Here is a 230,686-nt window from a genome sequence, read left to right as displayed (position 1 = left end):
CGGGGAGATGGCGCCGGTGCAGCGGCGGCCCTTGCGGGTCACGCGTACCCAGTAGGGCGCCCGCAGCCGGTAGCCGTCGCCCGCGCCCTCGACGTACGGGGCCTGAAGCGGGGTCGCCGACTCGGGAAGGGTGCCGAGGCTGGAGATCGGGAAGGCGGCGGAGGTGGTGATCGTCTGCTGCTGGGTGGGCGGCACGGGGGTGCTGCCGGTCGCCGAGATCTCGGCCCCCGCCTGGGGGCGTACGCTCCACACACCGCTCCAGGTGTGCAGGGGCAGCCCCTGGATCAGCATCGAGGCGTGCGCGGCGCCCACGTCGAGGGAGTCGCGCAGCGTGACGCCGATCTTGGCGTACTGGGAGCTGAGCGGGAACACGATCCGCGCGGTGACCGCGCCGTCGCCGGGCAGCGGGAGGTGGACGAGGCGGTAGGTGTCGGCGGTGCCGGACGCCTCGAGCACGAACCGTTCGCCGTCGAAGGCGGCCAGGCCGGGGGTCTTCACCTCACCGATGTCCTGGGTGGCCCAGGGCTCGGGGAGGCGGGCGGAGGCGGCGGCAAGGCTCGATTCGGCGCCGGTTCCCTGGGAGTTGGCGGCGGTGACGGTGTAGTAGTAGGTCCGCCCGCCACGCGCGTCGTCGTCCGTGTACGTCGTGCCGTCGACGGACGACGCGATCTCCTCGTACGGCCCCTCGGGGCGGGTCGCCCGCCGGACGGCGTACGTCGTCGCCCATGCGGACGGCAGCCACGCCACGGTGACCTTCGTGCCGTCGCCCACCGCCGTGACGCCCTCCGGGGCCGTCGGCACGGTCGGCGACGGGGCCTTCGTGCCGGCGTAGGTGAAGGTGCCGAAGCTGGGCAGGTCGTCGTTGCTGCCCTCGACGACGCGTGCGCCGCCGGTGCCGCGGAAGACGGCCGCCTTGGTGTACGGGGCGTCGAGGCCGCGGACGCCGGCGTAGTGGGCGTAGTACATCTCGTAGATCGGCGGCAGGTTGCCGCGGACCTTGTCGGAGACGGTCGTCTTGATGTACTTGCCGGTGCGGTCGAGGTCGGGCGTGAAGGGGACGTCGCCGCCGAGGTTGTACTCGGCCGCGTACTCGGCGTTGGCCAGGATGCGGTTCGCGTCGAAGCCCCACAGGTCGACGCCCTGGTTCCAGGCGACCTGTGCGGCGTCGCCCATCAGGCCGACGGCGAGCTGCTCGTGGCCCTGGTCGCGGCCGGACTCCTGCCCCTGCCCCCCGTCGGTGACGATACGGCCCCGGACGCTGCCGTTGCCCGCGCCGGCCGCGACGAACCGCAGCGCGTCCTCGAAGAGCGTGCGCTCCTCGCAGAACACGCCGATGGCCAGGATCGACTGTATGGACGTCAGGTCCCAGTTGCCGTTGGCGTAGAGCATGTAGCCGGAGATCGCCGGATACCAGACGTTCAGGAACGACTGCTCGCAGCGGGCGATGTCGGCGTCCGTCCAGCCGTCGTAGTCGCTGTGCCGCAGCAGCTCGGCGGCGTTGACGAACTTGAAGGCCTGCAGGCCCGCGCCGAGCGGACCGTCGGCACCCGTGACCATCGTCAGGGACGCCGACCAGACGTTGAGGATGTCGCGGGCCTTGTCGGCGTGGGCGCGGTTGCCGGTGACGCACCACATCAGGGCGTTCTGGTAGGCGGCGGCCGAGTCGGCGACGGCCTGGTTCTGGAAGTTGGTGGGACCGCGGCCCCATGACGTGATCTGGCCGGTGTTCTGGATCGGGTACGTCGACTTCGAGCGGGCGTGGGCGGAGAACGCCAGGTAACCGTCGTGGATCGGCGATTCCTGGGCGGCGACCGCGGCCTTCATGCGGGCGAGGTCGGCGGCGCTGTGCAGCAGTCCGGGGTGGGTGAAGGCGCGGGACGGGGTGGTGGCGTCCTGGGCCCACGCCGCCGCGGCGGAGGCGGACAGCAGTCCGCCGCCGGCCGCGGCCACGAGGCCCGCCGCGCCGAGGAAGTTTCTTCGGCTGAGAGGAAGCACGGGTGACTCCATGGTGGTTCAGAGGTGCCGCGTCACGCGTGCTCGACGGTGAACGTGACGGTCTGCGTCGCGGTGCCCACGCTGTTGGTGGCCGAGACCGTGGCGGTGAAGCTGCCGACGTTGTCGGTGACGGTGCCGTAGATCAGACCGGTGGCGGTGTCGATGCCCAAGCCCTTCGGCAGCCCTTCCGCGCCGAACGACGTCGGCAGCGCACTGGCCGTGATCAGGTAATTGAAGACCTGGTTCTTGGTGGCCGTGGCCTGGTCCGGACTGGTGATCGCGGGCTTGTCGGTGGACGTGGCCTCGGTAGAGTTCAGGAACCGGGGGCTGATCACGTGCTCGTTGGCGTACGCCGGCATCACGTCCGTGAACTTGTACCAGCCGGGCTTCTTCATCCCGTTGCCGATGAACTTGCCGTTGATGACGAGGTTCTGGAACGTCACGTTCTTAATGGCGTGGTCCGCGTCGTAGCCGACCATGACGGACGGGTTGGCGTGCGTGCCGTTGTAGGACAGGTTCTTGATGTACACACCGTCGATGCCGCGGCCGACCGAGGTGTTGTACGACTTGTTGTACATGACCCGCATGTTGATCAGCTGGCCCCAGCGGAAGTCCTCCACCCGTATGTCCTGGGCGCGGACGTTGCGCACCAGGTTGCTGTCGCCCGGGTTGAGCGCGATGCAGCCCTGGTAGTCCATCTGCGGTTCGCGGTGGTCGAGGATGTCGATGTTGCTGAAGACGAGGTTTTCGATCGTTTCCGGCTTGTCGGTGTTGCCGTGCGTGCCGACGTTGATCGGGTGCGCGACGTCCGCCCAGAGGGTGGAGTTGCGGACGGTGATGTTGCGGCAGTCGCCGTAGTAGTCCCAGCGGTGGGCGTAGATCGCGATGCAGTCGTCGGCGTTGCGCATCCAGACGTTGTCGATCAGGACGTCCTCGCTGGAGAAGACGTCGATGCCGTCGCCCCACTGGCCGTGGCTGTAGGAGTGGAAGTTGCGGATGGTGACCTGCTTCGACTGGCCGACGGTGCAGGCGTAGCCGCTGCTCGGGTTGAGCACCATGACGCCGTCGACCTCGATGTTCCTGGAGTACTGCATGAGGACGCCGCTCGGCGAGTTGTACAGCACGCCGCGGCCGATCAGGCGGGCGTTCTCGACGTTGACGAACTCCACCCGGGACGTCAGCACCGCACCGCCGGCCAGGTAGACCGTCTTGCCGCTGGGCACCTTCACCACGTTGTCGGTGGTGGTGTGCAGACCCGGGCCGAAGTAGATGACGTCCGGGTCGTCGGGGTCGGGGACGTTCTCCTCGAGCGGGTTGGCGTGCAGCTGCAGGTTGTCGAAGATCTCGCCGTTGATCTCGATGGAGAGGTTGCGCGGCTCGGTGAGGGTGAAGCTCACCGTGGCGCCGTCCACCGTGTACTTGGTGCCGTACGACAGGGGGCGGACCCGTGCGGATGCGATGGTGCCCTTGGACGAGGTGACGGCGACCTCGACGGTGCCCTTGAAGTCGAAGGTGGCGACGGAGGAGTTGTAGACCGGCCCGCTGCCGGTGTCCGCGTTGATCCACTTCGCTCTGGCGCGGTAGACGGGGATCGTCTGCCATTCGCCCCCCGGCGTACGGGCCTTGACGGAGAAGCTCGCGTTGGTCGGGACCCCGCTCGGGATGGGGTACACCACCAGCTTGTCGGCGGAAGCGGGTGTGTCGTCGGCTCTCGCGGTGCCGGCCGCAGTGCCGATCAGCGAATACGCGGCGACGGTGGCACCCGCGGCCTGGATGAGAGTGCGCCGGGACAGACCGGTGCTCTGGGTGTCGTTCATTGAGCAGTTCCTTCAGTAAAGGCGAGGTGAGAGATACGGAACGTCAAGGGGGCGCTGGTCACTTGAGACCGGACGTCGACATCCCTGCGACGAAGCCGCGCTGGGCGATCAGGAAGATCAGCAGGATGGGGACGACGTACATCACGGAGGCGGCGGCCTGAAGCTCGGGGACGGGCGTGCCGCCTTCGTTGACGTAGGTGGTCATCACGGCGACGGCGAGCGTGGTGCGGTCGGTGGACAGCAGCAGCTGCGGGGCGATGTAGTCGCCCCAGGTCCAGGTGAAGGCGATGATGAAGCTCGCGGACAGCACGGGCCAGGACTGCGGCAGGAAGATCCGCCAGAAGATCGACGTGTATCCGCAGCCGTCGACGATCGCCGCCTCCTCCAGCTCACGCGGCATGCCCGCGAAGAACTGCCGGAAGAGGAAGACGAGATACGGCGCCGCGGACAGGCCCCACAGCACCCACGGCCAGTACGTGTCGACCATGCCGAGCTTGGCGAAGATCAGGTAGGTCGGCAGCAGCGTGACCATCTGGGGCAGCATCATCGAGCCGAGGAGGACACCGAACAGCACCTTCTTGCCGGGCGCGTCGAGCCGGGCGAAGCCGAAGCCGACCCAGGCCGAGCTGAGGGTGACGAGCGTGGCGTAGATGAGGGCGATGATCAGGGAGTTGCGGGCGTAGCCGAGGAAGTCGATCTGGTTGAAGGCGTCGGCGAAGTTGTGCCACTGGAAGACGTCCGGCAGCCAGTGCACGGGCGAGGCGGCCAGTTCGCCCTGGGTCTTCAGGCCGGAGAGGATCAGCCAGCCGAAGGGCCCGAGGAACAGTCCGGTGGCGGAGACGAGGACCGTGTAGAGGACGAGGCGCTTGGCGCGTACCCGGACACGCGCGTCGGTCGTCGATGACTTGGGCGGCAGGGTCGATGACTTGGGCGGCAGAGTCGTGGCGGTCACTTCTTCGCCTCCGGGTCGACGTTGTAGAACACCGCGCCGGACGTGAACTTGAAGATGAGTCCGGTCACGACGAGGATCAGGACGAAGAGCACCCACAGCAGCGCGGAGGCGTAGCCGTACCGGCCGAGCGCGAAGTACTGCGCGAACACGTGCATCATGTACAGGTAGTTGGACTGCGGGACCGTGGTGATGCCGCTCGTGTCACCGAGCGGCGCCAGCAGCAGCGGCATGATGGTCTGCACCGAGGCGATCATCCCGGTCACCGTCTGGAAGAGCAGGACGGGTGACAGCAGCGGCACGGTGATGCTGCGGAAGGTGCGCCATGCGCCGGCCCCGTCGATGCGGGCGGCCTCGTGGAGTTCCCGGGGTACGTCCTGCAGGCCGGCCAGCGAGATGATCATGACGTTTCCGGCGGCCCAGAGCACCGTCATCAGCAGCACGTAGCGGGCGTAGGGGTCGGCGAGCCAGCCCACGGCGTCGAATCCGAAGAAGGTCAGAACGCCGTTGGAAGCACCGGAGTTCTGGTCGAAAAGCAGCTTGAAGGCGAGACCCGCGCCCACCGGCGGCACCACGGCGGGCAGATACAGCAGGGTGCGGAACAGGCCGCGCGCCTTGATCGGCCGGTTGACCAGGACGGCGAGGGCGAGACCCGCGACGATCGACAGCGGCACCGAGGTGACCGCGAACAGGCCGGCACGGCCCAGCGCGTCCCAGGTGACCGGATCGTTCAGCAGCTCGCGGTAGTTGCCGAGCCCGACGTACTTCCAGTTGGGCGAGATGCCGTCGAACGTGGTGAAGCTCAGCCACAGCGCGTAAACCATCGGCGCGATGGTCAGCAGCAGGAACCCGATGATCCAGGGCGAGGTGAACATGTAGAACGCCCGGTGCCTGCGCGCCGTCATGGAGATCCGTGGCCCGCGGGCGGCCGGTGGGCGTCCGGCGCTCGCGGCGGCGCCGTGCCGGTCCGCGACCGAGGAGATCTGGTCGACCGTCATCCCACCTGCTCCTTACCGCGCTTCAGCTGCTCGTTGATGGCCGAGTTCAGGCGCCCGGCAAGGGTGTCGACGGACATCTGGCCGTTCATCGCGGCGGGGGCGATCTGGTTGAAGAGGGCGTCGATCGCGTCCGCCCGGCTGAAGGGGGTGAAGGAGACCACCGAGAAATGCTTCAGCTCGTTCTCCTGCACCTTCAGCACCCGCTTTTGGTAGTCCGCCTGAGCAGGCATCAGCGAACGCAGCGACTTCAGGGTGGGGATGCCCCAGCCGCCGGAGGCGCGCCCCTTGGCCGGCTCCTCGCCGAAGAACCACTCGAAGACCCGCCATGCGGCGTCCTTGTTCTTCGCCCCGCGTGGCATCCACAGGCCGGTGCCGCCCTGGCAGGCGCTGATCCGCTCACCGCCCGCGAACATCGGGGCGGGCGCCAGCCGGGACACCTCCGCCAGCTTCTTGTCCGGGTAGATCATGCCGCCCATCCAGTAACCGGAGTTCGACATGGCCATCCGCCCGGCCTGGTAGGTGGGCCCGTCCCAGCCGTTGGGATCGGGCTGGATGAGGCTCGGCCCGACCTTGGTCTTGGCGTAGTCCATGTACCAGGCCAGGGCCTTGCGGGCCTCGGGGGTGGTGAAGTCGACCCGGGAGAAGTCGTCGTTGAAGAGGCTGCCGCCGGCGGACGCCGTCATGGTCGCCAGGAGCGTGGCCCGGGTCAGCCCGTTGAAACTCCCGCCGAAGACGGTGGTCTGGCCGCTCTTGCGCTGCACAAGGCGCTTGGCGTGGTCGAGCCACTCCTCGTATGCGACCGGCTCGGTCTCCGACGGATAGTCGACACCGGCCTTGTCGAAGGCCGCGGAGTTGTACCAGAACATGGAGTCCTGGGAGAAGTCCTTGGCCATGCCGTAGCGCGGGCCCTTGCCCTGGGTCCTGCCGTCGTACCGCCACAGGTCGTTGACGGGATCCAGGTCGTCGAGCCTGAGGACACTGCTCCGCGCGAAGTAGGGGTCCAGCTCCTCGGCCACGTCCCGCGCCGCGAAGAACGGCAGGTCCACGGCACCGACGCCGCGCACCAGGTCGGGCGGGTTGCCGCTGGTGAGCATCGCGATCAGTTTGGTGATGTCGTACTTCACCAATTTGATCTTGATGCCGAGGGTTTTCTTCGCCTGCTGGACCTGCTCCGGGAGGATGTCTCCGGAGTTGACCATCACCGTGACGGTCTCACCCGGTCCGCCGACCCCGGTGGACACCTGGAGCGCGCAGCCGCTCAGCGCCACCGCGCCGCCCACGGCTCCGCCTGCGGAGAGGCTGAGAAAACGGCGGCGGCTCAGTGATGCACCGGCATGTGGGCGCATGAACGCACCACCTCCTGCTCTGCTCGTTCGAGATATCGACCATGGAGCGACCCAACGGCCGGAAACCGGCCAACATGGCAACCGGTTGTCGTGCGTTGGGGCAGAGCTTCTTCCGGTCCGTAAACGGCGTCAAGAGCCCTGACGAACTTTCGAAAAGACTGCGTAACCTCGGCTTCATGGTCGCCGAGGGGCTGCGCGACCTCGGAAACACAGCCTGATCAGCGCAGTCGGCGGGGATGGGGAGGGCGGGGTCGAGCGGATTGGCGGGAACCGGTTGTTGGGACTTGCGCCACCCGGCAAGGTGGGGAGCACAGTCGGGTCGGCCGGGGGATGCACGGGATGCACCGGAGCGCTCGGGGGACCCTCGTGGACACGGGAACGCCAGGAAAGCGATTTCGGCGTTGCGTTGCTCACGAGCCGGGCAGACCAAGCACGCCACCCGGACGGGCTCCGCAACGCCGCTCCTCACCCAGGTGATTGACCGGCCCTTCCGCCAGATCTACGGTAGAAGGCGCTTTCTGAAAATGTTTCCGTCCAGTGTCTCAGGAGAGCCATGCCCAGCCCGCTCCCACCGAGAGCCGTGTTCGCGATGGATCCGGTGCACCTCCCCCTGCTCTTCCCGCCGCCGCTCATGGCCCGGCTGACGCAGGCATCCGAACTCGACCCGGCGCTCGTCGTACAGGACTTCACCGACCCGGCAGCGGCCGAGATCCTCGCCCGGACCGAGGTGCTGATCACCGGCTGGGGCTGCCCCCGGCTCGACGCCGACGCCCTCGCCGCCGCGCCGAAGCTGCGCGCCGTACTGCACGCCGCCGGCTCGGTCCGCTCACTGGTCGGCGACGCACTGTGGAAGGCCGGGGTCACCGTCTCCAGCGCGGTCACCGCCAACGCACTGCCGGTCGCCGAGTACACGCTCGCCATGATCCTGCTCGCCGGGAAGGACGCCTTCTCCTTCCGGCAGCGCTTCCGCTCCACGCACGCATACCCGACCCCTGACGAGACCGCCCCGATCGGCAACGTCGGCCGGCGGATCGGCGTCATCGGCGCCTCGCGGGTCGGCAGACGGCTGCTGGAACTGCTGCGGCCGTTCGACTTCACGGTGTTGTTGCACGACCCGTACGTCAGCCCCGCCGAGGCCGCCGAACTCGGCGCCGAACTGCTGTCGCTGGAGGACCTCCTGCGGCACAGCGACATCGTCAGCCTGCACGCGCCGGACATCCCCGAGACGTACCGGATGCTCGACGGGGAGCGGCTGGGCCTGATCCGGGACGGGGCCGTGCTCATCAACACCTCGCGGGGTGCGCTCGTCGATCCCGTGGCGCTCACGGACGAGCTCGTCTCCGGGCGGCTGCACGCGATTCTCGACGTGACCGAGCCGGAGCCGTTGCCTGCGGGGTCGCCGCTGTATCACCTGCCGAACGTCTTCCTCACGCCTCATATCGCCGGGTCGCTCGGGAACGAGCTGGAGCGGCTCGGGCGGATCGTGGTGGAGGAGTTGGAGCGGGTGGTGGCAGGGGGGCCGTTGGTGCATGAGGTGCGGCATGCCGATCTGGCTCGGGTGGCGTGAGAGGTGGGCCGGTGCCGGGTGCTGGGTGCCGGGTGCTGGGCACGCCACCAGCAGACCCGTTACGCGGCGCGGGGCGCGGGGCGCGTCACCGACCGAGCCGTTGCTGCGCGCAACGCGGGCACAGTGAGGCGGAGACACCATGGGATACGGTTTCCGTGAGGCAGGCGCGACGGTGAAGGAGCCGCAAGGGTGAGTCAGCGCAAGGTGGCGGGCGACGCCGGTCGGGCCACCATCCGGGACGTCGCGGAGCGCGCGGGCGTCTCCGTCGCCAGCGTGTCGCGCGTCCTGTCCGGCAACTACCCGGTGTCGGAGGATCTGCGCCGCCGGGTGATGAAGGTCGTCCGGGACCTGGACTACGTCACCAACGCCCACGCCCGCTCCCTGGCCGGCGGCGGTACGCCCACCGTGGCCATCCTCATCAACAACATCACCGGCGCCGCGTTCGCCCATGTGGCGAAGGGCGTGGAGGGTGCGGCCACGCTGCGTGGCTGGCTTTCGCTGGTGGGGACCACGGGGGACGATCCCGAGCGGGAGCTCGCGCTGGTCAACCTGATGCGCCAGCAGGGTGTCGCCGCGGTGGTGCTGCTGGGCGGGGCGTACGACTACGACGAGTACCAGCTGCGCATGGCCCGGTTCGCCCGTTCCCTCGACGCCGCCGGGTCGCATCTGGTGCTGGTGGGCAGACCGCCGCTGGAGGGTGATGTGCCGGCGACGACGGTGGACTACGACAACGAAGGCGGCGCCTATGCCATGGCCAGCCATTTGCTGTCGGCCGGGCACCGTCGGGTTCTGGTGCTGCCGGGGCACGCCGAACTCACCACCGCCCAAGGCCGTTTGAGAGGCGCCGAGCGCGCCTTCGAGGCATACGGAGTGCCGTTCGAGCCGGGGCTGGTACGGCATGGCCCGTACGACTACGAGCACGGGTACGAGGCCGTCGAGGCCGCCCTGGAGGAGACGCCGGACTTCACCGCCGTCCTCGCCGGGACGGATGTGGTCGCCGCGGGGGCCATGCAGGCGCTGCGTGCGGCGGGGCTGCAAGTGCCCGAGGACGTGTCGATCGTCGGCTACGACGACATTCCGCTCGCCTCCCAGCTCACCCCTCAACTCACCACCGTGCACGTGCCGTACGAGGAGATGGGCCGGGTCGCGCTGCGTGCCGTGGCCGACCGGCGGGAGGGCGGCGCGGGCCGCCGCAAGGGCAGTGACGGCGACCATCTGGTGCTGGGCACCCATGTCGTCGTACGCAACTCCGTACGGCCGCCGAGCCGGAAGGGCTAGTCGGCGGGCCGCCGGAGGGGCCGGCCGGAGGCCAGTGCAGCGCCGAGGCCGACCGCACCCTCACCCGCGCCTCCCTGTGAGATGCGGGTGAGCGTGCGTTACGTAATCGGTTTCTTCAAGTTTTTCAGCCCTTCCCCGAGTTGCCGAGAGCCTCATCCCCGGTCTGCACGGCTCTCGGCCGTACACGCTTGACCTGCGGATATGTGGCGCTGGCCGCAAGCCGCCGCCGCGTCATCGCAGAGTGATCCCGCCGACAAACCGAAGTAACAAATTGCCGCGCACCTCTTGCTATGAGCAAAGGCGTCGGCCTACCGTCCCTGCAACCGCTTACTACAGCTTCTGCTTGGCCGACCCCCCGCAACCGCGAGCCGATGGTTTCCGGCCGCCGTTCCTGGCCAGCACCACCGAGCCGCCGCCGTTCCGATAGAACGCACTCATTCCGAAGGATCACGGTCAGATGAACTTCACCAGCCCCCGGAGAAGGTTCGCCTCCGCCGCCGTTGCGGGAATCGCTCTGACAGGTCTGCTCGCCGCCTGTGGCGGATCCGGCTCCGAAGACTCGGACTCCGGTTCCAACGCCTCCGGCCCCGTCACCCTCGACTTCTGGGGCTGGGCCAACGGCCAGGAGGCCGTCGTCAAGGCGTTCAACGCCGGCCACAAGGACATCCAGCTCAAGTACACGAAGGTCACCGATCAGCTGACCATGCAGAAGCAGCTGACCAACGCCGTCAAGGCGGGCAACGCGCCCTGTCTGCTGCAGAACACCGGTGAGTACGTGACGAGCTGGGTCGCGCAGGGTGCGCTCGCCGACATCACGAAGTACGTCGAGGCCGACAAGGACAAGTTCAACCCCGGCTCGTGGGCCACCGGCCAGGTCCAGGGCAAGGTCTACGGCGTGCCCACCGCCTCGGCGCCGGCCTTCACCATCTACCGCACCGACATCTTCCAGAAGTACGGCCTGAAGGCCCCGGCGACCTGGGACGACTTCATCGCCGCCGGCAAGGAACTGAAGAAGCACGGCATCGAGATCACCAACTACGCCGGTGAGGACCCGAGCACCCTGGAGGTGCTGGCCATGCAGGCCGGGGCGAACTGGTACAGCATCGACGGCGACTCGTGGAAGGTCGACTTCCAGGACGAGGGCACCCTGAAGGCCGCCAAGGTGATCCAGGAGATCATCGACAACGACCTGAACGCCAAGCTGTCCTTCGCCGACTACGCGGCCGTGCAGCGCAGCTTCGACACCGGCGCCACCGCGACCCGGCAGATCTCCACCTGGCAGATGTCCGGCATGGTGCAGAACTTCACCAAGTCCTTCGGCGACTGGGCGCTCGCCCCGTGGCCGACCTTCAAGGGCGAGGCGGCCCGGACGCCGGCCGGCACCAACCAGAGCGGCAACCTGACCCTGGTCAGCGAGCAGTGCAAGCACCAGGAGCAGGCCGCCGAGGCGGCGCTGTGGATGTCCACCGACACCGCAGCGGTCAAGACCATGGCGAGCCCGGAGACCGGCAGCGGCGTGATGCCGGCGCTGGCCGACAGCGAGTCGTACGTCTCCGAAGCGATCTCCGAGAAGCTGCTCGGCAAGAACTACGAGCCGGCCAAGAAGGTCGTCACGGACAGCCTGGGTACCGTCCGCACCGGCTGGACCTTCGGCCCGAACTGGACGGCGATGTTCACCGAGATGCAGGCCGAGTGGGCCAAGGTCGTCAGCAAGAAGCAGAAGGTCACCGACCTCCTGGCGCACATGCAGGAGTGGACGGTCGACGACCTGAAGCAGCGCGGCATCAGCGTCAAGGGCTGAGGCAGACTCGATGATTCGCTCCCAGCGCTGGAAGGGCGCCGCCTTCACGGTGCCCTTCCAGCTCGGCTTCGTCTTCCTCTATCTGCTTCCGATCGGTTACGCGGTCTACCAGTCACTGTTCCTGGAGAAGTCGTCCGGGCTGGGGCTCGGCGGCGCGACCACGGAGTTCGTCGGCCTGGACAACTACGGCAAGGGCCTGACCGACCCGGCGTTCATGACCTCCATCCTGCGGGTGGTGCTGTTCGCCTGCGTCCAGATCCCGTTCATGCTGCTCATCAGCCTGCTGCTGGCGCTCTTCCTGGACGCGGTCACGGCGAAGGCGGCCGGCCGGTTCCGGATCCTGCTGCTGGTGCCGTACATGATCCCGGGCGTCGTCGCCGCCATCGTGTGGATCAATCTGTACAGCCCCGCGGTGGGTCCGCTGACCCCGCTCGGTGAACTCTTCGGGTTCGACTGGAACTTCTTCTCGCCCTCCATGGTGTGGCCGGCCATCGGCAACCTGCTGACCTGGCACGGCATCGGCTACAACATGGTGATCATCTACGCCGCCCTCCAGGGCGTGCCCCGCGAGCTGTTCGAGGCCGCGCGGCTGGATGGCGCCTCCGAGCTGCGGATCGCGCTGAGCATCAAGATCCCGTTCGTGCGCGCGGCGCTGGTGCTGACCGCTCTGCTGTCGATCATCCAGATGCTGCAGATCTTCAATGAGCCCGCGCTGTTCCGGAACATAACTCCGGAGACGGTCAGCGACAGCTTCACCCCGATCATGATCATCTACAACCAGGCCTTCAACGCCGCCAACTACCACTACGCCGCGGCCCTGTCGGTGCTGCTCGCCCTGATCCTCGGTGTGGCGTCCTTCCTCTTCTACCGGCTGACCTCGAGGGAGGCGGACTGATGGCGCTGACGGAAAACGTCCAGGAAAACGGAGCGGAAACGGCCGCCGTGCCACCCCGCGGGCGCACCGTCCGTCGGCTCACCAGCCCGGATGCGGCCTCGCGTTCCAAGGGCGGCCAGCGCTTCGTGCTGCTCGGGCTGGTCCTGGCCAGCGCCTACAGCCTGTTCCCCGTGTACTGGCTGATGATCGCCGCGACGAAGGACCGCGTGGGGCTGTACCAGAGCAACGGGCTGTGGTTCTCGGGCTGGCACCTGTGGGACAACCTCCAGCAGGTCTTCACCTACGAGGACGGCATCTTCCTGCGCTGGACCGCCAACTCGTTCCTGTACGCCGGTGTCGGCTCCCTCGGCGGCACGCTCATCGCCCTCGCCACGGGCTACGGCCTCGCCCGCTTCGACTTCCCCGGGCGGGGGGCGGTGTTCGCGTGCGTGGTCGGTTCGTTCCTGATCCCGATCGCCCTGCTCACGCTCCCGCTGTACCTGCTGTTCTCGGCGATCGGCATGGTGGACACCCCCTGGGCGATGCTGATCCCGTGCCTGATCAACCCGTTCAGCGTGTATCTGGCCAAGGTCTACACCGAGGCCACCATCCCGTTCGAGCTGCTGGAGGCGGCTCGTCTCGACGGCGCCGGTGAGCTGCGGATCTTCTTCAGCATCGTGCTGCGGATGATGACGACGGGCGGCGCGACGGTCTTCCTGCTCGCCTTCGTCAACACCTGGAACGCGTTCTTCCTCCCGCTGACCGTGCTGCGCGGCGAGGAGAACTGGACGCTCAACCTGGGCCTGTACAACTGGTCCGGCAAGCGCCTGGAGTCGGGCATCGACGTGACCAGCCTCGTCCTGACGGGCGCGCTGCTGTCCATCGTCCCGATGGCGATCATGATGGTCGCGATGCGGCGCTACTGGCGGACCGGCGTGACGCTCGGGGCCCTCAAGTGAGGGTCACTCCCCGGGATCCGCACCTGACTCCCTGGGGGCCGCGGGTGACCCTGACTCCCCGCGGCCCCCAGGTGACCGACGCTCCTGGAGTCCTCTCGTGACCGTGCTGCACAACCCCGTCATCCGCGGCTTCGCCCCCGACCCCTCCCTGGTCCGGGTCGGCGACTGGTACTACGTGGCCACGAGCTCCTTCGAGTGGTTCCCGACGATCCCGATCCACCGCTCCCGGGACCTGGCCCACTGGGAGTACGCGGGCCACGTCCGGGGTGCGGTCCCCGGCGACTCGCTGGCCGGTGTCCCCGACTCGGGTGGCGTCTGGGCGCCGTCGCTGAGCTGGGACGGGGAGCGGTTCTGGATGGCGTACTCGGTTGTGCGCTCGGTCGGGACGCCGTACTTCGATCTGGACACGTACGTGTCCACGGCCACGGACGTGGACGGCAAGTGGAGTGCTCCGCGTCGCCTCGCGAGCCACGGCTTCGACCCCGCGCTCTTCCACCACGAGGGCCGGCTGTGGCTGCTCAACATGCAGAGCGACCATCGCCCGAGCGGGCAGCGTTTCGCCGGGATCGTCCTGACCGAGCTGGACCGCGAGACCCTGGCCCCGGTCGGTGACACGCACCTGCTGCTCCAGCACGAACGGCTCATCGAGGGGCCGAAGTTGCTGCAGCGCGACGGCTGGTTCCACCTCGTGCTCGCGGAGGGCGGCACGGGGGTGGAGCACGGGGTGCTGGTGGCGCGCAGTCGTGCGCTCACCGGCCCGTACGAACTCGACAGCCAACCCCTGTTGACGACCCGCGACGATCCGTCGGTGCCGTTGCAGAAGGCCGGGCACGCGGAGCTGGTCGAGACACCGGACGGCGAGTGGGTGATGAGCCACCTCACGGCACGGCCGCTGCAGACGCCGGACGGCCCCCGCTGTCCCCTCGGCCGGGAAACCGCGATCCAGGCGCTGACCTGGGACAAGGCGGGCTGGCCCCGGCTGCGGCACGGGGGCTGGCACCCGGCGGTCGAGGTCGACGCACCGACACCTCCCGCCGAGCCGGAGCCCCGACTCGGCGACGCCGACGACCCGTTGGGCTGGCCCTGGAGCACCCTGCGCGGCTACGCCGACCCGAGCTGGGCCGACGCGACCGCCCGCCCCGGCTGGATCCGGCTGCGCGGTCGGCACAGTCCCGAGTCGCGGTGGGCGCACAGTCTGCTGGCACAGCGCATCACCGAGCACCGTGCGGAGGCCGAGGTCACCGTTCAGGCGCGGCCGCGCACGTTCACGCAGGCCGCCGGGCTGGTACTCCGGTACAACACGGAGGCGTATCTGAGCCTCGACCTCACCTGGGCGGAGCCCGAGGGTGAGGGGCAGCACGGGCAGCAGTGGCGAGGTGAGGGCCGTACGGTGCTCAGCCTCGTGGAGCGTGAGGAGTTCGGCACCCGGCAGGCGGCCGTAGTGGAGGTGGACGCGAGCGCACCGTTGACCTTGGGCGTGACCGTGGACGAGGGCCGGGCACGGTTCTGGTACGTCCGCGGGGGCGTCCGCACGCCGGTCGGCCCGCCGCTGGACTTCACCAAGCTCTCCGACGACTACGGCTCCAAGCTGCGGTTCACCGGGGCGATGGCCGGCGTCCATGCCGTGGACCTGGTGGACTCGGCCTTCACGGCCGACTTCACGGGATTCCGGCTCACCTGCTGGTAGCCCCGGGCCGCCCTTGAGCCTGTTCGAGGTTTCGAAAGCCGTGACCCGTGCATTCCTGCGAACTCCGGCCTCTTCCGGAGTCCTCGCGGCGAACCTAGGGTAGGAAGCGCTTACTGTTTCCGGCTGGTCGAAACTTTTCAAGGCCCTCGGGCGGGCCGGAGAGGTGGTTCCCGATGGTCCGTTCGGGCAGTGCGAGCGTGGCGGCCGGGCCGACCCTGGCCGTCGTGGCCCGCGAGGCCGGGGTGTCCGTGCCGACCGCGTCCAAGGTGGTCAACGGCCGGGAGGACGTGGCCCCCGAGACCCGCCGCCGGGTCACCGAGGCGCTGGACCGGCTCGGCTATGTCCGCAGACCCCGCTTCGACGCGGCGAAGACGCCGGGCCTGGTCGACCTCGTCGTGCACTCCCTGGACACCTCGTGGTCGGGTGCGGTGCTGCACGGCGTGGAGGCGGCGGCCCACGACGCGGGCCTGGAGGTGGTGGTCTCGGCCGGGCTGACCCGGACGCGGGGCGCGCGCCCGGAGCGCGGCTGGCTGGACAAGCTCATCGCGCGCGGCTCGTCCGGGGTGCTGTTCAACCTGGCCGAGCTGACGGCGTCGCAGTACGCGTGGCTGGAGACGCACCGCATCCCGTTCGTCATGATCGACCCGGTGCTGGAACCGCCGCCGGGCGTGGTGTCGGTGGGCGCGGCGAACTGGCACGGCGGCGTCATCGCGACCGAGCACCTCCTGGCGCTCGGCCACGAACGCATCGCCGTCATCGCCGGTCACCAGCGCAAGATGTGCAGCACCGCCCGGGTGGCCGGCTACCGCTCCGCGCTAGCCGCGGCCGGGGTGCGGCACCGTCCCGAGTACGTCCGGCACGCGGGCTTCGACGAGGGGGTCGCCCGCCGCCGCATGCTGGACCTCCTCGACCTGCCCGAACCGCCGACGGCCGTCTTCGTCTGCTCGGACCGGATGGCCCTCGGGGTCTACGAGGCGCTGGCGGAACGGGGGTTGAGCGTGCCGGACGACGTGAGCGTCGTAGGCTTCGACGACCTGCCGGAGTCCCGCTGGATCGCCCCGGCCCTCACCACGGTCCGCCAGCCGCTGTCGGAGATGGCGGCGACGGCGCTGCGGCTGCTGGTGCGGATGATGGACGGGGACCTGCCGGAGAGTACGCGGACGGAGTTGTCGACGCGGTTGGTGGAGCGGTCGAGCACGGCGGGGCCGCGCGATCGATCACTTTGCTGAGTCCGTGAGTTCGTGAGTTCGGCTGGTGCGGCTTGTCGGGGCTTGCAGCAACGGAGCACGTGTCAAGACCTGTGGAGGGGAGCCGCGCCGACCCAGCGGTGATAGGCGTCTACGTCGACGTTGCTGCCGCACACGATGGTGACTACGTGTCGGCCGGCGAAGCGGTCACGGTCTTCGAGGAGCGCCGCGACGCCGAGCGCGGCCGACGGTTCGACGACGAGTCCGGCGTGTTCGAGGAGCATCCGCATACCGGCGATGATCGAGGCCTCCTGGACCAGGACGGCGTCGTCAGCGACCAGGAGGAGGTCGTCCAGCACGGCCGGAATGGGACGCCGGCCGGCGACTCCGTCGGCGATGGTGTCGGTCGAGTCGGTGGTGACGACGCGCCGCTGGCGCCACGAGTGTGTCATCGCCGGTGCGCCCAGCGGCTGGACGCAGATCACCTCGACTTCGGGCGCCAAGGCCTTCACCACATGACCCACACCGGTGGCCAGCGCCCCGCCGCCGAGAGCGATCAGGACGGCGTCGAACGACGGCACGGTGTCCACCAGCTCCAGACCGATGGTCGCGGCGCCCTCGCAGGTCTCGATGTCCAGGCTGTCTTCGACCAGGCGGATGCCGTCGTGGCGCGCGATGGCCGCCGCCCGCTCGCGCGCCAACTCGTGGTCGCCGTCCACCAGTTCCAACCTGGCGTCCAGCGCGCGGATGCGATCGAGCTTGGCCGCGGTCGCGAAGCGGGATGCCACGACGGTGACGTCGAGCCCCCGGCCGCGACCGGACCAGGCGAGGGCTTGGCCAAGGTTGCCCGCGCTGGCGCACACCGCGGCTCGCGAGCCATGGTCGGCGAGCAAGCGCGCGACCACCTCGGTGCCGCGGGCCTTGAAGCTGCGGACCGGGTTCGCCGTTTCGAGCTTGATGCTCACCGTGCACCCGAGGCCGGGCTCCAGTGCCTCGCAGCGGTACAGCGGAGTGTCGAGAAAGATCGGGTCGATGACCCGGCGAGCCGCCCGGATCCGAGCAGTGTCGAGGCGCGTCTCCTGCACGACGTAGCAGGGTAGCGCCGCCGGTCGGCGCTACACGAAGTGTTCCTGGGCGCTCCGACACACCGTGAGCCGTCGTCGCCGGAAATCACGGACCGGCGGCGGGTCTGCGCGTCTGGGCTCCGAGCGTTGGACCGACAGGGTGGTCGATGCGCCGCTCGGCTCGTCTGCCCTGGTGGCGGCGGTGATGGCTGCTAGCTTCGCGAGCTGTTGGAGGGGTCCCGGGTGCATCGAGCAGCGCGGGTCCATGGCCATGACTGAGGCGAGGGTGACGGGTATGGGCGAAGAGCCGGACGAGCCGGCAGTTTCTCCGTTCAGGCGCAGGACTTTCCTGGCGTCGGCTGCTCTGGCGACCGGAGCGCCGGGCGCGGTCGCCGGTTCCGCGCAGGCTGCCGGGCTGCCGGAGGGCGGGCCGCTCGCCGCGCCCGGCCTCGGATCGGTGGCGCGAATGCTGGCCGTTCCCGAGGAGGGCCGCGGGGTCGCCTGGCTCAGGTCGGCCCTTCAGGTCGCCGTGGGGCTCGAACTCGCCACCATCCCGCCCTACTTGTGCGGCTTGTGGTCCGTCAAGGACCGCGGTAGCGAGGTCGCGCGGCTCATCCAGCGCATCGTCGGCGACGAGATGTACCACCTGGGCATCGTCTGCAACCTGCTCGTGGCCGTGGGCGGGCGGCCGCAGATCAAGGCCTCCGCGCCCGTCTACCCCGGCCCGCTGCCGGGCGGCGTGCGGGCCGGCGTGACCGTCTACCTGTCGGGCCTGACCAAGCCCTTCGTGCGCGACGTGATGATGGCGATCGAGGCCCCCGAAGAGTCGCTCGTCCGCAGCGCGCGCTCCTCGCCCACCGTCGGCGAGTTCTACGCCGAGGTGCTGAAGGCGTTCCGGGTCGTGCAGCCGGAACTGTCGGTGCGGGGGCAACTGTCCCAGTACGTGTTCTCCGACGACCTGCAACCGGTCGAGAACCTCGACCACGTCGAGCGCGCCATCGAGATCATCAGGGAGCAGGGCGAAGGCACCGCCAGCTCCCCGTCCGAGTCCTTCGAGGACGACCACCCGGCGCACTACTACGCCTTCGGCGAGATCTACCACGGCCGGGAGCTGCGCGAGACCGACGACGGCTGGAAGTACGTGGGCGGACCGGTCCCCTTCCCCGACGTGCGCCCCATGGCCCCGCTCCCGGTCGGCGGCTGGCCCCGCCCGCCGGCCCACGTCGCAGGGCTCCTGTTCCGTTCCGACGCCACCTACAGCACTGTGCTCGACACGCTTGACGTGGCCTGGGCCGGCGGAGGCCACCGGACCCTGAGCGCGGCCATCCACTCCATGCGCGCACTGGAGGGCCCCGCCGTGGAACTGATGGAGACCCCGCTCCGCTACGCCCCGGGCACCTACGGCCCCCAGTTCCGCGCACTCCGCAAGCCACGTCGCGACGCGTGACGCCGCAACGTCGAGCGCCGTGTAGAAGACGCGTCCGGATCCCTGCTCGCGGCACCACACCAGCGGATGGTCCGCGCCCATGCCGCCACCGTCGTACGACGACTCGTCGGCGCGGGCCAACACCCGTACCGCACCGCGGGGGTTGGTGCGGAAGTCGTAGGGGTGAGTACCTCGCCGCTGGTGGAGAGGAAGACGACGGGCCGCGTAACCGTCGAGGGGTTTCTCGACGGCGGCGGGATCCTCGGTGTGGTCCGCCTCGAAGTCGCCGATGGTGCGGACGGCCTCGACGCCGGCCGGGATGGAGTCGTGCCGGTAGGCGGTGGTGCGGGTGTGGACGAGGAGTCGTGCGGCCATGCGGGCGAGCCCAGGGGAGCCGAGGGCTTGGTCCCGCTACTGCCGGTGATCCGAAAATTTCGGATCACCGGGACACTCCAACAACCCGGGTTGTTGGGTCGCTTCACCCCCGCGCGCGCACCCGCCCCGCCAACAATGCGTGCATGACCCATGACTGGCAGCAACAGATCCACGCCCTCCACGACGAGTTGATCCGCCGTGACGACCCCGCCGCCTGGGTGCGGGAGGCCGACGCGGTGGACGCCTCTCTGCTCTATCCCGGGTTCGCCCTGCGTGGGCCGGTGTTCGGGGTCGCGGTGCAGGAGCCGGCGGTGGGGCCCGAGTGGCGGGTGCTGAAGCCGGTCGTGAACGGGATGCCGCAGATGTGCCGGGACTCGCTGAACACCTATCTGTGGTTCCGCGCGAAGGACGACACCGACGATCCCGCCGTACGGCGTGAACTGCTCGCCGCCGTGGCCGTGTTGGAACGGGAGTCGGTGAACGAGGTCGAGGCGTGCGGGGTCCGGTACCGGATCGTGCGCGGGGACGAGTTCACGCGCTGCGACGACCACAACCGGCTGGAGCCGCCCCGCCCCACCGACCCGGAGCCCGCGGAGCGGACCTGGGACCGGCGCGCCGACCACACCCCCTCCCCCGACCTGGACTTCGTCCTCGACCCGGACCGTGTGGAGGGCGGCCCGATGACGGGCGCCCTGCTGGCGGCGCTGCGGGACTTCGCGTACCGGGGCGTGCGGTTCCCCCTCGACCTGCGCAGGGAGTCGGAACGGGCGGTGCGCTCGCACCCGCAGGTCGTGCTGTTGCCCACCTGTTTCGCCGTGGTCGAGCGCGGACGGACCGGCTGGGAGCCGGCCCTCGCCCTCCAGTCCACCCCGCACGACGCCCGGCGCGTGCTGTACGACGCGATGAGCGAGATGTGGCCCATGCTCTACAAGTTCGACGACGAGAAGAAGGCCGTGTACGAGAAGGCGGCCGAGGAGTTCCGGGCGCTCGAGCGCGCCGACGAGGCCCATGTGGCGGGCCGGGTGTTCCGGATCTGCCGTGCCGAGCGCCTGCTGCGCATGGGCCCCGACGGCCCGGAGACCCCGCGCCCGTCGGACATCGACGAGTACGGCCCGATGAAGATCCATCCGACGCTGCTGGAGGACGGCACCGTCGTCTTCGACGAGTGAGGCCACCGGACCATCCTGGCGCACAGGTGTTCCATAACGCGGGCCGCTCTGCGTAGCCTCGGCTGCGATGAACGCCATCCCCCCACTCCTGGACCATCTCGTCCTCGCGACCCCGGACCTGGCCGCCACGGTCGCCGACTTCACCCGACGCACCGGCGTGGCCCCGGCCCCGGGCGGCGTGCACGTCGGGCTCGGCACCCGCAACTATCTGGTGTCCCTGGGCGGCACCGGCTACCTGGAGATCATCGGCCCGGATCCCGAGCAGTCCGCGCCCGGGCAGCCCCGCCCCTTCGAGGTCGACGGGCTCACCGCCCCGCGCACGGTCACCTGGGCGATCAGCCCGCCCGACCTGGACGCGGCGATCGCGGCCGCCCGGGCCCAGGGGTACGACCCCGGCCCGGCGCAGGCGATGAGGCGCCGCAGACCCGACGGCACCCTGCTCGAATGGCGGCTCACCGACGGCGACGACGCCCACCCCTCCGGCCTGGTCCCCTTCCTCATCGACTGGAGCGCCACGGTCCACCCCACCGCCTCGGACCTGCCCACCACGCCCCTGCTGTCCCTGTCCGCGAGCGCCCCCGAGCCGGACGAGATCCGGCCCCTGCTGGCAGCCCTCGGCACGGATCTCGACCTCACGACGGGCCCGGTGGGGATGTCGTTCACGGTGGACACACCGCTGGGACCCGTGACCTTCCACTAGGCGCCCGCCGGGCTGTCGGACGGGGGTCCGACGGGGTGTCCGACGGAGGTCCGACGGGGTGTCCGATTCCTACAAGACCGGCCGTCACCGGGCTGCCTACGGTGGCCGCATGACTCCACGATTCGATGCCATCGGCCTCGTCGTCTCCGACATGGCCGCCTCCGTCGTCTTCTACCGTCGCCTCGGCTTCGCCTTCCCCGACGGCGCCGAGAACGAGCCGCACGCCGAGGCGGAACTGCCGGGCGGGCTGCGGTTGTTGCTCGACACGGAGGCGACCGTGCGCTCCTTCCTCCCCGAGTGGCAGCCACCCACGGGGAGCGGCCGGCACTCGCTGGCGCTGCGGTGCGCGGATCCGGGTGAGGTGGACACGGTGTACGAGGAACTGGTCGGCGCCGGCTACCACGGCGAGCTCAAGCCGTGGGACGCCTTCTGGGGCCAGCGGTACGCCTCCGTCCAGGACCCGGACGGAAACGGCGTGGACCTGTTCGCGCCGCTAGCCGCCGCGCCGGCCGAGTAGCTCACCGAGCGGCCTGCCCGCCAACTCCTTGACGTCCCGCGCCAGATGAGCCTGATCGGCGAACCCGGCCCGCACGGCCGTGTCCGCGAAGGTCACGCCGCCCCGCGCCAGGGCGAGGGCCCGTTGCAGCCGTAGGATCCGGGCCAGCGTCTTGGGGCCGTAGCCGAAGGCGGTCAGGCAGCGGCGGTGCAACTGCCGGGAGCCGAGGCCGAGTTCGTCGGCGGTGGCGGCGACGGGGCGGCCCGCGTCGAGGGCGGTCACCACCCCTCGTAGCAGCGGGTCGGGCGGCTCCGCGTCGGCGGCCCGCTCCAGCGCCACGTCTTCGAGCGCGGTCACGGGGTCGGCCGCGGCCCCGATACGACCACCCAGCCGCCGTACCTCCGAGGCCGGCCACAGATCCGCGAGGTCGACGCGCCGGTCACGCAGCTCATGCGCCGGCACGCCGAGGAGGCCGGGCGCGGTGCCGGGGTAGAAGCGGACGCCGAGCCAGGTACTGGGCGCGCCTTCGGTGACGTACGCACGCGTGTCGGGCCCCGCGACGAGCAGCCGCCCCTCGTTCCAGAGCAGATCCATGCACCCGTCGGGCAGGACGGGCCCGACGCCGGTGCCGGACGGAGTGTTCGTCCAGACGACGGCACCTGAGAGCCGAGACGCCCTCTCCTCATACACATGCGCCAGCCTACGACGCGCCCGGGCGGCGAAACCCGCTCCTCACACCACCCGCGCCCGATGCTCCTGCGGGCTCACCCCATACACCCGCTTGAACGCGCTGGACAACGCAAACGCACTGCCATAGCCGACCTGTCGGGCCAGGGCATCCAGCGTGTCGTCGGTGTCGCGCAGCGCATCCGCCGCCAGCGCGAGCCGCCACCCCGTGAGGTACGTCATCGGCGGCTCCCCCACCAGTTCCGTGAAGCGGCGGCCCAGCGCGGCCCGGGACACCCCCGCCTTGGCGGCCAGCGAGGCCACCGTCCAGGGGTGGGCCGGGTCGTCCTGGACGAGTCGCAGCACACGGCCGACGACCGGGTCCGCCATGGCCCGGTACCAGGCCGGGGCCTCCGCCTCCGGACGGGAGAACCAGGCCCTGAGCGCGGCGATGACCAGCAGGTCGAGCAGCCGGTCCAGGACGACCTCCTGCCCGGGTTCGTCGCGGACGATCTCCTCCATGAGGTACGGCGTGAGGGGGCAGTCCCACACATCGGCCGTGAGGGACAGCAGCGGAGGCAACGCGTTCAGCAGCCGCCCGCTGATCTCGCCCTGCCACAGATACGTGCCGATCAGCATCACGGCCGAGCCGTCGAGCCGGTCGCCCCAGGTGCGCACGCCCAGGTCCATCGAGCCGTTGAGGGAGCGGCCGTCGGGGTAGCGGCACTCGGCGCCCGGCAGGATCAGGGCCTGGGGCTCGGTGGTGGGGTCGTCGGCGCAGGTGTAGGGGTCGGGGCCGCGGGCGATGGCGAGGTCGCCGGGGCGCAGCCGGATCCTCCCCCAGCCTTCGGCCGGGGGGACCCCCATCTCGCTTCGCTCGCCCCGGTCCGGGATCACCCAGGCGTCGCCGCGGACCATGACCATGACGGTGAGCGGGGCGCGGTCCTCGACGCGGATGGACCACGGCGGCTCGAAACAGGCGCGGATCATGAAGGCGCCACGCGCGCGTGGGCCCTCCAACAGGCCGGCAAGGGCGTCCATGTCGTCAGCGTAGACGTCCGCGTATGGGAATGAGCCGTTCAGCGATGGGCTGTTGGGGCGCGCGACCGTTGACTGGAGGCATGACGGACAACGCAGCCGAGACGGCGAACACGCAGCGGATGACGGTAGTGGTGACCGGGGCCTCGGGTCGTACGGGGAGCCGGGTGGCGGGGGCGGCGCGCGGGGCGGGGCTCACGGTGCGGGCGGCGTCCCGGGCGCAGGGCTTCGACTGGGAGGACCCGACGACGTGGGCGCGGACCCTGCGCGACGCGGACGCGGCGTATCTGATGTACCCGTCCGACATCGGCTCCCCGGCGGCGGCCGAGGACATCGGCGCGCTGGCCCGGGAGGCGGTGGGGCTCGGCGTACGGCGGCTGGTGCTGCTGTCGGCCCGCGGCGAGGACCAGGCGCTGCCGGCCGAGGAGGCGCTGAAGTCGTCCGGCGCGGACTGGACGATCGTACGGGCGGCGTGGTTCTCGCAGAACTTCAGCGAGGGGCCGCTGGTGGAGGGGATGGTCCACGGGGAGCTGGTGTTTCCCGCGGGTGAGGTGGAGGAGCCGTTCGTCGACGTGCGGGACATCGCGGACGTCGTGGTGGCCGTGCTGACGGCCGGGGATCGCCATGTGGGCCGGACGCTGGAGCTGACCGGGCCGCGGCTGCTGTCCTGGCATGCGGCGGTCGCGGAGATCTCCGAGGCGACGGGCAGCACGATCATGTACACACCGGTCCCGGTGCCTGCCTACGGCGAGGCGCTGACCGGCTTCGGCGTCCCACCCGAGGAGGTGGACCTCTTGACGGAGGTCTTCGAAGCCCTCATGGACGGCCGCAACGCCCACGTCACGGACGACGTCCGCGCGGTGCTGGGCCGGGAGCCACGGGACTTCGGGGACTTCGCGAGGGAGGCCGCGGCGGCGGGGGTGTGGAAGGCGTGAACCGTCGGCCCCTGCCGCCCGGCACCGACCGAGCCCGACGGCCCGCGGACCACGCCACCCACCGCTGACACCACGGCACTCCACCACGAGTGCACCCGCCCGACGGCCCCCACACGCGACGGCACCCGGCCCCAACGCCGGAATCGGGCACTACCGAACGCCAGGCCCCCAGCCGTCGCGGCCGGGACGTGGAAGGCGTGAACCGTCGGCCGCTACCGCCCGGCGTCGACCGAGCCCGACGGCCCGCGGACCACGCCACCCACCGCTGACACCACGGCACTCCACCGCGAGTGCACCCGCCCGACTGCGCTCGCGCGCGACGGCGCCTGCCCCGACGGCGGAGTCGGGCAGTGCCGAACGCCAGGGTCCCCGGCCGTCAGGGCCCCACCGGCCGTCGGCCCTCTCAGTCCCTGCCGTGGTCCTCCGGCTTGTGCGGGGGATGCGTGTGCGTGCTCTTCACATGGGTCCGCAGCCGCGACGACACGTCCTCCGGCGGCAGGAAGCGGGACCACCGCTCGGGGAACTCCGACGGCATGTCGGGGTCGTCGGGGTCGTCGAGCCCGGGCTCGCGGCCGGCGGCGTGGCGGGCGACGTACTCGGCGACCTGGGCCTCGCGCAACCGCTCGTTGGCGGCGCGGGCCGCGGCCGTCGCGGCGGCCGGCCAGACCCGGTCGATCGCGGCGTTGACCGCGGCCCCGACGAGCACGGCGAACGCGGACACACCGATCCACAGCATCACGGCGACGGCGGCGGCGAGGGAGCCGTAGATCGACGCGCCCTCGATCGTGTTCGTCAGGTAGATGCGCAGCAGGAAGCTGCCCAGCACCCACATGCCGAGGGCGACCAGCGCGCCGGGCACGTCCTCGATCCAGGGGGAGCGGACCGGCACGGACACGTGGTAGAGCGTGGTCAGGAACGCGATCGACAGGACGATCACGACGGGCCAGTACAGGACCTGCACCAGGGTCTCCGACCAGGGCACGATCCGTACGACCGCGTCCGGCCCGGCCACCATCAGCGGCAGCGCCACCGAGCCGATCAGCAGGGCGGCGATGAACAGCAGGAACGCCACCAGCCGGGTCTTGACGATCCCCCGGACGCCGTCGAGGCCGTACATCACGGTGATGGTGTCTATGAAGACGTTCACCGCGCGCGACCCCGACCACAGGGCGAACAGGAAGCCGACGGAGATGACGTCGGGGCGGCCGCCGTGCATCACGTCGTCCAGGATCGGCTGGGCGATCTGGCGCACGCCCTTGTCGGACAGGACGGTGCGCGAGGCCTCGATGAGGTTGGTCTCCAGGCTGCTGATGGTGTCGGTGCCGGTCCAGTCGTCGACGTAGCCGAGGAGGCCGATCATGCTGAGCAGCAGCGGCGGCACGGACAGCAGCGTGAAGAACGCGGCCTCGGCGGCGAGGCCCAGGATGCGGTACTCGATGCAGGAGTTGACGGTGTCCTTGATCAGCAGCCAGGCGGTCCTGCGCTTGGAGACGTTCCGGTAGAGGACACGCGCCCGGTGGAGACGACCGGAGGTCCGCTGGGGGGATTCACTTGCTGGCTGCACGACCTAAAGGTATCCGCCGTACGGGGGCGCACTCATCGCGGCGCCGGGTGCGCACCCTCGCGACCTGCCCGCTCCCCCACGCCGGTGCCGTGTCAGGCTGGAGACCGGCGCCCCGCGGAGGGATAGGTTCACAGGTATGGCAGGCAGCACGCACACCGTGACCAACCAGCCCCCGCCCCTGGTCGGATACGACGTCTACACCGCCGACCGGGCCCTGACCGCAGCCGTCGAACGTCACCTCGCCCCGGAGCTGCTGGACGAGGTCCGAAGCGAGCTGGCGGCGCTCGGGCGGACCTGCGGATCGGCCCAGGTGCAGGAGTGGGGGGCGCTGGCGAACGCGAATCCGCCGCGGCTGCGCACGCACGACCGCTACGGCCACCGCATCGACGAGGTCGAGTTCCATCCGTCCTGGCACCGGCTGCTCGGCAAGGGCGTCGCGGCGGGGCTGACCGCGGCCTGGGTCCGGCCGGGCGGGCATGTGCGGCGGGCCGCGGCCTTCCTCATGTGGACGCAGGTCGAGGCCGGCAACAGCTGCCCGCTGTCCATGACCCACGCGGCGGTACCCGCCCTGCGCACGGAACCGGACCTCGCCGCCGAGTGGGAGCCGCGGCTGACGTCCATGATCTACGACCTCGAGCTGCGGCCCGCCCGGCTCAAGGCCGGGGCCCTGTTCGGGATGGGCATGACGGAGAAGCAGGGCGGCAGCGACGTACGCGCCAACGCGACGGCCGCGCGCCCGCTCCCCGACGGCGAGTCGTACGAGCTGACCGGGCACAAGTGGTTCTGCTCGGCACCCATGTCGGACGGGTTCCTCGTGCTGGCGCAGGCTCCGGGCGGGCTCTCCTGTTTCCTCGTGCCGCGGGTGCTGGAGGACGGCAGCCACAACGTGTTCCTGATCCAGCGGCTCAAGGACAAGCTGGGCAACCGCTCGAACGCCTCCTGCGAGGTCGAGTTCGACGGGACGTGGGCACGACGGGTCGGTGACGAGGGGCGCGGGGTGCGCACCATCATCGAGATGGTGGCGGCGACCCGGCTCGACTGCGTACTGGGCTCCGCGGGGCTGATGCGGCAGGCGGTCGCGCAGGCGATCCACCACTGTGACCACCGCGAGGCGTTCGGCGGGAAGCTCGTCGACAAGCCGCTCATGCGCAACGTACTGGCCGACCTGGCCGTCGAGTCCGAGGCGGCGACCACTCTCGCGCTGCGGCTCGCGGCCGCCTACGACGACGCCGGCGAGCAGGAGCGGGCACTGCTGCGGATCGCGGTGCCGGCCGCCAAGTACTGGGTGACCAAGCGGTGTGCGCCGCTGACGGTGGAGGCGGCCGAGTGCCTGGGCGGCAACGGGTACGTCGAGGAGTCCGGGATGCCCCGGCTGGTGCGCGAGTCGCCGCTGAACTCGATCTGGGAGGGCGCGGGCAACGTCCAGGCGCTGGACGTGCTGCGGGTGTTGCAGCGGGAGCCCCTGGCACTCAACGCCTATCTCCAGGAGGTCGGCAAGGCCCGCGGCGCCGACCACCGACTGGACGGAGCGATCAAGGGCCTGCTGACCGAACTCGCCGACCTGGAGGGCATCGAGGCCCGGGCCCGGCGCCTGACGGAGCGGCTCGCGCTGGTGCTGCAGGGGTCGCTGCTCGTCCGGTTCGCGCCCCCGGAGGTCGCGGACGCGTTCTGCGCCTCACGATTGGGAGGCGACGGGGGCGCGGCCTTCGGCACCCTGCCCCACAGCCTGGACCTGGCGTCGATCGTGGACCGGGCCCGCCCAGTGCCCTGACACGTCCAGCACACCGGCCGACCTAGGCCCTGTCGTCAAATTCCCGTCGTCCGCCCGGAGGGCGGGCTGCGCGGCGTCATGGGGGTGCCCCCACGCGAGCCGGGCGAAGCTCGGTTCGCGTGGGCGAGGAGCCACGTGGGCGTTTCGGCAACACGGCTGGGGTCCCCCCTCTGGGGGAGTGCGTGCCAGACGCCGCGCAGCAGGCGGGAATTCGACGACAGGGCCTAAGGGCGCGGGGAACTGCGCGACCAGCCACAACCGGCCCGCAGTCGCCGACGAAACATCAATCGGCACCCCCCGTCGCGCAAGCGGCCCAACCGCCGGAGGCAGGGGGTGGTGCTGCGCCGACACGGCACCACCCCCGCCATGGCCCGTTCGAGGCCGCGAACGCCGCTCGGGACGGCGTTGCACAAGTTTCAATCAGGTCAGAGCAGTCCACCAGGGTTGCAAGGGGTTGCAACTTGTTGGCATCTGAGGGCGGAGTGGGTCCCTCCGGGAGCGACGGACGGCACTATGAGACACAGGGTCTGTACGAGTCGAACCGGGAGGGACCCGTGGCGCTCTCGCCGACGGACGTGACGCAGCTCGCCGCCGTGGACTCGGCGCGGGCGGCGCGCGTACTCAGCGACGTCCGCTCCGCCACGCTCTCCGGCCGGCGCGCGGCCGTCGCGCCGCGCCCGGTGATCGAGCAGTCCTGGTCACGCATGCTGCGCAGCGGTGTCGATCCCGACCACGACTTCCGGTCCGGTCTGCTGTCCCGCGAGGAGGTGCAGCGGCGCCGGGAGACCACCGTGCTCAGGCATGTCCTGCCGGTGTTGCGCGAGGGCCTGCTGTCGGTCGCGGACATCGCCCACCACATCATGGTCGTCGCTGACGACGAGGGCCGGGTGCTGTGGCGGGAGGGCAACTCCTCCGTGCTGCGCAAGGCCGACGGCCTCGGCTTCGAACTCGGCGCCGACTGGCGCGAGAGCGTCGTCGGCACCAACGGGGTGGGCACTCCGGCGGTGGTGCGTCGGCCCGTGCAGGTCTTCGCCTCCGAGCACTTCCAGCGCTCGCAGACCTCCTGGACCTGCACCGGCGCCCCGATCACGGATCCGCGGGACGGCCGGCTGATCGGCGTGGTGGACGTCAGCGGACCGCTGGAGACCATGCACCCGGCCACGCTCGCCTGGGTCGACTCGGTGGCCAAGCTCGCCGAGGCCCGGCTGCGCGAGGTGCATCTGACCTCGCTGGAGCGGCTGCGCGCGGTGGCGGCGCCGGTGCTGGCCCGGCTGGCCGGGCGGGCCCTGGTGGTGGACCGGGACGGCTGGACCGCCGCGGTGACCGGGATGCCGTACGCGCGCCGGATGGCGCTGCCCAAGTCCCTGTCGCCGGGCCGACGGTGGCTGCCGCCGCTCGGCCTGTGTTCGGTGGAGCCGCTGGCCGGCGGCTGGCTGCTGCGGGCCGCCGACGAGCCGATGCCGCCCGGGGCGACGCGGATCGCCCTGGACCTGACGCAGGCGCGCCGCTGGTCGGTGACGGTCTCCGGCAGCGCGGGCTCCTGGAGCCATGAACTGAGCCCCCGGCACGCCGAGTTGCTGTATCTGCTGGCCCTGCACCGCACCGGCCGCAGCGCGGCGGGGCTGGCCGAGGACATGTTCGGCGACGCGGGCCGTACGGTGACGGTGCGCGCCGAGATGTCGCGGGTACGGCGCTATCTCGGGGGGTTCCTGGAGCATCGGCCGTACCGCTTCCGCGAGGACGCGGAGATCGAGGTGCTGCTGCCGGACGACCCGCGCGATCTGCTGCCGCACTCGACGGCACCGGCGGTGGTGCGGGGGCGGATCTCGGCCGATCTGCCCTGAGTCCGCCCTGCCCGAGTGGCATCTTCCGCATATTTGCAGGGTCTTCGTCCGCAAGCGTGCCTCACTGCCGTAGCATCCCTCTACGAGCCACCCCACCTGCTCTTTTGGTCAACATGCAGACCAATAGCGGCAGTTGGCTCGCCTCGGGAGGTTTGATGAAGCACCGCGGCAGACACCGTCGACGCAAGCAGGGCCGCGCCGTGCGCGCGTTCCTGGCCGGAACCGCCCTCGCGCTCACCGCGGCCGCCACGATGATCAGCGCCTCGCAGGCCACGGTCGGCGACAACCCCGGGGCACTGGAGCCTCTCACCAGGGCCGCCGACACCGGCGCCCTCAGCCTCCACGAGCAGCTGGTCCCGCAGGCCACGCTCGACGAACTCGCCTCCGGGATGGGCAAGCCGGTCGGTGTCCGTGCCGTCCTGGAGAGCGCCGACCGCAGCCTGCGCGGCGCGGCCGGCTGTACGGCCACCGAACGCGCGGCGCTGCCGATCGCACCGGCCGCCACGCGCGCGTACTGCTGGGACGCCGCCGAGACCCGGACCTGGCGGGCGGGGGCGCTCACCACCTCGGGGGACGCCGACGACGACGGCTGGTGGAACGACAACCGGGTGCTGCTGGCCGGCTGGAGCCAGGGCACCGCCGACCGGGGCCTCGCCCGGGTCGCCTTCGTCGACGCGGGCGACCTGGCCCGCCTCAGGTACGCCTCGGCCCTCCTCGTCGTCCCGGTGGACGGCGGACGCGACTACCGCGCTCTGACCTCCCGCCTCTCCGGCATGGTCTGGTATCAGGACAAGCTGCTGGTCACCACCGCCGACGGCCTGTACGTCTACGACATGAACCGCGTCCAGCGCACCACCGTCGACAGCGCCGCGGTGGGCCGCGTCGGGGGCGGCTGGTCGGCGCACGGCCAGCGCTTCGTCCTGCCGGCCGTCGGCTCGTACCGTCTGACCGGCGGGAGCGCCGCTCCCCGTCTCGGCGCCATCTCCCTCGACCGCAGCACGGCACCCGACAGCCTGGTGGCGGGCGAACGGACCGCGGCCGACAGCGACCGGCACGCCCGGCTGTGGCGCTACGACTTCAGCACGGACCCGACCCGCCCCGGCCTGCTGGCCACCGACGCCACCGGCTCCGCGCACGCGGTCGAGGCGTACGAGACGGAGGCGTCCGGCATCAGGGGCCTGCTCTCGCACCGGCCGACCGGGACGGACCGCTCCGACTGGTACCTGGGCCGAGCCCCGGGCGCCACGGACCGGCACGGCAGTATCTGGCGCCAGGACACCGACGGCGCCGAGGCGACCCGCTGCGGCTCCGAGGAGGCCCCCCGCTGCTGGGGCGTCCAGGCCGGACCCCTGTCGTACTGGGAGGCGACCGGCGAGGTCTGGTCCCAGTCGGGCGGAATGCTGTTCGCCGTGCCCCTGGAGTCGATCGACCGGGCGCTGGGCTAGGGCCCGCCCAGCGGTCGCGGACGCCGATCGACAGATCGGTCATTCGGATGATTCCCTGGCCGCCATGACCAACATCCCCGTGACCACCTGGTCCCTGGAGCAGACCTCCTCGACCGACGTCCTGCCGGCCGCCGCCCCGGAGGGGGACGTGCGGATCGTGCGGGCCGAGGTGCCCTCGCCCGAGTTCAGCCGGTTTCTGTACGCGTCGGTGGGCGGGGACATCCTCTGGCTGGACCGGCTCGGCTGGACGTACGCGCAGTGGCAGGAGCATCTGGCGCGTCCGGGTGTCGAGACGTGGGTCGCCTACGACCGGGGGACACCCGCGGGCTATGTGGAGCTGGAGCCGCAGGACGACGGGGTCGTGGAGATCGTCTACTTCGGCCTGATTCCGGCCTTCCGCGGACGCCGGATCGGCGGGCACCTGCTGGCGTACGGCGCCGCCCGTGCCTGGGACCTCGCGGAGCGCTGGCCGGGGCTGGCCCGGACGAAGCGGGTGTGGCTGCATACGTGCAGCAAGGACGGGGAGCACGCCATGGACAACTACCTGCGCCGCGGCTTCAAGCTCTTCGACACCAAGGTCGAGGAGGAGGCCGAGGCGGCGCCGACCGGCCCATGGCCGGGGGCGTACCCTGGCTGACCTGGACAGAAACGGCCCATATGGGCCATGTGACCGACAACACCCTTGTCTTGCTCTTCGAGACAAGGGTGTCCGCATAATGGACGAAGCTGGACTGTGTCCAGATCGCCGTGACACGCTTCCGTCATGTCTGGAACTGGAATCGCCTTGGTGAGTCGACGGCACGTCGACCTCGGCCGCATGTCCAGCGCCATCTGTCCGGCGCGCTGACAGCCCCGCAGCGCCCGACATCTCCCTCTTTTCGCTTTCCTTCCTGCGCAATGACGCGCACGTATGCCCATGCGCCCGTACGCGCAGGTCAGAGCCGCTTTCCCGCCTGTCCCGAAGGACGTAACAACCATGGCCGCCACCCCGCAGAAACCTGCCGCCGCGACTCCCCGCCGCAAGGTGAGCCGTCACCGCGGTGAGGGTCAGTGGGCCGCGGGGCACTACACCCCGCTCAACGGCAACGAACAGTTCAAGAAGGACGACGACGGTCTCAATGTGCGGACACGCATTGAGACGATCTACTCCAAGCGTGGCTTCGACTCCATCGACCCGAACGATCTGCGTGGCCGTATGCGCTGGTGGGGGCTGTACACCCAGCGCAAGCCCGGGATCGACGGCGGCAAGACCGCGATCCTGGAGCCGGAGGAGCTGGACGACAAGTACTTCATGCTGCGGGTGCGGATCGACGGCGGTCGCCTCACCACGCAGCAGCTGCGGGTGATCGGTGAGATCTCGCAGGAGTTCGCGCGCGGCAGCGCGGACATCACCGACCGGCAGAACATCCAGCTGCACTGGATCCGCATCGAGGACGTGCCGGAGATCTGGGACCGGCTGGAGGCCGTCGGGCTGTCCACCACCGAGGCCTGCGGCGACTGCCCGCGCGTCGTCATCGGCTCGCCGGTCGCCGGTATCGCCGAGGACGAGATCATCGACGGCACCTGGGCGATCGACGAGATCCACGACCGGTACATCGGCAGCAAGGAGTTCTCCAACCTGCCGCGCAAGTTCAAGACGGCGATCTCCGGCTCCCCGCTCCTCGACGTGGTCCACGAGATCAACGACATCGCGTTCGTCGGCGTCGACCACCCCGAGCACGGCCCCGGCTTCGACCTGTGGGTCGGCGGCGGCCTGTCCACCAACCCGAAGATCGGCGTCCGGCTCGGCGCCTGGGTGCCGCTGGAGGAGGTCCCGGACGTCTGGGCGGGCGTGATCGGCATCTTCCGCGACTACGGCTACCGGCGGCTGCGCACGAAGGCCCGTCTGAAGTTCCTGGTCGCGGACTGGGGCCCGGAGAAGTTCCGCCAGATCCTGGAGGACGAGTACCTCAAGCGGAAGCTGGCCGACGGCCCCGCGCCCGCCGAGCCCACCGAGCGCTGGCGCGACCACATCGGTGTGCACCGGCAGAAGGACGGCCGTTTCTACGTCGGTTTCGCCCCGCGCGTCGGCCGGGTCGACGGCGCCACGCTCACGAAGATCGCCGAGGTCGCGGAGGCCCACGGCTCGGGCCGGGTCCGGACCACCGTCGAGCAGAAGATGATCGTCCTCGATGTCGAGGAGGCGCAGGTCGAGCCCCTGGTCGAGGCCCTTGAGGCGCTGGACCTGACCGCCAAGCCCTCCCCGTTCCGGCGCGGCACCATGGCCTGCACCGGCATCGAGTACTGCAAGCTCGCCATCGTCGAGACCAAGGCGCGCGGCGCCGCGCTGATCGACGAGCTGGAGCGCCGCATCCCGGACTTCGACGAGCCGCTCACCATCAACCTCAACGGCTGCCCGAACGCCTGCGCCCGTATCCAGGTCGCGGACATCGGTCTCAAGGGCCAGCTGGTCCTGAACGACAAGGGCGAGCAGGTCGAGGGCTACCAGGTGCACCTGGGTGGCGCGCTCGGCCTGGAGGCCGGGTTCGGGCGCAAGGTGCGTGGCCTGAAGGTCACCTCCGACGAGCTGCCCGACTACGTCGAGCGGGTCCTCAAGCGCTTCCAGGACGAGCGCGAGGACGGCGAGCGGTTCGCCACCTGGGCCGCGCGCGCCTCCGAGGAGGCCCTGTCATGAGCGAGCGGGCCGCCCCTTTCTACTGCCCCTACTGTGGCGACGAGGATCTCCGGCCGAGTGAAGCCCTGGAAGGCAGCCACGGCGTGTGGGAATGCGCGGCGTGCAACCGCGCATTCCAGTTGAAGTTCCTCGGGCTGCTCGCCCGGGGCCTTCAGCACAACGACGCAGGGGGAGACGGGATATGACCGCGACTCAGGAAGAGCGCACGACGGAGGATCTGAAGGCGCTCGCCGAGCAGGCGGGCCGTGACCTGGAGGACGCCTCCGCGCTGGAGATCCTCCAGTGGGCGACCGACACGTTCGGCAAGCGCTTCTGCGTGACCTCGTCGATGGAGGACGCGGTGGTCGCCCACCTCGCCTCCCGCGCGATGCCCGGCGTGGACGTCGTGTTCCTCGACACCGGCTACCACTTCGAGGAGACCATCGGCACCCGCGACGCGGTCGAGGCCGTGATGGACGTCAACGTCATCACCCTCACCCCGCGCCAGACGGTCGCCGAGCAGGACGCCGAGTACGGCCCGAAGCTGCACGACCGCGACCCCGACCTGTGCTGCAAGCTGCGCAAGGTCGAGCCGCTGGAACGCGGCCTCAAGGGCTATGTGGCCTGGGCGACGGGGCTGCGCCGCGACGAGTCCCCGACCCGGGCGAACACCCCGGTCGTCGGCTGGGACGAGAAGCGCCAGAAGGTGAAGATCTCCCCGATCGCCCGCTGGACCCAGGACGACGTGGACGCCTACGTCACCGAGCACGGCGTCCTCACCAACCCGCTGCTGATGGACGGTTACGCCTCCGTCGGCTGCGCGCCCTGCACCCGCCGGGTCCTTCAGGGCGAGGACGCACGGGCCGGCCGTTGGGCCGGCCGCGCCAAGACCGAGTGCGGGCTGCACGGCTGACCCATGACCGACTTTTCTGCGTCTTCTGCGAATTTGGAGAACCACGTGACGAGCGGAGCCACCGTCTGGCTCACGGGTCTGCCGAGCGCCGGCAAGACCACCATCGCCTACGAGCTGGCCGGTCGGCTGCGCGAGGAGGGCCACCGCGTCGAGGTGCTCGACGGCGACGAGATCCGCGAGTTCATCTCGGCGGGCCTTGGCTTCAGCCGCGAGGACCGGCACACCAACGTGCAGCGCATCGGCTTCCTCGCCGAACTGCTCGCCCGTAACGGTGTGAAGGCACTCGTCCCGGTGATCGCGCCCTACGCCGACAGCCGTGACGCGGTGCGCAAGCGCCACCAGGAGAGCGGCGCGCCGTACCTGGAGATCCATGTGGCGACTCCGGTCGAGGTGTGCTCCGTACGCGATGTGAAGGGTCTGTACGCCAAGCAGGCCGCGGGCGAGCTGACCGGACTGACCGGGGTCGACGACCCGTACGAGCAGCCCGAGTCGCCCGACCTGCGCATCGAGTCCCAGAACCAGACCGTGCGGGAGTCCGCGGCGTCGGTGTACGCCCTGCTCAGCGAAAGGGGACTGGCATGACGACGACCGTCGCCACGGTGAAGGGGGGCGAGGACGGCACGGCCTCCCCGTACGCCCTCTCGCACCTGGACGCGCTGGAGTCCGAGGCGGTGCACATCTTCCGCGAGGTGGCGGGCGAGTTCGAGCGGCCGGTGATCCTGTTCTCCGGCGGCAAGGACTCCATCGTCATGCTGCACCTCGCGCTGAAGGCGTTCGCCCCGGCCGCGATCCCCTTCTCGCTGCTGCACGTGGACACCGGGCACAACTTCCCCGAGGTCCTCGAGTACCGGGACCGTGTGGTGGCCGCACATGGGCTGCGGCTCCATGTGGCCTCCGTACAGGACTACATCGACCGGGGTGTGCTCAAGGAGCGCCCGGACGGCACCCGTAACCCGCTGCAGACACTGCCGCTGACGGAGAAGATCCAGAGCGAGAAGTTCGACGCGGTGTTCGGCGGCGGGCGCCGGGACGAGGAGAAGGCGCGGGCCAAGGAGCGCGTCTTCTCGCTGCGGGACGAGTTCTCGCAGTGGGATCCGCGCCGGCAGCGGCCCGAGCTGTGGAACCTCTACAACGGCCGCCACGCGCCCGGCGAGCACGTCCGCGTGTTCCCGCTGTCCAACTGGACCGAGCTGGACGTCTGGCAGTACATCGCCCGCGAGGGCATCGAGCTGCCGGAGATCTACTTCGCGCACGAGCGCGAGGTCTTCAAGCGGGCCGGCATGTGGCTGACCGCAGGTGAGTGGGGCGGGCCTAAGGACGGCGAGACGGTCGAGAAGCGGCTCGTCCGCTACCGGACCGTCGGCGACATGTCCTGCACCGGTGCCGTCGACTCGGACGCGGTGAGCCTGGAACAGGTCATCACCGAGATCGCCGCCTCCCGGCTCACCGAGCGCGGCGCGACCCGCGCCGACGACAAGATGTCCGAGGCCGCGATGGAAGACCGTAAGCGCGAGGGGTACTTCTAAGCATGAGCACGACCACGACCGAGGAGCTCTCGGCCACCACGCTGCTGCGGTTCGCCACCGCGGGCTCCGTCGACGACGGCAAGTCCACCCTCGTCGGCCGGCTGCTGCACGACTCCAAGTCGATCCTCACCGACCAGCTGGAGGCCGTCGAGCGCGCCTCGGCGAGCCGCGGCCAGGAGGCCCCGGACCTGGCGCTGCTGACGGACGGCCTGCGCGCCGAACGCGAGCAGGGCATCACGATCGACGTGGCGTACCGTTACTTCGCCACGCCCCGGCGCCGGTTCATCCTCGCCGACACGCCCGGCCATGTGCAGTACACCCGCAACATGGTCACGGGCGCTTCGACGGCCGAGCTGACGGTGATCCTGGTCGACGCCCGCAACGGCGTCGTCGAGCAGACCCGCCGGCACGCCGCCATCGCGGCTCTCCTGCGCGTGCCGCACGTGGTGCTGGCCGTGAACAAGATGGACCTGGTCGACTACCAGGAGTCCGTCTTCGCCGCGATCGCCGAGGAGTTCACGGCGTACGCGCTGGAGCTGGGCGTCCCGGAGATCACCGCGATCCCGATCTCGGCGCTGGCCGGCGACAACGTGGTGGACCCGTCCGCGAACATGGACTGGTACGGCGGGCCGACCTTCCTGGAGCACCTGGAGACGGTCCCGGTCACCCACGACCTGAGCCACTGCCACGCCCGGCTGCCCGTGCAGTACGTGATCCGCCCGCAGACCGCCGAGCACCCCGACTACCGGGGTTACGCCGGCCAGATCGCCGCCGGTTCCTTCCGCGTCGGCGAGTCGGTGACCGTGCTGCCGTCGGGCCGGACGTCGAAGATCTCCGGCATCGACCTGCTGGGCGAGCCGGTCGACATCGCGTGGACCACCCAGTCGGTGACCGTCCTGCTGGAGGACGACATCGACATCTCGCGCGGCGACCTGCTCGTGCCGACCAAGGACGCGCCCGCGACCACCCAGGACATCGAGGCCACCGTCTGCCACGTCGCCGACGCCCCGCTGACCGTCGGCCACCGCGTGCTGCTCAAGCACGGCACCCGCACGGTCAAGGCGATCGTCAAGGACATCCCGTCCCGGCTCACGCTCGACGACCTGTCCCTGCACCCGCACCCGGGACAGCTCGTCGCCAACGACATCGGCCGGGTGAAGATCCGCACCGCCGAGCCGCTGCCAGTCGACTCCTACGCCGACTCGCGCCGCACGGGCTCGTTCATCCTGATCGACCCGAACGACGGCACGACGCTCACCGCGGGCATGGTCGGCGAGTCGTTCGCCGCGCCGGAGCCGGTCAAGGACGAGGCCGAGGACGACGGGTGGGACTTCTGACATGCAGACCACTGACATGCAGACCACTGACGTGAAGGCCCTCGACTCCTACTCCACGTTCGCGAAGGAGGGCGGCCGTGTCGGCAGCGGCGCTCTGGGCAGCGGGCAGGGCGGAGTGGCGCGATGTGTGCGCTGACCTGCGCGCACCGCATGTGTGCCGCTCCGCACAAATCCGCCGACCCCCCGGCCACGACCTGATACGGGCGTGAGCGCCGGGCCACCGAGAGGAACACCTCCCGTGCCTGCCACCCCCGCCCTGCGACGGACCCTCGCGGTCCTGGCCGCACTGCCGCTGCTCGCCCTCGCGGCCTGCGGCTACGGCTCGCAGGCCAAGGAGAACACCGAGCAGGCCATAGCCGGGGCGCCCAAGGTCGACGGCCTGGACTCGGTGAAGATCGGCTACTTCGGGAACCTCACCCACGCCACCGCGCTGGTCGGCCGGCAGGAGGGGCTGTTCCAGAAGGAGCTGGGCGGCACGACGGCTCAGTACGTCCCGTTCAATGCCGGTCCCTCGGAGATCGAGGCGCTGAACGCCAAGTCCATCGACATCGGCTGGATCGGCCCCTCCCCCGCCATCAACGGCTACATCAAGGCGAACGGCAAGAACCTGCGCATCATCTCCGGTTCGGCGTCGGGCGGCGTGAAGCTCGTCGTCGATCCGGAGAAGATCAAGTCCCTGAAGGACGTCAAGGGCAAGCGGATCGCCACGCCGCAGCTCGGCAACACGCAGGACGTGGCGTTCCTCAACTGGGTCTCCGAGCAGGGCTGGAAGGTCGACGCGCAGAGCGGCGAGGGTGACGTCTCCGTCGTCCGCACGGACAACAAGGTCGTCCCGGACGCCTACCGGTCCGGTTCGATCGACGGTGCCTGGGTGCCCGAGCCGACCGCGTCGAAGCTGGTCGCCGAGGGCGGCAAGGTGCTCCTCGACGAGGGCGACCTGTGGCCGGACAAGAAGTTCGTGATCACGAACGTCATCGTGTCGCAGAGCTTCCTGAAGGATCACCCGAAGGCCGTGGAGGCCGTACTGCGTGCCTCCATGAAGATCAACAAGTGGATCGACGCCAACCCGGAGAAGGCGAAGGCCGCGGCGAACGCCCAGCTGAAGGCCGACACCGGCAAGGCGCTGCCGGCCGATGTGCTCGACCCGGCGTGGCAGTCCATCCACGTCACCGACGACCCGCTGGCGGCCACGCTCGGCACGGAGGCCGAGCACGCGGTCAAGGCGGGCCTGCTGCAGAAGCCGGACCTGACCGGCATCTACGACCTGACTCCGCTGAACAAGGTCCTCAAGGCCGAGGGCGAGCCCGAGGTCGACGATGCCGGTCTCGGCGTCAAGTAAGCCCCATTTTCCGGATTCCGCGAGTTCCCAGGAGGTGACGACCATGGCAACCGCCCTCGCCAAGGCCGCCGACACGGATGCGTCCGTGGAGCACGCCGCGCGTATCGACCACGTCTCGAAGTCGTTCGCCGGCCCCGCCGGGCAGCAGCTCGTCCTCGACGACATCACGCTCGACGTCGCGCCCGGCGAGTTCGTCACCCTCCTCGGGGCGTCCGGCTGCGGCAAGTCGACGCTGCTGAACCTGGTGGCCGGGCTGGACAGGCCCAGCGCGGGCAGCATCACGACCGACGGCCGGCCGGCGCTGATGTTCCAGGAGCACGCCCTCTTCCCGTGGCTGACCGCGGGCAAGAACATCGAACTGGCCCTCAAGCTCAGGGGCGTCGCCAAGGCCGAGCGGCGCGAGCGGGCCGAGGAGCTCCTCGAACTCGTCCGGCTCAAGGGCGCGTACGGCAAGCGGGTGCACGAGCTGTCCGGCGGTATGCGCCAGCGGGTCGCGCTGGCCCGTGCCCTGGCCCAGGACAGCCGACTGCTGCTGATGGACGAGCCGTTCGCCGCGCTCGACGCCATCACGCGTGACGTGCTGCACGACGAACTGACCCGCATCTGGCGCGAGACGCAGCTGTCGGTCCTCTTCGTCACGCACAACGTGCGCGAGGCGGTCCGCCTCGCCCAGCGCGTCGTCCTGCTGTCCTCCCGCCCGGGCCGTATCGCGCGCGAGTGGACGGTCGGCATCCCGCAGCCGCGCCGCATCGAGGACGCCGCCGTGGCGGAGCTGTCCCGGGAGATCACCGAAGAACTGCGTGGGGAGATCCGCCGCCATGGCCAGCACTGAGTCGACCGCCGTCAAGGACGGCAACGACCTCGACGGAGTCGAAGCGGGCCTGGACGCCCTGGAGACGGTCCAGACGAGCCGTACGCCGCTGCGCGAGACCTTGATCCGCAAGGTGCTGCCGCCCGTCACCGCGATCGCGCTGGTGCTGGTGGTCTGGCAGCTGCTGGTGTGGGCCGAGGCCGCCCCCGCCTACAAGCTCCCCTCGCCGTCCGACGTATGGGGCGAGGTCCGCGAGTCCTGGCTCCAGGGCACGCTCTTCGACTACATCTGGACGTCCGTCTCACGCGGCCTGCTCGGCTTCCTCATGGCCCTCGCCATCGGCACGCCCCTCGGACTGCTGGTCGCCCGCGTGAAGTTCGTCCGCGCCGCCATCGGACCCATCCTGTCCGGCCTGCAGTCCCTGCCGTCGGTGGCCTGGGTCGCGCCCGCCGTGCTCTGGCTGGGCCTGAACAACTCGATGATGTACGCCGTCATCCTGCTCGGCGCGGTCCCCTCCATCGCCAACGGCCTGGTGTCCGGCGTCGACCAGGTGCCGCCGCTGTTCCTGCGAGCGGGCCGCACGCTGGGCGCGACGGGTCTGAAGGGCACCTGGCACATCGTGATGCCGGCCGCGCTGCCCGGCTATCTGGCGGGCCTGAAGCAGGGCTGGGCCTTCTCCTGGCGCTCGCTGATGGCGGCGGAGATCATCGCCTCCCACCCCGACCTGGGCGTGGGCCTGGGCCAGCTCCTGGAGAACGGCCGCAACAACAGTTCCATGTCCATGGTCTTCTTCGCGATCCTGCTCATCCTGGTCGTCGGCATCGCCATCGACCTGCTGATCTTCAGCCCGCTGGAGCGGTGGGTGCTGCGCAGCCGCGGTCTGCTGGCTAGGAGCTGAAGCCCTGTGTTCAAGAAGCCGGTTCTTCTCGTCATCGCCCACGGCAGCCGTGACCCGCGCCATGCCGCGACCGTGCATGCCCTGGTACGCCGGGTGCGCTCGCTGCGCCCGGACGTGCGGGTGGAGACCGGCTTCCTGGACTTCAACATCCCGTCGGTGCAGGGAGTGCTGGAATCCTTGGCAGCGGAGGGCGTCCGTGACGTCGTAGCGCTGCCTCTGCTCCTGACCAGGGCGTTCCACGCGAAGGCCGACATCCCGGCGGTCCTTCGGGACGCGCCGCCGCAGCTGCGGATCCGGCAGGCCGAGGTGCTGGGGCCGTCGCCGCTGCTCCTGGCGGCGCTGGAGCGGCGGCTGTACGAGGCGGGGCTGACGCCCGCCGACAAGTCCTCGACCGGGGTCGTGCTGGCCTCGGCGGGGTCCACCGACCCGGAGGCGATCGCAGTGATCGCAGAAATCGCGCGGGAGTGGCGGCACACCGGTTGGTGCGCCGTGCGGCCTGCGTTCGCCTCCGCATCTCTTCCCCGGACCGAGGACGCGGTACGCGAACTGAGGGCGCTCGGCTGCGAGCGTGTGGCCGTGGCCCCGTACGTCCTGGCCCCGGGCTACCTCCCGGACCGCATCGCACGGGGCGCGGCCGAGGCGGATGTACTGGCGGACGTGCTCGGGGCCGCGCCCGAGGTGGCGCGGCTGCTGTTGGAGCGGTACGACGCGGCCGGGGTACCGGTGCTGGCGGCCGTGGGCGCCTGAGAGCGACGGTCCGCTTTACGCAGTGCCCGCAGGACCGCTCTTACGCAGTGTCCCCAGGTCCGCCCGCTTCGTCCGCCAGCCGCACCAGCTCCGCCACCGGCATCGAGCCCGGCGCCCGCCGCTCTCGCGCGAAGGTGTTGGCCAGGCGCTGCAGGAGCTCGTTCAGCGGGGTCGGGACGCCGTGCAGGCGGCCGAGGAGGACGATCTCGCCGTTGAGGTAGTCGGCCTCGATGGTGCCGGTGCCACGGGTGAGGGACTGCCAGGAGGAGCCGCCGCCGCGCGGGGCGCCGTCGAGGGGCACGAGGGTGACCTTGTCGCCCCGTACGGCCTGCTGCTCCTCGGCGCTCGCGTACGCGATCCCGGCGGCGTCGAGCACGGCCGCGCCCTCGGCCCGCACGCGCCCGAACAGCGCCGCGGCCTGCGCACTGTCGACGGGCCCGGTCACCGCCTCCAGGGAGTTGCCCAGGTTGCCCAGCAGTTTGGCGTACTGCCAGCGCGCCACGTCCGGCACCACCGGCGCCTCGAAGTGCGACTTCTCCAGGTCGGCGGCGATGAGGCGGGCGGTCTCGTCGGTGCCGTGCGGGTGGCGGCCGAGGTGCAGGATGCCGGTGAGGGGGCTGCCGGCGGCGGAGACGACGCCGGGTTCGACGTACGTCGACGGCAGCCAGACGCAGACGCCGTACACCCGTCGGAAGAGCCGCAGGGCGAGGCGCTGGCTCTCGACGCCGTTCTGGGCGCAGACCAGCGGCAACCGCTCGGCCGCCGTACCGCCGCCCGTGACCGGAACCGGGCCCCACGTCTGCAGCGCGGCGGTGCTGTCCTGCGTCTTGACTGCGAGGACGAGGACGTCGTCGGGGCGGAGTTCGCCGAGCGCGGCCGGCCCGTCCACGACCGGCAGCCGGTGCGTCAGCTCGCCCTCCGGCACCCTGAGCCGCAGTCCGTGGTCCCGTAGGGACTCGAAGTGCGCACCCCGCGCGACCAGAACGACCTCGTGCCCCGAGCCCGCGAGCCGTCCGCCGATGACGCCGCCGACCGCTCCTGCCCCGATGATGATGTAGCGCATGGGACGAGCCTCGCACAGCTGTTCCGCCGGGTTGACCTTGCCCCTGGGGCAGGCTCCAGGGTTCCGCGGCATGGAGGACTTCTACCTGAAGCAGACGCCGTACAGCGATCCGGGAGACCTGGACGTCAGCGGGCTGCCGAGTGATCCAAACCAACTTGCCCACCTCGTACGGGATGTGATCATCCATCAGGGGGACGGGCAGCGCCTGGGGTACGCCATCCCCGAGCAACGGCTGCGCGAGGACGCCGAGTCCCGCTATGTCACCGAGATCCTGCGGATCCTGGGTGAGCGCCGGGACGCACCGCTGACCGAGGCGCGCGAGCCGGAGGAGCGGTTCGTGGGCACCTGCCGGGACTTCGCGCTGCTGCACGTGTCGCTGCTGCGGGCCACGGGCACGCCCGCCCGGGTCCGCGGCGGCTTCGGCACCTACTTCGTCGACGGCTTCCACGAGGACCACTGGATCACCGAGTACCGTCTGCCGGACGGGAGTTGGCGGCTGGTCGACCCGCAGGTCCTGCATCCGGCCTACGGCGACCTGGGCTTCGACCCGCCGGACGTGCCGCGCGACCGGTTCCTCGTGGCGGGCGAGGCCTGGCGGGCGTGCCGGGCCGGGAAGGCGGACCCGGAGACGTTCGGGTTCTGGTCCGTCGAGAGCCTGCGCGGGATGTGGTTCGTCCGGGGCAGCCTCGTCCTCGACCTGGCCTGCCGGAACGGCGTCGAGACGCTGCCCTGGGACGGCTGGCAGCCCCTGGCGGGGTTCGGCGACGAGCCGCTCCCGGCCGACGACCTCGCCCTCCTGGACGCCGTGGCCGCCGCGCACACCGACGAGGACGTGCGGCGCCTGTACACGGACCCACGGCTGACCCCGCCCCGCGAGATCCTCTCCAAGTCGCCCGGCTTCGGCCTGCGCAGGGTCACTCTTCCTCAGCGCTGAACGGCGTCCCTTGATGGAAGTACATCTGCCACCCGTCGCCCGTCCGCCGCCACAGCGAACTGCGGTGTGCGTGCCTGCCGTTGTACTCCGTGTCGAAGGTGAGGTGGACGAGGTCAGGGGCCAGCCGGACACCCCGGATCTCGGAGGTGACGACGTACCGGTCCGCCGGATCGGTGTCCACGGGAAGGCGGGACACGGTCGACTCCCAGTCCCAGCGCCGTCCCGACGAACCGAACTCGTGGAACTCGGGGTGCAGCAGCGACCCGAGCAGTTCCGGCGAGCGGCGGACTTCGGGGTCGAGCAGCCTCAACTCGCCCTCGATGGCGGCCTTCACGGCGGAATCGTGCTCAGTCACTGGTCATCTCCACGAGTTTGACGACGGTGTTCCAGTTACGGCTGGTGGCGATCAAACCCTTGTTGAGCCGGGGCCGCGACAGGATTTCGCCGAGCTTGGAGCGCCCGAGGCCGTTCGGGGCGTACAGGTACAGCGCCCGGTCGCCGAGCCGGAACTCCTCCGGGAGGTAGGCGGCCTGATCGATCTCAGCGAAGCGCTCGGCGTCGACCGGGGCGGAAAAGTAGGTGACATGGAGCTGCTTGGGCTCCAACTCGGCTGCGGGGAACGGGCAGTTGTCGGCGATGGCCTTGAGATAGGCGTGGTCGCGCACGATCACGTCCACGGCGAAGCCGAAGTGCTTCTCGATCGCCGACGCGAGCTCCGCGGCCAGGGACTCCTCGTCGCCGTGACCGGCGGTGAACACCGCCTGCCCGCTCTGCAGGTAGGTGCGTACGCCGTCGTGACCGAGGCCGGTCATCAGGGTGCGCAGGTCGGCCATCGGGACTTTTCTGCTGCCGCCCACGTTGATCCCGCGCAGCAGCGCCGCATACGTCGTCGTCATCCGGTCACCTTAAGACGCGCCGCTGACACCGGCGGGTCCGTCACGCTCATCCACATCCCCGAGCCGCCTCCCCGACACCGCCGGATAGATGTAAGGGGCCCTCATCCTCCCCAGTGGGGAGAGCCCGGTGGCCGAGGGGATGAGTTCCGGCCGCGTCACTTCACCGGGCAGCACGACGAGATGGCTTTATCCGGCCCATACCTTCGAAACGAAAGGGGGCGGCAGGGGGCCGCCACCGCAATCAAGGGGGCAAGCCCGTCATGGGGAACGGAGACACACGCGTGCGGGGACTCGCCGCCCGCGCCGGCGGCTGGAGCGCTCGCCATCGATGGGCTGCCGTCGGTATCTGGGTGCTGTTCGTCGTCCTGGCGATGGGGCTCGGTTCGGCGGCGGGCCGGGTCGACGTCAAGGACAGCGACCAACTGAAGGGCGAGACGCACACCGCAGCCAAGATCATCGAGGACGCGGGGATCGAGGAGCCGGCCAGTGAGACCGTCCTGATCCAGGGGAAGGACGGCAGCCTCAAGGCCACGGACGCCGAGTTCAGGTCGGCGGTCACCGCGGTCGTGAAGGCCGTCGAGGGCACCGGCAAGGTCACGGACGTGACGTCGCCGTACGACACGCAGACGATCTCCAAGGACGGCCGCAGCGCGCTGGTGCAGTTCGACATGCGCGGCGAGTCGGACACCGCGGGCGAGCGCGTGGAGCCGGTGCTGAAGGCCGTGGAGGACGTCCAGAAGGACCACGAGTCGCTGCGGATCGAGGAGATCGGCGGCGCGAGCATGATGAAGACGTTCGACGACGCGTTCGGGGACGACTTCCAGAAGGCCGAGTACTCCGCGGTGCCGGTGGCCCTCGGCATTCTGCTCATCGCCTTCGGCGCGCTGGTGGCGGCGCTGCTGCCGGTGCTGCTGGCGGTCACCGCGATCATGGCGACGATGGGCCTGATGGGCATCGTCAGCCATGTGATGCCGATGAGCGACACCGCGAACTCCGTGATGCTGCTGGTCGGCCTGGCCGTCGGTGTCGACTACTGCCTGTTCTACCTGCGCCGTGAGCGCGAGGAGCGCGAGGCCGGCCGGGACGCGCAGACCGCCCTGAGGGTCGCCGCCGCCACCAGTGGCCGCGCGATCATCGTCTCCGGTGTCACGGTGTGCGTGGCGATGGCGGGCATGCTGTTCACCGGGCTCGCCGAGTTCGAGGCGATGGGCCTGGCCTCGCTGATGGTCGTGGCGGTCGCCATGGTCGGATCGGTCACGGTCCTGCCCGCACTGCTGTCGCTGCTGGGCGAGCGGGTCGAGAAGGGCAAGATCCCCTTCCTGCACCCGCAGAGCCGCCTGCGTCGCAACCGCGGGCGGGGCAACCGCGAGAGCCGGTTCTGGACGGCCGTACTGAAGGGCGTGCTGGCCCGGCCGGTCATCTCGGTCGTCGTCGCGGCCGGTGCGCTGCTCGCCATCGCGGCTCCCGCGCTCGGTATGAAGACCCAGCAGCTCACCCTGGACAAGGAGTTCGGCGACTCGCTGCCCATCGTGCAGACGTACAACCGGCTCAACGAGGCCTTCCCGGGCGGCTCCGAGCCGGCCGAGGTGGTCGTCAGGGCGGACGACATCAACGCCCCCGAGGTGAAGTCCGCGCTCGCCGACTTCCGTGAGCGGGCGATCAGTTCGGGTGCCTCGCGCGGCCCGGTGGAGATCAAGCTGCACGACGCCAAGAACATCGCCTTCGTGTACGTCCCGCTGGTCGGCGGCTCCGACCTCGACAAGGCGGGCGCGAGCCTGGACAAGCTGCGCGACGACGTACGTCCGGCCACGCTCGGCAAGGTCGACGGCGTCGAGGCACCGATCACCGGACAGGTCGCCGGTTCGAAGGACTTCAACGACCAGCTGGCCGGAGCGGTCGTCCCGGTCTTCGCCTTCGTCGTGGTCTTCGCCTTCGGCCTGATGCTGCTGTCGTTCCGCTCGCTGACGGTCGCGATCACCTCGATCGTGCTGAACCTGCTGTCGGTGGGCGCGGCGTACGGCATCCTCGTCGCCGTCTTCCAGCACGGCTGGGGTGCGTCCCTGGTGGGCGCGGAGGGCGTCGGCGCCATCATCACCTGGCTGCCGCTGTTCCTGTTCGTGATCCTGTTCGGCCTGTCGATGGACTACCACGTGTTCGTGGTCTCGCGGATCCGTGAGGCGCGCCTGCGCGGCCGTACGACGAAGGACGCGATCCAGCACGGCGTGGTCACCACGGCCGGGGTCGTCACCAGCGCCGCGGTCATCATGGTCGCCGTGTTCGCGATCTTCGGCACGCTGTCCATGCAGTCCATGAAGCAGATGGGCGTCGGTCTCGCGGCCGCGGTCCTCATCGACGCGACGATCATCCGGGGTGTGCTGCTCCCGGCGGTGATGGCACTGCTCGGCGAGCGCAACTGGTATCTGCCGAAGTGGCTGAACCGGCTGCCGGACCTGACGCACGACGAGGCGCCCGAGGCCGTGACGCGGAGCGCGGCCCGGGACGACGAGGGCGAGCGGGTGCCCGTCTGACCCACCCTCCCGACCAGCAGGGCCCGTTGACCACAGGGGAGTCAACGGGCCCTGCTCTTTCTCGCGTTCCCCGGTGGTCCCTACGCCTGCTCTCGCGCGTCGCGTACGGCGGCCAGCTCGGCCTCGATCAGGTCGGCGGCCCGCATGGTGCCGCCCTCCTGGGCCATCTGCGCCTGGATGTCCTTCAGGCGCCGGGCGACCTCGGGGTCGTCGACGAGGGCGAGGGCAGCCGTGCGCAGGGTCTCGGCGGTGGCCTCCTCCGTGGGGATGTGGCGGGCGACGCCGAGCCCCTGGAGCATGTCCGCGTTGCCGAACTGGTCCACGGCCTGGGGTACGGCGATCATCGGCGTGGCGGTGGCCAGGCCCTCCTGACTGCCGCCCGCCCCGGCGTGGGTGACGAACAGGTCGGCCTGCTTGAGGATCGCCAACTGCGGTACCCAGGAACGCACTTCCACGCTCTCGGGTACGTCCCCCAGCTCGCCCGGGTCGACATGCCGGCCGACCTGCAGCACCAGGTGCCAGCCCGGCAGGTCGCCGAAGGCCTTGACGCACTCCCGGTAGAACGCCGGCTGCTTGGTGAAGGAGGACCCCAGCGACACGAGGGCGACCTTCTCGGCATCGGCGGGCCGCTGCCAGTCCCCCTGTGCGCAACGGTCGCCCTGGCAGGCGCCGACGAAGGTGTACACGCTCTCGTCGACCCGGTCGGCGTTCGGCTGCAGTGCCTTCGGGATCAGCACGAGGGAGCGGTCGGGGCGGCCCGCGAACGCATCCGGGTGCAGGGTGATGCCGTTCTCCTCCAGCCAGGCGTGGAAGCGGGCGTAGTAGGCCCGGCCGCGCTCGGTCTCCTTCGGCTCGGCCCACATCGGCTCGGCGACCTCCTCCTCGTAGCCCCTCCAGGCGACGAGGTTCGGCGACAGGGAGATCGCGGGGACGCCCCAGCGGTGGGCCAGGACGCGGGCCGGGTAGGCGGTGATGTCGTGCAGCACGAGGTCGGGTTCGTCGCCGTCGTAGGCCTCGATCAGCTGCGGCAGGGCCTGGATCGCGTCCGCCAGGAAAGGCTCCACGTTGTCCAGGAGGGTGGTGCCCCACGCCGCCGGGTCGTCGTCGGGTCCGGGCAGCGTGGAGTTCCAGAGCTTCGGCTCGGCACCGGTTTCGGCGACCTTCTCGGCGAACAGGGGCGGAATCGCGTACGTGACCCGGTGCCCGCGCGTCACGAGCTCGCGGATCACTTCGAGGCTGGGGTTCACGTGGCCGTGGGCGGTGATGGAGAACATGGCGATGTGGGCGGGGCGACTGGTCATGGGCCCCACCGTAATCGAGACGAGACGTCTCGTACAACATGATTGTGCGCCCCACGGGACTCCCCTGCCGCTACGTTCGCCGGACCCGGGGATCCGTCCAAGGTGTTCGCAGCTTCCGCTGCCCTGTCGGCTCCCGCAGTGTGACGATCGAACCCGTGATCAACAACGGGACTGCACGGGCCGGGCACAGTACGTGGACCGCGATAGCGGGGGCAGCGCTCCCGCTGTACCTGACGATGATCGCCGCCTCAGCCGGCGCTCTGGTCGACACCGCGCTGCTCGGCAACCACTCGACCGCCACGCTCGCGGCCTTCGCCGTCACCCTGGCCGTGTTCAGCCCCGCTACCGCCACGGTGGCGGGCGCGCTCCGCGGTGTGATGCCGTTCGTCACGCCGCGCAAGGAGGATCCTGACCGTCTCCTGGCCGTGGTGCACAGCGCGATGTGGCTCGCGATCACCGTCGGCGCCATCGCCGCGGCGGCGGTCGCATCCGTTCCTGTGATCGGCCGAGCGACCGGGGTTCCCCGCACCGCTCTCGACCAGCTGGGGATCTTCCCCTTCCTGCTGGCCGGCAGCGTTCTCGCCATCGCGGTAGGCCAGTCAGCCACGTCCGTCCTGGTCGCATTGGGCCACTCAAGGCCAGTGATGCGGGCCGGACTGCTCGGCACGGCCGCATCCGCAGCCCTGTCCGTCCTCCTCGTGGGTGGTCCCGGCCCACTGCCGAGTTACGGCCTGACCGGGGCAGGCATCGCCATACTCGCCTCCAGCGTCATCAGCGCCTGCGTCAACCAGGTGACCCTCCGCCGCTCCACGCCGCCAACCAGCCGCTCCCTGTATCCCGGCAGGCCGGATGTGAAGCAGGTCCGGAAGCTGGGCGCCGTGGGGATTCCGCTCGCCGGCACGGTGCTCGTCAAGTTTGCCGTCCTGGGTGTACTGACCTTCGCCGCCGCCCGGATCGGGACGGACAGCGCCGCGGTGCACAGCGTCGGGATCTCGCTGGTGAACCTCATCTTCACGGCGGCGGTGGCGGTCGGCCAGGCCACCATCCCACTGGTCTCCGAGTACGCGGAGAAGTACGACAGCGCGAGCATCCGACGCTGCGTTCGGACAGGGACATGGCTGGCACTGGCCGCTGTGGGCCTCATCGCGACAGCAGTGATCGTCCTCAGTCCGTGGGTCGTTGCGCCCTTCACCAAGGATGCCGTCGTGCGGCCGCAGATCACGGAGCTTCTGCCGCTGGTGCTGGCCGTGGTCGTCACCGACGCGCTGCAGGCGGTCGTCGGGTTCGGCCTCATCGGCCTCAAGCGCACGGTGCCGAGTTTCGTATCGACCCTCATCTGCTACGGAGCCCTGGCCGCCGTCGCCGCCCCAGTCGCCGCAGCGGGGGGCCTTGCCGCGCTGTGGACTGCTCTCGCCCTTGCCAACTTCCTCCAGGCAGTCAGCAAGGCCTACTCCTTCCACCGGCACAGCACATTCCCAGCTCAGCGCTGGTAGCGGGCGAGCACCAAGTTGCCGTCCTCCGCAAGGCGTTCGCGCAGTTCACCGAGGCCGATGGCGCCGCTGTAGTACTCCTGGAACGCGGGGGTGGCGACCTTGTCCTTCCACTCCGGGTAGCCGCGCACCGACTGCGCGGGTGCCGAACGCAGGTGCGCGGCGAGGGCGGTCCCGGTCGCCCAGCCGTCCTTCGCGGTGTGCAGGGCGGGGTCCTTCAGCGCCTGGGTGCCGGTGGGCAGCATCCAGTCGCCGAGGGCGAGCCGGACCATGTTCCGGGGCCGGAGCAGGAAGTCGATGAACTCGGCGGCCTCCTTCTTGTGCGGGCTGTCCTCGGCGATGGACAGAGTCTGCGGGCTGACGCCCTGGGTGAGCCCGTCGGCGCCGGCCGGCGCGGGCAGCACCTGCCACTGGAAGCCCTTCGGTGCCTGCTGCACGATCTGCTGACGGTACGAGAAGCCGAGCGGCACCATCGCGTACCTGCCGCCGAAGAAGCCGGGCAGGGTGTCCGAGCCGCCGCTGCCGAGGGTGGTGGGCGAGGCGCTGTGGTCGGTGTCGGCCTGGTCGTGAATCGTGCGGGGCACGACCTCGTCCGCCTTGTCGAACCGGATGGTGACCTTGCCGTCCGCGCCCCGGTGGAAGAGCTGTCCGCCCGCCGACAGCGACAGGTTGAGCGTGGCGGAGACGGGCTCCTTCAGCGGCCAGGCGACCCCGTACTTGCCGTCGCCGCTGAGCTGTTCCGTGATGCGCCGGAACTCCCGCCAGCTCCAGGGGCGTTGGGGAGTGGGGATCCGTACGCCGGACTCCTTCAGCCACTTGGCGTTGGCGATGAGGACGCGCGGCTCCTGGAGGAAGGGGACGCCGTAGATCCCGTCACCGAAAGTGGTCGTGTCCCAACTGCGCTGCGGGATGTCGGACTTGAGCCGCTCGGGCAGCAGGTCGGTGAGATCGGCGAGGTAGCCGCCGTACGCGAAGTCCGCGAGGTCGTCCGAGGCGTCGTGGATGATGTCGGGCGCCTCACCACCCTCGAAGGAGGTCAGGAGCTGGTCGTGGACGCTGTCCCAACTCCCCTGTACGTACTCGACCTTGACGTCAGGATGAGAGGCGTTCCACTCCTTCACCAGCTCCTTGTTGGCCGCGACGGACTCCTCCTGCCAGGCCAGGGACTGGAAGCGCAGGGTGACACGGCCGTCGGAACGGCCCCGGTCGTCGCCGCTGCACCCGGCGAGCAGCAGAGCCAGGACGACCAGGGGCAACAGCACTTTCACGCGCATCAGTTCTTCACCGCCCCGGCGAGCATGCCGCCCGTGATGCGGCGTTGGATGACCGCGAAGACGAGCAGCGAGGGCAGGGTCGCCAGGAAGGCGGCCGCCGCGAGCGGGCCGAGGTCGGCGACGCCCTCCGCGCCGATGAAGTGGGTGAGGACGACCGGCAGGGTCTGCTTCTCCGGGGTCTTCAGCAGCACCAGCGCGAAGAAGAACTCGTTCCACGCCGTGACGAACGCGAACAGCCCCGTCGCCACGATCCCCGGCGCCAGCAGCGGCGCGGTCACCGACACCAGCGTCCGCAGCCGCCCGGCCCCGTCGACCGCGGCCGCCTCCTCCAGCTCGGGCGGCACCGCGCGGACGTACCCGACGAGCATCCACAGCGCGAACGGCAGCGCCCATACCACATACACCATGACCAGCCCCGGCACCGAGTTGATCAACCGCAGGCTCTTCAGCACCAGGAACAGCGGGATGATCACCAGCACGAGCGGGAACGCCTGGCTGACGACCACCCAGCCGGTCGCCGCGCGCGCGAGCGGGGTGCGGCGGCGGGCCATGACGTAGGCCATCGGGGTCGCGAGCAGTACGGCGATCAGGGCGGCGCCGAGCGCGGCGATCAGGGAGTTGAGGGCGGCGTCCAGCAGGGGCTGTTCGTCGAAGGCCTGGCGGAAGTTGGCGAGGGTGGGGTTCTTCGGGATCCAGGTGGGGTGCAGGCTGCCCAGCTCGCGCGGCGGCTTGAAGGCGGTGGAGATCAGCCAGAGGAAGGGGAAGGCGAGGAAGACGAGGTAGGCGAGCAGGGCGACGTACTGCCCGGCGCGGCCGGTTCGGCTGGTCCTCATGCGTGGTCACCTCCCCTGAGCCGGCCCACCAGGAACAGGGCGAGGAGTATCGAGATCACCGCGACCATCACGCATCCCATCGCCGCCGCGTAGCCGAACTGTCCGTAGCGGAAGGCCTCTTCGTAGGCGAAGAGCATGGGCAGGCGGGTTCGGCCGCCGGGGCCGCCGCTGGTGAGCACGTAGACCAGGGCGAAGGAGTTGAAGTTCCAGATCAGGTTGAGTGCCGTGATGGACAGGGCGACGGGCCTGAGGGCGGGCCAGGTGACCGTGCGGAAGCGGCGCCAGGCGCCGGCGCCGTCCACGGCCGCCGCCTCGTGCAGTTCGCGCGGCGTGTTCTGCAGACCGGCGAGCAGAGCGACCGTCGTGGTCGGCATGCCCGCCCAGATGCCCACGACGATCACGGCGGGCAGGGCGGTGCCGAGCCCGCTGAGCCAGTCGCGGCCGTCGCCGAGGCCCAGGTCGCGGAGCGTCTCGTTGAGGATGCCCGCGTCGGGGTTGTAGACCAGCCGCCACATGACGCCGACGACGACCTCGGGCATCGCCCACGGGACGATCGCGAGGGCGCGGGCCAGCCAGCGCAGGCGCAGGTCCTGGTTGAGGAGGAGGGCGAGGCCGAGGGCCAGCAGGAACTGCGGCACCGTGACACCGACGGCCCACACCAGGCCGATCCGGAACGACTCCCAGAACAGCGTGTCGTGCAGCAGATCCCGGAAGTTGAGACCGCCGATCCACTGGGTGGGCTGGGTCCGTCCGGACTGGGCGTCGGTGAAGGACAGCAGGATGCCGTAGAGCAGCGGACCGACGCTCAGGATCAGGATGGGGATCAGCGCGGGGAGTACGAGGAACCAGGCGCCGTGATCCGTCACTCGCCGCTTCCTCATGCCGCCCGGCGCGCCTCTCACCGGCCTCTCCGCCTCCGTCGCCGTTGTCACGGAATCAGCCCCTTTTGCGCCGCTCGGGATGGGCCCCGTCATGGTCGTGAAGGCGCTCTGCCCCGTCAAGACAGCTCGCACGCGGTCCGACCTGTGCGAATGCGAGACTGAGCGGTGGATGGCGGGAATCCGACGCCGTTCATGGAGGCGCAGGACCACACGGAGGCGAGCGATGGACGAGGCACGGGCGCGGGACGTACTGGCCGCGGCGGGGGTGGTGCCCGTCCCGGCGCGGGACGCGCGACTGCTCGCCCTGGGCGAGAACGCGGTGTTCGCGGCCGGTGACCTGGTCGTCAAGGTGGGCCGCGACGCCGAACTCCTGGACCGGGCGGGGCGCGAACTGGACATCGCGCTGTGGCTGGCCGAGGCGGACGTGCCGGCGGTGCGCGCCGCCGAGCCCAAGGCGCTGCTGGTGGAGGGGCACCCGGTGACCGTGTGGCACCGGCTGCCCGATCCGGTACGGCCCGCAGAGCCACGGGATTTGGCCGAACTGCTACGTGTCGTGCACGCGTTGCCGGCGCCTTCCTTCGAGCTGCCGCCCCGTGAGTTGCTGGGTGGCGTGGAGCGGTGGCTGCGGCTGGCGGGCGATGCGATCGATCCGGCCGACGCGGCGTATCTGCGGGAGCGGCGGGACGGGTTCGCCGCGGCTGCGGCGGGGCTGACACCCCGGTTGACGCCGGGGCCCATTCACGGGGACGCGCTTCCTCGGAACGTCCACGTGGGGCCCGACGGCCCTGTGCTTGTCGACCTGGAGACCTTCTCCGCGGACCTGCGGGAGCACGACCTGGTAGTCATGGCCCTGTCCCGGGACCGGTACGGGCTGGCTGCGGCGGCTTACGACTCGTTCGTGGCGGCGTACGGCTGGGATGTACGGGAGTGGGAGGGCTGCTCGGTGCTGCGGGGGGCTCGGGAGACCGCCAGTTGTGCGTGGGTGGCTCAGCATGCGCCGAGCAATCCGAAGGCGTTGGCGGAGTTCGAGCGGCGGGTGGCGTCTCTGCGGGAGGGGGACGAGTCGGTGCGGTGGTATTCGTTCTGATCGCCAAGGGACTGGGGACTGCGCGTAGCACGGCGAGTGCGGGTGATGCGTAGCTGGTCGCGCCCACGCGGCGGAGCCGCACATCGATACGGCCCCGCGCCCCTCAGAGGTCGTCGAGGTCGATGCCGAGGGCGGCGGCGTGCTCGACGAAGTGCTTGCGGTAGCCGCCGTCGGCCCAGACCTTGCGCAGGGTGGGGTGGTCGGTGGCGGCCTGCTCCAGGAGGGGTCGGCCGGCGGTGGAGTCCTGGACGCCGGCCGCGGTGACCAGCACCGCCAGCAGCAGGCCGAGGGTGTGGGTGATGATGCTGCGCTTGCGGCCCAACCGGTGCGGTCCACGTAGAGGATCGCGTTCATGATCTCGCGCAGGTCGTGCTGGGGCGGCCGGCCGAAGTCCAGGGCCCGGCCGCGGCGCTCGAAGCGCCAGGCGGACAGCACCGGCTCGGTCAACTCCCAGCGGGCATCGGACAGATCACTCGGATACGCACGACGGTCGGTCATGACCTGGCATACCGCCGATCGGGGGCGTGCGCCCAGGCGTGTGTGTTCTGCCTCGCGGGAGCACGGGACAGATCCGGGCGTCCTGGAATGAGACAGGCGTAGGTCGCTGCTCGCCCCAGACGCCACACCATCCGCCTCGCCGGCCGGGCACCGATGGCGTTCCGCCCCCGGTCCGCTGCCCTGCGGGAGCGCAGGGCAGCGGGCAGCAGCACGGTGGTCAGGGGCAGTCCGGCAGAGCGAACAGGTTGTTGGCGGGGTTCGCGTCCGCGACGGTCTGCAGGAAGGCCGGGCGGCCCGCGGGCTGGACGATCCGGACGGCTGCCCGTGAGCCGCCCGGGGCCACCGACGTGAAGACGGTTCCGGACCTGGCCGCGGCGACCGCCTCGTCGATGCTCATCGCCCACGGCCGACCGTTGGGCAACAGCCCTCCCACGGCGTCCAGTCGGGTCCCGGGATCAGCGGAGTCCTTCTTGGTGCACGCGATGTCCAGCGTCCCAGGCAGACGGACCGCGGAGAGCGTGATCACCAGGTCGTGCCGTCGGGTGGCAGGCAGGTCGTCGACCGCCGGGTCCTCCTCCGCGGCCGACTGGTTGAGCGAGAACCCGGCGACGGTGAAGTCGACGCCTCCCGGGATGGCGACCTCGGTGGGCTCCTGCGGGGCGGTGAGGGCGTTCGTGAGGCCGCCCAGTAACTGGTCGCGGAAGACCTTCCGCAACACCAGGTCGAGCACACCGGTGATCACAGCGCCCCCGCCCAGCACCTTCACCCACCAGGCGACGTCCACGCGGTACACGTTGACGTCCGCCGTGACGGCCGTGGCGAGGCGGAGCACCGGGGTGCCTTTGCTCGTGGTCGTGGTCGGGTCGAAGGTGAGCGCCACGTCGGCCGTCGCCGACGCCCCGAAGAGCGCATGGCTCACGTCCAGTGCCAGCGAGATGCGCACGGTCGCGCTGTCGTCGACGTACACCGCCATGCGCTCGATGACGGGGGTGGCCCCCTTGATCGGCCGCAGTTTCACCGGGCTGAGCAGGCGCAGCGGAAAGTCCTCGGTGAAGCTCTTGGCGGTCAGGCCCTCGATGTTGGCGCCGCCGAGCGCGCCGACGATCTGGTCCTGCAGCAAGTAGCGGTGTGCGACGGCGATCTGCAGGTCGCCGGGGGCCACGGTCAGGGCCCGTCCGGCGAACTCCGGGTTGCCTTCGGTGCCGCTGATGCGGTTGAGCAGACACAGGTGGCTGGTGCGGAAACTCATCGAGGGCTGCGCCTGGGTGCGCACGACCAGGTTCTTGGGGTCGGCGGCTTTGCCTTCGAGCGGAGTCACGGAGAGCGGAACGAGTCCGGGTTCCGGCATCCGCCAGTCGGTGAGATCCGCGAGGCTCGGCAGGACTTCCGCGGCAAGCTGGGCGGTGAGGTTGGCGAGTTCCGGGTCCATGAGACGGATCGCGGCGGTCGCCTCGGTGACGTCGCGGAACGTGAAGTACCGGTCGAGCCATACGCGGACGAGCGGATGGCCGCGCCGTGCCTCCGGCCGGAAGTCGATCACCGCGCACCAGGCTTCCTTGGTGACGGACGGGTCGTCGCGCTCGGTCCTGACGATCAGGCGGCGAGGTTCGATCCGGTCCGTGATCCGCAGGTACCCGCGCAGCGGGATGCACCAGCGGTCCATCAGCCGCTGTCGTGCGCCGGGGTCGGGCTCCGCGTCGAAGCGGCTCTGCAGGTCGACCCAGTCGGCGCCGATCCGATAGGCCGTCAGCTGAATGCTCGCGGCCAATTCGACGACCAGGGTCACGGTGTCCGTCTCGGCGCGATCCTCGAGCGGCCAGGGGCGGGCCCGTTGCTCCAAGGGCGCACCGGCGGCAGCCCACGGGCGCAACGGTGCCTCGGGCTCGGTGGTGAAGTACAGGTAGCGGAAGGCGGGGGTGAGGGTGACGGTGCCGCGTACCTGTTCCTTGTCGATCTGCCGGGGAGGGAACGCGTCCAGGCCGAAGGACGCCCCCGCAAGCATCGAGGCCAGGGCCTGGTCCAGGAACACGCACTGGTCGTAACCGCCGTGCACGTCGAAGGTCATCGCACTGTCTCCGTGGGAGAGTTGTTCGCAGTCGAGTCGCCACCGCGGGTGGCGGGTGTGCCACCTGCGCCGAGGAGGGAGCGGATGGCGAGCGAGAGCACTCCGGGCGACGTGCCCGCCGCGTGCACGATCAGCGCCGCGACCGGATCGGCCTGCCAGGCGCCCGCGAACGCGGAGCCGTCGAGCGTACGCAGCACGGCGGAGTCGAGGAGCGCGGCTGCCTCGGCCGCATCGCCCCGGCCCTCGTACCGGGTGCGGGCCGCGGTGACCCGGGGTCCTTGCGCACGGCCCGGCGGCCGGGGTAGGTCAAGTTCGGAGGCGACGGCCCGGGCGTCGAGGTCGAAGCGCCGAGCGAGCGACGGGTCGAGCGCGAGGCGTTGTACGACATCGGGGGCCCGGTCGCGGATCTGCGCCAACGTCGCGTCGGTGACGTGGTCGCAGGGCAGACCGAGCTCGCTCAGCGCGGCGCGCAAGGTCGCGGCGTCGAGTGCGTCGGGCACCGGTGCGTCGGTCAGCCGGAGCGTGAGATCCGGGGCCTGTTCGCGCAGGAGGCGTGCGAGCGCCTGCGCGTCGGACGGGGACGGCGTCTGCGGGTCGGGCTGAGCAGGGTCGGGCACTGGGGCCCGTTCCGTCGGAGCCATGGGGGCCCTCCTTGGTGACGGGGACAGCGGGAGGCACGGCGTGGCGGCGCCGTGTTCGGGGCTTTGCCGAGTGCTACGCCCAGCGGCCGGGTCCGCCGGCGCATCCCACCGCGTCGACCAGGGACCATGAACCGGCCCAGCCGATCTCGTGCAGCAGCAGTCCGGCAGCGGCGTCGGGCTTCTCCTCGACGAAGCGGGAACGCAAGGTCGGGTTCTCGCCCAGCAGACGGGCGAGTTCGGTTCCGTGGGCGGTGCAGGTGACCGGTTGGGCCGACCGGCTTCGCCGCGTGAGTCCGGCGAGCCGTTCCTCGATCTCGTCGGGCCCGAGCTCGGGCAGGATGAGGGCCAGCGGCCCCATCCCCTCGGGCAGATCGGCATCCAGCGTGAAACGCCGCACGGTCGGCGCGGTGGCGGGCAGGGGCGCGCTCAGGAGGGCTTCGGCATCGATGATGCCGGCGCCCCATGCGCCGGTGTCCCAGCCGCCGGGCCGGCGCCGGCCCGCCGTGGCGAGCAGGTGCAGGAACACGCTCTGGACGAGACCGGCCCCGTATCGCGCCGTCAGCGCGGAGTGCCCGTGGTGCGCGACCCACAGGGCGGCCACACCCGCCAGGTGAGCGGCTGCGTACGAGGTGCCGTCGTGGTCCTTGTTGCTCACGCGGAAGGTCGGCGGTCGCGTTCCGGCATCCACCTCGGCCACCCAGATGTGCTCGCCCGGGGCGCAGATGTCGACCGCGGGACCGTGCGATGACCCGCTCCAGGGTGTGTCTGCGGCGGTGCTCGCCGCGGCGGCCACGCACTCCGGATACACGGCGGGGGCGACTACGAAGCCCACGTGCTGCCCCGCTGCCGCGACGACGATCGTGCCCCGTGACACCGCGTGCCGGATCGCGGTGCGCAGACCGCTGAAGCCGAGCCCGCCCAGGCTCAGCGAGATGACCTGGCATCCGGCCTGCACGGCGTGCAGGACCGCCTTGGCGACATCACCGTCGAACACCTGGACGACGCTGGTGATGGTGCGGATCGGCACGAGCGTCGCCTCAGGGGCCACGCCGCACATCTGCCCGCGGTCACGGCTCGCGATCACGCTCGCGGTATGGGTGCCGTGACCGGGTGTGTCGAAGGGGAACCACCAGCGTTTGACGAGCGGGTCCCGCGCGTCGTGGTCGCCGTCCACGAAATCGCGGTCACTGAACAGGTCGAGGGCGTCGACCTCCAGATCCGGATGGAGCACGTATCCGGTGTCCGGATGCCCGATACGGACGCCTGCTCCCCGGGCTGCGCCCCCAGGGCCGGGCGGCAGTTGCCAGGCGGCAGGGGCGCGGATGTTGTCCAGGGCCCAGGAGGGGACGGAAGTGTCCGCCGCCCGAACGGTGGTCGCGGCGACGGGCGTGCGGCCGCCCGAAGGCGGGGCGAGCCGGTAGACGCCTGTCGCCAGGTCGGGCTCGGACCGGTACGGGGCGTCGCGGTCGAGCCGCCGGGCCAGGTCGTAGGCGAGTTTTTGCAGGGGGTATGACGGCGTCGCGACGGCGCTGCCGCTCACCTGCAGGAACCGTCCCAACTCCGGGTCCTGCACGGCAGGGAACAAGAGCTCGACGCGCCACGGCGCACCGTTCGCATCGCCGCCGAGCCGTTCGGCGACGTGCTGCCTGAGGTCCGTGACCGTACGACGACCCGCCTCGGGCACCTCGACCAGTAGCCGCAGCCTGGTTCCGCTGCGTTCTCCCCACCGTCCGGACACACCGGACACGTCATACGCAACCATACTGATCCCCCCAAACGGACTGGAAATACCGTCCCTTTCCTGTGACGATTCCCCCAACTGCCGTTTACGTCAAGACAGTTACGGTTAGGGCTTTTCAGGCGGTACGCAGGCTTCGGCAACGTTCGCACAGATATCCGACCGGACGATCCAAGCTCCGTCGCCGTCGCCGTGCGCGGACGAGGTGTCCGTACACCGTCGACCGCCGCCTGAGGCCCACCCGCGCCGATCAGGGCCGGCGGGCCGACGTGACCCGGTAGACGTCGTAGACGCCCTCGATGCGGACAGGACGGTGACGTGGTGGCCGAGCAGTACGCGGGCGACGTCCGACAGGAGCCGGGGGCGGTCCAGGGCCTCGACCTGGATGGCGACCAGGAAGACCGAGGGCTGGGTGGGCGCCCACTCGGCTTCGAGGAAACCTACTGAGAGGCGTATGCCCGCTACGCGTCCGGGCTGTGGCAGCTGCGACAAGCCATGCGCAAAGATACGGTCGCGACCCCGCTGAATCTTGAAGATCCAGTGCTCATCAGGGAACAGCTTCCTCCGGCCAACAGAGACGACTGAGCCAGCAGTTGAACGACAGGCTGAGTGAGGCGGGGAGGCTGCCCAGTGTTGCCGTTGCGGCCGGGAGGCAACGTCTCCCAGCCTCGACATGCGCAAAACCATCCGCCGCGACAAGGCCCTTGTCGCGGCGGATGGTTGAGGAATCAGGGAACGGGCTCAGTCCGTGGGGACGGGCGCGCAGACCGCGTACACGTCGAAGGTGGTCGAAGCGTCGCCGCCGTTGAATACGGTGCCCGTCCAGCCGGTTGGGGAAAGGGGCACTCCCAGGGGGAACGTCTCGACCAACCTCAGGTCGTCGCTGCCCGCGCTGACTCCGCCGCCGAGCGGCCGCTTGCCCGCGGGACAGTCCACGGCCGCGCTCGCGGTGGTTGCGACGGCCACCGGCACGTTGCCGACCCCGGCCACCTCATAGCCTTCCCCAGGGCGGACGCGCGCGCAGATCACGTACACGTCCATGACGGACTCAAAGCCGCTGCCGTTGAACACGGCTCCCGCCCAACGGCGCGAGCTCGTGGGGAACGATTCGACCACCCTCATGTCGTCGTCGCCGGTATATACCCCGCCGCCGAGTGGCCTCTTGCCCGCGGGACAGCGCATGGCCGCGCTTCCGGTGGTTCCGACGGCCACCGGCACGTTGGTGACTCCGACCGCCTCATAGTCCGCCTCAGGGCTGACGCGCGCGCAGACCGCGTACACGTCGAACACGGAGTCGGTGCCGCCGTTGAACACAGCTCCCAGCCAGCCGGTCACGTCGCCGGCCCCTCCCAAGGGGAACGACTCGATCAGCCTCATGTCGTCGTTCCCTGTAGAGACTCCGCCACCGACCGGCCTCTTGCCCCCGGGGCAGTCCACCCCCGTAGCTCCGGTGGCTCCCGCAGCCACCGGCACGGTGGCGCTGACCACCTCGTAGCCGGACAGCGGGAACACAGCCGCATCCGCCTGTGCCGTCGGCGCGGTCATCTCGCCGACCACCAGCACCAGCAACGCCCCCAACGCAGTCAGCAGACGCTTCATTCGGTCTCCTTCGATGGGCCAGGCGTCCCACCTCTTTCGGTGGTGACCGACTCATCGTCCTGCTGCTGCGCGCCGTGCTCGCGGCGCAGATGGGCTGTGCACCCGTCCGTGGTATCCCGTCCGAAGACCGACGATGAATTTTCGAACGCTTCACCCGCCCCGACGCCGCACGCGCCCCCTGGCAGATGACCTGTCACCGCCGGCCGGCCCACCCGTCTCGGCCACAAGCTCACCGCGCTCGCCCCGTGGTGGAACCCGCCCTGGCCGCTCACCTGGCCCGACGCACCGGACGAGGAAAAGGCACGACACCGGCTCAGCGTGCAGCAAGCGTCACGACCGCACCTGCAGTCCGGGCAACAAGAGTCAGTGGACACTCTGGCAGCGGCCCCACCGGCACCCCACACCGGACTTTGTGCTGCTCACAGGCGTGAACTCGCCTGTGATCCTCCCGCGGTCGATCAGCGCGCTGGAGGCACAACGCCGCAGCGCGGCCGACGGCCGGCCGGTCGACTTCTGGCGGCCCGGCTGCATGTACACCTGGCGGGCGCTACGCAGCCGACGACGGCAACGAGACCGTGCCGACCGTCATCGTGGCGGGCCGGCCGCACACCAACCCCGACCCTGCATGGGTGCGCGAGCAACTCTCCCGTTCCGCGTGATCGGGAGCAGCCGAGGTCAAAAGACAAGCTCAGGGCGTCACCGTGCCGGCGGTTTCTCGTCTCTGGACACTGCGCGCGGCTCGGCCCAGCTCGGCCAGTACGGCACGGACCGCCGACCTGGCTGTGCGCTCGGGGCGGTACAGGGCGTCGATATGGCGTCGCGCCTGCACTCCGCTCAGCGGCCGCAGGACCAGCGCCGGATGCGGGCGCATCGTCCAGCGCGGCATCAGGGCCACGCCCCCGCCGGCCGCGACGGCTTCGGCCACCACGGCGAACTCGTTGATCCGGTGGGCCAGATGCAGTCGGCGTCCGGCCGCGGCGGCGATGGCTTCGATGACCGCCAGGACCGGGAAGCCGTCGTGCACGGTGATCCACTGCTCCCCGGCCACATCGCGTGGGGTGACGCGGCGCTTGGCGGTGAGCGGGTGACCGACGGGCATCGCCACGTCCAGCGGCTCGCGCAGCAACGTCGTCGCGGTCACCGTGTCCGGCCACGGCGGGGCATGGTCCAGACGGTGGGCCAGGACGATGTCGTACTCCCGGGTGAGCCGGGGGAAGTCCTCCTGCGGTACGTCCTCGTCGGCCAGCATCGGCACCGGCTTGCCCGGCCCGGTCAGCGCGCGGATCAGCGGCGGGAAGAGCGCCGAGGCCGCGCTGTGGAACGCCGCCACCGACACCTCCCCGTCCGGCCGCTCGACGAACTCCTCGACCGTGTGCCGCGCCCGCGCCAGTGCCGTCTCCACCTCGACGGCCGCTCCCGCCAGCGCCTGTCCGGCGTCGGTGAGCACCAGCCGGCGCCCCTGGCGTTCGGTGAGCGGCACCGGGATCGCGCGCTGCAGCAGCCGTAGCTGCTGGGAGATCGCCGACGGAGTCACCAGCAGCGCCTCGGCGACCGCCGTGACACTGCCGAGTTCGCCGAGCTCCCGCAGGATCCTCAGCTGCCGTTCGTCCATTGCCCCAGTGTAGAGACGATGTAGTTCTGCTAAATGATCGTTTTAGAAACTGGTACTGGGCTTCAGGGACGCCTTCGGTGCACCGTAGGCGCGTGTCCGACGTCCGCCGTACCGATGCGGTACTCCTCCTTGTCGCCCTCGTCTGGGGTTCCAGCTATCTCTCGGCCCAGACGGCCACGGCCGCGCTCCCCGTCCTGCTGGTGCTGTTCGCCCGCTACGCCCTCTCCGCGCTCACCTGCCTCGGTGTCGTCGCCTCCCGCAGGCGCGGGGCGCGCCGGTGGACACGTGACGAACTGCGGGCCGGTGTGCCCCTGGGCGTGACCCAGGCCGCGGTCCTGCTCGTGGAGACGTACGGCGTCGCCCACACCAGCGCCGCCAACGCCGGGCTCATCATCAGTCTGACCATCGTCCTCACCCCGCTCCTCGACCGCGGCGGCCACCGCGGCGCGCTGCCCGGCTCCTTCTTCGCCGCGACCGGCGTGTGCGTCCTGGCCGTCGGGCTGCTGATGTCCGGCAACGGCTTCCACGCGCCCCGCCTCGGCGACCTGCTGATGCTCGGCGCCGCACTGATCCGGGCCGGGCATGTCGCGCTGGTCGGCCGCTTCACCACCGGGCGCGCGATCCGCCCCCTGCACCTGACCACCGTGCAGACCCTCGTCGGCACGGTCCTGTTCCTGCCGGCCGCCGCCCACGAGCTGCCGACGCTTGCTCACGCGGCCCCGGCCACCTGGGCCCAGCTGGTCTATCTCGCCCTGTTCTGCAGTGTCTTCGCCTTCCTCGCCCAGACCTGGGCCGTACAGCGCACCTCCGCCAGCCGGGCCAGTCTGCTGCTGGGCACGGAGCCGGTCTGGGCCGTCGCGGTGGGCATCGCGCTCGGCGGTGAGCACCTCACCGCGCTCACCGGTCTCGGGGCGGCCCTCATGCTCGCCGGCACGTACTGGGGGCAGGCGGTGGAACGGGCGCACCGAAGCGCGCCGGAACCCCGACGCCCCTCACCCCACACCTCGGCCCACCTCCTCGCCGGGGACCCCGCAGACAGGGCCCCGGCAGACAGGGACTCCGCAGACAAGGACTCCGCATGCCCGACCACACCTACGACGACCACAGCTACGACGACCGCACCTACGACCTCGGCACCCCCGACGACCGCCCCCAGCACGACACTTACGACCACCTGATCTCCCTGCTCGACAACTCCTGCGTCGACTACCGCCTCATCGACCACGAGCCCGAGGGCGCCACCGAGGCCGTCTGCGCGCTGCGCGGGCACCCGGCCTCCGAGGCCGCGAAGTGCATCGTGCTGCGGGTCAAGGTGGACCGCCGCACCACGCGTCACGTCCTCGCGGTCGTCCCCGGAGACCGACGAGTGGACCTGGACGCCGTCCGGGCGCTGTTCGCCGCTCGCTACGTCGGCTTCAGCGAGCCGGAGACGGCCGAGCGGCTGGCCCGCGCCGTCCCCGGCACCGTCCTGCCGTTCAGCTTCGATCCCGCCCTCGAACTGGTCGCCGATCCGGACGTCGTGGCCCAGCCGAAGCTGTACTTCAACGCGGCCCGGCTCGACCGCTCGCTGCTCATCTCGGGCGCCGACTACGAGCGGCTGGCCAAGCCCCGGATCGAACGCATCGCGGCGCTCGCGTCGGTGTGACGGAGGGCGCCCAGGGCGCCGTCGCCGCAAGGGCCCGAAGCACTGGGGCCACCGGCCTCGCGTATCGGCGCGCCGAGCGCCCGCCCGGCCCGCCGGAACCGGGACCAGAACCGGAACGGGCCCGGTCTGCCCCGCGGCAGGCCCTCAGACCGTCTCGCCCGACACCGTCTCCCCCGCCGGCTCCCTCAGCGGCCACGTCCCGTCGACCACCGCTGTCGCGTCGCCCTTGCGGCGCAGGAAGTTCTGGAAGTCCGCCGCCCACTCGGCGTACCACTCGATCTGGCGGCGGTGCAGCTCCGCCGGGCCGAGGGCCGCGATCTTGGGGTGGCGGGTGGCTATCGCGCAGGCCAGCCGGGCCGCGGCGAGGGCGTCGGCGGAGGCGTCGTGCGCGGAGTCGAGCGAGATGCCGTACTCCCGGCAGACCGCTTCGAGGTTGCGCTTGCCGCGGCGGTAGCGGTCGGCCCAGCGGTCGATGGTGTACGGGTCGATGACCGGGGCGGGATCCTGGCCGCCCAGGCGGTCGCGCAGGGACGGCAGTTGGTACCGCCGCAGTTCGGCGGAGAGCAGGCTCAGGTCGAAGGCCGCGTTGTAGGCGACGACCGGTACGCCCGTCTTCCAGTACGTCACGAGGACGTCGGCGATGGCGTCCGCCACCTGGTCGGCCGGGCGGCCCTCGGCGGTCGCACGCTCATTGCTGATGCCGTGGACCGCGACCGCGTCCGCCGGGATCTCCACGCCCGGATCCGCCAGCCACTCCTTGTGCCCTAGGGTCTGCCCGTCCCTGACCTCGATCACGGCCCCCGTGACGATGCGCGCCTCGCGCGGATCGGTCCCGGTCGTCTCCAGGTCGAAGCCGATCAGCAGCTCCCGGTGCCAGCCCATGGGCGGTCCCCCTTCTTGGTGGTGCTTTCCCCCAGTGGTCTCCACCCTCCCATGCGCCACTGACAATCAGAGGACCGCATTCCGCTTCGGGGTGAGGCGGCGCTTCCACAGTGGGACAGTTCAGGACACTGGCCGCGAATCCGCCCACATGAGCTCGAACTCCTCGCGGTACGTCGGGAAAAGCCCACTTGGGTCGATCTCTTCCGACTTGACCACCCTGCTGCCGTTGCGCAGCACCAGGGCCGGTGCCTCCAGCCCTCGCGTGCGCCGCAGATAGGACTGCACGATCGCGATGCCGTCGGAGCCATCGCCGTCCACGAGGTACGCCGTGAAGCGGGGCGTCTCGTCGAAGACCTGGATCTCGAAGGCACCCGGGTCCCGCAGCCGGGACCGCACCCGGCGCATGTGCAGGATGTTCATCTCGACCGCGCGGCTCAACTCGCCCCGCTTGATGCCGAGTTCGCGCTCGCGCCGCTTCACCGCGCTGGAGGCCGGGTTCAGGAACAGCAGCCGCGTCCGGCAGCCGGACTCGGCGAGCCGCACCAGGCGTCGCCCGGAGAAGTTCTGCACGAGCAGGTTGAGGCCGATGCCGATGGCGTCGAGCCTACGGGCGCCGCCGAAGATGTCCTCGGCCGGGAACTGGCGCAGCAGCCGTACCCGGTCGGGGTGTACGGCGACCACGTCGGCGTACCGGTCGCCGACCAGGTCCTCGACCGCGTCCACGGGCAGCCGGCGCGCGGACGGTACGTCGCCGCCCGTGCCGAGGATCTCGAGCAGGCGTGCCGAGGCCCGCTCGGCCTGGTTCAGAACCGCCTCGGACAGGGCGCGGTTGCGCGAGACGACGTTCCGGGTCACTTCCAGTTCGTCCAGGACGAGTTCGACGTCCCGGCGGTCGTCGATGTACGGCTCGAAGCACGGCCAGTGCTGCACCATCAGCTCGCGCAGCTGCGGCAGCGTGAGGAAGCTGAGGACGTTGTCGTCGGCCGGGTCGAGCAGGTAGCCCTTGCGGCGGCTGACTTCGCGTACGGCGACCGCGCGCTGGACCCACTCCTGGCCGGCCGGTCCGGCGGCCGCGACGACCCAGTCGTCGCCGTGGACGGGTTCGTAGATGGGGCGCAGAACGGCGGCCACGACCGCGCGCAGCCGCTGTTCGACGAGGTTCAGCCAGATGTAGGCCCGGCCGGCGCGCTGGGCGCGTGTACGCACCTCGCGCCAGGCGTCGGTGTCCCAGTCCAGCTCCGGGCCGATGGAGTTGGTCTCCATCGGCCTGGCCAGGGACACCGCGCCGGGCGGGACGTCTGTGGAGTTCCCCTCGTGACCCTCGTCACCAGGGGGCAACTCCAGCCCTCCCGAGCCCACCCGCGCACCGCCTTCCGCTCCCCCGAGCACTCCCCGTCCCAACGATCAAGGAAGGGTACTCCGGGAGCGGTGGGCGGTGCAGCCGGATGGACAGGGTCGTTTCTCAACTACGGGGCCGCCAGTGCCCGTTCTGCCAGGCGAGCTCGCTCGGAGTGAGCGGATTCATAGCCGTCACGTCGCGCGGGGCGATGGAGAATCCCTGCCAGTGGACCGGCATGGGCTGCTGGTCCTCGTCCCGGGCGATGTGGTGGAAGCCCACGTTCATCCAGACGATCGGGTGCGTGAGGTTCTGGCCACCGACCCACTTGTCGACCGCCTTGGGGTGGCCGTTGCCGCAACCGGGGTTGTTCGTGGCGAACTTCTCGCACTTGTTGTACTCGGTGACGTACATGTCGTGCTTGGTGAAGCTGCGGCCCGGGTACTTGGTGCTGGTGCCGGGGACGATCTCGTACGAGCGCGCGTGGCCGTCCTTGTTCTTGCCGGTCGCGCTGACCATGCGCCACCAGCGGTAGGCCTTGGCGTCGCCGGCGAGTTCCTTGGCGACCTTGGTGACGGTGGTCTTGGTCTTCGGGGCCTGGTCACCGGCGGCGGGCGCGGTCACGGCGGAGTCGTACTGCTCGACACGGTTCTTGGTGGAGCCGTCCAGACCGAAGTCGAGCCGCCAGAAGACGTTGTGGCTGTGACTGGTGGCCTTGGCCCGGTCGCCCTTGCCGATCGGCCAGCCGCGGCCGTCGCCGGCGTCGTAGTCCTCGAAGGACAGGCTGCCGGTCGCGCCGACGTTCATGGTGACCGTGCCGTCGTCCTGGAAGCGCCACTCCGTCATGTACTCGTACCAGCCGACCTGGTTGACCGTGTAGACGAGCAGGTCCTTGCTCTGCGCCTGGTAGACCTTGTTCGCGGTGTCGCCCTGCATGCGGTAGGCGTGCCCCCGCGCGCGGGTCGTGGTGCACAGGCCCTTGACGTTCGGGTCCTGTATGGCCTCCGGGACCTTGACGGTCTTGATGGTGCCGCCGGGGCACTCGCCGGGCGCCAGGTTCATCAGGCCCTGGGCGAAGCCGAAGCCCGTCAGGTCGTCGTACTCGACGCTGCCGTCGTCGTACGGGACGTGGATCTGGCCGAGCCTCGCGCTGTTGAGGACCTTGATCGGCTTGGGCTCACCCTTGGGCTGGTAGGAGATGTTCTCCAGGACGAGCCCGGCCTTGCCGTCGTAGCGCCAGCACATCCGCCAGGTCGTGCCGCCGGTGAGCTTCTGCTCGATGCGGTAGGCGGCGCTGCACTCGGCGGCCGGTGCCGGAGCGCTCTTCGGCTGGGCGGAGGCGGGTCCCGCGCCGGTCGTCGCGCCGGCGGCCAAGGCGGCCACGGACAGGCCCACGGCCGCGCCCTTGCGGGCACGGCTCATTCTGTTCACGCGCATGAAGAAGTGACTCCCTTACAGGAGGTGCAAGTACATGAGGTGCACGGATGAGGCGTGCGAGTGGGAAAACTGAACCGAGCGCGGTTCAGCCGATGTCGAGCTTGGCGACCTTGCGGGCGCTGAGGTCGATCACGAAGGACCGGGCGTCGATCCAGGGCCCGTTCTTGACCTTCGGGAACAGCCGTACGCACCGGTGCTCGCCGCACTGGTCGAGTACGGCGGGCTGGGCGCCCGGAACGGCCCGGTAGACGGCGCCGTTGAGCAGCAGCTGGTCCGGGGAGGTGAGTTCCTTGTCGGTGGCGTCCTTGTAGTCCGCCTTCATGCCCGCGCCCAGCGGGTCGGCGATCAGGATCTTCGCCGCCTCGGCGTACTCGGCGCGGCTCAGCGGCGGCTGAACACCGTGCTCGGTGGTGGTCTGCTCGACCTTCCCGGTGTCGAGGTTGACGGTCCGGGTGACGAGCGCGTCGGTCTTGTAGTCGTAGAACGTCACCTCGGCCCGGCGTGGTGTGTTCGCCTTGGCCAGCTCGTCGGCCTCCGGCTCGGCGAGATCGACGCCGACGCGCTGCGGGCCGCGGTCGCCCTCGACGTTCTCGCCGGCGCTGCGCATCTGCGGGCTCGCCGCGAGCTTGGCGGCCCGGTCCATCTCGTCGTCGGTCAGCGGGTCGTTTCCGGTGCCCGTGTCACCCTCGCTCGGGACCTGTTCGACGACGCCCGGCGGCACCGCGCCGGCCTCCTGGCCCTGGGCCGCCTGCTGGGCGCTCTGGCCGCTGTCGGTCCCTCCCGTTTCGTCGGCCCCCGCAGTCCCCGGCAGGGTGATTCCGACCATCACGGCCGTTCCCGCCACCGCTATGGCCGCACCTGCCACCACCTTGCCCAGATGGCGGTGCACTATCTTGCGCACATCTTCCCCCTACTCCCCGTACGTCCCCGGGAGTACGTGTTGGCCCCACTGGTTCGGCATACCGCGTATGCACTGGTCGACCGGTAAGAGGGACGTAAGTCATAGGTGGTTCCATCACTTTCGGGGAGACTCGACGTCAAGGCGCCCCCGACGGCGCGCTCCAGCTGAAAGAGTCGTGTCCATGCAGGTCTGGCCTGGAGAGGCATATCCACTCGGTGCCACCTACGACGGCGCCGGCACCAACTTCGCGGTCTTCACGGAGGCCGCGGACCGAGTAGAGCTGTGTCTGCTGCATGACGACGGCTCGGAGACGGCGGTGGAACTGCGGGAGAGCGACGCGTTCGTGCGGCACGCGTACGTGCCGGGCGTCATGCCGGGTCAGCGGTACGGGTTCCGCGTGCACGGCCCGTACGCCCCGGAGCACGGTCTGCGCTGCAACTCCGCGAAGCTGCTGCTCGACCCGTACGCCAAGGCGGTCAGCGGTTCGATCCGCTGGGGCGAGGAGGTGTACGGCTACCACTTCGACAGACCCGACCGGCGCAACGACCTGGACTCGGCGCCGCACACGATGTCGTCGGTCGTGGTCAACCCGTACTTCGACTGGGGCGACGACCGGCGGCCGCGCACCGAGTACCACCACACGGTGATCTACGAGGCCCATGTGAAGGGCCTCACGATGCGCCACCCGGGGCTGCCCGAGGAACTGCGCGGCACCTACGCCGCCCTCGCGCACCCGGCGGTCATCGAACACCTGACCGAGCTGGGCGTGTCGGCGCTGGAGCTGATGCCGGTCCACCAGTTCGTGAACGACCACCGTCTGGTCGACATGGGCCTGAACAACTACTGGGGCTACAACACGATCGGCTTCTTCGCCCCGCACAACGCGTACGCCTCCTGGGGCGACCGCGGCCAGCAGGTCCTGGAGTTCAAGTCGGCGGTGCGGGCGCTGCACGAGGCCGGCATCGAGGTCATCCTCGACGTGGTCTACAACCACACCGCCGAGGGCAACCATCTGGGCCCCACGCTGTCCTTCCGGGGCCTGGACAACCAGCGCTACTACCGGCTCACGGACGATCCGCGCTACTACATGGACACCACGGGCACCGGAAACTCCCTGCTCATGCGGTCCCCACACGTCCTGCAGCTGATCATGGACTCACTGCGCTACTGGGTCACCGAGATGCACGTCGACGGCTTCCGCTTCGACCTCGCGGCCACGCTGGCGAGGCAGTTCCACGAGGTGGACCGGCTGTCGTCGTTCTTCGACCTGGTGCAGCAGGACCCGGTGGTCTCCCAGGTGAAGCTGATCGCCGAGCCGTGGGACGTGGGCGAGGGCGGCTACCAGGTGGGCAACTTCCCGCCCCTGTGGACCGAGTGGAACGGCAAGTACCGCGACACCGTACGAGACCTGTGGCGCGGTGAGCCGCGCGCGCTGGCGGAGTTCGCCTCCCGGCTGACGGGCTCCTCCGATCTCTACCAGGACGACGGTCGGCGCCCGCTGGCCTCCATCAACTTCGTGACCTGCCACGACGGGTTCACGCTGCACGACCTCGTCTCGTACAACGACAAGCACAACCACGCCAACGGCGAGGACAACCGGGACGGCGAGAGCCACAACCGGTCCTGGAACTGCGGGGCGGAGGGCGAGACCGACGACCCGGCGGTCCTGGAGCTGCGCGCCCGCCAGATGCGGAACTTCATCGCCACGCTGATGCTCTCCCAGGGCGTGCCGATGCTCAGCCACGGCGACGAGTTCGCGCGCACCCAGCGCGGGAACAACAACGCCTACTGCCAGGACAGTGAGCTGGCGTGGATCGAGTGGCCGCAGGAGGGCGCCGGGGACGGGGAGGACGGCTCGGCCGCAGTGGGTGCGAACGGGCTGCCCCGCGAGCTGCTCGCCTTCACGCGCGCGATGGTGTGGCTGCGGCGGGACCATCCGGTCTTCCGCAGGCGACGCTTCTTCCATGGGCGGGCCGTGGAAGGCACCCACGACGACCTGTCGGACATCGCCTGGTTCACACCGCAGGGCAAGGAGATGGCCCAGCGGGACTGGGACCGGGCGCAGGCGTCGACGCTGACGGTGTTCCTCAACGGCAACGCGATCTCGGAGCCGGGGGCACGCGGGGAGCGCATCACCGACGACTCGTTCCTGCTGATGTTCAACGCCTCCCCCAAGACCCTCGACTTCGTCGTGCCGGTCAACCACGGCCGCCAGTGGCAGGTGGTCGTCGACACCGCCCGCACGGACGGGGTGCCGCCGGGGACCGGAGCGAAGGTGCAGGCCGGGGACCGGTTGACGCTGGTGGACCGCAGCCTGACGGTGTTGCAGCGGCCGGTCTAGAGCGGTGTGTCGGCGCGTCCGGTGTACGACGCCGGGCGCGCCGCCGCTCAGCCCCGCCGCGGTCAGGGAACCGCCCGTCCCCGTCTCTCCGATCGCTCGAGGCCAGGCACGCGCGTGGGCCCGTGTGGAGGGGAGGATGACACGAAGGGCGGCGGGGCGGGTACGTAGCCTTCCATGACACCTGAGCGACCTGACCCGATGGTGCCGACCGCAACCTACCGGCTGCAGCTGCAGCCCGCGTTCCCGTTCGAGGCCGCGGCGGCGGCCGTGCCGTACCTGGCCTCGCTCGGCGTCTCGCATCTGCATCTGTCCCCGGTCCTGGAGGCGGTCCCGGGGTCGGGGCACGGCTATGACGTCGTGGACCACGCGCGCGTGCGCGAGGAACTGGGCGGCGAGGAGGGACTGCGCGCGCTGGCGCGTACCGCGCGCGAGCACGGCCTGGGCCTGGTGGTGGACATCGTGCCGAACCACATGGCCATGGCCCCACGGCACAACCGCGCCCTGTGGGAGGTGCTGCGCGAGGGCCCCAGGTCGCCGTACGCGCGCTGGTTCGACATCGACTGGGAGGCACAGGGCGGCCAGGTGCTGCTGCCGGTGCTGGGGCACCCGCTGGGCGAGGAGCTCGGCCGCGTGGAAGTGGACGGCGACGTGCTGCGCTACTACGACCAGGTGTTCCCGCTGCGCGAGGGCACCGAGGAGCTGCCGTTGCCGCAGCTCCTGGACGCCCAGTGGTACCGGCCGGTGTGGTGGCGGCTGGCCCGGACGGAGCTCAACTACCGGCGGTTCTTCAGCATCTCGGAGCTGATCGGGTTGCGGGTCGAGGATCCGGAGGTGTTCGAGGCCACGCACGCCAAGATCCTCCAGCTCCTGCACGAGGGCGTGATCGACGGGCTGCGCATCGACCATCCCGACGGCCTCGCCGACCCCGACGGGTATCTGCAGCGCCTCCACGAGGCGACCGGCGGGCGCTGGACGGTCGTGGAGAAGATCCTGTCGGACGGGGAGCACCTGCCGGCCTCCTGGCCCGTCGCGGGCACCACCGGTTACGACGCCCTGCGGCACGTCGACGGCCTGTTCACCGACCCGGCGGGGGTCGGGGAACTCCTCGGCCAGTACCGGCGGTTCGCGGCCCCGCAGACGGACCGGGGCGGCGACTGGGAGGCCACGGTGCGGCGGGCGGCGTACAAGGTGCTCACGCACGAGCTGGCCACCGAGATCGACCGGCTGACGCGGGTGGCGCACCGCGTGTGTGTCACGTCCTCGGAGCCCGCGCTGCGCGACCGCGCGCCCTGGGCGCTGCGCACCGCGCTGCAGGAACTCCTCGTCCGGCTGGAGGTCTACCGGCCGTACTCCTCCGGTGACGCGGCCCGCGTGGTCACCGAGGAGGCCGCGGCCGAGGCCCGGCTCGCCTTCGTCGTGCCCGAGGAGGCCGGCGCGGTCGACGTCGTGCGCGAGCTGGTGCTCGGGCGGGCCGGGGACGGACCGGAGCACGTGGAGTTCCGGACGCGGTTCGCGCAGACGGCGTCGGCGCTGCGCGCCAAGTCCGTGGAGGACACGGCGTTCTACCGTTACGTGCCGCTGCTGTCGGCGACCGAGGTGGGCGGGAACCCGGGGCGCCCTGCCGTCTCGCCCGACGAGTTCCACGCCTACTGCGCGCGCGTGCAGCGCGACTGGCCCCTGACCGGGACGGTCGGGTCTACGCACGACACCAAGCGCAGTGCCGACGTCCGGGCCGCGCTGGCCGTGCTCACCGAGTGCCCGGAGCGCTGGGCGGGCGTCCTGACCGAGGTGACGCGCGACGGCGGGGGCGTGCCGGACGCGCAACTGGCGTGGGCGGCCTGGCAGACGGTGTTCGGGCTGGGCGATGCGGACGTCGACCGCGTTCAGGGCGCCCTGTTGAAGCATGTGCGCGAGGCGGGCCTGTTCACGAGCTGGACGGAGCAGGAGCCGCCGTACGAGGAGGCGATGGCGGAGTTCGTCGCGGCCGGGCCGTGTGGGGCGCCGTACGCGCGCGTGGCCGCTTTCCGGGGCACCCTGGAGCCGCACATCCGGGCCAACATGCTGGGCATGGCCCTGGCCCAGCTGACGATGCCGGGCGTCCCCGATGTCTACCAGGGCACCGAGGGCGAGTACCGGGCGCTGGTCGACCCCGACAACCGGCGGGCCGTGCGGTTCCCGCCCGAGGATCCCGGCGAGAAGGGCGCTGTAACTGCGGCAGCGCTACGGCTGCGCAGGCGGCGCCCCGATGTGTTCGGTGACTCGGCGTCGTACACGCCCTTGACCGCCGAGGGGCCGTCAGCCGCGCACTGTGCGGCCTTCGTGCGCTCCGGTGAGGTGGTCACCGCCGTGACGCGTCTGTCGCTGCGGCTGGCGCGTTCGGGCGGCTGGCGTGACACGCTGCTGCCGCTTCCGCCGGGGCGGTGGGCCGACGCGCTGGCTCCGGGGCGGGAGTTCAGCGGGCACGCGCGCGTGGAGGAGCTGTTCGAGCGGCTGCCGGTGGCGTTGCTGGAGCGCGTCGGCGAGGAGGGGCCGGGGTGAGCAGGCCGCGCTGCCGTCCGGCGTGCTCATGGAGCGCGCTCTCGGGCGCTTACGGCTGCCCCGCGCGCCGCGGCGTCCTGCCGACGACCGGCTCGGGCCCGCGCACGCTCCCGGGGCTCGTGCACGACAGGCGGCGCGTGGTGACGAACGGCGTCGCCCTCTGCGCGCGCGGGCTGACGGCGGCCGTATTGGCGCTCGGAAGTGGTGCGAACAGGTTGAAACCGGGCCGCCCACCCTGCCGGGACGGACCTCGCGCTCCCGCTGACGCCAACCGCTCCGTACCTGCCGGCGGCCAATGCGACTGGGCGCCCCCTGGAGCCTCCCCCGTGAACTCCTTGACACGTAAACCAGACCATGGGGTACTGCGGATGCGAAGCCGGGCGGACGTGACGGGGGTGAGTCTCCTGCCGGAGCTGCGCTACCCCACGCTGACCGAACTGATCCTGTCCGCCCGAGCGTTGGCCGCTCACCGGCCCGACCTGTGCGTACTCAGACAGGTGGGGGCCTCCCGGGCGGGTAGACCCCTCCATCTGCTGTCCATCGGGCACGCCCGACGCGCCGTACTGGTGGTCGCGGGCGCGCACTCCAACGAACCGACGGGGAGCTCCACCCTTCTCGCGGTCGCCGAACGGGTCCTGCACGAGCGGGAGTTGCGGGCCGACATCTCCTGGCACTTCCTGCTGTGCGCGGATCCCGACGGGGCCAGCCTGCACGTCACGCCGGCACCCCGGAGCCTGTTCGACTACCACCTCGGCTTCTTCCGGCCCGCTGCCCCGGAGCAGCCTGAGTGGGCGCCGGCCGCGCTGCCGCCCGACCGGCTGCCGCCCGAGACGCGCGCGCTGATCCGGGTCATCGACGAGCTGCGCCCCTACCTCCAGGTGACCCTGCACGGCACCGATCTGGGCGGCAGCTGGGTGCAGTTGACGAAGGACATCCCCGGGCTGGCCGAGCCGTTCGCGAAGTCCGCGGCGCAGTTGCACATCCCGGTGGAGACCGGCGCCTCGGACGCTGCGGGCTGGCCCGCGGCCGGACCCGGGGTGCACGTGATGCCGGCGCCGGGCGCGGGCGCGGCGTATCCGAGCATGCCGGACGACGCGCGCAGCAGCACCTGGTATCACGTGCACCGGTACGGCGGCCTGACCGCGGTCGTCGAGGTGCCGATGTGGGCCAGCGACCTGGTGGACGACCCGGCGCCGCATCCGGCCCCGGCCAGGGCGATGCAACGGCTGGCGGCCCGGCTGCTGCGGGACGCGCTGGAGGTGGAGCGGGTGCTCGGCGAGGCGCTCCCCCGCCTGGAGGGCGTCGACGGGCCCCTGTTGCGGGCCGCGAAGTGGTCGCTGGAGCTGGTGCCGGGGCTGGCGGCGGACTGGATGCACACGCCGCCCGCCGACGACACCATGGCGTACGTCGGGAGCGTGGACGCCTTCGGGCGGCGGCTGCCGCTGCGGGCGGCGGCCATGCTGCTGCGTGTCCTGCAGGAGACCGGCGACCATGCGGCACCGCCGCTCGAACGCCTCGTGGCGACTTGGAGCGACGCCTTCGCCGAACGCTTCCGTGCCCGCTGGGTGCCCCTGGAGCACCAGGTCGAGCACCAGTCCCGGACGGTCGTCGCGGCGGCGCTGCACGCGCGTGAGCGAGCGGCGTGAGCCACGCCGACGGCACACGCGCGTGCAGCGCCGCGCGGTAGGGCGTCAGCCGTCCAGGGCGAACACCGCGCCCGTCCGGGCCGACATCCCGCATCCGTTCGAGAACGTCTCCCGGTACTCCACCGAGCGCCCGTTCCACTCTCCGCGCGCGTGGGCGGTCACCGGCGCGTAGATCATCGGGCAGAAGGCGTCCTTGCGCTGGAGTCGGCCGATGTCGCCGCCCACCCTGTCGAGCTGTTCGCAGGCCTCGGCCGCCTTGCGGTGGCCCTGCGGCGGATCGCACAGCAGCAGCCTGCCGGGCGCCTCACCGTGGGGGGCGTCGCCACGGGTGACCGTGACGAAGAGCCAGTTACCGGAGTCGGAGTCCTGGGCCGTCGCCTGGGGCGCGGCGGCACCGAGGGCGAGGGCGGCGGCTGCCGTGAGCAGCGCGCCTCGTACGGCTGTGATGCATCGCGTCATTCCCGATGCATCGGCACGGCGGCCCCGGCATTCCACCCCGACTCACCCGAACGGGAGCACGCGGGCGCGTGCCGCGTGGCGAGTTCGAACGCGGCGAGGACCACCCGCGACTGGTACTCCACCTGGCGCGCGACCGGTATCCAGCGCGCTCCGCAGCCGTCGCGGTAGTCGTCGCACCACTCGTCGAGGAGCCCGTCCAGTTCCGGCAGCACACCGGCCTGGTCGCGCCCGGCGCCCGTCACGAGCTGGTGCAGCAGCCCGGCCGTCCGCAGGGCGAGGCGCCGCCCGGCGATGCGCAGGGCGGCCAGGTGGGCGGTGCTGAGCGGGGGCAGGGGGCGTGCGCCGACGGGATCCTCGACGTCGGGGTCCCAGGTGTCGGCGAGCCCGGGGCAGACCAGTAAATAGTCGTCGACCGGGGCGAGCAGCCGGGCCGTTTCCGGTCCGGCGGGAAGGTGGGGCCGCAGCCGCTCCAGCAGCCGCTCAAGGACGCGGGTGTCGTGGCGCAGGGTGTGGCTCACCATGCGCAGGACCGTTTCCTCATCGGCGTGCGGGGCACCGTCCTCCACGGCGGCCACACCCCACATGGGCGCCTCGACGACCGCCGTGACCGTGCCGTGCCGGTGCGGGTGGAACCACGTCGACTCGACGGCCGCCTCGGTGATGGCGGCGGCCAGATCGCCCCGGCGGGGCCTGGGGATCCGGTAGACGGCGGGCCCCAGTGCCGGCCAGTACAGGGTGTCGTAGGGGCCGAGCTCGCGCGGGATGCCGAGGCGGGCGGCGGTGTGCGCGACGCGCTGGGCGAGGCCGGGCAGGTCGTGGGTCAGCTCGACGAAGCCGCCGCCGACGTCGACGCCGTGCAGGGAGCACTGGAGGAAGGGCCGCAGTTCGTCCTGGAGGTCGAGCAGCGTGCGGGTCTCGGGCAGCGTGACGGCGGCCGCGCCGTCGGGCAGCCATTCGGGCTGCTCCAGGAAGCCGGGCCGGAAGAAGTGCCGGAAGTAGCCGCCGAGGGCGTACGGGCCGTGCAGCCAGCCCTCGTTGCGGCGCAGGCCGTCGGGGTCCAGGCACAGCAGCAGGTTCCACGTGGCGTCGGCGCCCTCGTGCAGGCGGGGGTCGGCGAGCACCCGTTCGGCCAGCCGCAGCACGGTGGCGCCGCCCACCGGTTCGTTGGCGTGCGGGCCGGCCACGACGAGGGCCTGGCGGCTGCCGTGGCCGACGGACAGCAGCCACAGGGGCGTGCCCGCGCGGGACGTCCCCACGCGGCGCAGCCGTGCGTCACGGGGGCGGCGGGCGACGAGTGCGGCCGCCCGTGCGCCCAGCTCGTCGACGGTCGGGTAGCGGAGGAGTGGCGGCAGGGCAGACCTCCACAAGTGGTGCCGTCGATTCACCTGGTGTGCACGGTGTACGCACAGTCAGTCACGAGTTGACGACTACGTCAACACCACAGAGGGCAAAGGGACTTGAGTCAACGCTTCAAGTAAGGCCAAGGCCAGAGCTGAGGTTCGGCTCAGTTCGCGGCGAGCCGGAACGACATCCGGCCGAAGCCGACCTGGTCTCCCTCGCGGACCACGACGGCGCCGATGACCCGTCGGCCGTTCACCGTGGTGCCATTGGTGGAGCCGAGGTCGCGCAGGACCCATATGCCGGCCTGGTGGCTCAGTTCGGCGTGCACCCGGGACACCGTCTCGTGGGTCAGCCGCAGTCCGTTGGCGGGGTCGCGGCCGATGCGCAGCGGATGACCGGCCGCGGGGTGGGGCAGCAGCAGCTTGGGCAGCCGCTCGGCCTGCCATGCCCTGCGCAGCCGTACGGTGAAGCCGGAGATCGCCTCGACCGAGCCGAACACCAGGCGCGAGATACGGCTCTCGACGGGCAGGTCGGCGGTGAGCACGGCGAGCTCGTCCGCGCGGCGGGCGACGAGGGCCAGTTCCATGCGCCGTACGAACGTGTCGTGCGACAGCCGGCCCATGGCGACGCCGTCACGGAGCACCTTCAGCGCCTTGTCGCGCTCCGCGTCGGAGAGCCGCGCGGGGTAGGTATTGAACTCGAAAGACGACGTCACGGAGCTGATTGTCGGTCAGTGGACCCCACGTGTCCAGAAAACGGGGAAACGGCCACCCCGCACGCATGATCGACGGCACCGGCCACGACACCTGCCGCAAAAGGGAAGATTCAAAAGCGGATTGATCTCGTTTGAAGCACCATGGACGGGCTACATCACGGTGAGCAGACGAAGGGGAACCGTCCGTGCAGTTCGAGGTGTGGGCACCGCAGGCCGGCCGTGTGACGCTGCATTGCGAGGGCGCCACGCGCGCGTTGGAGCGCGATCCCGATCGCGCGGGATGGTGGTGGGGGGAGGCGGAGGCGCGGGACGGCACGCGGTACGGCTTCGCGCTCGACGACGGCCCCGTGGTGCCCGATCCGCGCTCGCGCCGGCAGCCGGACGGCCCCGACGGGCTGAGCGCGGTCGTCGACCACGGGCGGTACGAGTGGCGTACCGAGTGGGCGGGACGGCCCCTGCCCGGCGCGGTGCTGTACGAGCTGCACGTGGGCACGTACACGCGTGAGGGCACGCTGGACGCGGCCGCCGAGCGGCTCGGGCACCTCGTCGAACTGGGCGTCACGCACGTCGAGTTGATGCCACTGTGCCCCTTTCCGGGGCGAAACGGCTGGGGATACGAGGGGGTCTCCCTCTGGGCCGTGCACGAGCCGTACGGCGGACCCGAGGCCCTGAAACGCTTCGTCGACCGGGCGCACGAACTGGGCCTGGGCGTGGTCCTCGACGTCGTGCACAACCACTTCGGCCCGTCCGGCAACTACCTGCCGGTCTTCGGGCCCTACCTCACGGACAAGCACCACACCCCCTGGGGCTCCGCCGTCAACCTGGACGCGCCCGGCTCGGACGAGGTGCGCGCGTATCTCCTGCAGAGCTCGCTGGCCTGGCTGCGGGACTACCGGATCGACGGGCTGCGCCTGGACGCGGTGCACGCGCTGAAGGACACGCGCGCGTGCCACTTCCTGGAGGAGCTGTCGACAGCGGTCGACGACCTGGCCGCCGACCTCGACCGGCCGCTGTATCTGATCGCCGAGTCCGACCTCAACGACCCTCGGCTCATCACCGCGCGCGAGGAAGGCGGCGTGGGTCTGCACGCGCAGTGGAACGACGACTTCCACCACACCCTGCACGCCGCGCTGACCGGCGAGTCCCAGGGCTACTACGCCGACTTCGCCCGCGCCCCCATGGCAGGCCTCGCCAAGACCCTCACCGGCGGCTACTTCCACGACGGGACGTACTCGAGCTTCCGGGGCCGGCGCCACGGGCGCCCCCTGGACCGTGCGCGCGTGGCGGCCCACCGTCTCCTCGGCTACAGCCAGACCCACGACCAGGTCGGCAATCGCGCCCAGGGCGACCGGCTCGCGGCCTCCCTCTCCCCCGGCCTGCTGGCCTGCGCGGCCACGCTGACACTGACCGCGCCGTTCACGCCGATGCTGTTCATGGGCGAGGAGTGGGCCGCGGGCACGCCCTGGCAGTTCTTCACCGACCACACCGATCCGGAGCTCGCCGAAGCCGTACGGCGCGGCAGGCGGCGCGAGTTCGCGGAGCACGGCTGGGCCGAGGAGGACGTGCCCGACCCGCAGGACCCGGCGACCCGGGACCGCTCGTGTCTCGACTGGTCCGAGCTCGACGGCGAGCACCACGCGCGCGTACTGGACTGGTACCGCCGTCTCATCGCCCTGCGCCACGAGCAGCCCGACCTCACGGATCCCGACCTCGCCGACACCAAGGTGGCCTACGACGAGCAGGAGCGCTGGCTCGCCTTCCGGCGCGGCGACGTGCGCGTGGCCGTCAACCTCGCCAAGGAACCGGCGGCGATCCCCCTGGGGCCCCGCCAGGCGGCCGTACTGGCCGCGTGGGAGCCCGTGCAGGCGCCGGGTGCGGACGGGGTGCTGCATGTGCCCGCGGAGTCGGGCGTGGTGCTGTTGCAGGGGTGAGCGGGACACGGGGGGGAAGCGGGACGCGGGGGGGAGCGGTGGAGCGTCCGCGCAGGCACCTCTGCGTCGGCGCAGGCACTTCTGCGCCCGCCCCTACAGCTCCTCGTCCCCGTCGTCCTCCCTGAACTCCGTCACGCGCTCCAGCAGGATCGCCTCCCACGCGTGCCGCAGCTGCACCCTCAGCAGCGGGAGCGGCGTCTCGCCCTTGCCGTCGAGGCGGGCCGCGAGGCGGAGGATCGCGTCGCAGCGGGCGAGCCAGAGGCCGCGCAGGCAGGGGCGGGCGCCGTAGCCGGCGAGGGTGGCGGCGCGGACGGCGGCCGGGGAGCCGACGGCGTGGGCGAGACCGGCGATGTCCTCCGCGGGGTCGCCGAGGACGGTGTCGGCCCAGCCGAGGATGCCGCGTACCCGGCCGTCGGCGCTGACGACGAGGTGGTCGCCGGTGAGGGCGTGGTGGACGAGGACGGCGGTGCCGGGCTGGGCCGCGAGCTGGACGGCGGCCGGCTGGGTGAGCTGGCGCAGGCGGGCGGCGTCGAACTCGTCGGCGTCGGCGAGGCGCGCGGCTGCGCGTTCGGCGGCGCGGCGCAGGGCCTCCAGGGAGCGCGGCGCCGCGCGCGGCACGCCGAGCGTCTCGGCCTGCCGTACCGGGACCTCGCGCAGCCCCGTGAGCAGCCCGGCCAGGTCGGCCTCCCCGAGGGCGGACACGTCGTGCTCCCCGCCCGCCCCGCCGGGCACCTTGGTGTCCAGGGTGTAGGTCAGCCCGGGCGCCCACTCCCCGTACGCGACGCTCGTCGGCACCGCGACCGGGACGTGCGGGCGGACGAGGTCGCGCAGGCGCAGTTCGCGGCGCTGGCGGGCGGCGGCCTCGCGGTCGAGGGCGAGGCGCAGGACATGGCGGGTGCCGACCCACCAGGTGGCGGGCTCGGCGCCCGCAGCGGCGGGCCGGACCTCGGGGCCGGCCGAGTCGTCCACGCCGTTCTTGAGCAGGGAACGGACCAGTCGGCGGACGGTGTCCGCGGTGGGTGTCGGTGCCTGGGTCATGGTCGCGCCGTTGTCGCTCGGGGGTCTACGGGGGCTCCTTGCGCCGGGATCGGTCACCGGATCAGTCCACTATGACCATCTCGCGGGTGGTGTCGTTGAGGCGTCGGCCGCCGTCCTCGGTGACCGTCACGATGTCCTCGATGCGCACCCCGAAGCGGCCGGGCAGATAGACACCGGGCTCCACGGAGAAGCACATGCCGGGCACCAGAGGCTGCTCCTCGCCCTCGATCATGTACGGCGGCTCGTGCGTGGTGACGCCGATGCCGTGCCCGGTGCGGTGGATGAAGTACTCGCCGTACCCGGCGTCGTCGATGACCGCGCGGGCGGCCCGGTCGACCTCCTGGCAGGCGACGCCGGGCCGTACGGCGCGGTAGCCCGCCTCCTGGGCCTCGCGCACCAGGTCGTGGACGCGGCGCTCCTCGTCGGTGGGTTCGCCGACGTGGACCGTGCGGGAGGTGTCGGAGCCGTAGCCGTCCTTCAGGCCGCCGAAGTCGAGGACGACCATGTCGCCGCGTTCGATCACGCGGTCGCCCACCTCGTGGTGCGGGTTGGCGCCGTTCGGGCCGGAGGCGACGATGGTGAAGTCGACCTGGGAGTGTCCGAAGCGGCGCAGCAGGTGGGCGAGGTCGGCGGCGACCTCGGACTCGCGGCGGCCGCCGAAGGGAACCTTCCGGATCTCCTCGAACGTTGCGTCAGCGGCCGCACCCGCGGCCGCCAACAGCTCCAGCTCGGCGGTGTCCTTGACGGCCCGCAGCATCGGCAGGGCGTCGGTGAGGGAGGCGTAGGAGGTGCCGGGCAGCGCCTTCTGCAGGGCCAGCAGATGCATCGCCCAGGCGTTGTCGCTGATGCCGAACCGGCCGCTCGCGTCGAGGAGGGCGCCGGTGGCGGCGTAGGGGTCCTTGCCGTCGGTCCAGTCACGTAGGGCCAGGCCGGGCACGCCGACGGCCTTCGCGGCGTCCGGTGCCTCCAGGGCGGGGACGACGAGGACGGGGTCCTGGCCGGGGACGAGGACCAGCAGGGTGAGCCGCTCGGTCTGCGCGGTGGGCGCGTAGCCGGTGAGCCACACCAGGTCCGGGCCGGGTGCCACCAGGAGGCCGGCCAGTCCGGCGTCCGCGGCCGCCCGCGCGGCACGGTCCCTACGGGCCCGGTAGTCGTCGGCGGTGAAGGGCGCGGGTGCGGTGCCGGTCATCCGGGCCTCCCTGGGCGCGTGAAAGGACTACGGTCAGCATCCTGCCCGGACGCAGGGGGCGGCGCGAGCCGGTCGGCGGGGCTTTCGTGCGGCTCGTCGGGCATGGCGTCAGCCGTCCACTGCCATGCGGACACCCAGGAGCAGCAGCACGCCGCCGGAGACCTGCTCCAGGCGGCGGCGCACACCCGCGCGGGACAGCACGGTCTTCATCCGGCCGACGAACCACACGTACAGGCCGTAGTAGCCGACCTCGTAGACCGCCCAGAGCGCGGCGAGGCCGATCATGGCCGGCAGATGCGGGGCGCCCTCCGGCACGAACTGCGGGAGGAAGGACATCGCGAAGACGGCCGCCTTGGGGTTGGCGAGGTTGAGCAGCAGCCCGCCGCGGTAGGAGGCCCAGCCGCTCTTCCGCGTGCCCTCCCATGCGTCCTCGGCGTCCTCCTCGGTCCCCTTGGCGCGGCGCGCCTGCCGCAGTGCCTGGATGCCGAAGCCGACGAGCACGACGGCGCCGGCGATCCGCATCACGTCGTACGCCATCTCGGAGGCCGTCAGCAGCGCGGTCAGGCCGAACGCGGCGACCACGCCCCAGATGAAGACGCCGGTCTCGTTGCCGAGCACGGTCAGGAATCCGGAGCGTCTGCTGTGCAGCGACTGCTTGATGATCAGCACGGTGCTGGGGCCGGGCGAGGCGGCGACGAGGGTGCACGCCCCCAGGAAGGCGATGAGGGTGGTCGGCATGGGGTCATCGTGGCCCTGTCGGCGGAAGGTGACCAGTGGTTTTCGCGTACTCCGCCCAGGGATGCGGGGTGGTCAGGTGACGACGCCCGGGACCACCGTCAGCTGCTGGTAGCCGCCGCTGCGGTGGCGCACCGTCAGGGTGACCTCGCTGCCCGGGCGGGCTTCGGCGACGGCTCGCGCGAGGTCGGCGGCCGAGTCGACGCGGGTCCGGTCGAACGCGAGGACCAGGTCGCCCCGGATCAGGCCGGCCGCGTATCCCGGGCCGGGCACATGGACGCCGACGATCAAGGCACCCACCTTCTCGGCGTCCACGGCCTCCACGCCGAGGGTCGCGACGGCGGCGGGAGCCTGCGACGAGGTCGGTGTCGGGGTCGACGGGGCCGAGGCACCGGGGTCTGCCGAGGGGACCGGGCTTCCCGGGGCGCCCTGCCCCGCCTGCCGCTGCAGCTCGGCGAGCTTGCTCATGCCGATCACCGTGGCCCCCACCGTGCCGAGTCCGACCCCGGACAGGACCAGGACCGTCCCGACGATCAAGGCGACCAGGAGGGTCGTGAGCCGTCGGCCGCATCGGCGGGGCGCGGCGTACGGGCGCCGTGCGCCGGGGTCGGACTTGGCACCGTCACCGGCCCCCTGACCTGGCATGGGCTTGGGTCGCAACGCAGTCTGTTCCATCGGATCGCCTCCGGCTGGTGACTACCCTGCACACCGGCGCACAACGAGCCACGATCGAGTGAGACTGACCAGTGGTCAAGAACGGGAAGCCATAGGCGTCACGCCGTGCCGGTCACCCGGTGGCCACCGACCGTGGCAACGGCTCGCACCCGCACCCCGATCGTCCGGGTGCGGATACGAGCCGCGGTCGTGTGCGTCAGCCTGTGTGTCCCTGCCCGTGGCCGCCGTGCCCGCCGCCGTGGTCGAACTTCAGTGCCTCCGGGGGCATGACGACGAAGGGGCGCATCATGCCCATGTCCTCGTGTTCGAGGAGGTGGCAGTGGTACATGAACCGGCCGTACGCCCCGTCGAACCTGCCCATGACGCGCAGCATCTGGTTCCCCGGCACCCGGAAGACGTCCTTGTGGCCGAGTTCGTTGGGCGCCAGCGGGATCGGTGTGCCGGCGTCGTGCCGGATCGGGCTGCGGGTTCCGCCCACTGCCGGGTCGAAGCCCGAGACGTCGTAGGCGTCCCGGCCCAGCAGCTGGAAGTCGGCCAGATGGATGTGCATGGGGTGCACGATCGGTGCGAGGTTGAGGAAGCTCCACTGCTCGTGGCTGCCCTCGGCGATGGTGAAGCCGAGGCCGTCGTTGAACGTCCGGGCCGTGCGCCGGTAGGTCTTGGTCTTCCCGTCCGGGCCGGTGACCTGGATGACGCCGTCGGTGGGGACCTGGATGCCGCCCGGGTTCTCGACCTCCGTCATCTCCCAGATCTCCGGGTGGCCGCCGGCCCCCTTGGTGGCGGGCGGGGTGAGCACGATCAGCCGGTGGCCGTGCTCAATGTCGTGCGTGAGCCGGCGGAAGGAGCCGGAGAGCACCTCGGGCAGTTCGAAGGTGTCCGTCTCGCAGCTCTCCCGGACCCGGAACTCCATGACCGCCGGGTAGCGCACGTCGCCCGCCGGGTCGGGCACGCCCGGCGGCTGGTTGCGGCCCTTGTTGACCAGGCGGAGCTTCCTGCCCGCGAGCGAGCGGAAGTCGACGAGCAGGTCGAAGCGCTCGGCCGGCGCCGCGGTCAGGGTGGGCAGGGCACCGTCGAAGTCGATCGGGACCGGGCGCGGCAGCAGTCCGCCGTCGCTGCCGATCTGGTGGACGATGCCCGGGACCGGGTTGTCGTCCTCGTCGACGAGGACGAGGTCGTAGATGCGGGCGTTGGACGCGTTGACCAGCCGGAAGCGGTACCAGGCGTCGTCCACCTCGGCGTACGGCCAGATGCGGCCGTTCACCGTGGTGTACGGGCCGCTGAACGGGATGGAGACCGGCTTGCCCGTCTCCGGGTTCTTCTCCTGGACGATCACCGTCTTGTGCAGCAGCCGGCCGTTGAGACGGCCGTCCTCGTCGGTGTCGAGGTTGCGGTCGGCCAGCAGCAGCGGGATCTCGCGCTCCCCGCAGGGGAGATGGAGGGCGTCCTCCTCGTCGTCACGGACGAGGTAGGTGCCGTACAGCCCCGTCATCACGTTCCACCGTGTGATGTTCATGGCGTGGTCGTGGTACCACCACTGCACCGCCTGGTGGTCGTTCGGATACTCGGACAGCTGGGCGTCGCCGAAGCCGACGGCGTTGTCCGCCCAGCCGTCGTTGCCGCCGCCTGTCTGGGCGCCGTGCAGATGGGTCACCGACCAGGCGGGCAGGGCCGCGACGTCCTTGTTGGGCTCGACGCCCTCGCGGCCGGGCTCGGTGGTGGCCTGCGGGCGGCCGTCCCTACGCAGCGGCACCTCGACGGAGGTGACGGGGTACTCGCTGTCCTTGGGAATGCGGTTGGTCCAGGCGATGCGGACGCGCTGTCCGCGTCGCACTTCGATCGTCGGGCCCGGCACCTGACCGTCGTACCCCCACATCAGGGTCGGCGGCAGCTGCGGGTGCAGGCGCACCCAGGTCGGGCGCAGGGCGATCTCGGTCTCCTGTAAGACGTCCTCGGACGACGGCCGCAGGACAGGAGGGACGGGCAGCGGGGCCACGTACGGCGCGAGCTCGCCGGTACCGAGCGGCCGCTTCCCCGGGTCGGTCTCCCGCTCGGTCCCCGTGTCGCTGTCCGTGAACCTCTCGATGATGTCGGTCAAGGTCGAACACCCCCGTGTGTTCTCGTTGTCTGTTCCCCTCACCCCACAAGACTCGCGGGGCACCGTCGAGGTTCCCGGAATATCCCGTTCCGCGCGAAAAGTTTCGAAAACCGCATCCGGTGGCCAGAAGTCCGTTGTCAGTGGGGGCTGTTACGTTCTGTGACATGACCGATCACGCGCTGCGGCTGCTCCGGCAGAATCCCCGCCTGGCCGAACTGGCCGCCTTCCCCTTCAACTTCGACCTGGCTCGCGCGGCCCACGGCCACGTCGAGGAGGTCCGCCTCGCCTCGGGCGGCCCGCTGGAGACAGTGGCAGGGGACGACACCGGCGGTACGTACTTCGTGTGCGCGGACGGCTCGATGCTGTACGCCGATTCGGAGGGCTCGGCCGGGATCATCGGCTCCAGTGTCGACGAGGCGCTCCAGATCGTGATCGGACTGGCCGACTGGGGCACGTTCGTGGACCTGGACCTGGAGGACGGCGAGGAGAAGATCCTCGCGTGGGTCGCGGAGGTCGAGGAGGGTGTGCGCGAGTCCTGCGACCTCGACGAGGCACGAGCCGAACTGCGCGCCGGGCTGGGTTTCGCGGACCGTTCCCCGGTGGATCTGCTGCGCCTGCTGCAGGCCGCGCTGCTGCGCACCGAACCCGAGTTCGTGCTGCTCAACGCGGAGGAGCACAGTGCCTACGACCTGCTGGACGCGTATCCGCGCCGGCCCCTGTGGGAGCCGGTGCTCGCGAGCGGCCGCGCCGACCTCGCCCTGCTGCGGGCGGGTGACCGCGAGGTCTGGGACGCGGTGGCCGAGGATCCCGTACGGCGTCGGCTCACCCTGCGGGCCGCGCAGTTCGACCGCGCCGAGGGCGACCTGGAACTGCTGCGGCATCTGCTGCGGCACGAGACGCGGTCGTCGATGTCGGACGAACTGCGGCTCGCCGCCGTGCTGGTGGGGCTGCGCGGAGACATCGGGGACCTTCCGCTGCTGCACGAGGTGCGTGAGACGACCTACGACACCTGGTGCGGGCTCGGCGGCATGCCCGACCCCGGGGCGAGTGGGGACGAGTTGCGGGAGTGGGCGAAGGAGCTCGACGAGTCACTGTTCGGTACGGATCCCGCGGACGAGCCGGTGGGCACATGGACCGACCTGGCCCGCCAGCAGGGCATGACCGAACTCGCCCGGATCGCGCTGATCCGCCGTCTCGACGAGATCGTCATGGATCAAAGCAGACTCCGTCGGCCCGACGCGCCGCGGGAGTTGACCACGGCCCCGCTGCGCGCGCTGGCGCACGACTTCGAGCAGCTCGGCGACCGCTTCCAGGCACTGCGCGCCCAGCGCCTGTTCGCCGCGTTGCGGGAGGGGGCGGGGGGCCGGGTGCTGGCCCGGCTCGACCAGGCCCGGCTGGAGCGTGCGATCGGTCAACTGCCGCAGGCCCTACGGACCTTGGCCTCGGTGCGCGAAACCCTCGCGACCTCCGAGGATGACTCCGTGCGCAACTGGCGATGCGCGAGCCTCGGCCGCTTCACCGCCAAAGAGCACTACAGGCTGACCCGCGCCCTGGCCGACGCGGACCTCCCGGAGGAGGCCCGTGCGCTCCTCGCGGCCGCCGACGCGATACTCGGCGAGCTCTCCGAGAACGCCGCGAACAGCGTACGAGAGCTCGCCGACGAGACCTCCGCGAGGGTGGGGGAGGTCAGCTGAGGACGGGCACGGCCGGCGCGCGGTCCGGCAGGAAGCCGTGCGCGCGGCGGGCGAGGTACTCGGCCTTGTAGCGGTCGACCTCACGGTGCCAGTTCAGGATGCCCGCCAGCCAGTTCTGCAGGTCGACCACGTAGTTCCCCATCGCCTCCCGCGCCTCCTCCGAGAGCCCGAAGTCCTCGTACACGATGGGAAGTTCGTGCGCGGCCACATGCTCGAACTGCTGCATGCGCTGGGTCATCAGGTCGTGGATGACAGCGAGCGCGGTCGGGTAGTCGATGCCGAAGAAGTTCTGCACGACGAGGATCGCGTTGTGGATCTCGCCCTCGTACTCGATCTCCTTCTGGTAGGAGAAGACGTCGTTGAGGAGGCACGCGTAGTCGACGGCGGCGTTCTCCAGCGAGCGGACGGGGCCGCTGCGGTACACCTCCGGCGGGACGGCGGGTCCGTTGCCCATCCGGCAGAGGCTGAGGGTGAGGTCGGAGCCGAAGGTGGCGCGGCGCATCTCCAGGTAGTCGACCGGGTCGGGGATGCGGTTCTGGAGCTGGTTGGACAGCTCCCACACCCAGCTCTCGGTCATGTCGTTCACCGCGTCCTTGAGAACGCGCCGCGCCTCGGGGGTCATCTCCGCCGTGGTACGCGCCCACAGGTCGATCAGTCCGCGCTCCATGCCGTTGAGCGGGACGGTGGCCTCCTCACCGGCGAGGGGCATGCAGGCCGACAGGCGTTGTGTGGTCAGCCGGGCGGCGGCCAGGTCGCGTCGGTGGCCGAAGACGAGGGGGTAGTAGTCGTCGCCGTAGGTGCCCCAGGCGAGCCAGTGGGCGCTGAGGTCGAGGGCCTCGGGCGTGGCGTCCGGGTCGAGGCCGGCCGAGCACAGCGGGAGGTCGTAGGCGGCGAGCTTGTCCTCGTCCCAGACGCCCTCCTGGAGCATGCCCATGCGGTGCATCCACTCGGTGAGGCGGGTGCGGGTGGCGCTCAGATGCGGGCTGAGCTCCACCTGGAAGGGCATGTAGAAGTCGGGCAGTCGGGACGGGCCGACCTTCTGGAACGGCACGTGCGTGTAGGCACGCAGGCGTTCGGCGCCGGCCGCCGCGAGCAGCGCGCCGACGTCGGCGGCGGAGGTGCCGGGACCGGTCAGGGCCTTCCAGGGCGCGGTGGATTCGGCGCGCTCGTTCATGTACCGGCTGGAGCGCATGTGCCATTCGTGGCCACCGGACTGCCAGTCCTGCAGCCCCTGGGTGTACGCCGCGACCGCGGCGACGTCCTGAGGGGTGAGCCCTTTCTCCAGTGCCAGGGCGGGGACTTCAGTCAGGGCGGTGTGCTCGAACTGGTGGAGCCGGGAGGTGAGGACGTCGTTGACGGTGTCGGCGGCTTCCTGGGTGGTGCAGCCGAAGAAGGTCTCCAGGACCAGGACGCCGTTGCTGAGTTCGCCCTCGTCCTCGACCTCGCGCTGGTAGGAGAACAGGTCGTTGCGCAGGTGCACGGCGTCCGAGAAGGTCTCCATCAGAACCCTCAGGGGCCTCGACTCGGCGACGGACGCGGGCACTTCGGACGTCGCGTACTCCACCAGACCCGACGACCAGGGGGCGCCGCCCACCTTGCGACGCATCTCGATGTACTCGACCGGGTTGGCGACCCGGCCCTCGTTGATGTTGGACAGCTCCCACAGGGACTCGTTGAGAAGGTGCTCGGTCGCCACGGCGAATCGGCGGCGCCAGTCGGCCGACATCGAGGGCACCGTACGTGTCCACAGGTCGGCGAGGCCCGCCTCGACCGGGTTCTGCGGCTCGGGCATCGGGGTCGACAGGTCCATCGGCATGAACAGGGGCAGCCGGTCCAGATAAGCCTTGCCGCCGGCGCGGTCCTGGGTGCGCTTGAAGATCTCCAGGAAGTGGTCGTCGAAGAAGAAGACCCACACGTACCAGTCGGTGATGAGGGAGAGGGCGGGGCCGTCGCACTCGGGGTGGGTGTAGGCGCAGAGCAGGCCGTAGTCGTGCGCCTCCAGGTCGGCCTGCTCCCAGACCCCGGATCCCTCCAGCATGCCCATCTCGCGCGCCCACTCGGTCGAATGGGCGCGGGCCTCGTCGAGGTGCGGGTTCAGCCGCGCGGGATACGGCATGTAGAAGTGCGGGAGTTCGAAGGGCTGCTGCGTCATGGCCGGGCCCTACCCCCGGACCCCAACAGGCATCCGCCGCGAGGGACATGATCACACCATCGCGTGAATCGCGGGTGAATCCGGGAGTTCTCGCCGGGCCTTGTGGCGTTCACCTCTACGCGCGCAGACTTTTCGAGCCTCATGTGTCCCCCTGTGTCCCCCCTCCCTCTCCGGAGCCTCGATGAACCACACCGGATCTCTCTCCCGCCGCACGGCGCTCGTCTCCCTCGCCGGGGCGGCACTGGCCACGACCGCGGCGTTCCCGGCCTCGGCAGCCGAGCGGCACGGCCGCCGGTCCGTACGGTTCGCCACGTTCAACGCCTCACTGAACCGCTCCACCCAGGGCGCGCTGATCACCGACCTGTCCACGCCGGACAACGCCCAGGCGCGCAACGCCGCCGAGACCATCCAGCGGGTCGACCCGGACATCCTGCTGATCAACGAGTTCGACCACGACGACCAGGGCGAGGCGGTCCGCCTGTTCGTGCGCAACTACCTCTCCGTCGGCCACAACGGAGCGAAGCCGATCCGCTTCCCGTACCACTACACCGGCCCGGTGAACACGGGCGTCGCCACGGGTGTGGACCTCGACGGCAAGAACGGCGCGGTCACGACGCCCGGTTCGGACGCGTACGGGCAGGACGCGTACGGCTACGGCTGGTTCCCCGGGCAGTACGGCATGGTCGTCCTGTCGAAGTACCCGATCGACACGCGCGCGGTGCGGACCTTCCAGCGCTTCCTGTGGAAGGACATGCCGGGCCACATCATGCCCCCGGGCTACTACAGCGACGAGGCCCGCGCGATCCTGCGGCTGTCGTCGAAGAGCCACTGGGACGTGCCGGTGTGCATCGGACACTCCACCGTGCACTTCCTGGTCTCCCACCCGACCCCGCCCACCTTCGACGGCACCGAGGACCGCAACGGCCGCCGCAACCACGACGAGATCCGGCTGTGGGCCGACTACATCGGCGGACGCAGGCGCAGCTCCTACCTCTACGACGACAAGGGCGTGCGCGGCGGGCTGCGGCCCGGGGCGCGGTTCGTGATCGCGGGCGACAACAACGCCGATCCGTACGACGGCGACAGCTACGACCACGCCATACGGCAGCTGCTCGACCACCCGGCGGTGAACCTGCCGGCCACTCCCCCGGCCAGCGCGGGCGCCGTGGAAGCCGCGAAGCTCCAGGGCGGCGCCAACGCCTCGCACACCGGCGACCCCGCGTACGACACCTCCGACTTCGGCGACACCGCCCCCGGGAACCTGCGCGTCGACTACGTCCTGCCGTCCAAGGGCCTGATACCGGGCGCCAACGGCGTGTTCTGGCCGACGTCCGACGACCCGCTGTACCGGCTGGTGGGCAACGGCACGACGGTGCCGACGTCCGATCACCGGCTGGTGTGGCAGGACGTGCGCCTGGGCTGACCGGCCGGGGGGGGGAGCCGCTGCGGGCGCGTTACCTGTTGCGTACCGCCCGCCCGACCTCCGCCCTCAGGGCGACGAACTCCGCCAGGCCCCGGGTCGTGATCTGGTCCCGGGTGCCGGGGAGTTCGACCGGCAGGTCCTGGACGACCTTGGCGCCGGGCCCTGGGGAGAGGACGACGACGCGGTCGCCCAGGTACACGCTCTCGTCGATGTCGTGGGTGACGAAGACGATCGTCGCGCCGTCCGTGCGGTGGACCTCCAGCAGGAGGTCCTCCAGGTCCTCGCGGGTCTGGGCGTCCAGGGAGCCGAAGGGTTCGTCCATGAGGAGCAGGGAGGGTCGGCAGACCAGGGCGCGGGCGATCGCCACGCGTTGCTGCATGCCGCCCGAGAGCTGCCAGGGGTGGCGGCGGGCCGTGTCGGTGAGGCCGACCCGGGCCAGGATGCGGTCGGCCTCGGCCCGGCGTGCCGCTCTCGGCAGGCCTCGGCGGCGCAGCGGGAGCGCCACGTTCTCGCGGACCGTGAGCCAGGGGTACAGGGAGCGGGCGTAGTCCTGGAAGACGACCGCCAGGTTGTCGGGGACGCCACGCACGGGTGTGCCGTCCAGGGTGATCGTGCCGTCGTATGCCGGTAACAGTCCCGCGATGGTGCGCAGGAGCGTGGACTTGCCGCAGCCGGACGGGCCCACGACGCACAGGAGTTGGCCGTCCGGCACGGTGAGGGTGATGTCGTGCAGGACCTGGTGGTCGCCGTAGTGCCGGCCGACCGCGTCTAGGCGGAGCATGGGTGTCCCTGGGCGAAGGTGATGGCGGGCGTACGGGTCATGCGGTCGTCGTCCTCCCCTTGCCGACGAGCCGCTTCTCGACCGCCAGCAGACCGGTGTTGAGCAGGTAGCCGAGGGCGCCGAGCAGGGCCAGCGCCGCCCAGACGGTGAGCAGGTCGGAGCGGGACTGGGCGTCGGTGAGCGTGAAGCCGATGCCGTTGGCGGTGCCCGGCAGCAGTTCCGAGAACACCATGAGGATGAGCGAGAGGGAGAGGCTCAGGCGCAGGCCGGCGAAGATGCGGGGCAGTGCGGAGGGCAGGATCAGGAAGCGGAGCCGTTCGGTCGGGGCGAGGCGCAGGACGGCGGCGACCTCGATGCGCAGTGGGTCGGTGTCGCGGGCACCCTCGGCCGTGTTGATCAGCACCGGCCAGACGGCGCTGAAGGCGATCGACGCGATCTGCATCGGCGTACCGAAGTCCAGGATCACGACGAAGACGGGGACCAGGGCGGGCGGCGGGACGGCACGCGCGAACTGCAGGACGGGGTTGCACAGGGCGTACACGCGCCGCGAGCGGCCGACCGCGATGCCGAGTGCGATCCCGGCGACGGCGGCGATCCCGAACCCGGCGGCCATCCGGCCGAGGCTCGGCAGGATGTCGGCCACGGCGTTCTCGGTGAGGAAGACGTGCCGGGCGGGACCGGAGAACCAGAGGCCGCGCGCGTGCCGGGCGATCTCGGCGGGCGGCGGGAAGTAGACACTGCCGTGGGCCCGGGCGACCAACTGCCAGACGGCCACCGCGAGAGCGAGAACGAGCCAGCGGAGCAGGGCGTGACGTACGGGGGCGGGGGCGAGGGTGCGGCTTACGCCGGGCGGGAGCAGGGAAGGGCGTACGGCGGTCGGCCGTCGGTGGGGTGGTCCGGCGGATTCGGATGTGGTGGTGCGAGGCTGGTTCATTCGGCGCTCCTCGCAGCGCGATGCGGGGAGCGCCGGGAGTGCTCGGTACGCATCGGCCTGTGAGTCGGCGGGCGCGTCACGGGCACGGACCCGGGACAGCTCACGGGCACTGCGGCCGCCAGGGACGGTGCGGGCCACCCGCCCGCGTCCCGCAGCGCGCCCGGCAGCGAAGGCCGAGCGCCCAAGCCATGGGCCCCGCGCGCCACCGCCCGCCGCGCGCCCGCGCCGAGCGCTCCATCCGGCGCAGCAACCCGCGCGCCGGTACCCGCGCCAAGCACTCCACCCCTCACAATGCCCCGCCCACCGAACTCACCCGCCCCATCCCCGCTCACATCACCCAACGCCCCTTCGGCACCGCACCCTCTGCAGCGCCCCAACACCCGCCGCGGCACCGCCCCACCACGGCACACCACCCCCGGCAGCACCGCCCCACCACGACACCGCGCACCCGCCGCAGCACCGACCCCCGTACCACCCCTCCACGACACCCCACACAGGCCCCCACCAATCGCCCCAGCGCGCCCCCACAACCGGCTCGCCAATCCCCCACCGCGCCCCCACGCACAGACCCGCCAATCCCCCACCCCCTACCGCCCTCACCGCACCGCACCACACCCCGCCCCCACCTACCCAACCCCCCGACGCCCCGGCGTCCACGGAAACAGCCTCCGCTCTCCCCACACCAGCACCCCGTTGATGACCAACCCCAGCACCCCCGCCCACACCACCCCCGCCAGCACGTCCCGCGTGCCGTCCGTCGCCAGACCCGCCTGGGCGATGAAGATGCCGAGGCCCTCTCCGAAACCGGAGAGGATCTCCGTGGCCACGGCCAGGATGAGGGCGACCGCCGCCGAGATGCGGAGGCCGGCCGCGATGAAGGGGGCCGTGCCCGGCAGTTCGACGCGGAGGAGGACGGCGAGGCGGCCGAAGCCGAAGGCGCGGAGGGTGTCCTTGGCCAGCGGGTCGGTCTCGCCGAGGCCGTAGATGGTGTTGAAGAGGATCGGCCAGACCGACGCGTACGTCACCAGCGCGACCTTGGTCTCGGTGCCCGAACCGAGGAGGAGGGAGACCAGGGGAATCAGCGCGACGGACGGCAACGGCCGCAGGAACTCGACGATCGCGCGTACGGCGGCGTCGACGACCGGCACACTGCCGAGGACCAGGCCGACCGGAACGGCGATGGCACAGGCCAGGGAGAGACCGAGCGCCCAGGCGCGCAGTGTGGCGGCGATGCCCTCCAGGAAGCCCGCGTCCCCCGCCAACTCCACCGCACGGGCGAGGACTTCGGAGGCGGGCGGGAGATAGTTGCGCCGTACGAGACCGGCACGGGAGACGGCCTCGCAGGCGCCGAAGGCAAGCAGCACACCCAAAGCGCCCAGTGCGAGCTGCTCCTGACGGGCCTTCACCTCACCACGTCACTTGACCATCAGCGTCGCCGGGTCGATCGGCTTCTTCAACATCCCCTGCTTCTCCATGAGGTCGGTGAGCCGGGTGAGCTGCGCGGCGTCCATGGTGGGCGGAAAGACGGGCAGGTCGATCGACTCGGCCTGTTTCTTGGTCACCTTGGTGTAGGTCGGCAGGGTGTCGCGTACGGCGGACGGGTCCTCTTCGGCGATCCGCACGGCCGCTTTGATGGCCCGCTGGAACGCAGCGAGGGTCTTGCCGTTCCCGTCGGCGTACTTGCTCGTGCTGATGTACCCGCTGAGGGGAATGGCCTCCACGGGCGCGGACGAGCCGTCGACGAGGACCCTGGCCTTCAACTCGTCCTGGATGGCACTGTCGTAGGGCTCGACCGCGTGCACGGCGTCCACCTGCCCCTTGTCCAGGGCAGCCCCCATCTGCGGGAAGGGAATCGCCCGGTAGACGGGGCGGCCGACGCCCTGTTTCTCCAGGATCTCGTTGAAGGTGAGCGACTGGACGTTGTTGAGGACGTTGACGGCGAGCTTCTTGCCCTCGAGGTCGGCGACGGTCTTGATGTCCGAGTCCTCGGGCACCAGGACTTCCATCATGCGCGGCGCGGCCCTGATCGCCTCGGCGACGATACGGATGTCGAGGGTGCCCTGCTCGTGAGCCTGCAGATAGGTGACGTAGTTGGCGCTCGCGACCATGTCGATCTGCCCCTTGGCCAGGGCGGGCAGCGCCTGGAGGCTCTGCTGGACCTGCTGGATGCGGACGTCGAGGCCCTCCTTCTCGAACAGGCCGCGGTCCCGTGCGATGTAGAGGGCGGCGCAGTCGATCAGTGGCAGAGCGGCCACCGTGACGGTCTGCTGCCCGTCGGCCCCGGACGAGGAGTCCCCGTCGTCGCCGCAGGCGGTGAGCGCCACCAGCATGAAGGTGACCGCGGCGGCCGCCGCTTTCCCCGTTCCCGAGCGCAATTGACGTAACGCCATGTCGACATGACTATCAAGTTTTTGTCATGATCACCACATATGGCACCACATGCAGCATGCGAACAGCGGCACGTCAATCTGCCGGTCTTCGCCGATATGCGCCACCTTGGTCGCATGACCTCCTTCACACTCCCGCACGAACTGCACGGCGACGGTGCCCACAAGGTGTTCGCCGTGCACGGCTGGTTCGCCGATCGGTCCGCCTACGCACCCGTGCTCGCGGACCTCGACCGCACGGCCTTCACCTACGCCCTGGTCGACCTGCGGGGCTACGGCGGCGCCAAGGACGCCGTCGGTTCGTGTACGACCGCCGAGGCGGCCCTCGACCTGGTGGAACTGGCCGACCGGCTCGGCTGGGAGCGCTTCTCGGTGGTCGGGCACTCGATGGGCGGCGCGGTGGGACAGCGCCTCCTCACCGTGGCCCCGCACCGGCTGCGCAGGCTGGTCGGGGTCTCGCCGGTTCCGGCCTCGGGGCTGGCCCTGCCGCCGGAACAGTGGGAGCTGTTCGCGGACGCGGCGCACAAGCCGGAGAACCGGCGCGGGATCATCGACATCACCACCGGTGGCCGCCGCCCCGCCGCCTGGCTCGATCGCATGGTCGCCCGGTCGCTCGCCGTCAGCGACCAGAAGGCGTTCCGCGCCTGGCTGGACTCCTGGGCCGCAGAGGACTTCCACACACAGGTCGAGGGCTCCCCGGTACCCGCGCTCGCCGTGGCCGGCGCCCTCGATCCGGCCCTGTCCGCCGATCTGCTGCGGCAGACCTGGATGACCTGGTATCCCCGCGCCGAGCTGCACGAACTCTCCTCCGCGGGCCACTATCCGATGGACGAGACCCCACTGGAGCTGATCCGGGTGGTCGAGGACTTCCTGCGCGCGGACCCGGAGGTCCCCGGCACCGACGAAAGGGGCGGGCCGGCGTGACCGTCCACCACGCTCCCCCGGTCCCCGACGTCTTCGACCCCCGGCGGTACGCCACCGGCGTGCCCCACGACGCCTATCGCGTCCTGCGCGACCACCACCCGGTGGCCCGGCAGGACGAGCCCGAGGTGCTGGGCTGGCCGGCCGGGCCCGGGTTCTGGGCGGTGACCCGGCACGCGGACGTGGTGCGCGTACTCAAGGACTCGGCGACGTACTCCTCGTACATCGGCGCGACCCAGATCCGCGACCCGGACCCGGACGACCTGCCGTTCATCCGCCGCATGATGCTCAATCAGGATCCGCCGGGACACGGGCGCCTGCGGCGGCTGGTCAGCCGGGCCTTCACCCCTGGCCGCATCGACCGTTTCACCAAGGTCGCGCAGGAACGGGCCCGAACGCTCCTCGCGCGCGCCCTGGACGAGGCCCGCCCCTCGGACGGCACCGTCGATCTGGTCACCGCCGTGACCGACGACTACGCCCTGCTCAACCTCGCCGACCTGCTCGGTGTGCCGGAGGCCGATCGCAAGCTGCTGCTGCACTGGACGCAGCGGGTGATCGGCTACCAGGACCCGGACGAGGCGGGTGTCCCGGTGCTGGACGCGGCGGGCAGGCCGGTCAATCCGCGCTCGCCCGCGATGCTGGCGGACATGTTCGGGTACGCCCGGCAACTGGCCGCCCACAAGCGGCGCTACCCCGACGACGACGTCATGACCACGCTCGCCCACGACCCCGAACTCTCCCGTGCCGAGCTGGAGATGTTCTTCTTCCTGCTCACCGTCGCGGGCAACGACACCGTCCGCAGCGCGGCACCCGGCGGTCTGCTGGCGCTGGCGGAGCACCCCGAGGCGTACGAGCGCCTACGGAGCGGACGCGTCGAACTTGCCTCCGCTGTCGACGAGTTGCTCCGCTGGCACCCGCCCGTCCTCACCTTCCGCCGCACCGCCGCCCAGGACACCGAACTGGCGGGCCGGCGCATCCGCGCGGGCGACAAGGTGGTCGTCTTCCACGCCTCCGCCAACCGCGACGAGCGGGTCTTCGCCGACCCCGACCGGCTGAACCTGTCCCGCGCCCCGAACCCGCACGTCTCGTTCGGCGACGGCCCGCACGTCTGCCTGGGCGCGCACTTCGCGCGGCTGCAGCTGCGGGTGCTCTACCGGGAGACCCTGCGGGTCCTGCCGGTCCTGCGGACGGCGGGGCCGCCGAAGCGCCTGGTGTCGAACTTCATCAACGGCCTCAAGTCGCTGCCCGTGCAGATCACTTGAGAGCCGCCCGGCGAGTCGGCGCGGTCGTCACGTCCGTACCTGGATCAGCGCATGCGTCCCGCCGGTCCGCCACTTCTGCCCTTCCGCCGCCACCAGCGCCGCCTCCGTGCGGGCGTCCAGGCCGGTGATGACGTCGGACTTCAGGGTGCGCAGGGCGGCGACCGGGCCGGGGAAGTGGGCGGTCAGGTCGGTGAACGGTGTCGTCGGCGGCCAGAGTCGGTCGCCGACGAGACGGCGGTAGTTGAGGTCGCCCTTGACGAGGGTGAGGGTGGCCGTGGCGAGCTCCTCGCGGAGGTCGTCGGGCATCGCCGCGTACGGCAGTGGGGCGGCGGCGAAGGGGTGGGCGCGCACGGTGAGGCGGCCGTCCGTCATCGCCGACCAGAGCACGCGGCCGTACGTCGCGGCCGCGCCCGGTGCCCGCGTCAGCCGGCGCAGGGCGTCGAGCACGTCGGCGTGCGTGGCGTCGGAGACGTAGTAGGGGTACGGCTTGACGTGGAGGACGGCCCGTGCCACGCGCCCCTGGGTGAGGAGGTGGGCGATGAGGAGCAGGTCGGGGACGAGTTCGCGGCCCGCGTTGTCAGCGATCAGGCACAGGGTGGCCGAGCCCGAGGGCGGGAGGAGGGACCAGAGGGTCTCGCTGTCGTCGGTCACCAGGGGCGGGGTGTCCGAGGAGGTCTCGTCCCGCGCGGCGGACATACGGAATCCGAGGTCCGCGCGGTTGCCCCACAGCGACCCGTGCAGCAGCGCCCGGTCCTGCTCCTCGGCGGGGCGGTCCGCGAGGGCATCGAGGGCTGCGAGTTCCTCGTCCGTCTCGGGGGCGTCGAGTTCGGCCAGCTTGGAGGGCCGGAAGGGGTCGATGCCCTGCCAGGGGCCCGGAGTGAAGTAGCCGACGGCTTCGAGGAGTTGGCGGTAGAAGTAGCTCTCCGACCACAGCCACGGTACGTCGAACCAGGACCGGCCGGTGCAGGCGTCGGCGCCCCACGACGCCCAGCGCTCGCCGTCGTGCGCGTCGGCGGGGAGCGGCTCGATCACGCCCTTGGTGCAGCTCGCGATGAACGCGTCCAGCGCGCGGTGCCGCTCGGGGCCGTACGGGAAGGACTCCCGTACCTGCCGGATGATCGCGGGATGCCGCTCGGCGAGCACGCTGTGCGGGAACGAGCCGGGCTCGTTGCCGAGGAGCACGGGCGCGAGCGGGGTGGCGGTCCTGTCGGGCATGCGGCTCACGGTATCGCGCCTGTCATACGGCTCTGATCTCCCGCTCCAGCTGTGTCGCGAGCGCGAGATAGCGGGCCCGGCGGGGTACCGGGACCAGGCCGCGGATCATGAGGTGCCACATCTCGGCAACCCTGCGGGGCTGGCGTGCGACGGGTTCGAGGGAGCGGCCGACGACGCGGGTGCCGACGAAGAAGCAGACGAGGGAGTGGGCCGCGGCCTCGACGTCGACGTCCGGGTGGATATCGGACTCCTTGGCGGCGCCGAGGAGTTTGCGGGTGGTGATGTCCAGCAGCTCGGTGAAGGGGTGCCGCAGGGGCGGCCGTATCACCACTCCTCCTGTGGCGAGGCGCAGTCCGGCCCGGGGTATCGGCCCTTCGACGGACAGGCGTGTGATGCCGAACGTCGTGCGTATCAGGGCCTCCAGACAGGAGTAGCCCCGGCCGTCCATCTCGCTCGCCATCTGCCGGGAGGCTCTGGACTGGAGCTCCATGATGGCCTGGGCGAGGTCTTCCTTCGCGGCGAAGTGGAAGTACAGGGCGCCCTTGGTGACTTGGGCGTGCTCGACGATGTCGCTGAGGCTGGTCGATTCATAGCCGTGACGGTCGAACAGTTCGGCGGCGGCTGTGAGGATCGTGGTGCGGGTCTGTTCGGCGCGTAACTGCCTCGCCATCGGCTGGACACTCCTGTGACGGAAAAGAACGGGTCATGCCGTTTGTTTCTACCTCTCCGCACACGATATCTCACCGCCCCTCGGTTCCCACCTCGCACTCGAAAACCGTCGACTCTCCCTGTCGTCCCAGGACTTGGACGCCGGCGCCGTTCGCACTCCCCCCGTCGTCCGCCTCTATCCAGGTGAGCTGGTCGAGTTCGGCGTACTGATGAAAGACGGCGTGGAACGAAACGGGCCGCCGTCGGCCGTTCCGGGTGCGGGTCCGTGCGGCCTGGCGGGCGGCCTCCAGCAGCAGCATTCCGGGCACATGATCAAGTGGATGGTCGAAGAAAACAGCATGAGCGGTATCAACTCGCAGCCGCCAGCGGCCGTGGTGGTCGGCCGGGGCGAGGACGACGTCCGCGGGCAGGGCGCGGTCCACCTCGGCGGGCGGCAGACCGGGCGGCACGGGCAGTGCGGAGACCGTGGTCGCGGTGCGGCCGCCGCGCAGTCGGCGGTAGACGGCTTCGTTTGTCCAGGTGACGGCTATGTGCCCGGTCGCGACGCGTTCGCTGCCGAGCCGTATGTCCGCGTCGTAGCGGAATCCGGCCGGGCGGCCGCCGCGGTGGTCGACGTCGGAGACGGTGATGTGGAGGACGGGTTCGGCGGGCACGGCACCGACGGCCAGATGCTCGGGGTGGGTGGTGATCCGCAGCTCCCTGAGCACGAACTGGTGGCCCAGCGGGACGCCGTAGGCGGTGTGCGCGAGGAGTGCGCCGGCCTGGCGGACGGTCTCCGCGACCAGCAGCGGTTCGTAGGCCGACCGGTCCGGCGACACGTGTAACTGATGAGCTCGCGGCCACTGGGCGAAGACGGTGAACCGGTCGGTGTCGATGCTGGTCGCCCCGGTGAGAAACGTTTCGGCGACGGAGGCTCGGTGGACGAGCTGACGGGGTACCGTGGCGGTCAGGCCGTCCGGTACCGCCGGGGTCTCGGCGGGCGGGATCGTGACGAATTGCCACGGATGAGGCATGTCCCCTCCTTGGGTCCCCCCGAATGTGCCTGGACAGACGGCGAGGAGCCGGTGCCGCGAGCGTTAGAGTACGAGGCGACCGGTTTGTTTTCAATGCGGCCTTGAGTCGCCCGACCGTGCCCGAACCCGCTCCGGCGCACGCCGGGCGCAGAGGCCAACTCGGCGCAGCGGAGGGGCTGTTATGGCGAGGCAGGAGCGCGCCATCAGAACGCGGAAGGTCATCCTGGAGGCCGCGGGGGCGGTCTTCGACGAGCACGGGTACACCGCGACGACGATCGCGATGGTCCTGGAGCGGGCCGAGGTGACCAAGGGGGCCCTGTATTTCCACTTCCCCTCGAAGGAATCCCTCGCCCAGGCCGTGCTGGACGAGCAGCTGTCGCTCGGCGCGGTGCCGCCGCAGGCGTGCAAGCTGCAGGAACTGGTCGACATCACCTTCGTGTTCGGGCAGCGGCTGCTCAGCAACTCGCTGCTCAAGGGCAGTGTGCGGCTGGCGGTGGACCAGTGCGCGCCGCCCGGTGTCGATCACTCCGAACCGTTCAGGCAGTGGGCGGACCACCTGGTCGGGATACTCGAACGGGCTCGTGACCAGGGCGAGTTGCTGCCCACCGTGCAGCCCAGGCAGACGGTGGAGCTGCTGGTCGGTGCGTTCGCGGGCATCCAGCTGATGTCCCGGGCGCTGAACGACCGCGACGATCTGGCGGAGCGGATCTCGGTCCTGTGGGGACACCTTCTGCCGAGCATCGCGCTGCCGGGCCTGCTGACCGGTATCGACCGGGAACCCGATCGCGGGGTGCGGGTGCTGGCCGCCCTCGATGCCACGGACGTCGAACCGGTCGCCATGGATCTGTCCGCACGCTGAGTGCACAAGACCGACCGGACCGACGGTTTCTGCCGGTCCGGTCGGTGCTCGAAACGCCCTTGACGTACGACGGGCCGGCCGATGCCCCATCCGCACCGGCCGGCCCGCCCGCTTGTGGTACGCACCCGTTCAGGGCGCGCGTTCAGTTGTCGGTCGCGGCGACTGTCGCCCGCGTCCGCTCAGAAGGTGAGCTTCCAGCTGTTGAGCGTGCCCGTGTCCTGGGCCGCCGTGTCCTGGACGCGCAGCTTCCAGGTGCCGTTGGCGGCCTCGCTGGAGGCGTTGACCGTGTAGGTGGTGTTGACGTTGTCCGCGGAGTCCGAGGAGCTGGCGGACTTCAGGCGGTACGTCGAACCGTCCGGCGCCACCAGGTCGATGACCAGGTCACCGCGGTAGGTGTGGGTGATGTTCACGCCGACCTGGAGGGCCGACGGGGCGTTGCCGCTGCGGCCGCTGACGGCGATGGAGGACTCGATCGCCGAGCCGTTGTCCGGGATGGAGACCGCGGAGGTGCTGGTGAAGGTGGTGCCCCCCGTGGAGCCGCCGGAGCTGCCGCTCACCGCCTGCACCGTCTTGGCCGCGTCCGCGAGGCCGGCGCCGCAGCCGCCCGAGCAAGTGCCGGGCAGAGCACGCGAGTTGGTCTTGATCGCGGACTCGATCTGCGCCGGGGTCAGTGACGCGTTGGCCGACTTCATCAGCGCGGCCAGGCCCGCGATGTGCGGGGCGGCCATGCTGGTGCCCTGGTAGTACTCGTACGTCTCGCTCGACGGGCCCTGGGCGCCGGTGTTCAGCGTGGACAGGATGCCGTTGGCCGTGGTGGTACGGGTCTCGCCGCCGGGGGCCGCGATGTCCACGGTCGAGCCGTAGTTGGAGTAGTAGGCCTTGGAGCCGGAGCGGCCCAGCGCGGCCACCGAGACGACGTTGTTGCAGTTCGCCGGCGAGGAGTTGGAGGCGTTCTGGTTCTCGTTGCCCGCCGCGACGACCACCGTGGTGCCGCGGTTCACCGCAGCGTTGATGGCGCTCTGGGTCGCCGAGGAGCAGGCGCCGCCACCACCGAGGCTCATGTTGATGACCTTGGCGACGTTGGTGTTCGCGGGGACGCCGGAGACCGAACCGCCGGACGCCCAGGTGATGGCGTCGATGATGTCGGAGTCGTAGCCGCCGCACTGGCCGAGGACACGCAGCGGGGAGACCTTCGCGCCGTACGCGATGCCCGCGACGCCCTTGCTGTTGTTGGTGACCGCGGCGATGGTGCCCGCGACGTGGGTGCCGTGCCAGGAGGAGGTGGTGGCCGTCCAGTCGCTGGCGCACTGGCCGTCGGTGGTCCAGTCGCCCGTGTCGGCCGGGTTGCTGTCGCGTCCGTTGCCGTCGTTGGAGACCGCGGTGTCGGAGATGAAGTCGTAGCCGCCGACGATGTTGGCACCGAGGTCGGAGTGGGTGACGTAGCCGGTGTCGATGACGGCGACGGTCACGCCGCTGCCGGTGGCGACGTCCCAGGCGCCCGGCACGTTCATGCCCGCGGTGGTCTCGAAGAGGTCCCACTGCTTGCTGTACTCGGTGTCGTTGGGGGTGGCCAGCGGCTTGTTCAGCCGGTCCGGTACGACGTAGGCGACCTGCGGGTCCGCCCGGTACTCGGCGACGACGTCGGCGACGTCGGTCCGGGTGAGGTTCTCGCCCAGGTCGACGAGGGCGGCGCCGGAGCCGAGGCGGCGCTGGAAGTCGAGGTCCTCGCCGGCCTCCTTGCCCTTGGCGGCGGCGTCGGCCTCGGCGGCCTTGTTCGACTTGGCCTCGGCGGCGCCGGACTTGTAGCCGACGATGAGGCGCTCGGCCGGGGTGCCGGGGGCGGCCTCGGTCTGGGCCGCCGGGACGGGGGCGGCGGCTTCCCGGGTGGGGGAATCCTGGGCCACGGCGACCGAGGTGGTGGCAGCCGTGAAGAGCGCGGCGGAGACCGCGGCGACGGATATCAGCTTCCGTCTGAGAGACGCAGAGGTACGCAAGGGTGTGCCCTTTCGTGGCCGGCCGTACTCCGGGCAGCGCGGAGCGGCGGTCGATTCGCTTCGTCCTCGAAGCGGCGGGGGGTACGCCGAGAAGGCGGTGGGGGCGGTGCGAAGTGCTGGGCGCGCGGCGGCCGGCCTGGCGCGAGCTACGACCCGTTCGGGGTTACCTGTGGGTCGGCTGTGGTCGAACGATAGGCAAAGAAAAGGTCATCGGGATACAGGGGAAACCCTCGATCCGGCTGGAAACCCACCCTCTACGTCGGACGGTTGACCGGTAATGGCGACATTTGCCCGGCTCGTCGCGCAGTGAACGCGCCGGGCCGGTTTCCCGTACTGCACGAGGACCCTGCCCACGCCGGCCGAGGAGACGTTCCGGATGTCCCGGATGCCCTGGATGAGAACGCACCGCACCGCCCTGGCGGCCACCGCCGTCACACCTTTGCTGCTCACGGTGTGGGTGGCGGGCCCGGCTCATGCGCACGGTGCGCCGACGGATCCGGTCAGCCGGGTGTACGGCTGCTCCCCCGACGGCGGCAGCGCGTCCCGGTCGGGGGCCTGCCGGGCGGCGGTCGCGTCGAACGGCGCGCCCTTCACCGCCTGGGACAACCTTCGGATCGCGAATGTGAACGGCCGGGACCGGCAGGTCGTCCCCGACGGGCAGCTGTGCAGCGGTGGACTGCCGGCCTACCGGGGCCTCGACCTCGCCCGCGCCGACTGGCCGTCGACCCGGCTGACGCCCGGCTCCACCCTGACGATGCGGTACGTCTCGACGATCCCGCACACCGGCACCTTCAAGCTCTACCTCACCAAGCCCGGCTACGACCCGACGAAGCCGCTGACCTGGTCCGACCTCCCGGAGAAGCCGTTCGCGCAAGTGACGGACCCGGCGCTGACGGACGGGGCGTACCGGATCAGGGCGACGCTGCCGTCCGACCGGGCCGGGCGCCATGTGCTGTACACGGTCTGGCAGAACAGCAGTACGCCGGACACGTACTACTCGTGCTCGGATGTGGTGTTCCGGGCCGAGCAGGACACGGACGCCGAGGGAAGCGGCGGCGAGCGCACGGCTTCCGCCGCCGCGAACGCGGATCGCGACAACGGACGTACGACCGCCAGTTCCTCGCCGACGACCGAGCCGCGCAAGACCGTCTCACCGACGCCTCCCGCTCCGACCGACACCGAGAGCCGACGCACGCAGAACGCCGCCGCGCCCGACAGCACGCCGGTGGCCTCCACCGGCGGCGCCGGTACGGGGCCCTCGACGCCGCTGCTGGCGGGCGGCGCCGCCGCGGTGCTGGTGCTCACCGGGGGCGCCGCCCTGGCGCTGCGGCTGCGCAGGAGGTGAACTCCTGGACGGCAGGGGTCAGTTGACGTACACCGCCTCGCCGCTGCCGGTCACCGGGGCGTACTTGGCGGTGAAGTAGCCGTTGGCGAAGCAGAGGGACGAGCCGGAGACCTTGGTGAACTGCGCGCTGGCGAAGTTGATGGTGTTGTCGCTGTTGCTCGCCGTGCCGGACAGGCTGGGGGCCTGGTAGACGCAGTTGATGCTGCCCAGCAGGGTCCGCAGGACGACCGTCGTCTGGATGGTGGAGCCCTCGGCCGGGGTGACGGTGACGGTGCCGTCGGAGGCCACGGCGGCACTGTACGGCAGGTTGTTGACCGTGATGCCGGTGACGCCGAGCACGCCGACCACATTGGTGGTGCAGCTGGCGGCGTCGAAGGTGTGCGCGGAGACCGACTCCGTCGCGGTGCCGGGCGCGCCGGGGTTGTCCGTCACGGTGGCCGTGAACTGCGACGACGTGCAGGAGATGCCGCTCGTACCGGTCGCGCTGGAGTAGAACGTGGCGGCGGTGCCGCTCGCCAGCGGCGCGGTGAGAACCTCGCCGGCCGCGACGGCCGTACCGCCGACGGAGCCGGTGGTGAGAACGGCGCCGTCGGCCGCGGACGCCGGGACTGCCATCGGGAGAGTGAGGGCGGCGACGGTGCCGGCGAGGGTGAGGAGGGTGCGCGTACGCATGCGGGTGTACCTCGGCTTTCGTTGCGGGGGTGTGCCCTGAGGGCCGCTGAGCGGCTCAGGGGTTCGGGGGTCTCGGCGGGGGTGGGGGGCGCTCGAGTCGGTGTGCGCCGTTGCCGGTCCGTGACGCCTTCTCCGTACATCACGGACCGGCAACGGCAGCCCGGCCGGAGACCGGCCGGAGACCGTGGGGAGGGCTCCGGCCGGACCGGGCGGGGGCGTCCGGCACGGACCGAGGGGGGAAGCGACCGTGACGGCGCCGTGGAGTGATCTCAAGAAAATGTGAAGGACATCAGGTCCGGGAACGCGGGCCAAGGCCACGCGACGGCGGATCCGGCGCCACGGATCCAGGGGGGAGCCAGGGCAAGTTGTAGACCTGAGTGACAGTCAGTGTCAAGGAGTAACAAGGGAGTTGATGCCCGCGCATCAGCTTTTGCGGGGCCCCGAAGTCTCCTCGACCCACAGGTGAAACACAATCAACACCCTTTTTCCATAACTGCCTTGACCCTCGCCTGTAACCACCGGTAACTTCCCGGCTGGCTACTGCGGAGTACGAGAAAGCCCTTGCATCCGCCGGGAGTTGCGAGGGGCGTGCGCCGTGGGCGCTGTCCGCGCCAGGACAACGTGCCGCTGATGCCCTACCCGCACTTTCATGCACCTGGGAGCAGTTATGGCCTCGTCCTCGGACGTCACCTCGTCCGCCGACAACACACCCGAGAACCGGGAAAGCGATTCCGCGAGACGCGGGCGGGTCCGGGCACGCCGGGCCGCCGTGATGGCGGTGCCGGCCACCCTGGTCGCCGGCGCGCTCGCGGTCCTCACCGCCGAGGGCGCGCTGGGCGTGCAGTTCGCCATCTCCGGCATGCCCTTCACCGTCACCGCGACCGAGCTCAACGGCACCGGGTTCGAGCAGTTCGGCGGCCTCGACGAGATGGCCCCGGGCAGCCCCAACGCGGGGGACACCGGCGGCCAGGTGCTGGTCGTCACCTCCGCGATCAAGAACGCGACGCTCACGAAGCTGTGCCAGAGCGTCGACCTCGGTGGCACGAACCTGCTCATCACCGCCGGGAGCGGGTCGGAGAAGGTGCAGGCCAGCGATCTGACCACCGACTCGACCGAGCTGTCGGGTGACGCGGCGTTCACCAACATCGAGATCGGCAACGACGCCAGTACGTTGACCAAGGCCGGGGTGAAGGGGCCGATCGGTGTCTTCAGCCAGCAGGCGGACACCGTGCGCATCGCCAATCTCCGGCAGACCAACTATGCGACGACAGCGGGCGTGTTCAAGCTCCCGGGTCTGAAGCTCCGCTTCAGCAGCACGGGTTGCTGATGAGTGAGCGTGCGGGATTCCGGTCGGCCTTCCATCGTTGGCGGGCCGACCGGCCGTTCTGGGGCGGGCTGCTGCTCGCGCTGGGCGGGGCGGAGGTTCTGCTCACGATGAAGGCGTCGATGAAGGTCGTTCTGCATGTCGGGATGCAGGGGCTGGCGGGGTATCTGCTGCCGGCTCTGATGGTGCTGCTCGGCCTGCTGATCCTGTTCAATCCGGCGCAGCGGCTCTTCTATTCGATCACCGGGGTCCTGGTCGCCCTGGGTACCTGGCCCACGTCGAACCTGGGCGGGTTCTTCGTGGGCCTGCTGCTGGGCGTGGCCGGCAGTTCCCTCGCTTTCGGGTGGCTTCCGGACCAGGAGCCGCGGGTGCGCCGGCGGCAGCGGGGCCGGAAGAAGGGGGTTGCTGCGGCGCCCGCCCAGCAGACTGGGGAGCCCGCCTGAACCGGGTTCCTCGGCCCGTCCGATTGCCCTGTGGCTCTGCAGCACGGTGACCGTCGGCCTACAGCGCCGCCAGGCCTGGATCGCCGGCCCATGCCTCCGGTCAACTTCCCTATGCCCCTGGGAGGTTGACAGACTGACCCGGCCCGACGTCCACGTCCCGGAGGTCTCATGTCCACTGACCGTATCGACACCGAGACCGCCCACTCCGCCCGCATCTACGACTACATCCTCGGCGGCAAGGACTACTACCCCGCCGACCAGGAAGCGGGCGACGCCATGGCGCGTGAGTGGCCCGCGTTGCCCGTTCACATGCGAGCCAACCGGGACTTCATGAACCGGGCGGTGCGGTATCTCGCCGAGGAGGCGGGGATACGGCAGTTCCTCGACGTCGGGACAGGGATTCCGACGTCGCCCAACCTCCATGAGATCGCCCGCTCGGTCGCCCCCGAGTCCCGGGTCGTGTACGTCGACAACGATCCCCTCGTACTCGCGTTGTCCCAGGGGTTGGTGTCGAGCGCACCCGAGGGGAGGACCGCGTACATCGAGGCCGACATGCGCGATCCGGCGGCCGTGCTCGACGCCCCGGCGTTCCGCGAGACGCTCGATCTCGGGGAGCCGGTCGCGCTCACCGTCATCGCGATCGTGCACTTCCTGCTGGACGAGCACGACGCGGTGGGGATCGTACGGCGGCTGATCGAGCCCTTGCCCGCGGGCAGTTACCTCGCGATGTCCATCGGCACCGCCGAGTTCGCGCCGGACGAGGTCGGCCGGGTCGCCCGGGAGTACGCGGCCCGGGGCATGCCGATGCGGCTGCGCACCCTTGCGGAGGCCGAGGAATTCTTCACCGGTCTGGACCTCGTCGAGCCGGGCATCGTGCAGGTCCACAAGTGGCGTCCGGACGGGACGGGCACCGAGGTGATCCGGGACGAGGACATCGCGATGTACGGGGCGGTGGCCCGCAAGCCGAGTTGACCCGGTTTGCGAGCGCAAGCATGGAGGCGGAGCAGCTGTCGGCCCGCCCTCCCGCCAGCGGTTCATCACGATGTGGCAGCAACGACTCACGCCGAGTGGTTGCACACTTGACTACCGGTGGTCACACGCGATTTGCTCCGGCTCAGCGAGAGTTCACCAGGTCGGCGCACTCCCCGTGCCGCGCGGGCCGTACTCTCGTTCGTTCCCCCGGCTCGGCCGCACAGCGAGGTGCCGCACCCTCATGAAGACTCCACCCCCCTCCCCCGCTCTCACTCGCGTCGCGGCCCTCACGGCCGCGACCTGTCTGCTGCTGGCCGGCTGCTCCGCCATCGGCGGGACCGACGACGCGTCGGACGCGACCGCCGCGGCCGGCAGTCCGCGGCTGAAGATCTCCCTGATCACCCACGGCGGCGAGGGGGACGACTTCTGGGAGTTGGTACAGAAGGGCGCCCAGGCCGCGGCCGCCAAGGACAACATCGACCTGACCTACGCCAACGACTCCGACCCTGCCGGGCAGGCCGAGTTGGTGCAGGACGCGATCCGGCAGAAGGCCGACGGCATCGCGGTGACCCTGGCCAAGCCGTCGGCGATGACGAGCCCGGTCGCCAAGGCTCGGGCGGCCGGCATACCGGTGGTCGGCCTCAACTCTGGTATAGACGAATGGAAGTCCGCGGGACTGCTGGAGTACTTCGGCCAGGACGAGAGCGTCGCGGGCCGCGCCGTCGGCGACAAGCTCGACGACCTGAAGGCCAAGCACGCCCTGTGTGTCATCCACGAGCGCGGCAACGTCGCCCTGGAGGCGCGCTGCGCGGGTGTGAAGAAGGCGTTCGGCGGCGAGACCGAGAACCTCTACGTGGACGGCACCGACATGGACGCGGTGACCGCCACCGTCGCGTCCCGGCTGACGCAGGACCCGACCATCGACGAGGTCGTCACCCTGGGCGCGCAATTCGCGCTCGCCGCCGTGAAGTCGGCCGAGGAGGCCCACAGCAAGGCCCATGTCGCGACCTTCGACATCAACAAGGACCTCGTCAAGACGGTCCAGGACGGGGACGTGCAGTTCGCGGTGGACCAGCAGCCGTATCTGCAGGGCTATCTCGCCGTGGACTCGCTCTGGCTGTACCGGACCAACGGCAACACCCTCGGCGGTGGCGAGGCCCCCGTCCTCACCGGGCCGGCGTTCGTCACCAAGGCGAACGTCGCCGCGGTCGCGCAGTTCGCCGCCAACGGAACCCGCTGACCGGACACTTCCGCCGACGGTGTCGCCGAAGATTGGGGCACGCGTGACGCGTACGCTCACTTGTACGGATAACATCCTGCGCACCCCCTGTGACGTATCGGACACGCGTCCACCCCTCGCGCTCGTCCCCCTTCCCCTCCTCCGCTGATCGCCCTAGGACGACAATGTCTCCACGGACAGGTCCCCGGCGCCGCCGCCTCGGCTCCATACGTCTCTCCCTGATCCTCCTGGCACTGGTGCCCAGCGTCACGCTCGCCGCCGTGTGGAGCGTGACGACGATCCAGATGTTCTCGGAGGGCCTGACGCTGCGTGCGCAGACCGGGCTGAGCAAGTCGACCGGCGCCATGGGCACCGAGGCCACCCTCGCGCTGCAGCGGGAGCGCAGCTACTCGGCCGTCTGGCTGGCCTCGCGTCAGGAGGCGGCCCGCAGCGCCCTGGACGAGCAGCGCCGCACGACCGACAAGGCGGTCGCGAAACTCCTCGGCCAGTCGGACGAGATCCAGCAGGCGCCACCCCGGGTCAAGGACCGGCTGTACTCGGTCGTCGCGTCGGCGAGCAGCCTGGAGTACTACCGGGGCCAGGTGGACAACCCCACGGACATCAAGGCCGTGCAGGCGCTGGATCAGTACACGTCGATCATCGACGACCAGATCCACGCCTTCCAGGAGCTCTCCCAGGTCGACGACGGCGACCTCACCTCGCAGGCCGGCCCGCTGGTCTCGCTGGAGCACGCGGCGGAGCTGGTGTCCCGGGAGGACGCGCTGCTGACCCTGGCCGGACCGGCGGGGAAGATGGACGACAAGACGTGGACCGAGTTCGCGGAGCTGGTGAACACCCGCCGCTGGCTCGTCGACGACCAGATCCTCCCCGCGCTGACCGGGAGCGCGAAGACGGACACCGAGCGGATCCTCGGGAGTGCGCACTGGCGGACCCTGGAGTCCGTCGAGGACCGGGTGTTCGCGGCCCGGGCCGCGGCGCGTGGCGACGGGGACATCGCGATTCCGGACGTGCAGAAGCAGTGGCGGGCCGCGCTGATCAAGGTCTCCGACGAGTACGCGGTCCTGATCCAGCAGCAGACGACCGGACTGCTGCAGCGCAGCGCCGACGACGCGCGCGGCCTGCTGATCAAGGCCGCGTCCCTGAGCGCGGGCGGTCTGGTCGCCCTGCTGCTGTGCGTCTGGATGTCCTGGCGGATCACCCGCTCGCTGTCCCGGCGCCTGCGCGGGCTGCGCGAGGCCACCCTGAGCCTCGCCCAGGAGCGGCTGCCGGACGTGGTGGCCCGGCTGGAGCGGGGCGAGAAGGTCGACGTGGAGCTGGCGACCCCGCCGCTGGACTACGGCCATGACGAACTCGGCCAGGTGGCCAAGGCGTTCAACACCGCGCAGCGCACCGCCGTGCACACGGCCGTCGAACTCGCCGACACCCGGCGCGGCTTCCAGAAGATCATCCTGGGCATCGCCCGGCAGAGCCAGAACCTGGTCAACCTGCAGCTCACCAAGCTCGACGCGCTGGAGCGCGCGCACCAGGACCCCGAGGTCCTCAAGGGCCTTTACGAACTGGACTCCACCGCCAGCCAGTTGCGCCGCTACGAGGAGAACCTCGTCATCATCAGCGGCGAGCGGCCCGGCCGCAGCTGGAGCGAGCCGGTCGCGCTGATCGACATCCTGCGCAGTGCCGTCGGCGAGGTCGCCGAGTACCAGCGGGTGGAGGTGCACACCGAGGAGGAGGTGCACCTCGCGCCGCCCGCGGTGGCCGACGTGATCCATCTGCTGGCCGAGCTGATCGAGAACGCCACCCTGTACTCCCCCGCGCCGGCCCCGGTCGGGGTGCGGGCCGCGATGGTGGCCAAGGGGCTGGCCGTGGAGATCGAGGACCGCGGGCTCGGCATGTCCGAGGAGGACTACGACTCCTTCAACGCCCAGTTGGCCGACCCCCCGCAGTTCGACGTGGTGGCGCTCGCCGACGACCTGCGGCTCGGCATGTTCGTGATCTCCCAACTCGCCCACCGGCACGGCATCGCCGTCACCCTGCGCTCCTCGCCGTACGGCGGCACGACGGCGATCGTGCTGATCCCGCACGACATCGTGGTGCGGGACGTGCCCGCGCCGGACCGGGACGAGGTGCAGCACGCCGGGGCCGCCGAGCCGGAGGAGCCCGTACGGGAGTCCCGTACGGTCGTCGCGGCCCACACCGCGCCCGCCCCGGACCCCGCGCCCCCGGCACGCCGCTGGGGGTCCCCCCGCTCGAGCGGAGCCGACAGTGGGGGAGGCCTGACCCCGCTCCCCCGCCGGGTACCGCAGACCAGCCTGGCCGCCGAGCTGCGCGAGGAGGCCCCGTCCGCCGAAGAGGACGGGTGCGCCGACGACTTCACCGCGGAACGAGCCGCCTCCTCGCTCGCCTGCTTCCAGCGGGGGACGCTCCAGGCCCGCGACGAAAGCGACCATGAGGCCCCGAACGCGCCCGAGGCCGAGGACCAGCGGGTCCCGGCCACTCGGGGGGCGCGTGAGGACGGTGCCCGAGCGGAGCCGCCCACGGTCGGCTCGGCCCGTTCCGCCTCTTCCCCCACGTCCTCCACTCCGCCCGCCGACCGTTCATGAAGGACATCGCCATGACACGCCCCAACCCCGCCACGGACACCCAGCTCGACCAGTTGCTCACCGGACTCGTGGAGCGGGTCGCCGACGTCAACCACGCCGTCGTGCTCTCCGAGGACGGTCTGGTGGTCAGCAAGTCCACCGGCTTCCTGCGCGACGACGCCGAGCGGCTGGCGGCGACCGCGTCCGGGCTGATGAGCCTCAGCAAGGGCGTCAGCATGGACTTCAGAGGCGGGCCGGTGCGCCAGGCGCTGATCGAGATGGCCAACAGCTATCTGATCCTGACCTCCGCCGGGCCCGGGGCTCACCTGGTCGTGCTCACCAACCAGGGAGCGGACGTCGGTGTGGTGGCGTACCAGATGAACATGCTGGTGAAGAAGATCGGCGAGCATCTGTCGGCGGCACCGCGGGCCCATGCCGGCCCTGGCGCGTGAAGTGGGCTCAGACGATTCGGCGGGCCGGCTGGTACGACCCTTCACCCTGACCGGCGGTCGGACGCGGCCCAGCCGCACCGACTTCACGCTGATCACGACGGTGACGGCGGTGGATCCGCCGCCGGAGCGGGCGCCCCGTCCGCAGCCCGAGCAGGCACGGATCCTGCGGCGCTGCGCCCGGCCGCTCGCCGTCGCCGAGCTCGCGGCCCATCTCGACCTCCCGGTGAGCGTGGTCGCCATCATGCTCTGCGATCTGCTGGAGGCGGGCCTGATCACCGTTCATCCGCCGCACCCCGTCACCCCCCGCGCCCCGGACCTGGACCTGCTGCAGAAAGTGAGGGACGGCCTTGGCCGGCTCTGACACCACCGTGGAATCGGTCGCACCGCCCGACACGGTCAAGATCCTCATCGCCGGCGGTTTCGGTGTCGGCAAGACCACCATGGTCAGGTCGGTCAGCGAGATCACCCCGCTGTGCACCGAGGAGCCCCTGACCACGGCAGGTCTGGGCATCGACGACCTCAGCGGCATCGAGGCGAAGCGGGCGACCACCGTGGCCCTGGACTTCGGCCGGATCACCATCAGCCAGGAGCTGGTGCTGTATCTGTTCGGTACGCCCGGGCAGCAGCGTTTCTGGTTCATGTGGAACGACCTGGCGATCGGCGCGCTGGGGGCCGTGGTCCTGGTCGACGTCCGCCGGCCGGACTCCAGCTTCGCGGCGCTCGACTTCTTCGAGCGCCGGGGCATCCCCTTCGTGGTCGGCGTCAACGGCTTCCACGGCGAACATCCCTACCCCGCCGAGGACATCCGCGACGCCCTCGCGCTCCCGGACCATGTGCGGGTGCTGCTGTGCGACGCGCGGGAGCGCGAGTCGTGCCGGGACGTACTGATCGCCCTGATCGACCAGCTGATCGCCGATGCCCTCAAGGCGAGCTGAGAAACGGCGTGGCCTCAGCCCTCGGGGATCACTGAAGCGGTCGGGCCAGTTCCTGGCCGTGCTCCTGGGGTTGAGGGTCGGCGCGCCTCGGACGGCCACAACCTGGAGATCATGACCCGGCCCTAGCTCTCGGGGCGGCAAAGCGGGCGCGGTGGACGCGCGGGCCGGGCGGGTGCTGGGAGCCAGCGACTCGTTCCGCGGCTGGGCCGGGCTCGCGGTGACGGCGGTGGTGGAGGAGAAGGCGCTGGGCGTGTCTGCATTCCTGGACAGCGACGTCAACGCCTTCCTGCGCGGCGAGGCGACGGCCGGTTCCGTGGCGGGTGAGCCGCATGTGCTGGGGTGAGGCTCGGTACGGGGTGGGCGGGGCGCTGTGGCTCGACGGCGCGCTGTACGACGGCCCGCACGGGGCGGCGGGCGAGATCGGGCACGTCCCCGGCTTCGGTGACCTTGCCTGTGCTTGCGGCGAGCGCGGGCACGCGGAGACCCTGGCCTGCGGCCGCGCGATCGCCGCACGTTACGCCGAGCGCACCGGCCACCCGTGCACAGCCGGGGACGTCGCCGAGGCGGCGGGGGCGGACGACATGGACGCGGTCGCCGTGTACGAGGCGGCAGGCAGGCACCGGAGTGGCCCGCGCGCTGCTCGTCACGGTGGGCCTGCTGGACGTCACCACCGTGGTGATCGGCGGTGTGGGCGCTGCTGGAGCCTCCGATCCGCGTCGCCCTGACCGCCGAACCACCCGTCAGCCGCCACCCCGTCCGCGTCCGGCGCGCCGGTCTCGGCACCGACGTGGTGGCGGTCGGGGCGGCGGCACGTGCGCGGGCGGAACTCGGGCTCCTGCCCGGCCGAGTGGCGGGAATCCGCCAAGGATGACCATGTGATTGACGCGGACCGCACACTCTCCTAGCTTCTGGTCGATTCACCGAACTGCGTTCGATATTTCGGCAGTTGTGACCGTTCGGCATCTCGACCAGAAGGCCCGCACCCCCCTGGAGAGCACATGGCCCACCCCTCCCGCAGACACATCCTCGGCATGGCCGCGACCGTCCCGCTCGCCGCGACCGGCGCCCTGTCCCTCGGCGCGGGAACCGCCCACGCAGCCGACTCGGCGTACGCGATGGTCTACTTCACCGAGTCCAACACCATGCTGGAGGCGGACTACAACCTCCATCTGGCCGTCAGCACCGACGGCCTGCGGTGGACGCCGCTCAACCAGAACGCCCCCGTCGCCACCCCCACCCTCGGCGCCGGCGGTCTGCGCGACCCGTTCCTGCTGCGCAAGCAGGACGGCACGTTCGTCGTCCTCGCGACCGACCTGAGCGGCACGGACTGGACCCGCAACAGCGTCTACATCCACGTCTGGGACTCCGCAGACCTGCGCACCTTCACCGGCTACCGACTGCTGAAGCTGCACAACATGACCAACACGCACAGCTGGGCGCCGGAGGCGTTCTGGGACGCCTCACGCGGCCAGTACGGCATCCTCTACTCGTCGGTGAACAGCAGTGGCCACAACGTCATCATGGTCAGCTACACGACCGACTTCCGTACGACGACCAGCCCCCAGGTCTTCTTCGACCCCGGCTACGACGTCATCGACGGCAACCTCACCGTCGGGGTGAACGGCGTCAACTACCTCTACTTCAAGCGCGCGGGCACGCTGGTCGGCGCCCGCTCGACGAGCCTGAACCCCGGCAGCTTCACCCCGTTCAGCACGGCGGTGAACCACGGGGGCACCGAGGCCCCCACGGTGGTCAAGTCCCTGACGAGCAACACGTGGTACCTCTGGGGCGACACATACACGCCGAACGGTGTCTTCTACGTCTGGCAGACGAGCAACCTGGCCTCCGGAACCTGGACGGCGCTCGATCAGAAGCTCTACACCCAGCCGCTCAACTCCAAGCACTGCGGCATCCACCCGATCACCTCGACCGAGTACAACAACCTCATCGCCAAGTGGGGCGCCCCCGCCTGGAACCGGCTCAAGTCGTACAACTACCCGGCGCGTTACGTACGGCACAGCGGCTTCGCGGGCCGGATCGACGCGTACCCCTTCGACCCGTTCCCCGACTCCCAGTGGAAGCTGGTGCCGGGCCTCGCCGACTCCTCCGCCGTGTCCTTGCAGTCGGTCAACTACCCGACCCGCTATCTGCGGCACTACAACTACGCCCTGCGCCTCGACGAGAACGACGGCACGTCGACGTTCGCCGGGGACGCGACCTTCTACCGGACGGCCGGCCTCGCCGACTCCTCCTGGGCGTCGTTCCGCTCGTACAACAACCCGACCCGCTACATCCGGCACGCGGACTACGCTCTGCGCATCGACCCGGTCTCCACGACCACCGAGCGTCAGGACGCCACCTTCTACGTCGGCTACTGAGCAGCACAGCGGGGTTGTGACGAGAACCCGTCACAACCCCGCGAGAGTCTGCCGATGGTAAGGCCGGACCAGGTCAGGCCAGACCGGGTCAGGCCAGACCGGCCGACTTCAGCCAGGCCTTGGCCACGTCCAGCGGGTCCTTGTTCTCCAACTGGACCTGGGAGTCCAGGTCAAGGAGCATCTTGGTGTCCAGCTTGGCCGAGACCGCGTTGAGCGCGGCGACGCCCTCCTTGGAGACGCCGCTCTTGTAGACCAGCGGGGTCACGTTGGCGAAGCCGAAGAGGTTCTTCGGGTCCTTCAGGACGACGAAGCCCTCCTTGGCGATGGTCGGGTCCGTGGTGAAGATGTCCGCGGCCTGGACGGTGTTCTTCGTCAGCGCCGCCTGGGTCAGCGGGCCGCCCGCGTCCAGCGCCTTGAAGGACTTGAACTTCAGGCCGTACTCGGACTCCAGGCCCTTCAGGCCCTGCTGCCGGGTCTGGAACTCGGGCGAACCGCCGATCACCAGGTCCGGGGCGATGTCCTTGAGGTCCTCGAGGCTGGACTCGGAGGTCAGCTTGTACTTCTTCGCCGTCTCGGCGTTGACGCTGACGGAGTCCTTGTTCTCGGCCGGCGAGGACTCCAGCAGCGTCAGCGTGGAGTCCAGCTTGGTCTTCACCGCGGCGTTCACGGCGTCGGCCGACTTCTGCTCCGCCTTCGCATCGAGGTAGGCGAGCAGCGAGCCGTTGTACTCCGGCAGGACCGTGACGGAGCCGTTCTTCAGCAGGCCGTAGGTCGTCTCGCGGCTGCCGATGTTGGGCTTGTAGGTGACCTTGACGCCCTTCGCCTTCAGGGCCTCGCCGTAGATGTCGGCGAGCAGGATGCTCTCGGCGAAGTTGTTCGAGCCGACGACCACGGTGTCGCCGCTCGCTCCGTCCTCGGCGAGCGGGTCGGACTTGTCGTCGGAGGAGGAACATCCCGCCAGCAGCGCCGCCGTGGCGGCGAGCGCGACGGCGGCCGCGCCGGGATGGTTCCTGAGGGACCTGCTGCGTGAGGCGGTGAAAGTCACGATTCCCGTTCCGGATTCAGGGGGTTGGGAGAGCTCTTCCACTGATCCAATCCAGCGGGTTCTCGGTCAGTCAAGTGCGGCCAGGTCACCGATTGGCCTCAAAAATCGGAAGGTAACGGGCAGTTGCGCGCTGATGTGAAGGCGGGACGGTTGGGGTGCAGGGGGTCGTAACGGATTCTTGACGTACAGTTCCGGTCACGGAGATCCAGGGGCGGTACCGTCCCCGCAGAAAGCCGTTTCATACTCGATCAACAACGGTCACGTGCGACCTTCGCGCGCCGTGTGACGCCGACGAAGGAGGCTGGGTGGCCACTCGTGAAGTGGGCGTGCCCCGTCCGCGTCGTATACGTGGCTTCGCCGACCGCTGGCCGTTCCGGCGCAAGCTCAACCTTCTGGTCGGTGTGCCCCTGACCGTGGTCGTGGCTCTCCTCGCCTACCTCATCGCCGACCAGACCGCGCAGTCGCGCAACGCCGCGGACGCCGCCCGGCTGGTCCGGGAGAGCGTCGAGGTCGCGACGCTGGTCGACCGGCTGGCCGCCGAGCACCAGCAGGCCGTCCTGCTCTCCGTACGGCACGAGGCCGCCGAGGGCGGTGCGCCCTCGCCCGCCGCCTACCGCACGGCGCAGTCCATGGTGAACGCCCAGGTCGAGCGCGTACGCGACGCGTTCGGGGACCGGCTTCCGGAGACCGAGGCGCAGGCCCTGAAGACGGTCGAGAGCCTGAGCAGCCTGCGCGAAACCGTCCAGCGGGGGTATCTGCCCGCCGCCAACATCGACCCCGCGTACACCCATGCCGCGCAGGGACTGATCGACGGCCTCGGGCTGGACCGCAACCCCGATCTCGCGACCACCTTCACCGGCAACCTGCTCGACTCACTCCTGCGCGCGGGCGCCGCGCACAGCGCCTTCGAGACCGGCGTGTTCTCCGCGTCGACGGGTGACTCCAACGCGCTCATCGAGTTCATCGGCGCGATCGGCGCCTACGACGAGTACACCCACCAGGCCGAACGCTTCGCCCGGTTCGCCACCGAGGCTCAGGCCCGCACGCTCGACGGAATCAAGTACACCCAAGCGCAGACCACCATCAGCCGGCAGTACGCCGAGCTGCAGATCGACCCGGGCGCGGTGCAGGCCGGGTCGCCCGCCGAGGTCCGCACGTCGCTCGCGGAGGCACTCGACTCCTACGGCGCCTACCGTGACCAGGCCAAGACCCGGCTGTCGATCACCACCTCGCTCATCGACGAGATCGCCGACCAGGCGGACAGCGCCTCCGAGACGGCGGCGTTGCGCGCGCTCCTGCTGCTGGGGCTCGCCCTGTTCGGCTTCGCCCTCTGGCTGGTCCTCGCGATGCTCGTGCGCCGCTCGGTGGTCCGCCCGGTGCAGGCCCTCACGGGTGCGGCACGGCAGGTCGCCGGGGTCGCCAAGCGCGAGCTGGCCCGGGTGGCCGACGACGACGCCGAGGACGACGGTCCGCCGCGGCTGCACGAGCTGCCGGTCATGGCGCGCGACGAGATCGGCGAACTCGCCGAGGCGTTCAACCAGGTGCAGACCACGGCGGTCGCGCTGCTGGAGCGGCAGGTGCTCAGCCGGCGCAACACGGCGGAGATGTTCGGCAACGTGGGCCGCAGGGTCAGCAACCTGACGACACGTCAGCTGTCTCTGATCGACGCGGTGGAGCGGGGCGAGACGGACCCCGCGCTCCTGGAGCGCCTCTACTCCATCGACCACATCGCGGTCCGGCTGCGCCGCAACGCCGACAGTCTGATGCTGCTCGCCGGCATCCACGAGGCGGTCCTCGACACCGGGCCCCTCGCGCTCACCAACGTCGTACGCGCCTCGCTCGGCCAGATCGAGGGCTACCAGCGGGTGGAACTGCGCGCACGGACCGAGGTCGTGGTGGAGCCGGAGGTCATCGGCGACCTGACGCTGATGGTGGCCGAACTCCTGGAGAACGCGGTGTCGTTCTCGCCGGAGGGCCGCCCCGTCGAGGTGACGGTGGCGGACGGCGAGCACGACAGCGCGGTGATCGTCGTCACCGACCACGGCCTGGGCATGAGCCCCGAACGCCTCGACGAGGAGAACGCCCGCCTCATCCGCCGCGAGCGACTGGACCTCGTACCGACCAAGGTCCTGGGCCTGTTCGTGGTCGGCACGCTGGCCCGCCGCTGGGAGATCGCGGTCACCCTGTCGCGCACACCGGGCGGCGGCCTGACGGCCGAGGTGACGGTGCCGTCGTCGCTGCTGGTGACGGGGAGCACCACGGGGTCCATGGCCACGGCGGCGCTGGCGGCGATCGCCGGCGGTACTGAGGCGGGGGCGACCGCGCAGCCCTCCTCCGGCGGGCCGAAGATGGACGGTGCCGGCCATGTGGCCGCGGCCACCGGCCCGGTGCCCGGCGCCGCCACCCTGTCGGCCCCTGCCTCCGGGCCCCGGCGGCCGGCCGCCGCACAGGCAGACGCCGTACCGGCGGGCGACGGCGCGGACGGCGATGGGCCGCGGCCTCTCCCCCGCCGGGTCTCCCAGCGGGGTGCCGCCCCGGGCGGTACGGCGCGGTCGGCGGCCCTGCCGGCGGACGGGAACACGGCACCCCTCTCCGGGTCCCAGCTGGACGAGGCACCCGCGGATCACGCCCGGGCCGACCAGCCGGACCCGTCCGTCGCCACGGCCCGGCCCGGCACGACGCCCGCGGCTCCCCCGGCCGCCGGTGAAGCCTCCGGTGAAGCCGCCGCCTCCCGCCCCCTGCGTCGCCGCGTCCGCGGTGCGACCCTGCGTACGACCGCCGCCTCCGCCCCGCAGGCGGCGCTGCGGCAGGCCGTGCGTACCGTGGACGCCGAGGCCGTGCGGACCGCGCTCGACGAGTTCGAGGCCGCTGTGGAACGCGCGCACCGCGACAGCCGACGCGGCGACACCACCGGCACCGCCAGGACCGCCGGCACCGGAGACCCCTCCGCCCCAGCCCCACACCCAACCCCCCCTACGCAAGACCAGAACGACCCCCCGGAAGGAGCGGAGCAGTGAGCACGTCGACAGGTGGCACCCCGGCGGGAGGCACCACACAGGCCGAACTGCAGGCCGCCGCAGCCGACTTCACCTGGCTGCTGAATCGCTTCGCGAAGGAGACGGCCGGTGTCGTGGACGCCATCGCCGTCTCGTCCGACGGCCTGCTCATCGCCGTCTCCGAACTGCGTGAGCACGCCGACTCCGAGCGGCTCGCCGCGATCGTCTCCGGCATCACCAGCCTGGCCGCCGGTGCCTCCGGCAACTACGGCCTCGGCGGCCTCAACAAGGTCATCATCGACCTGGAGGGCGGCCACGTCCTGGTCTCCGCGATCGGCAGCGGCGCCGTGCTCGGCGTGGTCACCGACAAGGAGGCCAAGCTGGGCAACATCGCCTACGAGATGACCGTGTTCGCCAACCGCGCCGGGTCCGCCCTCAGCCCGCAGCTCGTGCTGGAGCTGAAGAACAGCGTCGGCGCCGCGTCGGCCCGCTGACCGGGCCGGGAAGAGAGCCGGGAAGGACAAGGCACCCGGTCGAGGAGGACGGACAAGCCCATGGCGGACGGCATCCCACCGCCGGACCCTGACGGACCGGACCCTGACGGACCGGCCCCGGTCGGCCCCGCCCCCGCCGTACGGCCGTTCCTGGTCACCGCCGGCCGGGTGGCGGCCGACGCCGACGGCCGGTCGATGCCCGTCGAGACCCAGGTGGTGGCCACCACCGAGGGGATCGACGCGCTCGACCGGCTGGCCTTCGAGCAGCACGACATCGTCGCCGTATGCCGGCTGCCGCAGTCCATCGCGGAGATCGCGGCCCGGCTGCGGCTGCACCTCAACGTGGTGCGCGTCCTCGCCGAGGACCTGCGCGCCGCGGGGCAGTTGACGGTGCACGTGCCCGACTCCGGCATCGTCCACGACGCATCCGTACTGCGCAGGGTCATCGACGGCCTGCGCGCCATCCCCGACTCACGAGGGGTCACTCCGTGACGACGACTGAACCGGCCTCCCCCAGCCTCCGGCCGGGGGGACCCCCAGGCGCGCCAGCCGCGCAGGCGGCCACCGTACGACCGCCGCTGCCGGTCAAGATGGTGATCGCGGGCGGCTTCGGCGTGGGCAAGACCACCACCGTGGGCTCGATATCCGAGATCGAGCCGCTGACCACCGAGGCGGCCATCACGGAGGTCGCGGCGGGCGTGGACGACCTCAGCCACACACCGCGCAAGACCACGACCACCGTGGCCATGGACTTCGGCTGCATCACCATCGACCCCACCCTGAAGCTGTATCTGTTCGGCACACCGGGCCAGGAGCGGTTCGGCTTCATGTGGGACGACATCGTCGAGGGCGCGGTCGGCGGGCTGGTCATCGTCGACACCCGCCGGCTCGACGACTGCTACGCCGCCGTCGACTACTTCGAGCACAGGGCCATCCCCTTCGCGGTCGCCGTCAACGCCTTCGACGGCAAGGTCGAGCACACCCTGGACGAGGTCCGCTGGGCGCTCGACGTCACCGACGGCGTCCCGGTCGTCGTCTTCGACGCCCGCGAGCGCGGCTCGGTGCGGGACGCCCTCCTCGTCGTCCTGGAACTGGCGCTGGCGCGCACGGAGGGCTGACGGCGGACGCGGAATGCCCGTGCGCGCACGGGCGTTGGCATCAGCCATGAGCCTCGACGAGCGCACCATCACCAACCCGCACGCCCTGCACGACCCGACGCCGTTCGGCTACAGCCACGCCGTGTCGGCGCCCGGCGAACTCGTCTTCATCGGCGGCCAGTACGCCTCCGACCCCACCGGAGCACCCGTGCCCGGTGACTTCGCGGCCCAGGTGGACCTGGCCTTCGACCGGCTGCGGTCGGCACTGGAAGGCGTCGGCCTCGGCTATGAACACGTGGTCCGTCTCGGCACGTTCATCGTCGACCACGACCCCGGCAAACTGGAGGAACTCGGCAAGGCGCTGCACGCCCGCTTCGGCGACCGCCTGCCCGCCCAGACCCTGAGCGGCGTCGCCTCGCTCGCACTGCCCGGGATGCTGTTCGAGGTGGACGCGGTCGCCGTACGACCGTCCCCGTCCCGCTAGGAATTGTCAGACAGGCCCTACGGCCTGTCGTTCGGCCTCGCGACGTCGGCATGATCCAAACGGCAGGCCCTAGTTGTGCCTGCGCACCCCCGGCGACACCGCGAGCCGGCCCAGTACCCAGAACACCGCGAGCGTAGTCAGCGCCATGGCGGCGACGAGGGTGGCGCCGCCCACCACCTTCTCGTAGTTCCTCTGGTAGAGGCCGTCGATGATGTAGCGGCCGAGACCGCCGAAGCTGACGTACGCGGCGATGGTGGCCGTCGAGACGATCTGGATGGCCGCCGAGCGCAGGCCGCTGAGGATCAGCGGGAGGGCGACGGGCAGTTCGACCCGGAACAGGACCGCGGTCTCGGCCATGCCCATGCCGCGAGCGGCGTCCACCGGCGCGGGGTCGACGGAGCGCATCGCCTCGTAGGTGGTGACGAGGATGGGCGGGATGGCGAGCACGACCAGCGGGATCATGACGGGGGCCATGCCCAGGCCCAGCAGGATGAACATCAGCACCATCAGGCCGAAGCTGGGCAGCGCCCGGGCGGAGGTGGCGATGAGCGCGAGCGCGTTGCCGCCGCGCCCGGTGTGGCCCGTGAGCAGCCCGATCGGCAGTCCGACGGCGGCGGCGATGCCGAGGGCCAGCAGCGTGTACTCGATGTGCTCCCCGACCCGCGCCGGGATGCCGTCGTAGCCCTGCCAGTGGGTGTTGTCGCTGAAGAAGGAGTTGATGAAGTTCAGTACGTTCACCGGGCGGCCTCCTTCACGACGAGCGTGCGGGCGTTCTTGCGGGTGCCGCGCGGCATCCAGGGTGTCAGCAGCACGCGGAGGCCGATCAGCGCGGCGTCCACGAGCAGGGCGAGGACGGCCGTTCCCACCACGGAGAGCCAGATCAGGCGTGGCTGGTTGTAGATCAGGCCGCTGTTGAGCAGGTTGCCGAGGGCCCCCTCGTTGCCGATCAGCATGCCGACGCTGACGAGCGAGATGCTCGACACGGACGCCACCCGCAGTCCGGCGATGATCGCGGGCGCCGCGATCGGCAACTGCACCTGGACATAGCGCCGTACGGGCCCGAAGCCCATGGCGGTGGCGGCGGCCAGTGTCTCCTGGGGCACCGACCGCACACCGTCCACGATCGCCGGGACCAGCACCACCAGGCTGTAGACGGCCAACGGGATCATCACCGTGAGCTCGCTCAGACCGGTGTAGTCGATGAGGATGACGAAGAAGGCGAGCGAGGGAATCGCGTACAGCACGGTCGTCACCCACAGCACGGGCGCGTACAGCCAGCGCACCCGCACGCACAGCTGGGCGACGGGCAGGGCCACGAGCAGCCCGGCGAGCACCGGGACCAGTGCCTCGCGCAAGTGCAGGGCGACCAGTCCGAAGTAGCTGTTCTGCAGGTCGCTGGGCAGGTCGAAGAGTTCGCTCATGGCGCGACCTTCTGGACCTTGCCGTCCGCACCGGGCTTCGCGTCCGCGCCGCGCTCCACGTCCGCACCGCCCTCCGCGTGCGCACCCCGGATGGCCTCGCCGATGACCTGCTGCGAGACGACCCCGGCGACCCGGCCCGCGCCGTCCACGGCGACGGCCCAACCGGTCGGCGAGAGCACCGCGCAGTCGAGGGCGGCCCGCAGCGAGTCGGTGCCGGCCACGAACGGGCGGCCGTACGACAGCAGTCGGTCGGCCTCGATCTCCCCGGCGGTGAGCTCCTGCGGCTCGCTCCAGCCGAGGGGCTTGCCGTCCGGGTCGGTGACGAGGAGATAGGAGGGCTCGGCCGCCCCGGCGGCGGCGATCTGCTCGGCGGTGGCGTCGACGGCGATGATCGGGGCGGTCAGCAACTCCAGGCCCGCCGAGGGGAAGAAGGACAGCCGCCGGATGCCGCGGTCGGCGCCGAGGAAGTCCTCCACGAAGGCGTCGGCCGGGTGGGACAGCAGCTCGGCGGGCGGGGCGAACTGGGCGAGATGGCCGCCGGTACGCATCACGGCGACCATCGTGCCGAGCTTGACGGCCTCGTCGATGTCGTGGGTGACGAAGACGATGGTCTTGCCCAACTCCCCCTGGATACGCAGGAGTTCGTCCTGCAATCCCTTGCGCACGACCGGGTCGACGGCCGAGAACGGCTCGTCCATCAGCAGCACCGGCGGATCCGCCGCGAGCGCCCGCGCCACGCCGACGCGCTGCTGCTGGCCCCCGGAGAGCTGGTACGGGTACCGCTTGGCGAGCGCCCCGTCGAGCCCCACCCGCTCCATCAGCTCCCGCGCCCGCGCCCGGGACTTCTCCTTGCCCCAGCCGAGCATGCGGGGCACGGTGGCGATGTTGTCGAGGATCGTGCGGTGCTGGAAGAGACCGGCGTTCTGGATGACGTAACCCATGGACCGGCGCAGCGTGTTGACCGGCTGCTGCTGGATGTCCTTGCCGTCGAGGAGGATGGTGCCCTCGCTGGGCTCGACCATCCGGTTGATCATGCGCAGGGTGGTGGTCTTCCCACAGCCCGACGGTCCGACGAGGACGGTGATCGAGCGGTCGGGGATCTCCAGCGAGAGGCGGTCGACCGCCACCGTGCCGTCCGGGTATCGCTTGGTGACTGAATCTATCCGTATCAAAACGCCGAATACCCTTCGGGTGTGAGGCCGTCCGGCAGAGTCTAGACCTCTTGTGTTTCGGGCCTTCGCGGGTCGGTTCCTTGGCGCTGGTCAGCACTGTTCTGTGCGCACCCTGTGAGTCCGCTGATTCTCACCCTTCCCTCAGAACGGCTTCAGCGATCCCCCAGAAGCGGCCTCGATCGTCAGCGGCATGACGACCCTCGCCCCACCCCCACCCCCAGCGCCCGTCCAGGACGGCGAGCCCCGGCACCGCGCCGAACCGCCGGCCGGCGGCGGCCTCGCCGCCCGTGCGCGCAGGCTGCTGACCGGCGCCCCCGAGGACCCGCGCTGGGCCCGCCCCGCCCTGTGGGCGATCCTGGTCCTGGCCACGGCGCTGTACGCCTGGAACCTCTCCTCCGTCACCGGCAACACCTTCTACAACGCGGCCGTCTACAGCGGCACCAAGAGCTGGAAGGCGTTCTTCTTCGGCGCGCTGGACGCCGGCAGCTTCATCACCGTCGACAAACCGCCGTTCGCGCTGTGGGTGATGGGCCTGTCGGCCCGCGTCCTCGGCTACGGCACCTGGCAGTTGATGCTGCCGATGGTGGCGGTCGGCACGGGCTCGGTGGCCCTGCTGTACCGCATGGTGAAGCGGGACTTCGGCGTGGTGGCGGGCACGATCGCCGCCCTCGCGCTGACCCTCACCCCGATCACGGTCGCCATCAACCGCGACACCAACCCCGACCCGATCCTGGTCTTCCTGATGCTGCTCGGCGCGGCCGCGCTGATGAAGGCCGTGCGTACCGGGCGGCTGATGCCGCTGGTGTGGTCGGGCGTCGCGATCGGCTTCGCGTTCAACACGAAGATGATGCAGGCGTACGTCGTCCTGCCCGCGTTCTTCCTGGTCTACCTGTGGGCCGCCCGGGTCGGCCTCGGCCGGCGCATCCGCAACCTGGCCGTCGGCACGGTGGCCCTGGTCGCCTCCAGCGCCTGGTGGATGGTGGTCGTCGACCTGATCCCGGCGTCCTCGCGCCCCTACATCGGCGGTTCGACGGACAACACGGTCTGGGACCTGGTCATCGGCTACAACGGCTTCGGCCGTATCTTCGGGGCTGGTTCGTCGGTGGGTTCGCAGGGCAACGGGGCGAGCTTCGGCGGTGAGGCCGGGCTGTACCGGATGGTCAACGAGATCATGGGCGGCCAGATCTCCTGGCTGATCCCCTTCGCCCTCATCGCCCTGGTCGGCGGACTCGTGCTGCGCGGGCGGGCGCCCCGGACCGACGGCAAGCGTGCGGCGCTCATGCTGTGGGGCGGCTGGTTCGTGCTGCACTACCTGACGTTCGCCCTCGCCGAGGGCACCTTCCACCCGTACTACGTCACCGCGATGGCGCCGGGGATCGCGGCCCTGGCCGGTATCGGTGCCGTGATGCTGTACCGGGCGTTCGTCGAGGGTTCGGCGGCGATGGGGGTCCCCCCGCTCGAGCGAAGCCGAGAGTGGGGGAGGGGCTGGGTGCTGCCGGGTGCGGTGGCGGCGAGCGCGGTGTGGGCGGTCGTCCTGCTTCAGCGGGTCTCCGGCTCCGGGACGCTGTACACGGTCGCCGAGGTCGTGGTCGGCGTGGCGGGCGCGGTGGCCGTACTCGGGCTGCTGGTCGGGCGGTTCGCCAAGCGGCGGCGGCTGATCGGGCTCGCGTCGCTGGCGGCGCTCGTGGCCCTGCTGGCCGGTCCTGCCGCGTACTCGGTGTCGGCGGCGACGACCGCGAGCGGCAACGGCACCAACCCGACGGCCGGGCCGAACACCGGTGGTGGCATGGGCGGTGGCGGCGGTATGGGTGGCGGCCAACGTCCGAGCGGGTCCAGCAGCTCCAGCGGCCAGGCCATGGGGCAGCCACCGGCCGGCACCGGAAGCGCCGGCGACACCGAGGGCGCCGGCCAGTCGCAGACCGGCCGAACCGCCGGAGGCATGGGCGGCACCCAGGTCAGCTCCGAGATGATCTCGTACCTGAAGAAGAACCAGGACGGCGCCGCCTGGCTGGTCGCGGTGGCCACCGACCAGACCGCCTCCTCGATCATCCTGGAGTCCGGTGAGCCGGTGATCTCCATGGGCGGCTGGTCCGGCACGGACGACGCGATGACTCTCGCCAAGCTCAAGAGCCTGGTGAAGGCGGGCGAGTTGCACTACATCGTGATCAGCGACAGCGGGCAGGGCTCCTCGAACTCCGAGATCTCGACCTGGGTCAAGAAGAACGGCACGGCGGTCAGCGACTACAGCGGGCTGTACCGCCTGGACGCCTCCGACGTCGCCTGACAGGACGTCACTCGGGCACCGAGGCCAGCAGTTCCGCCAGCCGCGGGGAGACCTCGGTGCTCGTGGCCACCTGCACCGCCTCGCCGTCCTTCCACCAGTGCACGCCGGAGATCGCGGTGAAGGAAGGTTCGGTGTCGGTGCCCGGGGTGAACTTCCGCATTCCCGCCACGATGGCCTGGGCCCACACTCGTCGAACGATCCTGTGGTACATGAAGAGGCCGGGCTCTGCGAGGATTCCCACCAGCACCCCGTGCTGGGCCGGCCCTCCGAGCCGCTCGCCGAGCCGGTGGAGCGGCCACCGGGTCAGCTCGCCGATCCGCAGCAGATGCCCCATGCCGAAGCGGTCCTCTCCCCTGGCATGGACGAACTCCGGTACGCCGCCCTCCGTGCCGGTGGTGAGGTGGATGGGTTCGGCGCGCACATGGTCGAGGGCGGCCTCCCACCACGCACCGGGATCCGCGCCGACCGCCCGCGCCTCGCTCGCCGTGACCGGTCGCGTTCCCTCGGGTGCCCGTACGCACAGAAGCGCCGTCACTCCGTCCGACCACCTCCGCACGAGCAGGTCACTGAGGTCTCGGTCCTCCTTGACGGGCAGCAGGAGCGGCATCAGGAGCAGACGCAGCCGCTCTTCCTCCGTCTTCGCACGCAGGACCAGGGGGGTGCGCCGGGCCTGGAACTCGAACTCCCGCCTGATGGCCTTGACCCAGGTCTTGTACTCCCAGGTGCAGGAGTCACGCAGCAAGGGGCCGACGTGGAGGTCGATCTTGGGCCGCGTGAAGGTCCCGGTCAGCGGGATGCGGCCGGTGCGGCGCCACAGGGTGTACTCGCCGCGGCCGTACTCCCACAGCACCCGCTGCAGACAGCGGGCGCCCAGCTGCCACTCCTCGTTGTCCAGATCGCCCAACTCCGCGTACCACTCCGGTACCCGCCCCCGCTTGAACCGCTTCATGTACCGCTCCCCCGGCTGCGCGGCCCCATGAGGCCGGCGACGGCACTCGCATGTCCCTCAAGACATGATGCCGTCGCCGCTCGCGTCGCGTCAGCCGGTGGAACCGGCCCCTTTTACGCCGTTTTACGCCGCCCGCGCCTCCGCCCGAGCCACCGGGAACCCCTCCGTACGGAAGACCCGCCGCTCGGCGTCCACCGCGAACACCTCGCAGCCCGCCCGCGAGGCGGCCCACTCGACGCCCTCCGCGCCCATGGCGAAGGCCGCCGTGGCCACCGTGTCCGCCACGGTCAGGGAGGACGCCACGACGGAGAGGGACAGCAGCCCCGTCGCCGGACGCCCGGTCCGCCCGTCGATGATGTGGTCGCCGCGCTCATAGCGGGCGGACGTCGCGATGGCGCCGTCCGTCAGCTCGGCCACTGTGCACACCTTGTCGGCCTGCTCGGGATGCCGTACCCCCACCCGCCAGGGCCCGCCGGAAGCGACCACGTCGCCACCGGCGTTGAGGACGAAGCGCCGCGCTCCCGCCGCCTTCAGCAGCTCGGCCGCCCGCTGCACGGACCAGCCCTTCACCACCGCGCACGGATCCAGCCCGCGCCCCGGCAGCCGTACGTCGAAGGCGCCGCCGGTGGCAAGTCGGTACTCCTCGCACAACTCCAGCACCTCGTCGAGGTCCGCGCTGACGTCACCCCGCGCGATCTCGTCCCGGTCCAGCCGGCACACCTCGCTGTCGGCCTTGAACGGGCTGAACCGGGCATCGACCTCGCGCAGCCAGGCGAACACGGCGTCCGCGGTCTGCGTCCCGCGTTCGTCGAAGCGCTCGTCGTCGACCCGCAGCGAGACCGGGAACCCCATGACGTGTTCGACTCGGTGCATGATCAGCCCTTCGCGTCGATCGCGGCCTGGAGGGACTCCCTGTAGCCGTCACTGGTGATCGTCGCGCCCGACACGGTGTCGATGTCCGCGCTCTGCGCCTGAAGGGTCTCCGCGATCAGCTTCGGCACCGCCGCCGTCGTCTGCGGGTGGTTCGGCTGCTGCAGCATCTTCACCGACGCGATCTTGTCGCCCTCGAAGGTCACCTGGACCTGCACGGGGCCCTTGTCGGTGTTCACCGTCGAGCCGTCGACCGACTGCGACTGCGACTGCGCGGCGGCGGACTCCGAGGCCGAGGGGGAGGCGGCGGAGGAGGACGCGGACTCCGTGTTCGCGTCGATCGCGGCCTGGAGGGACTCCCTGTAGCCGTCACTGGTGATCGTCGCGCCCGACACGGTGTCGATGTCCGCGCTCTGCGCCTGAAGGGTCTCCGCGATCAGCTTCGGCACCGCCGCCGTCGTCTGCGGGTGGTTCGGCTGCTGGAGCATCTTCACAGCCGTGATCTTGGAACCCTGGAAGGTCACCTGGACCTGCACGGGGCCCTTGTCGGTCTGCACGGTCGAGCCCTTGACGACCGTGCTGCCGGAACCCGAACCCGATGCGACGGAGGACGACACCGAGGGCGTCGAGGCCGGTGTGGCGGCTTCCGTGGAGGCCGTGCCGAGGGACGGCTCGTAGAGCCAGACCGGGACCAGGCCCGCGACGCTCAGGACCAGGACAGGTATTGCTCGCTTCACGATGTCTTTCCCGTCCTTCTCAGCCTGCCAGGCTGAAACGCTCGAAGTGGACCTGCTGCTTGGGCACGCCCAGCTCGCGCAGGCTGCCGATCACCGCGTTCATCATGGGCGGCGGGCCGCACAGGAAGACGTCCCGGTCGGTGATGTCCGGAACCAGGCGCGCCAGCTCGGCGGGGGCCAGCTTGTCGGGGACGGGCGGGCCGGTCACCAGGTGCAGCTCGGCACCCTTGATGTGGGCGAGCTCCACCAGCTCGCCGTACAGGACCGCGTCCCGGTCCGTGGCGACCCGGTAGATCACGACCGCGTGGCCGTGCAGCTCCTCCAGCAGCGCCCGGATGGGGGTGACGCCGACGCCGCCGGCGATGAGCACGGCCTCCGGCCGGGTGCGGTGCATCGTGGTGAAGGCGCCGTAGGGGCCCTCGGCGAAGACGCGCGTGCCGACCTTGATGTGCCTCAGGCCCGCCGAGCCGGCGCCGGCCGCCTTGGCGGTGAGCCGCAGCTGGTTGCCGTCGGGCGCGGCCGACAGGGAGAAGGGGTTGGCCTGCCACCAGCGGTCCTTCGTCAGGAACCGCCACAGGAAGAACTGGCCGGCCCGCGCGGGCAGCTTGTCCAGGTCGCGGCCGGTGACGTAGACGGAGACCACGTTGTCGGACTCGGCGACGACGGCGGAGACGCGCAGCTGGTGGCGCCAGTTCCGCCACAGCGGCAGGACCAGCCGGCCGACGAAGACCGAGGCGAGGGCGACGCCCCACACCGCGTACCAGTACGCCGTGGCGGCCGAGGAGGAGGTGAAGGACGTACCGACCGCGACCTGGTGGGTGAATGCCAGGACCACCGCGACGTAGGTGTACAGGTGGATGAAGTGCCACGTCTCGTACGCCAGCTTGCGTCGCGCGAACCGGGCCGAGACGACGCCGATCACGATGATGATCCCCAGCGCGACGACGGCGCGCAGCACGCCCTCGATCGTCTCGGCGAGATCGATCAGCTGGTTGACCGGGTCCAGGGAGGACGACTCGGCGTAGCCGAAGGTGATGAACACGGCGTGCGCGAGGAGGGCCCACAGGACGCTGAAGCCGGTCCAGCGGTGCCAGGAGGTCAGCCGGTCCATGCCGATCCGGCGGTCGAGCCAGGGCAGCCGGGCCACCAGCAGCAGCTGGAAGGCCATGAGGAGCGCGCCGAACAGGCCGGTCAGCCGGCCGAGCACGATGAGCGTGTTCGAGGCGAAGCCTGCGGCGAAGAAGAAGTAGAGGACCACGGCCACGTTCGCGGCCAGCACGGCGTACAGACCCGTGCGGGCGACCACCCTGGGGCGTATCGCCGTGGGGGGCGCAGGGGGCGATTGGACGGTCGTCACGGGCGACAGCTCCTTGATCTCGTCTGTGGATACCGAGCTTGTCCGGCAGCAGCTGTCGAAAAGCTGTCGTACTTCTTTCAACTGGTTATCGATGTGGTCGCGGCGCCCGCCCCGCCGCCGAGGACCGGTGCCGGGTGCCGCACTATGAACGGGTGGAGAAAGTACGCCTTCTCGTCGTGGACGACGACCCGCCCATCGCCGACCTCGTCGCGACGGTCGCCCGGTACGAGGGCTGGGAGGCGGTCACCGCGAACTCCGGTGAGGAGGCGCTGCGGCTGGCCGCCGAGTTCCACCCCGACATCGTGGTGCTGGACCTGATGCTGCCCGACCTGGACGGCTTCGGCGTCCTGGACCGGCTGCGCGGCGCGGGGACGATGGTGCCCGTGGTGTTCCTCACCGCCCGCGACGGGGTCGCCGACCGGGTGGCCGGACTGACCCGGGGCGGCGACGACTACCTGGTCAAACCGTTCGCGGTGGAGGAGCTGATGGCCCGGCTGCGGACCGTGCTGCGGCGCAGTGCGGGACCGGGCTTCCAGCGTTCCGTCCTTCGGGTGGCCGACCTGATGATGGACGAGGACACCCGCGAGGTGCGCCGCGGCGACAAACTGCTCACCCTCACGCCGACCGAGTACGAGGTGCTGCGCTATCTGATGCGCAAGTCACCGACCGTGCTGACCAAGGCGCAGATCCTCGACCATGTGTGGGAGTACGGCTTCGGCGGCCGCTCCAACGTCGTCGAGCTGGTCGTCAGCCGGCTGCGCCGCAAGCTCGACGAACCCGACGACACCGACGGCGACGACGGCAGGGCGCCGCTGATCCACACCGTGCGCGGCTTCGGGTACGTCATCCGGCAGGCGGCCGAGTGATCGGGCGGCTGCTGCGGGCGTACCGCGCGATGCGGCTCGGGACCCGGCTGGCGCTGGGTCTCGGCGTGCTGTCCCTGGTCGTGTTCGGCGTCGTCGGCACCGCCCTGACGACGTACATGCGGGACTACCTGTCGGCCCAGCTGGACACGCAGCTCGCGCAGGGCCAGATCGCCCAGTCCAAGAGCATCGCGGACTACGGCACGCTCTCGGGCAAGAAGTACTACAGCTGGTTCTACGCCGTGTACGACGTGGGGGACGGCACGCCCGAGCTCCGCAGGCCCGAGGACCCCGCCGACCTGCCGGAGGACGTGGACGACTTCACTTCCCTCGCCCAGGCACAGACCACCGCTCACACGGAGCTGGTGCGCACCGAGCACCTGCGGGACAAGGGCGAGTACCGGCTGCGCGCCTGCGAGGTCGAGCCCGGCGTGGTGCTGGTCAGCGCCGCGCCCATGGAGGACATCGAGGACACCGTGGGCCAGCTGATCACCATCCAGGTGGTCACCTTCGGGCTGGCGCTGCTGGCCCTCGTCGTCTTCGGGCGGGGGATGCTGCGGCGGGGCCTCAAGCCGCTGAGCGACATGGCGCACACCGCCCGCGGCATCACCTCGCACGATCTGACGGACTCGGCACGGCTGCCGGTGCGGCACGACGGGCGCAGTGGCGGGCCCGAGGTCGAGGAGCTGCGTACCGCGTTCAACACGATGCTGGAGCACATCGACGACTGCCTCGCGGTACGGGCGGAGGCGGAACAGCGCCTGCGCCGCTTCGTGGCGGACGCCTCGCACGAGCTGCGCACCCCGCTGATGTCGGTACGGGGCTACGCCGACCTCTTCCAGTACGCGGCCGCCAACGCCCCCGAGGAGCGGGAGAAGCACCTGGCCCGGCTGCGCGCCGAGGCCGCCCGCATGGGCTTCCTGCTCGACGACCTGCTGCTGCTCGCCCGCCTGGACGCCGCGGAGGTCGAGACTCCGCTGCGCCCGCAGGAGGCGGACCTGGTGGAGCTGGTCGAGCAGGCGGCGGACGCGTTCCGGGTCACGCACGCCGACCACCCGCTGACGGTGGCCCCCGGCCCCGGTTCCCTCAGGCTCCGTCTGGACCCCCAGCGCGTCCGCCAGGTCCTGGACAACCTCCTCACCAACGCGGCGATGCACACCCCGTCCGGCACCCCGGTCTCCGTGGCCGTCTCGGTCGCCAACGGCACGGCCCAGGTCCGCGTCGCCGACGCCGGCCCCGGCATCCCGCCCGCCGACCGGGAACGCGTCTTCGACCGCTTCTACCGCGTCGACAAGGCCCGCAGCCGCGACCGCGGCGGCAGCGGCCTGGGCCTGGCGGTGGCCCAGTCCCTGATCCACGCCCACGGCGGCCGGATCGACCTGACCAGCGAGCCGGGGGCGACGGTGTTCACGGTGACGATCCCGCTCACGCTCGGACGTCTTACGGACCCGTGACATGACCGGCGCCGCACGGCCGAAACGCCCCTCGCCGCCCTAGCGTGAGCGCATGCGTGTACTGGTCACCGGCGGTGCCGGGTTCATCGGATCCCATGTCGTCGAGGCGCTCACCGCGCACGGGCACGAGCCCGTGGTGTACGACGTCCGCGCCGCCCCCGAAGCGGACGTACGCAACCCCTCCACCGTCCGCGACGCCCTGAGCGGCGTCGACGCGGTGTGCCACCAGGCCGCGATGGTCGGCCTCGGCGTCGGCTTCCGCGACGCCGCGGAGTACGTCTCCCGCAACGACCTCGGCACGGCCGTACTGCTCACCGCCATGGCCGACACGGGTGTACGGCGGCTGGTGCTGGCCGGGTCGATGGTGGTGTACGGGGAGGGGCGGTACGCGTGCGCACGGCACGGCGTCGTACGGCCGGGCCCGCGCGCCGTCGCCGACCTGGACGCGGGGCGCTTCGAGCCTGCCTGCCCGGTGTGCGGCGCCGCCCTCGCGCCCGGCCTGGTGGCGGAGGACGCCCCGGTCGATCCCCGCAACGTGTACGCGACGACCAAGCTCGCCCAGGAGCACCTGGCGGCGGCATGGGCGCGCGCGACGGGCGGCACGGCGGTGTCGCTGCGCTACCACAACGTCTACGGTCCGGGCATGCCCCGCGACACCCCCTACGCCGGGGTCGCCTCCTTCTTCCGCTCGGCACTCGCACGCGGTGCGGCCCCGCGGGTCTTCGAGGACGGCCGCCAGCGCCGGGACTTCGTCCACGTACGGGATGTGGCCGCCGCCAACGTGGTCGCGCTGGAGGCGGGTTCGGCAGCCCTGCCGGAGGGCGCGCTCACGGCGTACAACACCGGCAGCGGCGACCCGCACACCGTCGGCGAGATGGCACGGGCGCTCGCGGCGGCGTACGGCGGGCCCGAACCGGTGGTGACCGGGGAGTACCGGCTGGGCGACGTGCGGCACATCACGGCGGACTCCTCGCGGCTGCGGGCGGAGTTGGGGTGGAAGCCCGAGACGGGGTTCGCGCAGGGGATGCGGGAGTTCGCGGACGCCGGATCGCGGGGGGCGTAGTCTGCCTCGGACCGGTGGTGCTGCCCGCATTCAGGAAGCGGCAGCGGGCAGCACCACCTCGAAGCGGCAGCCACCGGGGACGTTCCGTACCGTGGCCCGCCCGTCGTGCGCCTCGACGATGCCCCGCACGATGGCGAGGCCGAGCCCCGCGCCGGCCGGGGGTGTGCGGGCGTGGGTGCCGCGCCAGCCGGTGTCGAAGACGCGGGGCAGGTCCTCCTCGGGGATCCCGCCGCAGCTGTCCGTGACGGACAGCATCACGCCCTCGGGGACGCGTTCGGCGGCGACGGCGACCGTGCCATCGGCCGGGGTGCGCCGGATGGCGTTGACCAGCAGGTTGCCCAGCACCCGGCTCATCTCCTTGCCGTCCACCCGCACCGGCACCGGTTCGACCCCGTCGCCGACGAGCCGGACCCCGTGTTCGCGGGCCAGCGCGTCCGCGCCCGAGAGGGCGTCGCCGACGAGGTCGTACAGGGACATCCGGGCGAGCGAGAGCGTCAGGGTGCCGGCGTGGATACGGGACAGCTCGAAGAGGTCGCCGACCATGCCGTTGAGGCGCTCGACCTCCATGCGGATCTGCTTGAGGTAGCGGTCGGGGTCGGCGGCCACCCCGTCCTCCAGGGCCTCCGCCATCGCGCGCAGGCCGGCCAGCGGGGTGCGCAGATCGTGGGAGATCCAGGCGACGAGTTCACGCCGCGAGGACTCCAGGGCGCGTTCGCGCTCGCGGGACTCGGCGAGTCTGGCGCTGGTCGCCTCCAACTCGCGGCTCAGCGCGGCGAGTTCGGCGGTGGCGGGGCCGTCGGGCGAGGTGAAGTCGCCGCCGTCGCCGAAGGAGCGGGCGGCGAGCGCGAGGGCGTGGCTGCGGTCGGCGACCCAGCGGCCGAGCAGCAGGGCGGTGGCGAGCGAGACCACGGCGGCCATGGCGACGACGGTCGTGACGACGCTCAGGTCGTGTCCGGACAGGAACATCGCCTGCGCGACGGCGAGTGTGCCGGCGAGCATCGCGGTGACGGCGACGCCGGCGACCACGGCGAGGTGGGCGATGAGCGAGCGGCGCCGGATCAGCAGGAGCACGCAGGCGCCGACCAGGCCGGCCGCGGCGGCGCCGAGGAAGGCGAAGAGGGCGATGAGGAGGGTGTCGCGCATCGTCACACCTCGCCGTCGGGAGCGGAAGCGGTGCTGCCGGTCGCGTCGAAGCGGTAGCCGACGCCCCACACGGTCTGGATGAGCCGGGGCCTGGCCGGGTCGTCCTCCACCTTGCCGCGCAGGCGGCGGACGTGGACGGTGACGGTCGACAGGTCGCCGAAGTCCCAGCCCCACACCTCGCGCATCAGGTCCTCACGGCTGTAGACCCGGCCGGGGTGGCGCAGGAAGAAGGCGAGGAGGTCGAACTCGCGGATGGTGAGGGCGAGTTCGCTGCCGTCCTTGACGGCGCGGCGGGCCGCCGGGTCGACCGAGAGGCCCGCGGCGCGCAAGGTCTTGGACGGCTCGGCGGGCCGGGTGCGGCGCAGCACGGACTCGACGCGCAGGACGAGTTCGCGGGGACTGAAGGGCTTGGTGACGTAGTCGTCGGCACCGACCTCCAGGCCGAGGATGCGGTCGTCCTCGTCGCCGCGCGCGGTGAGCATGATGACCGGCACGGGTCCCTGGCCGCGCATCCGGCGGCACACCTCCAGGCCGTCCATGCCGGGCAGCATCAGGTCGAGGACGACGAGGTCGGGCCAGTGCGCGGCGGCCCGGGCGAGGGCGTCGGGGCCGTCGCCCGCGCGGTCCACGACGTATCCGGCGCGGTCGAGGTACCCGGAGACGATCTCGGCGACGGTGGGGTCGTCGTCGACCACGAGAACCCTGGCCCCGGCCTGCGGGTACGGCTGTTGCTGCTCCATGCCGCCAGCCTCGCACCCGGCGCGCGCATGCGGCGCCGTCGGCCGCCCGACGTCCTTGTTTCGTAAGGAGCCGCCGTCCGATATGCCCTGTTCGCGCTCGTAGGGTGAAAGCCGTGACGACCCCCTCCGCAACAGCGAGTGAACCTTGCACGGCGTCCGTCGACGTCGTGCTTCCCTGTCTCGACGAGGCCGAGGCGCTGCCCTGGGTCCTGGAGCGCATCCCGCCCGGCTGGCGGGCCCTCGTCGTGGACAACGGCTCCACGGACGGCTCGGCCGCCGTCGCCCGCGCGCTCGGCGCGACCGTCGTGCACGAGGAGCGACGCGGTTTCGGCGCCGCCTGCCACGCGGGGCTGAGCGCCGCCACGGCCGACATCGTCTGCTTCTGCGACTGCGACGCCTCGCTCGACCCGGGCGGCCTGGTGCCCTTCGTACGGCGGATCGCGGCGGACGAGGCCGACCTCGTCCTGGGCCGGCGTCGCCCCCGGGCCCGCGGGGCCTGGCCGCCGCACGCCCGCGTCGGCAACCTCGCCCTCGCCCGCCTCCTCCGCCGCCGCACCGGCCTGCGCCTGCACGACCTCGGACCCCTGCGGGCCGCCCGCCGCGAGCAGTTGCTCGCCCTGGACCTGACGGACCGGCGCAGCGGCTACCCGCTCCAGATGGTCGTCCGCGCCGCCGACGCGGGCTGGCGCATCGCCGAGTACGACGTGCCGTACCTGCCGCGCACGGGTGCGTCGAAGGTGACGGGGACCTGGCGGGGGACGTGGCAGGCGGTGCGGGACATGAGCCGGGTGCTGGCGGAGGACGGAGGGCGGGCCGGGGCCGATGTCGAGCCCGAATCCGGACCTGGACCTGGACCTGGACCTGGACCTGGACCTGGCCCCACCGAAAGCCCCGACGCCCGACCGGGCACCCCCGCGCAGAAGGGAACCCGCCCGTGACCACCCTCCTCGTCATCGCCAAGGAGCCCCGGCCGGGCCGGGTGAAGACCAGGCTGACGCCGCCCTTCACGCCCAAGGAGGCGGCCGCGCTCGCGGAGGCGGCCCTCGCGGACACGCTGGACGCCGTGGCGCGCACGCCCGCACGGCGCCGGGTGCTGGTCCTGGACGGGGCGCCGGGCCCTTGGTTGCCGCCCGGCTTCGAGGTCGTACAGCAGTGCGCGGGCGGTCTCGACGAACGGCTGGCGGCCGCCTTCGCGGGCTGCGACGGCCCGGCGCTGCTCATCGGCATGGACACCCCGCAGGTGACGCCGGATCTGCTGACGGTGGACTGGGACGGCTGCGACGCCTGCTTCGGCCCCGCCGAGGACGGCGGCTTCTGGGCCCTGGGGCTGGCCGAACCGGACCCGGTGCGGCTGCGGGGCGTACCGATGTCGACGCCGCGGACCGGCGCCGTACAGCGCGCCCGCCTCGCGGACCTGCGGGTGCGCGACCTGCCGTGCCTACGGGACGTCGACACGGCGTACGACGCCGACCTGGTCGCCAAGGCGACCCCGGGCAGCCGGTTCGCGACGACGCTGGCGCACCTCGCCCCGGCGGCGGACCGATGAGTGGCCTGCGGGAGGCCACGGCGGCGTGGATCACCCGCCGGCCCGCCCCGACCGGCACCGGCACGGACGCCGACGGCACCGCGGGACGGTCCGCCGACCGCACATGGTCCGCCGACCCGTACTCCCACGCCCTTCGCACCGGCCAGGGCCCCCTTTTCCTGCGCCGCCCCGACGGCTGGCTGCTGCCGCTCGAAGTGGAGCGGTGGTGCGCGGACGCCGACGCGGCGGATCTGGAGGTGCTGCGGCGCTGTGAGGGTGCGGTGCTGGACGTCGGCTGCGGGCCGGGGAGGCTGGTGGCGGCATTGGGCCGGCAGGGACGCCGCGTGCTCGGCATCGACGTCAGCGAGGCCGCCGTCACCCGCACCGTGCGGCTCGGTGGCCCGGCGTTGCGCCGCTCCGTCTTCGACCCGCTCCCCGGCGAGGGCCGCTGGGGCACCGCCCTCCTCATCGACGGCAACGTCGGCATCGGCGGCGACCCGGCCGCCCTGCTCTCCCGGATGACACAACTCCTCGCCCCGGGCGGCCTGTTGATCGCCGAGACGTTGCTGGACCTGGACCTCGACGAACGGGTCCAGGTCCACGTCACCGATGCCCGCGGCGCCACCGGCACCGCCTTCCCCTGGGCCCGGCTCGGCACGCCCGCCCTGCTGCGGCACGCGGAGCGCGCCGGCTGGCGGGCCGTCGATCAGTGGACGGCCGGCGGCCGCTCCTTCGCCGCCCTGCGCAGTCGTCGCCACCGCAGCACGAGCAGCACCGCCGAGCCGCCGAAGAGCACGGCGGTGATCAGCAGCCAGCGGGCCGCGAAGCCGTCGGCGGACAGGCCGGTGCCGGAGGCGTAGCGGTCCGCGACCCGGCCGCTGATCAGCGGGAACCAGACCAGCAGGAGCAGCAGGGAGAGTGCGGCGGGGACGCGGACGTATGACACCCACCGTCGGTGTCCGGCCGCCTCGAACCCTCGTAGCAGGACCTGGTCCGCCGCCCCGTACAGCGGCAGCAGCACGAGGTCATGGAGGATCGCCGCCCCCACGAACCACAGCGCGACCTCGAACCAGTCCCCCTCCAGCAGCCGCACCCCCGCATATCCGGCGAGCGCGAACGAGCTGACCAGCAGGAGGAGTTGAAGAGGGCTGCCCAGAGCAAACCTCGGTCGTCGCATCACAGGTCTCCGAACGTCATCCGCGCCACCCACTTGGTGTTCAGCACACCGGGCGCGGCGGGCACGATGATCCGCGCCGGGTAACCGTGGTCGGGGGTCAGGTCCTCGCCGTTGACGAACAGGGCGAGCAGGGAACGGGAGTCGGCGACCTGGTTGGCGCGCAGGGCGGCCCGCCGGAAGGCACCGCGCCGCTGCAGCGACTCCACAAGGACGTCGGGCGGCTCCTCGTCGTGGCCGACCAGCGCCGCGAGGTCCCGCAGCCGTACCCCGCGCCACCACTGGTCGGACGTCGACCAGCCCTCCACGCAGGCGATGGGCAACGCCGCGCTGTGCAGGGGCATGTCGAGCAGGTCGGCCCGGCCGAGGCGGACGGTCCGCCCGTCCCGCCCCACGATCACCAGCCGCCACGCCTCCTCGTTCGTGTCGGCCTCGCGGATCCCCGCGTACGCGGCCGTCTTGTTGATCTGGAAGCCGCCCGGCCCGCTGCCCGGTTCGGCGCCGCCGTGCGGGGCGAGGAGGGCGGTCCGGCGCAGGGCCCCGTCGAAGTTCTGCCCGACGGTCGTGCCGAAGAGCAGCAGCGAGCCGCCACCGACGAACCACAGCGCACCGCGCCGGGAGACGGTCGGCTCGGCGGGAGCCGGGGAGACCAACTCGCTCTTCGAGACCAACTCGCTTTCCTCCGCCCGCAGATTCCGCAGATTCCGCAGCGCCATGGGCGTCTTCAGCACGGCGTGCACGACGAACGCGGCGAAGAACACCCACGCCCCGTAGAAGTGCAGGGCGTAGAAGGAGCCGGGGAAGATGTAGTCCAACTGGACGTTGAGCACGCCCGTCACGAACTCGAACAGGGCGCCCCCGACGAGAAGCAGCAGCGAGATCCGCTCCAGGGCGTGCGCGAGCGAGCGGGCGGGCGGCAGCGTGAAGAGCTTCGGTACGACCGACCACAGCTTGGCCAGGAGCACGGGGATCAACGTGATGCCGAGCGTGACGTGGACGCCCTGGTTGAGCCGGTACAGCCAGTGCGGGCTGGTGGGCCAGGAGAAGAGGTAGAAGCCCAGGATCCCCTTGTCCGGGGTCTTGTCGTTCACCGGCGCCAGGTTCGGGTTGTAGGCGGCGTAGGACACCAGCCCCGTCACGAACAGCACCGTGATCCCGCCGAGCAGCACGACGCCGAGCACCGAGGTCAGCCAGGGGCCGCGCAGCGGGCTGCGCCAGAAGGCGGGAGAGAAGGGAGTGGGAGGGGAGGAGGGAGTCCGTGCCATGCCCCGACGGTAGGTCCGGTCCACCCCGGGAATGGGCTCGCGAACCATGACGAATCTCTGACGTCCGCGCCTGTCAGCCGTCCGGAGGATGGTGCCCGTCCTAGCGTTCTGGCGTGAACCGCGACCTCCGCCATGACCTGTCCGCCGCAGTGGCCGCCGGGCTCCTCGTCGTGACCGCCGCCGTCGTCGGCACCGTGATCCAGCGCCGGGACGGCACGCTCCGGGTCAACTGGCCGCCCCTGTTGGCCGACTGGGGTCCGCATGCCGGTCCCGGCACCCCGGCCGCGCTGGTCGTCGCGGCGGCGGTCGTGGCGTACGGCCCCTCGGTGGCGGCCCGGCTGCGCTGGCGGGTCCTGCTCCTCGCGACCTGGGCCACCGGCATGGCCTGGACCTGGTCCCTCGCCCTGGTCGACGGCTGGCACCGGGGCATCGCGGCGCAGCTGACGACTGCGCACGAGTACCTCCGGGTCATCGACCGCTTCCAGGACATCCCCGCCACTCTCCGGGACTTCTCCGACCACATCCTGCTCCAGTCGCCGGACAACTGGCCCGCCCATGTCGCCGGGCACCCTCCGGGCGCCACCCTCACCTTCGTCCTCCTCGACCGGATCGGCCTGAGCGGTGGCGGCTGGGCGGGAGCCTGGTGCATCACCGCCGGTACGACGGCGGCGGTCGCCGTCCTCGTCGCCGTACGCGTCCTGACCGACGAGCGGCTCGCCCGCCGCGCGGCGCCCTTCCTCGCCCTTGCCCCGGCCGCGGTGTGGGTGGGCACCTCGGCCGACGGGTACTTCGCGGCGGTCGCCGCGTGGGCGGTCGCCTTCCTGGCGTTGGCGGTGACGGGTCATCGCCCGGGGTGGACGGCTCTGGCGTCGGGCCTCCTCTTCGGCTGGGCCGCCTACCTCTCCTACGGCCTGACCCTGTTCGCCGTGATCGCGGCCGTCGTCCTGCTGCTGGGCTCACACCGCGTCCGCCCCCTGCCCTTCCTGCTGGCCGGCTTCCTGGTCGCCCCCGTCGCCTTCACGGTCGTGGGCTTCGACTGGTGGGAGGCATACCGTCTGCTGGTGACCCGCTACTACCAGGGCGCCGGTGGTGTGCGGCCGTACGGCTACTGGGTGTGGGCCAACTTGGCGTGCACGGTCGTCGTCGTGGGCCCGGCGACAGCGGCGGGGCTGCGGCGGGCAGGCGCGGCGCTGGTCCGGCGCGCGGAAGGAACCCAGGTCCGGGCGGCCCTCCTGGTACTCGGCGCGCTGGTCGCGATGCTGGTCGCCGATCTGTCCGGGATGAGCAAGGCGGAGACGGAGCGGATCTGGCTGCCGTTCGCGCTGTGGCTGCTGCCGGCCTGCGCGTTCCTGAGGGGGCCGCGTGGCTGGCTCGCGGCGCAGGCGGTGCTCGCCCTGCTCGTCAATCACCTGCTGCTGACGGGTTGGTGACCACGGAACAGATGAGGATAGGTTAGGCTTACCTAACTTAGCCTCGCCGGATCGAAGGGTTCCGATGTCTGCTGCCCCCTGCCCTGAGCCGACGCCCGCCGAGCGTGCCCGCTCGGTGCTGGCGGCGGCCGGCTCGCTGACCGTCACCACGCACGGCCATCGCATCGAGCTGATCGGCCTGCACACCGTCGACGCCGCCGCGCGGCTGCTCCTGCACAACCCGCCGGACGGCCACCTGGCCGCCGAGCTCGCGGTGGCACCCCACGGTGACCTGGCCGCCTTGGTGGAGTTCACCGACATCGCCCCCGTCTCCGTGCGCGAACGGGTGCGCGCCCGGCTGACGCTGGGCGGCTGGCTCAGCGCGCTCGGCCCGAAGACCCTGGTGTTCCACCCGGCCCGGGCCGTGCTCACCGAGGACGACGGCACGACCACCATCGGCCTCGGCGAACTGACGCTCGCCTCCCCCGATCTGCTGGCCGCCCAGGAGGCGGAGATGCTGGCGCGGCTGGACGCGGCCCACACCGACACCGTGGCCCCGCTCGCCCGCCTGCTCCCGGCCCGGGAGCAGCTCGGCGCGACCGGCGTACGGCCGCTGCGGCTCGACCGGCACGGCCTGGTGCTGCGCCTGGAGGCGGCGGACTCCCACCGCGACCTCCGCCTGCCCTTCGCCGCCCCGGCCACCCACCCGGGAGACGCGGTACGCAAGATCCACGCCCTGCTCGCCGAGGCCACCGCCCGGCCACGCCGCCGACGCCTGCCGACCAGGTCGTAGGCGAGGGCCCCGAAGCCGCCGACCTCCGGGCCACTCGCAGAGGCCTTCCCGTCTCCTCCGCGAAGGCGCCCGGAGGTCGGCTCATCCGCGGATCCCCGGCCCGGCCCCCGCCTCCAGGCGCTCCGTCGTCTCCATGAGAGAGATCGTGAACGGATGCCGGGGCTTCGTCAGGATCCGGTGCGCCGCCCCCTGTTCGACCAGTTCGCCCGCGTCCAGTACGGCGATGCGGTGCGCCAGGCGTGCCGTGTCCAGGTCGTGGGTGATGAGCACGAGGGACAGATCGTCGCCCTCGCCGACCAGGCCCGCGAGGACGTCGAGGATGCCGCGCCGGGTGACCGTGTCCAGACCGGAGGTGACCTCGTCGCAGATCAGCACCCGGGGACGGGCGAGCAGGGCACGGGCGAGGGCGGCGCGCTGGAGTTCGCCGCCGGAGAGTTCGCCGGGGCGGCGGCGGGTCAGGTCCGCTGCCAGGCCGAGGCGGTTCAGGGTGGCCGACGCCTCGTCCGTGGCCGCCCGTTCATCGGCGCCGCGCAGCCGTACCGCCGTACGGGCCACCTGCTGCAGCACGGGCCGGTGCTCGTCGAAGGCGGCGCGGGCGTCCTGGAAGACGTACTGCACGGCGGCCAGTTGGGCGCGGTCGCGGTGGCGCAGGCTGCGCGGGAGCGGCGAGCCGTCGAGCAGGATCTCGCCGTCGTGGTCGCGGTGGAGGCCGGCGAGGCAGCGGGCCAGCGTGGTCTTGCCGCTGCCGGAGCGGCCGACCACGGCCAGGCACTCGCCGGGGTGCAGAGCGAGGTGCGGGGCGTGCAGGACGGCGGTCCGGCGATCGTGCACGGCGGTCAAGTCCCGTATTTCCAGGACTGGTTGGCTGGAACCTGCGCTCTGCGCACCCTGCTGGGCCGCACGCTGCTCGTCGAGCAGTCGGCGCGTCCACTCGTGCCGGGGCGCCGCCCACAGCCGCTCCACCGGGCCCGACTCGACGACCCGGCCCGCGCGCATGACGAGGACCTCGTCGGCGAGGGCGCGTACGACGTCCAGGTCGTGGCTGAGCAGGACGACCGCGATGCCGCGTGCCGCCACCGCCGCCAGCTGCTCGACGATCCGGCTCTTGGTCAACGCGTCCTGGCCGGTGGTGGGTTCGTCGGCGACGATGACGCGGGCGCCGAGCAGCAGGGCCTGGGCGAGGACGACGCGTTGCTGCTGGCCGCCGGAGAGCTGGTGGGGGTGGCGACGCAACAGGGGTGCGCCGTCCGGCAGTTGGGCGTCAGTCAGGGCGCGCAGGACCAGTTGGCGGGCTGCCGCACGGCGTTCGGCGCGGGGCAGGTGACGGACCTGCGGGCGGGCGATGTCGTGCAGCAGCGCGCCGACCCGGCGGGCCGGGTTGAGGACGGCGGCGGGGTGCTGGGGGACGTAACCCACCGGGCCGTCCCCGGTGCGCCGTATCTCGCCCGTGACGCGGGCGCCGGGCGGGTACTCCCCCAGCAGTGCGAGGCCCGTCGTGGTCTTGCCGCTGCCGGAGGCGCCGACCAGGGCGGTCACCTTCCCGGGCAGCACGCGCACGTGCACGCCGTCGACGAGCGCGCGGCCGTCGATCTCGACGCGGAGGTCGCGGATCTCGGCGACCACCGCATCCTCTGCCCGGCTCACCGGCGTCGTCCTTTCTTCTCAAGGGCGGCCTTCTTCTCCAGGACGGCCTTCTTCTCCAGCGCGGCGTCGAAGAGCAGGTTGGTGCCCATCGTCAGCGCCACGATCAGCAGCGCGGGCACCACCACGGCCCAGGGCTGCACGAACAGGCCGGTGCGGTTGCGGTCGACCATGACCGCCCAGTCGGCGGCGTCCGGCGCGACGCCGACGCCGAGGAACGCGGCCGTCGACACCAGGTACAGCACGCCGGTCAGCCGGATGCCCGCGTCGGCGGCGAGGGTGCGCAGCGCCGACCGGCCGACGTAGCCGACGGCGATCCGCCACCAGGTCTCCCCCTGCATGCGCAGCGCCTCGACAGCGGGGCGCGCCGCGGCCTCCCCCGCCGCCGCCCGCACGATCCGGGCCGCGTCGGGCACGTTCACCAGGGCCACGAGCAGCGCCAGCCCGGCGGCGCCCGGCGAGAGCACGGAGGCCACCAGCAGGATCAGCAGCAGCGACGGCACTGCGAGCAGCACGTCCAGCGGCCGCATCAGCAGTTCCTCCAGCCACCGCAGGCGGGTGAGCGCACTGACGAGCGCGACCGGGACGGCGACGAGGTAGCCGAGTGCGGTGGCGGCGAGGGCGGTGAGGACGACCGTACGGCCGCCCAGCAGGACCTGCTGCCACACGTCACGGCCGACGAAGTCGGTGCCGAGCCAGTGGCCGCCGCCGAGGGTGAAGGACGTGGCGCGGGGCCCGGGGTCCCCGGTGAACAGCGGTCCGAGGAGGGCGAGTACGAGGGGGACGGCGATGACGGTGAGGCCGAGCGCGAAACGGCGATGCGTCCTCATGCGGCCACCCCCGCACGGGGCGTGAGCCGATGGGCCACCAGATCGGCCCCGAGGTTGAGCACGACCGTCAGCACCCCGAACACCACGGCGAGCCCCTGCACCACCGGTACGTCGCGTTCGGCCACGGCGTTGAGGAGGACCGTGCCCAGTCCCGGGATCACGAAGAGCGCCTCGACCACGATCACCCCGCACAGCAACCAGTCGACGGTGCGGGCGAGTTGCTGTGCGGCCGGGGCGAGGGCGTTCGGCAGGGCGTGGGTGTAGCGGACGCGGGCGCCGGGGACGCCGTAGCGGCGGGCGTGGGCGGCGTAGGGGGAGGCGAGGGCGTCGACCATGCCGGCCCGCACCAGGCGGGACAGGGAGCACACCGGGCGGGAGAGCAGGACCAGCACCGGCAGGATCAGGGCCGCCGGATGGGCGAGCAGGTCGGTGCCGTAGCCGACCGCCGTCGGTGGCAGCCAGGCCAGCTTCAGGGCGAGGACCGTCACCAGCAGCACCCCGAGGGCGAACTCGGGGACCGCGTACACGGCCAGCGTCACCGAGCTGACCAGCCGGTCGATCAGCCCTCCCTCGTGGCGGGCGGCGAGCACGCCGAGACCGAAGCCGAGGGGGACCAGCAGGGCGACGGTGAGCGCGGCCAGGAGCAGGGTCGGCCCGAAGCCGTCGGCGATGTACTGCGTGACCGGGCGGCCGGAGGCCAGCGACGTGCCGAAGTCGCCGTGCAGCAGGCCGGTCGCCCAGTCGGCCAGCCGTTGGTACGCCGGCCGGTCCAGGTCCATCGCCTCGCGGATCGCGGCGATGCGCGCGGGGTCCGGCTGGTCGCCCGCGAGGGCCACCGCCGCGTCGCCCGGCAGCGCCTCGGTGAGCGCGAAGACCAGCAGCACGACGGCCACGGTCTGCGCGACACCGAGGAGCAGGCGCCGGGCGACGAAAGAGCGCAGGGGGCTCATCCTCACGCGAGCCACACCTTGTCGAAGCGGGCCCAGTCGAGGGTGTTGGCGGGGGCCTTCGTCTCCACTCCCTTCACCGTCCGCGCCGTTCCGATGATCCAGTCCGCGAACCCCCAGATGAGGAAGCCGCCCTCGGCGTACAGACGGCGCTGCATCCGCTCGTAGACGGCGGCCCGCTCGGTCTTGTCACGGGTGGACTGGGCCTGCTGGTAGAGGGCGTCGAAGTCCTTGTGCCGCCACTTGGTGGCGTTGGTGGTGGAGTCGGTGAGCAGGCGCTGGGAGAGGTGGGCCTCGATGGGCATGGCGCCGGAGCGGTAGCAGCACAGAGTGCCGTTGTCGAGGATGTCGCTCCAGTAGGAGTCCTTGCTGCCCATCTTCACGTCGATCGTGACGCCCGCCTTGGCGGCCTGGTCGCGGAAGATGCCGGCGGCCTCGGTGAACCCGGCGGCGACGGCCGAGGTGTCCAGGGTGACCTTCAGCTTCTCGGCACCGGCCTTCTTCAGCAGGGCGCGGGCACGGTCGAGGTCCTGCTCGCGCTGCGGCAGATCGGCGGCGTAGTACTCGTACCCCTTGCCGAACAGGTCGTTGCCGACCTCGCCCGCGCCGGACAGCGCGCCGTCGACGAGTTCCTGGCGGTCGGCGATCAGGAAGAAGGCCTCGCGGACCCGCTTGTCGTCGAAGGGCGCCCGGTCGGTCTTCATGCAGAAGGCCTGCATGGCGCTGTTGCGCAGCCGCACGATCTCGATCTGGCCCCGGCCCTCGTGGGCGCGGGCGGTGGTGGGGTTGAGCTCGTGCGCGTACTCGACCTGGCCGCCGAGGAGGGCGTTGACACGGGCGGACTCCTCGTTGGCGACGACGAACTCGACCTCGTCGAGGAGCGGGGCGCCCTCCCAGTAGTCGTCGTTGCGGCGGAAGACGGCGGAGCGGCCGGGGGCGAAGGAGACGAACCGGAAGGGGCCGGAGCCGATCGGCTTGGCGTCGAACTCGGTGGCGTTCTCCGGGACGATGTACGCGCCGAACGCGGCCAGGATGTTGGGGAATTCGGCGGTCGGCCGCTTCAGCACGAACTCGATGCTCCGCTCGCCGGTGGCACGGCTGGCGTCGAGGTCGATGGGCTCCAGGGACGCCTTGGCACGGAACGCCTGCTTGGGGTCGGCGATACGGCGGTAGCTGTACAGGACGTCCTTGGCGGTGACCGGCTTCCCGTCATGGAAAGTGGCCTGACGCAGCGTCACCTGCCAGCGGTCCAGGGTCTTGTTGGACTCCCACTTCTCGGCGAGGCGGGGCTGGGCTGCGAGGTCGGCGCCGTAGTCGGCGAGCTTGTCGAAGAGCGCCTTGGCGCGGGCGACGTCGGCGAAGAGGTTGGCCAGGTGCGGGTCGAGGGTCTCGCTCGCACCGCCGCCGGCGAACGCGGCACGCAGCCGCCCGCCGCGCTTCGGGGTGCCGGAGCCGCCGGCCGCCTTGTCGTCCGTGCCGCTGCCGCAGCCGACGAGGGCGAGGGCGGCAGCGCCCGAGGTGGCGGCGAGGAAGCCGCGGCGGCGCAGGCCGGGAAATCGTTCGTCGTACATGACTGGTCCTTACTGGTGCTTCGGCTCAGATGGTGTGCAGGCGCGCGACGACGTGCAGTCGGTCCGCGTCGGTGGTGACGCCGGGCAACTCGCCCTGCCGCCACGGTGGTTCGGTCCGCGGCCCGGGTCCGTCGTGCAGTTCGAGGACCTCGAAGCCGTGCGCGGCGAGGAAGTGGCGCAGCTCCTGCGGGAACAGCAGCCGCCAGGCGGAGCGCTGTTCGACGGGCGGTGCCCCGTCGGCGCCGTCGGCGGCCGTCCATACGCGGGTACGGCGCAGGAGTTGGGCGGTGCGGTCGACGCTCAGGGTGGTGGTGGACCGGTAGGCGGTGCCCTGCCAGCTGAAGGCGTTGACGGACGGGGCGTCGAGGAGGTCCGTACGGCCCAGGAAGTACGCCCCGTTGCGCATCTCCGCGACCAGCAGCCCGCCCGGTGCGAGGGCGCGGCGGCAGGAGGCGAGGAAGCCGTCGAGCTGGTCGTTGGTGTGGCAGTACAGCAGGGAGCTGTCCAGGCAGACGACCGCGTCGAAGGCGGACCGGCCCAGGTCGAAGCCGTGCAGGTCGGCCCTGACGTACGCCGGCCCCGGGTGGTGGACGCGGGCGTGCGCCAGCATCGCCTCGGAGAGGTCGGCGCCGGTCACCGTACGGCCGGCGCCATGCAGGTGCGCGGCGTCGCGACCGGTGCCGCAGCCCATGTCGAGGGCCCGCGGCCCGGCGCCGTGGCGGCGCAGGCAGTCCTCGGCCCAGCGTCCGGCGAGCCGGTCGGGGTCGGGGAAGCGGGCCTCGTACAGGGCGGGATTGTCGGTGAGGAGGTTGCGACTGCCGGTCGCCGCGCCGGTATCGACGCTGCCTTCCTCGCCCCCCGCCGCGACGGCCACATCCACCTCCCGGACGCCCGGCCCGGTGACGGCGGCGCCTCGACCACCGCTCGCCCACCCGCCGGTCGGCGCGCCGGTATCGACGCTGCCCTCCCCGCCCCCCGCCACAACGGCCACATCCACCTCCCGGCCACCCAACCCGGCCGCCACGCCCCGCACCACACCTGTCCGCGAGCCCGCCACCGCGCTCGGCACCGAGCACTCGGCCACGCCCGCCTCCCGGACGCCCGGCCCAGTGACGGCGGCGCCTCGACCACCGCTCGCCCACCCGCCGGTCGGCGCGCCGGTATCGACGCTGCCCTCCCCGCCCCCCGCCACAACGGCCACATCCCCCTCCCGGCCACCCAACCCGGCGGCCACGCCCCGCACCACACCTGTCCGCGAGCCCGCCACCGCGCTCGGCACCGAGCACTCGGCCACGCCCGCCTCCCGGACGCCCGGCCCGGTGACGGCGGCGCCTCGACCACCGCTCTCCCGGCCGTCGACCACGCCCCGCTCCGCCTCGCCTCCTTCGCGCACCGCACTCACGCCGTGCTCCTCTCTCCGGCCTGCGCAGGAGCCGTCGGGACCGGGTCCCCGGGCAGTGCCCCGCGCCGGTGCAGCCAGGCCACGCCGCCCGCCGAGGCCAGCCCGAACGCGGCACAGCACAGCCACGGAAGCCACGCATGGCCCCCGCTCTCCCCCGCGTCCATGGCCCACCCGACGACGGTGTTGCCCACGGCCGCGGCGATTCCGGAGACGACGTAGAAGATCCCGAAGTAGGTGCCGGTCAGCTCGGGCCGCCCGAAGCGCGGGATCAGCTCCATGACGAACGGTGAGGCGACCATGACGCCGAGGTAGAGCAGCAGCGCGCCGAGCAGCACGGGCCCGGCGTCGAGCCAGCCGGGAGACCCCGCGCCCGCCACCAGGGCCGGCGGCAGGAAGGCCAGCCCCATCACCGCGAGGCCGAGGGCGATCCAACGCGCCCTGTCGCCACGGGACTTGAGGCGCCTGGTGATTCTCAGCTGAAGCGCCAGGTTGGCCACCGTACCGACGAGGAAGACGATGCCCGCCGCGCCGTCCCAGCCGGTGGCCTCCCGGGCCCCGTCGGGCAGCAGCAGGTAGAGCTGGTTCTCCAGGGTGAACATGCCGACCATGGCGAGCGCGAACGCCAGGAAGGCCCGGTTGCCGAGCACCTCGCGCCAGTCCCCGAGGACACCGCTGCCGCTCGGCTCGACCTTGCGCGCGGGCAGGACGAGGGCCTGCGCCACGGTGAGCACCGCGAAGATCCCGGCGGCGGTCAGCGCGGAGGTACGGAAGTCGACGAGCAGCAGGGCGCTGCCCAGCAGCGGCCCGATGAGCGCGCCGGTGGTCGCGAAGACGTTGAACAGCGCGAACACCTCCGCCTTCCGCTCCCCCGCCTCCTGCGCCAGATACGCCCGCACGGCCGGGTTGAACAGCGCCCCCGCGAGCCCGCTGAGCACGGACGCGGCCAGCAGCACCGGCAGCCCGTCGCCGAGCGCGAACAGCCCGAAGCCGACGGTCCGCAGGGCGCACCCGGCGATGATGACGCCGCGCGCCCCGAGCCGGTCCGACGCCGAGCCGCCGATGATGAACAGGCCCTGCTGGCTCAGATTCCGCACGCCGAGGACGATCCCGACGACCGCCGCCGACATGCCCAGGTTCTCGCCGAGGTGGGTGGCGAGGTACGGGATGAGCAGGTAGAAGCCGGTGTTGACGCCGAGCTGGTTGACGAGCAGGAGCTGGACGGCGACCGGGAAGCCCCGCATCTCACGCCACGTCTTCATACGCCGTCACCTCCTCGACTCCCAGCCCAGGGAGGCCACTTGTGCGTACGGTGCCGTCCGCGCCGCCGATCCCCGTCCACGGGTCGTGCGCAAGCAGCAGATGCCCGTCCAGGTCGACCCAGCGGGCCCGGTCGGCCAGGTGGACGGCGGGCGCGATGCCGAGGCTGCTGGCGGTGAGGCAGCCGAGCATCAGCTCCGTCCCGCTGCCCTCGATCAACTCCGCGATCCGCAGGGCTGCCCGGACTCCCCCGCACTTGGCGAGCTTGACGTTGACGCCGTGGACGCGCCCGGCCAGCCGCCGTACGTCCTCCACACTCACCGCGTCCTCGTCGGCGATGACGGGCAGCGGCGACTTCTCGGCGAGGGCGCCCAGCGCAGCCGGGTCACCGGGCGGCAGCGGCTGTTCGACGGCCTCGACCCCGAGCGCGGCGAACCGGGGCAGCAGACGCTCGGCCTCGGCCACGCTCCAGGCCCCGTTCGGGTCCAGCAGCAGCCGCACGTGAGGGGCCGCGTCACGGATGACCCGCACGCGCTCCACGTCGTCCTCGGCATCGGACGAGCCCGCCTTCACCTTGACGACCTCGAATCCGCTCGCGGCAAGGCGCCGGGCCTCGGCTGCCGCGTGCGCGAGCGAGGTGATGCCGATGGTGCGTGCGGTGGCGGCACCGAACGACGTCTCCGCGCCCAGGAGACGGTGGACGGGCACACCGTCCCGCTTGCCGACGAGGTCCAGCAGCGCGGACTCGACGGCGGCGGTGACGGCGGGCGGAACGGACGCAACGGTCCCCGCGGGCAGGGCCTCCAGGGCGCTCTCGGGATCGGCGAACCGTTCCAGACCGACCGCCGAGATCAGCCGTACGAGCGTGTCGGCGTCCAGCCCGTAGTACACGCTGCTGACGGCCTCGCCGTATCCGGTCACGCCGTCGTGCTCGACGCCCAGCCACACGGCGTCGCGGGCGGTCATGGTGGAGCGGGAGATGCGCAGCGGCTCGGCGAGTTCGAGACGTACGGTGCGCAGGCGGGCCTTCATTGCGTCCTTCCGGGAGAGAGCGGATCGGCGACTCGCGCGCACCGCGCCCACCCGCTCGCCTCGGCGGCGTACGGGTGCGGTATCTCCACGGGCCGGGTGGCGGCGCCGGCCAGGTCGAGGCCGTGGGCGGCGAGGAAGTCGTCGTCGTAGACGGTGCCGAGGTAGCGGTGCGGTCCGTCCGGGAACACGGTGGCGACGACCGCCCCCGGGTGCACGCAGGCCGCCCAGGCGGCGACCCGCGCGACGGCGCCGGTGCTCCAGCCGCCGCTGACGAAGCTGCCCCGGGCGAGCCGTCGGCAGCTGTCCACGGCCTCGGCGGGGCCGATCCAGTGGACCTCGTCGAAGGCGTCGTAGGCGACGTTGCGCGGGTGGATGCTGCTGCCGAGGCCGCGCATCAGACGGGGGCGGGCCGGCTGGCCGAAGATCGTGGAGCCGGTGGCGTCGACGCCGATGAGCCGGAGCGCGGGCCAGCGCCGGCGCAGCGGGCCGATGAGGCCGGCGCTGTGGCCACCGGTGCCGACGCTGCACACCAGGACGTCCAAGTGGTCGAGCTGGGCGCCGAGTTCGGCGGCCAGGGAGGCGTAGCCGGCCGTGTTGTCGGGGTTGTTGTACTGGTCGGGCCAGTAGGCGCCGGGCAGTTCGGCGAGCAGTTCGCGCAGCCGGCCGAGGCGGGCCGCCTGCCAGCCGCCCTGGGGTGCTGGTCGGTCGACGAGCTCCAGCCGCACCCCGTGCGCACGCAGCAACTGCCGCATGGACGGCTCCAGTTCGCTGTCCCCGACGAGCACGACGGGATGGCCGAGCGCCTGCCCGGCAAAGGCCAGCCCGATGCCGAGCGTGCCGGAGGTGGACTCCACCACCGGAGCGCCGGGCCGCAGCTCACCCCGCTCACGCGCCCCGAGCAGCATGGACACGGCGGCCCGCGCCTTCATACCGCCCGCCGCGAGCCCTTCGAGCTTGGCCCAGAATCCGGGGTGGGCGTGCGGCAGGTCGGTGGTGACCCGGACGACCGGGGTGCGGCCGAGCAGGGCGAGCAGCTCCGGGCGGGCGGTGGGGCGTAGGGCGGTGGCGGTCATCGCGCACCCCCGGAGGATCCGTGCTGACGAACGACCCCGGAAGTACCGTGCCGATCCACGCCCCCGGATGACCGGTACCGGTGGACCACCCCGGGCCCGCCGTCGAGCCAGAAGAAGGGGTACGGCTCCGCACACACCGCGCTCACGCCGTGCCCCAGGAAACGGGGCAGGACCGCGCTGCCGGTCTGCGCGAACATCACCAGTTGCTTGCCGTGCCGCAGCGCGTGCTCGCGCAGCGGTTCGAAGGTGCCGTTGCCCAGGGTCATCCCGGACACCAGCAGCGCGTCACAGCCACCGGCCGCGGCGAGCGCGTCGGCGACGACCGGCTCGCTCCACTCCGTCACCCCGCCCTTGAGGTCGCACGGCACATAGCCGATGCCTCGCGAACGCAGCGCTTCCAGCAGGGAGTTGACGACACCGACGACCAGCACCGTGCCCCCGGCCCGCAGGTCCAGCAGCTCGACCACGGCCCTCGCCCTGGCCTTGGACTTCTCCAGCGAGGACCCGGCGGGCAGCGCGACGGGCAGGGCCCCGTGGTCCGGCGTGTGCGGGGTGACGTGCATCAGGTAGGCGTCCAGGGCGGCCACCCGCACCGCCGCCAGCGGGTGCTCCAGCAGCCCTGCCACGTCGGCGCCGACGCAGTCGTCGAGCGCGCTGTCGGGCAGCTCCCCGGGCTCGACGGCGCACGAGCCGACGGCCTCGGCGAGGCGCAGGCTGAGGACCTCGTTGCGGTAGCCGGTGCCGCGCCCGTCGTGGCGTACCGCCTGCCGGGTGGTGAAGGCGACGGCGATCCGCTGGGCGCGGGGGTCGGGGCCGAGGGCGCCGGCGCGGACGCGGGCGACCAGGTCGTCGTACGTTCGACAGGGCGCCGTCGGCGTCGCGCTTACGGCGGTCATCGGATCACCAGCCCCGCGCGCAGTCCGGCCAGCAGGTTCTCCACGCGCTCGCGCGCGCCGGGCCCGTCCGGGTCTCCGGCCATGACGTGGCCCAGGTACTCGTTGTTGCTGCCCGCCGCCTTCACGATCTTGCCGGGCTCGGCGAGCTGAACCTCCAACACACCTGGTTCGTCGGCCAGTTGTCCGGCGTCGAGCGCTTCGAGCCGGCCCGCGCGGTCCGGGACGAGGAAGCCGATGGCGGCGCTGCGCAGGCCGGTGTCCGTGCGCCTGAGGTCGGGTTCGCGACCGAGGGCGACGTCCACGAAGGCGGCGGCGAGGTCGATGCCGGTGACATGGCGGACGAGCTCGGTGATGCGGTTGCCGGCGGGCCGGGGGTTGACCTCGACCACACGCGGACCTGCGGAGGTCAGCTTGATCTCGGTGTGCGCCACGACCCCGTCCGTCAGCCCGAGCGCCTTGAGTGCGCCGAGCGTGGTCTGCTCGGCGGCGTCGATGTCGGCGAGCGGCAGGGCGGCCGGGAACATGTGGCCGGTCTCGATGAAGGCGGGCGCTCCGCCGATGCTCTTGTCCGTGACGCCGATCAGGTGCACCGCGCCCCCGTACGACACGGTCTCGACGCTCACTTCAGGGCCGTCGAGAAACTCCTCCAGGAGCACGGCGGAGGTGCGCCGCTGCCCACGGGCGTTGACCGGGAAGTCGGCCAACGCCCTGAAGGCATCGGCGAGTTGGGACTCGTCGTCGACGCGCCGCACATACATGCCCGCGCACAGATCGACGGGCTTGACGACCAGCGGGTAGCCGATCTCCTTCGCGGCGCGGGCGAGGTCGGCCCACTCCTCGTGCACGGCGAAGCGCGGTCCGGGCAGGCCCGAGTCGGCGAGGATGCGACGGGTGGCGTCCTTGCGGCAGGCGTTGTGCACCGCCTCGGGGCCGGGTCCTGGCAGGCCGAGGTGCCCGGCGATCCGGGCCACCGTCGGCAGGTAGTAGTCGCAGGAGGTGACCACCCCGTCGAAGCCCAGCACCGAGTGCAGCCGCTCCACCTCGGGCAGCAGGGCGTCGATGTCGTTGGTGTCGGTCGTGATCACATTGCGGGCCCCGAGCAGCGGGTGCGCCGTGCCCTCGGGCGCCGAGCGCAGGTAGTGATGCAGGTCCCGGGTGAGGAAGGTGAACTCGTGTCCGCCCTCCCGGATCGCCCGTGGCAGCAGCCTGCTCATCGACCCGACCCAGCTCTCTACCACCAGCAGATGAGCCACAACTCCCCTTTTCGTGCCGTGAGTTCAGACGTCAAGGCAGCCCGGGGCGCCCCTCGGTCGGAGGGGTGCCGGACTTGACGCGCACACGTTAGCGATAATCATTTTCATTTACCACCCCGTTCTTACCCAGCCTTCGGAGAGTCGGAGAGACCTTGTCCGTTCTGCCCCGCCCCACTGCCCTGCTGTGCGCCCTCGTGGCCGCGGCCGCCCTCCTCCCCACGGCCGCCCCCGCCCGCGCGTCGGCCTCCCCCAGGGCCTGTGAACAAACCCCCGCCTGCGCTGCGACGCCCGGCACGCACTCCCCCAGAGGGGGGACCCCCAGCCGCGTTGCCGAACCACCCACGTGGCTCCGCCACGAGGGCGCTCCGGCGCCTTGCGGTCGCACGCACCGGACGCCGCAGCGCCCGCCCTTCGGGCGGACGACGGGGGTTTGTTCACAGGCCCTCACCTTCGGCGCCTGCCCGGACTCCGTACCGAAGCCGCCCGCGCCGGACCGCGTGGAATGCGGGCGCCTCACCGTCCCGCTGGACCGGGAGCGCCCGTCCGGCCCGCGCATCGAGATCGCCGTCTCCCGCGTCCCCGCCTCCGGCACCCCGGCCGAGCGGCGCGGCATCCTGCTGGTGAACCCCGGTGGCCCGGGCGGCTCCGGGCTCCCCTACGCGGTGACCAAGCGGGCCAAGCTCCCCGCGAGCGTGCGGCGTTCGTACGACGTCATCGGCTTCGACCCGCGCGGCGTCGGCCACAGCGCGCCGGTGGACTGCGGTGCGATGGGCGGCCTGTTCGCCGCTCCGGGAGCGGACCCGGTGCCGACGACCCCGCGCGCCGAGCGGACGTACCTCGCGTCACAACGGGACATGGCCGACGACTGCGCGGCGGGCGCGGGTACGGAGGCGCTGCCGTACCTGTCCACCGAGCAGACGGCCTCCGACATGGACGCGATCCGCGCCGCGCTGGGCGAGCCACGGGCCGGCTTCCTCGGCATCTCGTACGGCAGTTACCTGGGCGCGGCCTACGCCGCACGCTTTCCGCACCGGGTCGGCCGCATGGTGCTGGACAGCGTGGTCGGCCCGTGGGACTGGCACGACTTCGACGTGATCCAGAGCCGCGCGATGCTGCACGCCCGTGACACCTTCTTCGCCTGGACCGCCGAGCACGCGGAGCGCTTCGGGCTGGGCGCCGGCGCGGATGACGTACGGCGGTCGTATCTGCGCGTACGCCAAGGTCTCGCCGCCCGGCCGGTGAACGGCTTCGGCCCGGCGGAGTTCGACCGCGCCGTCTACCGCGCCCTGGGCCGCACCGAGCGCTGGGCGGGCCTGGCCGACGGGCTGCGCACCTATCTGACCGACGGCAGCCCGGACGGCCTGCGCCCCGCGTCCGCCCTCGACAGCCCGGAATCCCGCAACTACGAGGCGGCCAACCGGATCGTGAAGTGCGCGGACGGTCCGGGACCGACGCCCCGGGAGGTCGTGGCGGACATACGGCGCATACGACGGGTCGACCCGCAGCCGGTCCTGACCGGCCTGGAGGCGTCGGCCTGCGCGTACTGGCACCACCGCCCGAACCACCGCACCGCCCTGGGCAGCCCGGCCGCCCCGCCCGTCCTGCTCGTCGCATCCGCGCACGACCCGGTGACCCCGATCGAAGGCGCCCGCCGACTGCGGGAGGTGCTGCCCGGCTCCCGTCTGGTCACCCTCGACGACGACTACTCGCACGGCGTGTTCGCCAGCCGCGGCAACGCGTGCGTGGACGGGGCCGTCGCCGCCTATCTCGTGGACGGGACGGTGCCCGCGGCCGACGTGCGCTGCTCCGGGCCGGGGCTGCCGGTCACGGCAGCGGCTGCTCCGTCCAAATGATCTTGCCGTTGGGCGTGTAGCGCGTTCCCCAGCGCTCGGTGAGCTGGGCGACGAGGAACAGACCGCGGCCGCCCTCGTCCGTGCTGCGGGCCCGGCGCAGGCGCGGCGAGGTGCTGCTGCCGTCGGAGACCTCGCAGATCAGGGCGCGGTCGCGGAGCAGGCGCAGCTGGACGGGGCCGACGGCGTGGCGGATGGCGTTGGTGACCAGTTCGCTGGCGATCAGTTCGGTGCTGAAGGCCAGGTCGTCCAGGTCCCACGCGGCGAGCCGGTCGGTGACCGCCGCGCGGGAGCGGGAGACGACCGCCGGGTCGCTGGGCAGGTCCCACTGGGCCACGCGGTCGGCACCCAGCGTGTGGGTGCGGGCGACGAGCAGGGCGACGTCGTCGCCGGGCCGGGTCGGGAGCAGGGCGTCGAGAACGGCCTCGCAGGTCTCCTCCGGCGGACGGCCGACGCCGGCCAGGACGGTGCGCAGCTGGTCCAGGCCGGCGTCGATGTCGCGATGCCGGTCCTCGACCAGACCGTCGGTGTAGAGCACGAGCTGGCTGCCCTCGGCCAGCTCCAGCTCGATCGTCTCGAAGGGCATGCCGCCGAGCCCCAGGGGAGGCGCGGAGGGCAGGTCGACGAACTCGACCGTGCCGTCGGGGGCGACGACCGCGGGCAGGGGGTGCCCGGCGCGGGTGAGGGTGCAGCGCCGGGACACCGGGTCGTAGACGGCGTACAGACAGGTCGCGCCGACGATGCCGGAGTCGGGGGTGTTCTCCGCCGCCCAGCCCTCGCCGCGGTCGAGCCGGCCGACCAGGTCGTCGAGGTGGGTGAGCAGGTCTTCGGGCGGCATGTCGAGCGCGCAGAAGTTGTGGACCGCCGTGCGCAGCCGGCCCATCGTGGCCGCGGCGTGCAGGCCGTGCCCGACGACGTCGCCGACGACCAGTGCGACGCGGGCGCCGGACAGCGGGATGACGTCGAACCAGTCGCCGCCGACGCCGGCCTGCGCCGGCAGGTAGCGGTAGGCGACCTCCACGGCGCTCTGCTCGGAACGGCCCCGCGGCAGCAGGCTGCGCTGCAGGGTGAGGGCGGTGTTGTGCTCGCGGGTGTAGCGGCGGGCGTTGTCGATGCAGATCGCCGCGCGGCCGGACAACTCCTGCGCCAGGGACAGGTCGTCGTCCTCGAAGGCGGCGGGCCGCAGTGAGCGGTAGAAGCTGACCACGCCGAGGGTCGTGCCCCGCGCCCGCAACGGCACGGTGATCAGGGAGTGGATGCCCGCCGCCAGCACCCGTTCCAGCCGTGCCGGGTCCTGCGCGATCCAGCCGCCCGCGTCGGCCAGGACGGGTTCGAGCACGGACCGCCGGGTCTCCAGACAGCGGGCCTGCGGCGTGGACGGGACGTACTCGACCAGGTCGCCGACGTCGTACAGCTTGTGGGGCTCCTTGCGTACGGCGCGGATGGCCACCCGGCGCAGCGCCGTACCACCGCCGAGAGCCTCCGGTTCCTCGCCTCTCAGCACGGAGTCGGGCAGGTCGACGGCGACGAAGTCGGCGAACCGGGGGACGGTCACCTCGGCGAGCTCCTCCGCGGTGCGGGTGACATCCAGGGTGGTGCCGATCCGGACACTCGCGTCGTGCAGCAGCTCCAGCCGGCGCCGCGCCAGAACGGCGAGCCGGCCGACCCCGGGCTCACCGACGAGAAGCAGCCACCCTTCGGCGCCGGCACTCTCGCCGTCCGGTCCGGTCGGGGTGGGGGCGTGAGAGGGCGGTCCGGCGGGGGTGGGGACGACGGTGCGCGTCGTGGCGGGCGGTGCTGTGGCTGATTCCGGCACGGGGGGTGGCTTGGTGGACTCCGGCTCGGACTGGGGTCGGGGCGGTGGCGGTGCGGGCTCGTCGGAGGCGGGCGGCGCGACCAGCGCGACCGGCATGGCCTGGACGGCCTGCGCGGCCCCGACGGCCCCGACGGCCGAGCCGAGCGTGCCCTGTACCGCCGATGCGGCCAGGGGCTGCGCGACCGAAGGTGCCGGACGGACGTGACGCAGCCGTGGGCCGCCGAGGACGCGGGCCTCGACGGCGACGCCGGTCTCCCCCGCCGCTCCCCTGACCTGCCGGCGCAACAGGGTGGCGGTCCGCCCGCTGGGCAGGGTGACCTCGGCGAAGGTGCGCCGCGGTGAGGCGATGAGTTCCTCGGCCCGCTCGCGCAGCACCGCCAGATCGATCCGGCCGAGAGAGCCGAGAGGGTCGACGTCGTGGCCGAACGGCTGCGCCGCGGGCTGCTTCGGCCAACCCCGCGCGTAGCCGTCGGCCCGCCGGTACGCGGCGATGAGCGCACGTTCCCGCTGGGTGGCCTGCTCCAGCAGCCGGCCCTCGATGTCCCGGGCGGCGTCACGGACCATCCGCACCATGACCGGGTCGCCCTGGTCGCGCAGGCAGGTGAGGTCGAGGACGGCCTCGATACGCCCGCTGAACGGGTCCCGGACGGGCGCGCCCGCACAGGCGAAGGGCTGCAGGCAGTCGGCGAAGTGCTCCCGGCCGGCGACATAGACCGGACCGCGCTCGGCGAGGGCGGTGCCGACACCGTTGGTGCCCACGACCGCTTCCGAGGCGTCGAACCCGGGCGCGAACTGCACCGCGTCGAGGCGCTCGCTCAGCTGCCGGCCACCGCCGAGCCGCTGGACCATCCGGCCCTGTCCGTCGCACAGGGCGATGGTCATCCCCACGTCGGCGAGCGAGGCGGCCAGGCCCTTCAGAACCGGGTCGACAGCGCGCAGCAACCGGTCGTCCAGTGCCACGTCAGCGGTGTAGCGGACCAGCAGCCGGTGTGGCTCGAGCCCGACGGAGCGGCATCGCTTCCACGAATCGAGCACCGAGTCCCGGACGTCCGACTCGACCAGTGAGCCGGCGAGGAAGCGTTCGTGGGCATCGACGAGCCCGCCGATGTCGTCCCAGGCCACGGTCAAAGGGATCACTTCCCTCACCCGGAGCCGGCCCGGTCACGCGCGCCGCCGCTCGACCCGCGGCCCTGTGGGCTTCCCCAGGCGCTATCACCCTAGCCCTACTGTGATGCGCATCACAATGGATTCCCTTGGCGGTGGGGCGGGGGGCACCGAGCCGCCGCTGATCCACGGCCTTCTTCGAGCGCCACCTGCGCTGAGACCCGAACGTGACGCACGACGCACAGCGGGCCCCTAACTTTTTGCCTGCACCGGTGATTGTTTCGCGCTTTCCCTACGTACCTCCTGGGGACCGAGCAGCTCACGTCAGGAGGCTAGGCACGATGCCCATCTCGCGCCGCATGGTAGGAACCGTCTTCGTGGGAGGCGCCCTCGTACTCACCCTCTCCGCCCTCGCCTACCCCGCCATGCTCGGCGTGGAGACCACGTCCGCCTCGCAGGACCGCGTCATCGCCAACACCCGCTACGGGCCGCTGACCGAAGCCGACCGGGACTTCGTCGTCAAGGTCCGCGCGGCGGGGCTGTGGGAGCACCCGCTCGGGCTGATCGCGATGCAGAAGGGCACGACCGCGGCCATGAAGGAGGCCGGCCAGCACCTGGTCGTCGGACACGGCCGACTCGACGAGACCTGCCGCAAGATCGCACCCGAACTGGGCATCACCCTGCCCAACCAGGCGAGCCCGCAGCAGCAGCAGTTCGTGGCGACCGCGGACTCCAAGACCGGCAAGGAGTTCGACGCCACGGCCACCGCCATCATGCGGGTGACCCACGGCCAGATCTTCCCGGTGGTCGCCAAGATCCGGGCCAACACCCAGAACACGCTGGTCCGTCAGCTGGCCGACCAGGCGAACGACACCGTGCTCGACCACATGACGGTCCTGGAGAAGACCGGCCTGGTGAACTTCGACGCGAACAACTTCCAGCAGACCACCCCGCCGAAGCTCCCCCAGGACCAGACCACGCCGCCCCCGCCGCAGCCGGGCACCCCGGTCCTCACCCTCCCCATCCCCAAGGGCCTGCAGGACCTCAACACCGCGTCCCCGGCCCCGAGCCCGTCGGCGGGCTGACGGAAGGCAAGCAGTCCTGCCGGAACACAAGCCCGGAACACAAGCAAGGCAGTGGGCCGCCGTGGGCCGCCGCATCAACCCGTCTTCCACCCCCACGGCGTGTCCATCCGCTCCCACTCCGCGGCCCACTGCTCCAGCCGCCGCCGCTCCAGACCCAGCCGTACCACCCAGGTGGACCCCAGCACGATGCCGGCGGTGGCCGCACCGGCCAGGACGCCTCCGGCGATCGAGTGCAGCACCAGCTCGCTCTCGGACAGCGGCTCGTTGGCGATGGCGCCGTGGCGGTCGGCCCACACCTCGACCTTGCTGCCCGCCTGCGCCTTCGGCGGTACGCGTGCCTCGTCCGTGCGGGTCGAGCCGTCCGGTTCGGTCCAGCGGACGGTGGCCCACACGAGATGGTCGGTGGTGACCCGCGAGGGCCCCGGATCCTCGGCGTCCTTCACGAGTACGGCCGTGACCTTGTGGCTCTGGGCCCGCTGCTCCTGCGCCGAGTGCACGACCGCGTCCGCCGCCGCCAGGCCCGCGAACAGGGCGGCGACCAGCGCGAACACCCAGCCGCACAGCACGACCCAGGCCTCGATGAGGTCACTGCGCCGCCGCAGCGGACTCCGCCGCCACCGCCACAGCCGCACCCTCGTGCATTTCGACGCAGCCATGTCGACACCCCCTTGAGCACCGACAGCACTCTTCCAGTGTGCGCCCATCTGCGCCGGGGCGTATGTTCCGGCGCCATTGAATGAAGCATTCAGCATCCCTAGCATCTCCCGGTGGATACATTCACCCCGGGAGGACCTGTGCTTCCACCCCCTCGTGTCAGACGTCCACGGCGCCCGGTCATATCGGCCACCGCCGCCCTGCTGCTGACCCTCGGCCTGTGCGCACCGGCCGCACCGACCGCAGCCGCCGCCCCCGAGCCCCCCACCCGAACCCCGCAGGTATGGCCGACCCCCAAGAGCATGCACACCGGCGCGGGCCGACTCACCGTTCCGGACAGGGTCGTTGAAGTCGTCGGTCCGGGGACCGACCCCTCCGCCCGACACCTCGTCGAATCCGTGCTGCGCGATGCCGGCGCCGAGCGCATCGTCACCGTGAACGCGGGCGAGAAGCCGCCTGCCTCCGGCCTCACGGTCTATGTCGGCGGCCCCGGCGAGAACACCGCCACGGGGGCGGCGTTGCGCAAACTCCACGCCGAGTCGCCCGCCGGGCTGCCCTCCGGCGGTTACACCCTCGCCTCCGGACGCTCCCACGGCCGCGCCCTCGTCGCCCTCTCCGGCGTCGACCCCGCGGGCACCTTCTACGCGGCCCAGACCCTGCGCCAACTCGCCACCGGGGGCCGGGTTCCCGCGCTGACCGTCCGCGACTGGCCCACGGCCGGCCTGCGCGGCGTCATCGAGGGCTTCTACGGCACCCCGTGGTCGCACGCCGAGCGCCTCGCCCAACTGGACTTCTACGGCCGGACGAAACAGAACGTCTACGTCTACTCCCCCAAGGACGACGACTACCTCCGCGCCCGCTGGCGCGACGAGTACCCGCCCGCCGAGCTGGCCAAGCTGAAGGAACTGGTCGACCGGGCCCGCGCCAACCACGTCCGTTTCACCTACGCCCTCTCCCCCGGGCTCTCCGTCTGCTACTCCTCCGGCGCCGACATCAAGGCGCTCACCGCCAAGTTCGACTCGCTGTACGACATCGGCGTCCGCTCCTTCGCGATCCCGCTAGACGACATCAGCTACACCAAGTGGAACTGCGCCGCCGACGAGGAGAAGTTCGGGACGGGCGGGGGCGCGGCGGGCGCGGCCCAGGCGCATCTGCTCAACACCGTGTGGGAGCGGTTCACCGCCGAGCACCCCCACTCCCGACTTCGCTCGAGCGGGGGGACCCCCATGGACCTCCAACCGCTGGAGATGGTCCCCACCGAGTACTCCGACCTCGCCGACTCCCCGTACAAGAAGGCGCTGCGGGAGCAGCTCGACCCGTCCGTGGTCGTCGAGTGGACCGGCGTCGGGGTGATCGCGCCGACCATCACCGCCGATCAGGTGGCACGCGCGCGCGAGGTGTACGGCCACCCGATCCTGATCTGGGACAACTACCCGGTCAACGACTACGTCACCAGCCGTCTCCTGCTCGGCCCCTACACCGGCCGCGCGCCCGCAGTGGCAGGCGCGTCGGCCGGTGTGACCGCCAACCCGATGGTCCAGGGCGAGGCCAGCCGGATCGCGCTGTTCACCTCCGCCGCCTATCTGTGGAACCCCGACGCGTACGACCCGCGGGCCGCCTTCCTAGCGTCCGTACGGGATCTCGCAGGGTCCGCCGCCGCAAAATGGCTGCGGATCTTCGCCGAGAACAACTACTCCTCCCAGCTCGACCCGACCGAATCCCCGACCCTCACCCGGCTGATCACCGCCTTCCGCAAGGCCTACGAGAACGGCAGCGGCCTCGATCGAGCCGCCGCCGCGCTCAAGAGCTACTTCACCGACATGGCCGCCACCCCGGCCCAATTGCGCGCCCGCCTCGACAACCCCGGCTTCCTGGACGAGACCTCCGCCTGGCTCGACAAGCTCGGCCGCTACGGCGGGGCAGGCGAAACCGCCGTGGACCTGCTGCTGGCTCACAAGGACGGGGACACCGAAGCCGTCACCAGGTACTGGAACGAGCTGAGGGGCGAGCGCAAGGAACTGGACGCCGTACCCGAGCAGGTCTCCCCGGGCGTGATGGACCAGTTCCTCTACACGACGATGCTGGAGAACGCACCCGACCCCGGCATCGACGCCTCCTTCACCCCCAGCTCGCTGTCGCTGGAGCCCGGGGCCTCCGCCACGGTCACCCTCGACCTGTCCGACGCGCGGGCCAAGACCGTCACCTGGAAGCTCGACGTGCCCGACGGCGTCACCGCCACGCCCGCCGAGGGCACGGCGACCACCCCGGCATCGGTCACCGTCACCCTCACGGGCAAGACGGAGGGCGTCCACTCCGTGGTGGTCTCCGGCACCGGCCTCCTCGATCGCGCACTCCCCGTGCAGGTCACCGACGGCACGGGCACTCCCCGTGCGCTGACCGCCGACTTCAGTGGCGCGTCGGTGAGTTCCCTCGACCTCGCCACCGGCACGACCAAGGACATCGCGGTCGGCAACAACCCCGGCGAGGTCGTCGTGAGCGCGGACGGGCGTACCGCGTACGCCGCCAACCAGGGCTCGAACACGGTCAGCGTGATCGATGTGGCCGGCGGCGCGGTCACCGCCACGGTCGCCGTCGGCAAGGTCCCCGCCGGTCTCGCGCTCACCCCGGACGGCGGCACGCTCTGGGTCGCCAACTACACGGACGGCACGGTGCAGTCGATCGACACCGGCACGCTGAGAACCGGCACGCCCGTCCCGGTCGGCGACGGACCCGAGAACATGGCGATCACCCCCGACGGCAGGACCCTGTACGTGGCCAACATCCACGACAACACGGTCAGCCCCGTCGACCTCACCACCGCACGGGCCGGCAAGGCCATTCCCGTCGGTCCCCGCCCCTTCAACGTCGTCGCGGCGCCGGACGGGAGGACGGTGTACGTGTCCAACTCCGGTGGCTCGACGGTGACTCCGATCGACACGGCGTCGAACGACACCGAGCCGACGCTGCTGGTCACGGGCCAGGCCTACGGGCTGGGTCTGTCACCGGACGGGCGGACGCTGTGGGTCAGCCCCAGTACCGGGGACTACGTCACGCCGGTCGACACGGTGACCGGTGCCACCGGCGCCGAGGTCACGGTCGGCAGGTCCGCGTTCGACGTCGGCCTGGACTGGAACGGCCGCACGGCCTACGTCACCACCGCGGACGGCAACGCCCTGGTACCGGTCGACACCGCGTCGGGCACCACCGGGGCACCCCTGAAGACGGGCGCCTATCCGCTGGCGGTGGCGCTGACGCCGGTCCCCGTGGAGTGATCAGCTCGCGGTGCGCCGGATCCGTCCGGCGTACCGCTTCTCCAGCTCCAGGTTGCCCTCGAAGCCGCCCGGCACATTGGCCGAGACGTACACCGGCGGTCGCTCCCCGGCCGCCAGGAGCTGGGCGGAGGCCTCGGCCACGGCCATCTGGACGAGCATCACGCCGGTCAGCGTGGACAGGGCGCACACCGCGCCGCCGCCCGGAAACTCCAGCAGCGCGTCGCCGCGCGGGGCCGCGTTGTCGAGGACGACGTCGGCGAGGTCGACGAGCTTCTTGCCGCTGGGGTGTCCGGCGGGGACGGCGCGGGTGTGGGTGAGGGAGGTGAGGGCGAGGACGCGGTGGCCGTGCTCCTTGGCCTGCAGGGCCATCTCCACGATGACGTTGTTGACGCCGGAGTTGGAGATCACGACGAAGAGGTCCTGGGGGCGCGGTGCGGCGAGCTCGTAGAGCCGGGCCGCCACCCCGGCCCGGCGCTCCAGGAGCGGGTCGTCCAGGACGCTCGGGGAGTCGCCGCCGTACAGGACGAGGTCGGCGATGCTCAACCGGTTCGTGGGCACCAACCCGCCCGCCCGTCCGGCGAGTTCGAGGACGATGGCCTGGGAGTGGCCGGTGCCGAAGGCCTGGATCACGCCGTCCGCGCGCACACAGCCGGCGATCAGCTCGGCGGCGCGCGCCACATCGTCGCGGGCGGACTCGGCAATGCGGTCGAGGACGGCCATGCTCTCGCGCGCGAAGCGCTGGGCGCTCACAGAGTCGTCGGACACGCGTCACTCCCCACTGGTGGATTGAACCACCCCGTACTACTACATCGATGAATCAATAAATCACATACTGGACGGCACGGGCAATGAGCGCAGGTGCGATACGGCCGCGTTCTCGGTCCTGGTATTCATCCTGCGGGGCAAACGGTGGCTGGTACCTTCTTCCCATGCCCCCGACGGACGTCACCACACTGATCCGCACCGAACTGCCCCGGCTGGCCGGCTCCCTGCGGAAGGTCGGCGAGCTGATCCTGGAGGATCCGGCCGCCGTCACCCACTGCTCGGCCGCCGAACTGGGGCGCCGCACCGGCACCTCCCAGGCGACGGTGACCCGCTTCTGCCGGGCCATCGGGCTCGACTCCTACCAGCATCTGCTGATCGAGCTGGCCCAGGAGCGCGGCCGCGGCGAGGTCTCCGACTGGGGCACCGCCGAGATCGGGCCCGACATCTCCCCCGACGACAGCCTCGAACGGGTCGTGCAGGTCGTCGGCAGCGCGGACCTGCGCGCCATCCAGCAGACCATCGAGCGGATCGACCTCGACGCGCTGGAACGCGCGGCCCAGGCCCTGGCCCGCGCCCGCCGTATCGACGTGTACGGCGTCGGCGGCAGCGGCGCGGTGGCCCAGGAGACGGAGACCCGGCTGTTCCGCATCGGCTGCCAGGTCCGCGGCTGGACCGAGGTACACGGGGCGGCCACCTCCGCGGCCCTGCTCACCCCGGCCGACGTGGCCATCGGCATCTCCCACTCGGGTGCCACCCGCGAGACCCTCGAACCGTTCGAGATGGCCAAGGAGCGGGGCGCCACCACCATCGCCATCACCACCGACCCGCGCTCACCGCTGGCCAAGGCAGCCGACATCCGGCTCATCTCGGCCACCTCGGAGACCAGCTTCCGCACCGGCAGCATCGGCGGCCGGCACTCCGTCCTGATGATCGTCGACTGTCTCTACGTCCGGGTCGGCCAGGTCTCCTACCAGCGCGCCAGCGCCTCGCTCGCGCTGACGGACCACATCACCCCGCAGCACGCGGTGAAGAACCGCCGGACTCGCTGAGCCCGGTCGGCCATGTATGGCTCAACCACCTGAGAAACATGAAGGTGGTTGTTTGAATCATCCCCTCGATGCCAGGATGGGGCTCCCCACGAGCACTCGTAGGAGCCCCATGCGCGTCATCTCTGTCGAGTCGACCGACCTTTTCGTCGGTACCGAGGACCAGCCGCACCAGGTGGTGGCCGTCGAGATCGGCCATGCCCCCGGCCGGGCGGTCCGGCTCACCGTCGAGGGACCCGGTGTCCACGGCTCCGCCGAGGCGACCGCGGGGGACGACGGCACCGTACGCGCCGAGATACCGGTGACGACCGACCTGGCCCCCGGCGACCGTACGCATGTCAGGGTCACGGCCGAGGACGCCGACGACCCGGGGCGGACCGCGGAGCACTCCGCCGCGTTCACGGCCGCCGAACCCGGCTGGACGATGTTCATGGTCAGCCACTTCCACTACGACCCCGTGTGGTGGAACACCCAGGGCGCCTACACCGAGACCTGGGACGTCGCCGACGACCCCGCCACCACCGGCCTGCCCGCCCGCACCTTCGACTCGCGCGGCCAGTCCGGCATGAGCCTGGTGCGGGCGCACTGCGATCTGGCGCGGCGCGATGCGGCGTACACCTTCGTGCTCGCCGAGGTCGACTACCTCAAGCCCTACTGGGACGCCTTCCCGGAGGAGCGCGCCTTCCTGCGCCAGCTGATCCGCACCGGCCGCGTGGAGATCATGGGCGGCACCTACAACGAGCCGAACACCAACCTCACCGGCGCCGAGGCGACCGTACGCAACGCCCTGTACGGCGACGGCTTCCAGCGCGGGATCATCGGTGCGTCTCCTCAGACGGCCTGGCAGTTGGACGCGTTCGGGCACGATCCGCAGTTCCCCGGGCTGATGGCGGACGCGGGGGTCACGTCGAGTTCATGGGCGCGCGGGCCCTTCCACCAGTGGGGCCCCACCCTCTCCGTCTTCGGTGAGGAGCCGCGGGATCCGCAGCGGATGCAGTTCCCGGCGGAGTTCGACTGGATCGCCCCCTCGGGGCGCGGCATCCTCACCGCGTACATGGTCAACCACTACGGCGCCGGCTGGGCGATCGACAACGCGCCGACCCTGCCGGAGGCGGAGGCGGCCGCGCTCAAGCTGTTCAAGGGGCTCAAGCAGGTCGCGCTCACCCGCAATGTGCTGCTCCCGGTCGGCGGTGACTACGCGCCGCCGTGCCGCTGGGTGATGGACATCCACCGGGACTGGAACGCCCGCTACGTCTGGCCGCGTTTCGTCAGCGGCATCCCCCGGGACTTCTTCGCGGCCGTCCGCGCGGAGCTGGAGTCGGAGGGCCGCAAGGCCTCGCCGCAGACGCGGGACATGAACCCGATCTACACCGGCAAGGACGTCTCCTACATCGACACCAAGCAGGCCCAGCGGTACGGCGAGACGCTGCTCGCCGACGCGGAGGCCTGGGCGACGCTCGCCTCGCTGGTGACCGGGCACCCGTATCCGGACGCGGCGCTCGACAAGGCCTGGCGGCAGCTGATCTACGGCGCCCATCACGACGCCATCACCGGCTCGGAGTCCGACCAGGTCTATATCGATCTGCTCACCGGCTGGCGGGAGTTGTACGACCTCGCCGAGACCGTGCACGCCGACGCGACCGACGCCTTGGCGAGCAAGGTCGCCCAACTACCTGGCGACGCACCGGACTTGGTGGTGTTCAACGCCGCGACCTGGGAGCGGCAGGACGTGCTGGCGGTCGAGGACGCGGGGCTCGTACCGCTGGACGACACCGGGCTGCCCCTGCCCGCCGTACGGGAGGACGGCGAACTGCGCGTCGTCGTACCTCAGGTGCCGGGCATGGGCCTCAAGGCGCTCCCGCTCGCCGAGGGGACCGTCCCCGAGTGGACGCGAGACGAGGGCACCACCATCCGCAACGAGTTCTACGAGGTGACGGTCGACCCCGCGCGCGGCGGCGCCGTCAGCAGTCTGCGGGCCCTCTCCGAAGGCGGCCGGCAACTGCTGCGCCCCGGCGACATCGGCAACGAGCTGGTCGTACAGGAGGAATACGCACGGCACCCGCGCTTCGGGGAGGGCCCCTGGCACCTCACCCCCACCGGCACGACCGCCGCCCGCAGCCGGGACGTCACGGCCGACATCGATGTCGAGCACTCCCCCGCCGGATCACGCATCACCGTCCGCGCCGACCTCGGCCTGTTCCGCTACACCCAGCGGCTGACCCTGTGGAAGGGCGTCGACCGCCTCGACCTCACGACCACCCTCGACGGCTACGACGGCGCCGACCGCCTCATCCGGGTCCGCTGGCCCTCCGACGTGCGGGGCGGGCTGCCGGTGCACGAGGTGGCCGACGCGGTGATCGGGCGCGGCTTCGGGTTCGTGGAGGTGGACAGCGAACGGTTCCCGTGGACGCTGGACAATCCGGCCAACACGTGGTTCGGGCTGGGATCCACCGCGCGGGTCGCGGTCGCCGACGGCTCCGGCAGGCCGCTGGGCGAACGGTCCATCGGTGTCGCCGAGTTGGTGTACGCGTCCTGGGACGACGCCGGTGAGCTGGGCAGCGCGCTCGCGGCGGCCCTGGTGCGCGTGGGCGTGACGGCGACCTCGACGATCGCCGGGGGACCGCGCTACGGCGACCTGGAGGTCGACTCCAACCTGCCCGACATCCGGATCGCGGTCGGCGCGCCCGAGCGCAACTCCGTGGTCGCCGAGGCCCTCGGCTGGGACCCGGCGGCCGGGCGGGAGCTCCGCCGACAGCTCGCCGAGCAGGGCGTGGCCGCCGTCTGGGTCGCGCCGCGCGCCTCGCTGCGGGAGGAGTGGGTGCCCGGCGCCGACCTGCGCGACCTGGAGCGACTGCCGCTGCTCGTGGTGGCGGGCGCCCGCCCCGAGGACGACGCCAAAGCCGTGGACGCGCTGATCGCCGACCTGGACGACGCGGTGCTGCGGGCCACGGCGGCGGGCGGCGGGGAGGCCCTGCCGCCCGGGGACGCGTGGGACGGCCGCAGCTTCGCGGTCCTGAACCGGGGGACGCCGGGCTGTGTGGTGACCTCCTCGGGCGACCTCTACATGTCCCTGATGCGCTCCTGCACGGGCTGGCCGTCCGGCATCTGGGTGGACCCGCCCCGGCGTACGGCGCCCGACGGCTCGGCCTTCCAGCTCCAGCGCTGGTCCCACACGTTCGAGTACGCCGTGGTCGCGGGCGCGGGCGACTGGCGGGAGCTGCGGCTGCCGCAGGCCGGGCATGCGTTCAACCATCCGCTGACGGGGCGGGTGCGGCGGACGGCGGCCGAGGATGCCGTACTGCCGAGGAAGACCGCACTGCTGGGCCTGGAGCCCGCCGGTGAGGTGCTGCTCGACGCGCTCAAGCCGGCCGGGTCGCCGCTCGCGCGGGGCAGCGTGGCGGCGGCCGATCCGGGACGCGGGGTCGTCGTACGGGTACATGAGGTGAACGGACGGCCGGTGCGGGCGCGGGTGCGCGGGCCGCGGGAGTGGACGGACGGCGCCCGGGCGGACGTGCTGGAGCGGCGCGGGGAGCCGCTGACGCCGGACGCTCAGGGGGCACTCGACCTCGACCTGACCGGCTTCGAGGTGGCCACCGTGCTCGCCGACACCGAGTCGGACACGACACCCGGTCCCGGCGTCGCCGCCCACGAACCCGCCCAGCCCGTCCCCACCCGCTACTGGCTCCACAACTGCGGCCCCGCCCCGCGCGGCAACATGCCGGTCGCGGTGTACCTCTCGCCGACCACGCTCACCGTCGCCGACGGCCCGGTCACGGCGACGGTCCGGGTGAGCTCGGAACTGACCGACGCACCGGTGTCGGGCACGGTGAGCCTGCACGTCCCGCCCGGCTGGTCCGTCGAGCCGGCCGAGCTGCCGTACGCGCTCGGCCCCGGCGGGTTCACGCTCACCGAGGCCACGGTGACACCGCCGCCCGACCCAGAGCCCGGGCGGCACTGGCTGGCAGCTCGGTTGTCGTACGGCGGGCAGACGTACGAGGACGTCGTGGCGCTGGATGTGCTGGATGGGCTGGATGGACACAAGGGCCCAACGCTCGTGACAGAGCTGGGAGTTGAACGGCTCACCGTACGCCGGGGCGAACGGGCCCGGGTCCCCGTGACCCTGCGCAACAGAACCCGGGGGCCGATCAGCGGCACGCTGTGGGCCGTCTCCTCATGGGGGACCTGGGCGGGCGTGACCCCCGGCCACCAGGGCTTCACCGTGGCCGGCGGCGAGCAGCTGGAGTCCGTGATCGAGGTGGACGGCGCGGCGATGCCGCCGGGGTCGTACTGGCTGATGGCGAAGGTGGGCTGGCACGGCTGCGTGGCGTATACGGAGGCCGTGGAGCTGGAGGTGACGCCATGACGGGGGAATACGCGGCTCGCGTGCACGGCGAGGAGGTCCCCAAGGAACGCGTGGACGCCTTCCTTGAGGCGGTCCCTCCGCGTGATCGTGAGACCCGCCCCGAAGCCCTCGCTCGGGCCGAGCGGCAGCGGCGACGCTGGGCGACACAGGTGGTGGTGACCGACGAGCTGGCCCGACGGGCTTGCGCGGAGCGCGGGCTGGAGCCGCCGGAAGGCGGTCCGGCAGCGCCGTCGAGGAGCGCGGGCGGTGTCGATGTGCGGCTCCGCCGCGTGGGTACGACCAGCCACGACGGCGCCGCGGACAAGGGCGGGCACATCACGGCCCACCCCGCGGAGCGCGACGTCGCCGACCTCGGCAGCATCGTCGCGGTCGCCCTCGCCCACTCCCCGGCCGCACGCCTGCTGCTCGCCGAGCTGGAGAGCGAGCAACACGTCCCCGAGGCAGCCGTACGCGACTACTACGAGCGCAACCGGGACCGCTTCCTCACCCCGGACGCGCTCCGGCTCGGCGTCGACCCCTTCGGCGCCACCGCCGCGCCGACGGACTTCCTGCCGTACGAGCAGGCCCGCGAGGGCATCGTGCGCGAGTTGCGGCAGGCGCTCGGTCAGCGGGCCTTCTTCGGCTGGCTGGACCAGGCGCGCAGCGGCGTGGAGTTCGCCCCGGGGCACGAGCATCCGGGCGACCCGTCCCACCCGGACCACGAGCACCGTCACTGACCGGAACGTAAAAGCAACACGGCAACCCATTGACCTCCGATGAATTCTGGTCCACCTTTTCATCAATCAGCGTCCAAGTTGGTGATTTGAACCAGCGAAACCCGGCCGCCCAGATCGGCCGCAGGAGGGCACCCATGCGCGCAAGCAGACTTCCCGGATCCCTGGCATGTTTCCTCGCCCTGGCACTCGCGGCCGCCGGCTGCGGCCTCTCCGGCGGCTCCGACGACGGCGAGGCCACGGCCGGCGGCTGCAAGGTCGACAAGGCGAACGTCGGGTCCGGTGCGCTCTCCGGGGACGTCAAGGGCGACATCACCTTCCAGACGACCAACCTGAAGAAAGACTTCGGCGACTACTTCAACGGCGTCATCGCCGCCTTCGAGAAGCAGCACCCGGACACGAAGGTCAAGTGGATCGACGACCCCGGCGACGCCACCTTCACCCAGCGCCTGGTCGCCGACGCGCAGGGCTGCACGCTGCCGGACGTGGTGAACATCAACGTCAACACGGCGGTGGCGCTGACGAAGAACGGCTATCTGCTGAACCTCGACGACAAGGCCCCGGACGCGGGCAAGCCGTTCAGCGAGTCGATGTGGAAGTCGAGCACCTACGCCCAGGCCGACGGCACCGAGGTGCACAGCGTGCTGCCCTGGTACTCCGGCGGCATCGTGCAGACCTTCAACACCGACCTGGTGAAGAAGGCGGGCCTGGATCCGGCCAAACCTCCGACGACCGTCCTCGGGCTGTTCGACGACGCCGAGAAGATCGCCAAGGCCTCCGACGGCAAGTACTTCGCCTTCCTCGCCAACCCCCAACTCCGCATCCCCGCCGACTGGCAGCAGATGGACATCAAGGTGCTGTCCGAGGACGGCAAGAAGTTCACCTTCGCCGACGACCCGAAGACCGTGCAGTGGGTCGAGGGCATGACGAGGCTCTACAAGGCGGGTGCGATGCCGAGGGACTCCCTCTCCTCCACCCAGGACCCGGCCAACGTCTACGGCCAGGGCAAGCTCGTCTACGGCCCGACCAACCCCAACTTCCTGCGCTTCATCCAGCAGAACAACCCGACCGTCTACAAGAAGACGGGCGTCGCCCCCTTCACGCTGGACGCCCTCGGCCACACCGTCGGAGCCCCGCAGTACATCGGCGTCGCCTCCACCAGCAAGCACGCGGCGACCGCACTGGCCTTCGCGCAGTTCCTGACCAACGCCGAGAACCAGCTGGCGTGGGCGAAGGACCCGAACGTCGTCATCTTCCCCTCCACCACCGCCTCGCTGGACGACCCGTTCTTCCAGTCGGTCAAGGGCACCGACCCCTTCGCCGAGGCCCGCAAGATCGTCGCCAGTGACCGCAAGACCGCGACAGCCGACGAAATCGCCCTCACCCCGGGCGAGCTGAACGCGATCGTCGCCCAGATCCAGCTGGCCATGCAGGGCAAGAAGAGCGCCCAGGACGCGCTGAACGAAGCGCAGTCCAAGGCCAACGAGCTGATCGAGCAGGGCAGCTGACGATGGATCAGCGCTCCGCACTGGACAAGGCGCCCGTCCCCGCTCCCCCGGGGGCGGGCGCCCCGCGCCCCGGCGCCTCCCCCGCGCCGCCTGCGCCGGGGCTGCTGCGTCGCGTCCTGCGCCGCGTGACGCCCGGCCCGACGGCGGACGCGGGGGGCGCGGCGCTCTACCGCCGCTGGTGGCTGCCCTGGCTGTGGATGCTCCCGGCGATCGTCGGCACGACGGTGTTCGGGGTGTTCCCGTTCCTCAACACGATCCTGGTGTCCTTCACCGACGCCAAGCCGCTGGGCGGCGCGTACGACCTGGTGGGCCTGGACAACTACCGCCGGATGCTCTCCGACTCCGACTTCTGGCTGGCCACCCGCAACAGCCTGCTGTACGCGCTGATCGTGGTCCCGCTGATGGTGCTGCTGCCGCTGCTGCTCGCCATCCTGGTCGAGAAGAACCTCCCGGGCATCGGCTTCTTCCGCTCCGCCTTCTACACCCCCGTCCTCGCCTCCAGCGTGGTCGTGGGCCTGAGCTGGCAGTGGCTGCTGAGCGACCAGGGCCTGGTCAACACCTGGCTGCAGAAGGCACACATCATCCGGGACGCCATCCCCTTCCTGTCCGACTCCTGGCTGATCCTGCTGTCGGCGATGGGCCTGACGCTGTGGAAGGGCCTCGGCTGGTACATGATCTTCTACCTGGCCGCGCTCGGGAACGTCCCCAAGGAACTGCACGAGGCGGCCGCCGTGGACGGCGCCGGCGCGGTCCGCCGCTTCTGGCACGTCACCGTGCCCGGCGTACGCACGTCGATGATGCTGGTCGGCACCCTCACCGGCATCGGCTCGCTGCGCGTCTTCACCGAGATCTACATGCTCGGCGGCGCCACCGGCGGCCCGGGCGGCGCCGACCGTACGCTCCCCTTCTACATCCGGGACGTCGGCCTCGACCCGCTCACCGGCAACGCCGGCTACGGCGCGGCGGTCAGCGTCGCCCTGTTCGCACTCACCCTGGGCCTCACGCTGCTCGCCCAGCGCCTGACGAAGGAGGACGAGGCATGACGACCGCTTCCGAGGGCATGACGCCGGCGCCGCCCGAGGTGCGGCGCCGGCGCCTGCTGCCGCGCTGGCGCGACTACGGCCGTCCCCGCGAACTCGTCCTCCGCTACGCGCTGTTGGTCTTCGTCCTGTTCATCACCGTCGGCCCCCTGGTCTGGCAGGTGCTGTCGTCGCTCAAGGGTGCCGGCGAGGACGTCTTCGGCGCGGGCGCCTCCCTGATCCCGCACCACCCGACCCTGCGGGCCTACGAGCAGGTCTTCGACCAGGTGCCGGTGTGGACGTACATCAGGAACAGCCTGTTCGTCGCGATCATCTCGATCGCCAGCCAGCTCGCCTTCTCCACCATGGCCGGCTACATGCTCTCCAAGCCCGGCTGGAAGGGCCGGGGGCTGGTCTGGGTGCTGCTGATGGCGTCCATGATGTTCCCCTTCGAGTCGATCATGGTGTCGCTGTTCCTCAGCGTCCGTGACATGGGCCTGGTCGACAACCTCGTCGGCGTCTGGCTGCCCGGCTTCGTCGCCGCGATCAACGTCCTCATCATGCGGGCGGCGTTCCTGTCCGTCCCGCGCGAGATCGAGGACGCGGCGATGCTGGACGGGGCGGGCGAGTGGAAGCGATTCCGCCACCTCTACCTGCCCTCCGCCTACGGCGCGATCCTGGTCGTCACCATCAACACCTTCATCAGCGCCTGGGACGACTTCCTGTGGCCGCTGATCGTGCTGCGCTCCGAGGAGCAATTCACGCTGACGCTGGGTCTGGCCCGGCTGCAGACGTCGTCGTTCGGGTACGACCAGCGGCTGGTGATGGCGGGGTCGGTGATCTCGGTGATTCCGGTGCTGGTGCTGTTCGTGATCACGCAGCGGTGGTTCTACAAGGGAGTGTCCTCGGGGGCCGTGAAGCTCTGAGTCGGTACGGCGGTCAGTGCCGCCCGCGCCGACTCCGCCACGCGGAACTCGACCACCGTGCCCCGGCCGGGCAGGTCGGCGCCGAGCGGGAACGTGACCGTGCGGGTCTCGCCCGGCGCCAGGTCGACGGCCCGCAAGCCCCGCAGTTCCAGCGTGCGCGGCCACACGGGGGTCCGCAGACGGCGCAGATACAGCTGGGCGACGGAACGGCCCGGGCGCTGACCCGTGTTGGTGATGTCAGCCTCGACCGTGTGCCCGGACAGCCGCGGTGGACCGTACGCGAAGCTCGTGTACGAGAGCCCGTGCCCGAAGGAGTAGAGCGGCGCGGCGTCCTCGTCCACATAGCCGCCGTACTCGGTGTCCTTGTGGTTGTAGTAGACGGGGAGCTGGGCCGCGGAGCGCGGTACCGAGACCGGCAGTCGGCCGACGGGTTCGGCGAGCCCGAGCAGCACCTCGGCGATCGCCTCGCCGCCCCACGGGCCCGGGTACCAGGCGGTGAGCAGGGCGGCTCCGGTGGCGGGCACGACATGCGGTCGGCCCTGGATCAGCACGACCACGGTCGGCGTCCCGGTCGCGGTGACGGCGTCCAGCAGGGCGTACTGGGCCTTCCCCAGCCGCAGTGCGGCCAGATCGACACCCTCACCGCAGGTCATCTCGGTAACGACGGTCCGCGCGGCCCCGTTGGCGTCGAACTCCGTGCCGGGGGTACGCGCGCTGCTGCCGCCCAGCACCACCACGGCCAGGTCGGAGGCGGCGGCTGCCGCAACCGCCTCGGGGATGCCGGAGAGGTCGTCGCCGGTGAGGGCGCAGCCGGGGGCGTGGCGGATGTCGAGGCCGGGCGGGGCGAGGCGCCGTAGCCCGTCGAGCACGCTCACTCCCGTGCCGGGGCGTTGCGGCGCAGTGTAGTCGCCCAACTGGTGTGCGGCGGTGGCGGATTGGGGACCGAGGACAGCGACACGGAGGACGGCCGCCGACAGGGGCAGGACCCCGCCGTCGTTGTGGAGGAGGGTGACCGCGGCTCGGGCGACGAGGGTGCTCACCTCCCGGCCATGAGCCGGGAAGGGAGTCGTGGCGCCCTGCCGGTCGAACAGTCCCAGCCGGAACTTGAGGCGCAGGACGCGGGCGACGGCGGTGTCGATGACCTCCTCGGCCACCAGCCCCCGCTCGACCGCCTCCGCCAGATGCGTGAAGCCCTCGTCCCAAAGGCTCAGATCGACACCGGAGTTGAGCGCGAGGGCACCGGCGGACACCTTGTCGCCGGTGATACGGGCCAGTCGGTCCACTGCGAGACCATCGGCCATGACCAGCCCCTCGAATCCCCAGCGGTCCCTGAGGAGTTCGGTGAGCAGGGCCCGGTTGCCGGAGCAGGGCATCCCGTCGACCTCGTTGTAGGCGGCCATGACGGCGGCGGCCCCGGCGCGGACGCCGGCGCGGGCGGCGGGCAGGTGGATCTCGTGCAGTTCCCGCAGGCCCAGCTCGGACTCGGCGGAGTTGCGGCCGCCGACGGTGGCGCCCTGTCCGGCGAAGTGCTTGAGGACGACGGGGGCCTTGTCGGCGGCGAAGAACTCGGCGGGCTCGCCCTGCATGCCGCGTACGACGGCCTCCGTGAAGCAGGCGGCGAGGTACGGGTCCTCCCCGAAGCACTCCTCGGTGCGGCCCCAGCGTGGGTCGCGGGCGATGTCGAGCGCCGAGACCAGGGCGACATGCCCGCCGCGAGCCCTCAGTTCGGCGGCGGAATGGGCGGCCGCACGCTCGTACAGGTCGGGATCCCAGGTGGCGCCGACGGCCAGATTGACCGGGAGGACCGTGCCGTCGAGGGCCATCAGCCCGTGCGGCACCTCCTCGACGAACAGCGCCGGTATGCCGAGCCGGCTGCGCTCGACCACATGCCGCTGCACCAGGTCGGCGAGGGCCGCGCCGTCCTCGGCGCCGGGTCCGTTGGTGTGGTCGACGCCGGACCAGGCGTCGGCGCGCTGGAGGCCGTACAGGGCGCCGAGTCCCTCGAAGCGGTCGGTCTCGGCGTACAGGGACTCGGTGAGTTCGAAGGCGCCGTCGGGGGTGCGGCGGTAGGCGTTCCAGCCGTACATCCGCTGGTTGAGCTGGCCGACCTTCTCGCGCAGGGTCATCCGGGAGAGAAGGTCGCGGACCCGGGCGTCCACGGGGGCGGCGGGGTCCCGGTAGAGCGGGGTGGGCGGGAGGTCGGCGCGGTGCCGCCGCGCGGCGAAGCCCCTCATCCGTCGTACCCCAGTCGGGCGAGGGCTACGGCGCCTCGGGAGCCGTCCGCCACCCAGTCGAGGGTGAGGCCGAGAGGCCGGAGCCGGGCGGTGAGGGGGTCGGTGAGGGGGCCGTCCGGTCCGAGCAGGCCGCCGGTCGCGACGATGCGCTCACCGGGGCGGGGGCCGAGGGCGCGGACCGTGTCGGTGAGGTGGTCGGCGGCCGCGGCGAGGATCGCCTCCGCGGCGACGTCCTTGTGCCGGGCGGCCTCGGCGACCAGCGGGGCGAGCTGGGCCAGGTGGACCGGCGGACGGTCCATGACGGCGGGCAGCAGGTGCATGCGGTAGGCCTCACGCCGGGCCCGCGTCCAGGACTCTTCGCCGTACGGGCCCGGAGCCCCTCCCGGCAGGACGTCCTCCGGCACCCCCAGTGCCCGCCCGACCGACGCGGCCAGGGCCGTGGGCCCGCCTCGTCCGTCGGCCATGCGCAGCACCACCCGTGCCGCCTCGCGCCCGATCCAGAAGCCGCTGCCGTCGTCCCCGAGCAGCCAGCCGTCGCCGCCGGCGGTCGTCGTGCACGCGCGCGCGGTGATCCGCGCCGCGACCGCGCCGGTGCCGGCCACCAGGGCGAGGCCGTCGGCGGGGTGGCCGGGCGCGGAGGCGAACGCGGCCTCGATGTCGCTGTGGATCTCGACCGAGGCGGCGCCGATGCCCAGCCGGCTCAGCGCGACGGTGAGCGCGGCGTGCGCCTTGACCCGGCCCGGCTCGTCCGGAGCGGTGCGCGAGGCGCCCGCGAACCCGCCCGCCACGGCCACGACACGGCTGCGCAGCCCTTCCGGCACGGCGTGCCCGAGGGCCTCGACGAGGTGCTCGGTGAGCTGCGGGCCGGGGACGGTCAGGGCGTTGCCCGGCCCGCCGACGCCCTCGCCCTCGGGATCGCCGGCGCGCACGGGTGCCAGCACGGCGCGGGTGCGGGTGCCTCCGGCGTCCAGGCCGACGACGTACGCCGAGGCCGGCGAGGTTGCCGAGGTTTGGTTCAAATCACTATTCATTGTCGACCATGGTGGTTGATACATTCGCGACGGGCAAGAGCCAAACTGCGAGCCAGAGCCGAACCCGGACCTGGCCGGACCCGAGGAGGATCCCATCCACCCGCTCCGCTTCGGCGTCAACTACACGCCCGTCTCGTGCGGCGCGGCCTACCGCGCGCTCACCGTCGCCGACACTCTGCAGAACCGGTCCACCGCGACCGAGCGCGGCGAGCACGTCTCCGGTGACGCCGTCAGCGACATGATCCGCGGCCGCGCCTTCGCCGCCGACTTGCCCAACTGGCGGGAGATCACCGCGCAGCGGGAGTACCTGGACCGGGCGCAGTCCCGCGCCGAGAACCCGTGGCTCAAGGTGCAGGCCAAGCGCCGGGGCGACGGCTAGCCTCTCAACTGGTCGCTTGTGAGAATCCGTCCGGTCCGCCTTGGCCGTTGGGAATCCATCCGCCCAGTCGGGCTCTCTCCCGGAGTATGGGCCCACCGGCACATGGCCGCTTTCCGCCGCAGGCGCGCTTGAGATGGTTGTTGATCTACGGGCCGCTTCCAGGTCCCACAGGTTCGGGCCGTGCTCGGAGATGCCGAGGGGCCCCGGCGGCGTGACAGAGGGGCCCGTCCGGGTGGACGAGCCCCTTGCGTTGGCCGGGCTGGGCTATCGGGACTGGATCAACCGGATCACGTAGCCGATTACGAGGGTCGTGAGAGCGGTTCGCCCACCTCACCGAGCTACGGCGCAGGGTCACGGCTGCGCGGACGCCGGCGCCTCGTCGATCAGGTCCTGCAAAGCGTCCCGCCCCTGCTGGTTCGCGTCCTGTAGCGCCTTCATGTAATCGTCCGCCGATAGGTCCGCGCACTCCGGTGCGCTGGAGTCCGAACCGGCGGCGATCGCGTCGGTGCAAGCCTTGATCCGATCCGCCGCCGACAGTTCCACTGGGGCGCCGGACGTGGCGGCCAGCGTCGACTTCGCGGGCTCGGGCTTGTCGCTGTCGGAGATGGAGCAGCCCGCGAGTGCGGGGCAGGCTGCAGTGAACAGGATGGCGGTGGTGCGGCGGCGCATGAATCCCCCCGAAGTGGATCATGCTCTGTCAAGGCATCATCAGCCCATGAAGTCACAGCGTGAAGACCATACGATCCATTCGTGATCGAACGCGGGATCCGGCCCTCACCGCCGCGCCATTGTGGCTCTGGCCTGCTGCCATGACACCGCCCGCGACACCGGCCGCCCTCCGCCAACTCCACACCACCCTGCGGTGGCCCCTCGCCGCCCGCGAGATCAACACCGGGGAGAAGCGGGCCGCGAACCTACCGGCGGAGGCTGTGCGGAGCCTGTCGACGTTGTTCCGGAACGACGTCCTCGGCCGCCCGGACCAGCCCGGCACGGTGCTCGCCCGTAACGCCGCAGGGGCGTACCGCACCCGTCCGCCCTACGGGAAGCCGCTCACCTCGGCGTCGCAGCGGTACCTCATGGACGGCATCGTCGACCTCAACCGAGCCTCCGGCCGACGGCCGTTCTGGTGGGAGGTCCCCGGAGCCCGCCCCCTGGTCCAAGCACACCCGCGTCCCGCTCGACCCGGGCCAGCACATAGCACTCCGCCGCGCCCTCACCACACCCGTCACCCCTCGACGCGAACCGTACCGACTGCGGCTCCTGACCGCGCTGGAGGTGCTGTGGTCCACCCACGTCACCCGGGAGGGCTTGGTCGCCGCAGACACCACCCACCTCTCCCCCGACCTGTCCACGATCGAGCTGACCGTGAACCCGCCCGACCGTACCGAGGCCACCGTGCAGACGTTCCCGCTCCCGGCGCGCGCCTGGGCCGCGCTGCGGCTGTGGCTCCCCGTGCAGCTGGCCCGGGCCGCGGCGTACGCCGACACGCTCGAGGCCGCCGGGTTCACCGTCAAACGCAAGACGGTGCCCACCGGGCCGATCCTGCTCACGGGATCACCTCACCGCGAACGAGGGCTGGTTGTGCACGCCGGACGAGGACTTGTGCCCGAGCTGCGTCGCCAAGGCTGTCGCGCCCCAGGCTAACGAGGCGGCCAACCGTGGCTAGTTGGGGGGCACCGCATCTTCCCCCATGTCCGCGGAGCGCCTCACGTTTGCGATTGGGCCGAGCCGCCAGAGGACGCGTGATGCGCTGCGGTAACGATCCGCGGGCCCGGCTCACTGACGGGGACCGGGCGGCCGTCGCCGCGTTCCGGGCGTACCTCGCCGGGAAGGCGGTGGCCGAGGACCGGCACCCGTGGGGGCAGCACCTGGACGGGGGCGGAGGCGGTGCACGGCGTGCGGGATTCTCGCCACCCGGCGGCGGCGTGACAACGCGCAGCCCGGGCTCAGGGCGTGGACGGAGTGGCTGGCGCCGGACGCGGCCGTAGTCGTGGCGAGCGACGATCTCCAGGCAGATGGGATCTGTCCGCCACGGGACGCCGTGCGCTGCTCACCTTTGGTGCACGGATTCCTTGGCGAACCAGGCCCAGTTGAGGTGACAACAAAGTGCCGAGTCGACATGGCACGAGCGAGGAGGCATGGTGGACTGACAGGGGCAAATGGGACGTCAGGGACTCACGGGCTGGATGCCCGCCTCCGCTCAGTGCCACGACCATCCGCTCACGGATTTCTGGGCTCATGGCGCTGGGATATGACAGCACCCTCGCGTGAGGGCACGGCATCGTCCTGCTGAGCCCTGATCGAAGGCAAGGAGATGACATGACCCGCAGAATCACCACGCTGGCAGCAGTCCACGGCATGGACTACGAAGTCTTCGGCGCCAACGAACACGGATCTGGAGTCCGAAACGGAGTGGACTTCTTCCAGGATGGAGAAGGCTACCGCCGCTTCTTCGACAGCGAACTGCGCTGGGGCGGGGAATGCCGTGGCGAGGTCCACCTGGACGGACTCGTGCAGAACAATGAACTGTTCGTCAAGGGGGAAGCACTCCTGTACGAGGGTACGAGCGAGGACACGGGGGACCTCGACGGTAGGGAGGAACTGAGTTTCTCCGTGCCGAAGGGCGCAACTGTCCAGCGGGCAGCGCACGTTACGAACACAGACGAAAGCAGCGAGGACTACGTCCACTGGGACCTCACGATTTCGAACAACATCGTCGAGTGACGGGTCCACGCACCGCACCGGCGGCTGTATGCCACCGGTGCGGCAACGGCAGAGGCCCGGACTAGTAGTCCGGGCCTCTGCCGTTGCCGGGGTTCAGTTGGGCAGTTCGCCCGTCCGCAGGAGGCGGATGTACCGGAGGAAGTCCTGGGGCGGGTCCGTCAGCTTGCAGGTGGCTCACAATGCCCGGAGAGCCGGCCATGTCGTGCCCGCCGCCGGTGGAGGCGCCGTGTCCGTGGGTGGATGGTGCGATGCGGTTCGAAGGCGCCAAGGGTGACGTGCAGCTGGCGACGGCGCTGACGTGGCCCAGTGCCGACATGCCTGCTCCTGAAGTTCCGCGTCGGATGCGCCACGCGTAGAACTTTCGAGGGTGATGGCCTTCACGCCGCGGCGGGTGGCAAGGGACACGACCGATGCAAGGCTGGACTCACCGTGGGAGTCCAGCGGATGGCCGGCGGTCATGAATGGTGGCGACGGCGAGTCCTGCAAGGAGTGCCGGGAACAGACCCGGCATGCGGACGACTGTAGAGCCGTCTCACGGCAACGCAACACCCCTCCAGAGCATCCGGCGCCCAGGCAGCCGGCGCCGGAAGCCGAACAGCGGCCCAGGCCGACAGTGCGCCATCGCGAGCGACAGCCTCAGGCACCCGCAGCAGCTACTCAACCGCGCCCTAGTGCTGCTCTGCGGAAGTTCGTGGAGGGGGTCAGGCTGTCTTGAGTGGGGTGCCGTCGTAGGTCCAGCGGTAGGGCCTGGCGGTCTCGTTGTGGGTGATGACGTACCTGCGCATCTTCTCGATGAGATCGTCGCGGCTGGCGAAGTCGCCGTACCGCAGGACCCGGCGGGTCAGCGCGGAGAAGAACAGCTCGACCTGGTTGATCCAGGAGGCGTGCGGCGGTGTCCAGTGCACGTGCCAGCGCGGATGAGCGGCGAGCCATGTCTTGGTGTGCTTGGCCGTGTGCGAGGAGCCATTGTCGAGTACGACGTGGATCCCCTTGTCTCTGGGGAGCAGGGCGTTGAGCCGGTCGAGGAAGGCGGTGAAGGTGGCCGCTTTGTTGCGTGTGATGATCTCGATCAGGGCCTCGCCGCTGATCACGTCCAGGGCGGCGATCAGTGAAGCGGTGCCGTGGCGGCGGTACTCGAATTCCTGCCGCGCCGCCTGCCCGGGACGGGCGGGCCGCCCCGGATGGTGACAGGAGCGGGCCTGGATCGCGGTCTTCTCGTCGATCGACAGCACGACGGCGTCCTTGGGCGGGTTGCGGTACAGATCGCAGATGTTCTTGATCCGGGCCCAGAAGTCCGGCGTGTCGCGGCGGGCGAGCCAGCCGCGGACTTTGTGCGGTTTGAGATCCAACCCGGCAAGGATCCGTCCGACTTGAGAGGCGGAGATCGGGGCGGAGACAGTCCGGGCGACCTGCGCGGCGACGGTCCGGTGCGACCAGGTCGCCTCCGGATGGGGCGGGGTGCTGGTTGCCGTGGCCACAACCGCCACCCGTACCTCGGGACCATAGGAGCGGGGCCTCCCCGAACGCCGCGCGTCCTGCAGCCCGTCCAGGCCGCCGGTGGCGAACCGGCCCCGCCACTTGCGCACGGTATTCACGTTGAGGTTCAGTTCACGCGCGATGCGGCCGTTACCGCACCCGGCCCCGGCCGCCGGCACAATCCTTGCCCGTAGCACCTGGCGGACCTGTGCGGTGGCCGAGGACGCCAGCTGCTCAAGCCGCCTCCGCGTTGCCTCGTCGAGCACTACCGGAACCGCCGCCAACGCATGAGCCATCCCACCCATAACAGACGATCATGGCGGGTGGGCGCGGTGCCCGGCAGGGTCGGGTCCTTGCCGAATAACCTGCCGGAATCGATTCAGGTCTCCCCGCGTCAGCGTCTCAACGACCACACCCGCACCCACTGGCCCCAGCTGGCGGAGGTGACTGTCCGCCACCGGGCCGGATTCGAGTACATGGCCGGCGACTTGAAGGTGGGCGAGCCTCGGGGCCTTTCCCTGAACCGTGGACACTGGCCCCAAGCATTGGGGGGGCGTGCGCTCCACTCGGGTTGTCTTGAGCCTGGAGTCAGTGGCCGAGATGCAGGGGTGAGGGTGGCGTGAAAGGCTACATATACCCGGATTCCATCCTCTCGATTCGATTCGGCACGGGACAACTGCGCACTCATCTCACCGGTGTGACGACAGACATGCACGCGGCGAGCTCTCTGTCTCCGGCGCCGCTCTCAACCCGTTTTCCAGAAATGAGCTGGATTGTTGGCTCGCTGGAGTTCTGATCAGGAAGCCAGAAGAAGGAGTCTTGCCATGTCCGAGCAGGAATCGATGATCCCGAACCTGGCGCCGCCGGTGACCAGGACAACGGCCGGTGCAACCAACGCGAACACCGACGGAGCCGAACTCTCACAGTTCACGTACGACGCCATCAACTTCCCCCCATTTGCTGGGGATGACGCCGAGTAGCGGATCGATCGGCAGAAGTGCCGGGCCAGCGCGTTCATGCGCCGGTCCGGCCTGCCACGTCGGTGGGCGAACGGGCCTTGGGGCAGGCCCCCTTACAGGGGTGACCCACACCGGCCCACAAACAGGCTGTGCGTTGTCAGTCGTCAATGCCCTTAATTCTGCGGCCAGTTCGAGGCGGGGTTCATACATGGATCAACGAGCCGCGAGGCCGACAGTGACACGAACCCGGTCATGAGTACTTGATGGGCGGGGCGGGGCAAGAGCTCCTGTTCTCCCAGGGCACAGACCCCAGCCAGGGTATTTGGGTGGCTGCATGCTCCATTCGAGTTGTCCTGAGCCCGGCGTCAGTGGCCGATGTGTGGGAGTGAGGAAGGTATGCAACGCTGGCAATACGGATTCCCTCGATTCGGCACCGGACGGCTGCCCACTCATCTCATCGGCGTGACGGAAGTCGAGCGCGGCGCGGGAGCAGAGTTCTCCGTTGCTGGTATCGGCCCCATCCATTTGCCAGAACGAGCCGAATAGTTGAACTCACCGGAGTTCTGGCAGGGAAAGCAGCTAAAGAAAGGTGTTGTCATGCCTGAGCAGGAACAGATGACTCCGAACCTGGCGCCGCCGGTGACCAGGACAACGGTCGGCGCAACCAACGAAAACAACGACGGAGCCGAACTCTCAGTGGCCGTCACGGGGGGCCCCTACCCCCCGTTTGCCGGGGATGACGCCGAGTAGCGGATTGATCGGCAGGAGTGCCGGGCCGGTGCGTTCATGCGCCGGTCCGGTATGCCGCGTCGGTGGGCGGACGTTGTTGAGGGGATGAGTTGCCTGGTGTGTGAGGTGCCCGCGATTGCGGGTCTGGCTGATCTGTGGGGCCAGACGTTGGGTGATGAGCGGATCGGTGTGGCTGTTATCGATGGTCCGGTCGATCTGTCTCATCCGGTGTTTGATGGCGCGCAGCTCTCCCGTCTGGACGGGATCTGGCCCGAAGAGGAGTTCGACGGGCCAAAGGCATCTCATGGGACGCAGGTGGCCAGTGTGTTGTTTGGGCAGCATGAGGGCCCGGTACCCGGGGTGGCTCCGAAATGTTGGGGTGTGAGCATTCCGGCGTTTTCCGATAGTCGAGGGTCGACCTCGCAGTTGGATTTGGCCCGGGGGATTGAGGCGGCGGTGGAGGCCGGCGTCCATGTGATCAATCTGAGCGGTGGACAGCTGAGCCCGTCGGGTGAGGCCGATGACCTGCTGGACAGGGCGGCGCGGTTGTGTGAGGAGCGCAACGTGCTGCTGGTGGCGGCGGTGGGCAATGACGGGTGTTTCTGTCATCACGTTCCGGCCTGTCTGCCCTCCGTGCTGGCGGCCGGAGCTCTTGATGATGTGGGCGATCCGCTGGAGTCCAACAATTGGGGTCAGGCGTATCAGCAGCAGGCAATTTTGGCCCCGGGGGCGAATGTCCTTGGCGCGGTGCCGGGTTCGGGCACGGCCAGGGCCAGCGGAAGCAGCTTCGCGGCGCCCATCGTCTCGGGAGTGGCCGCGCTGTTGCTGAGCCTGCAGCTGGGCGCGGGCCGGGAACCGGACCCGCGGCGGGTGCGGCAGGTGCTGCTGGACAGCGCGGATGCCTGCCAGTGGGCCGATCCCAGTGCGTGTATGCGTTTTTTGGCGGGGAAACTCAACATCAAGAAAGCGGTGTATGCCATGCCCGAAGCGGGCGACGTGACCACGAGTGAATCGGTCGAGCTTTCTGCCGGCGGGTGCAGTTGTGGAGGTGAGGTCAGCGACGCCCCACCTGCGGTTCCGGTAAGCCGTGCACCTGTATCCATGTCCGAGGTAGCCGCCGCTGTCGAGGTGGTGCCTGCCGCCGGGGTGATGGGTGCTGCCGGGGTGGTGGCCTCGGGTGCCGACGGCCCGACGTGGAGTCCGCTGGCGTACACGCTGGGCACCTTGGGTTACGACTTCGGCACCGAGGCGCGGCGGGACAGTTTCAAGCAGCTGATGACTGCCGTGTCCGTCGGCGGTACGGCGGTGCCGGCCAATCCGTATGACTCCCGGCAGATGGTGGACCATCTCAGGCTGCATCCCTCCGAGGCCACCTCGCTGATCTGGACGCTCAACCTGGAACTCACGCCGGTCTACGCCATCGAAAGCAACAGCCCGTATGCGGCAGGCGTCTACGAGTTGCTCACTAATCTGCTGGCGGGGGAGGCCGCTGCCGAGGACGACGAGGACTACATCGAACGGGTCAGCGTTCCCGGGCGGCTGACGGGTCGCACCGTCAAGCTCTTCTCCGGCCAGGTCGTCCCGGTCATCGAAGTCACCGCCCCACGAGGCCTGTACGGCTGGAACATCAACGCCTTGATGACCGCGGCACTCGAGGCCGCCCGCCGTCACCCCACCGGTGAGACTGATGAGGCCCTCACCGGCCGGTTCCGGGAGTTCCTGGCCCGGATCTACTACGACCTGCGCAACCTGGGCACCACCTCCGCCGACCGGGCGCTGAACTTCGCCGCCACCAACGCCTTCCAGGCCGCCGACACCTTCGCCTCCGCCGTCGCCGACGGCATGACCCTGGACACCATCGACGTCGAGAAGAGCCCCTTCGGCCGGATCGACAGCGATTGCTGGGACGTCAAACTCCGCTTCTTCGACCCGGAGAACAGCCGCCGCGCCCGCAAGGTCTACCGCTTCACCATCGACGTCAGCGACCTCATCCCGGTCACCCTCGGCACCGTACGCACCTGGTCAGAACGATAAGGAAGGTGAGGGCCATGACAGGTCATCAGCCCAGGCAGGCTCCGCCGGTGCGCCGGCCTGAACTGGTCCGCCCGCACGAGCTGGTCGACGTCGTACACGGGTCACCCGCGCATCTCGTCAAGATCCGCATGGATTTGATGCACGGCGCGAACTTCAACGATCCCCAGCATTTCACGTGGCCTGGATATGCCCGGATGAAGGTGTCCAGCCATGGCTAAGAAACCCGCGACGGCGAAGACCGCAGCGAAGAAGACCGCAGCGAAGAAGACTGCTGTGAAGACGAGCACGGCGAAAAGAGCGGAAAGCAAACCTGCTCCCGAATGGAATCCGGTCATCCCGGAGTGTGGTCTGTTCACCGGGTTGGTCGACTACGGCATGTGGGTGCAGATGTTCCAGGACCGGCCCGAAGAGCCGTCGACCGGTTTTCGGCGAGGCCGCATCTGGGTCTGACCACTCCCTTCCCACCGGTGAGGGCTGCCCCGCAGCCCTCACCGACCATGTTCGTGACCGGCAGCGAAGGAAATCGCCGTGCCTGACCTTGCGTCCATCCCCGGCCTTGCCCAGCTGTGGGAGCGGACCCTGGGTGATCCCAGAGTCCGCATCGCCGTGCTCGACGGCCCCGTCGAAGTCACCCACCCGTGCTTTGACGGGGCAGACCTCACCGTGCTCGAACCGGGCTGGCTACCCGACGAAGAGGACGAGGGCGCGGGCGAGGACGGATTTGCTGAGCATGGGACGCACATCGCCAGTGTGATCTTCGGCCAGCACGGCAGCCCGGTGATGGGGATCGCGCCCCGGTGTTCCGGGGTGATCGTGCCGTGTCTGCGGGACCAGGCCACCTCGTCGGATCCGGTCAGTCTGACCCGTGGCATTGAGGCGGCAGTGGACGCCGCCGCCGGCATCATCCACATCGCCTGCTGCATGCCGACCGCCTCCGACGACGCCGACGGCATGCTGAAGCGGGCAATCACGCGCGCCACCGACGCCGGGGTGCTGATCGTGGCGCCCTCGGGAAACGACCGTGGAGAGTGCCGGTGCATCCCCGCCGCGCTGCCGCAGGTCCTGGCCGTCGGCGCCTGCGACGACGACGGCACGATGTTCAAGTTCAGCAACTTCGGCCCGCAGTACAGTGACCACGGCATCGTCGCTCCCGGCGGCAACATCCACGGCGCGGCCCCCGGCGGTAAAACCGCAATTCACAAAGGCACCAGCTGCGCGGCACCCATCATCACCGGCGTCGCCGCACTGATGCTCAGTCTGCAACGCCAAAACGGCATGCCACCCAACCCCGCAGCAGTGCGCGCCGCGCTACTGGAAAGCGCCCGCCCCTGCCAGCCCGAAGACGCACACGACGAACCCACCCGCTGCCTGGCCGGCAAACTGGACATCACCGGCACGACCACCATCCTCTTCGACCAACCCCCACCTGCGGTTCCGGCAAGCCGTGCACCTGTATCCGTCTCCGAGGTAGCCGCCTCAACCGAGCTGGCGGCTGCTGACACGGGAGTAGTGACATCGGGTGCCGGCAGCCCGGCGTGGAGTCCCCTGGCCTATGTGCTGGGCACCCTGGGCTATGACTTCGGCACCGAGGCGCGGCGCGACAGTTTCAAGCAGCTGATGACCGCCGTGTCCTCCGGCAGAACGGCGGTGCCGGCCAACCCGTACGATTCCCAGCAGATGGTCGACCACCTCAACCTGCACCCCTCCGAAGCCACGTCACTGATCTGGACGCTCAACCTGGAACTCACCCCGGTCTACGCCATCGAAAGCAACAGCCCGTACGCGGCAGGCGTCTACGAAAGACTCACCCGACTCCTGGCCGGACAGATCGCTGCCGAGGACGACGAGGACCACATCGAACGGATCAGCGTTCCCGGGCGTCTGACGGGTCGCACCGTCAAGCTCTTCTCCGGCCAGGTCGTCCCGGTCATCGAAGTCGCCGCCCCACGAGGCATGTACGGCTGGAACACCAACACACTCGCGGCCGCGGCCCTCGAGGCCGCCCGCCGTCACCCCACCAAGCAGACCGATGAGGCCCTCACCGGCCGGTTCCGGGAGTTCCTGGCCCGGATCTACTACGACCTGCGCAACCTGGGCACCACCTCCGCCGACCGGGCGCTGAACTTCGCCGCCACCAACGCCTTCCAGGCCGCCGACACCTTCGCCTCCGCCGTCGCCGACGGCATGACCCTGGACACCATCGACGTCGAAAAGAGCCCCTTCTGCCGCCTCAACAGCGATTGCTGGGACGTCAAACTCCGCTTCTTCGACCCGGAGAACAGCCGCCGCGCCCGCAAGGTTCACCGCTTCACCATCGACGTCAGCGACCTCATCCCAGTCACCCTCGGCACCGTACGCACCTGGTCCGAACGATAGAATGTGCTCGACAACGGCTCCTCGCACACGGCCAAGCACACCAAGACATGGCTCGCCGCTCATCCGCGCTGGCACGTGCACTGGACACCGCCGCACACCTCCTGGATCAACCAGGTCGAGCTGTTCTTCTCCGCGCTGACCCGCCGGGTCCTGCGGTACGGCGACTTCGCCAGCCGCGACGATCTCATCGAGAAGATGCGCAGGTACGTCATCACCCACAACGAGACCGCCAAGCCCTACCGCTGGACCTCCGACGGCACCCCACTCAAGACAGCCTGACCCCCTCCACGAACTTCCGCAGAGCAGCACTAGTCCTGGAGGAGCCACCGGACGCCTCCGGCGATGAGCACCAGGGAACCCAGCACGACGGCCAGCCGGAGGAACCCCACACGCCGGCGCACCGGCGGCCCGGCCGGCTCCCGCGGGCCGCCGCCATAGCGCCGAATCTCCACTTCCCGATTCGCCTCGACAGGGCTCGGCGGGTACCGGCCCGGGCGCTGAGACGGGCCCGAGGGCGGCCCCGTGACCCTGGTCGGAGAAGTTGTGGGCGGGACCGGGGGCGGCGCGGCTCTTTCGATGACGGGAACTCCGGGTCCTCCCATGCCCAGGTCTCCGAGCCTTCGGTGCCCTGCCGGGCACGTTGCAGAGCACCGTAGCCCTCACGACGCCAGCGGATCCCAGCGACATCTGTGAACTCGATGGTGATCTGCCCAGAGTGTTCGTCCGGGATCCGAGTAGGCGGCAGCCGGAGGTACTCATAACCGGTGCCGACGTGGGGCAATTCGCGGATCACTTCGCCGCAGCGGAACACGCGTACGTCCCGGATCGATTGGTTGAACCCGTTGTGGATCACGATCTGCGGGACGACCCAGCTGTCGTCCAGAGCGGACGGGGTCTGCGCGATGTGCCCGCTGATCATGGATGCCTGAAGCCGTTCCCGCTCCCGTCGGGCTCCCGCTTCCCGCTCCTGCTCCCGCTCGCGCTCGATGCTCCGCAACTCCTCCGCGCGGCGCGCGCTCTCCTGCGCCTCCTGCCGGACCTTCTGCCGGTGCCCGGCGTAACTCAGCACCAGACCCGCGAGACCGATCAGCGTGCTGAACACGGCAACAAGGTTCTGCACCATGCCCGGGCTCTGCTCGACCGGCCCCCGTCATGTCAGCTCGCAACCCCGGCCGCACGGTCAGGCCACCTCAGAAGTCACCCTGCCGCCGCTAGTCCGTGCCCTAAGGCTCGACACATGTGGTGCCGGATCGGCGCCGGGGCGACGTGGCGTACGGACGAGTTGCCGCGCATCGGGGGGGGCTCCTTCCCTGTGGGCATGCGATGGCGGGTACTGGCCCGTGATGAGCTGTTCGAGATATTGGGGGGTGTCTTCCCTGTCCTGCTGTCCTGCTGCCCTGATCTGTCGCGGCTGTCCCGCCCCTCCCCAATGTTTCAGCCAGCGGCTAGAGCCGCTGACAATCGAGGTTCACGGGTGGCCGAGGGCGCACTCGGCGTACGGCCTGCCTGCTCGGAATAGGCGGGCGCCAGGGACACAGGGACACGCGAGACACCTCAGACGCTGACGCGGGCACGGGCAATACGCGGGCAGGCAACGCCCACCGAAGGGTTTGATTCAAACCACCAATTCAATAGCAAGGGTGGTGGTTGATACATTCATACTGGACAGGTGAAGGGCTAGAGCCCACGCCCAGAGCAAGCCCGGACCCGAGGAGGATCCCATCCACCCGCTCCGCTTCGGCGTCAACTACACGCCCCGCCACGGCTGGTTCCACTCCTGGCACGACTTCGACCCGGCACGCGCGCGTGAGGACCTCGACCGGATCGCCGGCCTCGGCCTCGACCACGTCCGCGTCTTCCACCTCTGGCCGCTGCTCCAGCCGAACCGCGCCCTCGTCCGCACCGCTGCCGTGGACCAGCTGGCGCACCTCGTGGACCTGGCCGGCGAGGCCGGTCTCGACGTCATGGTGGACGGCGTCCAGGGCCACCTGTCGAGCTTCGACTTCTACCCGGAGTGGACCCGCAGCTGGCACCACCGCAACGTGTTCACGGACCCGGAGGCCATCGAAGCCCAGGCCACCCTCCTGCGCACCCTCGGCCGCGCACTCACCGGCCGCCCGAACCTCATCGGCCTCCAGCTCGGCAACGAGCTCAACAACCTGGTGGAGCACAACCCGGTGACGGCGGACGAGGTCGACCACTACCTCGACACCCTGCTGGCCGCCGCCCGGGACGGACTCGGCGCGAGCGGCGGCCTGGTCACGCACTCCGCGTACGACGCCGCCTGGTACGGCGACGACCACCCCTTCACCCCGGAGGCCTCCGCCCGCAAGGGCGACCTGACCACCGTCCACCCCTGGGTGTTCTCCGGCGACTGCGCCCGCCGCTACGGCCCCCGCTCCCCGCAGGTCCGGCACCTCGCCGAGTACGGCACCGAGCTCGCCAAGGCGTACGCCACCGACCCCGCCCGCCCCGTCTGGGTCCAGGAGACGGGCGCGCCCGAGCCGCACATCCCGGCCGCCGACGCCCCGGAGTTCGCGCGGGCGACCGTACGGAACGCGGCCGGGTGCGCGGGGCTGTGGGGGGTCACGTGGTGGTGCTCGCACGACGTGGACCGGTCACTGGCCGACTTCCCGGAGCTGGAGTACACCCTGGGCCTGTTCGACCCCTCCGGCCGCCCCAAGCCGATCGCCGAGGCACTCGCCGAGACCGTCACGGAACTGCGCCAAGGCCCTCGGCCCGCACAGCCGCGCCGCACGGCCCTGGTCCTGGACTGCACGCCGGACACGCGGTCGGTGTCCGGACCGGGCGGCGCGTACTTCGAGGCGTGGATGCGGATGCGGACGGAAGGCGTTCGCCCGGCGGTGGTCCTCGCCGCGCGGGCAAAGGACGCGGAGCACCTGGCGGCGCGGGGCATCGAGGAGGTCGTACGGCCGTCCTGAGTGATGTGAGACCGGCGGGCGCGCCTCAGCCGTCGGCGACGCCCGCCAGCACCTCGGCGACCGCCCGCAGGTTCGCCCGCCCCCGCCCGTACGAGCACAGCGCGCCGCCCTCCGGCAGCCCCGTGTCCACCCGTACCGCGTCCGGCCGCCGGGCCAACAGGGCCTCCCGCAACCGCAGTTGCCAGGGATGCAGCCCGGCGTCGCAGGTGGCGACGGCCAGGGGCGCGTCGCCGCAGCAGCGCAGCATCCCGTCGACGAGCTCGGCCGGATCCGCCGGTTCACCGGTGACCGAGGTGCCCGTCGCCGTGGGGTCGACGGCGCGCACCTCGGTCAGCAGGTCCTCGCCGCCCCAGTTGAGCGCGGGGTGCGGCGGCGGGAAGAGGTCGACGACATGGGCCCCGCGCACGGCGGGCGGTACGCTCCGGCCGCGGACGGCCCGGCGCGCGGCCGCGAGACCGGCCTCCACGTCCCAGTCGGCGACCACGAGGGGCGGGGTCGCATAGCGCGCGGCGAGCCGCCGTACCCGCCCCGCGGCCTCCTCGACGCGCTCCTGAGCCAGCACGCCGGTGCGCAGTGCGTCGAGCACCGCGTCCCGGCAGGCCAGGGTGACGTCCAAGTCCCCTACGGCGACGATGACCTGGTCCGCGCCCGCCGCGAGCGCGATGCGCGCGCCGACCGCCTCGCCGTACTCCTCGGCGATCGCCTTCATCTCCAGCGCGTCGCTGACGAGGACGCCGTCGAAGCCGAGGTCGTGGCGGAGCAGGTCGCCCAGGATGCGGCGGCTGAGGGTGGCGGGGCGGCCCGGGTCCAGCGCCGGGAAGACGACATGGGCGCTCATCAGCATCGGCACGCCCGCGGCGACGGCCGCGCGGAACGGTTCGAGGTCGGCGTGGAGTTCGTCGTACGGCCTCGGGTCGACCGCCATGCCGTGGTGGCTGTCGGTGACGGTGCCGCCGTGGCCGGGGAAGTGCTTGGCGCAGGAGGCGATGCCGCGCGCCTCGGTGGCGGTGATCCAGGCGCGCAGATGGCGGGCGGCGAGTTCGGGGTCGGCGCCGAAGGAGCGGGTGCGCACGATCGGGTTGTCCGGCCGATGCTGGAGGTCGGCCACGGGGGCGTAGGAGGCGGTGATGCCGAGGGTGGCCAGGTGCCCGGCCAGCGCGTCGGCGCAGCGGGCGGTCAGGGCGGTGTCGTCGACGACGCCGAGGGCGTAGGAGCCGGGGACGTCGGGGGCGCCGGCGCTCACCAGGTGGCCGATGCCGCCGCCCTCGTTGTCGATGGCGACGAGGAGGTCCGGGCGGATGGCCCGCAGCTCGTCCGTGAGGCGGCGCACCTGCTGCGCGTCGCGGATGTTGCGGGTGAAGAGGATGACCCCGCCGAGGCCGCGGTCGATGAGCTCCTTGAGCGTGTCCGGCACGCTCGTGGCCCCGTCGAACCCGGCGACGAGGCAGCGGTGGGCGGCTTCGTCCAGGTCGACGGGGAGTGCGGTCGACCCGGGCGATATGTGCTCGAAGTGGCTCACCCCGGCAATACTCTGGCTCGACCAGCCGAAAGTCAACCTTCCAGTGGCTGGCTGATTCAGCGACGCCCCCCTCGCGGCGAGTTGCCCGGCACTCATGACCGCGGAGCGGTTGTCGACCATGGGCGAGGGCGCCCCGGGGCACTTTCGGATCGGACTCGCCCTCGCCCTCGGTCTGCCGCGCGCCGCCTGCGGCGCCCCACGGCGATCATCCCGGCGCTGACGTCAGCCTCCATCGGCGTGCAGCCCAGCAGCAGAGCACCGGGCTTGAGACCCGGAGGGCGCAGGGGCGGAACCTGCCACGCCGGCTTGTGAACGACAGCCCGGGGCGGCCGTACCGCCGACGATTCGGCAGGTGGCCGAGTCCGCCCTGAGCGCACCGATCGGCACGCTCGTGCAGCAGGGCGTCGTCCCCTCCGCCGAGGTACTGGCCGAACTGGCCGAACCGGTACTGCAGTTGGTGGCCGCCAGCACCGCGCGGGCGTACGGCGACGAGACGCTGCGGGCACTGAGGGCCGCGAACTACCGGGCGTTCCGCAACCGCCTTTCGCGGCTTCTGCTCAACCTGGAACGGCAGGTGCGCGTCGAGGAACTGCCCTGGGTGCGGGCGGTGTCCCCTTCGATGCCGACGGCACGGCGGCCGACGGCCGAGCCCGCCGCTTCCTGGGGTGGAGCACGGGCGGCACTGGACGCGGTGAGGGCGGGAGCGGGGACCGGGCGCCGGTGCGCGGTCCCCGGTCGCGTCGCTCGCCCGCCGACCCCGCTTCGGCTTGCGGACACCACGGCGTCACACCGGGCGGGCACGTTTTCGGCGTCCCCTCCTGCCTCGCCCTCTAGCCGTCGCCCCGCGTCCGCGCGGAGGTGACGCGGAAGGACGACCGCGCCGTGTCCTCGCTCCCGCTCACCGATCTCCCCGGACCGCTGCCCACCCGCCCCGCCCCCGCCCGCTCCCCCTTCTCCCCCGCACGCCTCACCCGCCACGCACTGACCCTGCTCCCGGTCCTGCTGATCGGGGCGTGGGCGGCGGCCGACTGGCGCACCTTCGTCGACGGCGCCGCCCGGCTCGCCTCCGCCGACCCGTGGTGGCTGCTCGCCGGTCTCTTCTTCACCTGCATGGGCTGGGTGGCCGCCGCGTGCGTCCGCCAGGGGGCCATGCCGGAACGGCTCCCGCCGGGCCTGCTGCTCGCGTCGCAGTTCGCGGCCGGCGCCGCGAACCAGGTGCTGCCGGCGAGCATCGGCGCCCATGCCGTCACCCTGCGCTTCCTGCACAACCGCGGCATACCGCTGGCCCGAGCCACCGCCTCACTCGCCCTGTACTCGCTGGTCAAACCGATCGCGAAGACAGCGGTGCTGCTCGGCTTCCTCGTGGCCTTCCCCGAACTGCTGCACCTGGGCGAACTCGTCCCGGACGAGCGCACGTTGCTCCTGGTGGCCGCGGGCGTCACGGTCGCCCTCGCCGCCGCGGGCGCCCTCGCGGCAGCCGTACGGCCACTGCGCCGCCCCCTCGTCCGCTGCGTACGCACCGCCCTGACCGACGCGCGGATCCTGCACACCCGTCCCAGCCGCGTCCTCGCCCTGTGGGGCGGGGCCGCCGCCACCCCGCTGCTCCAGGCGAGCGTGATCGCCTCGGTCGGCTCGGCGCTCGGCCTGCCGCTGTCCTGGACGCAGGTGACCCTGTCCCTCCTGCTCGCCAGCACCGCGGTGGGCGCCGTACCCGCGCCGGGCGGCATCGGCCCCGTGGACGCGGCGCTGGTGTTCACGATGGTCACCTTCGGCGCACCGATGAGCCTCTCCGCGGCCACGGTCATCGGCTACCGCGTCCTCACGGTCTGGGTCCCTCTACTGCCGGGCGCCCTCGTGCTCTCGATCCTGGTCCAGCGCAAGATCCTCTGATCCGCCGAACCTCGGCCGCCCCTTTGAGTAGACGCAACGCCTGGTCCCACGAGTCGTCGCCCCGGGCTTCCTGACCGGCCGGGTGCCCCGCGCTACTCCTCCTGGACCCGCACCAGAGCCAGCGTGATGTTGTCGGGCCCGCCCGCGTCGATGGCGGCCTTCCACAGTTCGAAGACCGCACGGCCGTCGTCGTGCTCCCGCAGGATCTCGTCCAGTACGTCCTCCTTCACCGGGTCAGTCAGCCCGTCCGAGCAGATGAGGTAGCGCTCGCCGGGTGTGAGGGACTCGGCCATGACATGGGGCTGGACCGCGCGATAGGTGGGCGAGCCGCCCAGGCACTGAGTGACGAGGGAAGTGGTGCGCCCCGCCGGGTGCGGTGGGCTGTCGTCCACGCTCAGCTGACGCAGCCCGTCGCGGGAGACCGCGAAGACGCGGCTGTCGCCCACGTTGAACGCCAGCAGCGAGCCGGGCTGTACGACGACTCCGGCGACCGTCGTCCCCATGGCGGACAGCTCGCCTCCCTCGTCACCACCGGCCGCCTGGTACACGGCACGGTTGCAGGCGTTCAGGGCGTCACGGACGGCGACCTCGCTGCTCAGGGCGGGACCGAGCGACGCGATCCGGCGCACGACCAGGGCGCTGGCCACTTCACCGCCGGGGTGCCCGCCGAGCCCGTCGGCGACGGCCACGACCAGGGGCGTCCCCAGCGGGAAGATCAGGGTCTGCGGATTCTCGGTGACGGTGGCGCACAGCGTCCACGGCCCCGCAACGAGGCTGTCCTCGTTCCCCTCGCGCAACAGTCCGGGATGACTGATCGCACTCACAGCGACGTACGGCATGAAGTGCCACCGCCTTCCCGCACCGCCACTGACCGCCGGCGCCGGACGTCGACGTCCCTTTCGAGTCTAGGAACACCGGCATCCGGCATGCCAGCGCAGCCGGATGCCGCGCCCCGCGCGCGTCAGCCCTCGTCCGTTGTCCGGCCGGTGCCTGGCCCGGCTCACGGCCGTCAGGCGGTGGGTTGGCGTCACCCATGGTCACGAAGGGGCCACAGGCGTCGTCTCCAGCAGCTCGGCGGCCGCCCGGCGGCCGGGCTCCCCCGTCTGTTCCGCGATACGCCGGAAGGTCTTCTCCGCCGATCGGGCGGGCCAGTCGGGTGGCAGATGCCGGACGGGCAGCCGGGGATCGGTGCGGATCGTGCCGAGCCACTCGGCGACCAGGCGCAGGTGGGTGGCCAGCGGGTCGGCGGACGGATCGCCGACGCGGCTGACCCATCGGTCGTCGAAAGCGGTGTAGCGGGCGGCGATGGTCTCCAGATTCCAGGTGTCGCGGATCATCACATCGACATCGGTGGCGGCGTCGGCGCGCGCATGGAAGATCTTGACGTGGGCTGCGATGCCGAGCTCGGCGACGATCTCAGAGACGTCGACACCACCCGGCGCGATCCACAGCCCGCTGTAGAGAGGACCGAATCCGGACCAGGTGAGCCGCGAGCGCAGGTCGTGGCGCTGACGCTGCCAGGCTTCGGGCAACGAGAAGCCCAGCAGGGTCCAGGTTCCGTCCCAGTCGTCGTTGACCGCGCTGGTCTCCCAGACGCGTTTGCGGCCGTCGTAAAGGATCTGCGTCGCGTGCGGGGTCAGGCCGAAGTACATGCGGCGCCCTTGCCGCTGACGCTGCAGCAGGCCACGACCCACCATGCGGGTGAGGGTGGAGCGGACGGCCTGCTCCCCGACTCCCACGCGGCCGAGGACGTCGATGATGCTGCCCGAGTACACGCACAGCGGGCCCTCTTCCAGGACGTGGTCGCCGAAGAAGGCGAGCAACAGCGACTGGGGGCGCAGTTGCGGTCCGCCGGGCGAGTCCGGGGCGATGCCGTTGTACCCGTCGTCCACGTCGGAGTTCACCTCGGAGAGCGTCATGTCGGGAAAGGTACGGCCGCCCGCCGCGGGTACGGCGGGCGGCGTGGCGTGGTGTGGCGTGGTGTCAGGGCCGGTACCGGTCGGCGGGGTGGGACAGGTCATAGGAGCGCGGGTACGGCGCGGGCTGGTAGGACACATAACGCGCCGGCCCGGACGGATCAGCCTCCGTGGCGCGGGCGTTGAGCGTGGCAGGGTCCGTGCCCTGCCAGTGGCCCGTGGTGATGCGGGTCTCCAGGGTGTGCACAGCGGCGACCCCTTCCCCCGTGCTGAACGTGCAGTGGCCCGCGTTCTCGACGAAGGCCTGGCGCAGCAAGGGGGTGGCGCCCGCAGCGGTGACCGCACGCCGATAGGCGCTCGCCGACTGTACCGGGATGAGCCCGTCGCCCGTGGTGTGCACGGTCAGTTGCGGCTTGGCCAGCCGGCCGGTGAACGAGCTGGTGAGGGCCATCCGGTCCACGGCCTTGGTGTCGGCGGCGATCCGGGGAGCGCCGTTCAGCGTGGCGAGGTCCTTGGTCAGTGACAGACCGGCCTTGACGTAGAGCTCGCTGACCTCCTTGTAGAGGGGGGAGCGGTGAAGCATGGCGGTGTAATCGACGCCGGTGTTCCAGGACATGTTGCCCCCGACCCGGCTTTCGGCCTCCTGCCGCCAGGAGAAGGCAGGGAATTTCACCAGGCCCATGACCGCCTGGAACTGGTTGGCCTGCTGGGCGTCCCAGTCGGTCGGTCCCGGCCGGGTCTGGGAGGGATCGTTCCAGCCGGGGATGTTGTGCAGGGCGGCGGCCAGCGCGATACGGGCCCGCCCGGAGGCCGTGTCCTGCGCCCCGGCGACGGCCCCGGCCAGCGTGTCGGCCGCCTCGGCAGCGGCTGCCTGGCTCGCCAGACCGGTCAGTGGGACGTCCGCGTCCGGGGCGAGCAGTGCCTTCAATGCGAAGACCGGGTCGAGGGTGCTGTTCCAGTTGGCCACGCCGCCCTGGAGCAGGCCGCAGAGGGACAGTGATCCGCTGATGCGGTCCGGGTGACGCTCGGCGATCATCGAGGTCACGAGCCCGCCGTAGGAGGCGCCCCAGGCGATGGTGCGCCGGGCCGGGCCGAAGCGCGCGGTGAACGTGTCAAGCGTGGCCAGCTGGTCCGGCACCGCCTCACTCACCGCCCATCCGTTGCTCGCGTACGAGGAGCCGATGAGCGCGTAACCCTCCTTGAGCAGAGCGGACTTGGTGGCGTCGTCGGGGGCGTTGCGCGCCGGATTGGGCACTGCGAGCGGGGTGTAGCCGTGGCTGAAGAGCAGGACCGTGCCGTTCCAGGATTCCGGCTTGTCCATCACGTAGGTCGCGCCGGACGGCAACGTGCCTTCGACATGAGCGCTGGTATCGGCCGCCTGGGCGGACGGGGCCAGGGGGGCGGCGAGCAGCAGCGCCGCCAGGGCGACGAACGTACGTCTGCGGATGCGGGACTTCACGAGACGGACTCCTTTGTCCTGGTGAGGGTGGCGGGAGGGAGTGCGGCACAAGCAGCGACGGGGGACTGCGACCTCGGTGAGGAGCCCGGCCGGAGACCGGTGCGAAGCCATCGCGGTCTCTTTCGTCCGGGAGCATGACACCGCGAAGGTAGGCGTGTACATTGCGGCCGTCAAGAAGATGCACAACATATTCGACGGGGTGCCGCGGCGAGCCACCAGAAGACCGCCGACACCCGATCGACCTTGTGAACCTCACGCCATGGCCCCATGGAGTCATCGCAGGAGACGGCCGCCCCACCCCACGACCCGCGCCGACCGGAACAGCCGCACACCCTCCCGGAGTTCTGCGGCGCGCCCCCGTCGGCGCCTTCCCGGCAACGGCACACCATCGGCTCGACTCGCTCGAATTTCGCACCTACACCCAGAGCAGTTCTCACCCACTTCCCGTGAGGAGGAGCCCCATGCGACGACGCATTCTCGGGCTTGCGACAGCAGTGGTCACCGTCATCGGTGCGGCCGGATGTGGATCCTCGTCCGATGAGACGAGCGGTTCGTCCTCATCGGGCAGCGGCAAGACCACCGGGGTCAAGGTCGGCATCATCCCGATCGTGGATGTGGCGCCGCTCTATCTGGGCCAGAAGAAGGGCTTCTTCAGCAGCCGCGGCATCGATCTGAAGATGGAGAGCGCCCAGGGCGGCGCCGCGATCATTCCCGGTGTGGTGAGCGGACAGTTCGACTTCGGGTTCAGCAACACCACGTCGCTGATGATCGCCCAGACCAAGGGAGTTCCGGTCAAGTCCGTGGTCAACGGGGCGGCCTCCAACGGCAAGGTCGGCGGCGACGTCACAGGTGTCCTCGTCAAGAAGGACAGCCCGGCCAAGTCCGCCAAGGACCTGGTCGGCAGGACGGTGGCGGTGAACACCCTGCAGAACATCGGCGACACGACGGTCCGCGAGGCGGTGCGCAAGGCCGGCGGCGACCCCTCGAAGGTCAAGTTCGTCGAGATCCCGTTCGACCAGATGCCGGCCGCCCTCGACGGCGGCCAGGTGGACGCGGCCTGGATGGGCGAGCCGGCACAGACGATCGCCAAGGCGCAGGGCGCCCGGGTCGTGGCGTGGCCGTTCGCCGAGACCGACCCCAAGCTCACCGTGGCGACGTACTTCACCGCGACGCAGCTGACGAAGGAGAACCCCGACCTGGTGAAGAAGTTCGCCGCGGCGATGACCGAGTCACTCACGTATGCCTCCGAGCACCCGGAGGAGGCGCGGCAGATCCTCACCACCTACACCAAGATCAGCGGCGAAGTGCTGAAGAACCTGACGCTGCCCGACTGGCCCGCCCAGTACGACATGGCCTCCCTGGAGAAGCTGGCCTCGCTCGGCGAGCAGGACGGACTCTTCGGCGGCAAGAAGCCCGACCTGGAGGCGCTGTTCCAGTGACACCGTCGGCCATCCCGTCCGTGAGGACGAAGCCCGCCGGGACCGGTACCGGTCCCGGCGGGGCCCCCGCCCGGCGCGGCCCGGGCACCGCCACCGCACTGCGCGGGCTCGCCGGCCTGGTCGGCCTGGTGGCGGTCGTGGAGGTGCTGCCCCACACCGGATTCGTCTCGGCCGACTACCTTCCGCCCGCGTCGGAGATCGGCCGTACGCTGTGGCACCTGCTCGCCGAGAACGGGTTCTGGACGGCGCTCGCCGACACCCTGACCGGGTGGGGCATCGGGCTGGCCATCGCGGTCGTGGCCGGGGTGGTCGCCGGCGTGGTGATCGGCTCCGTCCCCGTACTGCGGGCGGTGACCGCCTCCACCATCGAGTTCCTGCGTCCCATCCCGTCCGTGGCGCTGATCCCGGTGGCGGTGCTGCTCTACGGCACCGACCTGGAGTCGACGCTGCTGCTGGTGGTCTACGCCTCCTTCTGGCAGGTGCTCGTCCAGGTGCTGGCCGGCACGCAGGACGTCGACCCGGTCGCGGACGACACCGCCCGCAGCTACCTGCTCGGCGGATGGGGGCGAGTGCGGTACGTCCTGTGGCCCACCGCACTGCCGTATGTGATGACGGGCGTACGGCTGGCGTCCGCGGTGGCGCTGGTCCTCGCGATCACCGCGGAACTCGTCATCGGCTCACCCGGCCTGGGCCGCGAGATCGCCGTCGCGCAGAATTCCGGCGCCGTATCACGCGTGTACGCCCTGGTGCTGGTCACCGGGCTGCTCGGCGTCGCGATCAACCTGGTGGCGCGGGCCGTCGAGCGGCGGTCGCTGCACTGGCACCAGTCTCTGCGCAGGGAGGGATGACCCGATGACCGTCCTCACAGTGGGCCGACGGGTGCTTCTCGTGCTCGGCCTTCCCGCCGTTCTGTTCGCCATGTGGTGGTTCGCCACCGCCGACAGCACCGACTTCTACGTCCCCCCGCTCTCCGTCATCCTGCAGAAGTTCGGGGAGGTCTGGGCGGGCGACCGGCTGGCGTCCGACGTCCTGCCCAGCCTCCTCCGGCTCACCGCGGGCTACCTCCTCGCCGTCGCCGTCGGCGTCGGACTCGGCCTCGTCGTCGGCACGAGCCGCGTCGTACGGGACGTCCTGGAGCCGGTGCTGGAACTCTTCCGGGCCATCCCGCCACCTGTGCTCGTACCGGTGATCATGCTGTTCGCGGGCATCGGCGACACCATGAAGATCCTGGTCATCGTCAGCGGCTGCGTCTGGCCGATCCTGCTCAACACGGTCGAGGGCGTCCGCGCCGTCGACGAGGTGCTCGGCGACACCTGCCGCTCCTACGGCATCACGGGCCCCGCCCGCCTGTGGCACCTCGTACTGCCCTCGGCCGGCCCGCAGATCGTCACGGGCATGCGGCAGTCGCTGTCGATCGGCATCATCCTCATGGTCATCAGCGAGATGTTCGCCGCCAGCAACGGCCTGGGCTTCACCATCGTGCAGTTCCAGCGCACCTTCGCCATCCCCGAGATGTGGAGCGGCGTCCTGCTGCTCGGCCTGCTCGGCTTCGCCCTGTCGCTGCTCTTCCGCCTCGCCGAGAGGCGCCTTCTGGCCTGGTACCACGGCCTGCGCCGCGCCCAGCGCAACACCTGACCGACCGTCCGGCCACGACCTTCACCACCCGTACGAAGGAGACGTCGATGCTCGACGTACGCAACCTGCAGAAGACCTACACCGGACGCAACCGCACCGTCGAGGCACTGCGCAGTCTCAGCTTCCACATCGACGCCGGTGAACTGGTCTGCCTGGTCGGCCCGTCCGGCTGCGGCAAGACCACCCTGCTGAAGTGCATGGCCGGACTGCTCACCCCCACCGGCGGCGAGGTGATGCTGGACGGCCGCCCGGTCGCCGGGCCCCCGCCCGGCATGGCCGTGGTCTTCCAGGAGTACGGCCGCTCCCTGTTCGCCTGGATGAACGTCCGCGACAACGTCGCCCTCCCCCTGCGCCGCAAGAAGCTCGGCAAGGCCCGCGAGAAGGAACTCGTCGACCACGCCCTGGAGGTGGTCGGCCTGGCCGACGCCCACCACGCCTACCCCTGGCAGCTCTCCGGCGGCATGCAACAGCGCGTCGCCATCGCCCGCGCCGTCGCCTACGAACCCAAAGTGCTGCTCATGGACGAGCCCTTCGCGGCCGTCGACGCCCAGACCCGCGCCGACCTGGAGGACCTCATCCGGCGCCTGTGGCACGAGCTGGGCGTCACCGTCCTGTTCGTCACCCACGACATCGACGAAGCCGTCTACCTCGGCCGGCGCACGATCATCCTCTCCAAGTCGCCGACCGTGGTACTGGAAGACCTCACCATCGACCTGCCCGACGAGCGCGACCAGCTGCACACCCGCTCCAGCGCGCGCTTCGCCGAACTGCGCTCGCACGTCTACGAACAGATCCAGCGCGCCAAGCATCACAGCGCAGACACACCTTCGGGCGGTGTGGCCGGGGATCTCGGCTCGGGACTCCGGTCACCGGAGAAGGGCGACGAGGTCAGAGTTGCGTGATACAACCTTGACAGTTGCTTCGTACAACTCCAGGATGGCGTCATGGCGGCTCATGACGAACCCCTCGACTTGATCCACGAGGCGATCATCCTGTTCTCCCGCAATTCCAGGGTGCGGGCGAACAGCATGTACGACGAACTGTCCTTCGTCGCGTACACGATGCTGTCCTACGTAGGCACCGTCCCTCATCCGACCGCCTCCGATCTGGCCGAGAGGTACGGCCTGGAGAAGTCCACCGTCAGCCGACAGCTGTCCCAGCTGGAAGAGGACGGCCTCCTGCACCGGGTGGCACATCCGTCGCGGCCCAGGACCAAGCTGCTGGAACTCACCGACACCGGTCGGGCCTGCCTGGCCCGCGTCAGGCAGCACCAGCGCAAGGGGCTTGAGGAGCGACTCGGCCGGTGGCCGGACGAAGACGTCGAGACGTTCAGCCGCCTGCTCTGGCGGTTCGTCACGGAACTGGACTGAACGGACGTCCGGGCCATGCCCGTCCGGCGGACGGGAACCGGGCGATCAGCGACCGGATGAGAAGACGAACGGAGGCCCGCATGCGACTCGGCGTGCACATACACCGGTTCACCCCGTGCCAAGGAGGACCGGCAGGGTTCGGTCCCGAGCCGGACATGCCGCTTCATCACCGCGACGACACGGGGCCCTCGCCGGCCCCGGAACGGCGGTGAGCGCCGTGCTGTACGCCGAGGATCTCCGCCCCGGGGCCGTGTTCGACCTGGGCAGTGCCAAGGTCTCCAAGGAGGAAATCCTCGACTTCGGCCGCCGCTTCGACCCGCTGCCTCTCCACACGGACGAGGAAGCGGCTGCCACGAGCCGCTTCGGGGGCCTCATCGCCAGCGGTTTCCACACCGCGGCGGTCCTGCAGCGCCTCCTGGTGGACGCGGTGTTCTCGCGCGCCGCCCTCATCGCCGGCCGGGAGATCGAATCCCTGCGCATGCGGGCGCCGGTCCGGCCCGGGGATGTACTGCACGGCACGCTGGAGATCGTGGAGGTCCGCCCCCGCGACGACGGCACCGCCGTCGTCCGCAGCCGGGGCACCCTCACCAACGGTTCCGGCAGCGTCGTCATGGAGGTCCGGGGAGAGACGCTCTGGGAGCACCGGCCGGCGGGCGGGAGTGCGGGCGGGGCGGCGTGATGGTCCGGTATGCCGCGGTGAGCGGGACGGGCAGGCCGCCCCTGCGCCGTCCCCGTCGGCCCCCTGTCGATCAGGTGGGCGGCGTTGGCCACGGCCACTGGGGCACGACGGGCCGAAGGCCGGCGCGGGCACGACGTCGTAACTGACCGTCGCACAAGCATCGCCGGGTCGACAACGGCCCGTAAAGGAAACGAACGGAGACGGACATGCACGTCGGCGTGCACATCAACCGGTTCGACCACCCGCAGGGCGGAGGTGCTCTGCGGGCCGAGCTTGCCGCCGCGGGAGCCGCGGCCGAGGCGGCAGGTGTGAACCGGCTGTCGGTCATGGACCACTACTTCCAGATGGAGTTCAACGGCGGCGCCGAGGCACCCATGCTGGAGGCCTACACGACCCTGGCCTACCTGGCCGCCCACACCTCCACGGTGCAACTGGGCGCCTTGGTCACCGGGTGACGTACCGTCAACCCGGCCTGCTCGCCAAGATCGCCACCACGCTCGACGTACTGTCCGGCGGCCGGGCCACCCTCGGCATCGGAGCGGCCTGGTACGACCGCGAGCACCACGGCCTGGGCGTGCCCTACCCGCCGCTCGCGGAGCGCTTCGAGCGGCTGGAGGAGACCCTGCGCATCTGCCTGCAGATGTGGGACCCGGACGACAACGGACCCTTCGAGAGCCGCTACTACCAACTCGCCGGGACCCTATGCACTCCGCCGCCGGTCAGCAGCCCGCACCCCGAGATCATGATCGGCGGCGGCGGTGAGAAGAAGACCCTGCGGCTCGTCGCCCGGTACGCCGACGCCTGCAACCTGTTCGCCACCTCGCCCGATGAAGTCGCGCACAAGCTGGACGTGCTGCGCGGGCACTGCGACAAGGCGGACCGCGACTACGACGCCGTCCGCCGGACCCTCACGTACTCCGGAGCGGCGGCCACCGAGGAGGACCTGGACACCTTCAGCCGTGACATCGAGCCCTACGGCAAGCTCGGTGTCGACACGGTGATCATCTCGCCGCATCTGGGCGCCACGTCGCGCTGGATGGAGACCTTCGCCGCCCCGGCCGTACGACGGCTGGCCGAACTGGGCTGAGGCGCCTGCGAGAAGCCGGCCGTCTCCTCGCCCGCGCCTCGTCCAAGTCGACCTGCCGCTGGGCCGGCCGTGCCTCGACGACGAGAAGGTCAGGCCCATGCGCAGGCGACGGCCCCACGCCTCAGCGCAGGGTGAAGAAGATCATGGGGTTGTCCCTGCTGTCCCGCAGGGGGTGCCGCAGAGCGAGGGTTCGTTTGACGTCGTTCAGGCGGTCATGGATCTCGGGTGCGCGGGCCCGGGAGGGGGTGAAACAGGTGTTCTCCTGTTCGGCGAGCCAGCGCAGGACGACCGCGCCCTCGGTGAACGGCAGGGGCCACCGGCCGTGGACGACGTCGTGGACGCACACCGGTATGCCCGGCCGCATGCGCGGGAACAGCTCGCGGATGTACCAGCGGGCGAAACTCGCCGAGTGCGCCGCGTCGATGAAGAGGAAGTCCGCGGTGTCCGGGATCTTCTCCAGGTTCTCCCGTGCGTCCCCCTGCGTGAACGTCCAGCGGCCGGTGGACAGTTGCTCGGGGATGTTGCGCACGACGTGGTCCACGACGTCGTAGTAGTACAGGTGGCCGGTGCCGTTGTCCCTCAGTGCCTGGAGGATCCAGGTGGTGGACCAGCCGTGGAAGGTGCCGATCTCCACCACCGTCTCCGGTCGGGTCTCGCGCAGCAGTAGGTAGGTGATCTCCGCTTCGATGTCGTCGAGTTAGGCCTTCAGCGAGGTCGGCGGCGCGAGCAGCTTCCGCTGCTTCTCGCGGGCCCGGTCGAGGTCGTCGGCGTAGGCGCGGTAGAGCCGGATGATGTGGTCGACGTCGATGGTCTGGTGCATGAGTGCTCCGTGCGAAACCGGTCTGGTTGATCAGGGCGCGGTGACGCTAGGACGTGGGGACGAGTCGGCACGTCCGACCCAGGTGCCAACTCCGGTGTCACGCCTGGGTATGAGTGACGTGGCCCCGGGAGGGCCGGGGGTGTGCCGGTGCCCGGATGGTGACGGTGGCGCCGGGCTTGCCCATCCGTGATGACCGCGGCCAGCTGCGCCGGATCTGGTTCAGCCGGAGGTCCCCGGAGCGACCAGCCCCGACTCGTAGGCCATGACGACGAGTTGGGCCCGATCGCGGGCACCGAGCTTGGCGAGCAGCCGGCTCATGTGGGTCTTGACGGTCTGTTCCGACACCACCAGCGTCGAGGCGATCTCCGCATTCGACAGGCCTCGCGCGACCAGCAGCAGGACCTCCGTCTCCCGTGGCGTGAGGCCGTTGAGCCGCAGGCGGGTGTTCGGGCGCGGGAGGGGGCGGCGCCGGGCCACGTCCTCGATGAGGCGACGGGTGATGGACGGGGCGAGCAGCGCCTCGCCTGCGGCGATCACCCGTACCGCCTGCACGAGTTCGGCGACCGGCGCTTCCTTGAGCAGGAAGCCGCTGGCCCCGGCGTGCAGGGCCTCGTAGACGTAGTCGTCGATGTCGAAAGTCGTCAGCATCAGCACCTTTGGACGGTGCACCACACCGGGTGGCGGATCGAGCAGCCGCCGGGCGGCCTCCAGCCCGTCCATCTCCGGCATCCGTACATCCATCAGCAGCACGTCAGGGTGCGTACTGCGGCTGACCCCGTCGCCCAGCACAGCTCGCTCTGCCTCGAAAACCCCTCCCAGTCCACCGCCGACGGCACCCAGTACCAGCAGAACACCTGCGGAAGCGGCCAGGCACAGCGCTTCGACTTCCACCCCGTCAGCGGCGCGACCGACACCTACACCGTCGTCAACCACTCCAGCGGCAAGTGCCTCGACATCTCCGCCCTCTCCACCGCCAACGGGGCCGCCGTCCAGCAGTGGACCTGCCACGGGGGCACCAACCAGCGGTTCAGGCTGAACGCGGTGACCGCGCTCGGCAACAGCCACGACTACCAGCTCGTCGCCGTGAACAGCGGCAAGTGCGTCGACGTCAGCAACATCTCCACCACAGCCGACGCACTCGTCCACCAGTGGACCTGCGATGCGGCAAGCGCCCTGACCACCAAGAAGAACCAGATCTGGCGGCTCACCGGCAAGGACTGACCAGCAGCGGATCCCGCTGAGTCCCCCGGCCACGCCGGCAGAGACAAAGCCCGCTCCACTCAAGGTCCCGAGAGAGGGTCACGACACCCGGTCGTGGCCCTCTCCACGTGCGTACCGGACTCCCAGCCCCGCCGGACCACTGAACCGTGCGTGGGCCGCCCCCCCCCAGCACGATTCGGGCTTCTCCTCGCGCAATGCAGGTGGGGCATCCGGCAGCTCGGCCGGAGAGACAGTGGTCACATCCGCTCCGGCGGCGGCCAAGGGGATTGCGGGAGACCGGCCGAAAACATAGCTTGACCCGGCGAAAAGAAAGCCCTTGCTCGTTGCAAGGCACCCGCGGCGGGATGTCGCAGCACAGCGATCAGCTCGCGCGCGCCGCGCGCCCGCACTCATGCTCCGGCACCTCACGGACCCAGGTTCACGTATGCCTCGACACGCCCTCGCCCCCGTGCTCTTCCTGCTCGGCTCGCTCGCCCTGACGGCCGCCTGCTCCACCGGCTCCTCCCCGGCGGACTCCGCGCCCTCCCCGGACCGCCCGTCCCGGATTCAAGGCAACGACGCCGGCACCCAGGTCGACCTGACCAACCTCAAGGGCGTCAGCATCGTCAGCGACAGCAGCACCGACCGGTCCTGCCCCTGGGCCACGAGCTACCCCGACGTCCCCGGCGCCGACCAGATGACCGCCGTGATGAAGAAGGACGTGCAGAACCGCCTCGCGGTCTTCCTCGGCGAGGACACCGACGGCCAGGTCACAGACTGCGGCGGCATGGAGGGCTCGGAGGGCCCCGAGCTGAACGTCAGCTTCTCGTTCCTCGTGGTCTCCGGCGACGTACTGGGCGTCCGGCTGACAACGGTCGACCGTACGTCGAACGCGGATGGCGTGGACACCGAGGCGTACTGGTACGACGGTGCCGCCCAGCGGTACCGGCCGTCCCCGGGCCTCATCGCGGACGGCTCCCGTGACGCCTTCGTCGCCGCCGTGAAGGAGCGCCTGGAGAAGCGGGAGGGAGTCACTCCGGACACCGTCACGGCGCTGGACGACCCCGACGCCTACCTGGACGACATGGCCTTCACCGCCGACGGCGATCTGAAGGTGGACTTCGACCGCGGCACCGTGGGCGTCCCCCCGGCCGGCCGCATCTCCGTCACCCTCCCCAAGGCGACCGTCACCCCGTGGCTGTCCGACTTCGGCAGCCGCGCCCAGCACCAGAGCACCGACCCGGACGACAAGCTCGACCTCGGTGCCGCCCACACCCCCGCCCCGACCGTCGCCGCGCAGCCGGACCCGGGCGAGGACACCACGGACTGCTCCAAGGTCAAGTGCATCGCGCTCACCTTCGACGACGGACCCGCCGCCCCCGAGACGGGAACGCTGCTCAAGTACCTCGCCGAGTACAAGGCGCGCGCCACCTTCTTCGTCGTCGGCCAGAACGTCGCCACCCACCCGGACATCGTCCGCGCCGAGATGAAGTCCGGCCACGAGATAGCCAACCACTCCTGGAACCACCCGGTCCTCACCAACCTCACCCCCGGCCAGGTCCGCTCCCAGCTGGAACGCACCAACGCGGCGATCAAGGACGCCACGGGCCAGGAGCCGACACTCTTCCGCCCGCCGTACGGCGCGATCGACGGCAAGGTCCGTGCGGCCACGAGCCTGTCGCCCGCCCTGTGGGACGTGGACACCGAGGACTGGAAGTTCCACGATCCCGGCAAGGTCGCCCGGACCGTCGTCTCCCAGGCCGAGCCCAACGACGTCGTCCTGATCCACGACATCCACCCCACCTCGGTCGCCGCCGTCCCCGAGGTCCTGCGCACCCTCACCGCCCGCGGCTACCACTTCGTCACGGTCAGCCACCTGCGCGCGACCCTCTGAGCCGTGAGGCAGCCCGGCGTTTCGGGCCGACGTGCCCTGCGGGGGCCCTCGACAACTCCGGCGCCCCCGGCCGACCGGCCACCGCACTCGGCGCAGTGGCGGACCTCAGACCCTGACGCACCGTACGAGCAGGTGCGCCCCAAACGCGACTGAAGTACCCGAAAACCGCCAGAAACGACCCGGGCTGGTTTTTTCAGGGTGACTCTGCGGGTCGCTGAAAAACACCCCCGCCCAGCACGATCCATGACCAGAACGACCGCGGCGTCCCATCGGCGGCGTCCGCACATTCCCCTCAGTCAGGTTCTGGTCTCATGCGCACTCGCACTCTGCTCCCCTCACTTCTCATGCTCTGCACTCTCTCCATCACGGCGGCCTGCTCGTCCGGATCGGACGGCTCCTCGGCGTCCTCCGGCGCCCGGCCCGGAGCCGACCCCAGCCCCGCACCCGTCCGCAGCGTCGACCCGTCGAAGATCAAGGGCCTGGAGATCGTCAGCGACAGCAGCGAGCAGAGCTCCTGCCCCTACGCGGCGAGCTATCCGGACGTGCCCGGTGCGGAGGCGGCGACGGCCGCGATGAAGAAGGACGTGGAGGAGCGTCTGGCCGACTTCCGCTCACGGGTGTGCGAGGACGGCGAGGGTGACGCGGGGGCCCGCGAGTTCAACATCAGCCACCAGTTCCTGGTCGCCTCCGGCGACGTTCTCGGCGTCCGGCTCACCACCCGGGACGGCACCGCCGCCGGGTCCGGGCTGACGACCAGGACGTACTGGTACGACGGCAAGGCCGGCGAGTACCGCACTGCTCTCGGACTCGTCGCCGACGGCTCCCGGGACGCCTTCGTCGCCGCATTGAAGGATCGACTCAAGGGGCGCGAAGGCGTCAACGCCGCCGCCCTCGACGACATGGCCTCCGACGCGGCGTCCCGCGCCTCCCTCCTGGACGCCATGGACTTCACCGCCACCGGCTCCCTGCGGGTGACCTTCGACCGCGGTGACGTGGGCGCCCCGGCCGCCGGGAGCTACCTGGTGACCCTGCCCAAGGAGACGATCACTCCCTGGTTGTCCGCGTTCGGCAAGCGTGTCCAGCGGCAGACCGTGAAGCCCAGCGGTTCGCTCGACCTGGGCGCGGCACACGTCCCCGAGCCGGCCGTGCCCACCCACACCGCCTCCGGCGACGACGACACCGACTGCAAGAAGGTCAAGTGCATAGCGCTGACCTTCGATGACGGACCGGCCACCCCGGAGACCGCGACCCTGCTGACCCACCTGGCGCAGTACAAGGCCCGCGCCACCTTCTTCACCGTCGGTCAGAACGTCGCCGCCCACCCCGGACTGGTCCGCGCCGAGGCCCGCGCCGGACACGAGGTCGGCAACCACTCCTGGAACCACCCCGACCTCACCAAGCTCTCCCCCGAGCAGATCGCCTCCCAGCTCAACCGCACCAGCGCCGCCATCAAGGCCGCCACCGGCAAGACCCCGACCGTCTTCCGCCCGCCCTACGGCGCCATCGACGACAAGGTCCGGGCCGCCACCCGCCTCTCCCCCGTGCTGTGGGACGTGGACACCGAGGACTGGAAATACCGCGACGCCGACAAGGTCGCCCAGACCGTCATCGGCAAGACGCGGCGCAACGACGTCGTCCTCATGCACGACATCCACCCCACGTCGGTCGCCGCCGTCCCGCAGATCCTGCGCACGCTGACCGCCCAGGGCTACCACTTCGTCACGGTCAGCCACCTGCGCGCCACCCTCTGACCGCACCACGCCCTCATCCTCGTACGCCGAAATCCCGGTACGCCGAAAACCCCGTACGCCGAAATCCCCGTACGCACGAAACGGAACACTCATGCCCCAGCACGCTCGCCGTCGCCTGACCCGCCGAGACGCCCTCCGCAGAACCGCCGTCGGCGGCCTCGCCCTCGCCGGAGGCGCCGCGGTCGCCGGACCACTCGTCGCAGGCGCCGACGCGGCCACGCCGGCCTTCGGCTACCGCACCGACGGACCTGCGTACGTGGTGAGCACCGGCGCCGACCTGGTCTTCAAGATCGACCGCCGTAACGGCGACCTGACCTCGCTGGTGTACAAGGGCACCGAATACCAGGGCTACGGCAACCGGAACTCCCACGTCGAGACGGGCCTCGGGGCGTCGTCCGTGAGCATCCGCAAGAGCGGTGACACGATCCTGATCACCGTCGTGCACGGCTCGATGCGCCACTACTATGCCGCCCGGCGCGGCGAGAACAACGTCTACCTGTGGACGAACAAGGCGGACGCCTCCATCACCGCCACCCGCTACATCGTCCGCGTCCGGCCCGGCCTGTTCCCCAACAACGATCCCGACTCCTGGGACGCCCGAACCGACACCCTGCTCGAGGCACAGGACATCCGCCGCAAGCCGAACGGCACCACCCGCTCCAAGCACTATTCCAACCAGCGCGTCATCGACTACGACCACGTCGGCTGGAGCACCGGCAAGGTCGGCATGTGGATGGTGCGCAGCAACCACGAGAAGGCGTCCGGCGGCCCGTTCTACCGCTCGCTCATGCGCCACCACTACGAGGACGGCGCCGGTCTCTACGAGATCCTCTACTACGGCGAGAACCAGACCGAGCCGATGCGCTTCGGCCTCCAGGGCCCGTACGTCCTGGCCTTCACCGACGGCGGAGCGCCCGCTGACTCGCTGCGCCACGACCGTATCGACACCTCCTGGGTCGACGGCCTGGGCCTGGCCGGCTGGGTCGGCCGCGGCGGCCGCGGCCGGGTCGCGGGGGTCGGCATCACCGGGCGGGACAAGGCGTACGCCTACACCGTCGGGTTCTCCAACGCCGACGCGCAGTACTGGACCCGGGCCGACCCGGCCACCGGGCGTTTCATGTCCCCGTACATGCTCCCCGGCACCTACACCCTCACCGTCTACAAGGAAGAACTGGCGGTGCACACCACGCGGGTCACCGTCACCGCCGGGCGGACGACCCCGCTGCACACCATGGCGATCGGCGCCGACCCGAGCAGGAAGCCGGCGATCTGGCGGATCGGCGACTGGAGCGGGACCCCGCGCGGCTTCAAGAACGCCTCGCTGATGACCACCATGCATCCCGCCGACGTACGGGCCAGGCCCTGGACCGGCGCCGCCGACACGGTGGGTGCCTCGCACATCGCGGACTTCCCCTGCTACCAGTGGGCGGGCATCAACAACCGCCTGAAGATCCGCTTCAAGCTCACCGCCCAGCAGTTGACCTCCGGCCACACCCTCAACATCGGCATCACCACGGCGTTCGCGAACGGCAGGCCGCGAATTGGGGTCAACGACTGGGTCTCCGCCCTCCCCGCACCCGCCAAGGAACCGACGACCCGTTCCCTGACCGTGGGTTCCTACCGGGGCAACAACCACACCTACAGCTACGCCGTTCCGGCGAGCGCCTGGCTCAAGTCACCGGACGCCTACCAGGAGTTGACCCTCGACATCGTCAGCGGTTCCGGCGGCAGCGCCTACCTCAGCGCCGGCGTGTCGTACGACGTGGTCGAACTTCTGCCCTGAGCGGCCCCCGATGGCGCGAAGTCTCTTCTCCAGCAGCCAGTTGACGATCCATCAGATGCCCCGGCGTGCGGCCGGGTCTCGAAGGAGCAGGCGTTGCACACATCAGCCAGGTGGGGGATGGCCCCCGCACCCACAGGCGTGGTGGCCGGCACGGTCGCCGCGTCAGGGCCGGTGTCACACGCCGTCGGCCCGGCGGCGGTGTCGGCTCCCGCCGTGTCCGTGCTGCCCGGCGAGGGCCGTCAGGGCATGGGCGTCCGTATCGGCCGGGACGGCCGGGGCCTTCGCCCTGCCGTCCAGCCAGAGCTTGTCGACGCGGTCGGCAAGCCGGCTCCTGAGCGGCGACCGGCACAGGCCGCCGGTGCTGTCCTTGGGCTGGATGACGGTGCCGCCGTTCAGGACGCGCAGGGTGCGGACGACGAGAGCAACAAGACAGTCGGTGCTCCCACTGCCTGGAAGTCCGGCCCGGCCGAGGGCCTGCTCCCGCTGCTGCCACTCACCCCGTCCGAGTTGGTTCAGGCTGTCCGATGGAGTAGCGCATGACCGACCCACTCCTCACGGTCGGTGAGCCACACCGTCACTCCAGAGGGCCCACAGGCCGTCGCCGTCGGCGGCGGGCCGCGGATGCCCGGACCTCTCCGCCGGTCTCCCGGCGTCCGTCACGCCGCCGGGCGCGCCGCCGGGCACATCGGCTCATGGTGATGGCGGCCGTCTTTCTGGCACTGCTGGGGATCGGCGCGGCCTTCGCCTACCAGGACCTGAACGACAACATCGCTTCCCAGGACGTCGACGGGCAGCTGAACGCCGACGTCCGGCCGGCGCGGAAGGCACCGGGAGCGGTGAACGTGTTGCTGCTCGGGTCGGATTCGCGGTCGGGATCCAACCGTGCGTACGGCCGCGACGAAGGCAGCGCCCGCTCCGACACCGCAATGGTCGTCCACATGGCCAACGGTCGCAGGGACGCCTCGGTGATCAGCATTCCCCGGGACACCCTGGTCGACCGACCGGCCTGCCCCGTGAAGTCCGGAGTCGCTCCGGCCGCGCGGGCGGTCATGTTCAACTCCGCCTACCAAATCGGAGGCATGACCTGCACGGTCGCCACAGTGGAGCGGATGTCCGGGCTGCGGATGGACCACGTCGTGGAGATCGACTTCACCGGTTTCAAGAAGCTGGTCGACACGCTCGGCGGCATACGCGTGAACGTCCCGCAGGACATCCGCGACCCCTACAGCCACGCCCGTCTGTCCAAGGGAACGCACCGCCTGAACGGCGAGCAGGCCCTCGGCCTGGTACGGACCCGGCACGGCATCGGCGACGGCAGCGACCTCGGCCGTATCAAGCTCCAGCAAACCTTCATGAAAGCCCTGATCACCCAGATACGCTCCGCCGACCTGCTGACGGATCCCGTGCAGCTGTACCGGCTGCTCGACGACCTCACCAGCGCCATCACCACGGACAAGGGCCTCGGCTCGCTGTCGTCGCTGACCTCCTTCGCCCGCTCCCTCGACGGCCTGGACGCCGACCGGGTCGACTTCCGCACTCTCCCGGTCGCTCCCGCCCCGCAGGACCCCAACCGGGTCGTCCCCCAGGAACCGCAGGCGAAGGCCGTGTGGCAGGCACTGAGCGCGGACCGGCCGTTGCCCGCCCGCAGAGAGAAGGGTGGACAGCCGTGAAGTGACGAGGCGCCCCGCCGACCATGAGCTCGCCCCCGCCCGCAAGCATGTACTTCACCTCTTCGAGTCGGCCCGGCCGCAGGCGGCCGACGCCCACTCACTCCTTGTCCGGCACCAAACGCAACGAGATCGAGTTGATGCAGTACCGCTGATCCGTGGGCGTCGGGTAACCCTCCCCCTCGAACACATGCCCAAGGTGAGACCCGCACCGGGCGCACCGCACCTCCGTGCGCACCATGCCGTGCGAGCGATCCTCGATGAGCTCCACCGCGTCGGTGTCCTTCGGGTCGTAGAAGGACGGCCAGCCGCAGTGGGACTCGAACTTCGTGGTGGAGGTGAAGAGTTCGGCGCCGCAGGCGCGGCAGGAGTAGACGCCCGTCGTCTTGGTGTTGGTGTACTCACCCGTGAAGGCGGGCTCCGTGCCGGCCTGGCGCAGGACGGCGTACTCGGCCGGGGTCAGCTCCGCGCGCCACTGCTCGTCCGGCTTTTCGACGTCGTACGACATGAGTCCGTACCCCTCACTTCGACAGGCGGTCCAGGATGAGCGGGCCGAGGTCGGTGACATCGCCCGCGCCCATGGTGAGAACGAGATCACCGGGCTTCGCCATTCCCGCGATCAGCGCGGGCACCTCGCCCTTGTCGTGCACCGCCGTCACCTCGGCGCCCGCCGCCCGGGCCGCCTCGATGACCAGGTCGCTGGTGACACCGGGGATCGGGTCCTCGCGGGCCGGATAGATGTCCAGGACCAGCGAGGAGTCCGCGAGCGCGAGGGCATCGCCCATCTCCTTGCCGAGCTCCTGCGTCCGGGAGAAGAGGTGGGGCTGGTAGACGACCAGGATCCGGGCGTCGCCGGCGGCCGCGCGCATCGCCTCCAGGTCGGCCGTCATCTCGGTCGGGTGATGGGCGTAGGAGTCGATGACCTGGACGCCCGCGGCCTCGCCCTTCAGCTGAAGACGCCGCTTGACGCCCGTGTAGGCCGCCAGCGCCGGGGCCAGCTCGGCGGCCGGGACGCCCAGCGCCGCACCCGCCGTGAGGGCGGCCACGGCGTTGAGCGCGTAGTGGCGGCCGGGGACGGAGACCGTGAAGGTGAGTTCCTGGCCGCCCAGAAGGACGGTGACCTGGCTCTTCAGCCCCTGCGCCAGCACCGACAGGACCCGTACGTCGGCGTCCTCCGCCTCGCCGTACGTCACCACCCGCACGTCGCGCGCCGCGACCCGCCGGGTCAGCTCCCGCGCCCCGTCCTGGTCCGCCGAGATCACCAGCGTGCCGCCGTCGGTGATGCGGTCCGCGAACGTCTCGAAGGACTCGTAGATCTCGTCCATCGACGCGTAGTTGGCGTGGTGGTCGAGCTCGACGTTCAGGACGATCGCGACGTCGGGCGCGTACTTGTGGAAGCTGCGGTCCGATTCATCCGCCTCGGCGACGAAGATGTCACCGTCGCCGTGCAGGGCGTTCGAGCCGGGGGCGTCGAGGTCGCCGCCGATGGCGTACGACGGCTTGAGGCCCAGCTCGCTCAGGGAGACGGCCAGCATCGACGTCGTGGTCGTCTTGCCGTGCGTACCGGCGACGGCGATCGGGCGCAGCCCGTCCATCAGCGAGGCGAGCGCGTCGGAGCGGTGCACCACCGGAATGCCCAGCTCGGCGGCGCGGGCCAGCTCGGGGTTGTCCTGCCGGATCGCCGACGACACGACGACACAGCTGGCGTCGTCGGCGAGGTGCTCCGCCGCATGCCCGATGTGCACGGTCGCGCCCAGCGTCCGCAGCGCCTCGGCGGTCCCGGACTCCTTGGCATCACTGCCCGCCACCTTGGCCCCACGCTGCGCGAGAATCTTCGCGATCCCCGACATTCCGGCCCCACCGATACCGATGAAGTGCGGTCGGTCCATGGCGGTGGGAAGGCCGGGTGCCATGCGTGTTCTCCCAAGATTGCGGTACGTGCGATACGACGGTGAGCCCTCAGCCTATTGGGTGAGGGGGCGGACCTTGCGCCTGGGACGCCGGGAACTGTGCCCGCCCAGGGGCGCGGGGCTGTATCTATGTGCGGCTCCGCCGCGTGGGCGCGACAAGCCACGAACGACCCGCAGCCGGGAGATGTCACCAGCCCCCACGGCGCTCCCCCGAAAACCCCTACGCCTTGCTGTGCGAGAACAGCTTCAGCACCGGCACCCCCACCTTGTGCCGAGCCCTCGACGCCCAGTCCCGATGGAAGAACTCCTCCACGTAATGGGGGTCGGTCAGCACGATGACCTCATCCGCACCGACCTCGTCCACCACGGCCTTGAGCGCATCCAGCGGATGGTCCTCCAGCAGCCGCCCCTCGGCCTCCGCCCCGGTCCCGCGCAGGGCCGTGAGCGACACCTCCAGCGCCCGCTCCCCCGTGCTCAGCGCCTCCTCGCCCTCCGGCGCCTTCCCTTCCCGGACCGCCTCGTCCAGCTCGCCGAGCGCGATGTCGTCGATGGCGCGCAACAGCCTGTCGGCCTGCTCGCCGCGCGGCTGGAGCAGCACGTGGAAGGCGACCTGCTCGTCCCCGTGCAAGGTGGTGACGAACTCCACGTCGGCGGACGTCAGGGCCTTCTCGATCATCAAAACGCTTGTGAACACCGGGCGCCCCTTCTGCGGAAACCATCCTGCCCCGCGCTCGCACGGGGACTGCGACTTTCAGTGTGCCCGGCGGAAGCTAAACGGAACGGTAGATTCCGCCGTTTTCAGGACCACGACACCGATAGAACCCTTTTCCGAACCATTCAAACCGTCGTCACGTCCGCCGGTACCGGCCGAACAGGAACCCCTCCTCCTCCAGCAGCGACACCAGCTCGAACCGCTTCGGGACCGATACCGAGGGCCCTCCGGCGATCCGCTGCGCGTCACCCGCGGTGAGCATCGGGGAGATCGTCAAGCACAGCTCGTCGAGCACTCCCGCGGCCACCAGCTGCCCGAGCAGCCGTGGACCGCCCTCGGTCAGCAGCCGGGTGTGGCCGAGCTCGGCGAGGGCCTGGACGGCACGTACGGGGTCGACACCGACGCCGTCCCCGGCGATCACCACCTGGGCGCCCGCCTTCTCCGCGGCCGCGACGCGGTCCGGGGCCGCGGCGGCACCGGTGAGGACGAGGGTCGGCACCAAGGGCGACGTGAAGAGCGGAAGGCTGTAGTCGAGGTCCAGGCTCGCGCTCACCACCGCGATGGCCGGCGCAGGCCCTTGCCCGGCCGCCTCACGGGCGTCGGCGAACTCCGCACGCGCGCGTGCCGGACGGTACCCCTCCAGACGTACCGTTTCAGCGCCGACGATCACCACGTCCGCCAGCGCCCGCAGCGTGCCGAAGATCCGCATGTCGGTCGCGGTGGAGATGGGCTGCGAGCGGCCGTCGTGCTGGGCGGCCCCGTCCAGCGTCGACACCATGTTGGCCCGCAGCCAGGGCTGCGCCCCGCCGGGCCCCGGCGCGGGATAGGCATACGCGGCGGCGATCTCGGCGAGACTCCACTCGCGCTCGAGAACCTCATCGACAGCTCCGGCACCCCCTTCCCCGGCCGAACCGCCGGAGGCCCTCGCTGCTGTCTCATCGGTCACAGGGAACAGGCGTCGCATGTCAAGGAGTGTGGCACGGCGATTAGCATGGTGAACCGTGTCGTCCTCCTCCGCCGCCTCCGGTCCGCACCCGATAGCCGAAGCGAGCCCGCTGTCCCTGTGCGCCCGCGAGCCGCACGTCCCCGCGGACCGGCTGGTCGCCGAGATGGTGCCGCCGCCGCGCTTCGACTCGGTCCGGTTCAGCACCTACATACCGGACCCGAACCAGCCCAGCCAGACCGAGGCGGTCGGCGTCCTGGAGGGCTTCGCCGCCGGGCTCGGCGGGGCGCACGCCAGCGGCGCCGGCAAGGCCCGGCGCGGCTTCCTCGGCTTCGGCAGGCCCAAGGCACCCAAGGCCCCCGCGGGCCCCCGCGGCGTCTACCTCGACGGCGGCTACGGCGTCGGCAAGACCCACCTGCTCGCCTCCCTCTGGCACGCCACCCCGGCCGAGCCGTCCCTGAAGGCCTTCGGCACCTTCGTGGAGCTGACGAACCTCGTCGGCGCCCTCGGCTTCCAGCAGACGGTCCAGACCCTCTCCGGTCACCGCCTCCTCTGCATCGACGAGTTCGAGCTCGACGACCCCGGCGACACCGTCCTCGTCTCGACCCTGCTCGGCAAGCTCGTCGACGCGGGCGTCGCGCTCGCCGCCACCTCCAACACCCTCCCCGGCAAGCTCGGCGAGGGCCGCTTCGCGGCGGCCGACTTCCTGCGGGAGATCCAGGGCCTGTCGGCGCACTTCCGCGCGCTGCGCATCGACGGCGAGGACTACCGCCACCGCGGCCTGCCCGAGGCGCCGGCGCCGTACTCCGAAGAGCAGGTGACGAAGGCGGCGTACGCCACCGAGGGCGCCTCGCTCGACGACTTCCCGCATCTGCTGGAGCACCTCGCCCGCGTCCACCCCAGTCGTTACGGCGCTTTGACCGATGGCCTGAACGCCGTGTGCCTCACCGACGTCCAGCCGATCCCGGACCAGTCCACCGCGCTGCGGCTCGTCGTGCTCGCGGACCGGCTCTACGACCGTGAGGTCCCGGTCCTGGCCTCCGGGCTGCCGTTCGACAAGCTGTTCAGCGAGGACATGCTCAAGGGCGGCTACCGCAAGAAGTACTTCCGCGCCATCTCGCGCCTCACCGCCCTGGCGCGCGACGCGCAGGGCCTCGTCACCGCCTGACGCCTTCTAACCGGCCAACTCCCCCAGGTCAAGGGGGAGTTCAAGCCATGCCACCCTCGCATTTCAGGCTCTCTTCAGGTCGAAACGTTAAGTTAACCCTGCAAACAACTTTGCCGGGCTAATGTGTTTCTTGACCAACGGTTGACCAAGTGTTGGCGCGTTCAAGAGGTGTGGACTGACGGGAGGGGGCGCATGTTTCGAGGTACGACGGTTCGGACCGCGGTTTCGATCCTCGCCGCCGTCCTGCTCGCCCTCCAGTTCTTCACACCCACCGCATCCTTCGCAGACGCGCACACAGTCAGTCAGGCAAAGGCCAAAGCCCAGCCCGGAATCAAGCTCTCCGGGAAGGCGCTGCGCGACGAAACCCTCACGTCCCGCCACTGCGTGCCGTCGGGCCATGGGGACCCGACCGGTCCGCTGCGCACCCGGGACCATCTGCGCTACGCCGACACCGGGCCCCAGGCGCCCGACCGACCGTTGCTCGCCCGGGACCCCGCGTCCGCGCACCAGCCGGCCAGAGCCGGCGCCGCGCACCAGCGCACGTCGAGATCCTCGACGTCCCACACTCCGGCGGGACTTCAGGTCTTCCGCTGCTGAGCGGCAGAGCAGTCCCCCCACCTCTGTCATGTAAACCCCGACGCGCCGCTGCGGCGCGCCAGGAGGAGTCACCACATATGCAGCCCCTCATCGACAACGCCCGTACGTTCGGACAGCGCCCTGAGGAGTTCGCCAAGCTGGCCGAAGGGCAGTCCCCGCAGGTCCTGTTCATCACCTGCTCCGACTCCCGCGTCGTACCCGCCCTCATCACGGGCGCCCGCCCCGGCGAGCTCTTCGAGCTGCGCACCGCGGGCAACATCGTCCCGCCGTACGTCTCCGAGCACCCCACCAGCGAGGCGGCCACCATCGAGTACGCCGTGGAGGTCCTCGGCGTCAGCGACATCGTGGTCTGCGGCCACTCGCACTGCGGTGCCGTCGGCGCGCTCGTGCGCGGCGACGACCTGGACGCCGTACCGGCCGTGCGCGACTGGCTCTCGCACGCCACCCCGCGCCCTGCGGGCGCCGCAGAGGACCCGGAGGTCGCCGAAGGCGTCCAGGCCCATGTGCTGACGCAGCTGCTGCGGCTGCGCTCGTACCCGTTCATCGAGAAGAAGCTGAAGGAGCGTCAACTGAGCCTGCACGGCTGGTACTACGAGGTGCACAAGGGCGCCGTGCGCGCCCACAGCGCCGAGACCGACGCGTTCGAGGCGCTGTGATCGCCATGATGACCAAGTTCCCCCACCTGCGGCAGGACTTCGCCGCCTCGTTGGTCGTCTTCCTGGTCGCGCTGCCGCTGTGCGTCGGCGTCGCCGTCGCCTCCGGCGTCCCGGCCGAGCTCGGGCTCGTCACCGGCATCGTGGGCGGCATCGTCACCGGGCTGATGCGCGGCAGCAGCCTTCAGGTCTCCGGGCCCGCCGCCGGTCTGACCGTGCTGGTCTTCGAGGCCGTCCAGGAGTTCGGGCTGCCGGTCCTCGGTGTGCTCGTGCTCGCCACCGGCCTGCTCCAGCTCCTCATGGGCGCCCTGAAGCTGGGGCGCTGGTTCCGGGCCATCTCGGTCTCCGTCGTCGAGGGCATGCTGGCCGGCATCGGCCTTGTGCTCATCGCCGGACAGCTCTACGCGGTCGCGGACGCCAAGGCGCCCGCCTCCGGCCTGGAGAAAATAGCCGGGCTTCCCGGCGCGCTCGCCGAGGCCGTAGGGAACACCGGGGCGCTGGCCTCGCTCGGACTGGGCGCCGGCACCATCGCCGTCCTGGTGCTGTGGAAGCGGATGCCGAGCAAGGTGCGCACGATTCCCGGTCCGCTCGCCGCGGTCGGTCTGGCGACCCTGGCGACCGTGGTGTTCTCCCTGCCCGTCGCCACCGTCGAGGTCAAGGGGCTGCTGGGCTCCATCCAGCCGCCGTCCCTGAGCGCCTTCGGCGAGCTCGGACACGTCGGCGTGCTCGCCACGATGGTCGCCTTCACGCTCATCGCGTCGGCCGAGTCGCTGTTCAGCGCCGCGGCCGTGGACCGGCTGCACGACGGGCCGCGCACCGAGTACGACAAGGAGCTGATGGCGCAGGGCGCGGGCAACGCGGTCTGCGGTGCGCTCGGCGCGCTGCCGATGACCGCGGTCATCGTGCGCAGCTCCGCCAACGTCCAGGCGGGCGCGAAGACCAAGGCGTCCCGTGTCATGCACGGCGTGTGGCTGCTGCTGTTCGCGGCGCTGCTGCCCGCCGCCCTGGCGCTGATCCCGATCCCGGCACTGGCCGGCATCCTGGTCCACGCGGGCTGGAAGCTGATCCCCTTCCGCGGGATCGTCTCCCTGTGGCGGGGCCACCGGGGCGAGGCGCTGATCCTCGTCGTCACCGCCGTCTCCATCGTCGCGGTGAACATGTTCGAGGGCGTGCTCATCGGTCTGGCCCTGTCGGTCGCCAAGACCGCCTGGGAGGCCTCGCACGTGAAGCTGGAGGTCATCGACAAGGGCGCCGGACCGATCCAGGCGTACCTGTCGGGCAACGCGACCTTCCTCAGGCTGCCGAAGATCCTCGACAGCCTGGAGGCCCTGCCCCAGGACCGCCCGGTGGAGCTGGACCTGTCCGGCCTGCACCACCTCGACCACGCCTGCCGTACGGCCCTGGAGACCTGGGCCGAGCGCCACAGCGCGGCAGGGACGGAACCGGTGCGGGTGACGGCGCCCTGACCGGCGTATGACCCCTTGCCCGGTGTCTGGTCCGGGGCCGTCCATGGCCCCGGACCAGACACCGGGCATATCGTTACAGGAGCATAGGGAACGGGCCTCTTGGTGAGGAGGTCGCCATGGTCGAGGAGCTGCTGGGCGCGGCCGTAGGTGTCGGCGTGGCGGGACTGGTGTACCTCGCGGCTGCCGCGCGGGTCGTCAAGCAGTATGAACGCGGGGTGATCCTGCGACTCGGACGTCTGCGGGGCACCGTACGCGAGCCGGGATTCACGCTGATCGTCCCCGCCGTGGACCGGCTCCACAAGGTCAACATGCAGATCGTGACGATGCCCGTGCCCGCACAGGAGGGCATCACCCGCGACAACGTCACCGTGCGGGTCGACGCGGTCGTGTACTTCAAGGTCGTGGACGCGGCCTCCGCGATCATCAACGTCGAGGACTATCGCTTCGCGGTCTCCCAGATGGCGCAGACGTCGCTGCGCTCGATCATCGGCAAGAGCGATCTGGACGATCTGCTGTCCAACCGCGAGAAGCTCAACCAGGGCCTGGAGCTGATGATCGACAGCCCGGCGATCGGCTGGGGCGTGCAGATCGACCGTGTCGAGATCAAGGACGTGTCCCTCCCGGACACGATGAAGCGCTCCATGGCCCGGCAGGCCGAGGCCGACCGTGAGCGGCGGGCCCGGGTCATCAACGCCGACGCCGAACTCCAGGCCTCCAAGAAGCTGGCCGAAGCCGCGCACCAGATGGCCGACGCGCCCTCCGCCCTCCAGCTGCGGCTGCTGCAGACGGTGATGGCGGTGGCGGCGGAGAAGAACTCCACGCTGGTGCTGCCGATCCCGGTGGAGTTGCTGCGGTTCCTGGAGAGGGGTGCGCAGCCGCCGCCGGACCACGAGGCCATCAAGGAATCCGAGCCGGACACCACGCCCGGACAGCCCCTTCAGAAGTGACACACGCTACGCGCGTGGTTCCCGCGACTCGAACCAGGTGATAGACACGGCGGGGTCACAGTTCCTGTCCGCCAGCAGGAAGGTTGCCCCATGTCCGAGAACACGACCGTCGGTCGTACGACACGTCGTCAGCTCCTCGCCCGCACCGGCGCGTTGGGCGTCTCGATCGCCTTCGCCGGAGAACTCACCGAACTCTTCGCGGGCACCGCCGCCGCGCAGAACCTGGGCCACACCGGATACGGCCCGCTGGTCCCCGACCCAAAGGGCCTGCTCGACCTGCCGAAAGGTTTCTCCTACCAGGTCCTCTCCCGCGAGGGCGACCGGCTCCGCTCCGGCGAGGGCCTGGTCCCCTCCAACCACGACGGCATGTCCGCCTTCGCCGCGCGTTCCGCCGGCCGGCCAGGCCGCGTCCACCTGGTGCGCAACCACGAGAACCGCGTCACCGCGAAAATCCCCGTCCCGACCGTCGAGGGCCTCACCTACGACCCGGCGGGCAAGGGCGGCTGTACGGCGCTGACGCTGGACTCGCGTGACCGGGTCCTGTCCGAGCGCGTCGCCATCGCCGGTACGGCCGTCAACTGCGCGGGCGGGCCCACGCCTTGGGGTACCTGGCTGACCTGCGAGGAGACCGAGGACAGGGCGGGCACCAACGGCTACACCAAGGACCACGGCTTCATCTTCGAGGTCGACCCGGCGAACCCGCACCGCTCCGGCGCGGTCCCGCTGGCCGCGATGGGCCGCTTCCAGCACGAGGCGATCGCGGTGGATCCACGGCGCGGCATCGTCTACGAGACCGAGGACGCCTTCGAGAAGCCCTTCGGCCTCTTCTACCGCTTCCTGCCCCACCAGCCGCACGGCAGCCTGGGTACCCTGCGCGCGGGCGGCCGCCTCCAGGCGATGCGCGTGCCGGGGGTCCCCGACCTCTCCTCGATCCAGGAGACGGGCGCGAGCTTCGAGAACATCGAGTGGGTCGACGTACCGGACCCGCTCGCCGCCCAAACCCCCATCCGCCACCAGGACTTCGGCCCGAAGGGCATCACCCACGCGCAGAAGCTGGAGGGCTGCTACTGGGGCGGCCGCAACGTCTACTTCGTCTCCTCCTTCGCCCGCAGAGCGGAGGGCTCGGCGGCGGACCACTACGGCCAGATCTGGCGCTACGACCCCACCGCGCGCCGCCTCACCCTGGTGATCGTCTTCGGTCCCGACACGAACCTGCAGCTCCCCGGCGAGTCCCCGGACAACATCTGCCTCTCCCCCAGCGGCGGCCTGATGGTGTGCGAGGACGGCAACGGCGCCCAGCACGTCTTCGGGGTGACGCGGCAGGGCGAGGTGTACGCGATGGCGCGCAACGCCCAGAACATGGGAACGGCCGAAGAGCCGGAGTGGGGCGAGTTCGCCGGCGTCACCTTCTCGCCGGACGGCGAGACGATGTACGTCAACTGCTACGCGCCGGGTACGACGTTCGCGGTGACGGGGCCCTGGCGCAAGTAGCCTCCCCCCGTCACGCCTCCCCAAGCGGAGGTCGCCTCTCCGGCGTCCTCTAACCTGTGCCGCATGAACGCACCGGGGGATGTCGTCGACGGCCGGTTCGAGCTGGTGGAGCGGCTCGGCAGCGGCGGAATGGGCACCGTGTGGCGGGCTCGCGACACGGTGCTGCACCGCGAGGTCGCACTCAAGGCGGTCCGGTCCGACGCGGACACGGTCGCCCTGGTGCGCGAGCGGGTGATGCGGGAGGCGCGGGCGCTGGCCCGGCTCAACCATCCGCATGTGGTGACGGTTCATCAGATCGTGGCCGCCGATCCGCATCCGTGGATCGTGATGGAGCTGGTCCCGGGCATCTCGCTCCAACGTCGGCTGGACGACGGCCCGTTGACCCCGGTGGAGGCGGCCCGCCTCGGCCGCCAGGTGCTCGCCGCGCTGCGGGCCGCGCACGCGGCGGGCATCCAGCACCGGGACGTCAAACCCGCCAACATCCTCCTGCGGCCCGACGGCGACGCCGTCCTCACCGACTTCGGCATCGCCGCCCTGCAGGGCACGACGGCCCTCACGGCCACCGGCGAGCTGGTCGGTTCACCCGAGTACATGGCCCCCGAGCGGATCAGGGGGCACGACGACGACCCGGCCGCCGACCTGTGGTCGCTGGGCGTGGTCCTGTACGTGTGCGTGGAGGGCGTCAGCCCCCTGCGCCGCCCCACCACCCTCGCCACCCTGGCCGCCGTACTCGACGCCCCGCTCCCGGCACCGACCCGCTCGGGCCCGCTGACGCCGGTGCTCGACGCCCTGCTGGTACGCGACCCGGCGGCCCGCCCGGACGCCGCCCGGCTGGACGCGATGCTGGCGGAGGTGGCGGCGGGGGCGACACCGCACCCGGCTCGGCCGACACTGACCGCCGGCGCCCCGCACCACCGGATGCCGACCCCGCCGCCCGTCCCCACCCGGCCGGACACCCCACTCCCGACGGTTCCGCAGCAGTCGCGGGGTCCTCGACGCCGTACACCACTCGTGGTGGCCGCGAGCGCGGCGCTGGTGATCGCCACGGCGACGGCCCTGGTCTTCGCGCTGCGCCCCGGCGACACCGACGGCGACGGCGACGACAAGGCCGGTGGCACCACGGCCCCGACGGTCACGAGATCCGCCCCCAACCCGACACCACAGCAGCCGTCCCCCTCACCGACTCCCGGCTCGACGCCCCCCGCTCGCACACCCATCGGCACGCCGGAAGGCCGCTGGATCGCCCAGCTCCACTCCGAACCCATCGCCTCGGGCACCGCCGCCCGCGACCGGCAACTCGCCGCCATCCGCCGATCCGTGCCGGAGGCGACCGTCCTGCGCAGCGACGACTACGCCTCCCTGCGCGGCGGCTACTGGGTCATCTACGCCCCCGGCCCCTTCACCGACGGCCGCGCCGCCCTGACCTTCTGCGCCGAGCGCGGCCGCACCACGGCGAACACCTGCCTCGGCCGCTACCTGAGCACAGACGCGACCGACTCCACCCTCCAATGCCGCCCCCCGGCCACCGCACCGACGGGCTCCTGCACCCGCACCGACTGAGAAGCCCGGCCCCGCCGGGCGAGTGACACGGACCCGGCACACCTGCCGATGCGCCGATATGACCAGTTGATCCTCATATCTTCATGCGGTGATCACTCTTGTACGATGCGTCACGGCCGTCTGCGCCCTGGGCGCGGCGCTGAGCGCACTCGCCGCGTGTGCGCCCGAGGCGACGCGCGCTCCCCTGCCGGCCCCCAGCGCCACCGCCGCCTCCTCCCCCACGGCCAGGCCTCCGACCCTCGCGCCCGGCCCCGCCGGCCTGACCCCCGTCTTCGAGCACGGCCCCCGCGCTCGGGACAAGACCGTCGCGCTCACCTTCGACGCGGACATGACCTCCGATCAGGGGCCCCGGGCGGCGAGCGGCGAGCGGTTCGACAATCCGGGGCTCGTCGCGGCCCTGCGCGAGCTGAAGGTGCCGGCGACCGTGTTCATGACGGGCCGGTGGGCCGAGCAGTATCCGGGGCAGGCCCGGGCCATCGGGCGGGACCCGCTCTTCGAGGTCGCCAACCACTCGTACAGCCACCACGCCTTCACCGACGACTGCTACGGGCTGCCGACCGTCACCGAGGAGCGGATGCGGGCGGATGTGGAGCGGGCGTACGCCGCATTCCGGAAGGTGGGGGTGCGGGACGCGATGCCGTACTTCCGGTTTCCCGGCGGCTGTTACGACCGGCGTGCTCTGAAGGCGCTGACCCCGGCGGGTGTCACCGCCGTGCAGTGGGACGTGGTGAGCGGGGACGCGTTCGCGACGGACGCCCGCGCGGTCGCCCAGGAGGTGCTGGACGGGGTGCGGCCCGGGTCCGTGGTCGTCCTGCACTGCACGCTCAGTGCCGCTCCGACGACCGAGCGGGTGGTGCGGCGCGTCGTGCCCGAGCTGCGCGGGAAGGGCTTCCGGTTCGTCAAGGTCTCCGAGCTGATCGGGGCCGCCCGCGGGCGGCGGTGACGCTCGTTCGCCGGCGGCATGAGCCTCGTACGCTGGATGCATGAGCGAGGAACAGCCCACGACCGACTACTGCCTGATCGACGCGACCAGGCCGCCCAAGGCTGACGGGCCGCCCTACGCGGAGTGCGTGCTGTGCCGGGAGCCGACGGAATACCCGGAGTCGTACAAGGGGATCACGCTCTGCCCGGTGTGCGAGTGGCAGGAGGCGCAGCGCACGGCCTGTTCGGGGTGACCTGCCGTTCAGGATGACCTGCCGTTCAGGGTGACCTGCGGGACGTGAGCGCGCAGGCGGCGGCGATCGCCGCCGCCGTGAGCAGGGCCGCCGCGGCCAGGGGCAGCAGGGGCACGGGAACCGTGCCCGAGCGGGAGCCGGTGACCAGGCCGCTGACCGCCGCCTGGGCCGGGGAGCCGGTCACCACCACCGACATCAGGGCCGCGAGCAGCATCGTGGGGACCGCGCGGCCGGTCGAGCGCAGCAGCGGCCAGGTGGTGAGGGCACCGACGGCGGTGCCGAGCAGGGCGCAGGCCAGCGCGGCGAGCAGCCCGGCGGCGCCCGCGGGCCACCGTGGCACTCGGGTCTGGAGGTCGGCGCTGACCGGGTTGCTGATCAGGGTCACGAAGACGGTCGCCACCGTGCCGAGCGCCGCCGACGCGGCCAGCGCCACCAACAGCGCGGCGAGGTGCGCGCGCCCCGGGCCGACGGCCGCGGAGACACAACTGCGGGCGGCGGGCGGCTCGTTGGTGACGCAGATCCGCACCAGCCAGGCGGCGACGGGCAGCAGGGCCGCGGCCGCGTAGCCGAGCGAGTCGAGCACGGGCTGCCCGCTCTGCACACCGACGCCGAGGAAGACGGCGTACAGGATGAACGGCGGCAGCCAGCGCTGCGAGCGGGCCAGCAGGGCGGCCTGGTAGCGGAGGAGGGCGTTCATCGGCGTCATCGGCGGCTCTCGGTTTCGGGTTGGGCAGGTCTCTCCTGGCTCACGCTCACCACGTGCCATGACGGACGGGCGGTCAGCAGGATGCGCAGGAGGACGTCCGAGTGGGACGCGGGGACGGTGAGGCGGTGGGTGCCGGGCGTGGGTTCCTCGGCCGAGGTGACGGTGCGGGGCACATCGGTGGGGAGCTGTCCGCCCCGCGGGCCCTGGACGACGACGATCACGTGCGGGCCGGTGGGATCCGAAGGCACCTGTTCCGTACGGCGGTCCAGGCCCGCGTCGCGCACGGTGTACGTCGCGTCGGGCGCCCCCGCCAGGCGGCTCGGGTCGTGATCCACGAACACCACGGCGGTGCCGCCCGCCGTGCGTTCGGCGACGGCACGCTCCAGCTCCGCGCGGGCGTCGGCGTCGAGGCCGGTCCACGCCTCGTCCAGGACGAGCAGCTCCGGTTCGGCGAGGAGGGCCTGTACGACGGCGACCTTCTGGCTGCTGCCCTTCGACAACTGGGCCATCGGCGTACGGGCGTAAGGGGCGGCGCCGAAGCGGTCGAGCCACTCCAGGGCGGCACGGGTGGCCGCCGGCCGGGAGAGGCCGTGGACCGTGCCGAGGTGGGTCAGGTAGCCGAGGGCGGTGAAGGGGAGGGCCGTGGGGAAGCGCTCGGGGACGTAGGCGGTGCGGGGGCGGCCGGTGACGCGGCCTTCGGAGGGGGCGTCTATGCGGGCCAGCAGGCGCAGGAGGGTGGACTTGCCGGTGCCGTTGGGTCCGTCGATGCGGATGAGCGTGCCGGGGGGCACGGTGAGGTGGACGCCGCGTAAGACCCATGGGCCGCGTATGCCGTAGCGGCGGCCTACGTTGTCCAGACGAAGATCGCGTTGCATGGGGCTCATCCTCTCGCGCCGAAGAACGGATCTTCCGCCTGGCAGACTGGAGGACGTGACCAGTGATCCCTCCGTTCCCGACGCCAGCCCCTTTCGCACCGAGCCTTCGACGCGCGACCAGGCACCTCAGTTCGTGCTGCCCCTCGTCGTCCGCATCGAGCGGGCCGCTCCCCCGCCCCGTACGGACGCCCTGGAAACCGCTGCCCGCGCCGTGCTGGTCATGCTGAGCGACGAGCGGTCCCTCGGCGAAGGCGAGTGGGCCGAGGCCGTGCGGGACTGGCAGGACGCCCGTATCCGCAAGGTGGTGCGGCGGGCCCGTGGAGCGGAGTGGCGGCGGGCCGAAGGGCTGCCGGGTATCACTGTCACCGGCAAGTCGGCCGAGGTGCGGGTGTTCCCGCCCGTGCCCCTGGACGGGTGGCCCAAGGAGCTGGCGAAGCTCCAGGTCTCCGGGACCGACCTCGACGATCCGGAGCGGCCCGTGGACGCCGATCCGTCGGCGCCCGTGCTCTGGCTGAACCCCGAACTCGACATGTCGGCCGGCAAGACGATGGCGCAGGCGGGGCACGCGGCGCAGCTCGCCTGGTGGGAGCTGTCGGACGAGGAGCGGGACGCCTGGCGCGACGCGGGGTTTCCGCTCGCCGTACGGACCGCACAGCCGGGGCGCTGGGCCGAGCTGACGACCAGTGGGCTGCCGTTGGTCCGTGACGCGGGGTTCACGGAGATCGCGCCCGGGTCGTGCACGGTCGTCGCCGATCATCCGGCGCTGCGGCGGACGCCGGGCGTTTGAACATCCCCGGCGCCTCGCGCGTACGACCTTGCGGTGGCCGTTCGCGGTAGCGACTTCGTGGCGGCCGTTCGCGAGATGCGGGGCGCAGGGTGTGGGTCCCAACCTCAAATGTTGCTCTGAAGGTGCCGCCCGCGGGGTTCGGGCGGGACCCGCGGGGCCATACCCCCGTCACATCCGGCACGTCCGAGGAGACGGGGCAGCGGGTACGCAAGAGGCCGAGGAGGGGACGATGAAGCGACTGGGCACGGGGATCGGATGGCGTCCGGAGATCGCGGACGCCGTGGAGCGTATGCCCGGCATCGACTGGGTCGAGGCCGTCGCCGAGAACGTCTGCCCCGGGCATCTGCCCGAGTCCCTGGTACGGCTGCGGGAGCGCGGGGTGACCGTGATCCCGCACGGCGTCTCGCTGGGCCTGGGCGGCGCGGACCGGCCCTCCGCCGAGCGGCTCGCCGCGCTCGCCGAGCGGGTGGCGGCGCTGGGGTCGCCGCTGGTCACCGAGCACATCGCGTTCGTACGGGCGGGCGGTCCGCTGACGGCGTCCCCGCACCTGGAGGCGGGGCATCTCCTGCCGGTCCCCCGCACCCGGGACGCCCTCGACGTGCTGTGCGAGAACGTCCGTATCGCCCAGGACGCACTGCCGGTGCCGCTGGCCGTGGAGAACATCGCCGCGCTCATCTCCTGGCCTGGCGAGGAGATGACCGAGGGACAGTTCCTGTACGAACTCGCCGACCGCACGGGCGTACGCCTCCTCATCGACGTCGCCAACCTGCACACCAACCACGTCAACCGGGGCGAGGACCCGGCCAAGGCGCTCGCCGAACTTCCGCTGGAGGCCATCGCGTACGTCCATGTCGCGGGCGGCTTCGAACGCGACGGCGTCTGGCACGACAGCCACGCCCACCCGGTCCCGCCGCCGGTCCTCGACATCCTGACCGACCTCGCGTCCCGCGTGTCCCCGCCCGGGGTCCTGCTGGAGCGGGACGAGAACTTCCCTGAACCGGCAGAGCTGGAGCGGGAGTTGGGGGCGATTCGGGGGGCTTTGGAGAAGGGGGGCGTGGAGAGGGGGGCCTCCGGAGGCCCGGCGCCCGTGGAGGGGGCCTCGCAGCAGGCGGCACGCGAGCAGGACACGGCACGCGAGGCGGAGGCCGTGCGCGAGGCGGAGGGGGCGTCGGCTGGGGCGTTCGCCGCCGATGCCGTCCGGCAGCGCCTCGCTCTCGCTCAGGCCGCGCTGTTGTCCGCGCTCGTCGCCGGTACGCCCGTGCCGGAGGGGTTCGACCGGGTGCGGCTCGGCGTGCAGGCGCGGGCGCTCGCCGGGAAGCGGGCGGACGTCGTGGCGAAGGTCGCGCCCGAGTTGCCGGTGATTCTCAAGGACGGGTATCGGCGGGCGTTCCTGGCGTACAGCCACGGGCACCCGATGACCGACGGCTATCGACGCGACGCGCTGGACTTCGCCGGGTATCTGCTGGCCGAGGGGCGGATCGAGGACGCGCGGGTGCGGGCGGAGTTGCGGGAGTGGTGGCTGGAGCGATCGGGACCGAGGCCGCGGTCACGGCGGCCCGGGGTGCGGCTGGCCCGGGCCACGCGGCGCGTGCTGCTACGTCGGTGAGCGGGCTACGGCCCGGCGCGTGATGGACGTGAACCGGGTGGCCGGGAGGCACGTCAGTGGCGCGGTGCAGCGGATCGCGTTGGCGGCGGGCCCCCGCCCCACCCACTCTGCGCCCACAGCCTGGCGGACCCCGCCTACGCCAACTCCCGCTCCCCCACTGGACGCCCCCGCCCCTCAGAGTGTGCCGGGGTTAACAGCCCAGCCCGCGACGTGACCGGCGCACCCGTTTCATCCACCTTTGCCGCCGTACGCCACCCACCCCTCCTCCCCCATTCGCCCGTATCCACCCCCGTTGCAACCATTCGCTCCGGTACGGCAGTTGGCGTAGACCCCGAGGTACCCCGAAGTAATATGCCAACCCAACCCTCGAAGCGCACTAACGTGCGGTGCCGCAACAGGAGGCACCATGCGACCGCGACCGCGACCCCCCATCAACGGCAGAGGCATCTTCAGCGGCACCGGGCTCATCATCACGGGCCTGACGGCGACGCTGCTGGCGATGATCTTCCCGATCTGGTCGTACGCCGACCGGTCCGGGACCGGTCTGGACGTACTCAACGCCGAGACCGTCTCGACCGGGTACGGACCGCTGTCCGCCCTCGACCGTGACTTCATCACGAAGGTCCGGCTGGCCGGGCTGTGGGAGCTGCCCGCCGGCCGGCAAGCCCAGCAGAAGGGCATGACGCCGGCCGTACGGACCGCGGGGCAGCACCTGATCGAGGGGCACGCGTTCCTGGACGAGCGGGTGCGTGACGTCGCCGCCAAGCTCAGCCTGCAGCTGCCCAACGAGCCCACCGAGCAGCAGCAGGAGTGGCTGGCCACCCTGAACTCGGCCCAAGGCGTCGAGTACGACCGGCAGTTCGCCAACATCCTGCGACTGGCCCACGGCAAGGTGTTCTCCGTCGTCGCCCAGGTGCGGGCCGGCACCCGCAACTCCCTCGTGCGCAAGCTGGCCGACGACGCCAACACCACGGTGCTGGACCACATCACGGTCCTGGAGGCCACCGGTTACGTCGACTTCGACGCGCTGGCCCGGGACATGGTCGCCGACAGCACCCCTCCGCTCACCCCGCCCCCCGCCCCGCCCGGCCCGACCGCCGACCCCGCGCCGGCCACGCCGATGACACCGCCCTCGTCCCCGACGTACCCCCTCCCACCGGCCGCCACAAGTCCCCGCACAGAAGACACCGAGGGGTCCTGACTTCCTGGACTCCGCCGATCCGGAACGTCACATACCGACAACTCTCCGTCCGCATTGTGAACAAGGCATGGCGTTTCACAGAGCCTTTGGCATAGAAACACGGCATGTTCTGGGTCCTTCTCCTGCTGCTGGCCTGGGCCGTCGCCGGCACTGCGTGCACACGGCTGTGCCTGGCCGCCGTGCACGCCGCGGCCGTGGAAGCGAAGGAAGCGACCGCAGGCCAGGGCCATGATCTGACGCTGTACGAGGCCGCGTTCCTGTCCGGCGGCCCCCGGCGGGTCGCCGATCTGACCCTCGTCTCCATGGCGCGGCAGCGGCGGCTGCTGCTCGCGCGCACCGGCTGGGCGACGGTCGTCGACCCGCGGGGCCGGGACGAGATGGAACGCTCGGTGATAGGGGCGATCGGGCCTGAGGGCCAGTCCCGGATCGAGCCGGTGCGGGACGCCGCGGCCGCCGCCGACGCGGTCGGCAGCCTCGCCGACCGGCTGGTCAGCGCGGGCCTCGCCGTGCCCGACGGGACGCGCAGCGGGATCGCGGCCGGGATCCGGCAGGTGCAGCTCGCCGCGGTGGTCGTCCTGGCGTTGGGGGCGGTCGCCCTGCTGGCGCCGACCCAGTCGGACATGCCGGCGCACCTGGTCGCCCTGTGGTTCGCGCTCCCCTTCGTGCTCACCCTGAGCTGCCTCGCCATCGCCCGGGTCGAGATCCACCCGTACGCGCAATGGGCCTCCCCGGCGGGGCAGCGGTTGCTGAGCGGCCTGGTCCGGCGTTCCCGGGGCGGGGACGACCGTACGTTCCTGACCTCCGTCGCCGTGCGGGGCGTACGCGCGATCGGCGAGCCGGACCTGCGCGCGGCCTTCGCGCACCGCGAGCCGCACCATGAGTCATCGCACCGGAGCGACTGACACATCCGGGGCTCGGTGACGCATAGGGGGCATTGACGCCGACACCGGCGGGATGGTGCTTGCCTTCACCAACAGACAAACGAAATATCCCTTTTGTTGCTGCCGTGCTGCGAAGGGATACGCGATGAGAGCTCCCGCCCTCTACTCGGCCGCCGGGGCCATGCTCCTGACGACCCTCTCCGCCGCCCCGGCCGGCAGCACCGGGGCCGTCGCCCCGGGCGCGGACGAGCGGCACGGCACGACGGTGGCCGTGGCGCGCGCCGAGGCGGCCGGCCTCACCTTCGGCAGCTGCCCGAAGAAGCACGAACTGCCGGACAGCGTGAAGTGCGGCACGGTGTCCGTCCCGCTCGACTACGCGCATCCCGACGGCAAGCAGATCAAGCTCACCGTCAGCCGGATGCGGGCCACCCACAAGGACCCGCACAACAGCAAGCGCCGGGTGCCGAGCCAGGGTGCCCTGGTCTACAACCCGGGCG

Annotated in this window: 195 protein-coding genes, 1 tRNA gene and 9 pseudogenes (2 of these 205 running past the window's edge); 117 read left to right on the top strand and 88 right to left on the bottom strand. The window is 71.1% G+C overall.

What is annotated here, in order from left to right:
- The 5 genes in view from PBV52_RS38345 to PBV52_RS38325 are tightly spaced (at most 58 nt apart) and all read right to left on the bottom strand, a layout consistent with a single transcriptional unit that may run on beyond the window.
- Positions 1–1,995, bottom strand: the 5' portion of a protein-coding gene (locus tag PBV52_RS38345; RefSeq protein WP_373921962.1) for an alginate lyase family protein. Its footprint begins 1,335 nt before the window's first position; the window shows 1,995 of its 3,330 coding nt (coding positions 1–1,995); the start codon lies at positions 1,993–1,995; the stop codon falls past the left edge of the window.
- 32 nt (positions 1,996–2,027) lie between these two features.
- Positions 2,028–3,812: a glycosyl hydrolase family 28 protein gene (locus PBV52_RS38340; protein WP_274245033.1), complete on the bottom strand. Its 1,785-nt coding sequence runs from the start codon at positions 3,810–3,812 to the stop codon at positions 2,028–2,030.
- Between the two features lie 58 nt (positions 3,813–3,870).
- The gene (locus PBV52_RS38335; RefSeq protein ID WP_373921961.1) at positions 3,871–4,764 is read right to left on the bottom strand and encodes a carbohydrate ABC transporter permease; all 894 of its coding nucleotides are present in this window, start codon (positions 4,762–4,764) and stop codon (positions 3,871–3,873) included.
- On the bottom strand, positions 4,761–5,759 hold the full coding sequence (locus PBV52_RS38330; RefSeq protein ID WP_274245030.1) for a carbohydrate ABC transporter permease: 999 nt from the start codon (positions 5,757–5,759) through the stop codon (positions 4,761–4,763). Before PBV52_RS38330 ends, PBV52_RS38335 begins: the two co-directional genes overlap by 4 nt.
- Positions 5,756–7,105: an ABC transporter substrate-binding protein gene (locus PBV52_RS38325; RefSeq protein WP_274245028.1), complete on the bottom strand. Its 1,350-nt coding sequence runs from the start codon at positions 7,103–7,105 to the stop codon at positions 5,756–5,758. Before PBV52_RS38325 ends, PBV52_RS38330 begins: the two co-directional genes overlap by 4 nt.
- 553 nt (positions 7,106–7,658) lie before the next feature.
- On the opposite strand from PBV52_RS38325, the gene PBV52_RS38320 reads away from it, so the two are divergent.
- The 7 genes from PBV52_RS38320 (at position 7,659) to PBV52_RS38290 (ending at position 16,500) form a co-directional block, all read left to right on the top strand.
- Positions 7,659–8,672: a hydroxyacid dehydrogenase gene (locus tag PBV52_RS38320; RefSeq protein WP_274245026.1), complete on the top strand. Its 1,014-nt coding sequence runs from the start codon at positions 7,659–7,661 to the stop codon at positions 8,670–8,672.
- Positions 8,673–8,861: 189 nt separating this feature from the next.
- On the top strand, positions 8,862–9,950 hold the full coding sequence (locus PBV52_RS38315; RefSeq protein ID WP_274245024.1) for a LacI family DNA-binding transcriptional regulator: 1,089 nt from the start codon (positions 8,862–8,864) through the stop codon (positions 9,948–9,950).
- A 457-nt stretch (positions 9,951–10,407) separates the two neighbouring features.
- On the top strand, positions 10,408–11,751 hold the full coding sequence (locus PBV52_RS38310) for an ABC transporter substrate-binding protein (protein ID WP_274245022.1): 1,344 nt from the start codon (positions 10,408–10,410) through the stop codon (positions 11,749–11,751).
- Between the two features lie 10 nt (positions 11,752–11,761).
- The gene (locus tag PBV52_RS38305; protein ID WP_274245020.1) at positions 11,762–12,646 is read left to right on the top strand and encodes a carbohydrate ABC transporter permease; all 885 of its coding nucleotides are present in this window, start codon (positions 11,762–11,764) and stop codon (positions 12,644–12,646) included.
- On the top strand, positions 12,646–13,584 hold the full coding sequence (locus tag PBV52_RS38300) for a carbohydrate ABC transporter permease (RefSeq protein WP_274245018.1): 939 nt from the start codon (positions 12,646–12,648) through the stop codon (positions 13,582–13,584). Before PBV52_RS38305 ends, PBV52_RS38300 begins: the two co-directional genes overlap by 1 nt.
- A gap of 97 nt (positions 13,585–13,681) precedes the next feature.
- Positions 13,682–15,271, top strand: a complete 1,590-nt coding sequence (locus PBV52_RS38295; protein ID WP_274245016.1) for a family 43 glycosylhydrolase — start codon at positions 13,682–13,684, stop codon at positions 15,269–15,271.
- 173 nt (positions 15,272–15,444) lie between these two features.
- Positions 15,445–16,500 carry a LacI family DNA-binding transcriptional regulator gene (locus PBV52_RS38290; protein WP_274245014.1) on the top strand — a complete coding sequence of 352 codons (1,056 nt, stop codon included), beginning with the start codon at positions 15,445–15,447 and terminating at the stop codon, positions 16,498–16,500.
- A 62-nt stretch (positions 16,501–16,562) separates the two neighbouring features.
- Here PBV52_RS38290 and PBV52_RS38285 read toward each other — a convergent pair whose 3' ends face one another.
- Positions 16,563–17,543 (bottom strand): threonine/serine dehydratase, encoded by a 981-nt coding sequence (locus tag PBV52_RS38285; RefSeq protein ID WP_274245012.1) that lies wholly within the window; start codon positions 17,541–17,543, stop codon positions 16,563–16,565.
- A gap of 274 nt (positions 17,544–17,817) precedes the next feature.
- Here PBV52_RS38285 and PBV52_RS38280 point away from each other — a divergent pair, with 274 nt between their 5' ends.
- Entirely contained in the window at positions 17,818–18,969 is a 1,152-nt protein-coding gene (locus tag PBV52_RS38280) for a ferritin-like protein (protein ID WP_274245010.1), read from the top strand.
- Between the two features lie 24 nt (positions 18,970–18,993).
- Here the strand turns inward: PBV52_RS38280 and PBV52_RS38275 are convergent.
- A pseudogene (locus PBV52_RS38275) lies at positions 18,994–19,323 on the bottom strand (ThuA domain-containing protein); the annotation flags it as partial.
- A gap of 143 nt (positions 19,324–19,466) precedes the next feature.
- Between PBV52_RS38275 and PBV52_RS38270 the strand changes: the two are divergent.
- The 3 genes from PBV52_RS38270 (at position 19,467) to PBV52_RS38260 (ending at position 21,709) form a co-directional block, all read left to right on the top strand.
- The gene (locus PBV52_RS38270; RefSeq protein WP_274245009.1) at positions 19,467–20,492 is read left to right on the top strand and encodes a DUF5954 family protein; all 1,026 of its coding nucleotides are present in this window, start codon (positions 19,467–19,469) and stop codon (positions 20,490–20,492) included.
- 67 nt (positions 20,493–20,559) lie between these two features.
- On the top strand, positions 20,560–21,192 hold the full coding sequence (locus PBV52_RS38265; protein ID WP_274245007.1) for a VOC family protein: 633 nt from the start codon (positions 20,560–20,562) through the stop codon (positions 21,190–21,192).
- Positions 21,193–21,301: 109 nt separating this feature from the next.
- The gene (locus tag PBV52_RS38260) at positions 21,302–21,709 is read left to right on the top strand and encodes a VOC family protein (protein ID WP_274245004.1); all 408 of its coding nucleotides are present in this window, start codon (positions 21,302–21,304) and stop codon (positions 21,707–21,709) included.
- Here the strand turns inward: PBV52_RS38260 and PBV52_RS38255 are convergent.
- Positions 21,686–22,378 carry a helix-turn-helix transcriptional regulator gene (locus tag PBV52_RS38255; protein WP_274245002.1) on the bottom strand — a complete coding sequence of 231 codons (693 nt, stop codon included), beginning with the start codon at positions 22,376–22,378 and terminating at the stop codon, positions 21,686–21,688. The two genes, PBV52_RS38260 and PBV52_RS38255, sit on opposite strands and share 24 nt — an antisense overlap.
- Positions 22,379–22,420: 42 nt before the next feature.
- Positions 22,421–23,395, bottom strand: coding sequence for an AraC family transcriptional regulator (locus PBV52_RS38250; protein ID WP_274245000.1), 975 nt, complete (start codon positions 23,393–23,395; stop codon positions 22,421–22,423).
- 80 nt (positions 23,396–23,475) lie between these two features.
- Between PBV52_RS38250 and PBV52_RS38245 the strand changes: the two genes are divergently transcribed.
- Positions 23,476–24,327, top strand: coding sequence for an NAD(P)H-binding protein (locus tag PBV52_RS38245; RefSeq protein WP_274244998.1), 852 nt, complete (start codon positions 23,476–23,478; stop codon positions 24,325–24,327).
- Between the two features lie 403 nt (positions 24,328–24,730).
- Here PBV52_RS38245 and PBV52_RS38240 read toward each other — a convergent pair whose 3' ends face one another.
- Positions 24,731–25,891, bottom strand: a complete 1,161-nt coding sequence (locus tag PBV52_RS38240) for a YihY/virulence factor BrkB family protein (protein ID WP_274244996.1) — start codon at positions 25,889–25,891, stop codon at positions 24,731–24,733.
- A gap of 136 nt (positions 25,892–26,027) precedes the next feature.
- Between PBV52_RS38240 and PBV52_RS38235 the strand changes: the two genes are divergently transcribed.
- The 16 genes from PBV52_RS38235 (at position 26,028) to PBV52_RS38165 (ending at position 41,175) form a co-directional block, all read left to right on the top strand.
- Positions 26,028–27,662, top strand: coding sequence for an acyl-CoA dehydrogenase family protein (locus tag PBV52_RS38235; RefSeq protein WP_274244995.1), 1,635 nt, complete (start codon positions 26,028–26,030; stop codon positions 27,660–27,662).
- A 554-nt stretch (positions 27,663–28,216) separates the two neighbouring features.
- Positions 28,217–29,506 (top strand): GAF domain-containing protein, encoded by a 1,290-nt coding sequence (locus tag PBV52_RS38230; protein WP_274244994.1) that lies wholly within the window; start codon positions 28,217–28,219, stop codon positions 29,504–29,506.
- A 155-nt stretch (positions 29,507–29,661) separates the two neighbouring features.
- Positions 29,662–30,951 (top strand): hypothetical protein, encoded by a 1,290-nt coding sequence (locus PBV52_RS38225; RefSeq protein ID WP_274244993.1) that lies wholly within the window; start codon positions 29,662–29,664, stop codon positions 30,949–30,951.
- 64 nt (positions 30,952–31,015) lie between these two features.
- Positions 31,016–31,588, top strand: coding sequence for a GNAT family N-acetyltransferase (locus PBV52_RS38220; RefSeq protein ID WP_274244991.1), 573 nt, complete (start codon positions 31,016–31,018; stop codon positions 31,586–31,588).
- 126 nt (positions 31,589–31,714) lie between these two features.
- A complete protein-coding gene (locus PBV52_RS51900; RefSeq protein WP_310591794.1) occupies positions 31,715–31,798 on the top strand; it encodes a putative leader peptide in 84 nt (27 codons plus the stop codon).
- A gap of 129 nt (positions 31,799–31,927) precedes the next feature.
- On the top strand, positions 31,928–33,625 hold the full coding sequence (locus tag PBV52_RS38215; protein WP_274244990.1) for a nitrite/sulfite reductase: 1,698 nt from the start codon (positions 31,928–31,930) through the stop codon (positions 33,623–33,625).
- Positions 33,622–33,810, top strand: coding sequence for a hypothetical protein (locus PBV52_RS38210; protein ID WP_274244988.1), 189 nt, complete (start codon positions 33,622–33,624; stop codon positions 33,808–33,810). Before PBV52_RS38215 ends, PBV52_RS38210 begins: the two co-directional genes overlap by 4 nt.
- Positions 33,807–34,517: a phosphoadenylyl-sulfate reductase gene (locus tag PBV52_RS38205; protein ID WP_274244986.1), complete on the top strand. Its 711-nt coding sequence runs from the start codon at positions 33,807–33,809 to the stop codon at positions 34,515–34,517. The genes PBV52_RS38210 and PBV52_RS38205 overlap by 4 nt, the downstream gene beginning before the upstream one ends.
- Before the next feature lie 45 nt (positions 34,518–34,562).
- On the top strand, positions 34,563–35,099 hold the full coding sequence (cysC, locus tag PBV52_RS38200) for an adenylyl-sulfate kinase (protein WP_274244985.1): 537 nt from the start codon (positions 34,563–34,565) through the stop codon (positions 35,097–35,099).
- Positions 35,096–36,043: a sulfate adenylyltransferase subunit CysD gene (gene cysD, locus PBV52_RS38195; protein WP_274244982.1), complete on the top strand. Its 948-nt coding sequence runs from the start codon at positions 35,096–35,098 to the stop codon at positions 36,041–36,043. Before cysC ends, cysD begins: the two co-directional genes overlap by 4 nt.
- Before the next feature lie 2 nt (positions 36,044–36,045).
- Positions 36,046–37,380, top strand: coding sequence for a sulfate adenylyltransferase subunit 1 (locus PBV52_RS38190; RefSeq protein WP_274244981.1), 1,335 nt, complete (start codon positions 36,046–36,048; stop codon positions 37,378–37,380).
- 1 nt (position 37,381) lies between these two features.
- On the top strand, positions 37,382–37,516 hold the full coding sequence (locus tag PBV52_RS38185; protein ID WP_274250026.1) for a hypothetical protein: 135 nt from the start codon (positions 37,382–37,384) through the stop codon (positions 37,514–37,516).
- A 102-nt stretch (positions 37,517–37,618) separates the two neighbouring features.
- Positions 37,619–38,719 carry an aliphatic sulfonate ABC transporter substrate-binding protein gene (locus PBV52_RS38180; protein ID WP_274244978.1) on the top strand — a complete coding sequence of 367 codons (1,101 nt, stop codon included), beginning with the start codon at positions 37,619–37,621 and terminating at the stop codon, positions 38,717–38,719.
- A gap of 43 nt (positions 38,720–38,762) precedes the next feature.
- Positions 38,763–39,551, top strand: a complete 789-nt coding sequence (locus tag PBV52_RS38175; RefSeq protein ID WP_274244976.1) for an ABC transporter ATP-binding protein — start codon at positions 38,763–38,765, stop codon at positions 39,549–39,551.
- Positions 39,538–40,428 (top strand): ABC transporter permease, encoded by an 891-nt coding sequence (locus tag PBV52_RS38170; RefSeq protein WP_274244975.1) that lies wholly within the window; start codon positions 39,538–39,540, stop codon positions 40,426–40,428. Before PBV52_RS38175 ends, PBV52_RS38170 begins: the two co-directional genes overlap by 14 nt.
- Before the next feature lie 6 nt (positions 40,429–40,434).
- Positions 40,435–41,175 carry a sirohydrochlorin chelatase gene (locus PBV52_RS38165; RefSeq protein ID WP_274244973.1) on the top strand — a complete coding sequence of 247 codons (741 nt, stop codon included), beginning with the start codon at positions 40,435–40,437 and terminating at the stop codon, positions 41,173–41,175.
- A 40-nt stretch (positions 41,176–41,215) separates the two neighbouring features.
- Here PBV52_RS38165 and PBV52_RS38160 read toward each other — a convergent pair whose 3' ends face one another.
- Positions 41,216–42,238: a ketopantoate reductase family protein gene (locus PBV52_RS38160; protein WP_274244971.1), complete on the bottom strand. Its 1,023-nt coding sequence runs from the start codon at positions 42,236–42,238 to the stop codon at positions 41,216–41,218.
- A gap of 70 nt (positions 42,239–42,308) precedes the next feature.
- On the opposite strand from PBV52_RS38160, the gene PBV52_RS38155 reads away from it, so the two are divergent.
- Entirely contained in the window at positions 42,309–43,172 is an 864-nt protein-coding gene (locus PBV52_RS38155) for a transglutaminase-like domain-containing protein (RefSeq protein ID WP_274244969.1), read from the top strand.
- On the opposite strand, the gene PBV52_RS38150 is transcribed toward PBV52_RS38155, so the two are convergent.
- Positions 43,153–43,527: a nuclear transport factor 2 family protein gene (locus tag PBV52_RS38150; RefSeq protein ID WP_274244968.1), complete on the bottom strand. Its 375-nt coding sequence runs from the start codon at positions 43,525–43,527 to the stop codon at positions 43,153–43,155. The two genes, PBV52_RS38155 and PBV52_RS38150, sit on opposite strands and share 20 nt — an antisense overlap.
- Positions 43,520–44,068 (bottom strand): DUF1697 domain-containing protein, encoded by a 549-nt coding sequence (locus tag PBV52_RS38145; protein WP_274244965.1) that lies wholly within the window; start codon positions 44,066–44,068, stop codon positions 43,520–43,522. Before PBV52_RS38145 ends, PBV52_RS38150 begins: the two co-directional genes overlap by 8 nt.
- 260 nt (positions 44,069–44,328) lie before the next feature.
- Here PBV52_RS38145 and PBV52_RS38140 point away from each other — a divergent pair, with 260 nt between their 5' ends.
- Positions 44,329–46,596 carry an MMPL family transporter gene (locus tag PBV52_RS38140; RefSeq protein ID WP_274244963.1) on the top strand — a complete coding sequence of 756 codons (2,268 nt, stop codon included), beginning with the start codon at positions 44,329–44,331 and terminating at the stop codon, positions 46,594–46,596.
- Positions 46,597–46,676: 80 nt separating this feature from the next.
- On the opposite strand, the pseudogene PBV52_RS38135 reads toward PBV52_RS38140, so the two are convergent.
- Positions 46,677–47,937 (bottom strand): annotated as a pseudogene (locus PBV52_RS38135) (glycosyltransferase).
- 100 nt (positions 47,938–48,037) lie between these two features.
- Here PBV52_RS38135 and PBV52_RS38130 point away from each other — a divergent pair.
- Complete coding sequence (locus tag PBV52_RS38130) at positions 48,038–49,390, top strand: MATE family efflux transporter (protein WP_274244962.1); 1,353 nt, start codon at positions 48,038–48,040, stop codon at positions 49,388–49,390.
- On the opposite strand, the gene PBV52_RS38125 is transcribed toward PBV52_RS38130, so the two are convergent.
- From PBV52_RS38125 to PBV52_RS38115, 3 genes are read right to left on the bottom strand one after another with little or no spacing between them, the layout of a single operon-like run.
- Complete coding sequence (locus tag PBV52_RS38125; protein ID WP_274244960.1) at positions 49,378–50,661, bottom strand: ABC transporter substrate-binding protein; 1,284 nt, start codon at positions 50,659–50,661, stop codon at positions 49,378–49,380. The two genes, PBV52_RS38130 and PBV52_RS38125, sit on opposite strands and share 13 nt — an antisense overlap.
- Entirely contained in the window at positions 50,661–51,494 is an 834-nt protein-coding gene (locus PBV52_RS38120; protein ID WP_274244958.1) for a carbohydrate ABC transporter permease, read from the bottom strand. The genes PBV52_RS38125 and PBV52_RS38120 overlap by 1 nt, the downstream gene beginning before the upstream one ends.
- On the bottom strand, positions 51,491–52,426 hold the full coding sequence (locus tag PBV52_RS38115) for a carbohydrate ABC transporter permease (RefSeq protein ID WP_373921960.1): 936 nt from the start codon (positions 52,424–52,426) through the stop codon (positions 51,491–51,493). The genes PBV52_RS38120 and PBV52_RS38115 overlap by 4 nt, the downstream gene beginning before the upstream one ends.
- Before the next feature lie 172 nt (positions 52,427–52,598).
- Here PBV52_RS38115 and PBV52_RS38110 point away from each other — a divergent pair, with 172 nt between their 5' ends.
- Entirely contained in the window at positions 52,599–53,462 is an 864-nt protein-coding gene (locus tag PBV52_RS38110) for a phosphotransferase enzyme family protein (protein ID WP_274244954.1), read from the top strand.
- A 112-nt stretch (positions 53,463–53,574) separates the two neighbouring features.
- Here PBV52_RS38110 and PBV52_RS38105 read toward each other — a convergent pair.
- The 6 genes and pseudogenes from PBV52_RS38105 to PBV52_RS38080 all read right to left on the bottom strand — a co-directional run.
- Positions 53,575–53,960 (bottom strand): annotated as a pseudogene (locus PBV52_RS38105) (transposase); the annotation flags it as partial.
- 217 nt (positions 53,961–54,177) lie between these two features.
- A complete protein-coding gene (locus PBV52_RS38100; protein WP_274244952.1) occupies positions 54,178–56,025 on the bottom strand; it encodes a DUF3892 domain-containing protein in 1,848 nt (615 codons plus the stop codon).
- Entirely contained in the window at positions 56,022–56,666 is a 645-nt protein-coding gene (locus PBV52_RS38095) for a hypothetical protein (RefSeq protein ID WP_274244950.1), read from the bottom strand. Before PBV52_RS38095 ends, PBV52_RS38100 begins: the two co-directional genes overlap by 4 nt.
- A gap of 73 nt (positions 56,667–56,739) precedes the next feature.
- A complete protein-coding gene (locus PBV52_RS38090; protein WP_274244948.1) occupies positions 56,740–58,428 on the bottom strand; it encodes a S8 family serine peptidase in 1,689 nt (562 codons plus the stop codon).
- A 226-nt stretch (positions 58,429–58,654) separates the two neighbouring features.
- Positions 58,655–58,839 (bottom strand): annotated as a pseudogene (locus tag PBV52_RS38085) (hypothetical protein); the annotation flags it as partial.
- 306 nt (positions 58,840–59,145) lie between these two features.
- The gene (locus PBV52_RS38080; protein ID WP_274244946.1) at positions 59,146–60,003 is read right to left on the bottom strand and encodes a hypothetical protein; all 858 of its coding nucleotides are present in this window, start codon (positions 60,001–60,003) and stop codon (positions 59,146–59,148) included.
- A 409-nt stretch (positions 60,004–60,412) separates the two neighbouring features.
- Here PBV52_RS38080 and PBV52_RS38075 point away from each other — a divergent pair.
- Positions 60,413–60,662, top strand: a pseudogene (locus tag PBV52_RS38075) (hypothetical protein); the annotation flags it as partial.
- A 29-nt stretch (positions 60,663–60,691) separates the two neighbouring features.
- Here the strand turns inward: PBV52_RS38075 and PBV52_RS38070 are convergent.
- Positions 60,692–61,615 (bottom strand): LysR family transcriptional regulator, encoded by a 924-nt coding sequence (locus PBV52_RS38070; protein WP_274244943.1) that lies wholly within the window; start codon positions 61,613–61,615, stop codon positions 60,692–60,694.
- A 92-nt stretch (positions 61,616–61,707) separates the two neighbouring features.
- Between PBV52_RS38070 and PBV52_RS38065 the strand changes: the two genes are divergently transcribed.
- A complete protein-coding gene (locus tag PBV52_RS38065; RefSeq protein ID WP_274244941.1) occupies positions 61,708–62,793 on the top strand; it encodes a DMT family transporter in 1,086 nt (361 codons plus the stop codon).
- Positions 62,694–63,260 (top strand): YbaK/EbsC family protein, encoded by a 567-nt coding sequence (locus PBV52_RS38060; protein ID WP_274244939.1) that lies wholly within the window; start codon positions 62,694–62,696, stop codon positions 63,258–63,260. Before PBV52_RS38065 ends, PBV52_RS38060 begins: the two co-directional genes overlap by 100 nt.
- Before the next feature lie 144 nt (positions 63,261–63,404).
- On the opposite strand, the gene PBV52_RS38055 is transcribed toward PBV52_RS38060, so the two are convergent.
- From PBV52_RS38055 to PBV52_RS38040, 4 genes are all read right to left on the bottom strand, one after another.
- Positions 63,405–64,142, bottom strand: a complete 738-nt coding sequence (locus PBV52_RS38055; protein WP_274244937.1) for a 3'-5' exonuclease — start codon at positions 64,140–64,142, stop codon at positions 63,405–63,407.
- Positions 64,143–64,262: 120 nt separating this feature from the next.
- Positions 64,263–65,501, bottom strand: coding sequence for an SAV2148 family HEPN domain-containing protein (locus tag PBV52_RS38050; protein WP_274244936.1), 1,239 nt, complete (start codon positions 65,499–65,501; stop codon positions 64,263–64,265).
- A 103-nt stretch (positions 65,502–65,604) separates the two neighbouring features.
- On the bottom strand, positions 65,605–66,915 hold the full coding sequence (locus tag PBV52_RS38045; protein ID WP_274244935.1) for a copper amine oxidase: 1,311 nt from the start codon (positions 66,913–66,915) through the stop codon (positions 65,605–65,607).
- An 85-nt stretch (positions 66,916–67,000) separates the two neighbouring features.
- Entirely contained in the window at positions 67,001–67,816 is an 816-nt protein-coding gene (locus tag PBV52_RS38040) for a Tat pathway signal sequence domain protein (RefSeq protein ID WP_274244934.1), read from the bottom strand.
- Positions 67,817–67,997: 181 nt separating this feature from the next.
- Here PBV52_RS38040 and glgX point away from each other — a divergent pair, with 181 nt between their 5' ends.
- The 3 genes from glgX to PBV52_RS38025 all read left to right on the top strand — a co-directional run bounded on the left by glgX (position 67,998) and on the right by PBV52_RS38025 (position 74,341).
- Positions 67,998–70,157 carry a glycogen debranching protein GlgX gene (gene glgX / locus PBV52_RS38035; RefSeq protein WP_274244933.1) on the top strand — a complete coding sequence of 720 codons (2,160 nt, stop codon included), beginning with the start codon at positions 67,998–68,000 and terminating at the stop codon, positions 70,155–70,157.
- A 174-nt stretch (positions 70,158–70,331) separates the two neighbouring features.
- The gene (treY, locus tag PBV52_RS38030; RefSeq protein WP_274244932.1) at positions 70,332–72,695 is read left to right on the top strand and encodes a malto-oligosyltrehalose synthase; all 2,364 of its coding nucleotides are present in this window, start codon (positions 70,332–70,334) and stop codon (positions 72,693–72,695) included.
- A 395-nt stretch (positions 72,696–73,090) separates the two neighbouring features.
- Positions 73,091–74,341, top strand: a complete 1,251-nt coding sequence (locus PBV52_RS38025; protein ID WP_274249838.1) for a M14 family zinc carboxypeptidase — start codon at positions 73,091–73,093, stop codon at positions 74,339–74,341.
- Positions 74,342–74,386: 45 nt separating this feature from the next.
- Here the strand turns inward: PBV52_RS38025 and PBV52_RS38020 are convergent, their stop codons facing one another.
- The 3 genes from PBV52_RS38020 to PBV52_RS38010 form a co-directional block, all read right to left on the bottom strand.
- Positions 74,387–74,800: an SSI family serine proteinase inhibitor gene (locus tag PBV52_RS38020; RefSeq protein WP_274244931.1), complete on the bottom strand. Its 414-nt coding sequence runs from the start codon at positions 74,798–74,800 to the stop codon at positions 74,387–74,389.
- Positions 74,797–76,167 (bottom strand): M14 family zinc carboxypeptidase, encoded by a 1,371-nt coding sequence (locus PBV52_RS38015; RefSeq protein WP_274249836.1) that lies wholly within the window; start codon positions 76,165–76,167, stop codon positions 74,797–74,799. Before PBV52_RS38015 ends, PBV52_RS38020 begins: the two co-directional genes overlap by 4 nt.
- 137 nt (positions 76,168–76,304) lie before the next feature.
- Positions 76,305–76,856: a DUF1707 and FHA domain-containing protein gene (locus PBV52_RS38010; RefSeq protein WP_274244930.1), complete on the bottom strand. Its 552-nt coding sequence runs from the start codon at positions 76,854–76,856 to the stop codon at positions 76,305–76,307.
- A gap of 185 nt (positions 76,857–77,041) precedes the next feature.
- On the opposite strand from PBV52_RS38010, the gene treZ reads away from it, so the two are divergent.
- A complete protein-coding gene (treZ, locus tag PBV52_RS38005; RefSeq protein WP_274244929.1) occupies positions 77,042–78,787 on the top strand; it encodes a malto-oligosyltrehalose trehalohydrolase in 1,746 nt (581 codons plus the stop codon).
- 93 nt (positions 78,788–78,880) lie between these two features.
- Here the strand turns inward: treZ and PBV52_RS38000 are convergent, their stop codons facing one another.
- From PBV52_RS38000 to phsA, 5 genes are all read right to left on the bottom strand, one after another.
- On the bottom strand, positions 78,881–79,825 hold the full coding sequence (locus PBV52_RS38000; RefSeq protein ID WP_274244928.1) for an aminoglycoside phosphotransferase family protein: 945 nt from the start codon (positions 79,823–79,825) through the stop codon (positions 78,881–78,883).
- 61 nt (positions 79,826–79,886) lie between these two features.
- Positions 79,887–81,014, bottom strand: a complete 1,128-nt coding sequence (locus PBV52_RS37995) for an aminopeptidase P family protein (protein ID WP_274244927.1) — start codon at positions 81,012–81,014, stop codon at positions 79,887–79,889.
- A gap of 108 nt (positions 81,015–81,122) precedes the next feature.
- Positions 81,123–81,752 (bottom strand): LysE family translocator, encoded by a 630-nt coding sequence (locus PBV52_RS37990; RefSeq protein ID WP_274244926.1) that lies wholly within the window; start codon positions 81,750–81,752, stop codon positions 81,123–81,125.
- Positions 81,753–81,824: 72 nt separating this feature from the next.
- Positions 81,825–82,424, bottom strand: a complete 600-nt coding sequence (locus tag PBV52_RS37985; RefSeq protein ID WP_274244925.1) for a PDZ domain-containing protein — start codon at positions 82,422–82,424, stop codon at positions 81,825–81,827.
- Between the two features lie 196 nt (positions 82,425–82,620).
- Positions 82,621–84,519, bottom strand: coding sequence for an O-aminophenol oxidase PhsA (gene phsA / locus PBV52_RS37980; RefSeq protein ID WP_274244924.1), 1,899 nt, complete (start codon positions 84,517–84,519; stop codon positions 82,621–82,623).
- A 164-nt stretch (positions 84,520–84,683) separates the two neighbouring features.
- Between phsA and PBV52_RS37975 the strand changes: the two genes are divergently transcribed.
- On the top strand, positions 84,684–86,213 hold the full coding sequence (locus tag PBV52_RS37975; protein ID WP_274244923.1) for a hypothetical protein: 1,530 nt from the start codon (positions 84,684–84,686) through the stop codon (positions 86,211–86,213).
- On the opposite strand, the gene cyc2 is transcribed toward PBV52_RS37975, so the two are convergent.
- Positions 86,206–88,365, bottom strand: coding sequence for a germacradienol/geosmin synthase Cyc2 (gene cyc2, locus PBV52_RS37970; RefSeq protein WP_274244922.1), 2,160 nt, complete (start codon positions 88,363–88,365; stop codon positions 86,206–86,208). The two genes, PBV52_RS37975 and cyc2, sit on opposite strands and share 8 nt — an antisense overlap.
- Before the next feature lie 181 nt (positions 88,366–88,546).
- On the opposite strand from cyc2, the gene PBV52_RS37965 reads away from it, so the two are divergent.
- Positions 88,547–89,788, top strand: coding sequence for an endonuclease/exonuclease/phosphatase family protein (locus PBV52_RS37965; protein WP_274244921.1), 1,242 nt, complete (start codon positions 88,547–88,549; stop codon positions 89,786–89,788).
- 31 nt (positions 89,789–89,819) lie between these two features.
- Here the strand turns inward: PBV52_RS37965 and PBV52_RS37960 are convergent, their stop codons facing one another.
- The 4 genes from PBV52_RS37960 to PBV52_RS37945 all read right to left on the bottom strand — a co-directional run bounded on the left by PBV52_RS37960 (position 89,820) and on the right by PBV52_RS37945 (position 93,893).
- Positions 89,820–90,569 carry an ABC transporter ATP-binding protein gene (locus PBV52_RS37960; protein ID WP_274244920.1) on the bottom strand — a complete coding sequence of 250 codons (750 nt, stop codon included), beginning with the start codon at positions 90,567–90,569 and terminating at the stop codon, positions 89,820–89,822.
- Between the two features lie 37 nt (positions 90,570–90,606).
- On the bottom strand, positions 90,607–91,503 hold the full coding sequence (locus PBV52_RS37955) for an ABC transporter permease (RefSeq protein ID WP_274244919.1): 897 nt from the start codon (positions 91,501–91,503) through the stop codon (positions 90,607–90,609).
- A 626-nt stretch (positions 91,504–92,129) separates the two neighbouring features.
- Complete coding sequence (locus tag PBV52_RS37950) at positions 92,130–92,909, bottom strand: ABC transporter permease (RefSeq protein WP_274244918.1); 780 nt, start codon at positions 92,907–92,909, stop codon at positions 92,130–92,132.
- A gap of 9 nt (positions 92,910–92,918) precedes the next feature.
- A complete protein-coding gene (locus PBV52_RS37945) occupies positions 92,919–93,893 on the bottom strand; it encodes an ABC transporter substrate-binding protein (RefSeq protein ID WP_274244916.1) in 975 nt (324 codons plus the stop codon).
- 114 nt (positions 93,894–94,007) lie between these two features.
- Between PBV52_RS37945 and PBV52_RS37940 the strand changes: the two genes are divergently transcribed.
- Both PBV52_RS37940 and PBV52_RS37935 read left to right on the top strand, forming a co-directional pair.
- A complete protein-coding gene (locus PBV52_RS37940) occupies positions 94,008–94,814 on the top strand; it encodes an alpha/beta fold hydrolase (protein WP_274244914.1) in 807 nt (268 codons plus the stop codon).
- Positions 94,811–96,073 (top strand): cytochrome P450, encoded by a 1,263-nt coding sequence (locus PBV52_RS37935; protein WP_274244912.1) that lies wholly within the window; start codon positions 94,811–94,813, stop codon positions 96,071–96,073. Before PBV52_RS37940 ends, PBV52_RS37935 begins: the two co-directional genes overlap by 4 nt.
- A 27-nt stretch (positions 96,074–96,100) precedes the next feature.
- Here the strand turns inward: PBV52_RS37935 and PBV52_RS37930 are convergent, their stop codons facing one another.
- The 3 genes from PBV52_RS37930 to PBV52_RS37920 all read right to left on the bottom strand — a co-directional run bounded on the left by PBV52_RS37930 (position 96,101) and on the right by PBV52_RS37920 (position 98,970).
- Positions 96,101–97,288 (bottom strand): damage-control phosphatase ARMT1 family protein, encoded by a 1,188-nt coding sequence (locus tag PBV52_RS37930; protein ID WP_274244910.1) that lies wholly within the window; start codon positions 97,286–97,288, stop codon positions 96,101–96,103.
- A gap of 22 nt (positions 97,289–97,310) precedes the next feature.
- Positions 97,311–97,958 (bottom strand): ScbR family autoregulator-binding transcription factor, encoded by a 648-nt coding sequence (locus tag PBV52_RS37925; protein ID WP_274244908.1) that lies wholly within the window; start codon positions 97,956–97,958, stop codon positions 97,311–97,313.
- 70 nt (positions 97,959–98,028) lie between these two features.
- The gene (locus tag PBV52_RS37920; RefSeq protein ID WP_274244907.1) at positions 98,029–98,970 is read right to left on the bottom strand and encodes a ScbA/BarX family gamma-butyrolactone biosynthesis protein; all 942 of its coding nucleotides are present in this window, start codon (positions 98,968–98,970) and stop codon (positions 98,029–98,031) included.
- Between the two features lie 181 nt (positions 98,971–99,151).
- Here PBV52_RS37920 and PBV52_RS37915 point away from each other — a divergent pair, with 181 nt between their 5' ends.
- Positions 99,152–99,829, top strand: a complete 678-nt coding sequence (locus tag PBV52_RS37915; RefSeq protein WP_274244905.1) for a ScbR family autoregulator-binding transcription factor — start codon at positions 99,152–99,154, stop codon at positions 99,827–99,829.
- A 179-nt stretch (positions 99,830–100,008) separates the two neighbouring features.
- On the opposite strand, the gene PBV52_RS37910 is transcribed toward PBV52_RS37915, so the two are convergent.
- Positions 100,009–101,823 carry a S8 family serine peptidase gene (locus PBV52_RS37910; protein WP_274244903.1) on the bottom strand — a complete coding sequence of 605 codons (1,815 nt, stop codon included), beginning with the start codon at positions 101,821–101,823 and terminating at the stop codon, positions 100,009–100,011.
- A gap of 385 nt (positions 101,824–102,208) precedes the next feature.
- On the opposite strand from PBV52_RS37910, the gene PBV52_RS37905 reads away from it, so the two are divergent.
- Positions 102,209–103,168 carry a lytic polysaccharide monooxygenase gene (locus PBV52_RS37905; protein WP_274249834.1) on the top strand — a complete coding sequence of 320 codons (960 nt, stop codon included), beginning with the start codon at positions 102,209–102,211 and terminating at the stop codon, positions 103,166–103,168.
- 18 nt (positions 103,169–103,186) lie between these two features.
- Here the strand turns inward: PBV52_RS37905 and PBV52_RS37900 are convergent, their stop codons facing one another.
- Positions 103,187–103,840, bottom strand: coding sequence for a Tat pathway signal sequence domain protein (locus PBV52_RS37900; RefSeq protein WP_274244902.1), 654 nt, complete (start codon positions 103,838–103,840; stop codon positions 103,187–103,189).
- A gap of 667 nt (positions 103,841–104,507) precedes the next feature.
- On the opposite strand from PBV52_RS37900, the gene PBV52_RS37895 reads away from it, so the two are divergent.
- From PBV52_RS37895 to PBV52_RS37850, 10 genes and pseudogenes are all read left to right on the top strand, one after another.
- Positions 104,508–105,167, top strand: coding sequence for a DUF6230 family protein (locus PBV52_RS37895; protein WP_274244900.1), 660 nt, complete (start codon positions 104,508–104,510; stop codon positions 105,165–105,167).
- Positions 105,167–105,607 carry a DUF6114 domain-containing protein gene (locus tag PBV52_RS37890; protein WP_274244898.1) on the top strand — a complete coding sequence of 147 codons (441 nt, stop codon included), beginning with the start codon at positions 105,167–105,169 and terminating at the stop codon, positions 105,605–105,607. The genes PBV52_RS37895 and PBV52_RS37890 overlap by 1 nt, the downstream gene beginning before the upstream one ends.
- Positions 105,608–105,775: 168 nt before the next feature.
- The gene (locus PBV52_RS37885) at positions 105,776–106,579 is read left to right on the top strand and encodes an SAM-dependent methyltransferase (RefSeq protein WP_274244896.1); all 804 of its coding nucleotides are present in this window, start codon (positions 105,776–105,778) and stop codon (positions 106,577–106,579) included.
- A gap of 241 nt (positions 106,580–106,820) precedes the next feature.
- Complete coding sequence (locus PBV52_RS37880) at positions 106,821–107,819, top strand: substrate-binding domain-containing protein (protein WP_274244894.1); 999 nt, start codon at positions 106,821–106,823, stop codon at positions 107,817–107,819.
- Between the two features lie 164 nt (positions 107,820–107,983).
- Complete coding sequence (locus PBV52_RS37875) at positions 107,984–110,416, top strand: nitrate- and nitrite sensing domain-containing protein (RefSeq protein WP_274244892.1); 2,433 nt, start codon at positions 107,984–107,986, stop codon at positions 110,414–110,416.
- 11 nt (positions 110,417–110,427) lie between these two features.
- The gene (locus PBV52_RS37870; RefSeq protein ID WP_274244890.1) at positions 110,428–110,847 is read left to right on the top strand and encodes a roadblock/LC7 domain-containing protein; all 420 of its coding nucleotides are present in this window, start codon (positions 110,428–110,430) and stop codon (positions 110,845–110,847) included.
- On the top strand, positions 110,828–111,208 hold the full coding sequence (locus PBV52_RS37865) for a DUF742 domain-containing protein (RefSeq protein WP_373921958.1): 381 nt from the start codon (positions 110,828–110,830) through the stop codon (positions 111,206–111,208). Before PBV52_RS37870 ends, PBV52_RS37865 begins: the two co-directional genes overlap by 20 nt.
- A complete protein-coding gene (locus PBV52_RS37860) occupies positions 111,195–111,782 on the top strand; it encodes an ATP/GTP-binding protein (RefSeq protein ID WP_274244886.1) in 588 nt (195 codons plus the stop codon). The genes PBV52_RS37865 and PBV52_RS37860 overlap by 14 nt, the downstream gene beginning before the upstream one ends.
- Before the next feature lie 136 nt (positions 111,783–111,918).
- Positions 111,919–112,653 (top strand): annotated as a pseudogene (locus PBV52_RS37855) (ROK family protein); the annotation flags it as partial.
- Positions 112,654–112,780: 127 nt separating this feature from the next.
- A complete protein-coding gene (locus PBV52_RS37850; protein WP_274244884.1) occupies positions 112,781–114,160 on the top strand; it encodes a glycoside hydrolase family 43 protein in 1,380 nt (459 codons plus the stop codon).
- A gap of 88 nt (positions 114,161–114,248) precedes the next feature.
- On the opposite strand, the gene PBV52_RS37845 is transcribed toward PBV52_RS37850, so the two are convergent.
- Positions 114,249–115,205, bottom strand: a complete 957-nt coding sequence (locus PBV52_RS37845) for an ABC transporter substrate-binding protein (RefSeq protein ID WP_274244882.1) — start codon at positions 115,203–115,205, stop codon at positions 114,249–114,251.
- A 305-nt stretch (positions 115,206–115,510) separates the two neighbouring features.
- Here PBV52_RS37845 and PBV52_RS37840 point away from each other — a divergent pair, with 305 nt between their 5' ends.
- The 5 genes and pseudogenes from PBV52_RS37840 (at position 115,511) to PBV52_RS37820 (ending at position 120,276) form a co-directional block, all read left to right on the top strand.
- Positions 115,511–118,222 (top strand): ATP-binding protein, encoded by a 2,712-nt coding sequence (locus PBV52_RS37840; protein ID WP_274244881.1) that lies wholly within the window; start codon positions 115,511–115,513, stop codon positions 118,220–118,222.
- Entirely contained in the window at positions 118,219–118,695 is a 477-nt protein-coding gene (locus PBV52_RS37835) for a roadblock/LC7 domain-containing protein (RefSeq protein ID WP_274244879.1), read from the top strand. Before PBV52_RS37840 ends, PBV52_RS37835 begins: the two co-directional genes overlap by 4 nt.
- 60 nt (positions 118,696–118,755) lie before the next feature.
- A pseudogene (locus tag PBV52_RS37830) lies at positions 118,756–119,197 on the top strand (DUF742 domain-containing protein).
- Positions 119,184–119,813 (top strand): ATP/GTP-binding protein, encoded by a 630-nt coding sequence (locus tag PBV52_RS37825; RefSeq protein WP_373921957.1) that lies wholly within the window; start codon positions 119,184–119,186, stop codon positions 119,811–119,813. Before PBV52_RS37830 ends, PBV52_RS37825 begins: the two are co-directional and overlap by 14 nt.
- A 46-nt stretch (positions 119,814–119,859) precedes the next feature.
- The gene (locus PBV52_RS37820; protein WP_274244875.1) at positions 119,860–120,276 is read left to right on the top strand and encodes a RidA family protein; all 417 of its coding nucleotides are present in this window, start codon (positions 119,860–119,862) and stop codon (positions 120,274–120,276) included.
- 69 nt (positions 120,277–120,345) lie between these two features.
- On the opposite strand, the gene PBV52_RS37815 is transcribed toward PBV52_RS37820, so the two are convergent.
- The 3 genes from PBV52_RS37815 to PBV52_RS37805 are packed head-to-tail and all read right to left on the bottom strand — an operon-like array spanning position 120,346 to position 122,869.
- Positions 120,346–121,014, bottom strand: a complete 669-nt coding sequence (locus tag PBV52_RS37815) for an ABC transporter permease (RefSeq protein WP_274244873.1) — start codon at positions 121,012–121,014, stop codon at positions 120,346–120,348.
- Positions 121,011–121,697, bottom strand: coding sequence for an ABC transporter permease (locus tag PBV52_RS37810; protein WP_274244871.1), 687 nt, complete (start codon positions 121,695–121,697; stop codon positions 121,011–121,013). Before PBV52_RS37810 ends, PBV52_RS37815 begins: the two co-directional genes overlap by 4 nt.
- A complete protein-coding gene (locus tag PBV52_RS37805) occupies positions 121,694–122,869 on the bottom strand; it encodes an ABC transporter ATP-binding protein (RefSeq protein WP_274244869.1) in 1,176 nt (391 codons plus the stop codon). Before PBV52_RS37805 ends, PBV52_RS37810 begins: the two co-directional genes overlap by 4 nt.
- Before the next feature lie 190 nt (positions 122,870–123,059).
- Here PBV52_RS37805 and PBV52_RS37800 point away from each other — a divergent pair, with 190 nt between their 5' ends.
- The gene (locus PBV52_RS37800; RefSeq protein ID WP_274244867.1) at positions 123,060–125,153 is read left to right on the top strand and encodes a glycosyltransferase family 39 protein; all 2,094 of its coding nucleotides are present in this window, start codon (positions 123,060–123,062) and stop codon (positions 125,151–125,153) included.
- A gap of 7 nt (positions 125,154–125,160) precedes the next feature.
- Here the strand turns inward: PBV52_RS37800 and PBV52_RS37795 are convergent, their stop codons facing one another.
- The 4 genes from PBV52_RS37795 to PBV52_RS37780 all read right to left on the bottom strand — a co-directional run bounded on the left by PBV52_RS37795 (position 125,161) and on the right by PBV52_RS37780 (position 129,066).
- Positions 125,161–126,102, bottom strand: coding sequence for a hypothetical protein (locus PBV52_RS37795; protein WP_274244865.1), 942 nt, complete (start codon positions 126,100–126,102; stop codon positions 125,161–125,163).
- Positions 126,103–126,225: 123 nt separating this feature from the next.
- Positions 126,226–126,975, bottom strand: a complete 750-nt coding sequence (locus PBV52_RS37790) for an FAD:protein FMN transferase (RefSeq protein WP_274244862.1) — start codon at positions 126,973–126,975, stop codon at positions 126,226–126,228.
- Between the two features lie 2 nt (positions 126,976–126,977).
- Complete coding sequence (locus PBV52_RS37785) at positions 126,978–127,709, bottom strand: FMN-binding protein (protein WP_274244860.1); 732 nt, start codon at positions 127,707–127,709, stop codon at positions 126,978–126,980.
- Between the two features lie 19 nt (positions 127,710–127,728).
- Entirely contained in the window at positions 127,729–129,066 is a 1,338-nt protein-coding gene (locus PBV52_RS37780; RefSeq protein ID WP_274244859.1) for a ferredoxin reductase family protein, read from the bottom strand.
- A gap of 152 nt (positions 129,067–129,218) precedes the next feature.
- Here PBV52_RS37780 and PBV52_RS37775 point away from each other — a divergent pair, with 152 nt between their 5' ends.
- The 3 genes from PBV52_RS37775 to PBV52_RS37765 are packed head-to-tail and all read left to right on the top strand — an operon-like array spanning position 129,219 to position 132,446.
- Positions 129,219–129,932: a response regulator transcription factor gene (locus PBV52_RS37775; protein ID WP_274244856.1), complete on the top strand. Its 714-nt coding sequence runs from the start codon at positions 129,219–129,221 to the stop codon at positions 129,930–129,932.
- The gene (locus tag PBV52_RS37770) at positions 129,929–131,383 is read left to right on the top strand and encodes a cell wall metabolism sensor histidine kinase WalK (RefSeq protein WP_274244854.1); all 1,455 of its coding nucleotides are present in this window, start codon (positions 129,929–129,931) and stop codon (positions 131,381–131,383) included. The genes PBV52_RS37775 and PBV52_RS37770 overlap by 4 nt, the downstream gene beginning before the upstream one ends.
- Before the next feature lie 52 nt (positions 131,384–131,435).
- Positions 131,436–132,446 carry an NAD(P)-dependent oxidoreductase gene (locus tag PBV52_RS37765; RefSeq protein ID WP_274244853.1) on the top strand — a complete coding sequence of 337 codons (1,011 nt, stop codon included), beginning with the start codon at positions 131,436–131,438 and terminating at the stop codon, positions 132,444–132,446.
- 30 nt (positions 132,447–132,476) lie between these two features.
- On the opposite strand, the gene PBV52_RS37760 is transcribed toward PBV52_RS37765, so the two are convergent.
- Complete coding sequence (locus PBV52_RS37760) at positions 132,477–133,589, bottom strand: sensor histidine kinase KdpD (RefSeq protein ID WP_274244851.1); 1,113 nt, start codon at positions 133,587–133,589, stop codon at positions 132,477–132,479.
- A 2-nt stretch (positions 133,590–133,591) separates the two neighbouring features.
- On the bottom strand, positions 133,592–134,329 hold the full coding sequence (locus tag PBV52_RS37755) for a response regulator transcription factor (RefSeq protein WP_274244849.1): 738 nt from the start codon (positions 134,327–134,329) through the stop codon (positions 133,592–133,594).
- Positions 134,330–134,433: 104 nt separating this feature from the next.
- On the opposite strand from PBV52_RS37755, the gene PBV52_RS37750 reads away from it, so the two are divergent.
- Genes PBV52_RS37750 through PBV52_RS37740 form a run of 3 tightly spaced genes read left to right on the top strand, consistent with a single transcriptional unit; the run spans position 134,434 to position 136,714 of the window.
- Positions 134,434–135,267 carry a glycosyltransferase family 2 protein gene (locus tag PBV52_RS37750; protein WP_274244847.1) on the top strand — a complete coding sequence of 278 codons (834 nt, stop codon included), beginning with the start codon at positions 134,434–134,436 and terminating at the stop codon, positions 135,265–135,267.
- Positions 135,264–135,875 carry a DUF2064 domain-containing protein gene (locus PBV52_RS37745; protein ID WP_274244845.1) on the top strand — a complete coding sequence of 204 codons (612 nt, stop codon included), beginning with the start codon at positions 135,264–135,266 and terminating at the stop codon, positions 135,873–135,875. Before PBV52_RS37750 ends, PBV52_RS37745 begins: the two co-directional genes overlap by 4 nt.
- Entirely contained in the window at positions 135,872–136,714 is an 843-nt protein-coding gene (locus PBV52_RS37740; RefSeq protein ID WP_274244844.1) for a bifunctional 2-polyprenyl-6-hydroxyphenol methylase/3-demethylubiquinol 3-O-methyltransferase UbiG, read from the top strand. Before PBV52_RS37745 ends, PBV52_RS37740 begins: the two co-directional genes overlap by 4 nt.
- A 316-nt stretch (positions 136,715–137,030) precedes the next feature.
- On the opposite strand, the gene PBV52_RS37735 is transcribed toward PBV52_RS37740, so the two are convergent.
- Positions 137,031–138,293, bottom strand: a complete 1,263-nt coding sequence (locus PBV52_RS37735) for a molybdopterin-dependent oxidoreductase (protein WP_274244842.1) — start codon at positions 138,291–138,293, stop codon at positions 137,031–137,033.
- A gap of 113 nt (positions 138,294–138,406) precedes the next feature.
- Here PBV52_RS37735 and PBV52_RS37730 point away from each other — a divergent pair, with 113 nt between their 5' ends.
- Entirely contained in the window at positions 138,407–139,723 is a 1,317-nt protein-coding gene (locus tag PBV52_RS37730; RefSeq protein WP_274244841.1) for a hypothetical protein, read from the top strand.
- A gap of 64 nt (positions 139,724–139,787) precedes the next feature.
- A complete protein-coding gene (locus tag PBV52_RS37725; protein ID WP_274244839.1) occupies positions 139,788–140,495 on the top strand; it encodes a DUF2470 domain-containing protein in 708 nt (235 codons plus the stop codon).
- An 81-nt stretch (positions 140,496–140,576) separates the two neighbouring features.
- Here PBV52_RS37725 and PBV52_RS37720 read toward each other — a convergent pair whose 3' ends face one another.
- The 10 genes from PBV52_RS37720 to PBV52_RS37675 form a co-directional block, all read right to left on the bottom strand.
- Positions 140,577–142,139 carry an ABC transporter ATP-binding protein gene (locus PBV52_RS37720; protein ID WP_274244836.1) on the bottom strand — a complete coding sequence of 521 codons (1,563 nt, stop codon included), beginning with the start codon at positions 142,137–142,139 and terminating at the stop codon, positions 140,577–140,579.
- Positions 142,136–142,966 carry an ABC transporter permease gene (locus PBV52_RS37715; protein WP_274244835.1) on the bottom strand — a complete coding sequence of 277 codons (831 nt, stop codon included), beginning with the start codon at positions 142,964–142,966 and terminating at the stop codon, positions 142,136–142,138. The genes PBV52_RS37720 and PBV52_RS37715 overlap by 4 nt, the downstream gene beginning before the upstream one ends.
- A complete protein-coding gene (locus tag PBV52_RS37710) occupies positions 142,963–143,916 on the bottom strand; it encodes an ABC transporter permease (RefSeq protein ID WP_274249830.1) in 954 nt (317 codons plus the stop codon). The genes PBV52_RS37715 and PBV52_RS37710 overlap by 4 nt, the downstream gene beginning before the upstream one ends.
- A gap of 2 nt (positions 143,917–143,918) precedes the next feature.
- A complete protein-coding gene (locus PBV52_RS37705; protein WP_274244833.1) occupies positions 143,919–145,484 on the bottom strand; it encodes an ABC transporter substrate-binding protein in 1,566 nt (521 codons plus the stop codon).
- 25 nt (positions 145,485–145,509) lie between these two features.
- Positions 145,510–146,271 carry a bifunctional 2-polyprenyl-6-hydroxyphenol methylase/3-demethylubiquinol 3-O-methyltransferase UbiG gene (locus PBV52_RS37700; protein WP_274249828.1) on the bottom strand — a complete coding sequence of 254 codons (762 nt, stop codon included), beginning with the start codon at positions 146,269–146,271 and terminating at the stop codon, positions 145,510–145,512.
- 611 nt (positions 146,272–146,882) lie between these two features.
- Entirely contained in the window at positions 146,883–148,145 is a 1,263-nt protein-coding gene (locus PBV52_RS37695) for an MFS transporter (protein WP_274244832.1), read from the bottom strand.
- Positions 148,129–149,175, bottom strand: coding sequence for a dipeptide epimerase (locus PBV52_RS37690; RefSeq protein ID WP_274244830.1), 1,047 nt, complete (start codon positions 149,173–149,175; stop codon positions 148,129–148,131). Before PBV52_RS37690 ends, PBV52_RS37695 begins: the two co-directional genes overlap by 17 nt.
- A complete protein-coding gene (locus tag PBV52_RS37685) occupies positions 149,172–150,248 on the bottom strand; it encodes a PLP-dependent cysteine synthase family protein (RefSeq protein ID WP_274244828.1) in 1,077 nt (358 codons plus the stop codon). The genes PBV52_RS37690 and PBV52_RS37685 overlap by 4 nt, the downstream gene beginning before the upstream one ends.
- Complete coding sequence (locus tag PBV52_RS37680; protein ID WP_274244826.1) at positions 150,245–151,144, bottom strand: Rossmann-like domain-containing protein; 900 nt, start codon at positions 151,142–151,144, stop codon at positions 150,245–150,247. The genes PBV52_RS37685 and PBV52_RS37680 overlap by 4 nt, the downstream gene beginning before the upstream one ends.
- The gene (locus PBV52_RS37675; protein ID WP_274244825.1) at positions 151,141–152,397 is read right to left on the bottom strand and encodes an ATP-grasp domain-containing protein; all 1,257 of its coding nucleotides are present in this window, start codon (positions 152,395–152,397) and stop codon (positions 151,141–151,143) included. The genes PBV52_RS37680 and PBV52_RS37675 overlap by 4 nt, the downstream gene beginning before the upstream one ends.
- Positions 152,398–152,894: 497 nt before the next feature.
- Here PBV52_RS37675 and PBV52_RS37670 point away from each other — a divergent pair, with 497 nt between their 5' ends.
- The gene (locus tag PBV52_RS37670) at positions 152,895–154,250 is read left to right on the top strand and encodes an alpha/beta hydrolase (protein WP_274244823.1); all 1,356 of its coding nucleotides are present in this window, start codon (positions 152,895–152,897) and stop codon (positions 154,248–154,250) included.
- Here PBV52_RS37670 and PBV52_RS37665 read toward each other — a convergent pair.
- On the bottom strand, positions 154,222–157,200 hold the full coding sequence (locus PBV52_RS37665) for a SpoIIE family protein phosphatase (protein WP_274244821.1): 2,979 nt from the start codon (positions 157,198–157,200) through the stop codon (positions 154,222–154,224). The two genes, PBV52_RS37670 and PBV52_RS37665, sit on opposite strands and share 29 nt — an antisense overlap.
- 308 nt (positions 157,201–157,508) lie before the next feature.
- Between PBV52_RS37665 and PBV52_RS37660 the strand changes: the two genes are divergently transcribed.
- A complete protein-coding gene (locus tag PBV52_RS37660) occupies positions 157,509–158,252 on the top strand; it encodes a DUF4142 domain-containing protein (RefSeq protein ID WP_274244819.1) in 744 nt (247 codons plus the stop codon).
- A 74-nt stretch (positions 158,253–158,326) separates the two neighbouring features.
- Here the strand turns inward: PBV52_RS37660 and PBV52_RS37655 are convergent, their stop codons facing one another.
- Positions 158,327–158,908, bottom strand: coding sequence for a hypothetical protein (locus tag PBV52_RS37655; protein ID WP_274244817.1), 582 nt, complete (start codon positions 158,906–158,908; stop codon positions 158,327–158,329).
- 201 nt (positions 158,909–159,109) lie between these two features.
- Between PBV52_RS37655 and PBV52_RS37650 the strand changes: the two genes are divergently transcribed.
- Positions 159,110–162,178 carry a beta-N-acetylglucosaminidase domain-containing protein gene (locus PBV52_RS37650; RefSeq protein WP_274249826.1) on the top strand — a complete coding sequence of 1,023 codons (3,069 nt, stop codon included), beginning with the start codon at positions 159,110–159,112 and terminating at the stop codon, positions 162,176–162,178.
- Here PBV52_RS37650 and PBV52_RS37645 read toward each other — a convergent pair whose 3' ends face one another.
- Complete coding sequence (locus tag PBV52_RS37645) at positions 162,179–162,943, bottom strand: SIS domain-containing protein (protein ID WP_274244815.1); 765 nt, start codon at positions 162,941–162,943, stop codon at positions 162,179–162,181.
- A gap of 164 nt (positions 162,944–163,107) precedes the next feature.
- On the opposite strand from PBV52_RS37645, the gene PBV52_RS37640 reads away from it, so the two are divergent.
- The 6 genes from PBV52_RS37640 to PBV52_RS37615 all read left to right on the top strand — a co-directional run bounded on the left by PBV52_RS37640 (position 163,108) and on the right by PBV52_RS37615 (position 172,518).
- The gene (locus tag PBV52_RS37640) at positions 163,108–163,992 is read left to right on the top strand and encodes a MurR/RpiR family transcriptional regulator (protein WP_128431084.1); all 885 of its coding nucleotides are present in this window, start codon (positions 163,108–163,110) and stop codon (positions 163,990–163,992) included.
- Between the two features lie 109 nt (positions 163,993–164,101).
- Positions 164,102–168,352, top strand: a complete 4,251-nt coding sequence (locus PBV52_RS37635; protein WP_274244811.1) for an NEW3 domain-containing protein — start codon at positions 164,102–164,104, stop codon at positions 168,350–168,352.
- The gene (locus tag PBV52_RS37630) at positions 168,349–169,068 is read left to right on the top strand and encodes a peptidyl-prolyl cis-trans isomerase (protein ID WP_274244809.1); all 720 of its coding nucleotides are present in this window, start codon (positions 168,349–168,351) and stop codon (positions 169,066–169,068) included. Before PBV52_RS37635 ends, PBV52_RS37630 begins: the two co-directional genes overlap by 4 nt.
- A gap of 134 nt (positions 169,069–169,202) precedes the next feature.
- Complete coding sequence (locus tag PBV52_RS37625) at positions 169,203–170,573, top strand: extracellular solute-binding protein (RefSeq protein ID WP_274244808.1); 1,371 nt, start codon at positions 169,203–169,205, stop codon at positions 170,571–170,573.
- A gap of 2 nt (positions 170,574–170,575) precedes the next feature.
- Complete coding sequence (locus PBV52_RS37620) at positions 170,576–171,616, top strand: carbohydrate ABC transporter permease (protein WP_274244806.1); 1,041 nt, start codon at positions 170,576–170,578, stop codon at positions 171,614–171,616.
- Positions 171,613–172,518, top strand: coding sequence for a carbohydrate ABC transporter permease (locus PBV52_RS37615; protein WP_373921956.1), 906 nt, complete (start codon positions 171,613–171,615; stop codon positions 172,516–172,518). Before PBV52_RS37620 ends, PBV52_RS37615 begins: the two co-directional genes overlap by 4 nt.
- Here PBV52_RS37615 and PBV52_RS37610 read toward each other — a convergent pair.
- Positions 172,482–174,752, bottom strand: coding sequence for a glycoside hydrolase family 3 N-terminal domain-containing protein (locus tag PBV52_RS37610; protein WP_274244805.1), 2,271 nt, complete (start codon positions 174,750–174,752; stop codon positions 172,482–172,484). The genes PBV52_RS37615 and PBV52_RS37610 overlap by 37 nt on opposite strands.
- Positions 174,749–175,771 carry an N-acetylglucosamine kinase gene (locus PBV52_RS37605; RefSeq protein ID WP_274244803.1) on the bottom strand — a complete coding sequence of 341 codons (1,023 nt, stop codon included), beginning with the start codon at positions 175,769–175,771 and terminating at the stop codon, positions 174,749–174,751. Before PBV52_RS37605 ends, PBV52_RS37610 begins: the two co-directional genes overlap by 4 nt.
- A gap of 250 nt (positions 175,772–176,021) precedes the next feature.
- Here PBV52_RS37605 and PBV52_RS37600 point away from each other — a divergent pair, with 250 nt between their 5' ends.
- The gene (locus tag PBV52_RS37600; protein ID WP_274244801.1) at positions 176,022–176,162 is read left to right on the top strand and encodes a hypothetical protein; all 141 of its coding nucleotides are present in this window, start codon (positions 176,022–176,024) and stop codon (positions 176,160–176,162) included.
- Positions 176,163–176,513: 351 nt separating this feature from the next.
- Here PBV52_RS37600 and PBV52_RS37595 read toward each other — a convergent pair whose 3' ends face one another.
- Positions 176,514–176,831 carry a hypothetical protein gene (locus PBV52_RS37595; protein ID WP_274244798.1) on the bottom strand — a complete coding sequence of 106 codons (318 nt, stop codon included), beginning with the start codon at positions 176,829–176,831 and terminating at the stop codon, positions 176,514–176,516.
- A gap of 606 nt (positions 176,832–177,437) precedes the next feature.
- On the opposite strand from PBV52_RS37595, the gene PBV52_RS37590 reads away from it, so the two are divergent.
- Both PBV52_RS37590 and PBV52_RS37585 read left to right on the top strand, forming a co-directional pair.
- On the top strand, positions 177,438–177,806 hold the full coding sequence (locus PBV52_RS37590) for a hypothetical protein (RefSeq protein WP_274244797.1): 369 nt from the start codon (positions 177,438–177,440) through the stop codon (positions 177,804–177,806).
- Positions 177,807–178,481: 675 nt separating this feature from the next.
- Positions 178,482–178,886 carry a hypothetical protein gene (locus PBV52_RS37585; protein ID WP_274244795.1) on the top strand — a complete coding sequence of 135 codons (405 nt, stop codon included), beginning with the start codon at positions 178,482–178,484 and terminating at the stop codon, positions 178,884–178,886.
- A 701-nt stretch (positions 178,887–179,587) separates the two neighbouring features.
- Here PBV52_RS37585 and PBV52_RS37580 read toward each other — a convergent pair.
- Positions 179,588–180,658 (bottom strand): IS630 family transposase, encoded by a 1,071-nt coding sequence (locus PBV52_RS37580; protein WP_274244793.1) that lies wholly within the window; start codon positions 180,656–180,658, stop codon positions 179,588–179,590.
- A gap of 528 nt (positions 180,659–181,186) precedes the next feature.
- Between PBV52_RS37580 and PBV52_RS37575 the strand changes: the two genes are divergently transcribed.
- The 7 genes from PBV52_RS37575 (at position 181,187) to PBV52_RS37545 (ending at position 189,402) form a co-directional block, all read left to right on the top strand.
- Positions 181,187–181,342 carry a hypothetical protein gene (locus PBV52_RS37575; protein ID WP_274244791.1) on the top strand — a complete coding sequence of 52 codons (156 nt, stop codon included), beginning with the start codon at positions 181,187–181,189 and terminating at the stop codon, positions 181,340–181,342.
- Between the two features lie 834 nt (positions 181,343–182,176).
- On the top strand, positions 182,177–184,084 hold the full coding sequence (locus tag PBV52_RS37570) for a PatA/PatG family cyanobactin maturation protease (protein WP_274244789.1): 1,908 nt from the start codon (positions 182,177–182,179) through the stop codon (positions 184,082–184,084).
- Between the two features lie 14 nt (positions 184,085–184,098).
- Positions 184,099–184,302, top strand: a complete 204-nt coding sequence (locus tag PBV52_RS37565) for a cyanobactin biosynthesis system PatB/AcyB/McaB family protein (protein WP_274244787.1) — start codon at positions 184,099–184,101, stop codon at positions 184,300–184,302.
- Entirely contained in the window at positions 184,295–184,534 is a 240-nt protein-coding gene (locus PBV52_RS37560; protein ID WP_274244785.1) for a cyanobactin biosynthesis PatC/TenC/TruC family protein, read from the top strand. Before PBV52_RS37565 ends, PBV52_RS37560 begins: the two co-directional genes overlap by 8 nt.
- Positions 184,535–184,612: 78 nt before the next feature.
- Positions 184,613–186,460 carry a PatA/PatG family cyanobactin maturation protease gene (locus PBV52_RS37555; protein ID WP_274244784.1) on the top strand — a complete coding sequence of 616 codons (1,848 nt, stop codon included), beginning with the start codon at positions 184,613–184,615 and terminating at the stop codon, positions 186,458–186,460.
- A gap of 3 nt (positions 186,461–186,463) precedes the next feature.
- Positions 186,464–186,739: a transposase gene (locus PBV52_RS37550; protein ID WP_274244782.1), complete on the top strand. Its 276-nt coding sequence runs from the start codon at positions 186,464–186,466 to the stop codon at positions 186,737–186,739.
- 1,442 nt (positions 186,740–188,181) lie between these two features.
- Positions 188,182–189,402, top strand: coding sequence for a cellulase family glycosylhydrolase (locus PBV52_RS37545; RefSeq protein WP_274249822.1), 1,221 nt, complete (start codon positions 188,182–188,184; stop codon positions 189,400–189,402).
- Between the two features lie 25 nt (positions 189,403–189,427).
- Here the strand turns inward: PBV52_RS37545 and PBV52_RS37540 are convergent, their stop codons facing one another.
- Positions 189,428–190,921 carry a glycoside hydrolase family 3 N-terminal domain-containing protein gene (locus PBV52_RS37540; protein ID WP_274244780.1) on the bottom strand — a complete coding sequence of 498 codons (1,494 nt, stop codon included), beginning with the start codon at positions 190,919–190,921 and terminating at the stop codon, positions 189,428–189,430.
- A gap of 233 nt (positions 190,922–191,154) precedes the next feature.
- Between PBV52_RS37540 and PBV52_RS37535 the strand changes: the two genes are divergently transcribed.
- From PBV52_RS37535 to PBV52_RS37525, 3 genes are all read left to right on the top strand, one after another.
- Positions 191,155–191,226 (top strand) — tRNA-Ser (locus PBV52_RS37535).
- 47 nt (positions 191,227–191,273) lie between these two features.
- Entirely contained in the window at positions 191,274–191,783 is a 510-nt protein-coding gene (locus PBV52_RS51895) for a hypothetical protein (RefSeq protein ID WP_373921955.1), read from the top strand.
- 20 nt (positions 191,784–191,803) lie between these two features.
- A complete protein-coding gene (locus PBV52_RS37525; protein WP_274244778.1) occupies positions 191,804–192,811 on the top strand; it encodes a lysylphosphatidylglycerol synthase transmembrane domain-containing protein in 1,008 nt (335 codons plus the stop codon).
- 92 nt (positions 192,812–192,903) lie between these two features.
- On the opposite strand, the gene PBV52_RS37520 is transcribed toward PBV52_RS37525, so the two are convergent.
- The 3 genes from PBV52_RS37520 to PBV52_RS37510 form a co-directional block, all read right to left on the bottom strand.
- Complete coding sequence (locus PBV52_RS37520; protein ID WP_274244776.1) at positions 192,904–193,650, bottom strand: PP2C family serine/threonine-protein phosphatase; 747 nt, start codon at positions 193,648–193,650, stop codon at positions 192,904–192,906.
- 198 nt (positions 193,651–193,848) lie between these two features.
- Positions 193,849–194,730: a PaaX family transcriptional regulator C-terminal domain-containing protein gene (locus tag PBV52_RS37515; protein ID WP_274244775.1), complete on the bottom strand. Its 882-nt coding sequence runs from the start codon at positions 194,728–194,730 to the stop codon at positions 193,849–193,851.
- Between the two features lie 64 nt (positions 194,731–194,794).
- Complete coding sequence (locus PBV52_RS37510; protein WP_373921954.1) at positions 194,795–196,186, bottom strand: alpha/beta hydrolase family protein; 1,392 nt, start codon at positions 196,184–196,186, stop codon at positions 194,795–194,797.
- 461 nt (positions 196,187–196,647) lie between these two features.
- Between PBV52_RS37510 and PBV52_RS37505 the strand changes: the two genes are divergently transcribed.
- From PBV52_RS37505 to PBV52_RS37475, 7 genes and pseudogenes are all read left to right on the top strand, one after another.
- Positions 196,648–197,625 carry an ABC transporter substrate-binding protein gene (locus tag PBV52_RS37505; protein ID WP_274244773.1) on the top strand — a complete coding sequence of 326 codons (978 nt, stop codon included), beginning with the start codon at positions 196,648–196,650 and terminating at the stop codon, positions 197,623–197,625.
- A 98-nt stretch (positions 197,626–197,723) separates the two neighbouring features.
- Positions 197,724–198,473, top strand: coding sequence for an ABC transporter permease (locus tag PBV52_RS37500; RefSeq protein ID WP_274249819.1), 750 nt, complete (start codon positions 197,724–197,726; stop codon positions 198,471–198,473).
- Positions 198,474–198,477: 4 nt separating this feature from the next.
- Positions 198,478–199,260 carry an ABC transporter permease gene (locus PBV52_RS37495; protein ID WP_274244771.1) on the top strand — a complete coding sequence of 261 codons (783 nt, stop codon included), beginning with the start codon at positions 198,478–198,480 and terminating at the stop codon, positions 199,258–199,260.
- 47 nt (positions 199,261–199,307) lie between these two features.
- The gene (locus PBV52_RS37490; protein ID WP_274244769.1) at positions 199,308–200,162 is read left to right on the top strand and encodes an ABC transporter ATP-binding protein; all 855 of its coding nucleotides are present in this window, start codon (positions 199,308–199,310) and stop codon (positions 200,160–200,162) included.
- A gap of 42 nt (positions 200,163–200,204) precedes the next feature.
- Positions 200,205–200,630, top strand: coding sequence for a MarR family winged helix-turn-helix transcriptional regulator (locus tag PBV52_RS37485; RefSeq protein ID WP_274244767.1), 426 nt, complete (start codon positions 200,205–200,207; stop codon positions 200,628–200,630).
- A gap of 208 nt (positions 200,631–200,838) precedes the next feature.
- On the top strand, positions 200,839–201,309 hold the full coding sequence (locus PBV52_RS37480; RefSeq protein WP_274244765.1) for a MaoC/PaaZ C-terminal domain-containing protein: 471 nt from the start codon (positions 200,839–200,841) through the stop codon (positions 201,307–201,309).
- A gap of 206 nt (positions 201,310–201,515) precedes the next feature.
- Positions 201,516–202,396, top strand: a pseudogene (locus PBV52_RS37475) (LLM class F420-dependent oxidoreductase).
- Positions 202,397–202,517: 121 nt separating this feature from the next.
- Here the strand turns inward: PBV52_RS37475 and PBV52_RS37470 are convergent.
- From PBV52_RS37470 to PBV52_RS37460, 3 genes and pseudogenes are all read right to left on the bottom strand, one after another.
- Positions 202,518–203,030 (bottom strand): class I SAM-dependent methyltransferase, encoded by a 513-nt coding sequence (locus PBV52_RS37470; RefSeq protein ID WP_274244763.1) that lies wholly within the window; start codon positions 203,028–203,030, stop codon positions 202,518–202,520.
- A 63-nt stretch (positions 203,031–203,093) separates the two neighbouring features.
- On the bottom strand, positions 203,094–203,216 hold the full coding sequence (locus PBV52_RS37465; RefSeq protein ID WP_274244761.1) for a hypothetical protein: 123 nt from the start codon (positions 203,214–203,216) through the stop codon (positions 203,094–203,096).
- Positions 203,217–203,435: 219 nt separating this feature from the next.
- A pseudogene (locus PBV52_RS37460) lies at positions 203,436–203,993 on the bottom strand (LuxR C-terminal-related transcriptional regulator); the annotation flags it as partial.
- On the opposite strand from PBV52_RS37460, the gene PBV52_RS37455 reads away from it, so the two are divergent.
- The 4 genes from PBV52_RS37455 (at position 203,880) to PBV52_RS37440 (ending at position 209,844) form a co-directional block, all read left to right on the top strand.
- Positions 203,880–204,437, top strand: a complete 558-nt coding sequence (locus tag PBV52_RS37455; RefSeq protein ID WP_274244758.1) for an RICIN domain-containing protein — start codon at positions 203,880–203,882, stop codon at positions 204,435–204,437. The pseudogene PBV52_RS37460 and the gene PBV52_RS37455 sit on opposite strands and share 114 nt — an antisense overlap.
- Positions 204,438–204,861: 424 nt before the next feature.
- Positions 204,862–206,310 carry a polysaccharide deacetylase family protein gene (locus PBV52_RS37450; protein ID WP_274244756.1) on the top strand — a complete coding sequence of 483 codons (1,449 nt, stop codon included), beginning with the start codon at positions 204,862–204,864 and terminating at the stop codon, positions 206,308–206,310.
- A gap of 311 nt (positions 206,311–206,621) precedes the next feature.
- Complete coding sequence (locus tag PBV52_RS37445; RefSeq protein WP_274244754.1) at positions 206,622–208,061, top strand: polysaccharide deacetylase family protein; 1,440 nt, start codon at positions 206,622–206,624, stop codon at positions 208,059–208,061.
- Between the two features lie 91 nt (positions 208,062–208,152).
- Positions 208,153–209,844, top strand: a complete 1,692-nt coding sequence (locus PBV52_RS37440) for a rhamnogalacturonan lyase B N-terminal domain-containing protein (RefSeq protein WP_274244752.1) — start codon at positions 208,153–208,155, stop codon at positions 209,842–209,844.
- A gap of 174 nt (positions 209,845–210,018) precedes the next feature.
- Here PBV52_RS37440 and PBV52_RS37435 read toward each other — a convergent pair whose 3' ends face one another.
- The gene (locus PBV52_RS37435) at positions 210,019–210,393 is read right to left on the bottom strand and encodes a hypothetical protein (protein ID WP_274244750.1); all 375 of its coding nucleotides are present in this window, start codon (positions 210,391–210,393) and stop codon (positions 210,019–210,021) included.
- A 149-nt stretch (positions 210,394–210,542) separates the two neighbouring features.
- Here PBV52_RS37435 and PBV52_RS37430 point away from each other — a divergent pair, with 149 nt between their 5' ends.
- Positions 210,543–211,514: an LCP family protein gene (locus PBV52_RS37430; RefSeq protein ID WP_274244748.1), complete on the top strand. Its 972-nt coding sequence runs from the start codon at positions 210,543–210,545 to the stop codon at positions 211,512–211,514.
- Between the two features lie 97 nt (positions 211,515–211,611).
- Here the strand turns inward: PBV52_RS37430 and msrB are convergent, their stop codons facing one another.
- From msrB to PBV52_RS37410, 4 genes are all read right to left on the bottom strand, one after another.
- Positions 211,612–212,019: a peptide-methionine (R)-S-oxide reductase MsrB gene (msrB, locus tag PBV52_RS37425; protein ID WP_274244746.1), complete on the bottom strand. Its 408-nt coding sequence runs from the start codon at positions 212,017–212,019 to the stop codon at positions 211,612–211,614.
- Between the two features lie 13 nt (positions 212,020–212,032).
- Entirely contained in the window at positions 212,033–213,424 is a 1,392-nt protein-coding gene (gene murC / locus PBV52_RS37420) for a UDP-N-acetylmuramate--L-alanine ligase (protein ID WP_274244744.1), read from the bottom strand.
- Positions 213,425–213,641: 217 nt separating this feature from the next.
- Positions 213,642–214,115: an indole-3-glycerol phosphate synthase gene (locus PBV52_RS37415; protein ID WP_274244742.1), complete on the bottom strand. Its 474-nt coding sequence runs from the start codon at positions 214,113–214,115 to the stop codon at positions 213,642–213,644.
- A gap of 154 nt (positions 214,116–214,269) precedes the next feature.
- Positions 214,270–215,097: a pyrimidine reductase family protein gene (locus PBV52_RS37410; protein ID WP_274244740.1), complete on the bottom strand. Its 828-nt coding sequence runs from the start codon at positions 215,095–215,097 to the stop codon at positions 214,270–214,272.
- A 37-nt stretch (positions 215,098–215,134) separates the two neighbouring features.
- On the opposite strand from PBV52_RS37410, the gene zapE reads away from it, so the two are divergent.
- The 9 genes from zapE (at position 215,135) to PBV52_RS37365 (ending at position 224,133) form a co-directional block, all read left to right on the top strand.
- Positions 215,135–216,244, top strand: a complete 1,110-nt coding sequence (gene zapE / locus PBV52_RS37405; protein ID WP_274244738.1) for a cell division protein ZapE — start codon at positions 215,135–215,137, stop codon at positions 216,242–216,244.
- Positions 216,245–216,436: 192 nt separating this feature from the next.
- A complete protein-coding gene (locus tag PBV52_RS37400) occupies positions 216,437–216,841 on the top strand; it encodes a hypothetical protein (protein WP_274244736.1) in 405 nt (134 codons plus the stop codon).
- Positions 216,842–216,918: 77 nt separating this feature from the next.
- Positions 216,919–217,497, top strand: a complete 579-nt coding sequence (locus PBV52_RS37395; protein WP_274244735.1) for a carbonic anhydrase — start codon at positions 216,919–216,921, stop codon at positions 217,495–217,497.
- A gap of 5 nt (positions 217,498–217,502) precedes the next feature.
- A complete protein-coding gene (locus tag PBV52_RS37390; protein WP_274244733.1) occupies positions 217,503–218,960 on the top strand; it encodes a SulP family inorganic anion transporter in 1,458 nt (485 codons plus the stop codon).
- Positions 218,961–219,076: 116 nt separating this feature from the next.
- Complete coding sequence (locus tag PBV52_RS37385; protein ID WP_274244731.1) at positions 219,077–219,907, top strand: slipin family protein; 831 nt, start codon at positions 219,077–219,079, stop codon at positions 219,905–219,907.
- A gap of 90 nt (positions 219,908–219,997) precedes the next feature.
- Entirely contained in the window at positions 219,998–221,398 is a 1,401-nt protein-coding gene (locus tag PBV52_RS37380) for a PhoX family protein (RefSeq protein ID WP_274244729.1), read from the top strand.
- Between the two features lie 63 nt (positions 221,399–221,461).
- Positions 221,462–222,958: a serine/threonine-protein kinase gene (locus PBV52_RS37375; RefSeq protein ID WP_274244728.1), complete on the top strand. Its 1,497-nt coding sequence runs from the start codon at positions 221,462–221,464 to the stop codon at positions 222,956–222,958.
- An 88-nt stretch (positions 222,959–223,046) separates the two neighbouring features.
- Positions 223,047–223,901 carry a polysaccharide deacetylase family protein gene (locus PBV52_RS37370; protein ID WP_274244726.1) on the top strand — a complete coding sequence of 285 codons (855 nt, stop codon included), beginning with the start codon at positions 223,047–223,049 and terminating at the stop codon, positions 223,899–223,901.
- Between the two features lie 40 nt (positions 223,902–223,941).
- Complete coding sequence (locus tag PBV52_RS37365; RefSeq protein ID WP_062705602.1) at positions 223,942–224,133, top strand: hypothetical protein; 192 nt, start codon at positions 223,942–223,944, stop codon at positions 224,131–224,133.
- Between the two features lie 25 nt (positions 224,134–224,158).
- Here PBV52_RS37365 and PBV52_RS37360 read toward each other — a convergent pair whose 3' ends face one another.
- Together PBV52_RS37360 and PBV52_RS37355 are read right to left on the bottom strand one after the other, a co-directional pair.
- On the bottom strand, positions 224,159–224,830 hold the full coding sequence (locus PBV52_RS37360; protein WP_274244722.1) for an ABC transporter: 672 nt from the start codon (positions 224,828–224,830) through the stop codon (positions 224,159–224,161).
- Between the two features lie 5 nt (positions 224,831–224,835).
- On the bottom strand, positions 224,836–225,714 hold the full coding sequence (locus PBV52_RS37355; protein WP_274244720.1) for an ATP-binding cassette domain-containing protein: 879 nt from the start codon (positions 225,712–225,714) through the stop codon (positions 224,836–224,838).
- A 55-nt stretch (positions 225,715–225,769) separates the two neighbouring features.
- Between PBV52_RS37355 and PBV52_RS37350 the strand changes: the two genes are divergently transcribed.
- From PBV52_RS37350 to PBV52_RS37330, 5 genes are all read left to right on the top strand, one after another.
- Positions 225,770–226,501 (top strand): aminoacyl-tRNA hydrolase, encoded by a 732-nt coding sequence (locus PBV52_RS37350; RefSeq protein ID WP_274244718.1) that lies wholly within the window; start codon positions 225,770–225,772, stop codon positions 226,499–226,501.
- 229 nt (positions 226,502–226,730) lie between these two features.
- Positions 226,731–228,107 (top strand): DUF692 domain-containing protein, encoded by a 1,377-nt coding sequence (locus PBV52_RS37345; RefSeq protein WP_274244716.1) that lies wholly within the window; start codon positions 226,731–226,733, stop codon positions 228,105–228,107.
- A 406-nt stretch (positions 228,108–228,513) separates the two neighbouring features.
- A complete protein-coding gene (locus tag PBV52_RS37340) occupies positions 228,514–229,308 on the top strand; it encodes a DUF4142 domain-containing protein (protein WP_274244714.1) in 795 nt (264 codons plus the stop codon).
- Positions 229,309–229,412: 104 nt separating this feature from the next.
- The gene (locus PBV52_RS37335) at positions 229,413–230,210 is read left to right on the top strand and encodes a TIGR04222 domain-containing membrane protein (protein ID WP_274244713.1); all 798 of its coding nucleotides are present in this window, start codon (positions 229,413–229,415) and stop codon (positions 230,208–230,210) included.
- A 124-nt stretch (positions 230,211–230,334) separates the two neighbouring features.
- Positions 230,335–230,686, top strand: partial view of an alpha/beta hydrolase gene (locus PBV52_RS37330; RefSeq protein WP_274244712.1) — the 5' portion only. It continues 1,322 nt past the right edge of the window; the window shows 352 of its 1,674 coding nt (coding positions 1–352); it begins with the start codon at positions 230,335–230,337; its stop codon lies off the right edge, out of view.

Source organism: Streptomyces sp. T12, assembly GCF_028736035.1.
Taxonomy (GTDB): domain Bacteria; phylum Actinomycetota; class Actinomycetes; order Streptomycetales; family Streptomycetaceae; genus Streptomyces.
The sequence above is the reverse complement of the archived record's forward strand: the minus strand, read 5'-3'. Positions and strand labels throughout refer to the sequence as shown.

Excerpts from the sequence above, each read along its gene's own strand:
- PBV52_RS38340 (WP_274245033.1), bottom strand. The coding sequence starts at position 3,812 with ATGAACGACACCCAGAGCACCGGTCTGTCCCGGCGCACTCTCATCCAG.
- PBV52_RS38330 (WP_274245030.1), bottom strand. The coding sequence starts at position 5,759 with ATGACGGTCGACCAGATCTCCTCGGTCGCGGACCGGCACGGCGCCGCC.
- PBV52_RS38325 (WP_274245028.1), bottom strand. The coding sequence starts at position 7,105 with ATGCGCCCACATGCCGGTGCATCACTGAGCCGCCGCCGTTTTCTCAGC.
- PBV52_RS38320 (WP_274245026.1), top strand. The coding sequence starts at position 7,659 with ATGCCCAGCCCGCTCCCACCGAGAGCCGTGTTCGCGATGGATCCGGTG.
- PBV52_RS38310 (WP_274245022.1), top strand. The coding sequence starts at position 10,408 with ATGAACTTCACCAGCCCCCGGAGAAGGTTCGCCTCCGCCGCCGTTGCG.
- PBV52_RS38305 (WP_274245020.1), top strand. The coding sequence starts at position 11,762 with ATGATTCGCTCCCAGCGCTGGAAGGGCGCCGCCTTCACGGTGCCCTTC.
- PBV52_RS38300 (WP_274245018.1), top strand. The coding sequence starts at position 12,646 with ATGGCGCTGACGGAAAACGTCCAGGAAAACGGAGCGGAAACGGCCGCC.
- PBV52_RS38290 (WP_274245014.1), top strand. The coding sequence starts at position 15,445 with ATGGTCCGTTCGGGCAGTGCGAGCGTGGCGGCCGGGCCGACCCTGGCC.
- PBV52_RS38280 (WP_274245010.1), top strand. The coding sequence starts at position 17,818 with ATGGGCGAAGAGCCGGACGAGCCGGCAGTTTCTCCGTTCAGGCGCAGG.
- PBV52_RS38270 (WP_274245009.1), top strand. The coding sequence starts at position 19,467 with ATGACCCATGACTGGCAGCAACAGATCCACGCCCTCCACGACGAGTTG.
- PBV52_RS38265 (WP_274245007.1), top strand. The coding sequence starts at position 20,560 with ATGAACGCCATCCCCCCACTCCTGGACCATCTCGTCCTCGCGACCCCG.
- PBV52_RS38260 (WP_274245004.1), top strand. The coding sequence starts at position 21,302 with ATGACTCCACGATTCGATGCCATCGGCCTCGTCGTCTCCGACATGGCC.
- PBV52_RS38250 (WP_274245000.1), bottom strand. The coding sequence starts at position 23,395 with ATGGACGCCCTTGCCGGCCTGTTGGAGGGCCCACGCGCGCGTGGCGCC.
- PBV52_RS38245 (WP_274244998.1), top strand. The coding sequence starts at position 23,476 with ATGACGGACAACGCAGCCGAGACGGCGAACACGCAGCGGATGACGGTA.
- PBV52_RS38235 (WP_274244995.1), top strand. The coding sequence starts at position 26,028 with ATGGCAGGCAGCACGCACACCGTGACCAACCAGCCCCCGCCCCTGGTC.
- PBV52_RS38225 (WP_274244993.1), top strand. The coding sequence starts at position 29,662 with ATGAAGCACCGCGGCAGACACCGTCGACGCAAGCAGGGCCGCGCCGTG.
- PBV52_RS38220 (WP_274244991.1), top strand. The coding sequence starts at position 31,016 with ATGACCAACATCCCCGTGACCACCTGGTCCCTGGAGCAGACCTCCTCG.
- PBV52_RS51900 (WP_310591794.1), top strand. The coding sequence starts at position 31,715 with ATGTCTGGAACTGGAATCGCCTTGGTGAGTCGACGGCACGTCGACCTC.
- PBV52_RS38215 (WP_274244990.1), top strand. The coding sequence starts at position 31,928 with ATGGCCGCCACCCCGCAGAAACCTGCCGCCGCGACTCCCCGCCGCAAG.
- PBV52_RS38210 (WP_274244988.1), top strand. The coding sequence starts at position 33,622 with ATGAGCGAGCGGGCCGCCCCTTTCTACTGCCCCTACTGTGGCGACGAG.
- PBV52_RS38205 (WP_274244986.1), top strand. The coding sequence starts at position 33,807 with ATGACCGCGACTCAGGAAGAGCGCACGACGGAGGATCTGAAGGCGCTC.
- cysD (WP_274244982.1), top strand. The coding sequence starts at position 35,096 with ATGACGACGACCGTCGCCACGGTGAAGGGGGGCGAGGACGGCACGGCC.
- PBV52_RS38190 (WP_274244981.1), top strand. The coding sequence starts at position 36,046 with ATGAGCACGACCACGACCGAGGAGCTCTCGGCCACCACGCTGCTGCGG.
- PBV52_RS38185 (WP_274250026.1), top strand. The coding sequence starts at position 37,382 with ATGCAGACCACTGACATGCAGACCACTGACGTGAAGGCCCTCGACTCC.
- PBV52_RS38175 (WP_274244976.1), top strand. The coding sequence starts at position 38,763 with ATGGCAACCGCCCTCGCCAAGGCCGCCGACACGGATGCGTCCGTGGAG.
- PBV52_RS38170 (WP_274244975.1), top strand. The coding sequence starts at position 39,538 with ATGGCCAGCACTGAGTCGACCGCCGTCAAGGACGGCAACGACCTCGAC.
- PBV52_RS38160 (WP_274244971.1), bottom strand. The coding sequence starts at position 42,238 with ATGCGCTACATCATCATCGGGGCAGGAGCGGTCGGCGGCGTCATCGGC.
- PBV52_RS38155 (WP_274244969.1), top strand. The coding sequence starts at position 42,309 with ATGGAGGACTTCTACCTGAAGCAGACGCCGTACAGCGATCCGGGAGAC.
- PBV52_RS38145 (WP_274244965.1), bottom strand. The coding sequence starts at position 44,068 with ATGACGACGACGTATGCGGCGCTGCTGCGCGGGATCAACGTGGGCGGC.
- PBV52_RS38140 (WP_274244963.1), top strand. The coding sequence starts at position 44,329 with ATGGGGAACGGAGACACACGCGTGCGGGGACTCGCCGCCCGCGCCGGC.
- PBV52_RS38125 (WP_274244960.1), bottom strand. The coding sequence starts at position 50,661 with ATGCGCGTGAAAGTGCTGTTGCCCCTGGTCGTCCTGGCTCTGCTGCTC.
- PBV52_RS38120 (WP_274244958.1), bottom strand. The coding sequence starts at position 51,494 with ATGAGGACCAGCCGAACCGGCCGCGCCGGGCAGTACGTCGCCCTGCTC.
- PBV52_RS38110 (WP_274244954.1), top strand. The coding sequence starts at position 52,599 with ATGGACGAGGCACGGGCGCGGGACGTACTGGCCGCGGCGGGGGTGGTG.
- PBV52_RS38100 (WP_274244952.1), bottom strand. The coding sequence starts at position 56,025 with ATGACCTTCGACGTGCACGGCGGTTACGACCAGTGCGTGTTCCTGGAC.
- PBV52_RS38095 (WP_274244950.1), bottom strand. The coding sequence starts at position 56,666 with ATGGCTCCGACGGAACGGGCCCCAGTGCCCGACCCTGCTCAGCCCGAC.
- PBV52_RS38090 (WP_274244948.1), bottom strand. The coding sequence starts at position 58,428 with ATGGTTGCGTATGACGTGTCCGGTGTGTCCGGACGGTGGGGAGAACGC.
- PBV52_RS38080 (WP_274244946.1), bottom strand. The coding sequence starts at position 60,003 with ATGAAGCGTCTGCTGACTGCGTTGGGGGCGTTGCTGGTGCTGGTGGTC.
- PBV52_RS38070 (WP_274244943.1), bottom strand. The coding sequence starts at position 61,615 with ATGGACGAACGGCAGCTGAGGATCCTGCGGGAGCTCGGCGAACTCGGC.
- PBV52_RS38060 (WP_274244939.1), top strand. The coding sequence starts at position 62,694 with ATGCCCGACCACACCTACGACGACCACAGCTACGACGACCGCACCTAC.
- PBV52_RS38055 (WP_274244937.1), bottom strand. The coding sequence starts at position 64,142 with ATGGGCTGGCACCGGGAGCTGCTGATCGGCTTCGACCTGGAGACGACC.
- PBV52_RS38045 (WP_274244935.1), bottom strand. The coding sequence starts at position 66,915 with ATGCGCGTGAACAGAATGAGCCGTGCCCGCAAGGGCGCGGCCGTGGGC.
- glgX (WP_274244933.1), top strand. The coding sequence starts at position 67,998 with ATGCAGGTCTGGCCTGGAGAGGCATATCCACTCGGTGCCACCTACGAC.
- treY (WP_274244932.1), top strand. The coding sequence starts at position 70,332 with ATGACACCTGAGCGACCTGACCCGATGGTGCCGACCGCAACCTACCGG.
- PBV52_RS38020 (WP_274244931.1), bottom strand. The coding sequence starts at position 74,800 with ATGACGCGATGCATCACAGCCGTACGAGGCGCGCTGCTCACGGCAGCC.
- PBV52_RS38000 (WP_274244928.1), bottom strand. The coding sequence starts at position 79,825 with ATGACCCAGGCACCGACACCCACCGCGGACACCGTCCGCCGACTGGTC.
- PBV52_RS37995 (WP_274244927.1), bottom strand. The coding sequence starts at position 81,014 with ATGACCGGCACCGCACCCGCGCCCTTCACCGCCGACGACTACCGGGCC.
- PBV52_RS37990 (WP_274244926.1), bottom strand. The coding sequence starts at position 81,752 with ATGCCGACCACCCTCATCGCCTTCCTGGGGGCGTGCACCCTCGTCGCC.
- PBV52_RS37985 (WP_274244925.1), bottom strand. The coding sequence starts at position 82,424 with ATGGAACAGACTGCGTTGCGACCCAAGCCCATGCCAGGTCAGGGGGCC.
- PBV52_RS37975 (WP_274244923.1), top strand. The coding sequence starts at position 84,684 with ATGACCGATCACGCGCTGCGGCTGCTCCGGCAGAATCCCCGCCTGGCC.
- cyc2 (WP_274244922.1), bottom strand. The coding sequence starts at position 88,365 with ATGACGCAGCAGCCCTTCGAACTCCCGCACTTCTACATGCCGTATCCC.
- PBV52_RS37965 (WP_274244921.1), top strand. The coding sequence starts at position 88,547 with ATGAACCACACCGGATCTCTCTCCCGCCGCACGGCGCTCGTCTCCCTC.
- PBV52_RS37960 (WP_274244920.1), bottom strand. The coding sequence starts at position 90,569 with ATGCTCCGCCTAGACGCGGTCGGCCGGCACTACGGCGACCACCAGGTC.
- PBV52_RS37955 (WP_274244919.1), bottom strand. The coding sequence starts at position 91,503 with ATGAACCAGCCTCGCACCACCACATCCGAATCCGCCGGACCACCCCAC.
- PBV52_RS37945 (WP_274244916.1), bottom strand. The coding sequence starts at position 93,893 with ATGGCGTTACGTCAATTGCGCTCGGGAACGGGGAAAGCGGCGGCCGCC.
- PBV52_RS37940 (WP_274244914.1), top strand. The coding sequence starts at position 94,008 with ATGACCTCCTTCACACTCCCGCACGAACTGCACGGCGACGGTGCCCAC.
- PBV52_RS37930 (WP_274244910.1), bottom strand. The coding sequence starts at position 97,288 with ATGCCCGACAGGACCGCCACCCCGCTCGCGCCCGTGCTCCTCGGCAAC.
- PBV52_RS37925 (WP_274244908.1), bottom strand. The coding sequence starts at position 97,958 with ATGGCGAGGCAGTTACGCGCCGAACAGACCCGCACCACGATCCTCACA.
- PBV52_RS37920 (WP_274244907.1), bottom strand. The coding sequence starts at position 98,970 with ATGCCTCATCCGTGGCAATTCGTCACGATCCCGCCCGCCGAGACCCCG.
- PBV52_RS37915 (WP_274244905.1), top strand. The coding sequence starts at position 99,152 with ATGGCGAGGCAGGAGCGCGCCATCAGAACGCGGAAGGTCATCCTGGAG.
- PBV52_RS37905 (WP_274249834.1), top strand. The coding sequence starts at position 102,209 with ATGCCCTGGATGAGAACGCACCGCACCGCCCTGGCGGCCACCGCCGTC.
- PBV52_RS37900 (WP_274244902.1), bottom strand. The coding sequence starts at position 103,840 with ATGCGTACGCGCACCCTCCTCACCCTCGCCGGCACCGTCGCCGCCCTC.
- PBV52_RS37895 (WP_274244900.1), top strand. The coding sequence starts at position 104,508 with ATGGCCTCGTCCTCGGACGTCACCTCGTCCGCCGACAACACACCCGAG.
- PBV52_RS37890 (WP_274244898.1), top strand. The coding sequence starts at position 105,167 with ATGAGTGAGCGTGCGGGATTCCGGTCGGCCTTCCATCGTTGGCGGGCC.
- PBV52_RS37885 (WP_274244896.1), top strand. The coding sequence starts at position 105,776 with ATGTCCACTGACCGTATCGACACCGAGACCGCCCACTCCGCCCGCATC.
- PBV52_RS37880 (WP_274244894.1), top strand. The coding sequence starts at position 106,821 with ATGAAGACTCCACCCCCCTCCCCCGCTCTCACTCGCGTCGCGGCCCTC.
- PBV52_RS37875 (WP_274244892.1), top strand. The coding sequence starts at position 107,984 with ATGTCTCCACGGACAGGTCCCCGGCGCCGCCGCCTCGGCTCCATACGT.
- PBV52_RS37870 (WP_274244890.1), top strand. The coding sequence starts at position 110,428 with ATGACACGCCCCAACCCCGCCACGGACACCCAGCTCGACCAGTTGCTC.
- PBV52_RS37865 (WP_373921958.1), top strand. The coding sequence starts at position 110,828 with ATGCCGGCCCTGGCGCGTGAAGTGGGCTCAGACGATTCGGCGGGCCGG.
- PBV52_RS37850 (WP_274244884.1), top strand. The coding sequence starts at position 112,781 with ATGGCCCACCCCTCCCGCAGACACATCCTCGGCATGGCCGCGACCGTC.
- PBV52_RS37820 (WP_274244875.1), top strand. The coding sequence starts at position 119,860 with ATGAGCCTCGACGAGCGCACCATCACCAACCCGCACGCCCTGCACGAC.
- PBV52_RS37810 (WP_274244871.1), bottom strand. The coding sequence starts at position 121,697 with ATGAGCGAACTCTTCGACCTGCCCAGCGACCTGCAGAACAGCTACTTC.
- PBV52_RS37800 (WP_274244867.1), top strand. The coding sequence starts at position 123,060 with ATGACGACCCTCGCCCCACCCCCACCCCCAGCGCCCGTCCAGGACGGC.
- PBV52_RS37795 (WP_274244865.1), bottom strand. The coding sequence starts at position 126,102 with ATGAAGCGGTTCAAGCGGGGGCGGGTACCGGAGTGGTACGCGGAGTTG.
- PBV52_RS37790 (WP_274244862.1), bottom strand. The coding sequence starts at position 126,975 with ATGCACCGAGTCGAACACGTCATGGGGTTCCCGGTCTCGCTGCGGGTC.
- PBV52_RS37765 (WP_274244853.1), top strand. The coding sequence starts at position 131,436 with ATGCGTGTACTGGTCACCGGCGGTGCCGGGTTCATCGGATCCCATGTC.
- PBV52_RS37760 (WP_274244851.1), bottom strand. The coding sequence starts at position 133,589 with ATGCGCGACACCCTCCTCATCGCCCTCTTCGCCTTCCTCGGCGCCGCC.
- PBV52_RS37755 (WP_274244849.1), bottom strand. The coding sequence starts at position 134,329 with ATGGAGCAGCAACAGCCGTACCCGCAGGCCGGGGCCAGGGTTCTCGTG.
- PBV52_RS37740 (WP_274244844.1), top strand. The coding sequence starts at position 135,872 with ATGAGTGGCCTGCGGGAGGCCACGGCGGCGTGGATCACCCGCCGGCCC.
- PBV52_RS37735 (WP_274244842.1), bottom strand. The coding sequence starts at position 138,293 with ATGGCACGGACTCCCTCCTCCCCTCCCACTCCCTTCTCTCCCGCCTTC.
- PBV52_RS37725 (WP_274244839.1), top strand. The coding sequence starts at position 139,788 with ATGTCTGCTGCCCCCTGCCCTGAGCCGACGCCCGCCGAGCGTGCCCGC.
- PBV52_RS37715 (WP_274244835.1), bottom strand. The coding sequence starts at position 142,966 with ATGAGGACGCATCGCCGTTTCGCGCTCGGCCTCACCGTCATCGCCGTC.
- PBV52_RS37710 (WP_274249830.1), bottom strand. The coding sequence starts at position 143,916 with ATGAGCCCCCTGCGCTCTTTCGTCGCCCGGCGCCTGCTCCTCGGTGTC.
- PBV52_RS37705 (WP_274244833.1), bottom strand. The coding sequence starts at position 145,484 with ATGTACGACGAACGATTTCCCGGCCTGCGCCGCCGCGGCTTCCTCGCC.
- PBV52_RS37695 (WP_274244832.1), bottom strand. The coding sequence starts at position 148,145 with ATGAAGACGTGGCGTGAGATGCGGGGCTTCCCGGTCGCCGTCCAGCTC.
- PBV52_RS37690 (WP_274244830.1), bottom strand. The coding sequence starts at position 149,175 with ATGAAGGCCCGCCTGCGCACCGTACGTCTCGAACTCGCCGAGCCGCTG.
- PBV52_RS37685 (WP_274244828.1), bottom strand. The coding sequence starts at position 150,248 with ATGACCGCCACCGCCCTACGCCCCACCGCCCGCCCGGAGCTGCTCGCC.
- PBV52_RS37680 (WP_274244826.1), bottom strand. The coding sequence starts at position 151,144 with ATGACCGCCGTAAGCGCGACGCCGACGGCGCCCTGTCGAACGTACGAC.
- PBV52_RS37660 (WP_274244819.1), top strand. The coding sequence starts at position 157,509 with ATGCCCATCTCGCGCCGCATGGTAGGAACCGTCTTCGTGGGAGGCGCC.
- PBV52_RS37655 (WP_274244817.1), bottom strand. The coding sequence starts at position 158,908 with ATGGCTGCGTCGAAATGCACGAGGGTGCGGCTGTGGCGGTGGCGGCGG.
- PBV52_RS37640 (WP_128431084.1), top strand. The coding sequence starts at position 163,108 with ATGCCCCCGACGGACGTCACCACACTGATCCGCACCGAACTGCCCCGG.
- PBV52_RS37635 (WP_274244811.1), top strand. The coding sequence starts at position 164,102 with ATGCGCGTCATCTCTGTCGAGTCGACCGACCTTTTCGTCGGTACCGAG.
- PBV52_RS37630 (WP_274244809.1), top strand. The coding sequence starts at position 168,349 with ATGACGGGGGAATACGCGGCTCGCGTGCACGGCGAGGAGGTCCCCAAG.
- PBV52_RS37625 (WP_274244808.1), top strand. The coding sequence starts at position 169,203 with ATGCGCGCAAGCAGACTTCCCGGATCCCTGGCATGTTTCCTCGCCCTG.
- PBV52_RS37620 (WP_274244806.1), top strand. The coding sequence starts at position 170,576 with ATGGATCAGCGCTCCGCACTGGACAAGGCGCCCGTCCCCGCTCCCCCG.
- PBV52_RS37615 (WP_373921956.1), top strand. The coding sequence starts at position 171,613 with ATGACGACCGCTTCCGAGGGCATGACGCCGGCGCCGCCCGAGGTGCGG.
- PBV52_RS37610 (WP_274244805.1), bottom strand. The coding sequence starts at position 174,752 with ATGAGGGGCTTCGCCGCGCGGCGGCACCGCGCCGACCTCCCGCCCACC.
- PBV52_RS37600 (WP_274244801.1), top strand. The coding sequence starts at position 176,022 with ATGATCCGCGGCCGCGCCTTCGCCGCCGACTTGCCCAACTGGCGGGAG.
- PBV52_RS37595 (WP_274244798.1), bottom strand. The coding sequence starts at position 176,831 with ATGCGCCGCCGCACCACCGCCATCCTGTTCACTGCAGCCTGCCCCGCA.
- PBV52_RS37585 (WP_274244795.1), top strand. The coding sequence starts at position 178,482 with ATGACCCGCAGAATCACCACGCTGGCAGCAGTCCACGGCATGGACTAC.
- PBV52_RS37580 (WP_274244793.1), bottom strand. The coding sequence starts at position 180,658 with ATGGCTCATGCGTTGGCGGCGGTTCCGGTAGTGCTCGACGAGGCAACG.
- PBV52_RS37575 (WP_274244791.1), top strand. The coding sequence starts at position 181,187 with ATGTCCGAGCAGGAATCGATGATCCCGAACCTGGCGCCGCCGGTGACC.
- PBV52_RS37565 (WP_274244787.1), top strand. The coding sequence starts at position 184,099 with ATGACAGGTCATCAGCCCAGGCAGGCTCCGCCGGTGCGCCGGCCTGAA.
- PBV52_RS37560 (WP_274244785.1), top strand. The coding sequence starts at position 184,295 with ATGGCTAAGAAACCCGCGACGGCGAAGACCGCAGCGAAGAAGACCGCA.
- PBV52_RS37520 (WP_274244776.1), bottom strand. The coding sequence starts at position 193,650 with ATGCCGTACGTCGCTGTGAGTGCGATCAGTCATCCCGGACTGTTGCGC.
- PBV52_RS37515 (WP_274244775.1), bottom strand. The coding sequence starts at position 194,730 with ATGACGCTCTCCGAGGTGAACTCCGACGTGGACGACGGGTACAACGGC.
- PBV52_RS37505 (WP_274244773.1), top strand. The coding sequence starts at position 196,648 with ATGCGACGACGCATTCTCGGGCTTGCGACAGCAGTGGTCACCGTCATC.
- PBV52_RS37495 (WP_274244771.1), top strand. The coding sequence starts at position 198,478 with ATGACCGTCCTCACAGTGGGCCGACGGGTGCTTCTCGTGCTCGGCCTT.
- PBV52_RS37490 (WP_274244769.1), top strand. The coding sequence starts at position 199,308 with ATGCTCGACGTACGCAACCTGCAGAAGACCTACACCGGACGCAACCGC.
- PBV52_RS37485 (WP_274244767.1), top strand. The coding sequence starts at position 200,205 with ATGGCGGCTCATGACGAACCCCTCGACTTGATCCACGAGGCGATCATC.
- PBV52_RS37465 (WP_274244761.1), bottom strand. The coding sequence starts at position 203,216 with ATGCACCAGACCATCGACGTCGACCACATCATCCGGCTCTACCGCGCC.
- PBV52_RS37450 (WP_274244756.1), top strand. The coding sequence starts at position 204,862 with ATGCCTCGACACGCCCTCGCCCCCGTGCTCTTCCTGCTCGGCTCGCTC.
- PBV52_RS37445 (WP_274244754.1), top strand. The coding sequence starts at position 206,622 with ATGCGCACTCGCACTCTGCTCCCCTCACTTCTCATGCTCTGCACTCTC.
- PBV52_RS37440 (WP_274244752.1), top strand. The coding sequence starts at position 208,153 with ATGCCCCAGCACGCTCGCCGTCGCCTGACCCGCCGAGACGCCCTCCGC.
- PBV52_RS37430 (WP_274244748.1), top strand. The coding sequence starts at position 210,543 with ATGGCGGCCGTCTTTCTGGCACTGCTGGGGATCGGCGCGGCCTTCGCC.
- msrB (WP_274244746.1), bottom strand. The coding sequence starts at position 212,019 with ATGTCGTACGACGTCGAAAAGCCGGACGAGCAGTGGCGCGCGGAGCTG.
- murC (WP_274244744.1), bottom strand. The coding sequence starts at position 213,424 with ATGGCACCCGGCCTTCCCACCGCCATGGACCGACCGCACTTCATCGGT.
- PBV52_RS37410 (WP_274244740.1), bottom strand. The coding sequence starts at position 215,097 with ATGCGACGCCTGTTCCCTGTGACCGATGAGACAGCAGCGAGGGCCTCC.
- PBV52_RS37400 (WP_274244736.1), top strand. The coding sequence starts at position 216,437 with ATGTTTCGAGGTACGACGGTTCGGACCGCGGTTTCGATCCTCGCCGCC.
- PBV52_RS37395 (WP_274244735.1), top strand. The coding sequence starts at position 216,919 with ATGCAGCCCCTCATCGACAACGCCCGTACGTTCGGACAGCGCCCTGAG.
- PBV52_RS37390 (WP_274244733.1), top strand. The coding sequence starts at position 217,503 with ATGATGACCAAGTTCCCCCACCTGCGGCAGGACTTCGCCGCCTCGTTG.
- PBV52_RS37385 (WP_274244731.1), top strand. The coding sequence starts at position 219,077 with ATGGTCGAGGAGCTGCTGGGCGCGGCCGTAGGTGTCGGCGTGGCGGGA.
- PBV52_RS37380 (WP_274244729.1), top strand. The coding sequence starts at position 219,998 with ATGTCCGAGAACACGACCGTCGGTCGTACGACACGTCGTCAGCTCCTC.
- PBV52_RS37375 (WP_274244728.1), top strand. The coding sequence starts at position 221,462 with ATGAACGCACCGGGGGATGTCGTCGACGGCCGGTTCGAGCTGGTGGAG.
- PBV52_RS37365 (WP_062705602.1), top strand. The coding sequence starts at position 223,942 with ATGAGCGAGGAACAGCCCACGACCGACTACTGCCTGATCGACGCGACC.
- PBV52_RS37360 (WP_274244722.1), bottom strand. The coding sequence starts at position 224,830 with ATGAACGCCCTCCTCCGCTACCAGGCCGCCCTGCTGGCCCGCTCGCAG.
- PBV52_RS37355 (WP_274244720.1), bottom strand. The coding sequence starts at position 225,714 with ATGCAACGCGATCTTCGTCTGGACAACGTAGGCCGCCGCTACGGCATA.
- PBV52_RS37345 (WP_274244716.1), top strand. The coding sequence starts at position 226,731 with ATGAAGCGACTGGGCACGGGGATCGGATGGCGTCCGGAGATCGCGGAC.
- PBV52_RS37340 (WP_274244714.1), top strand. The coding sequence starts at position 228,514 with ATGCGACCGCGACCGCGACCCCCCATCAACGGCAGAGGCATCTTCAGC.
- PBV52_RS37335 (WP_274244713.1), top strand. The coding sequence starts at position 229,413 with ATGTTCTGGGTCCTTCTCCTGCTGCTGGCCTGGGCCGTCGCCGGCACT.